The 226,521-nt window shown below is 44.7% G+C and carries 201 protein-coding genes, 8 tRNA genes, 10 pseudogenes and 2 riboswitches (1 of these 221 running past the window's edge); of the genes and pseudogenes, 45 read left to right on the forward strand and 174 right to left on the reverse strand.

Features of this window, described 5'->3' with window-relative positions; translation table 11 throughout:
• The 5 genes from OCV70_RS04130 to OCV70_RS04150 form a co-directional block, all read right to left on the reverse strand.
• A protein-coding gene (locus OCV70_RS04130) for a carbohydrate ABC transporter permease (protein ID WP_173765353.1) crosses the window boundary here: on the reverse strand, positions 1 to 703 show its 5' portion. Its footprint begins 188 nt before the window's first position; 703 of the gene's 891 nt are visible here — the first part of the coding sequence; the start codon lies at positions 701 to 703; its stop codon lies off the left edge, out of view.
• 160 nt (positions 704 to 863) lie between these two features.
• Entirely contained in the window at positions 864 to 2,141 is a 1,278-nt protein-coding gene (locus OCV70_RS04135; protein WP_021925210.1) for an ABC transporter substrate-binding protein, read from the reverse strand.
• 248 nt (positions 2,142 to 2,389) lie between these two features.
• A complete protein-coding gene (locus OCV70_RS04140; protein ID WP_021925211.1) occupies positions 2,390 to 3,670 on the reverse strand; it encodes an ABC transporter substrate-binding protein in 1,281 nt (426 codons plus the stop codon).
• Positions 3,654 to 4,409 carry a response regulator transcription factor gene (locus OCV70_RS04145; protein ID WP_021925212.1) on the reverse strand — a complete coding sequence of 252 codons (756 nt, stop codon included), beginning with the start codon at positions 4,407 to 4,409 and terminating at the stop codon, positions 3,654 to 3,656. The genes OCV70_RS04140 and OCV70_RS04145 overlap by 17 nt, the downstream gene beginning before the upstream one ends.
• A complete protein-coding gene (locus tag OCV70_RS04150) occupies positions 4,384 to 6,138 on the reverse strand; it encodes a sensor histidine kinase (RefSeq protein ID WP_021925213.1) in 1,755 nt (584 codons plus the stop codon). The genes OCV70_RS04145 and OCV70_RS04150 overlap by 26 nt, the downstream gene beginning before the upstream one ends.
• Positions 6,139 to 6,455: 317 nt before the next feature.
• On the opposite strand from OCV70_RS04150, the gene nagB reads away from it, so the two are divergent.
• Positions 6,456 to 7,181 (forward strand): glucosamine-6-phosphate deaminase, encoded by a 726-nt coding sequence (gene nagB / locus OCV70_RS04155; protein WP_021925214.1) that lies wholly within the window; start codon positions 6,456 to 6,458, stop codon positions 7,179 to 7,181.
• 28 nt (positions 7,182 to 7,209) lie between these two features.
• Here the strand turns inward: nagB and OCV70_RS04160 are convergent, their stop codons facing one another.
• The 5 genes from OCV70_RS04160 to OCV70_RS04180 all read right to left on the reverse strand — a co-directional run bounded on the left by OCV70_RS04160 (position 7,210) and on the right by OCV70_RS04180 (position 14,732).
• Positions 7,210 to 8,544: a sensor histidine kinase gene (locus OCV70_RS04160; RefSeq protein WP_021925215.1), complete on the reverse strand. Its 1,335-nt coding sequence runs from the start codon at positions 8,542 to 8,544 to the stop codon at positions 7,210 to 7,212.
• Entirely contained in the window at positions 8,541 to 9,227 is a 687-nt protein-coding gene (locus tag OCV70_RS04165; protein ID WP_021925216.1) for a response regulator transcription factor, read from the reverse strand. Before OCV70_RS04165 ends, OCV70_RS04160 begins: the two co-directional genes overlap by 4 nt.
• A gap of 39 nt (positions 9,228 to 9,266) precedes the next feature.
• Positions 9,267 to 11,036: a Na/Pi cotransporter family protein gene (locus OCV70_RS04170; RefSeq protein ID WP_021925217.1), complete on the reverse strand. Its 1,770-nt coding sequence runs from the start codon at positions 11,034 to 11,036 to the stop codon at positions 9,267 to 9,269.
• A 247-nt stretch (positions 11,037 to 11,283) separates the two neighbouring features.
• Positions 11,284 to 11,784: a transcription elongation factor GreA gene (gene greA, locus OCV70_RS04175; protein WP_021925218.1), complete on the reverse strand. Its 501-nt coding sequence runs from the start codon at positions 11,782 to 11,784 to the stop codon at positions 11,284 to 11,286.
• Positions 11,785 to 11,834: 50 nt separating this feature from the next.
• A complete protein-coding gene (locus OCV70_RS04180; RefSeq protein ID WP_021925219.1) occupies positions 11,835 to 14,732 on the reverse strand; it encodes a translation factor GTPase family protein in 2,898 nt (965 codons plus the stop codon).
• 274 nt (positions 14,733 to 15,006) lie between these two features.
• Here OCV70_RS04180 and OCV70_RS04185 point away from each other — a divergent pair, with 274 nt between their 5' ends.
• The gene (locus OCV70_RS04185; RefSeq protein WP_021925220.1) at positions 15,007 to 16,227 is read left to right on the forward strand and encodes an iron-containing alcohol dehydrogenase; all 1,221 of its coding nucleotides are present in this window, start codon (positions 15,007 to 15,009) and stop codon (positions 16,225 to 16,227) included.
• A gap of 79 nt (positions 16,228 to 16,306) precedes the next feature.
• Positions 16,307 to 17,686 carry an aldehyde dehydrogenase gene (locus OCV70_RS04190; protein WP_021925221.1) on the forward strand — a complete coding sequence of 460 codons (1,380 nt, stop codon included), beginning with the start codon at positions 16,307 to 16,309 and terminating at the stop codon, positions 17,684 to 17,686.
• A 101-nt stretch (positions 17,687 to 17,787) separates the two neighbouring features.
• On the opposite strand, the gene OCV70_RS04195 is transcribed toward OCV70_RS04190, so the two are convergent.
• Entirely contained in the window at positions 17,788 to 19,857 is a 2,070-nt protein-coding gene (locus OCV70_RS04195) for a PQQ-binding-like beta-propeller repeat protein (RefSeq protein WP_021925222.1), read from the reverse strand.
• A 33-nt stretch (positions 19,858 to 19,890) separates the two neighbouring features.
• Positions 19,891 to 20,256: a response regulator gene (locus OCV70_RS04200; RefSeq protein ID WP_186901426.1), complete on the reverse strand. Its 366-nt coding sequence runs from the start codon at positions 20,254 to 20,256 to the stop codon at positions 19,891 to 19,893.
• A 100-nt stretch (positions 20,257 to 20,356) separates the two neighbouring features.
• Here OCV70_RS04200 and OCV70_RS04205 point away from each other — a divergent pair, with 100 nt between their 5' ends.
• On the forward strand, positions 20,357 to 20,521 hold the full coding sequence (locus OCV70_RS04205) for a hypothetical protein (RefSeq protein WP_262579273.1): 165 nt from the start codon (positions 20,357 to 20,359) through the stop codon (positions 20,519 to 20,521).
• A 389-nt stretch (positions 20,522 to 20,910) separates the two neighbouring features.
• Here the strand turns inward: OCV70_RS04205 and rpsI are convergent, their stop codons facing one another.
• Entirely contained in the window at positions 20,911 to 21,303 is a 393-nt protein-coding gene (gene rpsI, locus OCV70_RS04210) for a 30S ribosomal protein S9 (RefSeq protein ID WP_173765305.1), read from the reverse strand.
• Between the two features lie 17 nt (positions 21,304 to 21,320).
• On the reverse strand, positions 21,321 to 21,749 hold the full coding sequence (rplM, locus tag OCV70_RS04215) for a 50S ribosomal protein L13 (protein WP_117853326.1): 429 nt from the start codon (positions 21,747 to 21,749) through the stop codon (positions 21,321 to 21,323).
• Positions 21,750 to 22,233: 484 nt separating this feature from the next.
• Between rplM and OCV70_RS04220 the strand changes: the two genes are divergently transcribed.
• Complete coding sequence (locus tag OCV70_RS04220) at positions 22,234 to 23,403, forward strand: cation diffusion facilitator family transporter (RefSeq protein WP_117853323.1); 1,170 nt, start codon at positions 22,234 to 22,236, stop codon at positions 23,401 to 23,403.
• A 2-nt stretch (positions 23,404 to 23,405) separates the two neighbouring features.
• On the opposite strand, the gene OCV70_RS19620 is transcribed toward OCV70_RS04220, so the two are convergent.
• Positions 23,406 to 23,585: a DUF6783 domain-containing protein gene (locus OCV70_RS19620; protein WP_317259448.1), complete on the reverse strand. Its 180-nt coding sequence runs from the start codon at positions 23,583 to 23,585 to the stop codon at positions 23,406 to 23,408.
• On the opposite strand from OCV70_RS19620, the gene OCV70_RS19625 reads away from it, so the two are divergent.
• Positions 23,505 to 23,714, forward strand: coding sequence for a DUF6783 domain-containing protein (locus OCV70_RS19625; protein ID WP_317259449.1), 210 nt, complete (start codon positions 23,505 to 23,507; stop codon positions 23,712 to 23,714). The genes OCV70_RS19620 and OCV70_RS19625 overlap by 81 nt on opposite strands.
• On the opposite strand, the gene OCV70_RS04225 is transcribed toward OCV70_RS19625, so the two are convergent.
• From OCV70_RS04225 to OCV70_RS04335, 23 genes are all read right to left on the reverse strand, one after another.
• Positions 23,696 to 24,751: a substrate-binding domain-containing protein gene (locus tag OCV70_RS04225; RefSeq protein ID WP_021924375.1), complete on the reverse strand. Its 1,056-nt coding sequence runs from the start codon at positions 24,749 to 24,751 to the stop codon at positions 23,696 to 23,698. The two genes, OCV70_RS19625 and OCV70_RS04225, sit on opposite strands and share 19 nt — an antisense overlap.
• Positions 24,748 to 26,343 (reverse strand): response regulator, encoded by a 1,596-nt coding sequence (locus OCV70_RS04230; RefSeq protein WP_021924374.1) that lies wholly within the window; start codon positions 26,341 to 26,343, stop codon positions 24,748 to 24,750. Before OCV70_RS04230 ends, OCV70_RS04225 begins: the two co-directional genes overlap by 4 nt.
• A 26-nt stretch (positions 26,344 to 26,369) precedes the next feature.
• Entirely contained in the window at positions 26,370 to 27,869 is a 1,500-nt protein-coding gene (locus OCV70_RS04235; protein ID WP_021924373.1) for a sensor histidine kinase, read from the reverse strand.
• Positions 27,866 to 28,879, reverse strand: a complete 1,014-nt coding sequence (locus OCV70_RS04240; RefSeq protein ID WP_021924372.1) for a substrate-binding domain-containing protein — start codon at positions 28,877 to 28,879, stop codon at positions 27,866 to 27,868. Before OCV70_RS04240 ends, OCV70_RS04235 begins: the two co-directional genes overlap by 4 nt.
• A gap of 138 nt (positions 28,880 to 29,017) precedes the next feature.
• Entirely contained in the window at positions 29,018 to 30,175 is a 1,158-nt protein-coding gene (locus OCV70_RS04245; protein ID WP_117853319.1) for an ABC transporter permease subunit, read from the reverse strand.
• Positions 30,176 to 30,192: 17 nt separating this feature from the next.
• A complete protein-coding gene (locus OCV70_RS04250; protein WP_117853317.1) occupies positions 30,193 to 31,731 on the reverse strand; it encodes a sugar ABC transporter ATP-binding protein in 1,539 nt (512 codons plus the stop codon).
• A 116-nt stretch (positions 31,732 to 31,847) separates the two neighbouring features.
• Complete coding sequence (locus tag OCV70_RS04255) at positions 31,848 to 32,978, reverse strand: substrate-binding domain-containing protein (RefSeq protein ID WP_117853314.1); 1,131 nt, start codon at positions 32,976 to 32,978, stop codon at positions 31,848 to 31,850.
• A 565-nt stretch (positions 32,979 to 33,543) separates the two neighbouring features.
• A complete protein-coding gene (gene truA, locus OCV70_RS04260; protein WP_117853312.1) occupies positions 33,544 to 34,284 on the reverse strand; it encodes a tRNA pseudouridine(38-40) synthase TruA in 741 nt (246 codons plus the stop codon).
• 84 nt (positions 34,285 to 34,368) lie between these two features.
• Positions 34,369 to 35,172, reverse strand: a complete 804-nt coding sequence (locus tag OCV70_RS04265) for an energy-coupling factor transporter transmembrane component T family protein (RefSeq protein ID WP_021925821.1) — start codon at positions 35,170 to 35,172, stop codon at positions 34,369 to 34,371.
• On the reverse strand, positions 35,169 to 36,056 hold the full coding sequence (locus OCV70_RS04270) for an energy-coupling factor transporter ATPase (RefSeq protein WP_021925820.1): 888 nt from the start codon (positions 36,054 to 36,056) through the stop codon (positions 35,169 to 35,171). Before OCV70_RS04270 ends, OCV70_RS04265 begins: the two co-directional genes overlap by 4 nt.
• Positions 36,047 to 36,892 carry an energy-coupling factor transporter ATPase gene (locus OCV70_RS04275; RefSeq protein WP_173765303.1) on the reverse strand — a complete coding sequence of 282 codons (846 nt, stop codon included), beginning with the start codon at positions 36,890 to 36,892 and terminating at the stop codon, positions 36,047 to 36,049. Before OCV70_RS04275 ends, OCV70_RS04270 begins: the two co-directional genes overlap by 10 nt.
• 17 nt (positions 36,893 to 36,909) lie before the next feature.
• Positions 36,910 to 37,527, reverse strand: coding sequence for a ribosome biogenesis GTP-binding protein YihA/YsxC (gene yihA, locus OCV70_RS04280; RefSeq protein ID WP_173765301.1), 618 nt, complete (start codon positions 37,525 to 37,527; stop codon positions 36,910 to 36,912).
• 17 nt (positions 37,528 to 37,544) lie between these two features.
• Positions 37,545 to 39,857 carry an endopeptidase La gene (gene lon / locus OCV70_RS04285; RefSeq protein WP_173765299.1) on the reverse strand — a complete coding sequence of 771 codons (2,313 nt, stop codon included), beginning with the start codon at positions 39,855 to 39,857 and terminating at the stop codon, positions 37,545 to 37,547.
• 19 nt (positions 39,858 to 39,876) lie between these two features.
• Positions 39,877 to 41,199 carry an ATP-dependent Clp protease ATP-binding subunit ClpX gene (clpX, locus tag OCV70_RS04290; protein WP_021925816.1) on the reverse strand — a complete coding sequence of 441 codons (1,323 nt, stop codon included), beginning with the start codon at positions 41,197 to 41,199 and terminating at the stop codon, positions 39,877 to 39,879.
• Positions 41,200 to 41,407: 208 nt separating this feature from the next.
• The gene (gene clpP, locus OCV70_RS04295; RefSeq protein WP_117853302.1) at positions 41,408 to 41,989 is read right to left on the reverse strand and encodes an ATP-dependent Clp endopeptidase proteolytic subunit ClpP; all 582 of its coding nucleotides are present in this window, start codon (positions 41,987 to 41,989) and stop codon (positions 41,408 to 41,410) included.
• Between the two features lie 67 nt (positions 41,990 to 42,056).
• Positions 42,057 to 43,364: a trigger factor gene (gene tig / locus OCV70_RS04300; RefSeq protein ID WP_173765297.1), complete on the reverse strand. Its 1,308-nt coding sequence runs from the start codon at positions 43,362 to 43,364 to the stop codon at positions 42,057 to 42,059.
• Between the two features lie 218 nt (positions 43,365 to 43,582).
• Positions 43,583 to 44,134, reverse strand: coding sequence for a DJ-1 family glyoxalase III (locus OCV70_RS04305; protein ID WP_117853297.1), 552 nt, complete (start codon positions 44,132 to 44,134; stop codon positions 43,583 to 43,585).
• Between the two features lie 153 nt (positions 44,135 to 44,287).
• Positions 44,288 to 45,082 (reverse strand): pyrroline-5-carboxylate reductase, encoded by a 795-nt coding sequence (gene proC, locus OCV70_RS04310; protein WP_021925119.1) that lies wholly within the window; start codon positions 45,080 to 45,082, stop codon positions 44,288 to 44,290.
• A gap of 146 nt (positions 45,083 to 45,228) precedes the next feature.
• Positions 45,229 to 45,687, reverse strand: coding sequence for a CYTH domain-containing protein (locus tag OCV70_RS04315; protein ID WP_021925118.1), 459 nt, complete (start codon positions 45,685 to 45,687; stop codon positions 45,229 to 45,231).
• 81 nt (positions 45,688 to 45,768) lie between these two features.
• Positions 45,769 to 47,313, reverse strand: coding sequence for a 4-alpha-glucanotransferase (malQ, locus tag OCV70_RS04320; protein WP_117853365.1), 1,545 nt, complete (start codon positions 47,311 to 47,313; stop codon positions 45,769 to 45,771).
• A 162-nt stretch (positions 47,314 to 47,475) separates the two neighbouring features.
• Positions 47,476 to 48,804, reverse strand: coding sequence for an MATE family efflux transporter (locus OCV70_RS04325; protein ID WP_021925116.1), 1,329 nt, complete (start codon positions 48,802 to 48,804; stop codon positions 47,476 to 47,478).
• Between the two features lie 15 nt (positions 48,805 to 48,819).
• Positions 48,820 to 49,290: a MarR family winged helix-turn-helix transcriptional regulator gene (locus tag OCV70_RS04330; RefSeq protein ID WP_021925115.1), complete on the reverse strand. Its 471-nt coding sequence runs from the start codon at positions 49,288 to 49,290 to the stop codon at positions 48,820 to 48,822.
• Between the two features lie 230 nt (positions 49,291 to 49,520).
• On the reverse strand, positions 49,521 to 50,606 hold the full coding sequence (locus OCV70_RS04335; RefSeq protein ID WP_021925114.1) for a DnaJ C-terminal domain-containing protein: 1,086 nt from the start codon (positions 50,604 to 50,606) through the stop codon (positions 49,521 to 49,523).
• A gap of 208 nt (positions 50,607 to 50,814) precedes the next feature.
• Between OCV70_RS04335 and OCV70_RS04340 the strand changes: the two genes are divergently transcribed.
• Together OCV70_RS04340 and OCV70_RS04345 are read left to right on the forward strand one after the other, a co-directional pair.
• Positions 50,815 to 51,453: a sugar O-acetyltransferase gene (locus OCV70_RS04340; protein WP_262579275.1), complete on the forward strand. Its 639-nt coding sequence runs from the start codon at positions 50,815 to 50,817 to the stop codon at positions 51,451 to 51,453.
• A gap of 44 nt (positions 51,454 to 51,497) precedes the next feature.
• A complete protein-coding gene (locus OCV70_RS04345) occupies positions 51,498 to 52,874 on the forward strand; it encodes an MATE family efflux transporter (protein WP_173765293.1) in 1,377 nt (458 codons plus the stop codon).
• A gap of 116 nt (positions 52,875 to 52,990) precedes the next feature.
• On the opposite strand, the gene OCV70_RS04350 is transcribed toward OCV70_RS04345, so the two are convergent.
• From OCV70_RS04350 to OCV70_RS04385, 9 genes are all read right to left on the reverse strand, one after another.
• Complete coding sequence (locus OCV70_RS04350) at positions 52,991 to 53,416, reverse strand: phosphohydrolase (RefSeq protein WP_173765291.1); 426 nt, start codon at positions 53,414 to 53,416, stop codon at positions 52,991 to 52,993.
• Positions 53,417 to 53,667: 251 nt separating this feature from the next.
• Entirely contained in the window at positions 53,668 to 54,405 is a 738-nt protein-coding gene (locus tag OCV70_RS04355) for a sulfite exporter TauE/SafE family protein (RefSeq protein ID WP_173765289.1), read from the reverse strand.
• A 12-nt stretch (positions 54,406 to 54,417) separates the two neighbouring features.
• The gene (locus OCV70_RS04360; protein WP_173765287.1) at positions 54,418 to 55,323 is read right to left on the reverse strand and encodes an AraC family transcriptional regulator; all 906 of its coding nucleotides are present in this window, start codon (positions 55,321 to 55,323) and stop codon (positions 54,418 to 54,420) included.
• 45 nt (positions 55,324 to 55,368) lie between these two features.
• Complete coding sequence (locus tag OCV70_RS20080) at positions 55,369 to 55,605, reverse strand: response regulator (RefSeq protein WP_117853282.1); 237 nt, start codon at positions 55,603 to 55,605, stop codon at positions 55,369 to 55,371.
• Positions 55,602 to 55,856: a sensor histidine kinase gene (locus OCV70_RS04365; RefSeq protein ID WP_173765349.1), complete on the reverse strand. Its 255-nt coding sequence runs from the start codon at positions 55,854 to 55,856 to the stop codon at positions 55,602 to 55,604. The genes OCV70_RS20080 and OCV70_RS04365 overlap by 4 nt, the downstream gene beginning before the upstream one ends.
• Positions 55,789 to 55,980, reverse strand: coding sequence for a hypothetical protein (locus tag OCV70_RS04370; RefSeq protein ID WP_147343010.1), 192 nt, complete (start codon positions 55,978 to 55,980; stop codon positions 55,789 to 55,791). The genes OCV70_RS04365 and OCV70_RS04370 overlap by 68 nt, the downstream gene beginning before the upstream one ends.
• Positions 55,952 to 56,125, reverse strand: coding sequence for a hypothetical protein (locus tag OCV70_RS04375; RefSeq protein ID WP_021925107.1), 174 nt, complete (start codon positions 56,123 to 56,125; stop codon positions 55,952 to 55,954). Before OCV70_RS04375 ends, OCV70_RS04370 begins: the two co-directional genes overlap by 29 nt.
• Positions 56,126 to 56,271: 146 nt before the next feature.
• Positions 56,272 to 56,415 carry a hypothetical protein gene (locus tag OCV70_RS04380; RefSeq protein WP_173765285.1) on the reverse strand — a complete coding sequence of 48 codons (144 nt, stop codon included), beginning with the start codon at positions 56,413 to 56,415 and terminating at the stop codon, positions 56,272 to 56,274.
• 28 nt (positions 56,416 to 56,443) lie between these two features.
• A riboswitch (cyclic di-GMP riboswitch) is annotated at positions 56,444 to 56,516 on the reverse strand.
• A 62-nt stretch (positions 56,517 to 56,578) separates the two neighbouring features.
• Entirely contained in the window at positions 56,579 to 57,940 is a 1,362-nt protein-coding gene (locus tag OCV70_RS04385; protein WP_173765283.1) for a M20 family metallopeptidase, read from the reverse strand.
• Positions 57,941 to 58,090: 150 nt separating this feature from the next.
• Here OCV70_RS04385 and OCV70_RS04390 point away from each other — a divergent pair, with 150 nt between their 5' ends.
• Positions 58,091 to 58,339, forward strand: coding sequence for a hypothetical protein (locus OCV70_RS04390; protein WP_021925104.1), 249 nt, complete (start codon positions 58,091 to 58,093; stop codon positions 58,337 to 58,339).
• Complete coding sequence (locus OCV70_RS04395) at positions 58,297 to 58,629, forward strand: amino acid ABC transporter substrate-binding protein (RefSeq protein ID WP_147343008.1); 333 nt, start codon at positions 58,297 to 58,299, stop codon at positions 58,627 to 58,629. Before OCV70_RS04390 ends, OCV70_RS04395 begins: the two co-directional genes overlap by 43 nt.
• Positions 58,630 to 58,654: 25 nt before the next feature.
• Here OCV70_RS04395 and OCV70_RS04400 read toward each other — a convergent pair whose 3' ends face one another.
• Positions 58,655 to 59,692 carry a helix-turn-helix domain-containing protein gene (locus OCV70_RS04400; protein WP_021925102.1) on the reverse strand — a complete coding sequence of 346 codons (1,038 nt, stop codon included), beginning with the start codon at positions 59,690 to 59,692 and terminating at the stop codon, positions 58,655 to 58,657.
• 309 nt (positions 59,693 to 60,001) lie between these two features.
• Between OCV70_RS04400 and OCV70_RS04405 the strand changes: the two genes are divergently transcribed.
• Positions 60,002 to 60,274 (forward strand): DUF3784 domain-containing protein, encoded by a 273-nt coding sequence (locus OCV70_RS04405; RefSeq protein WP_173765272.1) that lies wholly within the window; start codon positions 60,002 to 60,004, stop codon positions 60,272 to 60,274.
• A 53-nt stretch (positions 60,275 to 60,327) separates the two neighbouring features.
• Here the strand turns inward: OCV70_RS04405 and OCV70_RS04410 are convergent, their stop codons facing one another.
• Entirely contained in the window at positions 60,328 to 60,963 is a 636-nt protein-coding gene (locus OCV70_RS04410; protein WP_173765270.1) for a class I SAM-dependent methyltransferase, read from the reverse strand.
• 205 nt (positions 60,964 to 61,168) lie between these two features.
• On the opposite strand from OCV70_RS04410, the gene OCV70_RS04415 reads away from it, so the two are divergent.
• Positions 61,169 to 61,447 (forward strand): hypothetical protein, encoded by a 279-nt coding sequence (locus tag OCV70_RS04415; protein WP_173765090.1) that lies wholly within the window; start codon positions 61,169 to 61,171, stop codon positions 61,445 to 61,447.
• A 299-nt stretch (positions 61,448 to 61,746) separates the two neighbouring features.
• Positions 61,747 to 62,196, forward strand: a pseudogene (locus OCV70_RS04420) (ABC transporter substrate-binding protein); the annotation flags it as partial.
• 203 nt (positions 62,197 to 62,399) lie between these two features.
• Here the strand turns inward: OCV70_RS04420 and OCV70_RS04425 are convergent.
• From OCV70_RS04425 to OCV70_RS04440, 4 genes are all read right to left on the reverse strand, one after another.
• A complete protein-coding gene (locus tag OCV70_RS04425) occupies positions 62,400 to 62,627 on the reverse strand; it encodes a type II toxin-antitoxin system MqsA family antitoxin (RefSeq protein WP_021925096.1) in 228 nt (75 codons plus the stop codon).
• Between the two features lie 5 nt (positions 62,628 to 62,632).
• Positions 62,633 to 62,944, reverse strand: coding sequence for a DUF4258 domain-containing protein (locus OCV70_RS04430; protein WP_173765266.1), 312 nt, complete (start codon positions 62,942 to 62,944; stop codon positions 62,633 to 62,635).
• A 472-nt stretch (positions 62,945 to 63,416) separates the two neighbouring features.
• Positions 63,417 to 63,683: a hypothetical protein gene (locus tag OCV70_RS04435; RefSeq protein WP_117853268.1), complete on the reverse strand. Its 267-nt coding sequence runs from the start codon at positions 63,681 to 63,683 to the stop codon at positions 63,417 to 63,419.
• Between the two features lie 31 nt (positions 63,684 to 63,714).
• On the reverse strand, positions 63,715 to 64,266 hold the full coding sequence (locus OCV70_RS04440; RefSeq protein ID WP_173765264.1) for a helix-turn-helix domain-containing protein: 552 nt from the start codon (positions 64,264 to 64,266) through the stop codon (positions 63,715 to 63,717).
• A gap of 314 nt (positions 64,267 to 64,580) precedes the next feature.
• On the opposite strand from OCV70_RS04440, the gene OCV70_RS04445 reads away from it, so the two are divergent.
• The 5 genes from OCV70_RS04445 to OCV70_RS04460 all read left to right on the forward strand — a co-directional run bounded on the left by OCV70_RS04445 (position 64,581) and on the right by OCV70_RS04460 (position 67,249).
• A complete protein-coding gene (locus tag OCV70_RS04445; protein ID WP_173765263.1) occupies positions 64,581 to 65,192 on the forward strand; it encodes a CHC2 zinc finger domain-containing protein in 612 nt (203 codons plus the stop codon).
• On the forward strand, positions 65,176 to 65,319 hold the full coding sequence (locus OCV70_RS19320; RefSeq protein WP_330385683.1) for a hypothetical protein: 144 nt from the start codon (positions 65,176 to 65,178) through the stop codon (positions 65,317 to 65,319). Before OCV70_RS04445 ends, OCV70_RS19320 begins: the two co-directional genes overlap by 17 nt.
• 88 nt (positions 65,320 to 65,407) lie before the next feature.
• Entirely contained in the window at positions 65,408 to 65,971 is a 564-nt protein-coding gene (locus tag OCV70_RS04450) for a hypothetical protein (protein WP_334292261.1), read from the forward strand.
• 35 nt (positions 65,972 to 66,006) lie between these two features.
• Complete coding sequence (gene mobV / locus OCV70_RS04455; RefSeq protein WP_173765262.1) at positions 66,007 to 66,981, forward strand: MobV family relaxase; 975 nt, start codon at positions 66,007 to 66,009, stop codon at positions 66,979 to 66,981.
• A gap of 76 nt (positions 66,982 to 67,057) precedes the next feature.
• Positions 67,058 to 67,249 carry a hypothetical protein gene (locus tag OCV70_RS04460; RefSeq protein WP_173765347.1) on the forward strand — a complete coding sequence of 64 codons (192 nt, stop codon included), beginning with the start codon at positions 67,058 to 67,060 and terminating at the stop codon, positions 67,247 to 67,249.
• A 114-nt stretch (positions 67,250 to 67,363) separates the two neighbouring features.
• Here the strand turns inward: OCV70_RS04460 and OCV70_RS04465 are convergent, their stop codons facing one another.
• The 5 genes from OCV70_RS04465 to OCV70_RS04485 form a co-directional block, all read right to left on the reverse strand.
• Positions 67,364 to 69,808 carry an ABC transporter permease gene (locus tag OCV70_RS04465; protein ID WP_173765261.1) on the reverse strand — a complete coding sequence of 815 codons (2,445 nt, stop codon included), beginning with the start codon at positions 69,806 to 69,808 and terminating at the stop codon, positions 67,364 to 67,366.
• A complete protein-coding gene (locus OCV70_RS04470) occupies positions 69,805 to 70,479 on the reverse strand; it encodes an ABC transporter ATP-binding protein (RefSeq protein ID WP_006426335.1) in 675 nt (224 codons plus the stop codon). Before OCV70_RS04470 ends, OCV70_RS04465 begins: the two co-directional genes overlap by 4 nt.
• A gap of 171 nt (positions 70,480 to 70,650) precedes the next feature.
• Positions 70,651 to 71,916, reverse strand: coding sequence for a sensor histidine kinase (locus OCV70_RS04475; protein WP_195587133.1), 1,266 nt, complete (start codon positions 71,914 to 71,916; stop codon positions 70,651 to 70,653).
• Positions 71,862 to 72,581 (reverse strand): response regulator transcription factor, encoded by a 720-nt coding sequence (locus OCV70_RS04480; RefSeq protein ID WP_173765224.1) that lies wholly within the window; start codon positions 72,579 to 72,581, stop codon positions 71,862 to 71,864. The genes OCV70_RS04475 and OCV70_RS04480 overlap by 55 nt, the downstream gene beginning before the upstream one ends.
• Before the next feature lie 24 nt (positions 72,582 to 72,605).
• Entirely contained in the window at positions 72,606 to 72,797 is a 192-nt protein-coding gene (locus OCV70_RS04485) for a DUF6019 family protein (protein ID WP_173765222.1), read from the reverse strand.
• A 208-nt stretch (positions 72,798 to 73,005) separates the two neighbouring features.
• Here OCV70_RS04485 and OCV70_RS04490 point away from each other — a divergent pair, with 208 nt between their 5' ends.
• The 6 genes and pseudogenes from OCV70_RS04490 to OCV70_RS04515 all read left to right on the forward strand — a co-directional run bounded on the left by OCV70_RS04490 (position 73,006) and on the right by OCV70_RS04515 (position 79,395).
• A complete protein-coding gene (locus OCV70_RS04490) occupies positions 73,006 to 74,955 on the forward strand; it encodes a recombinase family protein (protein WP_173765220.1) in 1,950 nt (649 codons plus the stop codon).
• A pseudogene (locus OCV70_RS04495) lies at positions 74,930 to 75,502 on the forward strand (ABC transporter substrate-binding protein); the annotation flags it as partial. The gene OCV70_RS04490 and the pseudogene OCV70_RS04495, both read left to right, overlap by 26 nt.
• Before the next feature lie 207 nt (positions 75,503 to 75,709).
• Positions 75,710 to 76,609: a damage-control phosphatase ARMT1 family protein gene (locus tag OCV70_RS04500; RefSeq protein WP_021926215.1), complete on the forward strand. Its 900-nt coding sequence runs from the start codon at positions 75,710 to 75,712 to the stop codon at positions 76,607 to 76,609.
• Positions 76,610 to 76,743: 134 nt separating this feature from the next.
• Positions 76,744 to 77,856, forward strand: a complete 1,113-nt coding sequence (locus tag OCV70_RS04505; RefSeq protein ID WP_117853240.1) for an ABC transporter ATP-binding protein — start codon at positions 76,744 to 76,746, stop codon at positions 77,854 to 77,856.
• Between the two features lie 113 nt (positions 77,857 to 77,969).
• Positions 77,970 to 79,052 (forward strand): PucR family transcriptional regulator, encoded by a 1,083-nt coding sequence (locus OCV70_RS04510; protein WP_021925815.1) that lies wholly within the window; start codon positions 77,970 to 77,972, stop codon positions 79,050 to 79,052.
• A gap of 154 nt (positions 79,053 to 79,206) precedes the next feature.
• Positions 79,207 to 79,395 carry a hypothetical protein gene (locus tag OCV70_RS04515; protein WP_117853236.1) on the forward strand — a complete coding sequence of 63 codons (189 nt, stop codon included), beginning with the start codon at positions 79,207 to 79,209 and terminating at the stop codon, positions 79,393 to 79,395.
• 171 nt (positions 79,396 to 79,566) lie between these two features.
• Here OCV70_RS04515 and glpK read toward each other — a convergent pair whose 3' ends face one another.
• The 5 genes from glpK to OCV70_RS04540 form a co-directional block, all read right to left on the reverse strand.
• Entirely contained in the window at positions 79,567 to 81,075 is a 1,509-nt protein-coding gene (gene glpK / locus OCV70_RS04520) for a glycerol kinase GlpK (protein ID WP_117853234.1), read from the reverse strand.
• Positions 81,076 to 81,227: 152 nt separating this feature from the next.
• Entirely contained in the window at positions 81,228 to 82,130 is a 903-nt protein-coding gene (locus OCV70_RS04525) for an undecaprenyl-diphosphate phosphatase (protein WP_173765215.1), read from the reverse strand.
• A gap of 139 nt (positions 82,131 to 82,269) precedes the next feature.
• Positions 82,270 to 85,485, reverse strand: coding sequence for a carbamoyl-phosphate synthase large subunit (carB, locus tag OCV70_RS04530; RefSeq protein ID WP_173765213.1), 3,216 nt, complete (start codon positions 85,483 to 85,485; stop codon positions 82,270 to 82,272).
• Complete coding sequence (locus tag OCV70_RS04535) at positions 85,485 to 86,561, reverse strand: carbamoyl phosphate synthase small subunit (protein WP_173765201.1); 1,077 nt, start codon at positions 86,559 to 86,561, stop codon at positions 85,485 to 85,487. Before OCV70_RS04535 ends, carB begins: the two co-directional genes overlap by 1 nt.
• Before the next feature lie 182 nt (positions 86,562 to 86,743).
• Positions 86,744 to 86,827 (reverse strand) — tRNA-Leu (locus OCV70_RS04540).
• Positions 86,828 to 87,050: 223 nt separating this feature from the next.
• Between OCV70_RS04540 and OCV70_RS04545 the strand changes: the two genes are divergently transcribed.
• Positions 87,051 to 87,290 (forward strand): helix-turn-helix domain-containing protein, encoded by a 240-nt coding sequence (locus OCV70_RS04545; RefSeq protein ID WP_021926312.1) that lies wholly within the window; start codon positions 87,051 to 87,053, stop codon positions 87,288 to 87,290.
• Between the two features lie 87 nt (positions 87,291 to 87,377).
• On the opposite strand, the gene OCV70_RS04550 is transcribed toward OCV70_RS04545, so the two are convergent.
• From OCV70_RS04550 to OCV70_RS04590, 9 genes are all read right to left on the reverse strand, one after another.
• Positions 87,378 to 87,854: a signal peptidase II gene (locus tag OCV70_RS04550; protein ID WP_117853224.1), complete on the reverse strand. Its 477-nt coding sequence runs from the start codon at positions 87,852 to 87,854 to the stop codon at positions 87,378 to 87,380.
• A 2-nt stretch (positions 87,855 to 87,856) separates the two neighbouring features.
• Positions 87,857 to 88,432 carry a zinc ribbon domain-containing protein gene (locus tag OCV70_RS04555; RefSeq protein ID WP_117853222.1) on the reverse strand — a complete coding sequence of 192 codons (576 nt, stop codon included), beginning with the start codon at positions 88,430 to 88,432 and terminating at the stop codon, positions 87,857 to 87,859.
• A 77-nt stretch (positions 88,433 to 88,509) separates the two neighbouring features.
• Entirely contained in the window at positions 88,510 to 89,943 is a 1,434-nt protein-coding gene (gene clpX, locus OCV70_RS04560; RefSeq protein ID WP_173765199.1) for an ATP-dependent Clp protease ATP-binding subunit ClpX, read from the reverse strand.
• A 109-nt stretch (positions 89,944 to 90,052) separates the two neighbouring features.
• Positions 90,053 to 91,720 carry a S1C family serine protease gene (locus OCV70_RS04565; RefSeq protein ID WP_173765197.1) on the reverse strand — a complete coding sequence of 556 codons (1,668 nt, stop codon included), beginning with the start codon at positions 91,718 to 91,720 and terminating at the stop codon, positions 90,053 to 90,055.
• Between the two features lie 120 nt (positions 91,721 to 91,840).
• Positions 91,841 to 92,770 carry a glycosyltransferase family 2 protein gene (locus tag OCV70_RS04570; protein ID WP_173765195.1) on the reverse strand — a complete coding sequence of 310 codons (930 nt, stop codon included), beginning with the start codon at positions 92,768 to 92,770 and terminating at the stop codon, positions 91,841 to 91,843.
• A 99-nt stretch (positions 92,771 to 92,869) separates the two neighbouring features.
• Entirely contained in the window at positions 92,870 to 94,132 is a 1,263-nt protein-coding gene (locus OCV70_RS04575; RefSeq protein ID WP_117853213.1) for an LCP family protein, read from the reverse strand.
• A 14-nt stretch (positions 94,133 to 94,146) separates the two neighbouring features.
• Positions 94,147 to 95,550 carry an undecaprenyl-phosphate glucose phosphotransferase gene (locus tag OCV70_RS04580; protein ID WP_117853359.1) on the reverse strand — a complete coding sequence of 468 codons (1,404 nt, stop codon included), beginning with the start codon at positions 95,548 to 95,550 and terminating at the stop codon, positions 94,147 to 94,149.
• A gap of 146 nt (positions 95,551 to 95,696) precedes the next feature.
• Positions 95,697 to 96,653 carry a glycosyltransferase family 2 protein gene (locus OCV70_RS04585; RefSeq protein ID WP_117853211.1) on the reverse strand — a complete coding sequence of 319 codons (957 nt, stop codon included), beginning with the start codon at positions 96,651 to 96,653 and terminating at the stop codon, positions 95,697 to 95,699.
• 9 nt (positions 96,654 to 96,662) lie between these two features.
• Positions 96,663 to 98,534: a glycosyltransferase family 2 protein gene (locus tag OCV70_RS04590; RefSeq protein WP_186901943.1), complete on the reverse strand. Its 1,872-nt coding sequence runs from the start codon at positions 98,532 to 98,534 to the stop codon at positions 96,663 to 96,665.
• A gap of 206 nt (positions 98,535 to 98,740) precedes the next feature.
• Between OCV70_RS04590 and OCV70_RS04595 the strand changes: the two genes are divergently transcribed.
• The gene (locus OCV70_RS04595) at positions 98,741 to 99,997 is read left to right on the forward strand and encodes a D-alanyl-D-alanine carboxypeptidase family protein (protein WP_021926302.1); all 1,257 of its coding nucleotides are present in this window, start codon (positions 98,741 to 98,743) and stop codon (positions 99,995 to 99,997) included.
• A gap of 96 nt (positions 99,998 to 100,093) precedes the next feature.
• Here OCV70_RS04595 and OCV70_RS04600 read toward each other — a convergent pair whose 3' ends face one another.
• The 22 genes from OCV70_RS04600 to gpr form a co-directional block, all read right to left on the reverse strand.
• Positions 100,094 to 102,571 (reverse strand): glycosyltransferase family 2 protein, encoded by a 2,478-nt coding sequence (locus tag OCV70_RS04600; RefSeq protein ID WP_021926301.1) that lies wholly within the window; start codon positions 102,569 to 102,571, stop codon positions 100,094 to 100,096.
• A 1-nt stretch (position 102,572) separates the two neighbouring features.
• On the reverse strand, positions 102,573 to 103,823 hold the full coding sequence (locus tag OCV70_RS04605; protein ID WP_021926300.1) for a hypothetical protein: 1,251 nt from the start codon (positions 103,821 to 103,823) through the stop codon (positions 102,573 to 102,575).
• The gene (locus OCV70_RS04610) at positions 103,823 to 104,749 is read right to left on the reverse strand and encodes a class I SAM-dependent DNA methyltransferase (protein ID WP_117853200.1); all 927 of its coding nucleotides are present in this window, start codon (positions 104,747 to 104,749) and stop codon (positions 103,823 to 103,825) included. The genes OCV70_RS04605 and OCV70_RS04610 overlap by 1 nt, the downstream gene beginning before the upstream one ends.
• Before the next feature lie 3 nt (positions 104,750 to 104,752).
• Entirely contained in the window at positions 104,753 to 105,979 is a 1,227-nt protein-coding gene (locus OCV70_RS04615; RefSeq protein ID WP_416795301.1) for an ABC transporter ATP-binding protein, read from the reverse strand.
• Between the two features lie 67 nt (positions 105,980 to 106,046).
• Positions 106,047 to 106,862: an ABC transporter permease gene (locus OCV70_RS04620; protein ID WP_021926298.1), complete on the reverse strand. Its 816-nt coding sequence runs from the start codon at positions 106,860 to 106,862 to the stop codon at positions 106,047 to 106,049.
• Between the two features lie 10 nt (positions 106,863 to 106,872).
• Positions 106,873 to 107,427, reverse strand: coding sequence for a dTDP-4-dehydrorhamnose 3,5-epimerase (gene rfbC, locus OCV70_RS04625; RefSeq protein WP_021926297.1), 555 nt, complete (start codon positions 107,425 to 107,427; stop codon positions 106,873 to 106,875).
• A 74-nt stretch (positions 107,428 to 107,501) separates the two neighbouring features.
• Positions 107,502 to 109,076 carry a GH25 family lysozyme gene (locus OCV70_RS04630; protein ID WP_195587130.1) on the reverse strand — a complete coding sequence of 525 codons (1,575 nt, stop codon included), beginning with the start codon at positions 109,074 to 109,076 and terminating at the stop codon, positions 107,502 to 107,504.
• Between the two features lie 260 nt (positions 109,077 to 109,336).
• A complete protein-coding gene (locus tag OCV70_RS04635) occupies positions 109,337 to 112,042 on the reverse strand; it encodes a L,D-transpeptidase family protein (protein WP_195587129.1) in 2,706 nt (901 codons plus the stop codon).
• A gap of 24 nt (positions 112,043 to 112,066) precedes the next feature.
• Entirely contained in the window at positions 112,067 to 112,330 is a 264-nt protein-coding gene (locus OCV70_RS04640) for an HPr family phosphocarrier protein (protein ID WP_021926293.1), read from the reverse strand.
• A 15-nt stretch (positions 112,331 to 112,345) separates the two neighbouring features.
• A complete protein-coding gene (locus tag OCV70_RS04645) occupies positions 112,346 to 113,641 on the reverse strand; it encodes a CdaR family protein (protein ID WP_117853194.1) in 1,296 nt (431 codons plus the stop codon).
• Positions 113,619 to 114,506, reverse strand: coding sequence for a diadenylate cyclase CdaA (gene cdaA / locus OCV70_RS04650; RefSeq protein ID WP_195587128.1), 888 nt, complete (start codon positions 114,504 to 114,506; stop codon positions 113,619 to 113,621). Before cdaA ends, OCV70_RS04645 begins: the two co-directional genes overlap by 23 nt.
• A 78-nt stretch (positions 114,507 to 114,584) precedes the next feature.
• Complete coding sequence (locus OCV70_RS04655) at positions 114,585 to 115,706, reverse strand: hypothetical protein (RefSeq protein ID WP_021926290.1); 1,122 nt, start codon at positions 115,704 to 115,706, stop codon at positions 114,585 to 114,587.
• Positions 115,703 to 116,137, reverse strand: coding sequence for a hypothetical protein (locus OCV70_RS04660; RefSeq protein WP_021926289.1), 435 nt, complete (start codon positions 116,135 to 116,137; stop codon positions 115,703 to 115,705). The genes OCV70_RS04655 and OCV70_RS04660 overlap by 4 nt, the downstream gene beginning before the upstream one ends.
• A 92-nt stretch (positions 116,138 to 116,229) precedes the next feature.
• Positions 116,230 to 116,970, reverse strand: coding sequence for a ComF family protein (locus OCV70_RS04665; protein WP_117853192.1), 741 nt, complete (start codon positions 116,968 to 116,970; stop codon positions 116,230 to 116,232).
• A complete protein-coding gene (gene recD2 / locus OCV70_RS04670; RefSeq protein ID WP_021926287.1) occupies positions 116,867 to 119,143 on the reverse strand; it encodes an SF1B family DNA helicase RecD2 in 2,277 nt (758 codons plus the stop codon). Before recD2 ends, OCV70_RS04665 begins: the two co-directional genes overlap by 104 nt.
• A gap of 152 nt (positions 119,144 to 119,295) precedes the next feature.
• Positions 119,296 to 120,285, reverse strand: a complete 990-nt coding sequence (gene mreB / locus OCV70_RS04675; RefSeq protein WP_021926285.1) for a rod shape-determining protein — start codon at positions 120,283 to 120,285, stop codon at positions 119,296 to 119,298.
• 93 nt (positions 120,286 to 120,378) lie between these two features.
• The gene (gene uvrA / locus OCV70_RS04680) at positions 120,379 to 123,216 is read right to left on the reverse strand and encodes an excinuclease ABC subunit UvrA (protein ID WP_195587172.1); all 2,838 of its coding nucleotides are present in this window, start codon (positions 123,214 to 123,216) and stop codon (positions 120,379 to 120,381) included.
• Between the two features lie 152 nt (positions 123,217 to 123,368).
• Positions 123,369 to 124,502, reverse strand: coding sequence for a radical SAM family heme chaperone HemW (gene hemW, locus OCV70_RS04685; protein WP_195587126.1), 1,134 nt, complete (start codon positions 124,500 to 124,502; stop codon positions 123,369 to 123,371).
• 57 nt (positions 124,503 to 124,559) lie between these two features.
• Positions 124,560 to 124,994: a hypothetical protein gene (locus OCV70_RS04690; protein ID WP_117853187.1), complete on the reverse strand. Its 435-nt coding sequence runs from the start codon at positions 124,992 to 124,994 to the stop codon at positions 124,560 to 124,562.
• A 14-nt stretch (positions 124,995 to 125,008) separates the two neighbouring features.
• Positions 125,009 to 126,826 carry a translation elongation factor 4 gene (gene lepA, locus OCV70_RS04695; protein ID WP_173765175.1) on the reverse strand — a complete coding sequence of 606 codons (1,818 nt, stop codon included), beginning with the start codon at positions 126,824 to 126,826 and terminating at the stop codon, positions 125,009 to 125,011.
• Positions 126,827 to 126,880: 54 nt separating this feature from the next.
• Positions 126,881 to 128,050: a stage II sporulation protein P gene (locus tag OCV70_RS04700; RefSeq protein ID WP_021926280.1), complete on the reverse strand. Its 1,170-nt coding sequence runs from the start codon at positions 128,048 to 128,050 to the stop codon at positions 126,881 to 126,883.
• A gap of 102 nt (positions 128,051 to 128,152) precedes the next feature.
• Entirely contained in the window at positions 128,153 to 129,064 is a 912-nt protein-coding gene (gene gpr / locus OCV70_RS04705) for a GPR endopeptidase (protein WP_173765173.1), read from the reverse strand.
• 208 nt (positions 129,065 to 129,272) lie between these two features.
• Between gpr and rpsT the strand changes: the two genes are divergently transcribed.
• Entirely contained in the window at positions 129,273 to 129,536 is a 264-nt protein-coding gene (gene rpsT, locus OCV70_RS04710) for a 30S ribosomal protein S20 (protein ID WP_330385673.1), read from the forward strand.
• Between the two features lie 104 nt (positions 129,537 to 129,640).
• On the opposite strand, the gene holA is transcribed toward rpsT, so the two are convergent.
• From holA to OCV70_RS04755, 9 genes are all read right to left on the reverse strand, one after another.
• The gene (gene holA, locus OCV70_RS04715; RefSeq protein WP_021925588.1) at positions 129,641 to 130,627 is read right to left on the reverse strand and encodes a DNA polymerase III subunit delta; all 987 of its coding nucleotides are present in this window, start codon (positions 130,625 to 130,627) and stop codon (positions 129,641 to 129,643) included.
• Positions 130,628 to 130,732: 105 nt separating this feature from the next.
• Entirely contained in the window at positions 130,733 to 133,015 is a 2,283-nt protein-coding gene (locus OCV70_RS04720; RefSeq protein ID WP_262579290.1) for a DNA internalization-related competence protein ComEC/Rec2, read from the reverse strand.
• A 23-nt stretch (positions 133,016 to 133,038) separates the two neighbouring features.
• Positions 133,039 to 133,986: a GerMN domain-containing protein gene (locus tag OCV70_RS04725; RefSeq protein ID WP_021925590.1), complete on the reverse strand. Its 948-nt coding sequence runs from the start codon at positions 133,984 to 133,986 to the stop codon at positions 133,039 to 133,041.
• A gap of 9 nt (positions 133,987 to 133,995) precedes the next feature.
• The gene (locus OCV70_RS04730) at positions 133,996 to 135,423 is read right to left on the reverse strand and encodes a sensor histidine kinase (RefSeq protein ID WP_117853175.1); all 1,428 of its coding nucleotides are present in this window, start codon (positions 135,421 to 135,423) and stop codon (positions 133,996 to 133,998) included.
• Positions 135,424 to 135,426: 3 nt separating this feature from the next.
• A complete protein-coding gene (locus OCV70_RS04735; RefSeq protein WP_021925592.1) occupies positions 135,427 to 136,116 on the reverse strand; it encodes a response regulator transcription factor in 690 nt (229 codons plus the stop codon).
• A gap of 12 nt (positions 136,117 to 136,128) precedes the next feature.
• Positions 136,129 to 136,884, reverse strand: a complete 756-nt coding sequence (locus tag OCV70_RS04740) for a helix-hairpin-helix domain-containing protein (RefSeq protein ID WP_243000252.1) — start codon at positions 136,882 to 136,884, stop codon at positions 136,129 to 136,131.
• A gap of 146 nt (positions 136,885 to 137,030) precedes the next feature.
• On the reverse strand, positions 137,031 to 137,465 hold the full coding sequence (locus OCV70_RS04745) for a DMT family transporter (protein ID WP_021925594.1): 435 nt from the start codon (positions 137,463 to 137,465) through the stop codon (positions 137,031 to 137,033).
• Positions 137,466 to 137,622: 157 nt separating this feature from the next.
• Positions 137,623 to 138,426: a DUF3169 family protein gene (locus tag OCV70_RS04750; protein WP_021925595.1), complete on the reverse strand. Its 804-nt coding sequence runs from the start codon at positions 138,424 to 138,426 to the stop codon at positions 137,623 to 137,625.
• Positions 138,419 to 138,634, reverse strand: a complete 216-nt coding sequence (locus OCV70_RS04755; RefSeq protein WP_117853345.1) for a helix-turn-helix transcriptional regulator — start codon at positions 138,632 to 138,634, stop codon at positions 138,419 to 138,421. Before OCV70_RS04755 ends, OCV70_RS04750 begins: the two co-directional genes overlap by 8 nt.
• A gap of 315 nt (positions 138,635 to 138,949) precedes the next feature.
• On the opposite strand from OCV70_RS04755, the gene OCV70_RS04760 reads away from it, so the two are divergent.
• Positions 138,950 to 139,279, forward strand: a complete 330-nt coding sequence (locus OCV70_RS04760; RefSeq protein WP_262579292.1) for a DUF1292 domain-containing protein — start codon at positions 138,950 to 138,952, stop codon at positions 139,277 to 139,279.
• Positions 139,280 to 139,401: 122 nt separating this feature from the next.
• Here the strand turns inward: OCV70_RS04760 and OCV70_RS04765 are convergent, their stop codons facing one another.
• The 4 genes from OCV70_RS04765 to argC form a co-directional block, all read right to left on the reverse strand.
• On the reverse strand, positions 139,402 to 140,592 hold the full coding sequence (locus OCV70_RS04765; RefSeq protein WP_262579294.1) for an aspartate aminotransferase family protein: 1,191 nt from the start codon (positions 140,590 to 140,592) through the stop codon (positions 139,402 to 139,404).
• Positions 140,579 to 141,475, reverse strand: coding sequence for an acetylglutamate kinase (gene argB / locus OCV70_RS04770; protein ID WP_262579295.1), 897 nt, complete (start codon positions 141,473 to 141,475; stop codon positions 140,579 to 140,581). The genes OCV70_RS04765 and argB overlap by 14 nt, the downstream gene beginning before the upstream one ends.
• A 17-nt stretch (positions 141,476 to 141,492) precedes the next feature.
• A complete protein-coding gene (gene argJ, locus OCV70_RS04775) occupies positions 141,493 to 142,716 on the reverse strand; it encodes a bifunctional glutamate N-acetyltransferase/amino-acid acetyltransferase ArgJ (protein WP_262579296.1) in 1,224 nt (407 codons plus the stop codon).
• Between the two features lie 99 nt (positions 142,717 to 142,815).
• Positions 142,816 to 143,856 (reverse strand): N-acetyl-gamma-glutamyl-phosphate reductase, encoded by a 1,041-nt coding sequence (argC, locus tag OCV70_RS04780; RefSeq protein ID WP_021925601.1) that lies wholly within the window; start codon positions 143,854 to 143,856, stop codon positions 142,816 to 142,818.
• Positions 143,857 to 144,187: 331 nt separating this feature from the next.
• On the opposite strand from argC, the gene OCV70_RS04785 reads away from it, so the two are divergent.
• Positions 144,188 to 145,423: an argininosuccinate synthase gene (locus tag OCV70_RS04785; protein WP_117853168.1), complete on the forward strand. Its 1,236-nt coding sequence runs from the start codon at positions 144,188 to 144,190 to the stop codon at positions 145,421 to 145,423.
• Positions 145,424 to 145,550: 127 nt separating this feature from the next.
• Here OCV70_RS04785 and OCV70_RS04790 read toward each other — a convergent pair whose 3' ends face one another.
• On the reverse strand, positions 145,551 to 146,711 hold the full coding sequence (locus OCV70_RS04790) for an AI-2E family transporter (protein WP_262579297.1): 1,161 nt from the start codon (positions 146,709 to 146,711) through the stop codon (positions 145,551 to 145,553).
• Between the two features lie 260 nt (positions 146,712 to 146,971).
• Here OCV70_RS04790 and ilvB point away from each other — a divergent pair, with 260 nt between their 5' ends.
• The 3 genes from ilvB (at position 146,972) to OCV70_RS04805 (ending at position 150,318) form a co-directional block, all read left to right on the forward strand.
• Positions 146,972 to 148,690: a biosynthetic-type acetolactate synthase large subunit gene (gene ilvB / locus OCV70_RS04795; protein WP_173765163.1), complete on the forward strand. Its 1,719-nt coding sequence runs from the start codon at positions 146,972 to 146,974 to the stop codon at positions 148,688 to 148,690.
• 99 nt (positions 148,691 to 148,789) lie between these two features.
• On the forward strand, positions 148,790 to 149,302 hold the full coding sequence (gene ilvN / locus OCV70_RS04800) for an acetolactate synthase small subunit (protein WP_021925604.1): 513 nt from the start codon (positions 148,790 to 148,792) through the stop codon (positions 149,300 to 149,302).
• A 101-nt stretch (positions 149,303 to 149,403) separates the two neighbouring features.
• Positions 149,404 to 150,318 carry a DMT family transporter gene (locus OCV70_RS04805; protein WP_173765339.1) on the forward strand — a complete coding sequence of 305 codons (915 nt, stop codon included), beginning with the start codon at positions 149,404 to 149,406 and terminating at the stop codon, positions 150,316 to 150,318.
• 116 nt (positions 150,319 to 150,434) lie between these two features.
• Here the strand turns inward: OCV70_RS04805 and OCV70_RS04810 are convergent, their stop codons facing one another.
• From OCV70_RS04810 to OCV70_RS04890, 17 genes are all read right to left on the reverse strand, one after another.
• Complete coding sequence (locus OCV70_RS04810; RefSeq protein ID WP_334292262.1) at positions 150,435 to 152,282, reverse strand: ABC transporter ATP-binding protein; 1,848 nt, start codon at positions 152,280 to 152,282, stop codon at positions 150,435 to 150,437.
• A gap of 59 nt (positions 152,283 to 152,341) precedes the next feature.
• Positions 152,342 to 154,099, reverse strand: a complete 1,758-nt coding sequence (locus OCV70_RS04815; RefSeq protein WP_173765159.1) for an ABC transporter ATP-binding protein — start codon at positions 154,097 to 154,099, stop codon at positions 152,342 to 152,344.
• A 16-nt stretch (positions 154,100 to 154,115) separates the two neighbouring features.
• A complete protein-coding gene (locus OCV70_RS04820; RefSeq protein WP_173765157.1) occupies positions 154,116 to 154,649 on the reverse strand; it encodes a MarR family winged helix-turn-helix transcriptional regulator in 534 nt (177 codons plus the stop codon).
• Between the two features lie 185 nt (positions 154,650 to 154,834).
• Positions 154,835 to 155,107, reverse strand: coding sequence for an acylphosphatase (locus OCV70_RS04825; protein WP_021925609.1), 273 nt, complete (start codon positions 155,105 to 155,107; stop codon positions 154,835 to 154,837).
• 64 nt (positions 155,108 to 155,171) lie between these two features.
• On the reverse strand, positions 155,172 to 156,035 hold the full coding sequence (gene hflC, locus OCV70_RS04830; protein ID WP_173765155.1) for a protease modulator HflC: 864 nt from the start codon (positions 156,033 to 156,035) through the stop codon (positions 155,172 to 155,174).
• An 87-nt stretch (positions 156,036 to 156,122) separates the two neighbouring features.
• Positions 156,123 to 157,157: an FtsH protease activity modulator HflK gene (hflK, locus tag OCV70_RS04835; protein WP_186901933.1), complete on the reverse strand. Its 1,035-nt coding sequence runs from the start codon at positions 157,155 to 157,157 to the stop codon at positions 156,123 to 156,125.
• A 302-nt stretch (positions 157,158 to 157,459) separates the two neighbouring features.
• Entirely contained in the window at positions 157,460 to 159,157 is a 1,698-nt protein-coding gene (gene ade / locus OCV70_RS04840) for an adenine deaminase (RefSeq protein WP_262579300.1), read from the reverse strand.
• Positions 159,158 to 159,342: 185 nt separating this feature from the next.
• Positions 159,343 to 160,104: an RNA polymerase sigma factor region1.1 domain-containing protein gene (locus OCV70_RS04845; RefSeq protein ID WP_021925614.1), complete on the reverse strand. Its 762-nt coding sequence runs from the start codon at positions 160,102 to 160,104 to the stop codon at positions 159,343 to 159,345.
• Positions 160,105 to 160,177: 73 nt separating this feature from the next.
• Positions 160,178 to 160,258: transfer RNA gene (locus tag OCV70_RS04850), tRNA-Leu, on the reverse strand.
• Positions 160,259 to 160,321: 63 nt separating this feature from the next.
• Positions 160,322 to 160,394, reverse strand: a tRNA-Lys gene (locus tag OCV70_RS04855).
• 8 nt (positions 160,395 to 160,402) lie between these two features.
• Positions 160,403 to 160,474, reverse strand: a tRNA-Gln gene (locus OCV70_RS04860).
• Between the two features lie 9 nt (positions 160,475 to 160,483).
• Positions 160,484 to 160,557: transfer RNA gene (locus tag OCV70_RS04865), tRNA-His, on the reverse strand.
• A gap of 5 nt (positions 160,558 to 160,562) precedes the next feature.
• Positions 160,563 to 160,636 (reverse strand) — tRNA-Arg (locus tag OCV70_RS04870).
• A gap of 19 nt (positions 160,637 to 160,655) precedes the next feature.
• Positions 160,656 to 160,726, reverse strand: a tRNA-Gly gene (locus OCV70_RS04875).
• 33 nt (positions 160,727 to 160,759) lie between these two features.
• Positions 160,760 to 160,834 (reverse strand) — tRNA-Pro (locus tag OCV70_RS04880).
• 275 nt (positions 160,835 to 161,109) lie between these two features.
• Entirely contained in the window at positions 161,110 to 161,646 is a 537-nt protein-coding gene (locus OCV70_RS04885) for a hypothetical protein (protein ID WP_173765150.1), read from the reverse strand.
• A 115-nt stretch (positions 161,647 to 161,761) separates the two neighbouring features.
• Positions 161,762 to 163,726: a clostripain-related cysteine peptidase gene (locus tag OCV70_RS04890; RefSeq protein ID WP_173765147.1), complete on the reverse strand. Its 1,965-nt coding sequence runs from the start codon at positions 163,724 to 163,726 to the stop codon at positions 161,762 to 161,764.
• Between the two features lie 208 nt (positions 163,727 to 163,934).
• Here OCV70_RS04890 and OCV70_RS04895 point away from each other — a divergent pair, with 208 nt between their 5' ends.
• Entirely contained in the window at positions 163,935 to 164,681 is a 747-nt protein-coding gene (locus tag OCV70_RS04895; protein WP_117853145.1) for a LytR/AlgR family response regulator transcription factor, read from the forward strand.
• A 40-nt stretch (positions 164,682 to 164,721) separates the two neighbouring features.
• Here OCV70_RS04895 and OCV70_RS04900 read toward each other — a convergent pair whose 3' ends face one another.
• The 13 genes from OCV70_RS04900 to OCV70_RS04960 form a co-directional block, all read right to left on the reverse strand.
• Positions 164,722 to 165,201, reverse strand: a complete 480-nt coding sequence (locus OCV70_RS04900) for a metallophosphoesterase family protein (RefSeq protein ID WP_021926380.1) — start codon at positions 165,199 to 165,201, stop codon at positions 164,722 to 164,724.
• The gene (locus OCV70_RS04905) at positions 165,198 to 165,782 is read right to left on the reverse strand and encodes an XTP/dITP diphosphatase (RefSeq protein WP_173765145.1); all 585 of its coding nucleotides are present in this window, start codon (positions 165,780 to 165,782) and stop codon (positions 165,198 to 165,200) included. Before OCV70_RS04905 ends, OCV70_RS04900 begins: the two co-directional genes overlap by 4 nt.
• Complete coding sequence (locus OCV70_RS04910) at positions 165,779 to 166,963, reverse strand: THUMP domain-containing class I SAM-dependent RNA methyltransferase (protein ID WP_173765143.1); 1,185 nt, start codon at positions 166,961 to 166,963, stop codon at positions 165,779 to 165,781. Before OCV70_RS04910 ends, OCV70_RS04905 begins: the two co-directional genes overlap by 4 nt.
• An 18-nt stretch (positions 166,964 to 166,981) precedes the next feature.
• Entirely contained in the window at positions 166,982 to 167,524 is a 543-nt protein-coding gene (gene yfcE, locus OCV70_RS04915; protein WP_262579308.1) for a phosphodiesterase, read from the reverse strand.
• Between the two features lie 125 nt (positions 167,525 to 167,649).
• Entirely contained in the window at positions 167,650 to 167,985 is a 336-nt protein-coding gene (locus tag OCV70_RS04920; RefSeq protein WP_173765139.1) for a rhodanese-like domain-containing protein, read from the reverse strand.
• 230 nt (positions 167,986 to 168,215) lie between these two features.
• The gene (locus OCV70_RS04925) at positions 168,216 to 168,386 is read right to left on the reverse strand and encodes a hypothetical protein (RefSeq protein ID WP_021926376.1); all 171 of its coding nucleotides are present in this window, start codon (positions 168,384 to 168,386) and stop codon (positions 168,216 to 168,218) included.
• Positions 168,387 to 168,816: 430 nt separating this feature from the next.
• On the reverse strand, positions 168,817 to 170,466 hold the full coding sequence (locus tag OCV70_RS04930; RefSeq protein WP_173765138.1) for a hypothetical protein: 1,650 nt from the start codon (positions 170,464 to 170,466) through the stop codon (positions 168,817 to 168,819).
• Between the two features lie 256 nt (positions 170,467 to 170,722).
• Positions 170,723 to 171,847: an alginate O-acetyltransferase AlgX-related protein gene (locus tag OCV70_RS04935; RefSeq protein ID WP_117853130.1), complete on the reverse strand. Its 1,125-nt coding sequence runs from the start codon at positions 171,845 to 171,847 to the stop codon at positions 170,723 to 170,725.
• A 10-nt stretch (positions 171,848 to 171,857) separates the two neighbouring features.
• Positions 171,858 to 173,273 carry an MBOAT family O-acyltransferase gene (locus OCV70_RS04940; RefSeq protein WP_021926373.1) on the reverse strand — a complete coding sequence of 472 codons (1,416 nt, stop codon included), beginning with the start codon at positions 173,271 to 173,273 and terminating at the stop codon, positions 171,858 to 171,860.
• 118 nt (positions 173,274 to 173,391) lie between these two features.
• Positions 173,392 to 174,996, reverse strand: coding sequence for a xylulokinase (locus tag OCV70_RS04945; RefSeq protein WP_262579312.1), 1,605 nt, complete (start codon positions 174,994 to 174,996; stop codon positions 173,392 to 173,394).
• A gap of 15 nt (positions 174,997 to 175,011) precedes the next feature.
• Positions 175,012 to 176,511 carry an L-arabinose isomerase gene (araA, locus tag OCV70_RS04950; protein ID WP_021926371.1) on the reverse strand — a complete coding sequence of 500 codons (1,500 nt, stop codon included), beginning with the start codon at positions 176,509 to 176,511 and terminating at the stop codon, positions 175,012 to 175,014.
• A gap of 48 nt (positions 176,512 to 176,559) precedes the next feature.
• Positions 176,560 to 177,651, reverse strand: coding sequence for a GntR family transcriptional regulator (locus tag OCV70_RS04955; RefSeq protein WP_117853124.1), 1,092 nt, complete (start codon positions 177,649 to 177,651; stop codon positions 176,560 to 176,562).
• A gap of 265 nt (positions 177,652 to 177,916) precedes the next feature.
• Positions 177,917 to 178,936, reverse strand: coding sequence for a threonine aldolase family protein (locus OCV70_RS04960; RefSeq protein ID WP_173765134.1), 1,020 nt, complete (start codon positions 178,934 to 178,936; stop codon positions 177,917 to 177,919).
• 460 nt (positions 178,937 to 179,396) lie between these two features.
• On the opposite strand from OCV70_RS04960, the pseudogene OCV70_RS04965 reads away from it, so the two are divergent.
• A pseudogene (locus OCV70_RS04965) lies at positions 179,397 to 180,521 on the forward strand (sodium ion-translocating decarboxylase subunit beta); the annotation flags it as partial.
• 428 nt (positions 180,522 to 180,949) lie between these two features.
• On the opposite strand, the pseudogene OCV70_RS04970 reads toward OCV70_RS04965, so the two are convergent.
• Together OCV70_RS04970 and OCV70_RS04975 are read right to left on the reverse strand one after the other, a co-directional pair.
• Positions 180,950 to 181,801, reverse strand: a pseudogene (locus tag OCV70_RS04970) (PP-loop family protein); the annotation flags it as partial.
• A 35-nt stretch (positions 181,802 to 181,836) separates the two neighbouring features.
• Entirely contained in the window at positions 181,837 to 182,280 is a 444-nt protein-coding gene (locus OCV70_RS04975; protein ID WP_021926365.1) for a DUF1700 domain-containing protein, read from the reverse strand.
• Positions 182,281 to 182,548: 268 nt separating this feature from the next.
• Positions 182,549 to 182,631, forward strand: a riboswitch (ZMP/ZTP riboswitch).
• A 124-nt stretch (positions 182,632 to 182,755) separates the two neighbouring features.
• Here OCV70_RS04975 and OCV70_RS04980 point away from each other — a divergent pair.
• Positions 182,756 to 184,441 (forward strand): formate--tetrahydrofolate ligase, encoded by a 1,686-nt coding sequence (locus tag OCV70_RS04980; protein ID WP_021926364.1) that lies wholly within the window; start codon positions 182,756 to 182,758, stop codon positions 184,439 to 184,441.
• Between the two features lie 103 nt (positions 184,442 to 184,544).
• Here OCV70_RS04980 and OCV70_RS04985 read toward each other — a convergent pair whose 3' ends face one another.
• The 4 genes from OCV70_RS04985 to OCV70_RS05000 form a co-directional block, all read right to left on the reverse strand.
• Positions 184,545 to 185,417, reverse strand: a complete 873-nt coding sequence (locus OCV70_RS04985; RefSeq protein ID WP_021926363.1) for a phosphoribosylaminoimidazolesuccinocarboxamide synthase — start codon at positions 185,415 to 185,417, stop codon at positions 184,545 to 184,547.
• A 263-nt stretch (positions 185,418 to 185,680) separates the two neighbouring features.
• Positions 185,681 to 185,992: a GGDEF domain-containing protein gene (locus OCV70_RS04990; protein WP_186901957.1), complete on the reverse strand. Its 312-nt coding sequence runs from the start codon at positions 185,990 to 185,992 to the stop codon at positions 185,681 to 185,683.
• Positions 185,993 to 186,009: 17 nt separating this feature from the next.
• On the reverse strand, positions 186,010 to 186,756 hold the full coding sequence (locus OCV70_RS04995; RefSeq protein WP_262579316.1) for a tetratricopeptide repeat protein: 747 nt from the start codon (positions 186,754 to 186,756) through the stop codon (positions 186,010 to 186,012).
• A gap of 100 nt (positions 186,757 to 186,856) precedes the next feature.
• Positions 186,857 to 187,177, reverse strand: a complete 321-nt coding sequence (locus tag OCV70_RS05000) for a GGDEF domain-containing protein (protein ID WP_262579318.1) — start codon at positions 187,175 to 187,177, stop codon at positions 186,857 to 186,859.
• Positions 187,178 to 187,409: 232 nt separating this feature from the next.
• On the opposite strand from OCV70_RS05000, the gene OCV70_RS05005 reads away from it, so the two are divergent.
• Positions 187,410 to 188,210 (forward strand): Cof-type HAD-IIB family hydrolase, encoded by an 801-nt coding sequence (locus tag OCV70_RS05005; protein ID WP_178105330.1) that lies wholly within the window; start codon positions 187,410 to 187,412, stop codon positions 188,208 to 188,210.
• 78 nt (positions 188,211 to 188,288) lie between these two features.
• On the opposite strand, the gene xylB is transcribed toward OCV70_RS05005, so the two are convergent.
• The 4 genes from xylB to OCV70_RS05025 form a co-directional block, all read right to left on the reverse strand.
• Positions 188,289 to 189,749: a xylulokinase gene (xylB, locus tag OCV70_RS05010; RefSeq protein ID WP_021926358.1), complete on the reverse strand. Its 1,461-nt coding sequence runs from the start codon at positions 189,747 to 189,749 to the stop codon at positions 188,289 to 188,291.
• A gap of 83 nt (positions 189,750 to 189,832) precedes the next feature.
• Positions 189,833 to 191,314 carry an L-fucose/L-arabinose isomerase family protein gene (locus OCV70_RS05015; RefSeq protein WP_117853106.1) on the reverse strand — a complete coding sequence of 494 codons (1,482 nt, stop codon included), beginning with the start codon at positions 191,312 to 191,314 and terminating at the stop codon, positions 189,833 to 189,835.
• Positions 191,315 to 191,377: 63 nt separating this feature from the next.
• A complete protein-coding gene (locus tag OCV70_RS05020) occupies positions 191,378 to 191,995 on the reverse strand; it encodes a DUF4867 family protein (protein ID WP_262579321.1) in 618 nt (205 codons plus the stop codon).
• A 121-nt stretch (positions 191,996 to 192,116) separates the two neighbouring features.
• Positions 192,117 to 192,974 (reverse strand): AraC family transcriptional regulator, encoded by an 858-nt coding sequence (locus OCV70_RS05025; RefSeq protein WP_186901920.1) that lies wholly within the window; start codon positions 192,972 to 192,974, stop codon positions 192,117 to 192,119.
• 227 nt (positions 192,975 to 193,201) lie between these two features.
• Between OCV70_RS05025 and OCV70_RS05030 the strand changes: the two are divergent.
• Positions 193,202 to 193,420 (forward strand): annotated as a pseudogene (locus tag OCV70_RS05030) (type II toxin-antitoxin system HicB family antitoxin); the annotation flags it as partial.
• On the opposite strand, the pseudogene OCV70_RS20090 reads toward OCV70_RS05030, so the two are convergent.
• A pseudogene (locus tag OCV70_RS20090) lies at positions 193,349 to 193,552 on the reverse strand (DUF6783 domain-containing protein); the annotation flags it as partial. The pseudogenes OCV70_RS05030 and OCV70_RS20090 overlap by 72 nt on opposite strands.
• On the opposite strand from OCV70_RS20090, the pseudogene OCV70_RS20095 reads away from it, so the two are divergent.
• Positions 193,523 to 193,597, forward strand: a pseudogene (locus OCV70_RS20095) (DUF6783 domain-containing protein); the annotation flags it as partial. The pseudogenes OCV70_RS20090 and OCV70_RS20095 overlap by 30 nt on opposite strands.
• Before the next feature lie 56 nt (positions 193,598 to 193,653).
• On the opposite strand, the gene OCV70_RS05035 reads toward OCV70_RS20095, so the two are convergent.
• The 5 genes and pseudogenes from OCV70_RS05035 to OCV70_RS05055 form a co-directional block, all read right to left on the reverse strand.
• Positions 193,654 to 196,173 carry a glycoside hydrolase family 3 protein gene (locus tag OCV70_RS05035; protein ID WP_262579322.1) on the reverse strand — a complete coding sequence of 840 codons (2,520 nt, stop codon included), beginning with the start codon at positions 196,171 to 196,173 and terminating at the stop codon, positions 193,654 to 193,656.
• A gap of 13 nt (positions 196,174 to 196,186) precedes the next feature.
• Entirely contained in the window at positions 196,187 to 197,755 is a 1,569-nt protein-coding gene (locus OCV70_RS05040) for an alpha-L-rhamnosidase-related protein (RefSeq protein ID WP_262579323.1), read from the reverse strand.
• Between the two features lie 171 nt (positions 197,756 to 197,926).
• Positions 197,927 to 199,483, reverse strand: a complete 1,557-nt coding sequence (locus tag OCV70_RS05045; protein WP_021926351.1) for a glucosyltransferase domain-containing protein — start codon at positions 199,481 to 199,483, stop codon at positions 197,927 to 197,929.
• A 190-nt stretch (positions 199,484 to 199,673) separates the two neighbouring features.
• Entirely contained in the window at positions 199,674 to 199,907 is a 234-nt protein-coding gene (locus OCV70_RS05050) for an HPr family phosphocarrier protein (protein WP_021926350.1), read from the reverse strand.
• Between the two features lie 23 nt (positions 199,908 to 199,930).
• Positions 199,931 to 201,288, reverse strand: a pseudogene (locus OCV70_RS05055) (MFS transporter).
• Positions 201,289 to 201,497: 209 nt separating this feature from the next.
• Here OCV70_RS05055 and OCV70_RS05060 point away from each other — a divergent pair.
• Complete coding sequence (locus OCV70_RS05060) at positions 201,498 to 202,562, forward strand: AraC family transcriptional regulator (protein ID WP_117853097.1); 1,065 nt, start codon at positions 201,498 to 201,500, stop codon at positions 202,560 to 202,562.
• Between the two features lie 50 nt (positions 202,563 to 202,612).
• On the opposite strand, the gene OCV70_RS05065 is transcribed toward OCV70_RS05060, so the two are convergent.
• The 12 genes from OCV70_RS05065 to OCV70_RS05120 all read right to left on the reverse strand — a co-directional run bounded on the left by OCV70_RS05065 (position 202,613) and on the right by OCV70_RS05120 (position 213,376).
• Positions 202,613 to 203,188: a coiled-coil domain-containing protein gene (locus OCV70_RS05065; protein ID WP_262579324.1), complete on the reverse strand. Its 576-nt coding sequence runs from the start codon at positions 203,186 to 203,188 to the stop codon at positions 202,613 to 202,615.
• A gap of 303 nt (positions 203,189 to 203,491) precedes the next feature.
• Positions 203,492 to 204,739, reverse strand: a complete 1,248-nt coding sequence (locus tag OCV70_RS05070) for an AGE family epimerase/isomerase (RefSeq protein ID WP_262579326.1) — start codon at positions 204,737 to 204,739, stop codon at positions 203,492 to 203,494.
• A gap of 246 nt (positions 204,740 to 204,985) precedes the next feature.
• Positions 204,986 to 205,408, reverse strand: a complete 423-nt coding sequence (locus OCV70_RS05075; RefSeq protein ID WP_173765112.1) for a flavodoxin — start codon at positions 205,406 to 205,408, stop codon at positions 204,986 to 204,988.
• 93 nt (positions 205,409 to 205,501) lie between these two features.
• Positions 205,502 to 206,053 (reverse strand): DUF3793 family protein, encoded by a 552-nt coding sequence (locus OCV70_RS05080; protein ID WP_021926342.1) that lies wholly within the window; start codon positions 206,051 to 206,053, stop codon positions 205,502 to 205,504.
• Positions 206,054 to 206,063: 10 nt separating this feature from the next.
• Positions 206,064 to 206,351: a DUF2325 domain-containing protein gene (locus OCV70_RS05085; protein ID WP_021926341.1), complete on the reverse strand. Its 288-nt coding sequence runs from the start codon at positions 206,349 to 206,351 to the stop codon at positions 206,064 to 206,066.
• Between the two features lie 367 nt (positions 206,352 to 206,718).
• Positions 206,719 to 208,803: a heavy metal translocating P-type ATPase gene (locus OCV70_RS05090; RefSeq protein WP_117853089.1), complete on the reverse strand. Its 2,085-nt coding sequence runs from the start codon at positions 208,801 to 208,803 to the stop codon at positions 206,719 to 206,721.
• A gap of 80 nt (positions 208,804 to 208,883) precedes the next feature.
• On the reverse strand, positions 208,884 to 209,207 hold the full coding sequence (locus OCV70_RS05095; protein WP_021926339.1) for a DUF6110 family protein: 324 nt from the start codon (positions 209,205 to 209,207) through the stop codon (positions 208,884 to 208,886).
• Between the two features lie 241 nt (positions 209,208 to 209,448).
• Positions 209,449 to 209,856 carry a metal-dependent transcriptional regulator gene (locus tag OCV70_RS05100; protein ID WP_021926338.1) on the reverse strand — a complete coding sequence of 136 codons (408 nt, stop codon included), beginning with the start codon at positions 209,854 to 209,856 and terminating at the stop codon, positions 209,449 to 209,451.
• A gap of 100 nt (positions 209,857 to 209,956) precedes the next feature.
• Positions 209,957 to 210,430, reverse strand: coding sequence for a Fur family transcriptional regulator (locus OCV70_RS05105; protein ID WP_021926337.1), 474 nt, complete (start codon positions 210,428 to 210,430; stop codon positions 209,957 to 209,959).
• Positions 210,431 to 210,582: 152 nt separating this feature from the next.
• On the reverse strand, positions 210,583 to 212,736 hold the full coding sequence (gene feoB, locus OCV70_RS05110; RefSeq protein ID WP_117853087.1) for a ferrous iron transport protein B: 2,154 nt from the start codon (positions 212,734 to 212,736) through the stop codon (positions 210,583 to 210,585).
• 179 nt (positions 212,737 to 212,915) lie between these two features.
• Positions 212,916 to 213,137: a FeoA family protein gene (locus OCV70_RS05115; protein ID WP_021926335.1), complete on the reverse strand. Its 222-nt coding sequence runs from the start codon at positions 213,135 to 213,137 to the stop codon at positions 212,916 to 212,918.
• A 26-nt stretch (positions 213,138 to 213,163) separates the two neighbouring features.
• A complete protein-coding gene (locus OCV70_RS05120) occupies positions 213,164 to 213,376 on the reverse strand; it encodes a FeoA family protein (protein WP_021926334.1) in 213 nt (70 codons plus the stop codon).
• Between the two features lie 334 nt (positions 213,377 to 213,710).
• Here OCV70_RS05120 and OCV70_RS05125 point away from each other — a divergent pair, with 334 nt between their 5' ends.
• Positions 213,711 to 214,604, forward strand: coding sequence for an LD-carboxypeptidase (locus OCV70_RS05125; protein ID WP_262579328.1), 894 nt, complete (start codon positions 213,711 to 213,713; stop codon positions 214,602 to 214,604).
• A gap of 210 nt (positions 214,605 to 214,814) precedes the next feature.
• Here the strand turns inward: OCV70_RS05125 and OCV70_RS05130 are convergent, their stop codons facing one another.
• The 5 genes from OCV70_RS05130 to OCV70_RS19630 form a co-directional block, all read right to left on the reverse strand.
• Positions 214,815 to 215,987 carry an NAD(P)-dependent malic enzyme gene (locus OCV70_RS05130; protein WP_021926332.1) on the reverse strand — a complete coding sequence of 391 codons (1,173 nt, stop codon included), beginning with the start codon at positions 215,985 to 215,987 and terminating at the stop codon, positions 214,815 to 214,817.
• A 232-nt stretch (positions 215,988 to 216,219) separates the two neighbouring features.
• Complete coding sequence (locus tag OCV70_RS05135; RefSeq protein ID WP_262579329.1) at positions 216,220 to 218,553, reverse strand: ABC transporter permease; 2,334 nt, start codon at positions 218,551 to 218,553, stop codon at positions 216,220 to 216,222.
• 11 nt (positions 218,554 to 218,564) lie between these two features.
• Entirely contained in the window at positions 218,565 to 219,263 is a 699-nt protein-coding gene (locus OCV70_RS05140; protein ID WP_021926330.1) for an ABC transporter ATP-binding protein, read from the reverse strand.
• Between the two features lie 221 nt (positions 219,264 to 219,484).
• Positions 219,485 to 221,374, reverse strand: coding sequence for an asparagine synthase (glutamine-hydrolyzing) (gene asnB / locus OCV70_RS05145; protein ID WP_173765108.1), 1,890 nt, complete (start codon positions 221,372 to 221,374; stop codon positions 219,485 to 219,487).
• Positions 221,375 to 221,620: 246 nt separating this feature from the next.
• Entirely contained in the window at positions 221,621 to 221,779 is a 159-nt protein-coding gene (locus OCV70_RS19630) for a DUF6783 domain-containing protein (RefSeq protein WP_317259446.1), read from the reverse strand.
• Here OCV70_RS19630 and OCV70_RS20100 point away from each other — a divergent pair.
• A complete protein-coding gene (locus tag OCV70_RS20100) occupies positions 221,750 to 221,815 on the forward strand; it encodes a DUF6783 domain-containing protein (protein ID WP_416795302.1) in 66 nt (21 codons plus the stop codon). The genes OCV70_RS19630 and OCV70_RS20100 overlap by 30 nt on opposite strands.
• Here the strand turns inward: OCV70_RS20100 and lepB are convergent.
• From lepB to OCV70_RS05160, 3 genes are all read right to left on the reverse strand, one after another.
• Positions 221,799 to 222,326, reverse strand: coding sequence for a signal peptidase I (gene lepB / locus OCV70_RS05150; RefSeq protein WP_330385677.1), 528 nt, complete (start codon positions 222,324 to 222,326; stop codon positions 221,799 to 221,801). The genes OCV70_RS20100 and lepB overlap by 17 nt on opposite strands.
• A 91-nt stretch (positions 222,327 to 222,417) precedes the next feature.
• Positions 222,418 to 223,356: an IS982 family transposase gene (locus OCV70_RS05155; protein WP_262579331.1), complete on the reverse strand. Its 939-nt coding sequence runs from the start codon at positions 223,354 to 223,356 to the stop codon at positions 222,418 to 222,420.
• Between the two features lie 72 nt (positions 223,357 to 223,428).
• Complete coding sequence (locus tag OCV70_RS05160; protein WP_262579332.1) at positions 223,429 to 223,767, reverse strand: PBECR4 domain-containing protein; 339 nt, start codon at positions 223,765 to 223,767, stop codon at positions 223,429 to 223,431.
• Between the two features lie 352 nt (positions 223,768 to 224,119).
• On the opposite strand from OCV70_RS05160, the gene OCV70_RS05165 reads away from it, so the two are divergent.
• The 4 genes and pseudogenes from OCV70_RS05165 to OCV70_RS05180 all read left to right on the forward strand — a co-directional run bounded on the left by OCV70_RS05165 (position 224,120) and on the right by OCV70_RS05180 (position 226,323).
• On the forward strand, positions 224,120 to 224,599 hold the full coding sequence (locus tag OCV70_RS05165) for a phage terminase small subunit P27 family (RefSeq protein WP_021925828.1): 480 nt from the start codon (positions 224,120 to 224,122) through the stop codon (positions 224,597 to 224,599).
• Positions 224,600 to 224,696: 97 nt separating this feature from the next.
• Positions 224,697 to 225,486, forward strand: a pseudogene (locus OCV70_RS19635) (terminase large subunit domain-containing protein); the annotation flags it as partial.
• Positions 225,487 to 225,529: 43 nt separating this feature from the next.
• Positions 225,530 to 226,012 (forward strand): annotated as a pseudogene (locus tag OCV70_RS05175) (major tail protein); the annotation flags it as partial.
• A 149-nt stretch (positions 226,013 to 226,161) separates the two neighbouring features.
• Positions 226,162 to 226,323 carry a hypothetical protein gene (locus tag OCV70_RS05180; protein ID WP_021925824.1) on the forward strand — a complete coding sequence of 54 codons (162 nt, stop codon included), beginning with the start codon at positions 226,162 to 226,164 and terminating at the stop codon, positions 226,321 to 226,323.
• The last annotated feature ends 198 nt before the right edge of the window (positions 226,324 to 226,521 follow it).

Below are 226,521 nucleotides of genomic sequence, written 5' to 3' on the forward strand. Positions count from 1 at the left end.
AATAAACCTCGTTGTAAAGGAGGAAGCCGGAAGTGGCAGCAAGTACAGATACGGTTTTTAAGGTTCCTTTTATCATAGGAATGGTGATATGCCAGTCCTGCTTCAGACCACTGGCTCCATCCAACATGGCTGCTTCCCTTACCTCTTCCGGTACTGCCATAATATTTCCCAGAATCATCAGGGTGGTGGTCCCAGTAAAAAAAATGTAGGCACAGGTCATTGCCACAAAAGCAGATCCCTTCAGAAGCAGAATATTATCAGTAAAGTCCTTATGAAAAAGACGAATAATTGGATTGATGATTCCATAGGACGGATTATACAGCTGTAAAAATACAATGCCCATTGCGGCAGTTGAAATCATATTTGGAATAATATAAACATTTCGTACAAATTTGATGCCTTTTACTTTTCTGGACAGTGCCAGAGCAATCAGAGTTGCTATAGGAATCTGAACCACCGCACCCAAAATTGCCCATGTTGTGGAATTACGAAGGGCTTCCCAGAAAAACGGATACTTGTTAAAAATATAATCATAATTATCCCAGAGATTGCTCCAGCCGAAAAATTCCGGACTGGTAATGTTAGTGTAATCCCATTTGCAAAAAGAAGTGACAAACACGGTGATAATGGGATACAGATAAAATACGCAAAATGCAATAAGAGTAGGTGCAAGAAAAGCAATGATAAAGCCTTTTCTACGCATTCCCAGCTTATTCTTTCTTTTGTTCACAGCTTTCAAATTTTCCAAATTAATACCTCCAGAGTAACCGTTTGCAGTTACCTTTCAAAAAGGGAAGGGATTGCTCCCCTCCCTTTCCTTCATAGTTTATGTTCATCACAGCATATTTCTAAATTTCTGTTATTCAGGCGATCAGTGCAATCAGTTCTGTCTGAAGCGCTGCGAATCTTGCATCAATATCAGTTCCAGATACTGCACACTCCATCAGTGCATTGATAATTGCCTTGTCAACGTCAGAGCCCCATGTGTAGTTCATATCGATTACTACATTTTCAGCTCCGTTTACCTCAGAGCAAGCCAGTGCAAGCTTCTTGGTTGCTGCATCATCACTGTTTTCGGCCAATGCATTTAAATCGATTGTTGTATTACATGGATTCGCCTGTACGCCTGTAAAGATTTTCTCCTGAACCTCTTCGCTTGTCATGTATTTAATAAACTCAAGTGCAAGCTCTGTTTTTTCCTCGCTCATGTTGTTTGCAACAGCAAGTCCGCCGCCTGCGGAAGCGATTGCGATGTTTCCCGGGAAAAGAGCCGGCTCGATCACATCACTAAGGGATGCGTCGATTCCGCTTGCATTCCATACGCCATTGAACAGAACACCAGCTTTGCCATTTGTATTAAACTCAGCCATAAGGTTTCCGTTGTCATCCGTTGTGTGCTCAGATCCGTTGTCCTGATCCAGCTTTGCTGCAGTCTTAAATGCATTTGCGAACTCATCAGAATTGATGGTATCTTCTGTAAGTTCAGATTCCAGCATTGCTTTTCCTTCGTCAGTAGATGCCATAACCGTATTTACAATATAGCTGGAACCCTGTCCTGCAATGTATCCGTAAACATCCTCATCCAGAGCACGGATTTTCTCCATAGCTGCTGCAAAGGAATCCCAGTTGGCAAAAGCATCCTCTGTGATTCCGGCTTTTTCAAAAATGTCAGAGTTGTACCACAGTCCGCGGCTTTCAATCTGATCGTGCACTGCATAGATATGTCCGTCAATATCATGCTGTGTGTAGTTCAGTCCAACAGCATCCTGAAGACCGTTCTCATCAATGTATGGCTTCAGGTCATATACAAGCTCCTGGGAAAGTGCTGCCTGGGGAACTCCGCCACCTCCAACATCTACCAGATCCGGGAAGGAACCGCCAGCAACCTGTGCGCTTACAATATCATCTCTGTTCTCCACTGCGATTGGTTTGAAAGTAACCGGTCCGTCTGCATGGGCTTCTGCAAACCCGTCATAAATATCACGCATTACCTGCGCTGCTGCCCACTCACTCTCATCCTGATAATAGCCATGGTAAAATTCCAGAACATCATCAGCAGCATAAGCTGTGCTTCCAAATCCAACCAATCCAGTAGTCCCCATTGCTGCTGCCAGTAAAACACTTACCATTTTTTTCTTCATTGAAAATTCCTCCTTCATAGCTTTATATGTCTTTGCTTTTACTATCCTTATTGTATCGTTGTTTTTGGTATTTTTGAATGAATCCAATTTGCATTTTACAGGTAATTATTGACATTTTCACAATAAAAACCAGGAATATATTTACTATTACTCAATATTTTACACTTTTTGCACAAAAATAAGATGAAGTTCAGCTTTTTCTTTCCCACTTCTGCTGATCTCCATCTTATTTTTTTGTTTGACAGTATTTATTTCTGACTGTTATTTTCTGTAGTTCGCATTTTTCCAAGACGTTTCTGAAAATCCTCCGGCGTCATTGCACCTGTCAATACGCGGAAAATATTGCCTGTAAAATAGGTCTTCTGATCTGCCGGCCACAGGTTATCCGGAACTTCAATTTTCCTGTCAGCTCCAAGCACCAAAGAAGCAGCCTGGTACAGACGGGGCATTGCCTCCTTGTAGGCATCCAGCACCACGTGTTCATTTGCCGGAATCTGCTCTGTTTCCTCCAGGATTCTTTTTTGTACCTTTTCGCTGAGCATATATTTCAGAAAATCGACAGCGGCATTCTCCTTCTGCTCATTTTGGCTATTTCCCAACACATAGCCAAGGCATGCTGATTCGCAGGAAACCGCATCCTGGGAAAAGGTGGGAAGCAGGGCATATCTGGCATTGATATTTTCAGAAATCATGGAAGCGCCCCAGACACCATTTACATACACTGCCAGCTTTCCTTCGTTAAACAGTCTAGTCTCATCCAAATAGCTGTATTCTGCATTTTCTGAAGCAGAATAAGCATAGATTCCCTGAAGCTGCTTAAGCACCTCCCGAACCTGGTTCTTCCATGAAATCTGGTTTTCCTCATCTTCCAGCTTTTCCAGCAGCATCTGATCCATAAAATAAAGATATCCCTCCGGCGAGGTCTGAAGCGGCTTTACCTCATTCTCCTGCTCGTTGGCCCATTTTAGTATTTTGTAGCACATGCCACGAAATGCATCCCAGGATTTCGGAAGGCTTTTCACCCCTGCCGCATCTAAAATATCCTTATTGTACCAATACCCACCACTCAAGGATAAAACATCTGCTACGGTGAACAGCTGTCCGTTATCTGTCGTCCAGTAATTCAAATTAGTTCTGGAAATATTCGCCGCAAACTCCTTATCTTCTTTCAGGTAAGGCATAATATCCAGTGCCATATTGTTTTTCACAATAAAATCGTAGGTCGTGTTCTGTCCCATTCCGCTGAAGGTGATCACATCCGGCATGTTTCCCACCATGATCATATCTTCCACTTTGCGCAGCATCTCCTCCCGTGCAGGCATGGATATCATTTGGACTTCAATATCCGGATTTTCCTTCTGGAAGCCATCGTAAATATCACGCATTGCAACATGGTCTGCCCCGGTTCCGCCCCAGGCATGGATCACTGTAATAGTCACAGGCTCTTTTTCCCTTTCTCCGCATCCGCAAAGAGACAGTGCCAGCAGCAATATAAGGCCAGACAGGCTGTTTCTACTTCGTCTCTTCATTTTTTTCTCTTTTCCTGAATTCTTTTGGAGATACTCCTGTGATCTTTTTGAACATCTTGGAAAAATATCCTGCATCCTCCACTCCCACAGCCTCTGAAATTTCATAGGTCTTCATATCGGTATTCCGCAAATAATCCTTCGCAGCCTCAATACGTTTATTCAAAATAGCATCAAACAGATTTACTCCTGTTTTGTTTTTGTAAAAACGGCTTAAATAGCTTCGGTTCACATGCAGGGTATCTGCAATGTCATCCAGCGTAATCTTATTACGGTAATTTCCTTCCACATACTGTTCCACCTGGGAAAGCAGGGATTCCGGTTCCTCGGTTCTTCTGGCTTCGGTTGTTTCAAATTCTTTTTTCAGCCTGGATAGGTTCCCGATTGCTTTTTCCACAGCTTCCGGAAGCTCATCAATAATGGAAATTTTCAGTACATAACCGCAGGCACTGTACTTGATGGCTTCCTTTGCATATTCAAAATCCGAATATGCAGTAAGAATGATCACCTGGGTTTCCGGACTTGTTTCATATATATATTTACATACCTGAAGCCCGTCTACGCCTGGCATCTGGATATCAGTGATCACAATATCCGGCATGCTTCCGGTAATCCCGTCCAGAAGTTCCTGACCATCGCTGACCACCTTTTCCAGACTGCAGTCCATTTTCTCCCAGTTGATCAGCTTCTGCAGGGCTTCCCTGATATAGCTTTCATCATCTGCTGCCAATACTTTCCACATAGCTCTCTCCTTTTTCAATAGGAACCAGTATCTCAATTCTGGTTCCCTTTCCCTTCTCACTCCACACCTTAAATTCATGGTCATCTCCATACAGGATCTGAAGCATTCTTCTGGTGTTTTCCCATCCGGTATGAGTGTGTTCTATCTTATTCTTCTCTCCTGATTTCTCCTGTTTTTCCTCCATTTTGGTAAAATCAATACCCACTCCGTTATCTTCCACGCAAATATGAAGCAGCTCCCTTTCGTAAAGATGAACCTTCAGCATTCCTTTTTCCCGTTTTGGTTCCAAACCATGGGACACCGCATTTTCCACCAGAGGCTCGATAAGAAGGCGTGGAATCAGATTGTTCTCTATGTCCGGATTTTCCAACATCACTTCATAGGAAAGCTTGTCCTGGTATCTGCTTTTCTGCAGATACAAATAAAACTGCACAATTTCCAGTTCTTCCTTTACCTTGATCTTAATCTCTTTTTCCCTGAAGATCTTACCCTGCATCAGCTTGGAAAATGCATTCAGGCCGTCGTAAACCTCCTCGTTTCCCGCCATTTTTGCCTTCAGGCTGAGCATGGCCAGAATGTTGAACTGAAAATGAGGATTAATCTGAGACTGCAGATACTTTACCTGGGCGCGGACCGCCAGAATCTCTTTCTCATATACCTGTGTAATCAGATACTCAATTCTGTCTGCCATCTGGTTGAACACAATCCCCATATCATGAAATTCCTGAATGGAGGAATCCTCCATGCGCACATCCAGCTTAGGCTTGCCAAATGCCTGAATGCTCTGAATCATTCTTGTTACCGGTTTGGTAAAACGATAGCTGGTAACATAGGATACCAGAAAGGTGATGGCAATTACCACGATCAGTCCTACCAAAAAGATCAAAAGAGTGGGTTTCAAAATGGAAAAAATGTTTCCATATCCAACTGCGATAACTGTTCGCACCCCGAAGCCACACTGATCTGCATAACCAATTACCCTCGCATTACCCAGTGCCCTGATTCCACTCCAGGAAATCTCTGTTTTCTGAAGTGCCAGAATATTTTCCTTATCACCACCTGATGCAAGAAGCATATCTGTTTTGTCAAGTACTGCCCAGGAACCATTGCTGTAGGAATTCACTGCATTTAATACAGCCGCTGCAGCCGCCTGGGAAATCTGGACGATTCCCACTCCTTTTTCCTGCATGCTGTCATCATAGATACGGAAAAAAATATTTATCTCATCCACATCAGTCAGACAGATATATTGGCTTTCTGTTATTTTCAAACTCTGCAGCATGTTTTCATACCGGCTTTTCTGCTCCCGCTCAGCAGCCAGGGTAGTAGCATAATAATGTTCATAAATGCAGTCATCACTGTTGTTAAACAGATAAATGCTTGTCACAAAGGGCAGCTGCCTGTCCACCATGTTCCGCTGTGAAAACAGCTCCATGCTATAGGAAAGCTGAGATTCAATTTCATCTGGATCATAGTCTTTCTCCTGAAAAAAATCATCCAGCACTGTATTGTGGCGTATGGTGATCACACTGTCCTCAATAAACTGCATATGCGCCTGATACTGCTGACTGGTGTTGCGAAGCACGTACTCAATATCTTCCTGGGTCTTCTGGAAAAAGAAAGAAAAGAAAACATAGAAAACAGCTACGCATGCAGACAGCAGGGTGCACGCAGATGCCAGTATCATAAGAAGGGTCAGTTCTTTTTTTAATGTGTGTTTTTTCTTCATTTTTATAATTCCTGTGCATAAATTGCGCATCATCTCTGATATGGAATCAGATTTTATGCTGTTATTTTCATTATAGAAAATGATTTTCCAACATGCAATCACTTTTCACCAAAAAGGCAAAAAAGAGCAGAAATATTTATAGCATTTCTTACAAATATACGTTATACTGATAGTGTCAGAAATACAGGGGCAGGGGTTTTCAGATGGCAGCATCCCATATGCCGTTATTTTTTTGCACCCTGTTGATGATATGCGCTATCGGCTTTTCCCCATCAAAGCGGATAAGCATGCCATATAGATAGAGAAGGAGATCAGATATGAAGGTTATTAAAGTAAAAAATTATGAAGAGCTCAGCCGTACTGCGGCTACAATTATTGCAGGCACTATCTTATCCAAACCAGACTGCATCCTTGGTCTTGCTACCGGTTCTTCACCGGTTGGAACCTATGACCAGCTGGCAGCAATGTATGAGGATGGAATCCTTGATTTTTCACATGTTAAGTCCGTTAACCTGGATGAGTATGTAGGGCTGGACGGCTCCAACGACCAGAGCTACCGCTATTTCATGAACAAGAATCTGTTCAGCAGAGTGAATATTGATATTAAGAATACATATGTTCCTGATGGAACCAATCCAGATGCAGATGCATGCTGCAGCGCATACAATACTCTGCTTGAGAATATTGGCACAGTTGATTTACAGCTTCTTGGAATCGGACCCAACGGTCATATCGGTTTTAATGAGCCGGCTGATCACTTCGAGGCAGGCACACACTGTGTAGATCTTACAGATGCAACCATTCAGGCAAATAAGAGATTCTTTGCAAGTGAAGAGGATGTTCCGCGTAAAGCCTATACTATGGGAATTGGCAATATTATGCGTGCTAAGAGCATCCTTCTGGTTGCCAACGGCAAAAACAAGGCAAAGGCTCTTGCAGCAGCCCTCAAGGGTCCGGTTACTCCACAGTGTCCGGCTTCTATTCTTCAGTTCCATCCAAATGCCATTATTGTGGCAGATGAGGACGCAATGAGCGAACTGTAAATCTCAATTTCATACAAAATGGAGCTGCCTAAAATAGCAGCTCCATTTTTGTACCTTTTCCAAGATCACTATCCACTGTAATCTTCGCATGGTGTAAATTAGCTCCATGCTTGACAATGGACAGTCCAAGTCCTGTTCCTCCGGTTTGCCGTGAATGGCTTTTATCCACCCGGTAAAACCGTTCAAATATTCGTTTTTGTTCTGATTTTGGAATTCCTATTCCGTCATCCTCTACCCTGTAAAATGGCTTTCCGCCTCTTTTTCCCACATAAATATGGATGTGTCCACCTGGATTGGTATAGCGCACTGCATTATCTGCAATATTGTAAAGCATTTCGTAAAGAACATGGCGTACTCCCTGAATAGTTGCCGGCTCTCCGTGATAATCCAGAAGGATTTCTTTTTTCTCTGCGTGACTGCGAAGATTATTTACCACATCCTGGGCAAGCTCATCCAATTCCACACTCTCCATGGAAACTGTGCTGTCCTGCTGTTCATCCAGACGGGAAAGCTGAATAATATCTGCCACCAGATTTCCCAGACGATTGGCCTCCTTATAGATTCTTCCTGAAAAATCAGCAATGTTCTCCGGTCTGACCATTCCGTTCATCATCAGCTCTGCATAACCGGAAATAGACATAAGCGGAGTTTTCAGTTCATGAGAAACATTGGCGGAAAATTCCCTGCGCACAGCTTCTGTTTTTTTCAGTTCTTCCAGCTGGCTTGCAATCTGCTTATTTTGCTGGTCAACCCTCACAAGAAGAGGCCGAAGCTCCTCATAACACACATTGTCGAGAGGTTTCTCCAGATTCAGATTATTAATAGGCTCGATCAGGCTCTTTGTCTGCTGCTGTGCAAGCACATATTCTACCAGGATGATTAGAATCATAAGAAGCCCAAGCAAAGTAAAGCTTGTCATCAAAGTATGAAAAACACTGTCTGTTGTTTTTGCCAGACGCAGGATTCTGCCATCAGACAGCTTCACTGCATAATAAAAGGTCTGCCGGGCAAGGGTTTCTGAATAACGGACGATCTCACCCTGCCCGCTCTCCATTGCCTGAATAAATTCAGGACGATCGCTGTGATTAGGAAGCAAAGAAGCATCAGCCTCACTATCGTAAAGAACATTTCCGTCTTTATCCGTAAGCGTAATACGAGTATCTGTAGCTTGTCCCACTTTTTCATTCAGATAGATTGTTCCTGCTTCCTCCAGCCCTACCTTTACATATTCGGCTTCATTTCTAACTCCTGTTTTCATAACTGAATCAAATTTTCCATACATCACAAAGCTTGCAGCCACAAAAGTTAAAAGCACTGTAAGAATAATCATTATGCTGGTATGATTCAGAATTTTCTGCTTCATCCCTGATTTCCTCCCTTATCCGCCATGCGATAGCCCACACCACGAACAGTTTCAATCAGTCTGCCGGTATCTCCTAACTTCTGGCGAAGGGTTCGAACATGTACATCCACAGTTCTTGTTTCTCCGTCAAAATCATATCCCCATATGTGACACAGAATCTGGTCACGGGTCATAACAATTCCTCTGTTTTCCATAAGGTAGAGAAGAAGCTCAAATTCTTTTCTGGTTAGTTCTACAGGCTGATCGTCACTGTAAACCTGATGACGTCCCGGGAAAATACTCAGTTCCTCGCAACGCAGCTCTCTGTCATCTCCGTGACGGCTGCTGCGCCGAAGCACAGCCTTCACCCTGGCAATAAATTCCATCATTCCAAAGGGCTTGGTAATATAATCATCTGCGCCTGCTTCCAGGGCACGCACCTTATCAAATTCAGCCTCTTTGGCAGTTACCATAATTACCGGAATATCTCTGGTTCCGGAGGATTTTTTCAGCTTATCCAGAATCGAATAGCCATCCTCTCCCGGGAGCATAATATCCAGAAGGATCAGTTCCGGCTCCTCTTGTGCAAGAGCCTGCCACAGCTCCAAAGGATCTGCCAGGCCTTTTGCATGAAAGCCTGTGGTCTCCAGGGTGTATACCAGAAGATCACGAATGTTGTTGTCGTCCTCTACGCAAAAAATCATTTTCAGTTCTCTCCTCCCATACGCATTATCTGCGCACATTTATGGAAGCATATAGTTTACTCTTGCCGCCTCAAGCTCGTGGTGAAAAAGCTCTCCCGGAGCATTTTTCACAGAGTCCAGATGGCTGTGCGTGTCATATAGGTCTTCCCTTACCTGTGTTACACAGACGCCAATATTAGAGCAATGATCTGCAATTCGCTCAAGACTTGTAGTTACATCGGACAAAATAAATCCCATCTCAATAGTGCATTCTCCTGCTCTAAGGCGGTTTACATGGCGTCTTTTTAATTCACGGCTAAGCTCGTCGATCACTTCCTCTAAAGGTTCGATTTCCTCTGCCAGCTGAATGTCCTGGTTGGCAAATACAGCATACGCCTTATCCACAATATCAACCACCGCTTTTTCCATAACATGAAGCTCCTTCACTGCCTGTGGAGAAAAAACTGCATTTTTTTCCCACATCTCTTTGGCTGATTTCATAATACTTAAAGCATGATCAGAAATACGTTCAAAGTCACCGATGCAATGAAGCATAATAGAAAGGCTGTGACTATCCTCTACTGAAAGCTCCTTCTGATTCAATTTAATCAGATAGGTTCCAAGCTCATCCTCATAGCGGTCAACCTTTGCCTCGATTTTTTCCACACGGAACGCATTTTCCTCCTGAAAACTATCCAGAAGTCCAAAGGAAAGCTTCAGCGCATTTTGAGACTGCTCTGCCATTTTTTTTGCTGCTGTTTTGCTCTGTTCAATGGCAATTCCAGGATTGCTCAAAAAGCGGGATTCCAGGATCATAAACTCCTGATCTTCTTCTGAGATGGCTTTTTCTTCTTTGGTATCACGAATAGTCGCACATGCCATTTTTACAAGAACGTCACCAAACGGAAGAAGCACAACAGTTGCAATTACATTAAATGCACTATGAATAACAGCAATTCCTGCCGGTCCTGCCACATCATTTATAAATGAAAAATGTAAAAATGTATTAAGAAGATAGAAAACACCCATAAATGCAATGGTTCCCACAATGTTAAAGTACAGATGAACCACAGCTGCACGCTTTGCGTTTTTGGTTGCACCAACAGAAGAAAGCATAGCTGTAATACAGGTTCCAATGTTCTGTCCCATGATAATCGGCAGGGCCGTGCCGTACTGAACGGCACCGGTTACACAAAGTGCCTGAAGAATTCCTACGGAAGCAGAGGATGACTGAATAACCGCAGTCAAAAGCGCACCTGCCAACACTCCCAGAATCGGGTTGGAAAATTTCAGCAGAATATTAGTAAATTCCGGAACCTGGGCAAGCGGCTTTACAGCGCCGCTCATAGTGTTCATTCCGAACATAAGCACTGCAAATCCTACCATAATGTTTCCTATATCCTTCTTTTTTTCATCGTGAAGAAAAACAATGAAAATCACACCAATCAGTGCCAGAATAGGTGAAAATGAGCTTGGATTTAATAATTTCACAAAGAAATTCGAGCTTTCAATTCCGGCAAGACTAAGAATCCATGCAGTAATCGTAGTACCGATATTTGCTCCCATAATGAAGCCAACGGCCTGGGATAAGTGCATGATTCCTGAGTTTACAAAGCCTACAACCATAACTGTCGTTGCTGATGACGATTGAATAACTGCTGTCACGGCAGCGCCAACCAGAACTGCCTTTAATCTGTTTGAAGAAAGATTCTCAAGAATCTTCTCAAGCTTTCCTCCTGAAAGCTTTTCCAGTCCGTCTCCCATAACCTGCATTCCGTACAAGAACATTGCCAGGCCTCCCAGCAAAGTCAGGATGCTAAAAAAATCCATTCTTTTTCCTCTCCTTTTATCCATTTGTTAGAGTTTGTTTGTTTCTTGGTTATGAGATTAATATAGGTGGTCTATGTAAAATTTCGGGGGAGAGGAATGTTAAATCTATGTAAAATACTTTACATTTCCCTGGTTTTTACTACCAAATCTTTGTTAAATCACATTGGCTCCAATGTAAAATTACTGTAAATGCGGCTGGTGAGCCTGGAAAACAACTGAATGCAGCATTTTATCCGGTAAAGGTCTTTTAAAATCCTCTTATCTCTTCCTCCTCAGAGTGGGTTTTGTCAATGGAGCGGATTTCCAGGAAGTAGCTGTAATTATCATTTACTTTTACTTCCACGCGGTCGCCTACCTTGTGGCCTTTTAATGCCATGCCGATGGGGGAATCAATGCTGATCCGGTTCTCCATGGAGTTTCCCCTGATGGATGTAACCAGCTTGTATTTATCAATCTCGTCATCCTCCTCGAAATAAACCTCCACAATATCATCCATTCCTACTTCATCACTGCTGGATTTGTCCGATACGATGGTGGCTGTTTTTAACATGTTCTCCAGATAGCGGATACGGCTCTCGTTCTGGTTCTTATGGCGCTTGGCAGCATAGTACTCGAAATTCTCGCTTAAGTCGCCCTGGGCACGTGCTTCCTTTACCGCTTCAATGGCTTCCTTACGGATTACCAGCTTGCGATGCTCAATTTCCTGCTCAATTTTCTCAACATCCTTGCGGGTAAGCTTCTCTCTCATTTTTGATACATCTCCTTTATCTCATCATTTTCAAATTGTCAGTAAACCGCTTACAGTTTTTTCTTTCCAAGACGGACTTCCTCCATCAGCTTTGCTGTTTCTTCATCTGCATGGTCAAACAGGTACGTATGGCTTGACTGGCGGCGCTGATGCCACTCCTGGCGAAGCTGCTTCCTGGTTTCCTCAATTTCCTCTTTCAGGCCTCTTGCAGAAATTCGGTTTGCCCCCTGTCCCATAATTATAATCTGTTCCAGACCATCAGAGGTAGCTACTGTCACCTGATGCTGTCTGCCGATCTTGTGGACTGTTTTTTCAATATACTGATCTGCGGTCTCTGCTTCTTTGGTATAAACCACATGAATGTTGTGATAGGTCAGAACCTCTTCCTGGTGGCCTTCCACTTTGTATGCGTCAAAAACAAGAATCAGCGTGCATTTTTTGTATCCCTGATAATTGCTGAGAATGTCCATCAGCTTGGTCTGCGCCGCACGGACATCCGCATCTGCCAGTTCCTTCAGTTCCGGCCATGCAAAAATAATGTTGTAGCCGTCCACCAGAAGGTATTCTTCTTTGTCCTTTTTCCAGTAGGAGCTGGTGGATGGAGAGGATGGCGCAGTTACTACTTTTTTATAGGAAGACATTCTGTCTCTTTTTACAGGACCGAAGGTTCGCTCGAAAATTGCCTGAAGTTCCTTATCATCTTCATAGCTGCCGCGATAAGCGGACTTTGGTGGCTGGTAGCCGGATTTTCCTGAAGTCTGACTGGCACCGCGGGTCTGATTTCCCGATTGGCTGCCGGCACCGCCGTATGCTGCATTTTCTTCTCCGCATTCTGTGCTCTGCCAGTCTTCCTCTGCGCTTAGATCATCATCAAACTCCTCGGAAATCCCTGTGTCCAGATGCATATACTCTTCCACCTGATACCATGGCACCACAAATCCGGCGCCATGGGCACAAAATACAGAACCAGTGGGATTGTCCAGGTCACGCTCAGAATCATAGCCAATTTGTTCCACAATCTCTTCCTGATTTTTACAGGGCTCATAGCCTTTCAGGCTGCAGAACAGCCTTCCCAGGCCTCTTGTATAGGAAACCACTTCCTTCTGGTAATCACGCATAGCAGAAACCGGTGCTTTTCCCTTCAAAATTGCAGTCATGTCCTCCGTTTCCGGGGGCAGAAGGGTTCCCTGCATTTTCTGGATATCCGTCATGGCACGGCCTACTGTGTCCACCGGAATTTCCAGGCGAAATTCATAGTATGGCTCTAACAAAACGCTTGTGGCTTTTTTCAAGCCCTGGCGGATAGCGCGGTAGGTTGCCTGTCGGAAATCACCGCCCTCTGTATGCTTCTGATGGGCGCGCCCGGTGAGCAGTGTAATCTGCATATCCGTGATAGGCGCTCCGGTAAGCACGCCTCTGTGTTCCTTTTCCTCCAGATGGGTGAGAATCAGCCGCTGCCAATTGCGGTCCAGAACATCCTCGCTGCACGCCGTGAAAAACTGCAGGCCGCTTCCCGGCTCACCTGGCTCCAGAAGCAAATGTACCTCCGCATAGTGGCGCAAAGGCTCAAAATGTCCCACGCCCTCCACAGGCGCAGCAATTGTTTCCTTATATACAATGTTTCCGGTGCCGAAGTCTACTGCTACATGGAACCTTTCCCAGATCAGCCGTTTCAAAATCTCGATCTGCACATCTCCCATGAGCATGGCATGGATTTCTCCTAACTGCTCATCCCATACAATATGAAGCTGGGGATCCTCCTCTTCCAGTTCCTTTAATTTCTTCAGCATCTGGTGCACATCGCAGCCTTCCGGGAGCAGGATCCGGTAGTTCAGTACAGGCTCCAGAACAGGCATGTTGGAATTTTCCGTGATTCCAAGTCCCTGGCCCGGAAATGTGTGGGTAAGACCTGTGACGGCACAAACAGTTCCCGCTTTTGCTTCTTTCGCCAGTTCAAATTTCGCTCCGGAATAAATGCGGATCTGGTCGGCTTTTTCCTCCCAGATTTCTTCCCCTGCTGCCACATTTCCCTTGCTTGTGGTAAGAAGGTCTTTCACCTTCAGGGTTCCGCCAGTGATTTTCATATAGGAAAGGCGGTTTCCCTGCTCGTCCCTTGCAATCTTGTACACCTTGGCACCGAAGGCCTCCGGGTAAGGGGGATTGGCTGTATAGTGCTCAAGTCCGCCGATGAGATATTTCACGCCGCCCATTTTCAGCGCAGAACCAAAATAGCAGGGGAAAACCTTGCGCTCAATGATCAGCCTAGTGACTTCTTCCGGGCCCACCTCGCCCTCTTCCAGATATTTTTCCAGAAGATGCTCATCGCACATAGCCAGGCTTTCCCAGAATTCTTCCCCGTGCTCTGCTTCTGTGTGGAAAATTTCGTTGGTGTTCTGCTCCGCGCGGCTGCCCGGATCTGTTTCTTTTTGAATCTCTGTTTTGATATCCGTGGGACCAAAGTCCAGACAGTTTTCGCTCAGGCGTTTCCTCAGTTCTGCCAGAAGAGCCTCCTGGTCGGCTCCGTCCTGATCCATTTTGTTGATAAAAATAAAAGTTGGAATCTGGTATCTTTCCAGAAGTCTCCACAACGTTACAGTATGTCCCTGCACGCCGTCTGCTCCGTTGATCACCAAAATGGCGTAATCTAATACCTGCAGGGTCCGCTCCATCTCCGCGGAAAAATCCACATGGCCCGGAGTGTCCAGAAGCGTGACTCTGGTGTCTCCAAGATCAAGGATGGCCTGCTTGGAAAAAATTGTAATTCCACGTTCCCGCTCCAAAGGAGAAGTGTCCAGGTATGCGTCTTTATGGTCTACTCTTCCCAGCTTGCGGATTTTGCCGTTTAAATATAAAAGTGCTTCTGACAATGTAGTCTTTCCTGCATCTACATGTGCCAGAATGCCTATGCTCAAGTTCTTTTCCGGATTCTTTCCAAAGGTCTCTGCCATGGAAAATACCCCTTTCTTTATGTTCTTAATAGGATGTTAGGGGCAAAAAGTATTTTGCCCCTAACTTGATATCTACGAATTGCTCCGCTGTTTTGCAGCTCCCGCAATTCTTTATCTTTATATTATCATAACACACAATCCCCCATCAGTCGATAAGAGAAATCTGCCTGCAAATTTATCTTGATATTAAAATTATTTTATCTTTACAATATTTGAAACCATGATATAATTTCATTCAGGATAAAAACCGTACAAGAAAGCGAGAAATTTTATTATGAATCCAGTAAAGAAAATATACTGCAGAATTTTCCAGAATGTGTTTAAGTTCGCACTTCCCTTTCTGCCTTACCGAAACCCGAAGATCATCGGCAGCCTGAAGGAAGTTCCCGATATGCTGAAAAAGAAAAAATGCGAGAATGTGCTGATCATCACAGATGCAGGCATTCATCAGCTTGGGCTTACCGACCGTCTGGAAAAGGCGTTGACAGACAGCGGCATTTCTTATATCCTTTATGACAAAACAGTAGCCAACCCTACTACAGACAATGTGGCAGAAGCGCTTGAGCTTTACCATGCAAACAACTGTAAAGCCATTATCGGCTTCGGCGGCGGTTCCAGTATGGACTGTGCCAAGGCAGTTGGTGCCAGGGTCGCCAAGCCCCGTCAGTCCCTTGCCAAGATGAAGGGAATTCTGAAGGTGCACAAGAAGCTTCCTCTTCTGATTGCTGTTCCAACTACAGCAGGAACCGGAAGTGAAACCACGCTGGCCGCCGTAATTGTAGATGCGCAGACCAGACACAAATATGCCATCAACGATTTTCCGTTGATTCCGCGCTATGCAGTTCTGGATCCTAAGGTTACCTTAAGCCTTCCGCCTTTTATCACCGCAACTACTGGTATGGATGCCCTTACCCATGCAGTGGAGGCATACATCGGCAATTCCACCACGCCAGGCACCAGGAAAAATGCCCTGGATGCTGTAAAGCTGATTTTTGAAAATCTGGATACCGCATACACAGATGGCTCTAATAAGGAAGCCCGCCGGAATATGCTCCGCGCTTCCTACTTTGCAGGCTGTGCTTTTACCAAATCTTATGTGGGCTATATACATGCAGTAGCACATTCCCTGGGTGGACAGTACAATGTGCCTCACGGACTTGCCAATGCAGTGCTTCTTCCCTATGTTCTGGAAGCCTACGGAAAAACCATTCACAAGAAGCTGGCAGCCTTAGCAGTTGCGGCAGGCGTTGCGGACACGGAAACACCTGTGGAGGAAGCTGCTGCAGGCTTTATCCAGGCCATCAAGGATATGAAAGCCCGCTTTGGCATCGGGGATTTCATTCCGGAAATCCAGGAAGAGGATATTCCGAAATTGTCCCATTATGCAGACAAGGAAGCTAATCCTCTGTATCCCGTTCCGGTACTGATGGATGCCGGGGAGCTGGAGAAGTTTTATTATATGCTGATGCCGGATAAAGAACAGCCGGAAGCATAAAACGCTTTTTTCAAACAGGATCTCGTCCCTGGAGAGGGACTCTAAACAATACTACATTTTATAATGCGAGGAAAATCCCATGACACAGGAAGCGATCCAGGATATCATCCGCAGGCAGCGGGAATTCTTTTATACAGGTGCTACACTTAATATTGATTTTCGTATTGAAGCATTGAAAAAGCTTCAGGCCTCCATCCAGGCTCATCAGGAGCAGATTGATGCCGCATTAAAGGCAGATCTTGGGAAAAGCAGCTTTGAGAGCTACATGTGTGAATCCGGTCTTGTTCTCAGCGAGATTACCTATCTGCTGAAGCATATCCGTTCCCTTTCCAGGGAAAAAACTGTGCATACACCACTTGCACAATTTCACTCACGAAGCTTCCAGAAGCCGTCTCCTTACGGTGTTTCACTGATCATGAGTCCATGGAACTATCCGTTTCTTCTCACCCTTGACCCTTTGGCAGATGCGCTTGCTGCCGGAAACACAGCTGTCCTTAAGCCAAGCGCTTATTCTCCTGCCACCGGAGCTGTTCTCTGTGAAATCATCCGGGAATGCTTTCCGGAGCACCATGTGGCAGTTGTTATGGGCGGACGTGCAGAAAATGCCTGTCTTCTTCAGGAGCATTTTGACTATATCTTTTTCACAGGAAGCCAGTCTGTGGGAAAAGAGGTTATGCGAAAGGCCAGTGAGCATCTTACTCCTGTCACTTTGGAGCTTGGCGGCAAAAGCCCCTGTATTATAGACAAATCTGCGAACTTAAAGCTCGCAGCCAAACGTATTGTATTTGGAAAGTATCTGAATTGCGGACAGACTTGTGTGGCTCCTGACTATGTTTATTGCCACAGTGAAATAAAAGACGAATTTCTAAAACAGCTTCGAAAACAGATCCGCAAGCAGTTTGGCAAAGCACCTCTGGATAACAAAAATTACGGAAAGATCATCAACCAAAAGCATTTTGACCGTATTCAGAGATTAATTGATTCCTCGAAGGTAATCTGCGGTGGAAATATACGACCCGAAACACTGCAGATCGAACCTACTGTAATGGACAAGGTTACCTTCGAGGATGCCATAATGCAGGAAGAAATTTTCGGGCCTGTGCTTCCTGTGCTTACTTTCACCTCCATTGATGAGGTTATCCATAAAGTAAATTCCCTGGCTCATCCTCTTGCACTTTATATTTTTGCACAGGATAAGGCTATAATAAAAAAAGTCACCTCTGAATGCGGATTCGGAGGCGGCTGTATCAATGATGTAGTCATTCATCTTGCAACCAGTGAATTGCCCTTTGGAGGCTTCGGAGAAAGCGGTATGGGAAGCTATCATGGTAAAAAAGGATTTGAAACCTTTTCCCATTATAAGAGCATTGTAGATAAAAAAACCTGGATTGATCTGCCTATACGTTATCAGCCCTACGGGCGGATTTCCCGGAAGCTGCTTCATCTGTTTCTGAAATAATAAAAACACCGGTACAGTATGAGTATAAAACTCACACTGCACCGGTAATTTCATCATGGACTAATAAGTGCCAGAATCTTTCTGAAAAAGTTCCACCCTTTTTACTGAGCTGCAACAACGGATACTTTGATTTCCTTCTCATTTTCGCTAAGGTCGAATGTACCGCCATCCTGTACCAGAACGTGGATTTCATACAGTACATCCTCAGATAAGGTATCCGGGATCGCTCCCTCCTCTGTCTGGATATGCCACAGGTCTTCAGGCACTTCCTGAAGGGAGCCGTCTGCACCGTAACCGTAAAGCTTCAGTGCATCTGCGCTGCCGGACAGACCTTTCACTCGCAGCGCCACTGTGGTGTTCGGATGCACATTTTCAACAGTTACGGTATTCAGCCAGCCCATAACATTTCCCTGTCCGCCATCCGCTTCAAAGGTTTCCTGTCCAAGCACATTTCGCATTGCCTGATCCAGATCCACTTTGCGGTACGGCATTTCCGGCAAGTAAACAAAACGGTCCTGAAGTCTTAACAGCTCCAGATATCCGGTCGGACAATAAAGGGCATTTCCGCTGTTTCCGGCATACATGCCGATGGCCATGTTGTTGTAACCAGGCTTGCTGGAAACATCCATTGAAAATACGGTCTCGCCAGTCTCAAAATCCAGCATAATATACTGCCACATGCCAGTTTCCAGATCCTGAACATAGCCGTAAATATATCCGGTGGCAGTGGAAAGCTTCAGCATGGAAGTATCGGACAGATCACTTCTGCACCAGATACTCTTCATTTCGTAGCCGTCATCAGTTTTGATGGTGTCCACTCGTTCTACACCTGGCATGATCATTTTATTTCCCTGGCTTAACCAGTTTACATCATAAATATTGGCATAGCTCTGGATGGAAGAATCGCTGTCCTCTTTTCCAAGAGCAGCACTTCCGGCACCAAACCAGTTGCACACAATGGTACTCACCGTTCCTGCACCGTTGTCGTATACAATTGCGGAGTTTTCCACAGATACCTGACTGTCCTCCGGAAGCTCGTCGATAACCGGAAGGCTGGCAACTGTTTCTCCGGTTTTCATATCAACAGCAAGGAGATTTACCGGATTCTGATTGTCGGTAAACATAACCAGGTCTTTTGTAAGAGAAGGGGAACAGCCGCCGCCCCAGGCAAGACCACCACCTGTAGTGGCGTCACCTTCTGCGCTTTCCTTGGCACCTACGCTCTCATAAGAAGTTTTCCATACCTTCTGCACACCGTTATCTGCCTGGAACAGATAGCAGTTCAGGTTTGTCAGGATCACAGCGCCATCCTTGGAGGATGCAATGCCATTTTCTGCGCCTTCTCCCGGAGTCAGTTCATATACAAATACAGAGTCTGTCAGATCCACTTCCTCTCCGTTTAAGATCGCATCAATGGCACTGCGGGAAATGTATCCAACAGCTCCTTGCTGCTCCCTGTCCGGATAAATGCGGAAGCCGCCGGTGGCAAACCATAAATTCCCGTCATAGTCAAATACTACTGATAAAAGATTCTGATCCAGTGTTTTTCCAAGAGCTGCTTCAGCTGCAGCCTTGATGTCGATATCCAGCACCTTCTCAAATTCCGGCAGCACGTTTCCTTCCTCGTCGGTTGCTTTTAACATCAGCACGTGATTGTTGCTGGTTGGACACACGATTCGGTTACTCTCATCTACGAAGGAGTAGGAGCTTTGAATCACATAGCCGCCTTCGTCATGCTGCTTCGGGGAAAAATATCCCACTGTCTGTGTCTCATCTGCATTGATATCGCGAATAGCAAGGCCACCAAGAAATGGAACCACTGCGTGACCGTAGGAATCAAAAAAGATGGCCGGGGATGCGTTTGCGTTTACCTTCTCGTAGGAAACATTGATCTCGGAATAGATACCCACCGGCAGCACCTCATCTGTAGAGTCAGTATTGTAGCAGTCATGATGAATGTTGGAATCACTTTTTGCCATATAAGGATTTTCTTCCACTACCTTGGGGGAAAGTGCTTTTATTGGAAGTTGGGATGTACCTTCGCTTTGAGAGTCTTCAGCTTGTGCTTCCTTGGTCTGTGTCTCCTCTGCATGGAGAAGCTTCACCGTGCAGTCAGAGGTAACCGTAAGCATGGCTGCCATCATTGCAATAATCATAGCTCTTTTTTTCATTATCATCTTCCTCCTGAATTAAAATAAATATAATCACCTGCGTCCGAAACATGCCGTAAGCCCTTCCCAGAGCTTCTGTTCCTCCACGGGTTCCATAAAAAAATATTCCACACGCAGTTTAAATGCATGAAGGGAAAAATCCAGATCACTGCACCAGATCATTTTGCATTTCGGATGCAGGGAACGGAGATGCTCCGCAGCATTCAGCCCTGCTACTCCCTGAAGTGCCAGAAGCACAATGGACGGTATTGTTTTTTGTATTTCTCCAAAAAACTTTTCCTGATCCTGATAAATCTGAACCAGGGGAAATATCTTTCTGTCGGCGCAGTAGTTCAAAATATATTCTGCATAGTCCTGCCCCTTTTGTCCTTTATCAATCAATACAGCAATGCAATACACGAATCTCCTCCTTTCCTGTTTGATTTTTTCCTTCACTTGTTAAAATCATTATATAAAAATCCATCTGTTTTTCAATTGGTTTGGCACGAAACGGCGGAAAATGGCACGAATTACATATGGGGTATGTATTGACTTGTCTATTATAAATAAGAAAGAAGAATCCCTGCTCCAATCTATTGCTGACTGGAAGCAGGGATTCTATGACGATGTGTTGTCAGGTAAGACAGCGTATTACAGCAATCTGGTTCCGGAATTGAGGAAGTGATAAGTCGGTACAGTTGATGCAGCAAATCATTTTCCTTGCAATCTGTTAAAAGATGTAGCATGCCCATTTTCCAAATGATACATGGCGGTTTCATGATCATAAACCAGAATGCCATCATATATGCTTAGAAATATCAATTCGCTCCGTCAGAATATTGTAGCGGATTGCGCCTTCCAGCTTCGGGTCATTCTGAAACACAGTCAGACAGTTTCGGATGCTGTTTTTGACAGTGGTTGTCCTTGCAGGACTACCTACGGTTCGTTTTGACTTTTCCAATACTCTGTGCAGCCGGATTAGGGCAAAACAAGCCCCGGAAAACCTTGATTTTCCGGGGTTTGTAAACATTTTGATATAGTCTTAGCAGTCGATTATCTCTTGGATAACTAAGATTAACGTTTGCTGAACTGCGGAGCGCGACGAGCTGCTTTGAGACCGTACTTCTTACGTTCTTTCATACGAGGATCACGAGTAAGGAATCCTGCTGCTTTAAGAACTGGTCTGTACTCTTTGTCTGCTTCAAGAAGGGCTCTGGAGATACCATGTCTGATAGCACCAGCCTGTCCTGTATATCCGCCACCGTGTACATTTACAAGGATATCGAATTTACCATCTGTTTCGGTAGCAGCCAGTGGCTGACGAACGATAACTTTAAGAGTATCTAATCCGAAATACTCATCGATGTCTCTTTTATTGATAGTGATTTTACCAGTACCTGGGGTAAGGTAAACTCTTGCTACTGATTTTTTTCTTCTTCCTGTTCCGTAGAATTTTGCGCTAGCCAATGTTTTCTACCTCCTCATTAAAATGTTAAAACTTCCGGTTTCTGAGCCGCATGTTTGTGTTCAGGTCCGGCATAAACGAAAAGTTTTGTGTACATTTCTCTTCCTAATGGTCCTTTTGGAAGCATACCTTTAACTGCCAGCTCAACAACTTTCTCAGGTTTCTTAGCCATCATCTCTTTTAATGTAGTCTCTTTCATTCCACCTACATAATCAGAGTGATTGTAGTAGATCTTCTGATCCATTTTCTTACCTGTAACTTTAATCTTGTCAGCGTTAACAACGATTACATAATCACCTGTGTCAACGTGTGGTGTAAACTGAGGTTTGTTCTTTCCTCTTAAAACGCTTGCTACGCCAGAAGCCAGACGGCCAAGGGTGCAGCCTTCAGCGTCAACTACATACCATTTTCTCTCGATTTTATCTGGATTAGCCATATAAGTCTGCATGGTTTTACCTCCTGTTATTTATCAACGATTGTTTGTATAAATGCGATATCTCGCATATTTTAGTAATATGGAAACGATGGTGCAATTACTGCGGAAATGTCCGAAACCGCTGATAAATACCGTCGCCGGGGCTATTGGCTAAAGTATCTCGCACTACGTCACATTGAGTAATTATATTATAAGCCCCCGCTTCTGTCAACTACTTTTTCCCCATATTTCCATATTTTTTTCAAAAAGTTTTCCACATTCTGCCAGAGATTTGAACTAGATTTTCCACAAAATATATTTCCTGTATCCACCGCATGCACTTTTCTCCACAATCGTCTGAGAAAATGCCGACTAAATTAGCACACCCAAATTATGTATGATTTTATAAATTTCCACTAGCAATTTCCCTGACAAGATGTTATATTGGAAAGAATGTATTTTCGGATACGGGTACCCTTTTATTTTTTCTTCTTATATGATTGAGGTGAGGTTTTTTATGATAACATTTTTATCCCGTTTTTTCATTAAAGATTACAAAGATTACGCTTCCCCCCAGGTACGCCAGTCTTACGGCATGCTGTGCGGAGCTGTAGGAATTGCCCTGAACATTTTTCTTTTTCTTGGGAAATGGCTGGCAGGCATGTTAAGCGGTTCCATTGCCATCACGGCAGACGCCTTCAACAACTTATCAGACGCCGGCTCTTCTGTGATTACCCTTGTAGGCTTTAAGCTCTCCGGACAGAAACCGGACACCGAGCACCCCTTCGGACATGGACGAATGGAATACATCTCCGGGCTTCTTGTCTCTGTTGCAGTTCTGATCATGGGCTTTGAGCTGATCCGTTCCTCCATTGACAAGATCCGCACACCGGAGCCAATCGAATGCAGCCCGATCATCATCCTGGTACTGGCAGCTTCCATTCTGGTGAAAATTTATATGTACACTTACAACCGCGGAATCGGCCACAAAATCGACAGCACTGCCATGCAGGCAACTGCAGGCGATAGTTTAAGCGATACTGCCGCTACCAGCCTGGTGCTTCTTGCAACCATTATCAGCCAGCTTACAGGACTGATTCTGGATGGCTGGTTCGGTGTTCTGGTGGGAATCTTTATTTTCTATACCGGAATCACAACTATGAAGGATACCATCGATCCGCTCCTTGGTCAGGCTCCGGAGAAAAATCTGGTAGAAGAAATCGAGGAAATTGTTCTCGCCCATCCCCTTGTCCATGGCATGCACGACCTGATCGTCCACGACTACGGCCCTGGAAGACTGATTCTCTCCCTACACGCCGAAGTACCGGAACATGGAGACCTGCTGATCATCCATGACGAGATTGACAATATCGAGCACGAACTCCAGGACAAACTGAACTGCTCCGCAACCATCCACATTGACCCTATCGTCACAGACAATAAAGAGGTCAACGACATGCGCACCCAGATTGAGGAAGTTACCCACAATCTGGACCGCCGCCTTTCCATCCACGATTTCCGTATGGTAGAAGGCCCCACCCACACCAATCTGATTTTTGATGTGGCCGCTCCTTTTGAGTGTAAACTTACCAACGTAGAGATAACCAATCTCCTGAAAGAGCGAATCCGCAACATGGACGATGGCAACTACTGCGCCGTCATCCAAATCGACCGCGTTTATTTCTAATATTAAGCTGCGCCAAAATTCCCCCAGACAGTATTCTTACTGTTTGAGGGAATTTTTCTGTACCTTTCCCTAGAGCGTGTTTGAAAAAGGCTTGCTGCAAGATGTGCGTCACAATTTGTGGGAGATTTTGCCCGGATGAGGGCGTCGTAGCGGGCTACGACAACCGAATTCGGGTGAAATATACCGCAAAGTGGGGCGTGCAGATTGCGGGAATGATTTTGGGGGCAGGCTCTAAAATACATCAAAGCTTTAAAGATCACAAGTGTCCGAATGCGTCCGCCTTGAACCATATCTATCTTATATTCAAATAAACATCCTCCCTTGTATGGAATCCCCCGTCAATAATCACCTCATCCATATTCTCCGCCGTCACCGCAATAGGATCAATCTTATAATAAGGAATCTCATACGTACCGTCATTAAACGTCTCTTCCGCTTTATACTCCCCGGAACCAGATGTAATATCCTCCCCATTTCCAAGAGCCACCGCAAACTCCGCCGCCGTATTCGCCTCCTGCTCAATAGGTTTGTAAACCGTCATCTCCTGGGTGCCTTCCACAATTCTCTGACAGGCCGCCAGATCCGCATCCTGCGCAACCACAGCCACCTTTCCAGCCAGCCGATTCTCCGACAAAACCTTCACCGCCTGACTGGCCAGATCATCATTTCCGCACATTACACCCACAATATCCCTGGTTACTTCCAGTCCCTTGTTCACATGATTCCCAGCCAGTTCCGCCAGCCAGTTATCACAGTAGCCAGTATAAACAACATTCAGATTGCTTCCCTCCAGAGCTTTGTTAAACCCTCGCACAACTTCATCCACATTTTTATCTGTAGGAGAACCATTAATCGCAAAAATATTTCCCCCGTCAGGACAAGCCTGCATCAGCGCCTCGCCCATAAGAGTTCCCACCTTTTCATTATCAATGGTAATATACAGGTCTGCATTGATATTCCCCACTATACGGTCGTAACAGATCACATAAATCCCCTTATCCTTGGCTTCCTTCACCACATCATAAAGGGCATCTCCGTCAATAGGGATCACCACGATCACATCCATATTCTTCTTAATAAAATACTCAATCTGCGAAATCTGCTCTTCCACCACGCCCCCGGCAACCTGCACATTCACCTCTGCCCCAAGGCTCTGCGCTGTGGAAACAAACATATCCCGGTCCCGAAGCCACCGCTCGATTACAAAAGAATCAAAACTCAGTCCAATTTGCAGCTTGTCCTCTTCCTCTTTTTCCGTCTTTTCAGGCTCCCTTTGGGCGGTGCCGCACCCAGCTGTAAAAGCCAGCGCCAGAACCATGATCAGAAACGTCCATCTTCCCTTTTTCATTTTCCATACCTCGCCTTATATTCGCTTGGTGTCATATCCATCTGCTTCTTAAAAATCCTGCTGAAATAATTAGGATCCGAGTATCCGCTCTGAATTCCAGCTTCCTTCACGCTTATATTGGCATCCACCAGAAGCTCTTTTGCTCTCTCAATCCGCACTCTGGTCAGATACTCAATGAAATTTTCTCCTGTCTCATCCTTAAAAATCTTGCTGAAATAATAAGGACTGATATTCACCTGCCCGGAAACATCATCCAGGGAAATATCCTTGCTGTAATTTTCCTGAATATAAACCATGGCCTTCTTCACTGCTGAATTGGACTGATCCACCTTCTGGTCACGGATCGCACGGCACACATTCACCATTTTCTCCTGAAACCACTTATGAAGCTCTTCATAGGTGGAAAGAGACATTGCTGTATCCAGATAATCTCTGCGGTAACTGAATCCATAATTGATCGCCCCGCACTCAAATGCAATCTTCTCGCTCCAGATAATAAACTCCAGGATCTTCAGACGAATATTGTTCATATCCTGGGAATAATGCTCCACCATCCAGTCAAAGAAGAAATTCACCTCCTGAAGCATGCCTTCCTCATTTCCCTCCTCCAGGAAACGATACATCCGCTTCTCATTGTTGCCGGGAAATGCTTCATCATACACACCATTCTGGGAAAGATCCTCAATATGTATCACACGGCTGAGGCTGCCATTCAGCGCACGAAGAGCCTCGCGGTAAGAACGCTCCATCTCCGCCATCTCCCAGATTCTTCCGATTCCTACACGGAATTTAGCATCCAGACGGTTCTCCAGCCTTGCCACCAGCTCCCTGGCTTTTTCCACCAGATCAATACGGTCCTCATAAGGATTCTGGGAAATCTCGCAGGGAACTACCACAGGGATACGATTAGACATAATATTTCCTACCACACAGGGAAACGCGGATTTCACCACATCCCGAAATTCCGGGTAAAAGCTCTGCGCCTTCACATTCATCCCAACCGGGCTCACCAGCCTGCCGTTCTCATAGCTCTGCCCAAACTGCACCACCATAACAAACCCCTGTGCATATGCAATATCCAGAAGCTGCTGGTAATAATCTGCTGCCTGCATCTCCTTCTGGAAAAGCAAAGCACTTACATAGCTTGACTCCACAACAGGAATTACCGTTTCCAGTTTTTCCTGAATTTTCAACAGATTGCTTCTCTGATCACGAACTTTATCCACCTTTGCCGTGGCTTCTTCCACAACGGAAATGATTTTTCCTTTTGAAATAGGCTTGGTAAGATACTTTTCCACACCAAGATCAATGGCATCTTTCGCATAATCAAATTTGTCATAGGCAGAAATCACGTAAAACAGGGCAGAATTGTTAAACTTGCGTATTTCCCTCATCGCCTGGATTCCGTTGATTCCCGGCATGTGAATGTCCATAAACACAATATCCGGGTGAAAGGTTTCCGCCTTCTCGATCACCACTCTTCCTGTTTTAGCTGTCTCCACAATGCATTTTTCTCCAAATTCAGCCAGGATTATGCCTTTAAAAGCCTCCAGCATAAGTCCCTCGTCATCTGCTATCAGAATACGGTACATATCTTCATGCTCCTCTTCGTTCTTGCTTACTCTTCCCCTTCATTTTCAACAGGCAGCGTAATATGCACGCTGGTTCCCTTTCCAAGGCCGTCACTTTCTATGATAAGAAGCCCTTTTTGCTTATAATACAGCTCCAGCCTGTCGATTACATTTCCTACCGCAATTCCTGTGGAATAACGGTCCTCCCCATTGTTCCGGGCCCTTCCCGCCATTACAGACTGAATCATTTCCGGTGTCATTCCGGCACCATTGTCGCTGACTGTGATTTCCAGATCTTCTCCGGCCTTATGGATGGACATTTTGATTTTTCCGGTTTCCATACAGTCATGAATGCCATGCTGAACTGCATTTTCCACCAGCGGCTGCAGGATCATGCTGGGAATCCGGAAATCACCGATTCCCTCATCCACATCCTTTTCGTAATGGATGTCCCCTGCAAACCTTACATTTAAAATATAAATATAGTTGTCAACTGCTTCCACTTCCTCAAAAAGCATGGCATCGTCTTCCATTTTCCGCACATTATACCGGAAAAAATCCGCCATTTTTTCCAGAAAAATGCCAGTCCTCTCTGCATCCTCCAGCATGGCAAGCTGTGCTCCTGCATTCAGGCAGTTAAAAAGAAAATGGGGATTGATCTGGGCCTGAAGGTATTTCAGCTGAGCCTCCTTCAGATGAGTTTCCATAAGAAGCTCCCGCTCCTTCATCTGGGCCTGCTTCTCCATGCTCTCCCTCTGCTGGGCAATGTGAATGCGGATGCTGTCCAGCATCTGGTTAAAGCTTCTTGTTACAACGCCGACCTCATCCTCACACACTACCGGCAGAACCGGCACATCCAGATTTCCCATTGCAACCTCATGAGCTGTATTGGAAAGCTGGGTCAGCGGCCGGATCATAGAGCGCACAACCAGTAAAATAATAACCACGCCCACTGCTGCCACAATAAAAATAACTACCAGTGCCAGGCGATACAGCACATCCATAGAGGACAGAAGGATCTGGTAATTCGCAGAGTTGGTTCGAAAGCGCAGATTATTTAGCTTGTAAATGTAAGAATTAATATATTCATACAGCTGAAGCTCTTTTTCATAGGAAGATTTATATTTCTCAATATTTCTTCCTCGCTTGGCCTGAACCGTCTCGTTTGTTTGATCCAGATAGCTCTCAGACATTTTGCGGATATTTTTCTCCAGCATTTTCACTTCGCTGTCCACATTGCGGTCATTGAGCCCGTCCAGAAGCTGTCTGTAATCCTGCTCATAGCGATAGTAATTTTCCAGGGCTTTGCTTCCCTTTGTATTCAGATATTCGTAAACGGTTCCCTCCAGTTTATTCAGGGACTCAGACAGGTCATTGATCGCTGTATTACTGGAAAAAACAGCGTCAATGCGGTCCACGCCCATGTGGATCTGCTCAAAAATAAAAAAATTAATGCATACTACAAAGATCATGACCAGTACCATGGCAGCACTTAACCTGGTCTGGATGGAATTCTGCACCGAAAGGCTTTCTTTTTGTTCTCTCATTGATTCGCCCCCGTTCTGTAGGTTCCCACATTTTTCCGGGTGATCACATTCTGACCTACGCTGTAATAGCTGCTGGTGTGTCCAAGGGAGGAATATTCCTCAAGGGCATTGATGCTGTATCTTCCGATTTCCTCCATATCAAGAGCGATTGCAGAAGAAATGATGCCTTTACTGATGGCATCCAGAATTACATCCGAATAGTAGAAGCCAACAACATCCACGTTGCCTACCTGGTTATAATCGATAAGTGCCTGGTAAACACATTCTGTCACAACCTCATCCATGCAGACCAGCACGTCCGGAAGCGTATTTCCATTTACAAAAATGTCCCTTACAAATTCTTCTGTATCAAAATCAGAGCTGTTGTCAATGCTGTACTCGGAAATATTCACAGACTGATAGCCCTGCTTTTTTTCTTCCAGTTCTTTTTTGATCTGATAATAGACCAGATTAGTCTCCTGGGTTTTGGACTGGGAATTGGACAAAAGAAGCACCTGAGTGGTCTCATGCTCTTTCAAAAGTCCCAGGATCTGCTCAGTGTAGGCATTTCCAAGCTGGTAGCTGTTCAGGCCTACAAAGCTGATCCTTGCGCTGGAAGAGTCATCGGTCAGCACAGTTACAACCGGAATATTCTGGTCCATTGCTTCCTGAATCAGTTCCTGTTCTTCTGCGCTTCCGTCCGCTTCCAGAATGATCCCATCCACCTTGGAGGCGATTCCGATCCGCAGATAATCCGCTTTTGTATAAGTGGACTCTCTTTGGGGCGCGATCAGCTCTACATATGCATCTGCATCCCTGGCTGCCTCGCTGGCGCTCTCGTAGATGGAATCCCACATCAGGGTATTCTCCTCTCCGGAAATCATCAGATAATGTTTTTCATAGCCTGCTGCCCCTTCCCCTTCTCCCAGGTCTACCTGATCCAGAGTTTTCTGGAAATAAATCCAGATTCCGGACAGAAACAGCATGCATCCTGCCAGAACAAAAAAGACAGTCAGTGTGGATTTTTTCATAATTTTACAGTTTCCTTTTCTAAGATACTATAAGTTTAACATATTTACTTAATATGTGCAAAAAGGACCATTGCATTTTCTGCAACAGCCCTTTGCATTTACAACTGCCTGATACAGCAGCTTTTCACTTATTTTGATTTAGTTGGATTTTCTGTTGGAAATAACATCAAATACAACTGCGATCAGAAGTACGGCACCTTTTACTACGTACTGCCAGGAATCACCGATACCCATGATAGACATACCCATGTTGATAACACCAAGGAGAAGAGCACCGATTACAACACCGCCTACAGTACCGCTTCCGCCGTATGCAGAAGCACCGCCGATGAAGCAGGAACCGATTGCATCCATCTCGAAGGAAGTACCTGTACTACCATTTACAGAACCTACACGTGCTGCGCAGAGAAGACCTGCAAGTCCGGCAAGTAAGCCCATATTTGCGTATGCAATAAAGTAAACCTTGTTTGTATCAATACCGGAAAGCTGTGTAGCTTTCTCGTTGCCGCCGATTGCGTAGAAGTAACGTCCAAATGCGGTCTTGGATGTGATGAAGTTGTAGATCATGCAGATTGCAACTACCCATACAAGCATTACGGAGATACCTTTGTACTGGTACAGTTTGTAGCAGTACCACAGAATAACAACTGCGATTACGGCTGCTCTGCTGTAATCAGAAGCTGCTGTGTTCTGGCGATAGCCTTTTTTCGCTTTGTTTGCTCTGGATTTCATAGTGGAGAAAATAACGTAGCATGCAATGATCACACCAACGATCAGAGCGGAATATTTCTTTCCATCATCAAGTCCTGGAATGTTGATATAAGAAGTAAATACATTCAGGAAAGATTTGTTCTGGATGGATACGGTTTTGTTGTCCAGTACCAGGCGGCCGAATCCACGGAAAATGAACATACCAGCAAGTGTTGTGATAAATGGAGGAATTCTCTTATAACCAATCCAGTAACCCTGCCAAACACCAACCAGAAGGCCGATTACCAGACAGAGGATAATGGTAAGTAATGGGTTAAATCCCTTGCTGCCAATGAGAACAGCTGCAACACCGCCTACAAAACAGATAACAGATCCAACGGAAAGATCGATGTTACCACCAGTTAAGATACAAAGCAGCATACCACATGCAAGAACCAGTACGTATCCGTTCTGGAGCATAAGGTTTGACATGTTCTGTGCATAAAGAAGTCTTCCATCAGTAAGAACACAGAACAGGATAAATACGATCACAAGCGCAATGACCATCGTATATTTTCTAAAAAAATCCTTTATTTTGGAATTCATATCGTTTTCCCCCTTGATTATTTCTTCTGATTCTGCATGATATGTGCCATGATGCCTTCCTGGGTTGCCTCTTTCGCATCCAGTTCTCCAGCCATCTTGCCTTCATTCATAATATAAATTCGGTCACACATACCAAGGATTTCAGGCATTTCAGAGGAAATCATGATTACAGATTTTCCCTCTTCTACCATCTGATTGATCAGACAGTAAATATCATATTTCGCACCTACATCAATTCCTCGGGTAGGTTCGTCCAGAATCAGAATATCCGGTTCTGTAAACATCCACTTTCCAAGAAGGGCTTTCTGCTGGTTACCACCGGACAGATTGCCGATACGCTGCTCGTTGGAAGGTGTCTTGGTTCCCATTTCTTCTGTCATCTTTTCTGCAAGCTGTACTTCAAGGTCGGTATTGATGATTCCCCTGTCACAGACTTTGGAAAGACGGGCCAGAGTGGTGTTGAAACGGATGGACTCATCAAGGATCAGTCCGTTTGTTTTACGGTCCTCAGTTACATATGCAAGACCATGCTGGATGGCTGCCCGAGGATCCTTAAGATCTACTTTTTCACCCTTTATATACAATTCTCCGGTAATTGCACTGCCATAGCTCTTACCGAAAATGGACATTGCCAGCTCTGTACGGCCTGCACCCTGCAGTCCTGAGAAACCAACAACCTCACCTTTATGTACTTTAAAGGAAATATTGTCGTCTACAATTTTTTCCGGATACAGAGGATGATGAACAGTCCAGTTCTTTACCTCAAGCATCACGTCCTTGCTTACATTGTGCTCGCGTTTCGGATAACGGTCTTCCATAGGACGGCCAACCATTCCTTTGATGATTCGGTCCTCACTTAAGTCATCCACGCCTTTTGTAAGTGTCTCGATCGTACTTCCGTCTCGAAGAATGGTACAACGGTCTGCACAGTAAATGATCTCATTCAGTTTGTGTGTGATAATAATGGATGTCAGTCCCTGCTTCTTGAATTCCATAAGCAGATCCAGAAGCATTTTTGCATCTTCATCATTCAGGGATGAAGTAGGCTCATCCAGGATGAGCAGTTTTACTTTTTTGGAAAATGCTTTCGCAATTTCAACCAGCTGCTGTTTGCCGGTTCCAATATCTTTAATTAAGGTCTGGGCAGATTCGTGAAGTCCTACCTGAGCCATGTGTTTTTCTGCTTCACTGTAGGTTCTGTCCCAGTCGATGGCTCCTCTTTTATTTTTGATCTCGTTTCCGAGAAACATGTTTTCACCGATGGAAAGCAGTGGGATTAATGCAAGTTCCTGATGAATAATAACGATACCTTTTGCCTCGCTGTCATTAAGCTTTTTAAACTTACATTCTTCACCTTCATAGGTAACCGTTCCAGTATAGCTGCCGTATGGATACTGACCACTTAATACGTTCATCAATGTGGACTTTCCCGCACCGTTCTCACCGATCAGCGCATGAATCTCTCCACGCTGAACTTCAAGGTTAACGTTATCCAAAGCTTTGACACCGGGGAATTCCTTCGTAATGTGTTCCATTACTAAAATATTATCAGCCAAAATGGCGCCCCCTTTCCCATAAAGCAGGCGGGGCTTTTCACCCCGCCCACATTTACAACATTACTGTTCTTTTTGTGAGCAGTAACTTTTATTTGTATGACGTTCTCTCAGTTCACTTAGTTTGCCGGATGAAGATATCCGTCGTCGTCCATTGTGTAGTATCCAGGATCAACAAGTGCTTCCTGAAGGTTGTCTTTTGTTACAACTGTTGGAACCAGAAGGAAGGATGGGCATTTGTTGCCTTCAGATGTCTCATAGGACTCTGTGTCATAAGTACAATCGAAATCCCAGCCGGAAGCCTCGATCAGAGACTCATCAACGGTATCACCAGCCAGCATTGCTTTTGCCAGGTCAAGTGTTACTACTGCTTCGTTAGCAACTGCTTTGTAAACGGTCATGGACTGTTTTCCATCAACGATGTTTGCAAGGTTCGCTTCGTCACCATCCTGTCCTGTAATAAGAACAGTATTGCTTCCAGCATAGTCAGACTCAATTGCCTGTGTTACACCAAGTGCTGTGGAGTCGTTGGAGCAAAGTGCTACGTCAAGCTGTGTTCCGTCTGCATAGTAGGATGCCAGAATGTTCTGCATTCTTTCAAGGGCTGTCTGTGTATCCCATGCAGGTGTTGCAACAGAATCGAAGTCTGTCTGTCCGGAAACTACATTTAAGGTTCCTGCATCGATGTATGGTTTTAACACATCAAATGCACCGTTGAAGAAGTAGCCTGCATTGTTGTCAGCAGGATCACCAGCTGTAAACTCGATATTGTATGTCTTATCGCCGGCATTTTCAAGATCCAGAGTGTCTACAACGTACTGTCCCTGAAGGGTACCAACTGTGTAGTTATCAAAGGATACATAATAGGAAACAGCGTCGGATTTGATCAGACGGTCATAGGAAATAACCGGGATCCCTGCTTCTGCAGCTTCATCCATAACTGTGTTAAGAGCCTCACCATCAATAGCAGCTACTACTAACAGGTTAACTCCATCAGAAATCAGGTTCTGGATATCGTTTACCTGACGATCTGTCTCATTGTCAGAGTAGGTAAGCTCAACTTCATATCCAGCGTCCTCAAACTGCTTCTGCAGATAAGAACCATCACGATTCCAACGTTCCAGTGACTGTGTAGGCATTGAAATACCGATCTTTCCGCCTTCAGCTGCTGCATCCTCTGCAAATACCGGAACTGTAAATGAACTAACTGCCATTGCTGCTACCATTGCCATTGCTACTTTTCTCTTCATGAAAAAACCTCCCGTATCATTTTTATTTGCTATGTCGTATAGCTTTCTGATGGGATTATAATATCATACAGGCAGTTTGTGTAAAATGGACTAATTTTGGATTGCTCTTTCAATTTTTGTGTTGGTATGTGCACATTTTTGTGCTGGACTGGATATTTTTGTTGTAGGATAGTACTAGATTGTAATTATGTGCTATTGACATTTTTGAGATGTGAAGGGGTGGATTAGTTAATCAAGGCGGACGCTTTCCCCCAGGTGTGCCGGGACAGACAATGACGAACTTCGGGATTTGGCTCCGTCGCCTATTGATTTAACTTAAACTTGTTAGTAACCAGTGAGTTTGCAATGTATATTCGTGAGCAGGTCATTTCAGGAGCGGTCTTAACGGAGACGAGATCCACTGTCTACGGAGACTTAGCATCGAAGGCTCTCCTGAGATGCCTAGCCGCAGTTGACAGTTAGCTTGGCGGAGTGTTGCGACGACCTGCGATGAATATACATTGTGAACTCACGTCCGGGTAACGACGCTACTTCACTAATCCACCCTATAGTAAATCCATCCGCATCAATCAAAAAACTGTATTCCCATAAGAGTCAGTCCCTGGGCGGGGGCGGTGGGGCCGGCGGCGGAGCGGTCTTTGGCGTCCAGGATTTTCTGCATGCGCTCCGGCGGGTACTGGCCGTTTCCGATTTCAATCAGGGTTCCGGAAATAATACGCACCATATTATAGAGGAAACCAGTTCCGGAAACACGGATGGTAACCATATCTCCCTCGCGGAAAACCTCAATGCCAGTCACAGTACGGATGGTAGTTTTCACCTGGGCACCGGAACCGCAAAAGCTGGCAAAGTCATGACGTCCAATCAGATAAGAGGTAGCCTCCCGCATTTTGTCCACATCCAGCTTATAATGATAGAAATAAGAATACAGCCGCTCTGTAGGCACCGGGAATTTCCGGTTCAGAATACGGTATTCATAAGTTTTCTCACTGTCACAGTATCTCGGATGGAAATCCAGTTCCACCTCCTCAGACATCTGAATCCGGATATCCTCCGGAAGCCGCTGGTTCAGCGCATACGAAATCTTTTCCCCGGGAATGCGGGTATTGGTATCAAAAACAGCCACATTGCCAAGAGCATGCACTCCCGCATCCGTACGGCTGGCCCCGATGGTCTCAATCTTTTCCCCAAGAAGCTCGGAAAGAGTATCATTGAGAACTCCCTGCACGGTAATTCCATTTGGCTGAGTCTGCCAGCCGCAGTAATTGGTTCCATCGTATGCAACAACAAGTCCAATTCGCTTCATATTTTTCTCCTTGTTAAAAATCCCTCACCTGCTTCTTTCGCACAGATGAGGGAATATATATTCTCAGAAATTTATAGATATCGTTTACAGTCCTGCCACACGGAAGCCCACTGCAACCGCAAGATAAGCCACCATAACTCCATAGGCCGCATGGTCTCTCTTCTTATAGCTAAGAGGCTTCATCTGAGTACGATTGTCACCGCCGTGGTAACATCTCGCCTCCATAGCCATGGCCAGATCATTGGCCCGGCGGAACGCGGAAATAAACAGCGGCACCAGAAGGGGCACCATATTCTTCGCCTTCTGAATCAGATTTCCATTCTCGAAATCAGCACCGCGGGCAATCTGCGCCTTCATGATCTTGTCCGTCTCCTCCAGAAGAATAGGAATAAAACGAAGGGCAATGGACATCATCATGGCAATGTCATGAACAGGCACATGAATTTTATTCAAAGGACGGAGCAGTCTCTCCAGACCATCCGTCAGCTGATTCGGTGTGGTAGTCAGGGTCATAATGGAAGAACCGATTACCAGAAAAACCAGTCGGATCGCCATAGTTCCCGCAAGAACAAGCCCCTCCTTTGTCACCTTAAGAAATCCCAGCTTCCACACAACCTCACCAGGCGTCAGTATCATATTAAAAAATATGGTAATCAGAAGCAGCATAAAAATGGTCTTCAGTCCCTTGAAAATAAATTTTACCGGAACCTTTGACATCAGGATCATTCCAGCAAGAAATACACCTGCCACCGCATATCCTAAGAACGTATGAAACAAAAACACCGACACAATAAAAGCGATGGTTCCCACAAGCTTGGTTCTTGGGTCCAGCTTATGGATCATGGAATCCGCTGGATAATACTGTCCAATGGTAATATCTCTGATCATGCTTCGCTGCCTCCCTTCTTAAGAAGTGAAGGCTTCTGCTTTTTCAGCGCTGCCAGAATGGTCTCCTTTGCTTCCTCCACTGTGGTTGCAGTAGGATCCACATCCAGCCCATTCTCAGAAAGAGCATGCATGATATAGGTAATCTGCGGCGCCGCAAGTCCCATCTCTTCCAGTTCCTTATAATGGGAAAATACATTCTTCGGGGTATCGTCAAATACCATTTCCCCATGATTCATGACGATCAGGCGCTCCACATATTTGGCAATGTCTTCCATGCTGTGGGAAACCAGAATAATGGTGATTCCCCTCATTTCGTGAAGTGCTGCAATCTGATCCAGGATATCATCCCTGCCCTGCGGGTCAAGACCAGCAGTAGGCTCATCCAGTATCAGAATCTTCGGGTTCATGGCCAGAACGCCTGCAATGGCCACTCTCTTCTTCTGTCCTCCGGAAAGTTCAAATGGAGATTTGGTAAAATTCTCTTCTTTGACACCCACGTGGACAAGGGCTTTCTTCGCCTCTTCCTCTGCCTGCTCTTTGGAAAGTCCCTGGTTCATAGGACCAAAGCACACATCTGCCAGCACCGTATTTTCAAACAACTGGTGCTCCGGGTACTGGAACACCAGTCCCACCTCGCTTCGAAGCGCCCTGCGGTCATAATTTTCAGCCCACACATCTTCTCCATTATAAAGGACCTGGCCGCTGGTTGGCTGGATCAGTGCATTAAAATGCTGGATCAGAGTTGATTTCCCGCTTCCGGTATGTCCGATCACACCGATGAACTGACCATCCGGAATCACAAGATTAATGTCCTTCAAGGCATGGCTCTCATATGCAGTGCCCTGACTGTAAGTAAAAGTTACGTTCTTAAGCTCTATCGACATAATGCACCTACCAATTCCTCTTTTGTCAGTATTCCTTCCGGAATGTCCACGCCAGCCTTATGAAGCTCGTGGGCAAGCAAAGTTACCTGCGGTACATCCAGTCGGTATTTCTTCAGGGTCTCCACCTGGGAAAAGATTTCCCTTGGAGTTCCCTGCATCACAACATTTCCACGGTCCATTACATAAACCTTGTTGGCATGAATGACCTCTTCCATATAATGGGTGATCAGAATAACGGTTACATTCTCTTTTTGATTCAGCTCAGAAACAGCTTCCAGTACTTCTCTTCTGCCGTTCGGATCCAGCATTGCAGTAGGCTCATCCAGCACAATGCAGCTGGGACGCATAGCTACAACGCCAGCTATGGCAACTCTTTGCTTCTGTCCTCCGGACAGCTTGTTCGGAGATGCATAACGGTAAGCGGTCATTCCTGTCTTTTTCAGACTGTCATCCACACGCTTCCAGATTTTTTCTGTAGGAACGCCCATATTCTCAGGACCAAATCCTACATCCTCCTCCACAACCGTACCAATGATCTGGTTGTCCGGATTCTGAAAAACCATGCCTGCTCTCTGGCGGATTTTCCATAATTCCGGTTCCTTGGCTGTATCCATATCATCAACCCACATGGTTCCCTCAGAAGGGACCAGAAGCGCATTCATCTGCTTCGCCAGTGTGGATTTTCCGGAACCATTGTGCCCCAGAACGGCCACAAAATCGCCGGCTTCAATGTCCAGGTTTACATCATTGACGGCACGCTGTGTTGCCTCCACATTGCCGTCCTCATCATACTTGAGATAGTCAAATCCCAGCTTGAACGCCTTGATAATTCCCATATATTTTTCCTCGTATATTAGTTCTGAGCCTCGTCCGTAGCTGCCGGAGCGAATCCAGTCAACTCGTCCATTAACGCCCAGATCTCATCTCTTCCCTGTTTGGTCTCAGCAGAAAAAGGAATGATCCTGCTTCCCGGGCGCAGCTTCAGTCCGTCTTTGATTGCTTTTACATTCTTCTGTACCTGGCTTCTTTTCAGCTTGTCAAGCTTGGTTGCGATAATGATCGGATTGTATCCGTTGTTTACGATCCAGTCATACATCAGCTTGTCATTTGCAGAAGGCTCATGGCGGATATCAATCAGCAGAAAAACCGCCTTCAGAGTCTGGGAAGTGTGAAGATAACGCTCGATCATCTTTCCCCATTTCGCTTTCTCTGTCTCCGGGACCTTGGCATATCCATATCCCGGAAGATCCACAAGGTACATAAAATCATTCACATTGTAAAAATTGATGGTCTGTGTCTTTCCTGGCTGGGAGCTTGTCCTTGCCAGTGCCTTCCGGTTCATCAGACCGTTAATGAGGGAGGATTTTCCCACATTGGATTTCCCTGCAAAAGCGATTTCAGATCTTCCTGTGTCCGGCAGTTTGCTGGTAATACCGCAAACGATATCCAGTGAAACATTTTTAATTACCATTTTTCCTACCTCTCATTTCAGGCAAGTGCTCGTTCCAGCACTTCGTTCATATTTTCAACGAAGATGATCTTCAGTCCGTCTGTGATCTCTTCATCCAGTTCTTTAATGTCAGGCTTGTTTTCCTTGGGTACAAGTACTTCCTTGATCTTGGCGTACTTGGCAGCAAGAAGCTTCTCCTTCAGTCCGCCGATTGGAAGAACACGTCCCCGAAGGGTGATTTCTCCGGTCATTGCAAGGTCAGCGCGTACCGGCTTTCCAACAATTGCAGACAGCATGGCGGTTGCCATGGTAATTCCGGCGGACGGGCCATCCTTTGGAACAGCACCTTCCGGAATATGTACATGAATGTCATTTTCCTGGAAAAATTCCTGATCAATTCCATACTTAGAAGCAACAGAACGGATATAGCTGATGCCAGCCTGTGCAGATTCCTTCATCACATCTCCAAGCTGTCCGGTCAGCACAAATTCCCCTTTGCCAGGCATAATGTTGACCTCGATCTGAAGGGTATCACCGCCTACCTGTGTCCATGCAAGGCCTCTTGCGATACCGATCTCGTCTTTCTTGTTCGCCATCAGATAATTGTATTTCTCCTGTCCCAGGAAATCGGAAAGATTCTTGCCTGTGACTGTTACTTTTTCCTTGCCTTCTTCCATGATCAGACGTGCTGTCTTGCGGCAGATCTGTCCGATCAGGCGCTCCAGGTTACGCACTCCAGCTTCCTTGGTGTAATTATTGATGATCTTGCGAAGGGCTGTACTCTGAATGGAAAGCTTGCCTTTGGGGATTCCATTGGCTTCCATCTGCTTGGGAATCAGATGTTCCTTGGCAATGTGCTCTTTCTCATTCTCTGTATAACCGCTGATCTCAATAACCTCCATTCGATCCAGAAGAGGTCTTGGAATCCCCTGGATGTCATTGGCAGTTGCAATAAACAATACCTCGGAAAGATTCTGCGGCAGTTCTACATAGTGGTCATTAAAATGACTGTTCTGCTCCGGATCCAGCACCTCCAGAAGTGCGGAGGAAGTGTCTCCCTTGTAATCGCTGCTGGTCTTATCGATCTCGTCCAGAAGCATCAGAGGGTTGGCTACCCCTGCCTGTTCAAGGGCAACTGTCACTCTTCCCGGCATCGCTCCTACATAGGTCTTTCGGTGACCTCTGATCTCTGCCTCATCTCTTACGCCGCCCAGACAGATACGCACATAGCGTTTGCCTGTAGCTTCGGCAACGGACTTGGCAATAGAAGTCTTACCGGTTCCAGGAGGTCCCACCAGACAAAGAATGGGGGATTTGCCCTTGTGTGTCAGTTTACGGACAGAAAGGAACTCCATAATTCGTTCCTTTACATCCTTCAGGCCATAGTGCCCCTCTTCCAGGATCTTCCATGCAGCTTTCAGATCCTCAGAATCCTCAGAGCATTTGTCCCAGGGAAGAGAAAGAAGGGTCTCGATATATCCACGGAGAATACTGCTCTCCGCTGCATTGGTGCTGGTGATCTTGAAGCGTCCGATTTCCTTGAGAATACGGTCCTTCACTTCCTGGGACGCAGTCAGTTCTCTTGCTTTCCTACGGAATTCCTCTGCCTCATCAGCAGTATTATCCTCCCCAAGCTCCTCACGGATCAGCTTCAGCTGCTCTCTCAAAATATATTCACGCTGGTTCTTATCCACCCGCTTCTTCAGCTTCTGCTGAAGGTCATGGCTGATGTCCAGCACATTGATCTCATTGCTGAGAATTGCGCCAAGAAGCTCATATCTGTCAGACAGCTTTCCTGCCTCCAGAAACTTCTGCTTGCTCTGCCAGGAAAGAGGCAGGTTTACTGCGATCTGGTCAATCAGCTCCTTTGTCTTCTGGCAGTTGAGAATCTGGGCAGCCAGTTCCTTGCCTATTTTGCCCCCTTTGGTGCAGTAGGTATGGAAAAGCTCCCGGATGCTTCTGTACATAGCCTCGAGCATTGCCTGAGGCAGTTCCTCTTCTTCCTCGTCAGTCAGGACGATCTCCGCCCTGAGATAGGGTGTCTCCTGCTCCAGTCCCAGAAGTTCTGCTCTTCTGGTTCCTTCCACAAGGACACGCAGCAGATTGTCCGGAAGTTTGACAACCTGTTTGATATATGCCACGGTTCCTACCTGAAAAAGCTGCACAAAGCCCGGATCTTCAATCTGTGGATCCTTCTGTGTCACCAGAAAAATCTTCTGATCCTGGAGCATTGCAGCCTCAATGGCTTTCTTGGAACGCTCCCGGCTTACATCGAAATGGATGATCATGCCCGGGAGTATGGTAGTTCCGCGAAGCGCGATGGCAGGAAGTACATTGATCGGCTCACTCATCTGTCGTCAGGTCCCTTCTTCACGCTGTTTCAGGAGTGCCTTTCTTGCGTGCACGCTGGTTTCTTCTGCCTGTATTGGAAGCACCTGCCTGCTGCACCAGAGGTTCCCCGTGAACGATCTGAGGTTCACCTGTTCCCTCCACAGCTTCTTTTGTAATAATGCATTTACGAATGGTGTCATCGGATGGAGTCTTGTACATCAGATCCATAAGGGTGCTCTCCATAATTGCACGAAGTCCTCTGGCTCCTGTTTTACGCTCCATAGACTTTCTGGCCATAACACGAAGTGCCTCATCCTCAAAGTCAAGCTCCACACCGTCAAGCTCAAACAGCTTGTGGTACTGCTTGGTCAGTGCATTCTTCGGCTCCTGAAGAATGCGAAGAAGCGCATTCTCGTCAAGTCCGTCCAGTGTTACCACAACCGGAACACGTCCTACAAACTCCGGAATCAGGCCATAACGGATCAGATCCTCCGGCATTACCTGCTTAAACAGCTCGCCCACGTTCTGCTCTTCCTTGGAAGCAACCTCAGCACCAAAGCCGATTGCCTTGGTATCCTGTCTGCCCTCAATGATCTTCTCCAGACCGTCAAAAGCACCGCCGCAGATAAACAGAATGTTGGTGGTATCGATCTGAATAAATTCCTGATGGGGATGCTTTCTTCCTCCCTGAGGCGGAACGCTTGCCACAGTTCCCTCCAGAATTTTCAGAAGTGCCTGCTGTACACCTTCACCGGAAACATCACGGGTGATGGACACATTCTCAGACTTACGTGTAATCTTATCGATCTCATCGATATAAATAATTCCGTACTGCGCACGGTCAATATCATAGTCAGCAGCCTGGATAATTTTCAGAAGGATATTCTCAACATCCTCGCCTACATATCCGGCCTCTGTCAGTGTAGTGGCATCTGCAATGGCAAATGGCACATTCAGAAGTCTCGCCAGTGTCTGTGCAAGCAGGGTCTTACCGGAACCAGTTGGTCCCAGCATCAGAATGTTGCTCTTCTGAAGCTCCACATCCAGGTTCTTGGATGCAGTGACACGTTTGTAATGATTGTATACAGCAACAGAAAGTGCTTTCTTGGCCTCATCCTGTCCGATTACATAGTCGTCCAGAATCGCATGGATTTCCTCTGGCTTCATCAGATTGATCTCTGATCCAAGAATATCTTCCTGATCGTATCCTCCAAATTCTTCTTCCATGATCTCCGAGCAGATTCCCACACACTCATCGCAGATGTAGGCTCCATCCGGTCCAGCGATCAGCTTGCGGACCTGGTCCTCGGTTTTCTGGCAAAAGGAACATCTTACCTTTCCTTCTCTTATCTTCTCAGCCATGAATCTCTAACTTTTCCTTTCTACATAAAGAAGCCTTTTATTCAGAAAAAGATTTCTTTATTTATTAAAATTTGAAATTTTTTATAAAATATTCCTATTTTACAAAATTTTCCCATTTTACAAGATAAGACTCCTGTCAGTTCAGGAGTCTTTTCTTACAGTAGCATGCAAAAGAAAACTCCGGTCGGGGTTTCTTTTGTTTTCAATATTATTTGTGGGCTACAACACCATCGATCAGACCATAAGCCAATGCTTCTTCTGCGGACATATAATTGTCGCGGTCTGTGTCTTTCTCTACAACCTCAAGAGGCTGTCCGGTGTTTGCTGCCAGGATCTCATTTAATGTTCTCTTTGTCTTGGCAATGTGGTCTGCCACGATCTGGATCTCGGTAGCCTGTCCCTGGGCTCCGCCAGAAGGCTGGTGGATCATGATCGTAGAATTCGGCAGTGCAAATCTCTTGCCCTTTGTACCGCCAGCAAGAAGGAACGCTCCCATGCTGGCAGCCATTCCCAGACAAATAGTGGAAACATCGCACTTAATATACTGCATGGTATCATAAATTGCCATACCAGCTGTCACGGAACCGCCCGGGCTGTTGATATAAAGCTGGATGTCCTTTCCAGGATCCTCTGCTTCCAGAAAAAGCAGCTCTGCAACTACCAGGCTGGCAGTTACATCATTAACTTCTTCTCCCAGGAAAATGATTCTGTCCTTCAGAAGCCTTGAATAGATGTCGTAGCTTCTCTCCCCTCTGCTTGTCTGCTCAATGACATAAGGCACTAAACTCATATATTCCCTCTTTTCTTATCAGGTAAGCACTCCCGAGCCTGTCAGGAGTGCCTTCATTCAAATCTGATTACTCAGCGTCTGCTGCTTTCTCAGCCTCAACAGCTGCGTCAGCGATCAGTGTAACTGCTTTCTGAACAGACAGATCTTTCTTCAGCTGCTCAATTCCGTCCTCACCGATTGCTTCTCTGATCTTGTCAGCTTCCATCTTGTAAGCGTCTGCCATCTTCTGGATCTCTTCTGTGATCTCTTCCTCAGACGGCTGTGTATTCTCTGTCTCAGCGATCTTCTCAAGAACCAGTCTTGTCTGGATTCTCTTAAGAGCCTGCGGCTTCATGTCTTCCATCATCTTGTCCATGCTCTGGCCTGTGAACTGGAAGTACTGATCCATGGATAATCCCTGCTGCTGCATTCTTCTTGCGAAGTCATCCATCATCTGACGGCACTGGGTCTGGATCATAAGATCCGGAATATCCATCTGTGCATTCTCGATTGCTTTATCTACTGCTGCATTCTCTTTTGCAGTTCTTGCTTCTTTTTCTTTCTTCTCTGTCAGGTTCTTCTTAACGTCTTCTTTGTACTCAGCAAGAGTATCAAACTCAGATACGTCCTTAGCGAACTCATCGTCAAGCTCCGGAACCTCTTTGGTCTCGATTTTCTTAACATCGCACTGGAATACTGCTTCTTTGCCAGCAAGCTCTTTTGCCTGATATTCCTCCGGGAAAGTAACCTTAACTTCTACATGATCGCCTGTGTTAGCGCCAACAAGCTGATCCTCAAATCCAGGAATGAATGTGCCGGATCCAAGTGTAAGAGCGTAGTCAGATCCTTTGCCGCCGTCAAATGCAACGCCGTCAACAAATCCCTCGAAGTCGATTGTTGTGATATCGCCGTTTGCTGCTGCACGATCCTCAACAACAACTGTTCTGGAGTTCTTATCCTGCTCTTTCTTAACTTCTGCGTCAACTTCCTCGTCTGTTACAGCGATCTCAGTCTTCGGAACCTCTACTCCCTTGTAGTCTCCAAGAGTAACCTCTGGCTTGGTAGCAACATCAGCTGTGAAGATGAGTGCCTTTCCTGGCTCCATCTGTGTAACGTTGATCTCTGGCTGGGAAACGATTTCAAGGTCGCAATCAGCAATTGCTTTGCTGTACTCCTGCGGTACAAGAGAATTCACAGCATCTTCCATGAATACTCCCTTACCGTACATGCTCTCGATCATCTTTCTAGGAGCTTTTCCTTTACGGAATCCTGGAAGGCTGATTCTGCTTTTCTGTTTCTGGTAAGCTTTCTCCATTGCTTTGTCTAACTCTTCAGCGGAAACTTCGATGGTAAGTTTCGCCATGTTTTTCTCTAATTTCTCCACCTGTAAACTCATTTTCGTGTTCCTCCTTAATATTCAGGTAAAATGTCAGGTCCAATGCAGCCGCATGTGCATAGCGGATAGACATTGTCCGTTTTTCAATCATAATGCAGGGTTTCCCCCTATTATTACAGTCATTGTAGAAGTATAGCACAACCAGATTAAAAACACCAGTGTTTTTTTATGGTTTTCCCTGTTATTCCTGAAAAAAATAGAGTTTTTGGCGGTTATTCCTACTTATATACTACAGATTCTGCGATCTGGTCTGCTTTTTCCTGGCCAAGAAGCTGGGAAATCAGGGAAAGACTGAAGTCGATGGCAGTTCCAAGGCCGCGGCTTGTGGTGATATTGCCGTCCACGACTACGTTGTCCTCCAGGCGTACTGCATCTCCTAATCCGTCCATGCAGGATGGATATGCAGTTGCTTTCTTTCCATGTAAAAGTCCGATCTGGGCAAATACGGTGGGTGCTGCACAGATGGCTGCGATCCTGCCTCCATTATTATAGAAGTTTTTCAGAAGGTCGGTGAGGGGTGCAAATGCGCCAAGGTTGGTGGTGCCAGGCTGTCCTCCCGGAAGGACCAGCATGTCTGCATCCGTGAAGTCCGTTTCCGCGAAAGTCTGGTCTGTAAGCATGGTGATGCTGTGGGCAGTTGTGATCTGCTTTGTGTTTTTTATGGAAACTGTGGTGATGGTGATTCCGGCTCTTCGCATAAGGTCTACTACGGTCAGGCCTTCAATGTCTTCGAAACCGTCTGCGAGAAAAATGTATACTTTTTTGCTCATGGGAAAGTCCTCCTTATTTTGATTCCTATTGATAAATTCATTGTATCAACAAGCTAATTTTCCGAACAATCAACTTATCGATATACTAACTTGCTCATAACCTGCATATCAGTCAAACTGCAGCTATAAGTGAATATTAAATCTTTTTAAGGGTTACATTTGTTTTCCTTTATCAGATGCTGCCTGGAGTGCTTCGAATACGGCGCTGCGGAAGCCGTTTTTCTCAAGGGTGCGGACGCCTTCAATGGTAGTTCCGGCCGGGGAGCAGACCATGTCTTTAAGTTCGCCCGGATGCATGCCAGTTCCCAGAACCATCTTGGCACTTCCAAGTACAGACTGGGAGGCAAACTGATAAGCCTGCTTTCTTGGCATTCCCTGTGCGACTGCTGCGTCTGCCATTGCTTCAATGAACATAAAAACATATGCGGGGGAGCATCCGCTGACTGCTCCGACTGCATCCATCAGACGCTCCGGGACTACCTCTGTGCGTCCGAAGCTGTTGGTGATGGCAAGAATCTGGTCCAGATCCTCTTTGGTTACGCGGTCATTGGCGCAGGCGCCTGTCATGCCTTCGCCTACTTGTGCCGGGGTATTGGGCATCAGGCGTACCACTTTCAGAGGCTGCTCGCATTTTTCTTCCAGCCATGCAAGAGTTTTGCCGGGGGCAATTCCTACGATCATGTGATCCGGTGTCAGGCAGCCTTTGATCTGGCTGATTACTTCTTCGTAGAACTGAGGCTTCACAGCTAATATAACAATATTTGCATTTTTTACGACTTCACAGTTGTCCATAGTTGTGACAACCCCAAGTTTTTCCCGGCTTCTTTTGCTTCCTTCTTCTGTAAGATTTGAAACAATAATCTCATCTTTCGCAAATACACCTTTTTTCAGGATTCCACCGATCATCGCAGACCCCATATTTCCACATCCGATAAATCCAATTTTCATATTTTTCTGCTCCTCTCATGTAAGCCAATCATCAGTTAAGGCTCATTATAAAATAAAAAAATTTAAGGTGCAATATATAGGCATAAAAAAATAGCTGTCCTGTACTTTGGCGAGTCTCGACAGCTATTTTTTACGAAACATATTTGTCAATTTATATTTTTCCTGCTCAGGGTACTGTTGTGGTACTCGGTGGAGTAGGTCACATCCTCGCCGAACCAGCTGGGGGGCTGGTAGGCGTGGGCGGCTTCTTCGGAGGGGAACTCTACCTCAGCCAGAAGAAGGCCCTCATAAGGTGCTTTGAACACATCCAGTTCAATGGACAGTCCATCCTTCTCCGGAATCACATAGCGCACCTTGGAGATCACGATTCCGTCCGCCTTCAGCTTCAGGTGCTCATAAGCCTCCTTCGTCAAGGGCAGATTGTACTCCTCCCTTGCCAGAAGTCCCTTTGACTTATAGGTGAGATAATAGTTGTCATTTGACTTGCGAATCCGCACCACCGGTTCTGTGCACAGATATCCCTGTTCGATCACCTTGCAGGGATACTGCTCCAGATTTTCCGGAAGGTTCTCTTTTTTCACAAGAAATTTTCTCTCGATTTCCATAGAATTCCCTCCTGATAAAGCTTTTTCAAACATGCCCTAAAGCAGTTCAGGCATTACTATTCACTCCGTGTCCAGCAGCACTTAAGCTTCCTCTTTTTCTTCATCCTCTTCTTCCACAGGATCCGGAGTCCAGTTTCTTCTTCCGAATCTGGTGACAAGAGCCAGCATTTCTTTTTGCAGTTCCTTTGTAAACTGGCCTTCTGTCAGACGCCATTTCCAGTTGATACCAAGTGTGGACGGCTGGTTGATCCGGGCCGTATTATCCAGCTGCAGATAATCCTGGATTGGAATGATACATCTTCCCGCCGCACTTCCCATTACCAGACGGATCATGTTTCTGCAGATTCCCTTCTCATCATCATGGAAATTCCACAGATATTCACGAACCATATGACGCTCCTCAGGCGTAATATCACTGTACCAGCCAAGAAGAGTTTCATTGTCATGAGTTCCGGTATAAACCACACAGTTGTTTGTATAATTATGCGGCAGATAATCGCTGGCATTTCCGGTATCGCGGGCATCAAAAGCGAACTCGATTACCTTCATATTGGGATATCCGCTCTCCTCCACAAGACGCTTCACAGAATCTGTCATAAAGCCAAGATCCTCTGCAATAATGTCTTTTTGTCCCAGTCTCTGGGAAACGGTGCGGAACAGATCCATTCCAGGTCCTTTTTCCCACCAGCCGCGCTCCGCAGTCTTATCTCCATACGGAATTGCATAATATTCATCAAAACCGCGGAAATGATCGATACGGACAACATCATACATATTAAAGCAGTGCGCCAGACGCTTCATCCACCACTCAAAGCCTGTATTCCTGTGCACATCCCATCTGTACAGCGGATTGCCCCAGAGCTGTCCTGTTGCGGAAAATCCATCTGGCGGGCATCCTGCTACCTGTGTAGGCTCATTGTTCTCATCCAGCTTGAAAAGTCCCGGATTCGCCCAGGTATCTGCACTGTCCATGGCAACATAGATGGGAATATCTCCGATAATACGGATACCTTTTTTGTTTGCATAGGCTTTTAATTTCGCCCACTGCTCATAGAATTTAAACTGCATATATTCCTGAAATTCAATTTCGAAATAAAGCTCTCTTCTGTAATAATCCAGCGCATTGTTCCAGCGAAGACGGATATCCTCCGCCCATTCGGTCCACGGAATTCCTCCGAAGCGATCCTTCACTGCCATAAAAAGCGCATAATCACCAAGCCAGTGTGCCTGCTCCTGCTGGAATCTGACAAACTCCGGATTCTTTGAGATATCGCTTCTCTCATAAGCCTTGCGAAGAAGCTTATAGCGTCCCTTGTAGATTTTCTCATAATCCACATCATCTGCTCTGGATCCGAAATCCACAGCATCGCATTCCTTCTTTGTCAGAACCCCTTCCTCAATCAGATCCTCAAGACTGATGAAATAAGGATTTCCTGCAAAAGTAGAGAAGGACTGATAAGGTGAATCCCCATAGCTGGTAGGGCCAAGAGGCAGAATCTGCCAGCAGCCCTGTCCTGCTGCCTTTAACTGGTCTACAAACTCATAAGCACTTTTTGAAAAACATCCAATTCCATATTTTGACGGCAGGCTGCTGATTGGAAGCAGCACGCCGCATTCTCTTTGAATTCCCATTTTTCCCTCCATAATATCCTGAAACATAATCCTGATTCTTTCCCTATGTCCGCTGCAGACGCCGCAGCTTTCGCAGTTTGACATACTTGTTTGTATCATGGCACATTTCATCATACAGAATCAATATTAAATTTTCAAGAAATATGGCATTTTTTCCTAATAATGATATTTTTTCCTGTTTTTCACAAAACAGATCAGGGAACATACCATGCCCAGTCCCTCTGCAACTACAATAGCACCCCAGATTCCATCCATTCCCAGCACAGCAGGAAGCAGCAATACCATCCCTCCTCTAAAAATCAGGGTTCTTGTGAAAGACAAGAATGCGGACAGCGGACCATTACACAGCGCAGTGAAAAAAGAGGATGCATAAATATTAATTCCGCTTAACAAATATCCCAGTGCGAAAATCCGAAAGCCATGAACAGTCATATTCAGAAGTTCTTTGTCATAACCCACGAAAACAGCTGACAACGGATAACTGATAGCTTCAGAAACTACAACCATGATCACGGATGTAATGCCAATGATCGTGATACTTTTTCGGAATACGCTTTTTAACTCTTTATGATTTCCCGCACCATACTGGTAGCTGACCACTGGAGCACTTCCTGATGAAAAACCAAGAAATGCCGCTAGGAAAACAAAATCTACATACATCATAACAGAATAAGCCGCAACTCCCATTTCCCCGATTACTTTCATCAGCTGGATATTATATAAAATACTGATCAGGGAAGCAGAAATATTGCTGAGAAGTTCTGAGGAGCCATTGGAAGCAGCCTGAAGAAGCTGTTTTCCATAAAATCTGGTTCTGGTCAGCTGCAGACCATGTTCTCTCTTCTTTGCAAAATAAAGCAGAGGAATTGCACCGCCAACCACATATCCCATAACCGTTGCCAGCCCGGCACCAGCTACTCCCATTTTCAGCACAGCAATAAATACATAATCCAGCACCATATTGGTAACGCCGGATGCAATGGACAGCACCAGTCCAAGAACAGGCTTTTCATTTACCACAAAGAAATTCTGGAAGCTGACTTGCAGCATAAATGGTACACTTCCACTAATCAGGATAGTCCCATAAGTCACACTGCTTTCCATAAGAAGGTCGCTGGCTCCTGCAAGGCGCATAATAGGACGGACAAAAATAAGAATAATTACCGTCAGTATTGCACCGATTCCTATAATACTGTAAATCAACATGGAAAAATACTGATTTGCCAGCTCCTTTTTCCCTTCTCCAAGTGTTTTGGCTACCAGTGCACTGCCTCCCGTTCCCAACATAAATCCAACAGCTCCGATAATCATGGCGACCGGGAATGCAATGTTAATTGCGGAAAGTGCCATAGCTCCCACAAGATTGGATACAAACAATCCATCTACCACGCTGTAAATGGAGGCAACGATCATCGTAACCACAGAGGGCAGCGTAAAACGCAGCAAGCGGCTGTAGGTAAAATGATCGGATAATCTGATCTGCATAAATAAAATTTCTCCTTATTGTTTTTTCTTATTTCTTTCCAGAAGCTTTTTCATTTCATCTTCCAGTATGTCAATATGTCTATATCCGTAATAAAGGACATTTTCTCTTTCCTGGGATGTAAGTCTTTTAAATGCTCTTTGTTCCAGCTCAAAAATCGGGTCTACTGTACTTTGCGCCAGTTCTTTTCCTTTCTCAGTAAAATGGATGGTTTTGCTCTTCTTGTTTCCAGAATCCTGTGATAAACAGATTACGCCATCCTTTTCCAGCTTTTTTAATGCACTGTTTACTGTCTGCTTTCTGAGATGCAGGCTTTCACAAAGCTGCACCTGAGTATAGCCGCCATCATTTTCCCGAACAAAATACAGAATATCGAACATAGTTTCTGTCATTCCGAAGTGCGATGCCAGCTTATAGTAGACTTCACAGTTTTTTTTGTAAATATTGTTCACTTCTCTGGAAAATTCTTCGAAAGTCATTTCTTCCATCTGTTTTCCCCTTTCTGATTGCGAAGAAGTTTTTCTTTGGTTTGATAAAATAATCCGAAATCGGATTATTTGCAGTATAGTCCTATTTCGGATTATTGTCAAGGTATAAAAAAACAGCTTGCATAGTGAAGTTTGGCATTTTTTACAGCATCATTTATTCTGCTGTATTGCCTTTTCCTCATACTTGCAAACTGCTTTTTCAAAGCTATTCTTTTATGTTCTTTTTATTTTCAGGCTGTCCGGGAATTTCTCGCTCCAGTCATCCTGGTGCTGGCGTCAAATTCATGGAGTTTCCTCTTGGATTCTTCACTTAAATTTCTTGGTACCTGAACCTGGATTGTTACGTACAGATCTCCGTAGACTCCGGCTTTGCCCATAACCTGAATGCCTTTGCCTCTCAGACGGATCTTGCTGCCGGACTGGGTACCTTCCGGGATACGGCACATTACCTGACCGCTTAAGGTCTGAACTCTGGCTTCTCCGCCAAGAGCGGCTGTCAGAAACGGGATATTTACAGTGGTGTAAATGTCTGCGCCTTTTCGTTCAAATCCGGCTCTTTCTCCAACATGTACCTTCAGAAGCAGGTCACCTGCCGGGGCACCGCCATAGCCTGGGTTACCTTTGCCTCTTAAGCGGATGCTCTTTCCATTGTCGATTCCTGCGGGGATGTGAACCTTCAGGGTCTGTTTGCCCTTTCCGTCAGCGTCGGAAAGATTGATCAGCTTGTCGCAGCCAAGAGCCGCTTCGTCGAAGCTGATGGAAATCTCCGCATTCAGATCCTGGCCTTTCTGCTGGTAGCTGCCGCTGCCAAACTGGCTTCCGAAGCCGGAACCTCCAAAGCCGTGTCCGCCGAAGCCATGAGCGGAACTGCCGTGGCCGAATGTGCTTCCTCCGAAGCCGCCTCCAAACAGATTCTTCAGAATGTCGTCCATGTCACCGCCTTCAAAATGGTATTCCTGATAGCTGCCGTCCGGGCTTCTGTAAGCACCGCTCTGGCCTTTTCCAAAGCCGCCAAAACCACCGAAACCAGAACTGTTAAAACCTGACTGGTTAAAGTCTCCGGCACCATATCCTGCTCCGCCGCCTTCTTCAAATGCCGCATGGCCGAACTGGTCATACAATTTCTTTTTCTCCGGGTCACTGAGCACGTTATAGGCTTCTGTAACTTCCTTGAATTTCTCTTCTGCATCTGCATTTCCTGCGTTTGAATCAGGATGATATTTCTTCGCCATCTTACGATAGGCTTTCTTTATTGTATCTTTGTCCGCGCTGCGGTTAATTCCCAGCACTTCATAATAATCTCTCTTTGCTCCCATATTGGTCACCTCTGACTCCTCAAATTCAACCTACACAAATTCCCCGGAATCACTCCCGGGGAAATCATTTTTCTTGTTCTATTCGTAATATAACATTCAATTGTGCAAGTGTCAAGCAAACATAGGGAAATTCATAATTTTTTCACATTGTTTCATTTTCTATGCTATAATAGTAACACTTTACAATTCTTTTTTGGAGGGAAATCAGATGAATCATAAAGAGCGTATGGAGCAGGGGCTGATCTATAATCCTAATCTTCCGGAGATCACGGGAGATCAGTTTGTGTATATGGATAAGCTGTGGGAGTTTAATCAGCTGAAGCCTTCACAGTTTGCAGAAAAAGAGCGCTATATGAAAGAAATGTTTGCCGAGTGCGGAGAGAACTGCTATATTGAGCTTCCATTTCGTGCAAACTGGGGTGGAAAAAATGTTCATTTCGGAAACGGTGTGTATGCCAATTTCAATCTCACACTGGTGGACGATGGGGACATTTATATTGATGACAAAGTCATGTTCGGGCCTAATGTAACCATTGCCACAGCGAACCACCCCATCGATCCAGGACTTCGCGAAAAAGCCATGCAGTACAATAAGCCAGTCCATATCTGCGAAAATGTATGGATAGGTGCGGGAACTGTCATTGTCCCTGGTGTTACCATCGGGAAAAATTCTGTCATCGGTGCCGGCAGCGTTGTCACAAAAGACATTCCGGAGAATGTGGTGGCCGTAGGCAATCCCTGCCGTGTGCTGCGGGAAATCGGGGAACATGAGCGCGAGTATTTCTATAAAAAGGAACGCATTGACTGGAAAAATTTAGGAGACATCTCATACACTCCCCTTGGCTGACTTTTCGCCAAACACTGCACTATAAAATAAACTAAGGACAAAACATGAAAAACAAACAATTAAATCTTACATCCGGTCCTATTTTACGGACTCTTGCAGAACTGGCACTGCCGATCATGGCATCTTCCTTCCTTTCCACTGCATATAACATTACGGACATGGCATGGATCGGGATGCTGGGCTCCAAGGCTGTGGCTGGCGTAGGCGTAGGAGGCATGTACGTATGGCTCTCCCAGGGATTTTCCTCCCTGACGAGAATGGGCGGCCAGGTAAACATGGCCCAGTCTCTTGGAAAAGGAGACCGGAAATCTGCAGCTGGCTTTGCCCAGGCGGCTCTGCAGCTTACCATACTTTTCGCTCTTTTCGTTACTGTAGTCAGTATGGTCTTTACAGGTCCTCTGCTGAAGTTCTTTACCCTGACAGATGCCGAAACCTACAACAGCGCCAGAATTTACATGCGCATCACCTGCGGACTGATTTTATTTTCCTTTCTTTCTCAGGTGCTGACCGGACTTTTCACAGCCCAGGGCGATTCCAAAACACCGCTGAAAGCCAACTTTTTCGGTCTGGTTCTGAACATGATCCTTGATCCTCTTCTGGTACTTGGCGTAGGACCTTTCCCAAGGCTGGAGGTGGTGGGAGCAGCCGCTGCAACTGTAACCGCCCAGATCGTGGTTCTGCTGATTCTGATCACCGGAATCATCTGCGATCATGGCGATTCCAATGTTCTGCGAAAGATTCAGCTTCTTTCCAGGCCGGAACTTTCTTACGTAAAAGGTGTATTCCGCATTGGAATCCCAACTGCATTACAGGGAAGTATTTACTGCATTATCTCTATGATCCTGACCAGAATGGTCTCCGGTTTCGGCGCCGGTGCAATCGCAGTACAGCGTGTTGGCGGACAGATTGAGTCTCTTTCCTGGAATACAGCAGATGGTTTTGGTTCTGCTTTAAATGCTTTTATGGGACAAAATTATGGAGCCAGGAAGGTTGACCGAATCAAACAGGGATACAGCATTTCCCTTCGGCTTCTGGTGTGCTGGACAGCTCTAATCACTATTGCCTTTGTATTTTTCCCAAGGTATATCTCCGTGCTGTTCTTCCATGAAGAGGAGGTGGTCCGGCTTTCTATTGATTATCTGCGGATCATCGGATTTTCTGAAATCCTGCTCAGCGTCGAGATGATGACCGTTGGCGCACTTTCCGGACTTGGAAGGACACAGCTTTGCAGCGTGATCAGCATTTCCCTTACCGTTATACGTATTCCGCTGGCACTGATCCTTTCCGGCACTTCCCTTGGTCTGAATGGAATCTGGTGGGCCCTAACCCTTTCCAGTGTTGCGAAAGGAATTATTTTCTATATTACTTTTCAGTATATTTGCAGACATAGTCTGCTGAAAGCGGCTGGCTCAAAAAATTAAGCAAAATACTCTGGCTTACGCCAAAACATAATCATTGATAAAAAATCCCAGGCGGCTGCATGTACTTTACAGGAAGTACAGCAGATGCCTGGGACAATTTATTCATAACAATATTATCATTTCATGCTATTCTCCACTACTCCTGGAAGTACCTCATAAATGAAACAGCCCATCTTCCCCTGAAAATATTCTTTTATTTCCAGTATCTTTTTCCATCTGTCTATGGTAGCCAGATGAACGCCGTACCGAATGGTCACATCCACAAACTGTTCCATGAACTGGTAATCTTCCTCGCTGACATCGAATTTGCCAATAGAGGTGCGGATATCCTGGATCATAAATGCGTGGGAAATACAGATCTGGGCAGCCTTTTCCCAACCACGCTCTAGAATATATGCTTTCTCCGAATCCAGATCTGCACAGCGGCGTGCAATATTTTCGCAGGCCAGTGCCACATATCTGGAATGATCCACCCATACACCGGGGTTGGACTGATAAGCTTCTTTTAATGCCTGTTCTGCTGTTTTACGATCTGGTTCCATATAAAGTACCTCCTGAAACGAAAATGCCGCCTGTCGGCGACATCACTCACTACATACGAAAATCCGTTACTCTGTATCTGCAAACCTCATCCAGAACTCTGAGAGGTAAGGAGGATGAAAAATGCAGCATCGCTGCGTCCCCTGTATTTCATCCTCCCGAGTATCATTATAGTGCATTTTATATTTTTGCAATACATTTTTTCTGCCATTTTGTATTAAAATCCTGCCATTTTTCAGGCAGGCACATACTGCTACATATTCTGCAGTGTCAGTGAGACACCTGACAGAATCAATAATACTGCCATCATCCTCCGTACCGTCTTTTCCTTCAGCAGGGAACTGCTTTTCATTCCCGCAAACAATCCCAGAATGGCAATAGGAATCAGCATAAGCGCACTTTTTAGGGTATCAAAGGTAAGCAGATGAAGGGCACTGTACAAAATAATCCGGAATGTATTGTCCGCAATAAATACGGCGCTGATATTGGCCTTGAACTCGCTTCCGCTGTCCGTCACCCGGTCCACATAGACTGCTAGAAGTGCTCCAACGCCAAATAGCCCGCAAAGAACACCAGCTAACAAACCAACTGCTCCAAATGTAAGCCTGGACCTGGGCGAAGATTGGGACAACGGATTCCCCTCTACCCTTTTCTTGTCCCGAAAAAGCATTTCCAGCCCAAAGAGCACTGCCACATTGCCAAATATCACCTTGATATTGCTTACATCTGCATTTTTCAGAAGCAAAGCCCCCGGGATGCAGCCTGCCAGCACAAGGGCTGCCAGCGGCAGATATACCTTATAATCCAGGCTTTTCCTGTTTTTCCAGGTGAGGATAAAATTGGTGGGATACCCGATCAGCAGCTCCACCGGCGAAATATTGGCATTGGCTGCGCCAAAGCTCAAAATCGAAGTAAACACCAGCGTATTTGCAAATCCGCACAATCCCTTAATAAAGTAAGCCGTAAAAGCGGCTATGATCCATAGATACATAACATTTCCTCTCTATTTATGCTCCGTCTTCTGCCTGTACTCTCCCGGAGTGCAGTTCATATATTCCCGGAAAACCTTGCCGAAGTAGCTGCTGCTTCCAAGGCCGCAGGCGTGGCTGATCTCTGTAACGGAGGCGCGGGTTTCCGCCAGCATCTGGCAGGCCATCTGGAGGCGATAGTTCTGGATATACTGCATGGGCGTCATGTGCAGGCATTCCTGGAAAATGCGGAAGCATTCCCGCTCGCTTAGGAACACTGCGGATGCCAGCTGGGAGATGACCAGCTTTTCCGAATAGTGCTGATGAACATAGATCATCAGGTCTTTGATTTTATCGTTGTTTTTGCGCAGTTTGGGAGGCTGTGCAAGAAGAGGAACTGCCTGCTGGAAGATCCGAATCCAGATTTCAGAGAGCACTGCCCGAAGATGAATTTCAAATCCAAACTCCTTTTCGGAAATGTCAAATGCATTCCGGATCATCTTCAGGATTTCCTGGTGAACCGGATTTCCCGGATATAATGCAATCATTTCCGCCTGCGGCACTGTAATAAGCGGCAGTACATATTTCTCTTCAATCCTGCTGCCGCGCCCGCCGGCAATCAGGGACGCATCAAAGATATGGCAAAATTCAACATTCTCATTGATCAATGAAATCCCTCTGGAAGCATGCAGAATATTAGAATTCAAAAGTCCGCCGCTGCCTGCTGGAAAACAGATTTTCCCACTAGGGAGATTGTACTCCACTTCCCCGCTTTCCACATAAAAAAGCTCCACGGCCTTATGCCAGTGCCAGGGCACAAAATGATCCGGATATTGATCCAGCTCTGCCCTTGAAGCAATATAAGGAAAATCCATCCCAAAATCCGGAAGCAACTCCTCCTGGCTTCCTGCATGAAACTGAATCTGCCTGATCTTCTTCATGAATTTCCCCTCTTCTTTCCGTGTATTTGAGCGCCCAAAGGCTGCCTAAATGAATGTCTTTATTCTTCTTATCCTACCCGCATGGAAATCATCTTCGCCTTCATTGCTGCCATAGCGCTTTGCCTGCCGGATGATCTCCATGCAGTCCATATCCGGCATTTTCCAGTCGATCAGACAGATATCAAAAGGCCGCTTCTTCTCATTGGCAGAGCGGACCAGGTCGATGGCCTCCTGTCCGGTAGTTACATAGCGGTTCTGAATTTCCAGGCTGTCTAGGATCAGGGAAGTGCTCTCACAAGTGGCTGGATCATCATCCGAAGAATATTCTTGGTGATCACCATTCCAAGTCCGGTTCCCTGAATGCCCTTCAGACGCTCGTCTTCTGCTCTCTCAAAAGGAACAAACAGGCGCTGCACAAACTCCGGCGTCATTCCATATCCATTGTCCTCGCAGGTAAAAACATATTCAGAGTAAAAAGCAGACCCGGAGGGAATCTCTTTCAGGCCAACAGAAATTTTGAAGGCGTAGGGAATCCCCCACTACGTCCTCGTGGATCACATTGCAGATATCAATGAAAAGCTCCTGCTTCTTGGTGGTGATCAGGCATTCATGAACTCTCTGGGTATCGTCAAGATGCGCCTCTGCAATTGTTGGCATTCTCCGCGGCAGCGTATGACTGTTCTGCCACTGCCACAGCCTTTGCCAGAGATTTCCTGTGCTCTCTCTCATTTGCAACAATATCGTCCACCATGCGAAAGCCCATAAGCACATGCTGTTCATCATCCAAACGCATATATTTCATCTGGCACAGGTGCTTTTTTCCTCGATGATACTCTCATAGGTAAAGCTGTACTCTGGCTTGTAGGAAAGAATCTCTGCTACTTTTTCGTAATCCATTTTCCCAAGCAGGCCTTCCTGGTCTTTCTTCGGTACATGGCTCAGAACATATCACTCACAGATTTCCTCATAGGAAGCAGAGTTTTCGGTATTCAGTTCTTCAAGCTGGATGTCTTTCTCCCACATAAATATATTTCTCTCCTGTATTGCTGCATGGTTTCTCTGGTAACCAAAAAGAGGAATACCATAGACCAATCTATAGTATTCCCCTGCATCATCTTGTATCTGCAACTGGCTGCCATTTCACAGGCCCTATATTGCGTCACAGCCTTTCGACTGCTTTGCCCATTATTTAATTGTGAACTGGATTAGTCCTGGAAAATTATAGCATTAAAGATTTTGTTTTTCAACCAATTTTTTAGATGGCAAGAAGATTCTTAATCGCTTCCATATATACCAGAACTGCCTCTTCCATGCCGGATACAAGAATAAACTCGTCAGCACCATGGATGTGGTAATCAATACCCAGTTTCTCAGGTCCGAATGCGATAATATTCTTCAGGGATTTAGCATAGGTTCCGCCGCCGATTACCATTGGCTTGTTTTCGGTGTCACCGGTTACATCCACGTATGCTTTGTACAGTGCATTGACAAGCGGAGACTCTCTTGGGAAAAACAGAGGATTGCCGATTGTTCCGATCTCAATGCGTCCGTTCTCGTCTTCCAGTCTGCCCTGGCACATTTCGCGCACCTGGTCTGCCTTTAAGGTAACCGGAACACGGATATCAATAGTACAGGAAATCACGCCGTCCTGTGTTTTCACAATGCCGTTGCAGAAGGTAAGGTCGCCGTATTCGTCTGCGAATTTCAGGCCTACACCGGAACCGTCACAGTCTGTGCCAATGTGGCTGTTGTAAAATTTCACGAAGTCATCTTCAAATCCAGCCTCTTCCAGGCACTGGCAGGTTACGCCTGCTGCATTGATTCCAAGTGCCGGTGTGCTTGCATGGGCAGGAACTCCTTTGGCATAGATGGTAAGGGTTCCGTTCTCTTCTGTTACTTTATATTCCTGAAGCTTTGTCTGGGAAAAAGCAGCCTCAAGCTTCTCTTTCAGCCTTGCTTCTGCCGGAATCACGGTGGTGCAGTTGTCGCACACTGCATTGGAAACAAATCCGCCGTTCATAGAAATGATCTTTGTATTCTTGGAGTATGCCATCATAGACATATGCCCTTTTTCGCCGTGGATACATGGGAAATTGGCATCCGGAGTAAAGCCGCAGGACAGCTCTTCTGCTACTTCATTATAATGCTTCATGCATTTGGAGCCAGTCTCCTCGTTGCAGCCCATAATCAGGCGGACACGCTTGTTCAGCTTCACACCGGAATCACGGAGAAGCTTCATTGCATAGAGGGCTTCGATCACAGGTCCTTTGTCATCTGTGGTTCCTCTGCCGTATACGTAGTCCCCTTTGCGTGTCAGCACAAATGGGTCATAAGTCCAGTCACCGCCTACCGGAACAATATCCAGGTGTCCTGCGATGCCGACGATTTCCTCTCCCTCGCCCATCTCTGCATAACCGCAGTAATTGTCCAGATTCACAGTCTTAAAGCCAAGCTCCTGTGCGATCTGAAGTCCCATCTCAAGTGCTTTGGCAGGGCCTTCCCCAAATGGCATTCCCTCTTTTGCCGGAGCAAGCTGGGAATCAATTGCAACCAGCTTTCCAAGATTGGTAAGCATTTCTTCTGATAATGCGTGGATTTCTTCTTTTATAGTACTCATAGCTCCTCCTGATATCTGTTCTGTTATTTCGCTTACTTCTGCCCGGTCTTATGGTTCCCGGGTATTTTTGTTTTTATCAGTTTCATTATAGCAGTGTTGTCAGAAACTGTACATCTAAATTTTGCACGTCACTAAAATACTCCAAAATCCTTGCAGACTTTTGTTGACGCAGGGGTACAGGCTGCAGACGCTGATGACACACCGGGCCAGAGACTGAAAAAGGTTCGCGTTGGCTATCTGATTTATCCAGGTTATCAGGAAGGAGAAGGAAATGCCCCCAAATCCGGATATGGCTATGAATATCTTCAGCAAATCGCCTATTATGCCGGATGGGAATCAATAAAGGAAGTATTTAGGTGGACCTATTTGAAAGCAGTGAGAAACGGTACGCTGATATGAACAGCGGCAAGCTGGACGCCATTGTTTCCACAACAGTTGCAGAAAAAGAGATTTCCAAGTATCTCTGGAATTCCATTTTGAAAATCGGATATTCTCCTTATTATTTGGGAGTGAGCAAGAAAAGCCCGGAACTGTACGCGGAATTAAATAATGCGATCACCAAGATTCTTCAGTCTGACTGGTATTATAATGAGAAGGTTTATCTGAAATACAATGGAAAAACTTCTCCTGCGGCTACGCTTATTCCGGCGATAGAGATTATCCGGCGAAGCGTTCCTTTTCCCGGATAATCTCTTTTTTTACACCATATAAGTATTATGACTTACCGAGCAGTTTTTCCCAGGGTTCATAGCCTTTCATGTAGGAGAAGTCCTCTCCGTCCCGGAATAATGTCAGCAGGTTTTCTTCCATTTCCCTGGTGTATGGGTTTTCGGCGGTTTTGAATTCCATGTGCTGGTACAGCCTGGATTCCCGGAAATCGCATATGGTGTCCACATTTTCCAGAAGCTGCTTTGCTACCTGGAAGGTATCTTCCACATTTTTCTCTGCAGTTACAATATTAAGCAAAGGGGCACATTGGTTATATTTTCCCATGTCAAATACAGCAGCCAGAGTACACATTTTTTCCGCCAGAAATCTTGCGTATGCACCGTTCTTTTCCTTAAGAGCCTTTGCTGTCATAATGGAAAAAGCCAGATTTAAGGTGGTGTATTCTGAAAAAACAGCATTCTCCAGCTTTTCATATGCCTCTTCTGTTTTTCCCTGCTCCATATAGAGTCTGCCCCAGTTTACCTTTTTCATTGGGTCATAGTCGGAAAAATAGTTTAAATATTTTTCTGCCATTTCGTAGTTCTGTTTTCTTAAATAAAATCCAAACAGGGAATCCGCTGCGTGGTGCTGGATGCTCTCGTTCTCATCATTCAGCGCCAGTTCATACCAGGAATTAATCTGGTCATCATACCTGTCCGGATTCTCGCACTCTCCCAGGATTCTTCTGGAATCCAGCATGACCGCGATCTGCCAGATGAGCAGATTGCAGTTTGGGTACTCGTTTATGGTGTTGACTGCCCACTGATAGGTCTTCTCATAGCCTTCCTCGGAAAACATTTTTTCCATTTCCCGGATCAGTTCTTCAATCTCAGCATCTGTAAGATTTTCCCGAAAAGCCAGCAGCGTATCCAGGGAAATATGAAGCAGCCTTGCAATGGGCGCCAACAAATCAATGTCAGGCTTCGAATTGCCGTTCTCCCACTTATTCACAGCCGGCGTGGTCACTCCTAACCGATTTGCCATCTCCTCCTGGGTGAAACCGGATTCTTTCCTGTATTTCTTAATTACACTTCCAATGTCCATTCCTGTTATCTCCTCTAAACGAACTTGTCACCAGCCGGTGACATCATCATATATAAAAATCAGTTACAGCAAAAGCTTTTGTAAGTAAATCATAACAGGATTGCGGGCAGGGGACAATTGAATTGTTGTTAAGTAATTTTCAATTTTTTTAACTGGTGGGAAATAAGAAGGGTTTTCAGAGATGCAAATGGGAGGGAATTCATAGTACCATATTTGTATTGTAAAACCAGATAGAAACTGCTATAATTTTGCCAAATACTTTAGAACCTGTTTAAATACTGTAAAATCAGAATTGCGGAGGTGCTGCGAATGAAATTAAAAGATATCTCGGCGGGACCAGACTGGGTTGTATGGATTGCTTTTATAGTATTTGCAGTATTTTCCATAGTTTTGCTTCTGGGGCGTGGAAGCTGGCTTATTTCCGGATACAATACTGCTTCCAAAGAAGAAAAGGCAAAATATAACGAGAAAAAATTATGCAGAGTAATGGGAAGCGGAATGGCTGTTATAGCGGTTCTCATATTGATCATGGGTGTGTTTGAAAGCATCCTGCCAGTATTTTTTGTATATATTTCAATATAATGGGAAAGTCAAGGAGAGCGCCGAAGCGCCCTCTTTTTTGAACCAACGAATACTTATTTCCGTGCCACAAGATGCGCCCGAAAGCCTTTCTGCTTCTCCATAGTCAGCACGATGAAACCAGCCTTCTGTGCCATGGAGATGAATTCAGAAGCTTTATGTATTTTTACGTCGCCGTGTCCAACCAGGTTTGCCAGCGGCATTTCCAGATGATTCATCAGCCAGACAACGAAATCAGATGAGGTATAATCACGCAGAACCAGGCGGCCGCCTTTTTTCAGAACGCGATATGCACTATTGAAAAAATCCTGGGGATTCGGATAGTGATGGAAACTGTTGGAGCAAATAACTGCATCAAAAGAACCCTCTGCAAAAGGCAGATTTTCGCTGTCGCCTACGAGAAATTCCGTATTGGAAAGATTTTTTGCCTGAGCCACACGGATCATTTCGGGGGTGAGGTCAAGCCCTACATAATGTTTATCCGGGTATTTTTCATGAAGCAGCTCAATCATCGGTCCTGTTCCGCATCCGCAGTCCAGCACATCGTGAAACTCTTCTTTTTTCAGTTCAGCCAGAATCGGTGGGTAATCATCCTTGCACATTTCATAAATACCAGCATGTCCGCTGTCATAGACTTTTGCGGCCTGCGTAAATTCTTTGATAGAGAGTTTTTTATATTCTTCCGGTGTCATAGCAGTCATCTCCTTCACGTTTATTTTTTTCGTTAGATACTACTAACCACATTACCATAAATCCACTGGAAAGTCAAAAATTTTGTTTTCGGTACCGCAAACTTCCGGTTGCAGCTCTATATAAGAGTGTGCTAAACTAAAAGTAAGATAAAACTAACCGGACAAAGCAAGCGAAAAATGATCCAGCAGAAGAAGGAGAAAGAGTATGATCGCACAAGTACTGTTGGAAGGTTTGATACTTGGCATTTTGTTGATGGGGGTATGCGCATTCGGGATTCGAAAGGGTGCTGTAGGGATGGTGCAAGAGATTTCTGGTCAGGCTTCTGGCAGCTGTTTGTGTAATGGACAGATGGCCGTCAGAAAAATCTATGATGAAACTGGCGATGGAAAACAATCTTTTGGCGCATATGGCCCTGGTGCTGGTATTTTTCCGGAATTGCCAGAAGCTGGACCACTACATACTTCCGCTTTTGCTTTCTCATAATTGCTTCAAGATTGTCCCCGCCTTTTGCGATATACTTCACGAACCAGATGTACCGTTTGAAGACCAATTTCCCGTAATTCTTTTTCTGATAAATTCGTAACCTTGATCATAGTGCCTCCTGTATTTATGAGTTAGCTGCAACTCACCATAAACAATCGTTACTTTCAAGCGGTAAAGTGATAGCCGATTACATAACAATGTAGTATTTTCACTTCTCTCTGTATATTTGTTCTATTTTGAACCCTTTGAGTGCCTTTTGCATATCCTAAAACCAGAAGTCAAAAAAGGAGTTCATCTGCATGAGAAATAAAAAATGGATTTCGGCTGCGGCGGCAGTGGTTCTGGCGGTGACGGCGCTGCCGTTTACAGTGACTGCGAGAAAAAATGAGGAGAAAGAGCTTACGAAGGTTACTCTGAATGAGGTTGCGCATTCTATTTTTTATGCGCCGCAGTATGTGGCCATTGAAGAAGGCTACTTCGCAGAAGAAGGGCTGGATCTGACACTGGTGACTGGATTTGGGGCAGATAAGGTTCTGACAGCACTAATCTCTGGTGAAGCAGATATTGGATTTATGGGGGCTGAGGCATCCATTTATGCCTATCAGGAAGGTGCCACCGACCCGGCCGTGAACTTTGCACAGCTCACCCAGAGAGCTGGAAATTTCCTGGTGGCCAGGGAGGAAATGCCTGATTTTAAATGGGAGGACCTAAAAGGCAAGAAAGTTCTTGGTGGACGTAAAGGTGGCATGCATATATCAATGTAAATTATGAGACGATTGTAATTTTGTGTAATTGGGTGGATGGGTTGAATAGTGCAAAGAAAAGATAAAAGAAAAGAGAGGGGCCTCGGCACCCTCTCTCGATCACAGGCTTCTCAAGTATCTGTAATCTGATCACTGATTGATACTATACGGTGTTTTCAGAAAAAATGCAATAAAAATATAGAAAATTATTAAGCTACCTGTGGATAGTCAATAACAGCAATTTCCTGCATCAGTTTCTTTGCCATATTTACAATCGTTTCAAGTCGTTCAGCAACTTCGTCCGTATAATATTTTTCCCCACACTGCTCACATTCAAGGCATGGAACATTCTTAATTACAATAATGCAATTTTTATAATTTACGACGTGTGTTGTTGTACTATTTACTGTTGTACTGTTTTTACAATACATACACATATCCATCACCTCTTTCTTCGAGTCTTTAAATCATCTTCAAATTTCTTTGTATCTGGATAGTACGCTGTTATGATATATATATTTATATTATCACAACCTGCAACAATATGCAAAATCTGCCCATTTACATTATATCCAAAAATCAGACAGCTTGGATTAGGAAAATCATCTGGATAATCTTCTATGATTTCACCGGTTGCAATTCCATTTTTTACATCGGCACGACTGATATCTCTTTCCTGCATTCGCTGTAAACAATGCTGTGTCCAGAGAATTTTTGATTCAGCACACAATTTTTGATATATTTCTAAATTCATTCGTTCTCTCCTTAACATTGTTGTAATCTATGAATATTATACATCATTTTTTTGTTCATATAATACCTAAATCTAGTTTACAGATGTCCAATTTTCGACTATGATAATTACATGATTATTTGAGGTGGTAAATTTCGTTGCAACCACACACCCTATGGATTAAAAGAGATGCAGGAGCCGCGACGCCTGCCAAATAATCTCAGTATTCAAGCAAGGGTATCCAAAGGGGCGGCACTCCCCTTGGCACACGATTTTCCCTCAGGAAAGTCTAGTGTGTTATACCTTTATGAAATTGTGGCTGCCGGGAAGAAATTCTATATTCTTGCGATTATCCCCAATTCCCGGCATTCTGTGCTGAAAGGTACTCCGTAAAGGAGTTGCCTGAAAGAACAGAACTAAGTCTGAATATTAGTATAACAATGCTGTTATTCAGATGATGCCACATTTGAAGAAAGGTATATCTATGCTTACGTCAGCTATTCTCTGAATTCTTCTCAGGTACACTATTGTCACAAATATATTTTGCCAAATTCTGCACCATTGCAAGTCCCTCATCATTCAGATCTGTTGTCTGTCCCATATAATAAGCTACTGCATTTGCTAAATCAGTACTTGTAATATCGGAAGCTAGCTTATCAGGCAATGCGTCCCGAATCATCTGTACGGCCTCGGCTGTAGCAACCGCTTTTGTTGGTTCTTTTTTCTCCATACCAGATTTAATATCACGCAATATTGTCATAAACTGAATCTTGATTTTTTCAATGTCTGCTTCATTCGCGCCTAATTTCTGTGAGGCTTAAAAACTGCTTATCTTTTATAATCTCTTTTCTTTTTGCTGGTTCCGCAGTCATCAGATCAGTCAGTTGATCAACGGCAAAATCAATCATCTTATTTCGTGCCATGATGCCCTCAGCAATAGTATCATCAAAATAATTCCGAATCATAATACATAATTTTGGAAAATTTTCATGCTCCAATAATCGGTTCAAAATATCTACATCTATTCTTCTGGTAATCAGTCTCGTTACCGATTCTTCCGACAGTCCAAGTTCCGATATATCATAACTTTTGGTTGAAGTGATCTGAGTGATTCCAAGCAGATAATCTGTTGAAACATGAAAATATTTGGCAGCTTCTATAACAATTTCTATACTGGGATATTCGGTAACTCTACTTTCAATACGGCTAATTTGAGAACTTGTTGTATGAAGTTCTTTTGCCAGTTGCATTTGGCTTAACCCATGCTTGTCACGTAAATTATGTAAACGCCATGCAAAACTACTAGTGTTTATATTTGAATCTGCTTTTCCTATTTTTATCACCTCCTGCGTAAATTCAATTATATCTGTCTCTATGCAAATTTGCAATTTTTATTCGTATCTTACCTGTGATTTTCGTTTTTTGCAAAGATCCTAAAGATACGATTTTTTCATGCTAAACTGTCAACATGATCGATCAGACAGAACCTTGAAAACTAAATGACCGTTCCGGAACTTTATAAACCGCCACGATTTTCTGATCCGAAAAGAGCGCTCACAAAGAGACGACACAGCGCCGAGAAGGGTTGCCTGTCTGGAAAGGAACTGGATAAAACGGCACAGCTCTAAATTCAAACTTAAATCAGGAGGAAAATAGAATGAGATTATTTGAAACAATAAAAGAAACTGTAACAGTCGGACAGGCTGCAGAATATTATGGCATGAAAATTGGAAGAAACAACATGATCTGTTGTCCATTTCATAATGACCATCATCCAAGTATGAAACTGAATACCACTTATTACTACTGCTTTGGTTGTGGTGCAACCGGAGATGTGATTCAGTTTGTTGCAAATCTATTCGGACTGAGTAACTATGAAGCCGCCAAGAAAATTGCTGTAGATTTTGGTATTACACCAGATAATCTGCCAGTAATAGCAGCTCTGAAAAAGCCAGAGTACATGGAAACAAAGAACAGACAGAAAGAATTATGTGAATGTCAGAAAATGGTTTGCGAATATCTTCATCGTTTGGAAAAATGGAAAGCATTGTATGCACCAGAACGACCAGATTTACCTATGGACGAACGATTTGAAGAAGCATATGAAAGTCTGAGTTATATCGAATATCTGGCAGACTATCTGACCTTTGCAGATGAAGAGGAAGGTTTTGAAGTTGTAAAATCCATGAAAGAAACAGGCTATCTGGAAGATTTGAAATATCTTTCAGGGCCTCGTGATGAGGAGGATACATATGAAGAAGCAGCTTAGTAACTATCCAGTTTGGTTTGACGGAACCAATATCAATGAAGCTGCCTTTTGTGAGGAATTTCTCCATACGCATAAAATACTCTTTGCCAACAATGCATTTTTTTACTCCGGAGGGGCGGATTACTGATGATCTGCCCCTTCGTGGGGAAATATTCGAAAGTCTGAAACAGACCAGTTATGTGAAATCCATTGTTACTGCTCAGGGGAAAATGGACTTGGAACGTAAAGGAAAGCAAAGTTACCAGGGATGTCTTTTTTCCAGACTGCTTGCATTCAGTAATGGTGATTTGCAGGCATTGTATGACCGGAGTGATGGATTTTACCGAAGGCAATTAGTACTGACAACAAAGGAGAAACCTACTGATCGTGTAGATGATCCCTATCTGGCAGAAAAAATGAAGAATGAAGCCGAAAGTATTTTTCTCTGGGCGTTTGAAGGACTACAACGGTTAGTCCGTCAGGATTTTAAATTTACAGAAAGTCCCCGCATCAAGGCGAATCGTGAAAATGTGAAACGAGACAATAACAATGTACTGGAGTTTTTAGAATCAGAAGGATACATTCGTTTTCAGCCAGAAGCAAGTGCAAGTTCCAAGGAACTGTATGAGAGCTATCGGCTCTGGTGTGAAGAAAATTCTATGACTGCATTAAAAAATCGAAGTTTCTCAGATGCTATGATTGCAGTTCAGACAAAATACAATCTGGTACGTATGTACATAGTGATTCAATGCAAATTACACATTATATATTTTTCAGGCTGGCTGTCGGAAGTAGCATGACAATTAGCCTGTTTTTCGGAAAGGAGGAGATACAAATGCAGAAAGCACAATACGGCATTTTAAGGCTTGCAAAATACAAAGGACCTGAAATCAGCAATATTGAAGCACATAATGAACGGAAAAAAGGAAAATATGCCAGCAATCTGGATATAGATAACAGTCGAAAAAATCTGAATTATCACTTGGTTGAACCAGTCGGAAAGTACCGGGCAGAATCGAATCGACTGATTGAAGAATACAGATGCCGGACACGCAAAGACAGTGTACGTGTTATTGAAGCCTTGATTACTGCCACACCAGAATTTTTCAAAGGTAAGAAAAAGAGTGAAGTCAGAGCGTATTTCCAAACAGCTTTGGAATTTATAGAGAAATATCAAGATTCAAAAACAATCCTTTCGGCTGTGGTGCATATGGACGAGAAAACTCCACATATGCACCTTTCCTTTGTCCCGATAACCCAAGATGGGAGGCTCTGTGCAAAAGAGATTCTTGGAAATAAGAAAAAGCTGACCTGGTGGCAGGATGAGTTCTGGAAACACATGGTAGAAAAATATCCAGATCTGGAACGTGGAGAAGCCGCCAGCATGACCGGGCATGAACATATTCCACCACGACTTTTCAAAGAAGCAGCACATCTAACCAGACAGGCCAAGCAGATTACGGATTTACTGGAAAATACAAATCTCTTTAATGCCGATAAAAATACAGATAAAGCAGTGGAACTTTTACAGAAGTTTTTCCCCGCAATGGAGAACTTTCAGACACAGGTTCGGAAATATGATAAGACGATTAGTTCCTTAAAGTCAGATAATGTATCATTAAAAAGGCAGACACAGGATTTGAGCAGACAGGTAAAAGAAGCAACGTCCAGCAGTATACGAAAGAAAATGGATGATGCCAGGCTCAGAGCTGACTATGAAAATCTCCAGAATCTGATGAATTGTATTCCACCAGAAATACTGGAACTGGCAAAACGAGGACAATTAACCCATTCAGATCGTGAACGGTAAAATTATTTTAAAGTGGACAGACACGAAAACTGTCCACTTTTTATATGATAGTTATAGAAAATTTAAAAGAAAGGATGTGATAGCCTTGCGGAAGCCAACGTATTATCTTTGGCGTAATGATTTTTCTTCACAGGAAGAATTTGAAGCTGAACGTAAGAAATATGCTGATATTGGCTTCAGGGTTGTCACATTTCTGGATGGAGATTCAAACACTAATATTCATGATGGTATTAAAGCACTGGTTAAAAATCACTGGGATAGTGTATAATTTAACCAGTTTTTGTTTTCAGAGCCGCCGCTTCTTTTTTGCGTAATTCTTCTGTAAAATGGAAGTTATCTATTTCTCCTCTTCGTTAAGACCTAGTACAGCGAATATTACTTGCTATCCCTGATACCTTATTCTTTCTACCAGCGTTTCCTTTTTCAGATTACTGCTTAAAACGCAGGAAAGTACAATCTGCAACAGACCGACCAAAAAAATCATAATAAAAATTGGTACGATTGGAACATGATAGATATTCATTCCAAATATTCCATTATGTTTTGCATAAGAAAAAAGTGCATAGCCGAGCGGCAGACCAATGATCAAAGCTACGCATATGGTACCAACCGTAAAAATCAGTCCCTGTAACTGCAGGCATAAATTTAATTGTTTATTTGTCATACCCACAGCCTGTAATATACCATATTCCTGCTTTTTTGTCGTAATATTCATGATCATGGTATTCGCCATATTCATAAACCCGATGAGTCCTACAATAGCCATAAACAGATAACAGCCAAGCTTCATCATGCTGCTTGCAAATTCGGCAGATTGTAACTGCGCATGATAAGTATCCATTTTTATATGCGAAGTATTAGAAATCAAAGTATTCAGACTTTGTTCTACAGATGCCACATCTTTTTTATCACAGTCCACCCACAGATAGCCATAGGCTGTTCCTCTCAGATTCATGGAACGATATACACCTTCCGGAATGACAAGATAAGTGTCCGCACTTACAAAAGATCCTGCAATCTTTCCCTGATAGGTATAGGTTCCACTTCCATTCTCAAAGTCAAATGCAATGGATTCACCCGGAGCATATCCATCTTGTTCCATCCACGTTGACCAGCCAAAGAAAATATCACCATTCTTTACCGCCTGATCATAGTCCATAGAGCCAATATCCCCTTCTTGGCGCATAAAATCAAAATCCTTTTTACTCACAATAGTAGCCGGAAATCTTGTTCCGTTCAGATTTACAGAGACAATCTCTCTCGTCATGACATCTGTTACTCCCGGAATGCTTTTGATTTCTTCAATCAGCGAATCATTCAATGGATCATCCGTCAGAATCGTATCCAGATTATTCTCCGGATATCTTTCATCATACTCAGCAGAATAGTCAAGCTGCAGTTCAAATTGTCCATGATTAACGGAAAGACGTGCTTCATGCTCCGTGTCAATATTTCCCACATAATTAGAGATAATCACAAACAATACGCAAGAAAAACCCATTGTGAGGATAGTACCAATAGTTCTTTTGGGATTACCCGTTACATTTGCCATTGCCATAGAAAACACGGTGACATTTTTTCTGCCATTTCGTTTTCCTTTTTTTTGTGTTTCTGCATTTTCTAAATACCGTGTTGCTTCGATAGGTGAAATCCGTGAAACAATTTTCATTGGTTTACGCAGTGCCAAAGCAACGGTAAGAAATGATACGAAAATACAGAGAAGCATAACAGGCAGGGAAAACAGAGGAACCTGCTGATTTTGAACTCCCATAGAGCCAGTTCCGGTTGATACAAGGTTCCCCTGTTCTACCAGCCAGTTAAAACCGCATTTTGCAATCAGAAAGCCCAAAAGCAATCCAACTGGTATTGAAAAAAATGTCAAAAAAATGCCCTCTCTGAAGATCAGTTGTTTCATCTGCTTTTTTGTCGCTCCCAGAGCCTTGATTTTTCCATACTCCTGTATCTTGTTGGCAATACCGACCTGAAAAATATTATAAATAACCACAACAGAGAAAAGTACAATTGCAAGAATCAAAACCCCGCATACCGCAATTGTTTCATAACTCGGCTGCAAGACCCATTGCAAATAGAGATCATTGACTATAACGTTTTTTTCTTCGATCCCACAAGCTGCTGCAATCTGCTTTATAACCGAATCAATATTATTCATAGATACATTTGCAGAATCATTTAAAGTAAAATAAATATTATACTGTCTGTCATTCTCTGCGACGTGCTCATCATAAAACTCCTGTGACCCGAAAGCAACATAAGATGCCTCGATGGTATACTCATCCCGATCATATAGGATTCCGCTGACAACAAATTCTTCCGGCTTATATTCTGACTGCATCCCTGCGCGGTAATCCAGTGTAACCGTATCTCCGACCTTTACATCATCATATCCCATTGCACGAAAAAATGCTCTTCCTGCGGCAATTTCCTGCGTTCCCACCGGATACTTTCCTTCCTTTAACTCATATTCCTTATTATAGGGAAGCATTTTTCTTGCAGTCTCATCCATGCAGACAAACCCGCCTTTTTCATTGCCTTTTATGATACCTTCGGTGCACATAGTGCCTGTAGCATCTATTTCCGCACGGCGGTTTACTTCTTTTAACTGCGACCCGTCTGCGGAAACAAACAAACCATAATTGCTTCCATATGATCCTGCCGCCTGACTTTTCTGTAAATGAATTACCCCATTTCCCACAGTACTGATGATAACAAGCAGCATCGTGGTCAGACAGATTGCCATCATGATCAGTATACTTCTTGTCTTGTTCTTTTTGCCATTGCTATATGCAATCCTGCTTATTGTCTTCATCTAAAATCCACCACCTGTCCATCCTCAATTACCAGAATACGATCAGCGACCTGTGCAATTTCGTCATCATGGGTAATCATTACAATTGTCTGTCCATATTTTTTTGCTGTCATCTTAAGCAGAGCGATTACCTCATCACTGGTCTTAGAATCAAGATTTCCTGTCGGCTCATCTGCAAATATAATTTCCGGACGATTCACCAGTGCTCTTGCAATTGCTACTCTCTGCTGCTGTCCTCCGGATAACTGATTTGGCAGATTATAAATCCGGTTTTCAATCCCCAGAGTTGCAATAATATCATTTACATACGCTTCATCCACTTTTCTTCCATCCAGCCCCAGTGGCAGTACAATATTTTCCCAGACATTAACAGATGAAACCAGATTAAATGCCTGAAAAACAAATCCGATTTTTCTTCTGCGGAAAACAGCAAGGGCATCTTCCTTCATCCTGTATAAATCTTTCCCTGCTAAAGTAACACTGCCTTTTGTCGGGGTGTCTAGCCCTCCAAGCATATGAAGTAATGTACTTTTACCGGAACCTGACTTTCCAACAATTGCGACAAATTCTCCCTGCTCAATCTGAATGTCCACCTGATTGACCGCTTTGACCTGATTCTCACCTGCGCCATAAAACTTACAAAGCTGCTTGGTTTCTAATATCACACTCATGTGATGCCTCCTTTTTCATTCTGTAAAGCGTACCTTTTCAGCACGCTTTCTTTGCCTGTTTATAGTCATTTTTCATCCTACATCCAAATTGTATCAGGACAATCTTTCATTTCACTTTCAAAAAACGAGCAGAAGTCTTACAGAATTGTAAGATTTCTGCTCACTTAAAATTTAACCAACATATGGTAATTGAATCACAAACGTGCTTCCTTTTTTCTTTTTGCCGGAGGTTACCGTAATCGTACCTGCGTGTTTTTCGATAATTTCTCTCGATAGAAAAAGTCCGATTCCTGTACCACTCTTTTCCATGACCTCCTTGGAACTTCCTCTGTAAAATCGTTGAAAAATTTTGTGATACTCATTCTGCGGAATACCAATTCCCTGATCCTCAACTTCCATTCTTACAAGATCGTTTCTTTTTTGTAACCGGATAAATATTTTTGAACCACACGGACTGTACTTGATTGCATTATCCAGAACGTTGATCACAGCTTCACCAAGCCACCTTTTATCCTGCATAATCGTGCATGTTTCCAGCTCTTTTTCATAGTCAAAAACGAATTCAATTTCTTTCTCATCCGCTTTAGGATAAGTGCGGTTCACAGCAGATATGACAGTATCCATAAGCGGAAGTTTTTTCTTATTAATCTGAATCAGTCCAGTTTCCATCTTGGATATTTCAAGAAGCGACTGCAATAATGTCTCCAGTCCATCCAGAGCACTCCGACAACGGATACGAAACTCCTCCTGTTCTGTGGCACTTAAGTCATTCTGCATCAGCACACTAAAACATGTATCCAAAGCTGCAACCGGTGTCTTTAACTGGTGAGAAATATCAGAAACCATTTCTTTCGTGTTCTCCTTTTCTGCCCTTGCTTCTTCCTTTATCAACTGAATATGATGTCCGATTGCTTCAAGCTGGTCATTCAATTTTTCCAGTTCTGCATGATTTTCCGTTTTCAGTAAATCATCAAATTTATTTTCACGGAATCTGATCAGAATTTCTTCCAACTGGTCTAAAATTTTCTGATGACACGCATCTTCTTTTTTCTTCCAATAAAGTAAAAAAGTCAAAAGAAGCACGCATATCACAGTGCTTACAGCACCGGTCACCATAACCTGATGCCGGAATTGCGAATAAAATGCATTCCCTTTATTCCCCCAGTATCCATATTGCTCCAATAATCGCCTTCCCTGTTCGTTAGTTTCAATATCCTTATCCTTAAGCAATTCCGAAACAGCATCCAGCCCGGAAAATTCTTCCTTTGCAGCAATCTCTGTCATAAGATTCATTTTATATTTATAATCTTCATAAAACACATACGTGGTAAAGCAATTTAATATTGCAAACAATAATATGACAGGTAATACCAAGGAGAGCACTACTGTAATCTTCTTGCGATATCTCTTTGGCACTGCCTTACCTCCTGATTCCATATATACCCAAGACCTCTGATATTCTTTATATAGACCGGTGCAGCCGGATTGTCTTCGATTTTCTCACGGAGTCTTCTGATATTGACAGCGATTGTATTTTCATCCACAAAATCCCCTTCCAGATCAAACACATTTTCCAATATTTGTGTTTTTGAAAGAATCTGTTTCGGATTCTGAAGAAAAAAAGTCAGCATTTTCAACTCCGTTTTTGTCAGACTGATTTCACGACTCTTTATCAGGACTTTCATTTCTCCTGCGATAAATACGATATCTCCCGAAATCATCTTTCCGGCTTCCGTTTTCTCCTGTCTGCGGCGGAAATGTGCTTCTATTTTCAAAAGAAGTACCGAAAGGCTAAACGGCTTTGTAATATAATCATCTGCCCCTGCTTCATATCCCATAACCTGATCCATCTCCTGATCCAGCGCTGTAAGGCAAATAATGTATGTATTATAATTGCTTCTCATCCACCTTACAAATTCCAGTCCATTCCCATCCGGAAGATTCACATCACAAATGGTAACATCCACATTATTATCACTTGCAATTCTTTTCGCTTTTTTCACTGATTCTGCAGAAAAAACCTCATATCCGGATTTTTTCAGTGAGAATGTAATTCCACGATTTAAATTTTCATCATCTTCGACCACGAGTATACCTGGCATAGCATATGCACCTCTCTTTATTAACTATTTTTCCTCTTCGTTAAGACCTAGTTCATTACATATTTGTTCTGCCTCAATATCCTCGGCAGTGATTTTCCCTGTAATATCCCTATAGGCTTCTTTTATTCCATTTTTGACCGCCCACTTAATTATAAAATATAATGCAAGTAAGACAATTAGTGCTGTGCCAAAACTAATTCCTAATTCTTCAAACATTTCATTACCTCTGTCAATTCCGATTTGTTAAGTTTCTATTTTTTAAATTATATCAAATTCTACATGCTTCCGCAATCAAACAACGCATCTAACACTATCTGTTTCTAAGAATCTTAAAATTTTGTTATATACATTTTTAAATTTTAGATATATAATATAATTACATTGTGCTTAATGAATATATTTACATTCAAAGAAAGGAATGTCTATGAATGCAGGATATGTCCGTCTCTCCAGAGACGATGATAAAAGGAATTATGTTTCCATAGAGAATCAGAAGCTGATTATCAACCAGTATGCAGCAGATCATGGTGTGGTTATTGACCGCTGGTATGAAGATGACGGCATTTCCGGCTATATCTTTGACAGACCAGGATTTCAGCAGATGATGGCTGATCTGGATAAAGATATTGATACTGTATATGTCAAAGACTTTTCACGCCTTGGCAGACATAATGCAAAGGTGCTGTTGCTTCTGGATGAATTTCAGGAACGTGGAAAACATCTGGTTGTGATTGACGATAATTATGATTCTATGGATTCCAGTGACGATACGATTGGCATTAAAACATGGTTTAATGAGCGATATGTTAAAGACACCAGTAAAAAAATCAAACGTGCCATAGGTGCCAGACAGAAAGAAGGAACACTGATTACCAGACCACCGTTTGGGTATTGCCGTAATGAAAAGGATAAAACTGTTCTGGAAATTGTACCAAAAGAAGCAGAATACATTAAGCAAATTTATGACTTATATCTTTCCGGTTCCGGCTACCGCAAGATTGCCACATATTTAACCGAACATGGGGCACCTACTCCATCTATGATACAGCGTGAACGTGAAATAGAAGAAGGCAGATTGTCCAAAAGACAGGTAGCTTCTAAATGGTCTGATGCTATGGTAAAAGAGATTCTGGATAATGATTTTTACATTGGTACCTTTCGCCTAAAAAAACGTGCAAGGAATACGGTTCATGGCAAAGATAAACGTGTGCCAAAGGAAGAACAATGTATTTTTGAGAATCATCACCCGGCAATTATTGATAAGGCTACTTTTACTCTGGTACAGGAATTAAAGGAAAAACGCAACCGTACCAATTATCGGGGAAGTCGGGGACAATGGTTAGGTTCAGAAATTCCGAATCCTTTTGGCAGTTGTCTGTTCTGTAAGGACTGTGGCAGCCGCCTCACGCCAATCAAACGCCAGACTTCCAGCAGGGAACGGAAATATTACATCTGCACTACTTATAATACCAAAGGCAGACGTTATTGTTCCAAGGCACATTTAATTGAAGAAGACGACCTGATGGAAGATGTTCTGACCTATATCAAAATGTGCCGAAATGCTCTCTGTGAAGTTATTTCCACTTATGATTTAAAGGATTTTGAAGCAGAAAAGAAAACAATAGAGGAAAAACGGCAGGAACTACACACAGCTATCAATGAGCGAAAAAGTCAACTGAAAGTTCTGCTTACTCAGAAAGTAAAAGATCTTGCGGTCGCTGCGGGAAATGAAGATTTAATCAACGAGACTTACGATTCTATGCAGAAGGATTTGTTTGCTCAGATTCATGGATTGGAAATGCAGATTAAGGAACTGAATGAAACTGCCATAGAAACGCCAGATGTAAAGGATAAACTGAAGAATGCTCTTGAAGTGGTAGATAAAATCATTGCTGGTGGAAGTCTTGACCGAAGAGATATTGAACTTCTGATTGAAAAAATTGTGGTAGACGAAGATGGAATGCCGGAAATTACATTGAAATATGGATTATCCAATCTGATCCGTTACAGTCCTGCCGATGAAATGAACCGCAGAGAAAATACCATTATTGCCATTGTGATGAAACTGATTGTTGAGGATGAACGTGAGTTTACTTCTGCAAAATATCTGTCAGAGCATATTACTGATTTGGGATTCAAGAAAACAAAACAGAGTATACTTCCATATATTGAACTGATGAAGGGACTTGGTATTCTTGAATCCACAGATAATCCGTTAAAACCATACAATATTATAAAATCAAAAGAAGAAATAGCACAGTTTACCAAAGACTATCTGCCGGATTTATCACCAGAAACCACTGCGAAACAACTATCGGATGATTATTTACATAGTAATAATGATGACAGGCGGCATGCCAGAAATGGTTTTTGAATATATTCTGAAAAACAACGGCATTGACCCGGCAGCAGATCTGGAAATCGACCAGAGCATTGACTTTGGTTCCACAGCGGCGGCTTTTACAGGTGATGCTTCTGCTGCTTTCACAGTGGAATTCGAGCCTTCCGCTACCGCCCTTGAGAAAGAAGGGGCTGGCTATGTGGTTGCCTCTCTTGGCGTAGATTCCGGATACGTCCCCTACACCTCTTACAGCGCCAAAACCAGCTTTCTCAATGAAAATCCCCAGGTCATCCAAAGCTTTACAACCGCCCTTCAGAAGGGAATGGATTACGTGCAAAGCCACACTCCTGAAGAAATTGCACAGGTAATCGCACCGCAGTTCCCGGAAACCGATCTGGATACTCTCACCATCATCGTCACCCGCTATTATGAACAGGACACCTGGAAAGACAATCTGGTATTTGAACAGGACAGCTTCGAACTTCTCCAGGACATTCTGGAAAGTGCAGGCGAGCTTTCTGAAAGAGTAGATTACGAACAGCTTGTTACTACTGAATTTGCGAAATCCGCGGTAAAATAACCCAATTTCAAACACACTCTATCTATACAGAGATGGGTACTGATATGTTTTCCAGGGTAAAACATACAGTCTTCATCTCTGTTTTTTATATTTTATCTGCACAAACTGCTACTCTCCCGCTCTATTTTCTGCTATAATAATAACAAAAAAATCATTTTTCCCACTTTTTTGACCTTTAACCACACATTTTTCCAAAAGGAGGGCCCTATGAAACTGAATCCCTGCTGTATGAACTGTCAGCTTCGCAAGCAGGAAGCGAAGATTCGTCACTTTGATGATGAAGACAGGAAAAAACAATATATGGAAGCAATCCGCCGCCGTTTCGACAATCCAAAGGAAGGCGACTGTGTTCCAAGCATTTCCACGGAACTGAAAAAATTTTACTGCTCCTTCTGGGGCGTCCCTATGGAGGATTTTTCCCAGATCAACAGAGAATATGACCAGCTTATGCTGGATCTGGAGGAGGAACTTCGCTCCACCATCCGCTATTCTGCGGATCCGCTGAAAACTGCCCTGATCTATGCCCGCACCGGCAACTACATCGATTTCGCAGCACTTCCGGAGGTCAGCCAAGAGACTGCCCTTGCCCTTATCAAAAGCGAAAACAAAGATACTCTGGATGAACAGGAGTACAAAAACTTTTGCCAGGATATGAAAAAAGCTGCCAATGTTGTATATATTACCGATAACTGCGGCGAAATCGTCCTGGATAAGCTTGCCATTTCGGTTCTGAAGAAAACGTTTCCCAATGTGCGGATCACGGCACTGGTACGCGGTCTGCCGGCTGGAAACGACGCCACCATGGAAGATGCAGAGTTTTGCGGACTCACGGATCTTGTCCCGGTACTGGGAAACGGCAGCGATGTAGGCGGCACCTGGCTCCATGGAATCAGCGCCCATGCGCAGGAGCTTTTGCAAAGCGCAGACGTGATTTTCTCCAAAGGCCAGGGCAATTATGAGACCCTGCACGGCTGCGGTCTGAACATCTACTACCTGTTTTTGTGCAAATGTGACTGGTTTATCCATCTTTTTCAGGCAAAATCACTGCAGGGAATGTTCATAAACGAGAGGAGATCCCCTGCTGCCACTGCTTTTTCGTCAGATTGACAAGAAACAGTTCAAAAGTTTGTATGATTCTGCCCTAGCCCTTTTAGGTCATTTTCGCTATACTAACAGCAGATGAAAAAAGCATCGAAGAAATGTTGATTATCATAATGTATTGAAAATTTGGAGGAAAAATCATGGCAAGCTTATCATTACAGCACATTAACAAAACTTACCCGAATGGTTTCCAGGCAGTTAAAGACTTCAACCTTGAAATCGAAGACAAAGAGTTCATCATCTTCGTAGGACCATCCGGATGTGGTAAATCTACAACACTTCGTATGATCGCAGGTCTTGAGGAGATCAGCGGTGGTACATTAAAGATCGGTGACAAAGTTATGAACGATGTAGAGCCGAAAGACCGTGATATCGCAATGGTATTCCAGAACTACGCTCTGTATCCTCATATGACAGTATATGATAACATGGCATTTGGTCTGAAACTTCGTAAAGTTCCGAAAGACCAGATTGACAAAGCAGTTAGAGAAGCTGCAAGAATCCTTGACCTTGAGAAACTTCTTGATCGTAAACCGAAGGCTCTTTCCGGTGGACAGAGACAGCGTGTTGCTATGGGACGTGCTATCGTTCGTAATCCTAAGGTATTCCTTATGGATGAGCCTCTTTCCAACCTGGATGCTAAACTTCGTGTACAGATGCGTATTGAGATTTCCAAGATCCATCAGAGACTGGGCGCAACTATCATCTATGTAACACATGACCAGACAGAGGCTATGACTCTTGGTACCAGAATCGTTGTTATGAAAGATGGTGTTGTTCAGCAGGTTGATACACCACAGCACCTTTATGAGCAGCCAGGCAACCTGTTCGTAGCAGGATTCATGGGATCTCCGCAGATGAACTTCCTTGATGCTCAGATCGCAGAAAAAGGCGGCGACCTTGTTGCTAAGGTTGGTGAGTATGACGTTGTTATCCCAGCTGCAAAAGCGAAAGTTCTGAAAGATGGCGGCTATGTTGGAAAGACAGTTGTTCTTGGTATCCGTCCAGAGGATATTCATGATTCCCAGATGTTCATCGAGGCTTCTCCAAGCGCTCCAATGACATCTACCGTTAAGGTTTATGAGCTTCTTGGTGCTGAAGTATTCCTGTACTTCGATGTAAACGGAACTCAGGTTACAGCACGAGTTGATCCTCGTACAAACTCCAAGACAGGCGATACAATCAAATTCGCATTCGATATGGAGAAATCTCACTTCTTCGACAAAGAGACAGAGCTTGTTATCTGCAACTAATTTTTAGAAGAATGAAATTGGGCCTCAGGGGTTTTCCCCTGGGGCTTTTTTGTGTTATACTGTGAGTATCTAGGACGGATTTTTATTATTTTTTTCACAAAGGAGACAACCTTATGAAATTACTTCAGATTCTCCAGAAATGTCTGGAAGACTGGAAGAACATCAGTCATCTGGACTTCTGCCTTGTTCATTTAGACAACACGATTTATATCAGCACCTGCGACAGAGCCCTGCCTTCCACCGAGAAACTGGACGAATTTAAGGATGAGGAAGCTTTGTGTATTTCCAATATGAACTGCCGCCTTTACAAGGTTATGGAAAACCACCAGCTTCAGTATATTCTGATCGTGTGGGGAAATGCGGAGGCAGCTTCCACTATCGGGGAACTGGCTGTCTGCCAGATTGAGAGTCTGCTCACCGCTTATACGGAGAAAAGTGATAAGAATGTTTTTATGCAGAATCTTCTTCTTGGCTCCTACTCTGAAGTGGACGCTTTTAACCGTGCCAAGAAGCTTCACATTGCTACAACTGTGAGACGTGCCGTTTTCCTTGTAGAGACCAAACAGAGCAAGGATGAGAATGCGCTTGCTACCATCCGCAATATTTTTGCTGCCAAAACCCGTGACTTTATCACAGCTATTGACGACTCCGGAATTATTGTCCTTCGGGAGCTGCAGCCTTCTGAAGATTATTCTGATCTGGACGACATTGCTCATATGCTGGTAGACATGCTGAATACTGAGGCCATGACTTCTGCCTGGGTTTCTTACAGCAATATTGCGGATGACCTGAAGCAGCTTCCGGATGCCTATAAGGAGGCCCGCACTGCGCTGGAAGTGGGCAAGATTTTTTACACGGGCAAGAATGTTTTCGGATACAACCGCCTGGGAATCGGACGACTGATTTACCAGCTGCCGGTAGAGATCTGCGAGATGTTTATCGATGAGTTTTTCAAGGAAGAGACTCTGGATTCCATTGATGATGAGACTCTTACCACCATCCGCACCTTCTTTGAAAACAACCTGAACCTTTCTGAAACCTCCCGCCAGCTTTATGTGCATCGTAACACGCTGGTGTACCGTTTTGAAAAGCTACAGAAGAAATTTGGATTGGATATCCGGACCTTTGAGGATGCGTTGACATTTAAGCTGGCTATGATGGTAGTGAATTATATTAAGTATAAGAAGGCGAATTAAGTCTTATAATCAGGAAGTTACTTTTACATTTAACAGGAGCACCGGAAATTTTTCTTGACTTAAAGTTGGGTTTAACATGTATAATAAAGAAAACTATTTTGGCCATGGAGCACTGCTGCTCTGTGGCCTGTCTTTCAAGAAAGGAGTATTTACTTTGATCAAGACAGTTACTTTGAATAGAAATCAGCAACCAACCAAAGAACAAATTCAACAAATAGAAGCTGCTGCCAAAAAGGATATTGTTTTTGATGAAGATTCTCCTGCCCTTACCCCAGCAATGGAAAAAGCCTTTCGTTTGGCGGCCAAAAATCGAAATACACAAAAGAAAACAGGTGTCTCATAATTTCTAATATTGGACACTTTACAAAATTATTTTGGCGGATTCCATTAAATGGATCCGCCATTTTTGTTTAGGACTGCAGATATGCCTGCAGTATAGCAGCGCAATCTTCTGTTATCTTCTATCTTCTCATCCTCTTCTCGCTTGCACGAAGAGTGAGTGTTTCTAAGATGCTTACATATTCGTCTCATCTTCCTTCGCCCACTCAAAGGTGCATCTCACAGCTTTCTTCCAGCCTTTCAGCTTCTTGCTGCGTTCTTCGGCGGTCATGTGAGGGGCAAATTTCTGGCCGATCTGCCAGTTTTGTTTTACTTCGGATGCGTCTTTCCAGAAGCCGGTGGCAAGGCCGGCAAGATAGGATGCGCCAAGGGCGGTAGTTTCGATGCAGCTTGGGCGGACTACCTGGGTGTCCAAGAGGTCGGCCTGGAACTGCATGAGGAAGTTGTTGGCGCTGGCGCCGCCGTCTACGCGGAGGGCGCTAAGATCAAGGCCGGAATCCTTTTCCATGGCTTCCAGCACGTCATGCACCTGGTAGGCAAGGGACTCTACAGTAGCCCGCACAAGATGGGCTTTTCCTGCGCCCCTGGTAAGGCCCAGAATGGCTCCTCTTGCGTACTGATCCCAATAGGGCGCGCCAAGTCCGGTAAAAGCAGGCACTACATAGACGCCGTTTGTGTCTGACACAGACAGACAGTATTTCTCGGAATCCGGGGAGCTTTCCAGGATTCCAACCTCATCGCGCAGCCACTGGATTGCCGCACCAGCCACAAAAACGCTTCCCTCAAGAGCGTAACCGGGCGTTCCGTCGGCTTTTACAGCAATGGTGGTAAGAAGTCCGTTCTTTGATTCTACGGCTGTATCTCCGGTGTGCATAAGCATGAAACATCCGGTTCCATATGTATTTTTCACATCACCGGATTCGAAACAGCACTGGCCGAAAAGTGCTGCCTGCTGGTCTCCTGCTGCGCCTGCGATGGGAATTCTGCCGCCGATCAGATTCTCGTTGGTATAGCCGTAAATGCAGCTGCTCGGCTTTACCTCCGGCAGCATGCATTCGGGAATATTCAGATACTCCAGAATCTCTTTGTCCCATTTTCTCTGGTGAATATCAAAAAGCATGGTTCTGGAAGCATTGGTGTAATCAGTCACATGCACTTTTCCCTTTGTCAGCTTCCAGATCAGCCAGGTGTCCACAGTTCCAAAAAGCAGTTCTCCATTTTGGGCACGTTCTCTTGCTCCCTCCACATGATCCAGGATCCATTTCAGCTTGGTTCCGGAAAAATAAGCGTCCGGAATCAGTCCGGTCTTCTTTCGCACCAGCTCTGACATACCATCTTTTTCCATCTTCTCAATCATATCGGCTGTTCTGCGGCACTGCCACACAATTGCCGGATAGACAGGCTCTCCTGTCTTTTTGTCCCATACAATGGTTGTCTCACGCTGGTTGGTGATTCCGATGGCATGGATGTCCTCTGCATCCACGCCGATCTTGCTCATGGCCTCAGTAGCCACGGAAATCTGAGAGGACCAGATTTCCTTTGGGTCATGCTCCACCCAGCCAGGCTTCGGATAATACTGTTTGTATTCCTTCTGGGCAACACTGCACATATTGCCCTTCTTATCAAATAAAATACATCTGGAACTGGTAGTTCCCTGGTCCAATGCCATTATATATTTTCCCATAGTACACCTCGTTTTTACTAAATTCTTAATTCCTATTATAACCGATTCCCTTATGTAAGGAAACACCCTAATCTGTCAAAAACTTCATAGAAAAAGCGCCAGCCCGCAAAGTTTCCCCTGCAGGCTGACGCCGAAATTTCTTATATATAATTTTATGCAAGTAAGGTCTTGCCGATGAAATAAACCAGAACCAGCGCACCAAGTACGATTCGGTACCAGCCGAATGCCTTGAAGTCATGCTTCTTGATATAGCCCATCAGGAACTTGATTGCAAGGATGGAAACCACAAATGAAACCACCATACCGATTACCAGAATCAATACCTCTGTTCCTGTAAATCCAAAGCCGAATTTCAGCAGCTTCAGAAGGCTGGCTCCGAACATAACCGGAATGCCAAGGAAGAAGGTAAACTCAGCTGCAACGGTACGGGAGGTACCAACCAGGATTCCTCCGATAATGGTGGAACCGGATCTGGAAGTTCCCGGAACAACAGAAAGAACCTGGAAGCAGCCAATCAAAAATGCAGTCTTGAAAGTCAGATCTTCCAGACTTGTGCACTGCGGCTCTCTGCCTTTGTTGTAGTTTTCCACAATGATAAACAGAACACCGTAGACAATTAACGCGATGGCTACTACAACATAGTTGTTGAAATGCGCCTCAATAAAATCATTAAACGGAAGCGCAATAATGATAGTCGGCAGACATGCTACCACGATCTTAAACCACAGGATCCATTTGTCCTTATCACAGTAGCGCTCAACAAAATTCAGAATTACCTGCGCCCATTTCGGCTTCTTAGCGATGGCCATCTGAGTTCTTCTGGGAAGCTTCTTTATGTAAAACGGCCACAGCTTATTCCAGTACAAAACAACGACTGCGAGAATTGCTCCCAGCTGGATCACAACCAGAAATACATCCATAAAATCCTGAGAAACATTCAGGTGAATAAACTCATCCACCAGGATCATATGGCCGGTACTGCTGATAGGAAGCCACTCTGTAATTCCTTCCACAATACCAAGGAGAATTACCTTTAAAAGTTCGATAATATCCATTTCTACCCCTTTCTTATCTTGAACAAAATGAGGACGGAGACTTAAATTTCTCCGTCCTCTTTAGTATATTACATCAAATGACTTTCGTAAACTTGTATTTTGCTTTTTTCGCAAAATTTAGCTTTTGTTTAACAGCTGCTTATCTTCTGGCAATAGTCGCGATATCGATCAGGCTCAACTTCTTGGCATCTGTGTTCTCAAGACTGGTTACCAGAGCTTCTGCTGTATCAAGGCTGGTAAGAACATTTACACCAGTCTCGATGGCATTACGTCTGATCACGAATCCATCCTTCTGATGCTCAACGCCCTGGGATGGGATGTCGATAACCACATCAATCTTATGACCAAGGATCAGATCCATAAGGTTCGGTGCAGGCTGCTCCAGCTTGTTGGTGCGGATTACCTTAACGCCGTGCTCTTTCAAAGTATTTGCGGTTCCTCTTGTAGCGTAGATACGGTATCCAAGTGCCTCGAATCTCTTTGCGATCGGAACTGCATCTTCCTGCTCTTCCGGTCTGACTGTCATGATCATGTTCTTGTACTTCGGCAGACGGATTCCGGCACCAAGGAATGCTTTGTAAAGAGCCTCATTGAAGGTCTCTGCAATACCAAGGCACTCACCTGTGGACTTCATCTCCGGTCCAAGGCTGATATCAGCGCCGCGGATCTTCTCGAAGGAGAATACCGGCATCTTGATGGCAATATGTTTTGCTTCCGGCTGAAGTCCTGGCTCATAGCCCATGTCTTTCAGCTTGTATCCAAGGATTACCTTGGTTGCCAGCGGTACGATCGGGATTCCGGTAACCTTGCTGATGTAAGGTACGGTACGGCTGGAACGCGGGTTAACCTCAATTACGTATACGTCATCTCCAAGAACGATAAACTGGATGTTGATCATACCGATGACATGCAGTGCTCTTGCAAGACGTTTGGTGTACTCTGCAATAGTCTCTTTTGCTTTTTCACTGATGGTTCTTGCCGGATATACGGAAATACTGTCACCGGAATGGATTCCGGCACGCTCAATATGCTCCATAATACCAGGAATCAAAATGTCCTCGCCGTCGCATACGGCATCAACCTCGATTTCTTTTCCCATCAGGTACTTGTCAACAAGGATTGGATGCTCCTGTGCGATCTGGTTGATCACACCGATGTACTCTTCCACATCCTCATCGCTTACTGCAATACGCATTCCCTGACCGCCAAGTACATAGGAAGGACGAACCAGAACCGGATAGCCCAGCTCATTTGCAGCTTTCTTCGCTTCCTCTGCGGTAAATACAGTGTGTCCCTTCGGTCTCGGGATCTGGCACTTCTCAAGAATCTCATCAAACAGCTCACGGTCCTCAGCTGCATCTACGTTCTCAGCAGATGTTCCAAGAATCTTCACACCCATCTTGGTAAGAGCTTCTGTCAGCTTGATGGCAGTCTGTCCGCCGAACTGAACAACCGCTCCGTCCGGTTTCTCAATATTTACAATATTCTCAACATCCTCCGGTGTAAGGGGCTCAAAATACAGCTTATCTGCAATATCAAAGTCTGTACTTACAGTTTCCGGATTGTTGTTGATAATAATCGTCTCATAGCCTTCCTTCGCAAAAGCCCAGGTACAGTGTACGGAGCAGAAATCGAACTCAATACCCTGTCCGATACGGATCGGTCCGGAACCAAGTACCAGGATCTTTTTCTTATCCGGTGTGGCAATTGCTTCGTTCTCTGTGCCTTCATCACCATATACAGAATAGTAATACGGAGTTGCAGCAGCAAACTCTGCAGCACAGGTATCAACCATCTTATATGCAGCCTTGATGCCGTACTCACTGCGAAGTCCCTTGATTTCATCCTCAGTTTTGCCTGTAAGGCGGGCAATGATGTAGTCCGGGAACTCCATGCGTTTTGCTTCCAGAAGAAGTTCTTTGGTAAGCTTTCTGTTCTTCAGTGCATTCTCCATACCTACCAGAATTGCAATCTTGTCAATGAACCAGATATCGATCTGTGTGATATCGTGAAGCATGGACTGCGGCATACCGCGGCGGATTGCTTCTGCAATCTTCCAGATTCTGCGGTCATCTACGATCTCAAGCTCTGCAAGAAGCTCCTCGTCTGTAAGCTGGGTAAAATCATAAGACATCAGGCTGTCCACATGCTGCTCCAGGGAACGGATCGCTTTCATAAGAGCACCTTCAAAGCTATGACAGATACTCATAACCTCTCCGGTAGCTTTCATCTGTGTGGTAAGGGTTCTCTTTGCTGTAATAAATTTATCAAACGGAAGTCTCGGGATCTTAACTACACAGTAGTCAAGCATTGGCTCAAAGCTTGCGTATGTTTTGCCTGTGATGGCATTTGGAATCTCATCCAGTGTATATCCAAGGGCAATCTTTGCAGCAACCTTAGCAATGGGATAACCGGTAGCCTTACTTGCAAGTGCAGAAGAACGGCTTACACGTGGGTTAACCTCGATTACACAGTACTCAAAGCTGTCTGGCTTCAGCGCATACTGAACATTACAGCCGCCTGTGATTCCAAGCTCTGTGATAATATTAAGAGCAGATGTACGAAGCATCTGATACTCTTTGTCACCAAGAGTCTGAGATGGTGCAACTACAATAGAGTCTCCTGTGTGAACACCAACCGGGTCAATATTTTCCATATTGCAGACGGTAATACAGTTTCCTGCACCGTCACGCATTACCTCATACTCAATTTCTTTCCAGCCTGCGATACAGCGTTCTACCAGAACCTCTCCGACACGGGAAAGACGAAGTCCATTCTCCAGGATCTCGCGAAGCTCATATTCATTATGGGCAATACCGCCGCCGCTTCCACCAAGGGTATAAGCAGGACGAAGTACAACCGGATAACCGATGGTATTGGTAAATGCAAGTCCATCCTCTACTGTTGTAACAACCTTAGATGCTGCAACCGGCTCACCAATTTTTTCCATGGTATCTTTAAATTCCTGACGGTCCTCAGCCTTCTTAATGGTCTGAGCTGTAGTTCCGATCAGTCTTACATTATGCTCCTTCAGGAAACCCTTTTCATCCAGCTCCATAGCCAGATTCAAGCCTGCCTGTCCGCCAAGAGTAGGAAGTACACTGTCCGGTTTCTCCTTCAGGATCAGCTGCTCTACAACCTCTACAGTAAGAGGTTCAATATAAACACGGTCAGCAATGTCTTTATCTGTCATAATGGTTGCCGGGTTGGAGTTCAGAAGAACAACCTCAAGGCCTTCTTCTTTTAAAGAACGGCAGGCCTGTGTTCCTGCATAATCGAACTCTGCTGCCTGACCGATGATGATCGGACCAGAACCAATAACAAGTACTTTTTTAATGTCTTTATTTCTTGGCATTATTTATTTCCTCCCATCATATCCATAAATCTGTCAAACAGGTAACTGGAATCTTGCGGTCCCGGGCATGCCTCCGGATGGAACTGTACGGTGAAAATATTCTTTCCAACGTATGCCATTCCTTCGTTTGTGCCGTCGTTTACATTTACAAATGCAGGATGTGCAATGTTTTTCTCTTCAAGATCCTTGGCATCTACTACATAGCCGTGGTTCTGGGAGGAAATGTAAACTCTGCCGGTAGCAAGATCCTTCACCGGATGGTTGCCGCCGCGGTGACCGTATTTCATCTTATAAGTATCTCCGCCTGTTGCAAGCGCCATCAGCTGATGTCCGAGGCAGATTGCAAAGATCGGAATATCAGAATCGTAAAGCTTCTTTACTTCTTTAATAATGGAAGTACATTCCTTTGGATCTCCAGGGCCATTGCTGAGCATGATTCCGTCCGGATGATCTGCAAGGATCTCTTCTGCCGGGGTCAGTGCCGGGTAAATGGTTACCTGACATCCGCGCTTATTCAGGGAACGTGCAATATTGCGCTTTGCGCCAAAGTCCATAAGTGCAACCTTCGGGCCGTCTCCCGGAAGAATCTCCTTCTCGCGGCAGGTTACCTTTTCTACTACTTTACCAGTTGTATATGCTTTTAACTTGGGGAGAATTGCGTCTAAGTCATAGTTTTCATCCACTGTGATCATACCGTTCATGGTACCTTTCTCACGGAGGATCTTGGTAAGTGCTCGGGTGTCAATTCCTGCGATTCCAGGAATGTCATGTTTGGTCAAGAAATGCTGAATCGTGTCAACGCTTCTGAAATTGCTTGGAACACGGGATAACTCACGCACGATAAACGCGTCGATCCACGGCTTTGCGGATTCCTGGTCATCATAGCAGATTCCGTAGTTTCCTATTAACGGATAAGTCATGCAAACCGCCTGTCCTGCGTAAGACGGATCAGTCATTACCTCCAGATATCCTGTCATGGAAGTATTGAATACGATCTCACTGATGACTTCTCTTGCAGCGCCAATGCTGGTTCCTGTAAATACATGGCCATCTTCTAATATCAGAAATGCTTTCATACAATCTCCCTTTCTTATGTCGTATTTTATCCTAAATCTTCAAGATTGTATCATAGCAAAATGCTTTTTTCAATAAAATACAGGCAAAAAAAAATTCTGTTGTGCAAAAAAAAATTGCACAACAGAAAAAAGCTACTGGATCTCAGATATCTCTGGTATTCGTAACAAAAGAAAAAAAATAATGCAGGAGATGGGACTTGAACCCACACGATCTTGCGACCACAGGCACCTGAAGCCTGCGCGTCTGCCAATTCCGCCACTCCTGCATTTCTTATGTTTCAATCGCTTTCTCGCGACTTCTTGATTATAATACAACATATTCACTTGAATGTCAACACTAATTTTCAAAAAAATTTAAAAAATTTTGAATTTATATTGTTAGTCCATTCTGGTCTTTTTTAAGGTGTCAAATGAAACTGCAATTTATAATAAGAAAGATGGCCATATACAGACGGCCAGGTCTATATTTTTACACCAGAGAAATGAAATATGACGTACAAAAGAATCAGAGAGCTTCGGGAGGATCATGATTTGACGCAGACATATATGGCACACTATCTGAATGTAAATCAGCGCACTTACTCGCGATATGAAAGAGGGGAACGGAGCGTTCCTCTTGAACAATTATGCCGGATTGCTGACTTCTACAAGGTAAGTGTGGATTATCTGCTTGGACGTACTGATGTAAAGCGTCCTTACCCTGCATCCCGGCTCTCCAGGAAAACGTGAGACTTAGAGCAGCAGAAACAGCATCAAGGCTCGCGTCCTGCAAAACACAAAGAGACATCTTCTTTCAAAGGAGATGTCTCTTTATGTTTATATGTTTTCTCTTTTTCTTTTTTTGTCAGGAAGCAGGCTGGATACTGCCCACAGCACAGTACCGGCGGCGATGCAAAAATCCGAAAGGTTAAATACCATCCTGCGCATATCCTTGTTCTTTACATTAAAGCTGATATAATCTGTAACATAGCCCTTATTTCTGCGGTCCATGTAATTCGACATACCGCCTCCAAGAACCATGGCAAGTCCCATTCTTCCAAGCCTGCGGCCATGAATAAGCTCATGCCAGTATTCCCCCAGCACACAGCCAAGACCTGCTAAGGAAAGCTCACGACAGCTTTCCTCATCAAGCTTTATTTTTCCAAACACCATGTTCTTGTTGTGACAATTTCGAAGGATCACTCTGCCTCCAAGTACTTCCTCGCGGCTTCCCTGAAGCCTGGTACTGTCTACATGCTCCTTAATTTTGTGATCCAGCAGAAAAATTCCTCCTGCAATACTCAGTGAAAGCATACTCACTTCTCCTCGACATCTTCCATTTTCTTATCGCAGGTCTCAGAAGCTTCTGCTTCTTCTTTGGCAGAAGCATTTTCAGGTTCTGTCTCGCTCTCTTCTACTGTCTCTATGTGTTCATCTGATGCTTCTTCTGGCATCCCTTCCTCCGCTTCTACCGGCTCCTCTGTCTTGGAATCTACAACCTCTCCCTCTGTTGCTTCAGGCTCAGGGTTCGGACATGGAGAACCACAAAGGGGACAAAATGCTGCACTTCTGTCAATAGACTTGCCACATGCAGGACAGATTTTCTGCCCCTTTAAATCAGCTGCCGCATCCTTATATCCTGCAATAATCTGCAAATGCTGCTGGATTTCTTCACAGAATCCCTTCAGTCCATCTTCTACCTCTGTACCATCCTTGTATTTCTCAAAGATTACGTTTCCAATATCAGCCTTCAGCTTCTGCACCATCTGCTCTTCACTGGCAATTTTACTTTTGATCTTCTGTGTCTCATAGATCTGACTTGCTTTTTTACTAAAATCCTTCGTTGTTCTTGTTATCGTGTCACTTAATTCATCAAAAAAATCGCGTGCCATTTTGCCATCTCCTTTATTTATATAAAAAGTGTTGACCACATGTTACCTGTGCAGGCAGCCAAAAAGCAGCTGCGGATTTACTGTACTGAGAGAAGCGGGATTTCCTGACCTCGAAGCAGGATTCTCGGTCCTCCGGTACCTTCAATATATTCTCTTGTAATAATCACCTGTCCAATGCTGTCATCCTTTGGAATCTCATACATGATATCCAGCATATACTCTTCCAGGATAGCGCGCAGTCCTCTGGCACCTGTATGCTTCTCCAGAGCTTTAGCTGCAATAGCATGAAGGGCTTCTTCTTCATAATCCAGCTTTACCTCATCTAATGCAAGAAGCTTCTGGTACTGCTTCAGAATCGCATTCTTAGGCTCCTTAAGAATCTGTACCAGCATATCCTCATTCAGTCCGTTCAGCGTATAGATAATCGGAAGACGTCCGATAAACTCAGGAATCATGCCAAACGCACGAATATCATCTACAGTTACCTTCTCCAGAATATGAGGATCGTTGTCATATTTATCCTTAAGATCTGCATAAAAACCGATGGATGCCTGCTTATTCAGTCTCTCCTTAATGATATTCTCCAGATCCGGGAAAGCGCCCCCGCAAATAAACAGAATATTCTTCGTGTTCACAGTAACCATCGGAACCATCGCATTCTTGCTGTTGGCACCTACCGGAACCTCCACCTCGCTTCCCTCAAGAAGCTTCAAAAGTCCCTGCTGTACAGCCTCACCGCTTACATCTCGCTGATTGGTATTTTTCTTCTTGGCAAGCTTATCAATCTCATCAATAAAGATAATGCCGTGTTCCGCTTTCTCTACATCATTGTCTGCAGCTGCAAGAAGCTTGGAAACCACACTCTCAATATCGTCACCGATATAGCCAGCCTCTGTAAGCGAAGTGGCATCTGCAATAGCAAGCGGCACATCCAGAAGTCTGGCGAGAGTTTTCACCAGATAGGTTTTACCGCTGCCTGTAGGTCCGATCATAAGCATATTGGACTTCTCAATCTCAATTTCATCCATAGTATCTGTAGCAACACGTTTATAATGGTTATAAACAGCAACAGACATTACCTTCTTGGCACGCTCCTGTCCGATTACATATTCATCAAGGCTTGCCTTGATCTTGTGAGGTGCCGGAATCTTCTTAAGGTCAATGGCTGGCTTGGCAGCCTCCTTTTTCTTCTTTATTTTCTTCGGATGGGGAATGGCATCCTGAAGGCTTCCCAGATTGATCATGCTTACATTCGGCATGTTCAGAAGATCATTCAGGTTCAGTCCATTATTCATCTGCTGGGTCATAGTGTCAAAGCTCTTCTGCATACAATCGTTGCAGATATGTATATTATTAGGCAGTTCGATCATCTTGCCAGCCTGGCTCTCCGGTCGATGACAGAGAAAGCAGAATTTCTCATATTCGCTGTCATCCTGCTGATTGCTGTCGTTGTTCTCTGTTATATCTCCATCGATGATCTCGTCTCTTTCATCGTCAAAATGATCTGTCATAATTTTTCCTTTCCTGTTTCTTATTCTGTCCTTTTATTGTAGCATATTTTTGTCAGATTTAGAAATTAACTTTTTATAAACAAAGGGGAGCATTTCGCTCCCCTGAAATTTACTGATTACTATCCGGTCTGGCACCTAGCGTGACTGTAATCGTGGATTCCACATATTCTCCGTCGCTCAGGCGTGCCACGCCCACCTCTATTTCTTCTCCTGCTGTATAGTACTGGAGCTTGTCGTTGATATCCGCTTTGCTGGAAACCTTCTGTCCGTCCAGCTTGGTAATAATATCACTCTTCTGGATTCCCGCATTGTCTGCTGCGCCGCCGGAAACAACGTCCATGACAAAAGCACCTGCCGGCATATTATACATCTGGATTGCCTCTCTGGAAAGATCAGCAAACTTCACGCCCAGGTATCCTGCCTGTGATTCATCCGAAACCTTATCTCTTGTTTTGCGGTTCATCAACTCTTCCAGAATCGGCTGTGCCTTGGAAATCGGGATTGCATATCCGGTACCTTCCACACTGCTGGATGCAATTTTGGCACAGTTGATACCGATCAGCTCACCCTGCATATTCAAAAGTGCGCCGCCGCTGTTTCCAGGATTGATGGCTGCATCTGTCTGGATCAGGTCTTCATAAGTATTGGAATCAGACTGAACAGTTCGCTCCAAAGCACTTACCCATCCGGAGGTTACAGTCTGACCATATCCAAGGGCATTTCCAATAGCTACTACCTGCTCACCAACAACCAGGTCATCTGAATTGCCAAGCTGCGCAATCTTAATCTGATTCATGGTCTCTTCCGGGATATCACTTTTCTCCACTGCAATGACTGCCAGGTCTGTATCCTCATCTGTACCTTTGATCTTTGCGGAAACCGCTCCATCAATATTCAAATCTCCATTGCTGGTCACATAATTCTCAGTTTCCTGCTCTGCATTCACCACATCATCGCCAATGAAGCATACGCTTAAAGTAGTTGCTCCCTCTACCACATGATTGTTAGTAGCAATCAGAAGCTCACTGTCATTCTCTCCTACAATAATACCGGAACCGCTTCCTGTGCTCGGATACTCCATTCCATAACCGAAAAAGCTGCGGATCTCCTGCATGCTGACGGAGGTGATTGCCACAACAGAGGGCATGGCAGCCTGTGCAACTCCAGCCACAGGTCCTTTCTCATTTGCAACTGCGTCTGCGCTTACAGTATCGCTGCTGCTCTGGCTGGTCTCATCGGAAACAGAGGAGGTAAGCGTCTCTGCAGTGCCTACAGATGTGGTGGTATCTTTCTTAAAATACTGATCAGATACCGCATTCACCGCCTGAAAAACAAGGCCTGCCACCAGGCCAAAGATTACAGCCAGGGTAATGGTGTTTCTTGCTTTTTTTCCAAAGGAAGAAGATTCTCTCTTTTCATGATGCTTCCGATGTTTGTTCTTCTCTTCTTCCGGCTTCTTTTCCTGTTCGTCTACCTGGTAATGTGCATATTTAGGTTCTGCACCTTGTTCACCGGAAGTGCTTCCGGCACTGCTGCCAGATTCATTTCCCCCATAATTATGGGAGGCATAATAATTGCCATTATCTGAGTCTGCAGCATTGCCGCCAGCTTCTCTGCTTCGCGTGTATTTATAATGATACGTTACATTCTCATTCAGATCTTCTTCGGGGGCTGTCTGCTGATCAGATGCAGCCTGCGCGGACACATCTGAATCTGACTGCCGGGGCGTATCATCCGTCTTCTTCGGATCCTGTCCCCAATTCCATTCATCACTCATGTTTTGCTCCCTTCTATGTTAAATCCTAACAATTTCTTTTATTTTATGGTACAAGTTTAGCAATCAATTGTGTTGAAAATGTGATAGATTCTTTAAGAAAAGGTGACAGCGTCAAAAGCCCTATTTTTCTTCCTGTTTTTTCCAGTATTCACGGTTCATGGTACAGAAAAGGATCATTTTCTCCGGCAGCTTCCGGTATCTTTTTCCAAGGAAATATCCTGCATATTTAAATCCGCTCTGCGCGATCAGCCCGGGAATCAGCCAGATATGTCCTGTTTTTACCAGATAGGCAAGACTTTTCTTTACAAGACGAATTCCCTCCCCTTCTGAGGGAACACCTGCGAAAATCTCCGGATGCTCGGCCTGGGAAACACCCAGGTCAAAATTACGGTGAAACTGCTGGCGACAGGAATAATTGTGGGAATGGATCACACAGGCATCTGCTGCGTAGGCAATCCCGTATCCTTTTTTTGCCATGGTTCCGGCATAGATCATGTCCTCATTAAAAATCGCATGCTCGATAAAGCCGCCCATTTCCTGGTAAATCTTTTTCTTATATGCGGCGCACACATTGGAACAGAAATAGGTCTTAATTCCGTATGCTGCAGTATCCTTCTCCCATTTCACGGAAGATTTGTCCGGATAATTAAAGGTACGGGTATATTTTTCCAGATAGGCACAGTCTTCTCTGGCCAGCTGTCTTGCAAAGGCAGCACCTACCTTTGGATTCTCCTGCAGCGGGCGGATCAGATTCTGGATCAGATCCTGATCTGCCGGAACGGCATCCTGAGTCATAAATACCATAATATCTGCATCGGAAAGCTTCGCTGCGGCCCGCCTGGTTCCGCCATGGTCAAAGTCTTCTTTTTTCAGATGGGTCACTTTCACTTTTGGAAAAGCATCCTCCCATTTGGGATTCCAGAATTTTTCTTCTGTATTCATGACAATGATATTTTCTATGGGATAACTCTGGCTGCAAAGTGCATCCAAAAGACCGGCAAATTCTTCCCTCGGACGATATGCAGGAATGATCACATCTACTTTTTCCATTGCCGCTTTCCTCCTTGCGTTTAAAAAAGGGACCATTCCTTCTCAGATGGTCCCCGAATTTTTTCTTTATAATGATGTCACTTCAAGATATCTTTTCTTTTAATATTCGCTTCCGTCTTCAAAGCCATCATCACTATAATCATTATCACTGTAATCGCTGCTATAGTCATCACTGTAATCATCGCTATAGTCGCTGCTGTAATCATTATAATCGTAATTTCCGCTTCCATCTCCCTGCCATACAACATCAGACGAAGTGTCATCACTGGTTACAGCTGGAGCTTCATCCACTAATGTGTCCGCTCCTCCTACAAGCTCAATGATCTTGTCATTGGCTTCAATAATATTCTGGGACGGCTCATAGCTCTCATCTGCGCCGTACAGGAATGCATGCAGTTCCTTAACGTTTTCCTCCAGGGTATCTGCAACTACCATGCTGGCATTCTTAACATCCGCAAACTTGTATTTCGATGGGAAACCTGTAGTATCTGCAATATTGTATCCGATCAGGCTCGGAACCATGTTCAGCAGCTCGGTCTTGGAAACAGATGTAGTAATCAGCGGGAATACCTGATCCATAATATTGAAAATAGTGGTAATTCCAGCCTTCTTCGCCTTATCCACCATAAGGCCGATCACTCGTCTCTGGCGCTCGGTACGTCCCATATCCATACTGGATGTGTAACGGATTCGGCAGTAGGAGACAACCTGTACTCCATTCAGATGATACTCTCCAAGAGCAGCCTCCTCATCAACAGGCTTTGGATCCGGCAGTTCCACCGGAGTGTAGCTCTTTCCAGTCTCTTCCGAGGTTTCAATACAGTAGTCATTCATGAAAACCATTTCTGCATAAGAAAGAGGAAGATCAAGTCCGCCTAAAGCATCTACCGCTTCTGCCATTGCACTGAAGTTTACCGTCACATAATCTGTAATATTCAGATCCAGCATGGTATTCAGCATGGAAATCGCCTGCTCCGGGCCGCCGTATGCATATGCTGCATTCGCCTTGGTATAAGTGTCATTTCCAATATTCAGAAGGGTGTCACGATATATGGAAGCCAGCTTCACTTCTTTGGTATCATTATTGATGCTTGCAACAATAATGGTATCACTGTTCTGCGCATCCAGCGCTGCATTCTTGGAACGCTTGTCAATTGCAAAAAGCGCATATGTGGTATAACCGGTCATCTGCGGTGCCGTCACATTCGTAACAATTTTACTCTCGTCCAGCTGCGGTGTCTCAATCTTATTCAGTCTGCTGTCGATCTGTCCGTATACATACAGACCGCCGATAAACAGAAGCAGACAAAGAATCTCAACAATAAACAGGGCTGTCTTCCTTTTTTTACCAGGTCTTGCCATTTCTCTTTCCTTTCTCAGTAAGCATTCTTATTAATAAATCCCTTAAAAATTGTCATAAACAATATTTTTATATCCAGACCAACGGTCCAGTTCTCAATGTAATACAAATCATACTCGATTCTTTTGCGGATGGAGGTATCTCCTCTGTAGCCATTTACCTGCGCCCATCCGGTCAGTCCCGGTCTTACCTGGTGCTTCACCATGTATCTTGGAATCTCCTCACGGAATTTCTCCACAAAAAATGGTCTCTCCGGTCTTGGTCCCACCAGGCTCATGTCTCCCTTCAGAATGTTAAACAGCTGGGGAAGCTCATCAATACTGGTCCGGCGCATAAATCTTCCAATTCCTGTAACTCTGGGATCGTTTTTCACAGTCCAGGCTTTCTTCTCCTCCGCCTCCGGCTGAATCTCCATGGAACGGAATTTGTACATCCAGAAAGTCTGGTTATGAAGTCCCACTCGCTCCTGGCGATAGATCAGCGGTCCCGGGGATGTGATCTTAATTAAAATACACATCACCAGCATAACCGGAGATGCCACAATGATCCCGATAATGGATCCGATAATATCCATCACTCTCTTGATCATGGAATTGAAGGTATTGCTCAGGGGCACATACCGGATATTGATGACCGGAAGTCCCAGGATATCTTCTGTATATGGTTTGGTAGGAATAATCTTATTATAGTCCGGAATAAACTTTGTATGCACTCCTGATTTCTCGCAAAGTGCAACAATCTCCTCCAGCCGGTAATATTCACTTAAGCCAAGCGTAATCGCAATCTCATCCAGCCTGCTCTCAGGCAGGATCACATTCAGATTGGCAATTCGTCCAATTACCTTAATGCCCTTGTACATAGTACCCGCAGGAATATTGTCATCCAGAATTCCTCTCACAACATACCCCCACTGCGGATTCTCCCTGATGCGGTCAATATATTCCTCTGCTGCCCGGCTGTATCCTACAAGTACCACCTGCTTCTGGTTCAGTCCGCGCTTTCGCATATTCCGCAGGCTGTAGAAAATGAGCATTCTCACTCCCCAGCTGGCCAGAATACAGATTCCATAGAACATATACAGCACAGAACGGGAAATATTCCCCTCTTCAATGGTGTACAGTATAAATATGGTAATCAGAATACCAAGGGAATTGGCCTTGATAATATTTGACAGCACAAGGCGTCTTCCCTGCATCCGCATAGGCTCATACAGGGAAAACGCATGATATAGCAAAATATATGCAGGCAGAATGAAGATCAGAGCAGACATATACTGCTCAAAGCTTCTTGCACGCACTGCAGTTGCCGCAAACGGGCCGATAAATCGAAGTACCCAGGCAAAGAAATAAGATAGCGTAATTACACAGGCATCTACTACAACATGGAGACGACTGAAATTCTTCTGATTGTCTCTGATCAAGCTTGCCACCTCTGCCTTCTGTCCGCCGCCCATGCACTTCCTTCAAAAGTGCTCCAGGACTGTGACTTTCCTTATCTTATAATAGATAAAACAGAATTGCAACAAATTCTTCAAACTTCATTTATAAAAATTTGATAAACATTCTTTTATGCAAAGAATCTGTAAAAGAGATTCCCCCATAATTCCAGCTGGATCTTTATATACTGTTCCAGATTTTTCAATTTGAATTTGACCTTTTTGTCTCTGTGACTGATCTGAAAACCGTTCTTGATCCCGGCAATGTATTCCCTTCCCATTCCTTTTTGGGTAAAGAACAGAATCTTCATTCCAAATCCCAGGATCAGAAACGGAAGATTCAGAAGGATCTGCAGAAACGGCATATTTTTGTAGATCAGATAAATATTATTTCTGGAAGAATACCTGGTCTTGAAATGATTGTATCTGGAGCCGCTTGTTCCGCTTCCTATATGATACACGATTGCTTTTGGGGCATACCAGTTCTCATAGCCATTGATTCTCGCCCTGTAGCCCACATCGATATCCTCCAGATATGCAAAGTGCTCCTCATCAAAATAACCAATCTTCTCGAATATTTTCTTCCTATATATAGCAGCCCCTGCACAGGAGGTGAAAATTTTGTCCTCACTCTCGCAACTGTGAACATCCTTGCCTTTTCCCCTGGCAAAAGCCCAGCCAAGGGCGCTGTAATAATTTCCAGCATCATCCAGCTTGTCCCTGTCATGATAGCAGATCATGCGGGCACTGCAGGAAAAAGCTCTTCTGTGCCGCTTGATGGCAGCCAGCATTTCTCCCACAAAATAGCGGTCCACTTCTGTATCATTATTTAAAAGAAGCACATAAGGAGCCCTGGCTGCGTAAATTCCCTCATTCACAGCTCTGGAAAACCCAAAATTATCAGGCAGTTCAATAATGTGTACCCAGGGATAATTCCCCATTGTAAAGGCCACGCTGCCATCAGATGATCCATTGTCTACCAGAATCGTCTCGAAATTCTGAAATTCCTGCTGCTCCAGGCTGGAGAGCACTCCCTCCAGATATGCCATGCCATTGTAATTTGGTATAATGACTGATACTTCCTGCATAATTTCTCCTTAGTCTTTCTCGTCATTTTTGCCGGACATACCCGGAATCGGTCTCAGGGAATAATTCCATTTGGTCAGAGAAAGATTCTTGTTATAATTAGGGTCTCCATTCTTCAGAATCCCTATCCAATTGCTTCTCATATACTCAATTTCTCTCTGAAAACGGCGGATCTTGGCATCATCATCCTCAGCTCCCCTGGTCTTGGACTCCATATGGTAAAGCTTCACATAAGGGTCATATACCACCAGATAACCTGCTTTTCCCGCTTTCAGGCAAAGATCCACATCGTTGAATGCCACAGCCAGCTGCTCGGTAAATCCGCCGGCCTTGTCAAAAGCACTGCGCTTCATCATCATGCAGGCGGCAGTTACAGCACTCATGTCCTGCAAAATAGAAGCCTTATGAAGGTATCCAGTGCGCTCTGCAGGCATGTCCACGAACATATGGCCTGCAATCCCGCCAATTCCAACCACACAGCCAGCATGCTGAATGGTATTATCCGGGTAAAGAAGCTTCACGCCTACAGCTCCTACTTCTCTTCGCTGGCATACGCCAAGCATCTCACCCAGCCAATCCTCTGTGATCACGGTCACATCGTTGTTCAGGAATAACAGATACTCGCCTCTGGCATTTTTCACGCCGAAATTATTGATGGCAGAATAGTTGAATTCCTTTTTCCAGCAGATCAGGTGGATTCTTGGATCTGCAGAAATCTTCTTATAATATTCAAAAATCTCATCTGTGGTACTGTTGTTCTCCACAATAATGATTTCGTAGTTGTCGTAAAGAGTGTTTTTCCGAATGGATTCCAGACAGTTCTCCAGAGTCTCCTTCTCATCCTTATTGGGAATGATAATGGAAACAAGAGGATGTCCCTGTACCGGATATTTCACACGATAAAAACCAAGGTCTGCAGTATGGCTGACTGTTCCTTTCACCCCGGTACGCTCAAGATGGGCCTCAATCGCACGCCTGCCGGCTTCAAAAGCATACATCTTGCTTGCAGGATTATCTGCGGTAGATGCCTTATGGGTACGCCAGTGATACAAAATCTCCGGCACATGCACAACCTCACGGGCTTTTTCCACACAGCGGAAAATAAAATCGTAATCCTGCGCACCGTCGAACTCACGGCGAAAGCCTCCCACTTCTTCCACAAGCTGCCGTCTCACAACAAAAAAGTGACAGATATAATTGTTGGAGCGAAGAAGATCGATGTTAAAATCAGGCTTTAAGTGAGGCTGAAAATGCTCGTCCAGTTCAGCCGTCACCTTATCCTCATCTGTATACACTGCATCTGCCTGTTCATGCTCATTCAGTGCATTCACGATCTCATACAGGGTATTGGGAGAAAGAAGGTCATCATGGTCCAGAAGCCCCACAAACTCTCCCTTCGCCATGGAAAATGCCGCATTTGTATTCTCTGCAATTCCCTTATTCTCATTCAGATCCATCCAACGGATGCGACTGTCTTTACTGCTGTACTCTTCCAGAGTCTTTCTCATGGATTCCTCTTCCGGGCTTCCGTTGGCAATGCACAGCTCCCAGTTCTCATAGGTCTGGGCTATAAGAGAATCTATCATCTGCTTCAAAAACAGCTGCGGAGTCCGATACGCAGGAACTACCACGCTGATAAGGGGCGCATAAACAAACTTTTTCTTTCTCTGTTTGTCAAGGACCGTCTGGTCAGGCGCATACGCCTCATACCAGGGACCATATGGAATCTCCTCCGGCTCAAACCGCTCATGGAGCCGGATCCAGAATTCCTTCAGGCCATAATGCCGCAGATATAAAAGTCCCTTCTGGATCATATATGGAGATAATTTTTTGAAGAAACGGGACCACTGGATCCGTCCTTCTGATCCGCTTTTTTCACTCATACCAAAATCCTTTTCTATTATAATTGCCCCTATTTTAACATTGAAGAAACAAATTTGCAAGGAAGGCGTAAAAGAAAGGTTGAATTAACCTGGCTTTTAGGATATGATTGTATCCATAACCAGTACTTATATTTTCTTATTTTACAGGGAAACTATAGGATATGTTATAATTTTATTAAGTTTATTTTCGCACAGGAGTTTATTATATGATGAAAAAGCCAAAGATACTGTCAGCACTTATGGTTCTTGGACTTTCCGCTTCCCTTCTTGGCCAGGTACCGGTTATGGCGGAAGAGGCAGATCAGACCCAGACCACTGATGCAGCCGGTGGAATCACCACCAATTCTATTTCCGGATGGCCTCAGGCCTCCGATATTTCCTCAGAGGCAGCTGTAGTGATGGAGAATTCCACCAATACGGTGCTCTATTCCAAGAATGCAGATGAAGTGCTTTTCCCGGGAAGCACGGTGAAGATCATGACCTGCCTTCTTGCTCTTGAAGATGCACAGCTGACCGATCAGGTTACAATGACCGCTACCGGAGTTTCCGGAGTTACCGATGGAGGTGCCAGCATCTCCTCCCAGGTGGATGAGGTTTTCACTGTGGAGCAGTGTCTGTACGCCATCATGGTAGCCTCTGCCAATGATATCGCTTTGCAGATTGCAGAGCATGTGGGAGGTTCTGTAGATAATTTTGTACAGATGATGAACAGCCGTGCCCAGGAGCTTGGCTGCACCAATACCGTTTTTACCAATCCCACCGGACTTCCCGATGACAATCAGCATACCACAGCCCACGATATGGCACTGATCATGCAGGCTGCCATCCAGAGCGAATCCTTCCGCACTATTGCAGCAGCCACCAGCTATACCATCCCGGCTACTAATAAAGCCGCTGACCGTAATCTGACCAGTAAGTTTACCATGACCGATACCGCAAGCACTGGTTTCTATGAGGGCTGCATAGGAGGAAAAGAGGGCTATACAGAGGCCTCCGGCAGCACACTGGTGTGCGCAGCCCAGCGAGACGGCATGACACTGATCAGCGTTGTTTTGAAGGGTGCTTCCGGACAGACCGCACCGGATGCGGCCTCCATTTTGAATTACGGATTCGATCAGTTCCAGCTGCTTTCTCTTGGAGACAGTGATTTCAGTATTATCTCCGGCGGAGATGTGGTCGTCCCCAACGGCACTGCAGAAGACAGCCTGACTACAGAAGATACACAGAACGGCGATGAGATCGACCGCACTTATCTGTTTAACGGAGCGGCTGTGGGATCAGCTGTCCTTGAGGTGACACAGGCACAGGACACTGCATCTGTTCAGGAAGGTGAACAGAATATGCAGGCCGCCAGAGAATATTCGGAGGCACACACTTACATTCCTTATTATGTGATTGCCGGAGCTTTCCTTATTCTTCTTATTTTCTTTATCTGGAGAATTGTTAAGGTCGTGAAATCTTAACCTATCAAAAAATCAGCCCGAGCAGGATGCTATTGTGCATCTGCTCAGGCTGATTTTTTATTGCTGCCAGGGATTTCGGTTTCAATGATTATTTCATTATTTTCCAAAATCCGCTTCGATTTTCTTCTCGGATTCCATACGAAAGGTGCAGTCCCCACGTACAAGGCTAAGATTCGGATTGTAGTAGGGATCTCCTTTTTTCAGGAACTCTGCATGGCGTTCGCGGAAATGGCTGATTTCCTTTTTAAAGCGCTGCTGTTTTTCCTCGGTATTTTCCATACCGCGTGATTTGGACTCATAATGATAAAGGCATGCCTCGGGAGTGAACACAACTAATTTACCAAGTGCTCTGGCTCTCAGACAGAAATCAATGTCATTTAATGCCACAGTAAAGCTTTCATCCAGTCCATGAAGCTGGTCAAAAACAGACCGTTTCACCATGAGGCAGGCTCCGGTTACCGCACTTTCATCCTGGGCAACTCCAAGACGCCATAAATATCCCATTGCATTTCTGTCGTAACCTGTAAGAATATGTCCTGCAAAACCTGCAATTCCCACAACCACGCCTGCATGCTGTACCGTATTGTCCGGATACAGAAGCTTGGCTCCAACGATAGCCACATCCTCCCGCTGGCAGTATCCCATAAGATTCTCCAGCCACTGCGGAGTGATGACTTCCGTATCATTGTTCAGAAGCAGCAGGAATTCTCCCTCTGCATACTGTGCACCAAAATTATTGATCGCGGAATAATTAAAGGGGCCATCCCATTTAACCACCTTTACTTCTGAATACCGCTTCTCAAGTTCTTCATAATAACAGAAGGTTTTCTCTTCCTCGCTGTTATTTTCAATTACAATAATCTCAAAATTTTTCCATGTGCTTTTTTCCATAATGGAGGTCACGCATTTCTCCAGATCTGCAGTGTGATCCTTATTGGGAATCAGAATAGAGACCTTTGGATTTCCCTTTATGGCAAAATAGCTTCGGAAAACAACAGGATTTCCTGTATATTCTACGACTGCATCAATTCCCATACGCTTATAATGCTCTGTCAAAGCCTTCTCACCGGCAATCACTGCATATGGCTTGTCATCCGGATTCCCTGCGGTAGAGCCCTCATGGCTTCTCCAGTGATAAAGGAGCTTGGGAATATGTCGGATATTCTGTGTATGTTCGGTACAGCGCAGCAGGAAATCATAGTCCTGGGAACCATCATATTCTCCCTGCAGAAGGCCAACCTTATCAAGAAGGGTTCTCTTCACAACCACAAGATGACAGATGTAATTAACACAATGCAGGTAGTCCGGATTAAAGTCCGGCTTAAAATGAGGATACAGACGTTTTCCCTTGATATCAATAATGTCTTCATCGGAATATAATAACTCTGCTTCTGGATGGCTCTCAATCTCAGCTGCCATCTGATAGAGCGCCTCTTCTGCCAAAGTGTCGTCATGATCAGAAAAAGTAATATAATTGCCTGTTGCGATTCCAATTGCCGCATTGGTATTGTCTGAAATTCTCAGCTGTTTTTCATTATATACCACACGGATTCGGGAATCCTTTTTCTCATATTCTTTCAGAAGATTTTTGATCGGAGAATCCGGGCCGCTGCCATCGGAAAGACACAGTTCCCAGTTGCTGTAGGTCTGGGCAAGAACGGAATCCACCAGAGACTTCAGCAAATATTCATCCGTCTTATACAGCGGAACAACAATGCTGAATTTGATGTTCTCTTTAAAAACCCGCTTTCTCTGTCTGTTTAACTCCTGACGGGTAACTTTATTTTCTTTCAGCCAGGTCTCATACATTCCATCCTTCTGCTTCGGCGTCCTTAAGCGTTCGATGCATTTTTTTGCCATTGGAACAGCACCGTGGGCACGGTAATATACAGCAGCTTTTTTGCTGTAGGTGCCAAGTTTTCCCACAAATTTACTGATAGGAGTGGTTCCGATCTGGTAAACCGTCTTGTTTCCTTCCTGGTCCTTTATCACAAAGTAAACTTTTTTTCCTGTCACATTCTCGATGCGAATGGAAAAGCCGCATTCCTTCTCAATAGGCCATTCCCGGTACATCTCTGCTACATCCATTCTGATGCAGCGTTTCACCTTGATTTTCAGTGGTTTTTTATTTTCATCGTAGGCTCTGTACTGCAAAGGTGTTCTGGCTACTGCCCAGCCTCCAAGACCTACTGCATTTTCCTGGGGTGCAAAAATCTCGGCATCCAGAAAGAACTGCGGCCTGCCCTGCTTCCTGGCAATTTCCAGAACATTGGACTTATACCACAGACGTCTCTGCTTTCCATTTACAGCATAAACCTTAATAACCTTATGCTTCTTCAGATCTTCCGGCAAGGTTAGAAATACATCTGCCCATTTGCCCCCTGGAAACTGCTCATCCAGGGTTCGTTCCCTGGGAGATAAAACGATTCGTTCCTGTACCTCTGATGGAAGAAGTTTTCCATCAAGAAAGCTTTCAATCTGATCTTCTTTCGAAATAATGCCGGTAATCATATATTTTTTACTGTCATCCAGAAGAAAGCGTTCTTTCTCTACCAGCAATACTTTTTGACTCATGTTATTTCCCTTTCTTTTCCATAACCTTCTCATATACCATCTGAAGCATGGGTTTGTTTTTCTCTTCCAGTTCCCTGGTCCGCTGTTCTACAAGAACATTTAACCTTGCGTTCTCCTTTTGCAGATCCTGCAGACACGCCAGCATATCCTGATTTTCCAGATAGATTTCCAGCTGCATGGTCAATTGCTTCGCACCCTGGGGTACGGCAATGTCTTTTATGTGGGGATCCGGCCTGGATATCAAGGCCCAGCTGCCATGGATAAAACCGTCCGGAACTTCTGCTTCATCCATAGATGCAGTCTGTCCGTCAAATGCCAGTTTCTTTATGTGAACCATACAGGGCTGGTCACCTGGATCAATTCGTATTTTGCGGCACTCTGGAGGCAGATCAATTGTGTAGTCCGCATGGCGTGTCATAATTGGACGCTTCGCGGAAAATGGTTCATAGTACCTGCCCTCTTCATCGCCGAAATACACCTGCAGCAGTCCTGTAGTCTCCACAGAAAATGAACTCATTCCAGGCGTCATCACTCCATACATTTCACGCATGGGAACATGACTGCCTGTGATATATCCCTGAAAAGCTTTCTCCATCTGAGCAAATGAGCTCTGCAGAGCTTCACTGATTCCCAGCTCCTGATAAAGCTTCTCTTCATTTAAAGGTGTCCGGATACTGTTTGTCTGAATATAATAGTGAATGATCCGATACAGAACATATTCACAGGGTACCGGAAATTCAAAGGTCCATTCATAATCCAGCAGCGTGATAGGTTCTGTAAGCATTACATTATCACAAACTATATCAATATTTGTAATCTCCGCACACATAAGCTGAGACGGCAATGTCACATTTCCAAATACCTGCTGAAATTCTGCTGTCACTTCAAATGGTTTCTGGCTGTATACAAGCCGCACCTGCTTCAAAAACTCCACAAGCCGATCAAATGCAGCCTGGATTTCCCCTCTCTGCAGCATGCTGTCCAGATGCTCCGAAAGACTTTCTGCATCCAGATACTCAAATTTCACGCCATCTTCCACGATTTCACATTTATTGCATACAAAGGGGACTTTCTCGTACACAGCATTTAATCTGCTGTTCCAGGAAGCCAGATTGTCCATATGCTCTTTTCCTTCCGGGTAAAGAGCTTTTTTCTGCAGCCAGCGCTTTTTGTTTTCTTCCAGAATATCTGTACGGATGGCAAAACGTCTGCTTCTCTCATTGGAATATTTGCTGTAAATAATCTCTGCCATTATTCTTCCTCTCTTTTCGCAATCACCAGAAACGAATTGGAAAACTCCGGAAAAAGTCCGGCATCCACTAAAGAATCATACACCCTTTCTTCATTAAACAGCTGAATCCTGGGTCTGTCAAAATTACAGAAATTATCTTTCAGTTCTCCCTTTTTTGGAAGGCGTTTATCGGAATAGATGGTCAGCGGAAACTTATAATCCGGATAAGGATAATAGAAGGTGGTCTGAAAGCTGCCTGCAGCATCGATCAGTTCCTGCAGTTCTTTTCTTGAAAAGGTTCTTACCCCTTTCGTATCCGGATAATTTTCAATGCCTTCAAAATATTTCCCTACATGGTCTTCGGTACAGCCAGCCCAGTATTTCAGTCCCAGACGATTTTCTATGGCAATGACCAGCTTTCCGTCTTTTTCCAGATGTCTGGATATGCGGCGAAGCATTTCCACATAAGGCTGATGAGTTCCAATATATCCTTCTGAATATTCGAACACGCCAATCAGCGTGATATAATCATATTTTTCAGTAAGGCTCACCTCAATATCCTGAAAATTTCCCACCATGATCTTTACATTGTCACATTCTCGATTTCGGTAAGCATTAATGGTGCTGCGCATTTTGGACAGATCAATACAGGTTACGCTTCCGGCTTTCTTTGCCAAAGCTCCTGTAATAGGACCGCATCCAGAGCCAATTTCCAGAACCTTGTCTGTTTTCCGGATTGGAAGCCACTCCAGTATATTCTGACGGATATGGGAAAAATGGTAAAGTACCGGCCAGCTGTTTTTTTCTGCAATTACACGATTTAATTCTTCTTCCCCATAACTGCGGGCAATTTCCAGGAGTTCCTCTTCTACAGGACCATCACTGTACAGGTCCTCTCCCGGATAAAACTCATAGTCCAGCGTTACTTTTCCAATTTTTTCCTGCATCTACTATTCTTCCTCCACTGATACTGTGGAATTCATATCATAAAAACCAACGGTGTTCTTGGTAGAAACCACAGTAATGTTGCAAGCGTCATATAAACGGTGAAATACGGTAAAATCTCCATTCTGATATCCGGTACATCCAAAGGAAAGAAGGTATTCTCCCCCCTGCAGATTCATTTCCTGTTCAAAAGTAACCACGCACTCACAGCCTGAAGCGGATTTCTCTACATTTACGCCTTCGTACATGGTATTCGTTCCGGTAATTTCTGTTCCCTGGATATTTTTGAAGGTAAAGGCCATGATTGGCTGCTGAATGCTTTCGTTAAAATGAACCTTCATTTTAATTTTAAACCGGGAACCTTTTTCAATGGTATTGCTCTGGCGGCCCTTGGAATCCAGAACTACAAAATCACAGATCTTAGCCTGCTTGTCTCCATACTCCAAAGTATTGGGATTCACCTGAAAACCACTTCTCCAGTTTGTCTCAGAATTTACAGGTGCTGTATGCTCATCTTCTGCCTGCTTCACTGGATCCTGGTGTACCAGAAGCTGCTTGTACATATCTACCATTGCCTTCGGGGAGCCTTCATCCAGCTTCTCCCCCTGATTCAGCAGGATAACGCGGTCACAGTACTTGGAAACGCTTCCCAGATCATGGCTTACAAATAAAATTGTTTTTCCCTGTTTCTTAAATTCCTCGAATTTATGATAGCACTTCGCCTGGAAAAATACATCTCCTACAGACAAAGCTTCGTCTACTACCAGGATTTCCGGGTCAATATTGATGGCCACTGCAAATGCAAGACGTACGAACATACCGCTTGAATAGGTTTTTACAGGCTGGTGGATAAAGTCACCAATATCTGCAAAACTAAGGATCTCATCCAGGCGCTCATTAATCTCATTCTGGGAAAATCCAAGCATTGTACCATTCAGATACACATTTTCCAGACCTGAATATTCCGGGTTAAAGCCTGCACCTAATTCCAGCAGAGCTGAAATCCTTCCATGCACAGACACTTCCCCTGCAGTGGGCGCAAGTACACCTGTAATAATCTTCAGGATGGTAGACTTACCGGAGCCATTGGTTCCGATAATACCAACACATTCTCCCTCGCGCACATCAAAGCTTACATCTCTTAATGCGTAATGCTCCCGGTAGCGTTTCTTTTTCCCAAAGCCGAGGGAATCCTTCAGACGGTCTGAAGGTTTATTATAAAGCCTGTACATCTTAGACAGGTTCTTTATTTCAATGGCATTTTTACTTTCCACATTAGTTCCTTTCTATTTCCATGCATTATAAAACATCTGCAAAATGAATGCGAAGACGTTTAAAAATCCAGTTTCCGAACAGGAAACAGATGATGGATACTACCCAGAAGTAAATGGTCCAGTTCGGTCTTTCCCAGAACCATCTTTTTATAATAAAGGCATCTCTGTATCCTGACACAATATAAAACATTGGATTCAACTGAAGTATTTTGTACAGTCGGCTCTGTACACCGATCATGCTCTCCGCAACCCACATAATAGGTGTGATCCATACACCAATCTGAAGTATAATTCCGATAATCTGTCCCAGGTCACGAAACAGCACTACAATCGCGCTGGTTGCATAGCACAGCCCCGTTACCAGAAAGAAGGCACATGCACTGTAATAGAAAATCTGTAAATAGTACATATCTGGGAATCTGCCGTTGCACATATAAAGAATAATGGCTAATATAACAAAAAAGCCATGCACAAACAATGCTGAAATAATTTTTACGACCGGCAGCACGCTAATATTAAAAACTACCTTTTTTACCAGGTAATTATATTCAATCAGCGCATTGGTTCCCCCGGAAAGAGCATCTGAAAAGAAAAACCAGGGGACAATTCCCGCTACCAGATAAAGCACAAATGGGATTCCAAGCTCATCTGTGTTGGAGCGGAAGCCCACTGAAAATACAAACCAATATACCAGAATGGTTACAACCGGCTGAACAAATGCCCAGATGGTTCCAAAATAAGATCCTGCATATCTGGTCTTAAAATCATTTTTCGCCAGTTTCATAACCAGCCGGCGGTTTCTGTACAGATCCGCCGGCAGAGAAAAAATTGTTTTAAGCATTTATGATCTCCTATCTCTGAAGTTCCTTTAAACTTCCCCATTTCTGATCCTTGTCAGAGAAGATCAGTTCCATTCCTTCCGGAATCGGCCACTGTACGTTGATATCCGGGTCATTCCAGATCAGACCGCCCTCATCATTGGGATGATAGAAGTCAGAGCATTTGTATGTGAACTCTGCATTTTCGGAAAGAACCAGGAAGCCATGGGCAAATCCCTTCGGAATAAAGAACTGCTTCTTATTCTCTGCTGAAAGAAGAACGCCATACCACTTGCCGTATGTTTTGGAATCTTTTCTTAAGTCAACAGCAACGTCGAATACTTCGCCGTTTACAACACGTACAAGCTTGTCCTGCGGATAGTTCAGCTGGAAATGAAGTCCGCGGAGCACACCGTATCTTGAGCTGGACTGATTGTCCTGTACAAACTCCACATCAATTCCAGCTTCCTTAAAATCATTGTAATTGTATGTTTCCATAAAATAACCTCTGGAATCACCAAATACAGTTGGTTCAATTACCTTTAATCCTTCGATATCGTCACAGTTTGTTACTTTAATTTTTCCCATTTTCTTTTCTCCTTATTTCTATTTTTGTGAAGTCAGAGATAAAATATCCCCCCTGACCTGCTGCCTTTGTCTGATCAGGCTTTGTACTGCTTCGTACATACACCGTCTTTATTAAACACAGAAACGATTCTGTTTTTGCTGGTGAGCTTTATACTCTGGGCACGAACACCTGCTTTCGCCCCGGTTCCATTATAAAAATAATACTTCTTTCCCTTAATGGTATGCCAACCTTTATAGGCTTTTCCATTTCTGTCAAAATAATAGGTAAGCTTCTGTTTGCCCACAGTTATAGAATAAAATTTATTCTGTACGCGAATACCATTTTTATCAAAGTAATAAATATTGCCTGAGGAGTCTATATATTTATAATTGGTCCGCAGTTCAAATGTCTTCGGATTAAAATAATAATACCTGCTTCCAATCTTTTTCATTCCAGTGTACGCCATGCCATTATAACCAAAATAGTATTTCTTTCCGCTTTGGGTCACAAACTGATTGCTTACACGAACACCATTTTTATCCAGGAAAAAGAGTGAAGTAGCTGATTTCCGCAATTTGTTCCTGTACATAGCACCGTTAGCTCTGCTAAAATAATAACATTTACCGTCAATTCTTTTCCAGCCGGTGACTTTTACGTTGTTTTCATAATAATATTTCCTGCTGTCCTCTGTAACCCAGCCATTTTTCATCGGGACCTTGTCCTGATATGACGGCTCTGCGGCAGGTGTATAACCTTGCTGAGGCTGCCATCTTGGTACAATTTTGGCAGTATAATCCACAAACCCAAAATTCACATCCACATTGTCCCATTTTGAAATACCGCTTATAAGATTCTTGGTGGAAGCCATTCCCGAAACTTCGTCGCCAGCCGTCCCCTGCCAGATGGTATACTTGTATGTGCTGGTACTTGGCGCCAGGACATGATCTCCATAATAAGCAATCCAGACATCAATTCCAGCCCCTTCCAGTACACTCCAATCCACAAAATTATTATACCAGTCCAGATTCATATAAAGCATAGGCGTGTACCCAGCCTTACGGATCTCATCGCAGAAAGTAAGGGCAATCTGTGAAATTTCCCTTTTGCTTTTGGTTCCCAGCGTTCTCTCATCCTCCATGTCAAACACTACCGGGTAAGAAACCTTATGCCCTTTCATTTTCTGAATTGCCAGCTGCGCCTCTGCCAGTGCTTCCTTATTGGATTTCGCCAGGCTGTATACATAAGTTCCAACTGGAACGCCAGCTGCCTCCGCCTGTGTCATATTATAATCAAATTTTGAATCCACACGATTCAGACCATAAGAAAGCCGGATAAATGCGAAATCCACATCTTTCTTCACAAGTTTCCAGTCAATCGTTTCCTGCCACTGAGACACATCAATTCCACGCGTGATCGCACCATCTATTTTTTTTCCGCTTCCGTTGTAGCAAACACCATCAATTTTCTTCCAGGCTCTGGCTGCTTCTCCTTCTGTAGAACCTGAAAAAACCCTCACCCTTGCCATTGTTTCCTCTGGTGCAAGATTGTCAATCCTGTCGTAAGGCAAATACCCTGCATTTGCACTGACTGTTGCAGGAGCAGAAATTCCTGCTGCTCCCAATACAGCTGCCAATAAACCAGCTGACAGCCACTTTTTCCAATTCTTCATACTTTCTCCTAGTTCTTTATTTCTAAATATAAAAGTCAGATGCCTTGCGCCTGCAGCGCTGTCACAGCCGTCGATATAATATGTTAAAAATGTATTACTTCGTTATTATACAGTCTCCTTTTTCAAATTTCAACGTTATTCTCCAAAACAATGAAAAGGTGCCTTAAATTCATCAAAACTGATAAAATTAAGACACCTTTCTGTGCTTGTTTTATGTGAGTTATCAAGGACAAAATTCCTCGTCTCTGACTGTCTTTGTCTTATGCAGCCGGATCTGTGGGATCGTAATATCCGCCGTTCTTCCATCTGGCAGGTACAATTGCCTTGCGTCCAAGAGGTCCCTTGAATGATTCGTTGGAATTATAGGTACCGTCAAAGATATAAATAGTAGAACCGCTGCTGTTATAGTATACCCACTTGGCATCGCCTACACAGGTACGGATACATCCGTGAGAAGCCGGGCTTCCAAGTTTATTGTAAGCACTTACCGGAAGATTATAGCTGTTCGCATAGCTGCATGCAACCGAATGAACGAAAATACCACCCTGTCCTGCTCCGTTTACATGAGTTCCATACTGTCCCCAGGATGGTCCCATAAGTGCCTGCCATCTGCTGTAAGGAGTCAGCGTATATTTGCCCTTCGGGGTAGGTGTCCATGGATTACCTACGGAAACACGGATCGTCTTGACTGGAATGGTACGTGCAGAATCCGCATATACAGTCATAACGCCATTTACACGGTCAACCTCAAAGGTATAAGGTCCTTTATAAATATTGGTAAGATCGTTGATTCTGTATCCATTCTTATCAAAGTAATATTTCTTGCCGTTGATCCATTTGGATTCGTTTGTCACATAGCCCTTTTTGTCCGGATTAATATAGCGAACCAGGTTCTGTGAGTCATTTACGATTACCCATCCAGTTGTATATTTACCGGTGGAATCCACATAACCGTATCTGCTTCCCCGCTTTACAAACTCATTGGTAACCAGATTATAGCTTCTGAAGCAATACCAGTTTCCATTCACCTGGCGCCAGCCGTTTCGAAGCAATGCTCCATCGGCATCTGCATAATAGGTCTTATTCTGGTAGCTAAACATCTTATTCTTAACCAGCTGGCCATTTCTGGTAGTTGGAGTTGAAGGCTGGAAGAAGTATTTCTTTCCTTTTACATTAACGAAACCAGTCGCAAAAGTTCCGTTTATTCTGAAATAACCGCCTTTCCCCCAAATATCTGACCAGTGATTTCCGTTTGCGTTAAACCAAAACCAGCCATAAAATCTTCCATTTGATAAGGTTACTGACTGCCAGCCAGTCTTCTTCACAATATTTCCTGCTGTAGAACCGAAATAATATAAGCGGTTTCCAGCTCCCGGACAACGATGCCAGCAATTCTTCCAATTGGCAACAGAACCGTCATCTGTTACATAATATTGTGTATTATTGTATGTAATGATTCTTCGTTTATAGATGATTCCGGATTTCGTCGTTATATAATATTTACGATTGGACGCTTTCACCATCTGGCTCTTAATCAAATATCCGTCTTTATCAATCAGATACGTATATTTCGGATTTTTGCGTCCGCTTAAACCAGTCGGTACAATTCCGTGCTGCCGAAGCTGACCAATTTTGGAACTGCCCTTTCTGGCTGGCTCATAATATCTCCACTGCTCTCCTGCTGAAGTCTTAAACATTTTCCAGCAATCATGAAACATCTTGCCTGGGATTTCCTGGTCATTTGCTGCCGGCTCAAAATAATACTGTGCAGAAACGCCATTGACAGTTAATGTCACATCCCCTGTACGAGGAGTTCCATTCTCATCCAGGCAATAATATTCGCCATTGATCTTGAAATATCCGGTATATGTATTCTGTGCCTTGGCATTCTCATCCAGCTCTGCAACAGTCAAAGCCTTGCCGCTGTTGCCATAGTACTGGAAATTCTTGGTGTCTTTATTCCACAGCCAGTAGTTCTTCTTCATCTGGCCTACTGTAGTCTTCCAAGGTACCAGTGCTGCGCCTTTGCCTTCGTATTCTTTATATGCGGCGGCAACGCTGCTGTCTGCAGGTGTGAAATAATAATCACCGCTGATCTTGCTGGCACACTCTGTTCCATTCAGAGTTTTCTTGCCAAGTACAAGATATCCGTTCTCATCAAACAGATAATATCCGGTATGATTCGTTCCGGTCTCATTTCTGGTAGTGATTGCAACAATGCCATCGGCAATTGTGTAATAATCGTCCTTCAGGCTGGTCACTTCTGCAGTGCCTGCTGCGTCAGTACCCTCAGTGCCTGTTGCTGCATCTGCAGGTTCAGCATTCTGTGCTTCACCACTATTCTGCACAGCTGCTGCGTCCTGCGCTTCGCTGTTATCAGAAAACTCGTCAGCAGTCTGTTCATCAGCAGAGCCAGCCTCCGCTGGAACGTCAGAAGACTGCACATCAGCAATCTGTACAGCTGCTTTCACAGCTTTCTTTTTATGGAGCCTGAATCTGCCGTCTGATGTCTGCTCCCATTCCTTCCATTCAAAAATGGTGCTGGATTCACTGGCCCGCATATCAGCAGCCTCTTCCGGTGTCTCCTGCACTTCAAAAGAATCTGTCTCATCCGTGTTCTCAAATCCCTGCACATCCTGTACAGGATTCTCTGCACTGGTTCTGTCTCCGTTCTCCGTGCTTCCAGATGTAAAGCCATCGGTAACGCTTTCACCTGCACTGACATTCTCCTGCGGGGTCTGCACGGTGTCAGATGTCTCCTGCTGTGATCCATCAACTGATGGAGTTTCCGGCTCAGATACTGCTGGCTGTTCTGCCTCCACTGCATCTGGCTGCTGTGCTTCCCCAGTCTGCTCTGAAGTAAAACCGGATGTAAAGCCGCCATCCAAAGCGGCGGCTGGAACCTCCAGTCCCATAGAAACACTGAGCAAAATTCCTAAAATTGCTGCGGCTGCTCTCTTTTTCATTTTTCTTCCTCCCAAATGTAAAACTTATTCACCAAGTCCCTTATTTATAACCATTACCAGGTTGCGCAATGCCTCTGTTTCATCAGCTCCTTCACAAAATATTGTAATCTCATCACCGCATTTCACACATGCACCCAGGACGCTCAGAACGCTCTTGGCGTTCGCAGTTCCTCCTGCATATTCAAATGTTATCAGAGATTTATATTTCATTGCCTCTTTACAGAGAATCCCGGCCGGCCGCAGATGAAGTCCGGATGGATTATTGATCTGTACCTTTTCACTTACCATAATAACATCACTCCCTTAACCATTATTCGAATCCGCATTTGTAATTTCTGATATGGTTACATCCGCCACTACATCATCCAGAAGTTCAAATCCTTCCGGCAGCTTCACAGTCACCGGAATCTGATAGCTTCCAACACTCATGTCTGATAAATCTACAGATGCTTCTACTTTCTCAATATCAAATTCGTCAAGGTTACTGTCAGTAGCCTTTACACGGATTTCAATCTTGTCGGTTCCAAAAGTTACCAGAAGGTTATCGTCCAGATTATTTACCTTGACCTGGTTGGACGGCAGTCCATAGGAATGGCTGTCCAGGGGCAGAATGCTCACTTTAACCCAAACATCCTCGCTGGTGCCGCTTGTAAGCTTCACATCATCAGGAAGCGCATCCTTAAGGCTTACCTTTTTCTCAATATCAGCAGTCTCTCCTGTGATATCAATGTCAGCACCGCCGATCCAAAGGATATTATCATTCTGCTTCAGAGTGTCCAATGCTTCATCTGTTCCAGCGATACTTACCGTATCTGGAACGGTAGTTACACTCTCCACCTGATATCCTTCTGCCGGTACACCTACAAAATTCGCACCGATATTCACTCCGGTACGTATCTTCCAGAATTTGGTGGTAACAACAACCTTGGTGTTATCTATGGTGATGTACGACATTCTTCCTGCAAAGCTGTCCTGATTCTTATCAATAATATTCAGCTCTGTTTCCTCGGAAAAATCCTTCGTCTTGCCATCTACATCAACCGTTGCATTTACTTTATCTATTTTATTAATTAAGGACTTCGGTCCTGTAATCTTCACTTTCTCCGGGCTGGCGGTCTGTGAGCCAACCTCATAGCCTTTTCCTGGCTGACTGGAGCCATAATTTACATTAACCAGGAACTCCTGGGTTACCTTCTCCTCCAGTCTGACACTGAGATACTGGGGTGTTACCTTAATGTTGTCAGGACTGATTCCCGGACAGGAAGCCGTAATGGGAACCATAACCGGATCTGTATCCAGGCTGCCTGCCTGCTGCAGGTCTGCCGTCAGCGTAATATTCGCCTGGGTGATCTTGGTGAGAAGCCGTCTCTCTCCTGTAATGGTAACACGGATGGGGTCCGGATCATCATCCTGCATGCACATCATATTCGCACTGTCCACATAAGCCGTATTCTGTAACTCCACCTTGTCGCCAGCAATGGTGATACTTTTGGTGGACACCGGATTGTCTACATTTACCACAATAAACCAGATCAGAAATCCGATGAGAACAGACATGATTTTCAAAGGGAAATTCCTAGTCAGCTTTGTGTTCTTCATGTTTCATTCTCCCTTTCAGCAGATGACGGAGTTTACTGTTATTGACAACCTTCTTGTTCTGGGCCTTGATCAGAGCAGATCTTAACTCAGCGCTGGTAAGCCCTCTGCTGAGTTCCCCATTCTGTGCCACAGAAACCTGGCCAGTCTCCTCAGAGACGATAATGGTAAGGGAATCGCTTACCTCACTGATTCCCACTCCCGCTCTATGTCTGGTACCAAGCTGCTTGCTCAGTTCCATATTATCGGACAGAGGCAGATAACAGGTTGCTGCCACAATACGATTGCCACGCACAAGAACAGCACCGTCATGAAGCGGTGTATTATGCTCAAAAATATTTATCAGAAGCTGGCTGGTAAGAACCGCATCCACATTGATTCCGGTACGCTCATATTCACTGAGACGGATATTCTGTTCAATTACGATCAGAGCTCCGGTCCGCACCTCTCCCATATCAAAGCATGCCTTTACCAGCTCATTGATGGTCTTATCCGTAAATCGCTCCTGTACTTCCTTCCCGGAATCCAGTGGAAAAATAGATGCCACAATCTTCTTCTGCCCCAATTGCTCCAGCATTTTACGCAGTTCAGGCTGAAAAATAACAACTACGCTGGTAAGAAGTATGGTAGATAGATTCTTAATGATCCAAAGGATCGTATTCATCTTCAGGATATAAGCAAACAAAATAAAAAGGAGCACGATCAGGATTCCCTTAAGCAGCGTATAGGCACGGGTAAATTTTATCCATACCATAAACTGATATATAAAAAAGGAAATCAGGGCAATCTCCAGTATGTCTGTAACTCCCAGACTGGGCAGGGATAATTTTGACAAATATCCTGATAATGTGACTGCCAAATCCTGCATAGCGTACTCCTTTCCGGTACAGGTCTTCCCCACGCTCAGTGGGGAAGCCGTCTTCATTGTTTCATTAATATCCTGCTTTTAGAGATCCTTCAGGGATTCCTCAAGCTTTTTCTCAAAATCCACATCCTTTGCAGCTGGTTTCTCGGCCTGTCTCGGTCTTTTCTCAGCAGCTGGAACAGCAGTTTTCTTTCTCTTCGGTCTTTCATCCTGACGGAAAATCGGATTCGCATAGGTGCCAGAGGACTCTTCTGACCTGCGCTCTTCTCTTACCGGCTCTGCATTGATCTTCTTGATGCTTCTTTCTGAGGTAGCAACAGATGCCTTGGGCACTGCCTTCACATAGTAGAAATACTCATCATCCTCGTATTCCAGCCTCTCAGCTCTGCTGTAATCCCCGCCAAATGCGAAGAATTCCAGCACCAGTGCAAGAAGCACTGCTAAAACCGTACACACAAGCAGCGGTACCATTGCAACGGTTGCATTCAGGTTCATTCCAAAACTTCCAACCAGCATTATAAACACATATGCCACACCGCCTGTAATAATGGATATCCTCCATGCATGATCAAAAGAACGGGTACGGATCAGGTTCACCAGCAGTGTCACTGCTACAAAAGCTACAACAGCGATCCACATTCCCCAGTTCTGCACCAGACCGTCTGCCATGATCTGCAGTTTGTCTGTCATATCAAGATCCGGATTCGACAGAATCGCGGACTGTACTCTTAAGAAGCGGATAAAATAATACATTACCACACCGCATCCGGCCGGAATTGCAGACAGGCTGCTCTCCATCAGTCCGCTTCCAATCGGAAGCAGTGCCGGAATACTGAATGCAAAGGAAAGCGGGGTAAACACAAATGTTATATTCTGCTCTCCGCTGAATCTCATAAAGAAAATGAGCATCAGCAGAATAATCACCAGCATAAAGCCTGCCACTTCAATTCCAAGCGCATAGCTGTGAGCAAGGATCAGTATAAAACCAATATACATCATAGCGGAAGACGGCAGGATAGAACAGATCAGTGCCAGGATCAGAATGACAAATACGTTATTCAGCTGGGACATATACCCCATATTGGAATTGACCCATAAAAAATATACCAGCGCAAGCACAAATTTCAGTACAGGCAGGATATACATTTCATACTGCCCGTATATTCCTTTTATTTTCTGCTTTAATTCAAGTAATGCTGTCATTTTCTATATCCTCCTGACATTTCACGTCCTGCGAATTTCTTTTCTTCACGGTTGTAAATCTTCTCCAGCCTAGTCAGCTGAGAATAATACTCCTTCACGCTTTTCTTGGCTCTGTGATATTTCACGGTATACTGAATATAGGTAAGCAGTGTATACACAACCAGTGTCCCCACATATCCAGCCAGGACCACCACACCAAGAGAAACCAGATCCATCTTGTGAACATTATCCAGAAGATATTCCAGATTATATGCTGCGATCAGTGCAAGTATCAGTCCATATCCAATTGTAACAAGGAAAAAATTCTTAATCAGTGCCAGACCGATATAATCACTCCTGTAATACTTGCTCACCGGAAGATATTTCCTGCCTTCCTGTTTCTCATATAAAGCAAGCCGGTCCATTATCTTTACTTTTTCTTCATTTATCATAAATGGCTCCTTATGCATTTCTTTTAAAGCTGAAAAGCTATACTCATACAGGATGATTGTATCATATATCCCATGGCATGAAAAGTGTTTTTTTACCTGTTGCTTCCAATACATACCGTCAGGAAAAATACATGGGATGCACCCTTTTCCAGAAGAGCATGTGCAAGCACATCCATGGTACTTCCAGTAGTATACACATCATCAATCAGCAAAATACGCATTCCCGATGGATTTCCCACAACCTGGAAAGCTTTCTTCAGATTCTTCTTGCGTCCTGCCGCATCCAGCTTCTTCTGGGACCTGGTCGCCCTGCTCTTCTTCAGAAGCGAAACATCCACCGGAATTCCCGCACTTTTGGCCAGCTCCTCTGCAAGCAGTTCTGCCTGGTTAAACCCTCTTTTGCGCAGCTTCCTCCAGTGAAGCGGAACTGGAACGATCACATCCGGCTTCCACAAAGCCAGCTGATCCCTCCCATAAAGATACAGTGCTCTTCCGTAAAAGCGGCTGTATTCCCGGCAGCCAAAGTATTTATATTTCATAATCGAGTATTTCATCCGGTCATCATACAGAAAAATACCTCTTCCCTGGTCAAAAGCACCCGGGGCGGCCTTGCAGTCCCTGCAGTATTCTTCCTCTTCACTCACCGGTTTTCCGCATTTGTAGCATCTTGCTCCCTGGATGGGTCTCAGGTCTCCTGCACACTCCGGACAGATCAGTGCATGGCTGTCCTTAAGAATCCTGTGACACAGGGGACACCGTCTGGGATACAGCAGGTTCAGAAAGCTCCCGTATCCTTGTTCCAAGAGAGCTGTAACGTTTTTGCTGCTTCTCATTGCGGATCATCTCCCCAAAGGTTTCCTCACTTCCAACTACAGTTACGCATTTCCTTGCCCGCGTCACTCCTGTATACAGAAGGTTGCGGTTCATCAGCATCTTCGGGCCGGAAAGAAGGGGCAGGATTACTGCCGGGTACTCCGACCCCTGGGATTTATGTATGGTTATGGCATATGCAAGCTCCAGTTCTTCCAGCTGTTTAAAGGAATAATCTGCGAAACGGCCATCCTCGAACTCCACAGTGGCAGTCTCTGCAAATTCATTAATTTCCTTCAGAATTCCTGTATCTCCATTGAACACGCCTACGCCTTCCTCTACCGGAATTCCGTATTTTCCACGGACTTCCCATTCCATCTGATAGTTGTTCCGGATCTGCATGACCTTATCCCCTTCCCGGAAAAGCCGTTCGCCGATCTCTTTTTCTTTTTTGTCAGGGCCAGCCGGATTCAGATACATCTGCAAAATCTGGTTCAGCCTTTCCACTCCAAGAAGTCCCTTTCTCATAGGCGTCAGAACCTGGATTTCAAAAGGCTTTGCATCCACATATCGCGGAAGCTTCTCCTGAATCAGTGCGATAACCACCCGGATAATAATGTCCGCATCGTATCTCTTTAAAAAGAAAAAATCCCGGCTTTTATTATCCAGAGAAATCTGCTGTCCATTGTGGATTTTGTGGGCGTTCACCACAATATCACTGTGAGAAGCCTGTCGGAAAATCTTCTTCAGCTCTACCACTGGAAAAACTCCGCTTTGTATGATATCGCGCAGCACATTTCCAGGTCCCACGCTTGGCAGCTGGTTCTCATCGCCTACCAGTATGATCCTGGTTCCGGCTGTCACAGCAAGAAGCAGGGAATGCATGAGAAAAATATCCACCATAGACATCTCATCAATGATGATCACATCCGTATCTAACGGATTCTCCGCATTTCTGTCAAAATGAATGCCCTGGGACTCCCGGTTGTCATCATCAGGAACTCCATTCAGCTCAAGCAGGCGGTGTATGGTCTGCGCCTCATATCCAGTAGCCTCTGTCATGCGCTTCGCCGCACGTCCCGTTGGCGCTGCCAGCCGAAGCGTCGCCCCTTCTCCTTCAAAAAAACGGATAATGGCATTGATGGTGGTTGTTTTACCGGTACCAGGTCCTCCTGTGAGCACAAACAGTCCGTTTCCCGCAGCTTCTATCACAGCTTTCTTCTGCATTTCTTCAAGCACGGTACCTGTTTCTTTCTCAATCTGAGCGATCCGTCTCTCCATCATCTGTTCATCCTGAGGATAACGGATATTCAGCTCCGTCAGCATTCTGGCAGTATTCAGCTCCAAATGATAATACTGACTTGGATAAACAAGCACGATGCCGTCTTTCTCCTTCAGTACCAGCTTCCTGTCAAGAGCCATATCCATGAGATGCTTCTCCATATAAGAAACATCTACACGCAGCAGCTGGGATGCCCTTGCGAACAGCTCTTCCTTGGGAAGATAGACATGGCCTTCCCCGGAAGCCTGGATAAGAGTATACATCATGCCGCTGCGGATCCTGTAATCTGAATCTGCGTGAATCCCAATACGGGATGCAATGGCATCTGCTATTTTGAAGCCTACACCGGAAATATCATCAGCAAGACGATATGGATTTTCCTGAAGGACTCCATACACGGACTGGCCATATTTCTGATAGATCTTGGCTCCAAGATTCAGGGAAATCCCATATTTCTGCAGGAACATCATCGCTTTTCGCATATCCGCCTTCTCGGTAACCTGAGCAGCGATTTCCCTGGCCTTCTTTTCACTGATCCCCTTCACCTCTGCCAGTCTTTCCGGCTCTTCTTCCACGATTCGCAGGGTGTCCTCGCCGAAATACCGGACGATTCTCGCAGCCAGTGCAACTCCCACTCCCTTAATCGCTCCGGAACCAAGATAACGTTCCATTGCCTGGGTATCCTCCGGTGCTTTCTCCGCATAGGAATGGATCACAAACTGCCTGCCGTACACATGATGCTGGGAAAACTGTCCCTCTGCTTCAATGGTTACCCCCTGGGTAATATCCGGAAAGGTTCCCACGCAGGTGACTTCTTCCTCGGAATCTGAGGTTTTAAGTACCATAACTGTGTAGCCGTTTTCTTCATTTCGGAATACCACATGATCAATATATCCTGTAATTTTCTCACTCATCCCTTATTCTCCTGCTGCCAGTACATATCCAAAAGTCATCCCTTCTGGTATTCCCATCAGACAGAATCCCTCCTGTTCACAAAGGGTACTGCATAAGCAGTACCCTTCTCCTGAATAATCCATTATAATCTCCGCAAATACAGTCCCTGCCATTACTCTTCCATTCTGGTAAGTACTTCGGCATATTTGCCGGTTCCCACCACAACAGCGGACATGGCATCCTGCACGGTAAGTGTGCTTACTCCAGTCTTCTGCTCAATCAGAGTATCCATTCCGTGAAGCATCGCTCCGCCTCCGGTCAGCACAATTCCCCGGTCTACAATATCTGCAGCCAGCTCCGGAGGCGTTTTCTCCAGAACTCCATGTACCGTCTCTACGATCTGATTGGTAGCGTCCTTCAAGGCAATGCGGATTTCCTCGGAAGTTAAAGTGACCACCTTGGGAAGTCCTGTGATCACGTTTCTTCCCTTTACTTCCAGTGTCCGCGGTGAAGCCTCCTGGCTTGCGGTTCCGATTTTTATCTTGATGTTCTCGGCAGCATCCTCGCCGATATAAAGGCTGTGATTCTTTCTCACATAGCTCATGATTGCCTGGTCAAAATTATCCCCGGCAACCTTCACAGATGCAGATACAACCAGTCCTGCCATGGAGATTACCGCCACATCCGTAGTTCCGCCTCCAATATCCACAATGAGATTTCCAAATGGCTTGGTCACATCCACTCCGGCACCGATGGCAGCTGCAATGGGCTCTTCCACAAGGAATACCTCCCTTGCTCCAGCCTGATAGGTTGCTTCCTCCACCGCCTTCTTCTCGATTTCTGTAGTTCCGCTGGGGATGCAGATGCTGATTCTGGGCTTGCGGAAAGCATGTCTTCCCATAGCCCTGGAAATAAAGTATTTCAGCATTTTCTCCATAACGGTGTAATCCACGATCACACCCTGGCGGATGGGACGAATCACTTCCAAGTTGGAAGATAAATGGCCGCTCATCTGTCTGGCTTCTTCGCCGATTGCTTTTATTTTCTCTGTATTTTTATCATAAACCACTACGGACGGCTCGCTGAGTACCAGTCCCCGTCCAGTGGAATATACCTGACTGTTCCTGGTTCCCAGGTCAATTCCAATATCACTGGCAGGCATTGAATTCCCCTTTCTTTACTCCATTGACAACAATTCATTCTGATATCTTTCTTCGTACCATTATAAACAAAAATGTCCCAATTGGAAAGAGGATTATTTGAGATATTTTGCTACATAGCGTCCAGTATGGGATGCCGGGTTCTTCGCAACCTCCTCAGGAGTACCCTTGGCAACAACGGTTCCGCCGCCGTCACCGCCTTCCGGACCGATATCAATAATGTAATCTGCCGTCTTAATGACATCCAGGTTATGCTCAATCACAACTACAGTATTACCGCCATCTGACAGTCTGCGGAGAATCTCCACCAGCTTCTGCACATCTGCAAAGTGAAGTCCGGTAGTCGGCTCATCCAGAATATAAATGGTTTTACCTGTACTGCGCCTGCTCAACTCAGTCGCCAGCTTAATACGCTGTGCCTCCCCTCCTGACAGAGTAGTAGATGGCTGTCCCAGACGGATATAAGAAAGTCCCACATCATACAGTGTCTCAATCTTTCTTCTGATGGACGGAACATTCTCAAAGAAGGTCATGGCCTCCTCCACTGTCATGTTCAGCACATCATAAATGCTCTTGTCCTTATATTTCACCTCCAGCGTCTCACGGTTGTACCGCTTGCCCTTGCACACCTCGCAGGGTACGTATACGTCCGGCAGGAAGTGCATCTCAATCTTGATGATTCCATCACCGCTGCAGGCCTCACATCTGCCGCCCTTCACATTAAAGCTGAAGCGGCCTTTCTTATAGCCCTTGGCCTTGGCATCAGCAGTGGCAGCAAACAGGTCACGGATCTGATCAAAGACTCCTGTGTAGGTGGCAGGATTGGATCTGGGCGTACGTCCGATAGGAGACTGGTCAATGGCAATTACCTTGTCCAGCTGATCAATTCCCAGAATAGCATCATGCTTGCCCGGTATTACTCTGGCTCTATTCAGTTCTTTTGCCAGATGCTTATAGAGGATTTCATTAATCAAAGAACTCTTGCCGGAACCGGAAACACCTGTAATGCAGGTCATGATTCCCAACGGAATATCTACATCAATATGCTTCAGGTTATTCTCTGCTGCACCCTTGATGGTAAGAAATCCAGTGGGTTCCTTACGCACTTCCGGTACCGGGATTTTCAGCCTGCCGCTGAGATAAGCACCTGTAATGGAGTCCGGATTCTTCATCAGCTCCTCGGCAGTTCCCATTCCTACCAGCTGTCCGCCGTGCTCACCAGCTCCCGGTCCAATATCCACAATACAGTCTGCTGCACGCATGGTATCTTCATCATGCTCCACCACGATCAGGCTGTTGCCCAGATCACGCAGATGCATCAGCGCTCCCAGAAGCTTGTCATTGTCTCTCTGATGCAGTCCGATGCTTGGCTCGTCCAGAATATAAGCAACGCCCACCAGTCCGGAACCAATCTGGGTTGCCAGACGGATTCTCTGAGCCTCACCGCCTGACAAGGTTCCTGTCGCCCGTGCCAGGGAAAGATATTCCAGTCCTACATCTGCCAGGAATCCCACTCTCGCCCGGATTTCCTTCAAAATCTGTTTGCCGATCAGCAGCTGCTGAGGTGACAGCTCCATCTTCTGCAAAAACACCTTCAGCTTATCAATGGACATATTGGTCACTTCATAAATGTTCTTATCCGCAACAGTAACCGCCAGGGATTCCTTCTTCAGTCGCTGTCCCTTGCAGGCAGTACATGGAGTGATCTGCATAAAGCTCTCATACTCCTGCTTCATGGATTCAGAACCAGTCTCCTTGTAGCGCTGCTCCACATTGCGGATCAGGCCTGGAAAGGCCACATCATAAACGCCCTCTCCACGCTGGCCCTTATAATAAACCTTCACAGAATGTCCGCCTGTACCGTACAGAAGAATATCCTGTATCTTTTTAGGATAGTCCTGAAATGGCGTATCCAGATCAAATCCATACTCCCGGCACAGTGCATTCAGAATTGCGTTGGTAAAGCTGCTCTTATCCGTACAGGACTGCCATCCCATTACGGTGATAGCTCCCTGTGCAATACTCAGGGACTTATCTGGAATCATCAGATCCGGATCAAATTCCATCTTATATCCAAGTCCCAGACACTGTGGGCATGCACCAAAAGGATTGTTAAAGGAAAAACTTCTCGGCTCAATTTCATCAATGCTGATTCCGCAGTCCGGGCAGGAAAAGCTCTGGCTGAAATTCATATAATTCCCATCCATGGTATCCACAACTGCCAGTCCATCTGCCAGATTCAGCACGGTCTCAAGAGAATCGGTAAGTCGCTTCTCGATTCCCGGCTTCACAATCAGACGGTCTACAATAATGGCAATGTTGTGCTTAATATTCTTATCCAGAGTGATCTCCTCGGAAAGCTCATACACATTCCCATCAATCTCTGCCCTTACATAGCCGCTGCGTCTAGCCTGATCCAGAAGCTTGGCATGGGTTCCCTTGCGTCCGCGGACTACCGGGGCAAGAAGCTGGATCTTGGTGCGCTCCGGCAGCTCCATAATCTGATCCACCATCTGGTCTACCGTCTGCTTGGCAATTACCTTCCCGCACTTCGGGCAGTGTGGAATTCCCACGCGGGCATATAAAAGACGGAAATAGTCATAAATCTCTGTCACAGTTCCCACTGTAGACCTTGGGTTGCGGTTCGTGGACTTCTGATCAATGGAAATCGCAGGAGGAAGCCCCTCAATGCTCTCCACATCTGGCTTCTCCATCTGACCCAGGAACTGTCTGGCATAGGAGGACAAAGATTCCATATAACGTCTCTGCCCCTCTGCATATATAGTATCAAAGGCAAGGGAAGACTTGCCGGAACCGCTCAGGCCGGTAAGAACCACAAACTTATCCCTTGGAATATCCACGCTGAGATTCTTCAGATTGTTCTCATTAGCTCCTCTGATTCTGATAAACTGTTTCTTATTCTCTGCTGCCATCTGTTCCTCCATTTCCAAACCGCCAGCTGCGGCTATCATCACCTTGTATTTCACATAATTCCGAAACTTCTTCCGGCTTCTTATTGAGTTTGCATCATTTCCTCAAGGATATCATGTGAACATGTGTTCGTCAAGTGGTTCTTATCTCTTTTTCAAAGGAGAAAATCCGCCATAACTGCATTGCTTACATGAATCCCAGCTCTGGATAAACAGATTCTTCCGTCCTCCTCCAGAAGCAGTCCCTGTTTTTTATATTTCTCCAACACTTCTCCATATATCTTCTCTATGGAAGTTCCGAAATATTCCTGAAAATCTTTTTTTGATACGCCTTTTGTCATGCGAAGTCCAAGAAACATGAACTCGCCCATCTCATCTTCCCTGGTAAGAGTCTCTCTGTCTGTTCGTATTTTTTCCAGATTTCCGCTGTTTTCCAGGTATTCTGACATATCAGATGTATTGGTAAACCGCTCCCTGCCAACCAAAGATGCGGCTCCAAGTCCCAAGCCCAGATAGTCCTTTCGCTGCCAGTACCCTTCGTTATGCCTGCAGTTTCTGTCTTTTTTTGCATAATTGGAAATCTCATACTGATAGTACCCATATTTGCCAAGAACCGCTGCCACATCCTCGTACATCCGGTATTCTGTATCTTCATCCGGCAGATCCAGCTTTCTTGCGGAAAAAGGTGTTCCCTCCTCAATGATCAGGCTGTACGCGGAAATATGCTCCGGGCCAAGCTTGGCCACTGTGCGAAGATTCTGGATCCAGCCTTCATAGCTCTGTCCCGGGATTGCAAACATCAGATCTATATTAATATTAGAAAAACCCGCCTCCCGTGCCATGTGATAGCTTTCCAGAAACTGTTGATAATTATGGATCCTGCCAAGTGCGCGCAGTTCCTGGTTTTCGGGAGACTGCAGGCCAATGCTGATCCGATTAATCCCATATCTGCGGTAAAGCGCAAGCTTCTCCGGCGTCAGAGTTCCCGGATTCGCCTCAATAGTAACCTCCGCATCTGCTGCCAGCTGAAAATTTTTCCCAATTCCCTGCAAAAGTTTTTCCATAATGCCACACTCCGGCACAGAAGGTGTCCCTCCGCCGATAAAAACGGTATCCACCGTACGCTTTTCTATGGCTGAAACAGCCTTCATTTCCCGTAAAAGTGCATAAATATAAGCTTCCTGCCCGGCCCTGGTAGCAGGACCTGACAGGAAGTCACAATAATCACATTTCTTTATGCAAAACGGGATATGAAAATACAGTTCCAGACTGTCCTTCTTTTTTCCCATCCTGATTTTCCTCCTGAAAATGAGTCTGCATTTTTATAGAAAAAACGCGTCATTTTCTTATTCGTTCTCTGAAGAATCTTCCACTGTATCCGCACTGGTATCCTGGGAAGATGTGTCCTCCCCGCCATCAGCTACACTCTCAGAAGAAGCCTTCTGCTGATCTGAGGTGCTGGTTCCGGAAGCGCTCTGCTCTTCCTTCTGCACCAGATATTCATTCACCATAGTCACACTGCCGCTCTGTGCAACTGCGTCCTTATTTACCTGACGAGGTGCCACAGTAGGAGTAGGGCTTGGAATCGGGGTGATCTTCATTACTCCCTGGGACGCTGCATCCGGCTCCTTCACCTTCTTTTTGCCGCATGCACAGCTTCCTGCAAAAATCACGATCACCAGAAGGATAGCTGCAAGGATTCCTCCTTTGATCCACTGTTCCCGGTCATTTCTGAAACTTCTTTTGATTCTTCTGATCAGAACATGTAATTTTACTTTCATCTGCTTCCTCCGCCTTAATTCTCATCCAGCTTCAGTACACTCATAAATGCTTTCTGTGGAATCTCTACATTTCCCACCTGACGCATTCTCTTCTTGCCTTCCTTCTGTTTCTCCAGAAGCTTCTTCTTACGGGAAATATCACCGCCATAGCATTTTGCAAGAACATCCTTGCGCATGGCCTTAACGGTCTCTCTGGCAATGATCTTGCTTCCAACAGCTGCCTGGATCGGAATCTCGAACAGCTGGCGGGGAATCTCATCCTTCAGCTTCTCGCACATCTTACGGCCTCTTTCATAGGAAGTATCTGCATGGACAATAAAGGAAAGGGCATCCACTTCTTCCTTATTTACAAGAATATCCAGCTTCACAAGCTCACTTCTCTCATAGCCGCAAAGCTCATAATCCAGGGACGCATATCCTCTGGAGCGGGACTTCAGGGCATCAAAGAAATCGTAAATGATCTCATTAAGCGGAAGCTTGTATTTCAGAAGGGCACGGGTTTCTTCCATATATTCCATGCCAAGGTACTGTCCGCGGCGTTCCTGGCAAAGATCCATGATCGCACCGATAAACTCTGTGGTAACCATGATCTCTGCATTGACAATTGGCTCTTCCATATACTCGATTTCAGAAGGATCCGGAAGATTGGTAGGATTGGTCAGGTCAATGACTTCTCCGTTTGTTTTGTGAACCTTGTAAATAACGCTGGGCGCTGTGGTGACAAGATCCAGGTCATACTCTCGCTCCAGACGCTCCTGGATGATCTCCAGATGGAGAAGTCCAAGGAATCCGCAGCGGAAACCAAATCCAAGGGCTACAGATGTCTCCGGCTCATAGAAAAGGGAAGCATCGTTGAGCTGCAGCTTCTCCAGTGCATCCCGAAGATCCCCGTACTTGGAACCATCTGCCGGGTAAAGGCCGCAGTAAACCATAGGATTTACCTTCTTGTATCCTGGCAAAGCTTCCTCGCATGGGCGATTGTTATCGGTAATGGTATCACCTACACGGGTATCTCTTACATTCTTAATGCTGGCCGTAATATATCCAACCATTCCAGCGGTCAGTTCCTCACATGGAATAAACTGTCCGGCTCCGAAATATCCAACTTCCACAACCTCTGCCACAAATCCGGTAGCCATCATGCGGATGGTAGTGCCTTTGCGAACCTTTCCATCTACCATACGGCAGAAAACAATGGCTCCCTTATAAGAATCATAAATGGAATCAAAAATCAGCGCCTTCAGCGGTGCATTCACATCTCCCACTGGTGCAGGAATCTTGGCAACAACCTGCTCCAGCACCTGATCTACATTCAGTCCTGTTTTCGCAGAGATCTGAGGGGCGTCCTGTGCCTCCAGGCCGATCACATCCTCGATCTCGTTAATCACACGCTCCGGCTCTGCACTTGGAAGGTCTACCTTATTGATTACCGGAATGACCTCAAGGTCATGATCCAATGCCATGTATACGTTGGCCAGTGTCTGGGCCTCAATACCCTGGGCAGCATCTACAACAAGAATCGCACCGTCACATGCCGCCAGGCTTCGGGAAACCTCATAGTTAAAGTCTACATGGCCTGGGGTATCGATCAGGTTGAAAATATACTCCTGTCCGTCTTTTCCATGATAAACCGTGCGGACCGCCTGGGATTTGATGGTGATTCCGCGCTCACGCTCCAGCTCCATATTATCCAGAACCTGGGACTGCATTTCTCTCTCTGTAAGAAGACCTGTCATCTCTATAATTCTGTCTGCCAGTGTGGATTTACCATGATCAATATGTGCAATAATACAAAAATTTCGAATTTTACTCTGGTCTGTCATTCCAGACATTCCTCCTCTGGTTATGCTATACTCTTTTATCCTATCAAGAGATTATAGCACAGATTAATTCTGTTTGTCACTTCCTTTTAATACTCTGTTCAGGATATCTGCAAAAGGCTCCATGGCATTTTTCACCTCCTGCACCGTATTGGTCTGAGCACCAGCTTCCAGAAGGAGGGACCGCTTCCGAAGATGAAGGTTATAGCGCAGTCCAGCCAGGTAAATTCCCCGGTAAAAATCAGGGTAGTACAGAGCCGCCTGGTATTCCAGCTGAAAAGAAAAAGCAAGATTGTCGGGTATGTAAGGATTGGGCAGATAATCCACCTGGCCCTGGGTATTGGTGTAGCTCAGGCCATTGTAAAATAGAATCTGGGCTGTGGTTTTCCCGTTGATTTCCGTGACAAGCCTTCGGTCCTCGTCTACGCCGTCCCTGTGAAGATCAATCACTACCTCCACGGAAGGATTTTCCTCAAGCACTTTTTCCACATAATCACAGGCGTAATCGTAGGCCTTGTTTCTGTCCAGTTCCCCGCTCATCATGTCAAAAGCTTCTTTTATGTGCATGACCTGGTAGCCGTATTTTTCTGTGAGAAGGCTGGTAAGATAATCGCCCACGCCAACAATGGTGTCGCTTTCCTCCCCTTCCCTGGAATCTGCAAAGGTCTCTTGGGAATGGCTGTGATAAATCAGAATCTGGGGCTCAAGAGGGCCGTGACTCAGGGAAAAATCTTCCGCCAGAAACTGAGCAGCGTTTAGGTTGGCGGCGGATGCGTCTGTATTTTCGTCTACAATATAGAAATTATTCAGGAGAAAATCATAGTCTGCAAGCCTGTCCGGGGAAAGATCCAGAAGCGGGTGGGGCAGGACGGCCGCCTGCTGCGCAGCTGCGGTTGTCTCGGTTTCGGTGAGGGCTTTGGAATTTGTGTCCGTCTTTGGATTTGTTTTTAACTCTTCCTCCTTTTTTTCTTCTATATTATCCTCTTCTGTTTTATTCTTGCTCTGCATCTGCTGCCCCAGGTATTTTCCATTCTCCCTGGCAATCTGCGCCAGGGTCTGCTTGTCCGTCTCCAGCCAGGTTTCCTGTGTTTTTTCCTCAATAAAATAATAAAGGGGGAACTGCCTGTACACGTTTTCTATGATTTTCCACAGGGAAAAAGGCTCTGGCATCACTGCCAGAACCACCAGAAAACACAGGCAAAGAAAAACGCAGAATACCTTCTGGACTCTTGTCACGGAATCACCTCTTTAAGGTTATCCTATGACGGTGTTTTCCCCCGTATGTTTCTTTTTTTCTTTTCCTTTTCCTTTTCCACATTTCTTATTTTTATGCACCGATCAATCTCCCGGCTCAAAAGTCATATTCAGCCCTTCTGAAATGGTATAGCTTAAATATTTAATGGTCTCGTCCACGTCCTTTGGCGTCACAAACATGCCATGCAGGTGAGGGGAAATCATTTCCTCCAGAAATTCCTTCTGCTCCGACTCCTCCAATGCATCTAGAAGATGGGCCATGGAATCGTGGACAATGGTAGCTGCATCCACCACAGTGGGCACTCCGATTCCAATCACCTTTACTTTCAAATTTTCTTCTGTAAGGCCATTTCTGTGATTTCCCACACCAGACCCTGGCGTAATTCCTGTATCTGTGATCTGAATAGTCCGGTTCAGCCTTCTGGTACTTCTCGCCGCCAGAGCATCCACCGCGATCACCACATCCGGCTTTGTGATTTCTACTACGCCTTCTATAATTTCAGAAGTTTCCATTCCCGTCTGGGCCATCACACCGGGAACGATACCGCTGATTGCGTGAAGTGCTTCCTCGCTGGTACTCTTCAGGCCATATTCCCGTATAAGATGGCGGGTCATGCGCAAATTTCCCACAACCTCAGGCCCCAGAGAGTCCGCTGTAATCGCCTGGTTTCCAAGCCCTACAACCAGCACAGATTTCTCTTTCTCCAGTCCGATCAGCTGGCGCAGATGCCTGGACAGCTCCTCCGATACCTCTCTGTGATAATCTTCGTCCGGCGCAGAAAGTCCTTCTGACTCGATCGTGATGTAAGTGCCCTGAGGCCTTCCCATGGAACGGGCGCCATTTTCTGTGGTAATCTTTACAACCGTTGTTCTGATTTCCTTTTCTTCATTATATTCTTCCCGTACCTCAACACCACGCACCTCCACATTTTCTTCTGTAAAGCGCTCTCTTGCCTCTACTGCAAGATCTGTCCTGATTTTGTAGCTCCCCAGCATATTCCCTTCCTCCGGTAGTTCTGTTTTCGTTTTTCATCCAGCAATTTATTTCTTTCGTTTCTATATAATCTCTCCACTTTTTGTTAAAATATGTATTGACAATCTTCCGCAATTATTATAAACTATATAAGCATGTTCATAGGAACGCCCGTGTCTGTTCCTGTGCAACGCACATTTTACATTTACACATGAATTGGAGGTGTACGAATTGGCTAACATCAAATCTGCAAAAAAGAGAATTTTAGTTAACAGAACAAAAGCTGCGAGAAACAAATCCATCCGTTCTGCTGTTAAGACTTCCATGAGAAAGGTTGACGAGGCAGTAGCTAACAACGATAAGGCAGCAGCAGAGGTTGCATTAAAAGAGGCTATCTCTACAATCAGCAAAGCAACTTCCAAAGGTGTTTATCACAAAAATAACTGCGCTAGAAAAGTTTCCCGTTTATCCAAAGCCGTTAACAGCATTGGCTAATAGATATCTGAATTTTTAGTTATAAGCTTATAAGTGAAAATTAAGGCAGTCGAACCGTCATCGACTGCCTTTTTTCTATGCTTTTCCAAATTTTCTATCTCACTTTACCTTCTCGCAGAACTGTATTTTACAATCAGCAGTTCCACGCTAAGTACATCCTGGAGCCTTCCTGTTTTCACCGCTTCTTCCGCGTCCACAAAATCTGTCACTGCCTGGCGCAGTTCACTGATCCGGTAGGATCTTGCGCAGGAAGCAATATTTCGCACTACAAAAGAAGGCACTCCAAGCCTGGACGCCATCTCCGGCTGTGCCACGCCTTCCTCTGTATATTCTTTCACCAGCAAAAGCTGCCGAAACTGCTTTGCCAGAAGAAACAGGATTCGCATAGGCGGCTCTTTCAATGTCAGAAGATCATAATACAGATCTAAGGCACGCTTCTGGTTTTTCTCCGTAACAGCACGTACCATGTCAAAAATCTTATTCTGGGTCTGAGTGGTGCAGACCTCTTGGATGTCTGCCCTTGTGACTACATTCCGGTCTCCGGTGTAAGTGATCAGCTTCTCCAGCTCCATTCTCAGGTTTCCCATATCAATTCCTGTCATAGTCAGAAGAAGTTCCATGTCGCGCTGGGTAATATTTTTCCCCTCTCTTTTCAAAATGCCAGCTGCCCACTGCATCAGTGTTTTCTCATCCTGACGGGCAAATTCCCCGATCCTGCCGCAGGATTTTACAGCCTTGTACATTTTGCTTCGCTTATCTACTTCATCTTCCACAAAAACAAGGCAGAGATAGTCTGGAAGCTCTTTCATGTAATCCGCCAGTTCATCACATTTGTTTTTGAAAAATCCGGTATCTTCCAGCAGAACCACTCTGCGGTCAGCAAAAAAAGGCATGGTCTCACAAAGGTCGATCAGCTCCTTCACATCGATGTTCCGGCCTTCGTAATGGTTGAAATTCATGGTATCGTCATCTGGATTCAACGCTTTCAGCAGTTTATTTTTATACTGCACCTTCAGATATGCTTCCTCGCCGCACAGCAAATATGCACTTTTAAAATTTCCTGATTTAATGTCTTCCTGGATATTCTTCAAAATATACGCTCCTGTCATTCCGGGATTTTTCTGTCAGCACAGTCCCTGGCTATGCCTGACGTTCCATTAAACCATACCACAAAATTTCTTTTTATTAAAGCATAATTAAATATAATTTCCCAGATATCCTTTCAGCCGAATTTTCCCCTTCTGCCAGGAAACCGTCACTGCACCGCTTTTCATGGTAAATCTCACCTTGCAGCCAGCTTTTTCCAGCCTTTCCACAATTTCCGGGGCAGGATGACCGTAGGTATTGGTAGAAGAGCAGGAAATAATGGCATACTCTGGCTTAATTTTGTCAAGAAATTGCTGGCTGGTAGAATAATGGGAGCCATGATGTCCTACCTTCAGAAAATCCACATCCTCAAGGTCCCCCATTTCCAGAAGTTTCTGTTCCGTCTCTTCTCCGATATCACCAGTCAGTAATCCGGTAAACTCTCCATACTTTACCTGCAGTACCATTCCATCCTCATTTACATTTATTCCAGATGCATTTTCCAAAGGGGCGACTATCTGCATTTCCAGTTTTCCGGCTTTCAGACAGTCACCTTCTTTGACTTGTTTTACTGAAATTCCCGCTTCCTTCGCAAGCTGTGACAGCTTTTCCCATTCTTCTGGCGGTGTTTTCCAATTGGGCAGATAAAGGCAGCCAATTTCAACAGAATTCAGTTTTTGCGCTGTCAGTTCCAGAATTTCTTCTACTCCGCTGATGTGATCCTTATCTGTGTGTGATACCAGAATTCCGTCTACTCTGGAAATCCCCTGATTTTTCAGATAAGGGAGAATCTGATACTGCCCGGTTCCGGATTTGTTTGTGCTTCCGCCATCTACAAGGAAACAGTTGCCCTCTGGCGTTCTCACCACAATTCCATCTCCCTGCCCCACATCCAGACAGGTGATGGAAAACGACTCCGTTTTTCTCCAGGAGATCAGAAACAATGCGGTACAGATCAGAAACAGTGACAGATATTTACGCACTCTCAAATTTCCAGCTATATTTTTCTCCTGCACCTTGTCCTTTTCCTTATCTGATGTACTGCTTTTTTTCTTTCTATACGTAAGCAGCAATACCGCACTGGCAAGAACCGCATAGTAAGCAACGATCTGCCAGATTTCCGGCTGTCCGGCGATCCATGTTCCAAAGGGCAGATTTCCAGCCAGCATACACAATTTCTCGTAAAATACTGCCAGAATCTTTCCCGGAAAAATCATCAGGCTTCCAATCTTCAAATTTACACAGCCAAGAGTCATTCCCAGCACACCGCTTCCCAGTACCACTCCAACAGTGGGAAGTACGATCAGATTAAGAAAAATTCCAATAAGAGAAATTTCTCCAAAGAAGTACAGGGAAACAGGCAGCATAGTCAGCTGTATGGCGGCAGATGCAGCCAGCGCCGTACATAACTTCCCGGTTCTGCCCTCCTTTCCTTTTTCCAGAGTCCTGGTAAACGCAGGAACCACAATTCCAGCTCCTGCCACTGCACTAAAGGATAAAAGAAATCCGCTGTTGTACAAATAAGCCCCAGATTCTCCCAGAATCATCATTGCGGAAACAGCTAGTGCTGTAGGAAGATCATAAATACGGCCTGTTATTTTTGCCCCTGTTGAGATGAGAAACATACAGACCGCACGCATAGTAGATACACTTCCCCCAGTCATCACGCCATACTGCAGCATAAAAAGCAGTGCCAGGAAACCAGACCCCCAGATTCCCAGCCCGGTTTTCATAAGAAGCTGATACAGCCCGGTTCCGATCACACTGATGTGCAGTCCGGAAATGGCAAGAATATGCACAATGCCAGCCATCTGATAGCGAAGCTTCACTTCTTTGTCCAGACTGGTTTTATCCCCAAGCACGATTGCCTGAAAAATACCGGCTTCTTTTCCAGCAATTTTCCCAAGGACTCCTGCCAGGTACTCCCGAAGCTGACTTATTCCCTGCCTGTATGCCGAATAATTTTCTGATTTTTCTATTATTTCGGCATTGTTTAGCAAATAATAAATATGCTGGCTGGCATAATACTGCTGGCTGTCGAATTCCCCTGGATTTCGCTTTTCTTCCACTCTTTTCAGCTTTCCGGATACCAAAATAACAGTCCCGGCTGGAACTTCTTCTCTTTGTTTTAAAAACACTTTTACATTTTCAATGGATAATTTTTGTGATTGATAAATCAGATAGGCATTGCTTAGATAAACAGATTGTGAAAATTCATTTTCTGTGGTCTGTATCACTTCTCCACATAGGGTTGCCTGGGGATGCTCCTCGATCCAGGAAGCCGCATTTTCCGGAAGAGGATTCCCCCGTATAAGAGGAATCCCCGCCCAGTCTGTAGCACACATGGAAAGCATCAGGATCAGACACAGCATACATAGCGGTCTTCGCGTCATCAAACACGCTCCTTTCCTGGCTTTCACTCACTTTGATCCTCTTTAAGGACCAAATCTGTGTTTTTGCTAAAAAGACTATATAAAGATGTTCCGTCACTAAGTGTGGCTTCCGTATCTCCTTCAACAGAAATCTGCACCTTATCTGCAGATGCAGTATCCAGAAGAGAATTTACCACAGAATAGATCATAGTATTTACAGGAATATCAATCCCTGAATCAGAAAAGGCAGAACTGAAATCCACGTAGCAAACATCGTCAGATACTTCTACGCCCAGAATCTCTGTTTCCTGTGGAATGGTCGGATAGTGTCCCTTCACCATCGGTCCCTTGGCAAGCTGCTCCAGGATGACGCGCTCACGGGGAAGAATGCGCTTGTAGTACACATTTCGCTGCTCTGCCACCAGATGCTCCCCTGTCTTATCTGTAAAATACAGGGTAAAGGTGTCATAGCGGTAAGCATCCTTATCTGACCCCCACATCTCCACAAAAGTATTGCCGTCGATCACGCCCACAGCCTGTCCTTTGGAATCCTTCAGTTCTTCACTTTCAATAAAGATCTTGATTCCGGTAACGCCCGGAATCTGCAGAAATGTCCGCGCTACTCCGGCGCGCACCAGAATCTCCCTGGCTCTTGACATTTCACTGTAATCACTGTTAAATTCCAGTTCCAGAAGAGACTCATTCAAACGGTATGTGACAAGCTGTACTCCAGAAGGCAGAAGCGCCAGATTATCTCCGCTTCCTTCCTGGGCATTCAGAATACCGGTAAAATCCTGCAGCATAAACTCTGCGCTCTCCTGCTCCGGCTGATACCGTTCTTTTACCACCTTGGTCTCGTCTTTGTTTACATAATATAAATAATACTGGTTGCTGCCGCTGTCCACTTTCTCCTCCTGGGTTTCCACCGTACAGCCTGTGAGCAGACTGCAGGCAAGGACCAGGGCAAGCACCGCACTAAAAAGCTTCTTCATCGGCACCTCCTACGGAATATAAGATAATGGAATGCGGACGGTGAAGGTAGTTCCCTCTCCTTCCTTACTCTCAACCTGAATGTTGCCGTGATGCTTGGTCACCGCACTTCTGGTAATGGCAAGTCCAAGCCCTGTACCGCCGATTTCCTTGGAATGAGATTTGTCCACACGGTAGAATCTCTCAAAGATCCTTCCAATGGATTCCTCTGGAATTCCCATGCCGGAATCTGCAACCTTCACATAAAAATACTTGTGGTCTGCATCCAGAGTCACGCGCACCCATCCGTCATCTACATTGTATTTGATACCGTTTTCTACTAAATTGCTGATTGCAAGGGTAAACTTCACCTCATCCACATCTGCCTCCACAGGACGGAAGCTGTCCAGGATCAGATCAATGTGCCGCTTATCTGCAATTGGACGAAGTCTTTTCAGAATGTCCTCAAGAAGCTGATTGATATTCAGATGCTCTACATTTAGGTCAGCAGCCTTCTTATCCAGCTTCACCAGGGAAAGAAGATCGGTAATGATCTTATTCTCACGGTCGATCTCAGCTGTAATGTCGCTCATGAACTCCTGATAAAGCTCTTCCGGTACTCCCTCCTGGCCTACAAGGGAATCCGCAAGCACCTTCATGGAAGTAAGCGGCGTCTTCAGCTCATGGGACACATTGGATACAAATTCATTTCTGGATTCATCCAGTGTCTTCATACGGGAAAGCATCTTATTAAATGCGTCAGTAATCAACGCCGTCTCTGTATAATCCGGAACGGAAATCTCCTCATTCTGATAACCGTCTGTCAGATCCTCGATGGATTTGGTAACTCTTGCAAATGGCTTCACAAGTACAGTGGAAAGCACATATCCAAGAAGCGCAGCAAGCACAATGATAATTCCTGTGATCAGAATGCTCTTCTGCTCCAGTTCCTGAATATTCTCAGCAATCTCATTGGAAGAAAAGCTGATCAGCATAGCTCCCTGAAGCTGCTTCACCTCCGGACTCTTCACCGGAATCGCCATCTCAATTTTCTGTGTTTTGTTGTTATAGCGGCTGGCTTCCTCGCCTTTGAAGCACTTGATCACCATACTGGAGATCAGTGTCTTGCCTTCATCTACGCCATAAGTATCCTTGATAATCCTGTAGTCCCTGTCAACCAGCAGAATTCTGCCATCATATACATTAGACAACAACTCCAGCTTGCTGTTCACATCCTGCGAGCTGGAGTCATTCATATAATTTTCTTTAATTAACAGGTTGCACAGAATGTCACACTGCTTCTCAACGGTCTGCTTGCGCACAGCTACTGCCTTATTCTCGTAAGCAGCTACCATTACATTGGCAACTATGACACTTGGTACGATTCCCAGAATGACCAGAATGATCAGAATACGGAAACGCAGACTTTTTAAGAAGCTTGGTTTCTTTTTCTCTGGCATCTCTTACGCCTGGAAATAATATCCCACACCCCATTTGGTGTGTACATATTTCGGCTCACTGGGATTCGCCTCAATCTTTTCTCTTAAGCGACGGATATGTACATCCACAGTACGGACATCACCAGGATACTCATATCCCCATACGATGTTAAGCAGGTTCTCACGGCTGTATACCTTGTTTGGGTTAAACACCAGAAGCTCCAGCACATCGAATTCCTTGGCAGTCAGATTAATCTCCTTGCCTGCAATAAATACCCGGCGGCTCTCGCAGTCCATCTTCAGGTCTCCTGCCTCGATGGTCTTGGCCTTCTCTTTCTCTTCCTGATTGCTGCCTGCACGGCGCATAATCGCTTTGATTCTTGCTTTTACCTCAAGGATATTAAACGGTTTGGTGATATAATCATCCGCACCATATTCAAGACCAAGGATCTTGTCCATGTCTTCTCCCTTGGCTGTAAGCATTACAATGGGAACATTTGAAAATTCCCTGATCTGCTGGCAAACCTCAAAGCCATCCATCTTGGGAAGCATAAGGTCAAGGAGAATAATATCGTATTTCTTCTCCTTCGCCATCTCAAGGGCTTCCTCACCGTCATAGGCACAGTCAACTTCCATTCCATCCTGCTCCAGGCTGAATCGGATTCCCTTTACGATCAGTTTCTCATCATCTACTACCAAAACTTTCCTGCTCATTCAGACTCTCCCTTATCCAACTGATATCTTATCTTTTATTTTAGAAAAGGTACCTTCTTTGATACCTTCTACATTCATAATTTCTTCTATGGAGGCGAATCCTCCATGTTCTTCTCTGTATGCAATAATAGCTTCTGCCTTGGACTGACCAATTCCGCTCAGGGTACAAAGCTGCGCAGCATCTGCAGTATTCAGATTAATGCCGGAATTACTTCCAACCCCTTCTGCCAAGCTGTCTTCTGAATTTCCTTCTCTGCCAGTGTCCTCTGACGCACCGCTTTGCAGTGCTTCCGGTACTTTTGAGGCAAGTGCTTCCAGATTCTCTGCAATTTCTTCCTCTGTGGGAACATAAATCTGCTGCCCATCCGTAAGGCTTCTGGCTCTGTTCAGATAGTTCTGTGCTGCCTCAGGCAAATACCCTCCGGCTGCATCTACCGCCTGAAAAATACGGCTTCCTTCATCCAGCTCATATACTCCTGGATTTGCAACCGCTCCGCATACATCTACAAATATGGTCTGTGGAATCTGTGTCATCAGAGGAACGTCATCTCCTGAAACCGGATTATCAAGTTCTCCGGGGTCCGTCTGTTTTTCCCCAGTGCTGCCTGTGGCTTTGGCATTCTCTGTACCTTCGATACGATCTGTATCACCTGCAATTTCTTCCAGAAAAACATCCTCGCGGCTCGTACATCCTGTCATACATACTGCCGCCAAGACTGCAAATAAAGCTATCCGGATTCCACATATAAGCTTCTTTTTTCTTTCCATGTCGGTTCCCCTTTCCGCTTTTTGTCAAGGTTCCCCGCCACTCATGCTTTACCTCATCTATTTTAACGAAACTTTACATTTTTTACAATACCATTTCTAAATTTTATCAACCTTTTATTTTTTTGACACTCATATCCTTTTTATCATTATTTCTCCCATTTAAATATGACAATTCCTACAATTGCAATGGCCATGCCAAGCAGTCTGCGCCACTCAAAATCCACTTTTTCTACTCCGAATAAGCCAAATAATTCTATTACATAAGCCACTGCCAGCTGGGAAATGACGATCAGCATGGCTGCTCTGGCAGGGCCTAAGCTTCCCATACTCTGGATCACTGTAATGGTGATAAAGGCACCGATCACACCTCCAAGCAGGGTATATTTATTCTCCACCTGCCACAGGGCTGCAATGCTGTCCCTTCCTGTAAAGATCCATGCCAGCACACAGACCGCAAATGCAGACAGCTGCACCCATCCGGTAGACACCCACAAGCTGGTCTGCTTGGTCACTTCCGTATTAAATACTCCCTGAATGCTCATCAATGCACCAGATATCAATGCCACAAGAATTCCCCACATATAATACCTCCATAAGCGTCCTATACTTCCAGATTCTTTCTTTGATTCAATTAACATTCTGCCGTTTTCCCCAAAGATGCTCCCTTTCTTTGGAAGAAAAGGAGGTGCTCTTCCGGCACCTCCACAATAGTATTATATGTATTTTTCAAAGATTCATTCACTTCGCAAGTTTTTCACTTTTTTTCGTAACACAGCAGTGACAATAATTAGATGACGATAAGATCCAGAGAAAAGCTGGGATGATAATAGCGAGAACTCCTGTATTCCATACCATATGAAGCAGCATAGCCACCAATGTGCAGACAGGAAGTACTTTTCCAGTCAGCAGGTAAGTCTTATAGCTTGCTTCGTAGATTTCTTCCTTCTCCGCTTCGTCACAGCTTGCGAGCCACTGCTCCTGAAATTTCATAGAAGTAGGGTCGCCTTTCTTCTCCGGATAAAGTCTCTGGACCAGCTTTACATAGCGAACCTGCCACAAACTAAAATATCCGACCAGTCCCAAAAACACGACGATTTCTGCTAAAAACATCCATGTCTCACCTGTGCTCTGGCTTTCAATATATTTCATAGAATATCCTGGTGAAATAATCAGCATCATAAGAACGGTTCCCACTGTACTTGCAATCATACCCCAGCTGGAGGACACCTCAATGCGATACTGCAGTTCATGATATTCATCGTCCCCAGCATCCTGCATCTGTTTTCCCATTCTCTTCATCTTCCCATAATTGGTCTCGCAGATCACAAGACAGATTGCACCGCAAATACATTCCAGCATTAATGCATGATCACGTACCGCAAAAAGAAAAGCATCCATTCCATGCCCGATAACTGCTATATAATCCTCTCCGCTAAACGCTGTAACAAAACCAACAATTCCTCCGACAACACCGCCTGCTGCCATGAGCAGTATCATCTTTAAATATGAATTCATTTTCTTCTTAGATTTTCCCTTATTCATCTTCTTCATCCTCCGCATAAATAAAAATATCTTCCACTGTCACCCGGCAGATCTTTGCCAGCTTCAGAGCCAGGGTTACTGACGGCGAGTAATCCCCGCGCTCAATAAGACTGATGGTCTGTCTGGATACTCCTGCAAGCTTCCCCATATCAGCCTGATTGATTCCCAGCCGCGCCCGGTATTCCTTCAAACGGTTCTCCAGTGCCATTTCTTTTCCTTTCTTCTGCCGTGGATGGCAGATTTCTCTTTCGTGTAAGCTGCGCATAAGAATGACTTGTTTCTTTGTCATTTTGACAAGTATATTTGTCATTTCATATTGTTGCTATTGTAGCATTGACAACTTTACTTGTCAACTGTATTTTTCCAAAATAATTCCTTGTCTGAAAATTTATACCTCCTGCACAAAATTTCATAGAAATTTCTATATTTTCCACCTATCCAATCCGCCCATCAGTTGGTATAATAAGTCCAACATCAGATGACTGTCGAACGTACGGACATTCATCACGAAAGGAGAAAAGATATGGCTGACGAAATGAACAAGAGCACACCAGTTGAAGAGGAAATTGAGATCATCACTCTCACTGACGAGAACGGAGAAGACATGGACTTTGAATTTCTGGATCAGATTGATTATGAAGGAAAGCGCTACGCAGTTCTTCTCCCGCCAATCGAGGACGTGGAAGGTGAAGAGGAAAACGAGGATGAGGAAGTTCTGATCCTTCAGGTCGAGGAAGGTAGAAATGACGAAGCAGAGAGCTACGTTTTTGTTGATGATGACGATATTCTCTCCGCCGTTTTTGATATTTTCAAAGAGAAATTCAAAGACGAATTCGACTTCGCAGAAGAATAAGACTATCGAACCCGGGTCTTTTCAGACAAAAAAGATACCCCGAAAGCACATCAAAAACATGCTTTCAGAGTATCTTTTTTCATTGGCCAAGAAGAACTTCTGTGCCAAATTTTTACTGTAATTTATGCCAGACACTCATCCAGAATCTCTGCCATCTCATCAATATCTGCCTTTGTGATCACAAGAGGAGGCACAATACGAAGCACATCGCTTCCAGCAGAAATAACCAGAAGCTTCTTCTCCAGAGCCTTCTTTACAACCTCCCCAACCGGACGTCCCTGGATCACAATTCCCTGCATGAATCCCATGCCTCTTCTTGCAGCTGCGCACTCATGCTTTGCCACAAGCTCATCCAGTTTTTTCTCCAGGTATGGGGTCAGTTCCTGTACATGAGTCAGGATCATATCCCTCTCATAAATGTCGAAAACCTTGCTTACTGCAGCGCATGCAAATGGATTTCCGCCGTAAGTTGTACCGTGGTCTCCCGGCTTCAGGGAAGCCTGTGCCACCTTCTTATTCAGCACAAAAGCACCCACCGGAACACCGCATCCAAGTGCTTTTGCACAGGTCATAATATCCGGCTGAACACCGTATGCCTGCCATGCAAAATAGTATCCGGTACGTCCCATTCCGCACTGAATTTCATCCAGAATAAGGATAATATCCTTCTCATCACACAGGGCACGAACTCCCTCCAAGAACTCTCTTTCTGCCGGATAAATGCCGCCTTCTCCCTGTACCGTTTCCATAATAATGGCACAGGTTTTGTCTGTGATCTGTGCTTTTACGCTGTCCAAGTCATTAAAATCAGCGAACTTAACGCCGCCCATTAAAGGCTCAAACGGCTCACGGTAATGGGCATTTCCAGTAACAGAAAGCGCGCCGATGGATCTTCCATGGAAAGAATGATTCATGGCAATGATCTCATGATCTGCATGGCCGTCACGGATATATGCGTACTTCTTTGCAGCTTTTAAAGCTCCCTCAATGGCCTCTGTACCGCTGTTTGTGAAAAAAGCCTTATCCATACGGCTTGCATTTACAAGCTTGGCACCAGCCTCAGTCATAGGCTCATTGTAATATAAATTGGAAATATGAGTCAGCCTATCGATCTGTTCTTTCAGTGCTTCGTCATATCCAGGATAGTGATATCCAAGGGAATTTACAGCAATTCCAGCTGCAAAATCCAGGTATTTTTTGCCCTCGGAATCGTACAAATGTACTCCTTCTCCATGGTCAAATACAACTGGAAAACGATTATATGTGTGAAGAATACTAGCTTCTGATTCTTCCATCTGATTATTCATGTTCATGGTAATATTTCTCTCCGTCCTCTCTTAAAATAGCGGTTCCAATACCTTTGTTTGTGAAGATTTCCAGCAGTAAACTGTGAGGAATTCTTCCGTCAAGAATATGAACCCGGTTAACTCCATGCTCGATTGCCTCGATACAGTTGTTCAGTTTCGGAATCATTCCGCCGCCTACAAAACCGTCCTCAATCAGCTTCCTTGCTTCCTGAATATGAAGCTCAGAAATCAGGGATGACGAATCATCTTTGTCCTTGTAAACGCCTTCGATATCGGAAAGAAATGCGAGTTTTTCTGCGTGAACAGCCTCTGCAATGGCACATGCAGCATCATCTGCATTGATATTGTAACTGTCATAATTATCGTCAAATCCAATTGGGAAAACGATCGGAAGGAAGTCTTTTTCCAGCAAATCGTACAGGATTTTCGGGTTTACACTTGTGATATCTCCAACAAATCCAATGTCCTCTCCACCTGAATATTTCTTCTTGCATTTCAGCAGTCCGCCGTCTTTTCCGCTGATACCAACAGCCTGTACGCCAAGGGATTCCACATGAGTAACCAGCTCTTTGTTGACCTTTGCAAGAACCATTTCTGCAATCTCCATGGTCTGGGCATCGGTTACGCGAAGTCCGTTGATGAACTTGGCTTCCATGCCAACCTTTCCAACCCATTTGCTGATTTCCTTGCCGCCGCCATGTACAATGATCGGCTTGAAGCCAACCAGCTTCAGAAGAACGACGTCCTTGATCACGTTTGCCTTCAGTTCTTCATCCAGCATAGCGCTTCCGCCATATTTTACTACTACGATTTTACGGTTAAAACGCTGTATATAAGGAAGTGCCTCGATCAGCACCTCTGCCTTGTCCAGATATTTCTGATTTACCATCTTTCTTTCCCTCTTTTTTATGAACGATAATCTGCGTTGATCTTTACATAATCATAGGTAAGATCGCAGCCCCATGCAGTGGCTGTGGCATCTCCCATTTTCATATCTGCGATTGCGGTTACCTCATCCTCAGAAAGGATTTTGGTCGCTTCAGCCTCATCATATCCTGTGGAAACACCGTTCTCAATGATCTTTAATTTGCCTGCCCGGCTCTCAAAATATAGGTCAACCTTCTCCGGATCAAACTGTACTCCGGAGTATCCCATTGCACACAAAATACGTCCCCAGTTTGCATCATGGCCATAAATCGCAGCCTTTGTCAGGGAAGAAGTTACTACAGATTTGCTCAGGGTAACTGCGTCTTCTTTGGTCTTTGCGCCAAGAATCTTCACCTCAAAAAGTGCGGTTGCTCCCTCTCCGTCACCTGCGATTTTCTTGGAAAGACAAGTGTTGATATAGTTCAGAGCTTCCATAAATTTATCAAAATCAGCGCCCTCTTCTGTGATTTCCGGGTTGCCTGCCATGCCGTTTGCAAGAAGCAGAACGGTATCATTTGTGGAAGTATCTCCATCAACGGAAACCATGTTAAAGGTATCTTTGATGTTGGCACTTAATGCTTTCTGAAGCATTTCTTTGGAGATTGCAGCGTCGGTTGTGACAAATCCAAGCATAGTGCACATGTTCGGATGGATCATTCCGGAACCCTTGCACATACCGCCTACGGTAACGGTTTTTCCGCCGATTTCAATCTGCACGGCTACTTCCTTTTTTACTGTATCAGTGGTCATGATCGCCTTGGCAGCCTCTGTTCCTGCCTCCAGGGAACCGTCCAGCTTCGGTGCCATTGCCTTAACGCCATTTACAATTCGGTCAATGGGAATCTGCATTCCGATAACACCTGTGGATGCAACCAGAACACTGTCTGCCGGGATTACAAGAATCTCAGCAGCTGCATCTGCAGTTGCCTTGCAGTAGCCATATCCTTCCGCACCTGTACATGCATTTGCAATACCGCTGTTGCAGATCACAGCCTGTGCTGCCGGGTGATTATAAACCACATCCTGATCCCATTTTACCGGAGCTGCCTTCACCACATTTGTAGTAAAAGTACCAGCTGCCACACATGGAACTTCGCTGTAAACCATAGCCATATCTGTACGGCCTTTGTATTTGATTTCTGCTGCTGTTGCTGCTGCCTTGAAGCCTTTGGCAGCGGTAACACCGCCTGTAATTATTTCCATAATACTGCTCCTCCTTTGCCCTTTTTGGGCAAATTTATCATCTTTATTTCTGCAAAAACAGCTCTATAAGATTCAATATACTCGTCTCTGATTTCTCTATTACGGATACATCGGAACCTGTAATAAGCCCTCTGCCTCATTAAATCCAAACATCAGGTTCATATTCTGGACAGCCTGGCCTGCAGCACCTTTTACCAGGTTGTCAATAGCACCCATCATGATGATCCTGTGTGTTCTCGGGTCGATCTTGAAGTTCACATCCACGTAGTTGCTGCCTTCCACCCATTTGGTCTGCGGGCATACATCTTTATCAAGAACACGTACAAATGTCTCGTTCTCATAGCATGCATCATAAGCTGCTTTTACTTCTTCATAGGTAACATCCTTGGTCAAAGAAGCGTATGCAGTTACCAGAATTCCTCTGTTCATTGGAACAAGATGAGGGGTAAAATTGATGGTTACTTCCTGTCCGCATGCATAGCCTAACTGGTCCTCGATCTCCGGTGTATGTCTGTGTGTGGCAACGCCGTAGGCCTTGATATTCTCATTTACTTCGCAGTAAAGATTATCTACCTTGGCACCTCTTCCCGCACCTGTTGTTCCGGATTTCGCATCAATAATGATGGTGTTCGGATCGATCATTCCTGCTTTTAAAAGCGGGTAAATAGACAGTGTAGAGCAGGTTGGATAGCATCCCGGGTTAGCGATCAGGCGGGCTTTTTTGATGTCCTCACGGTTGATCTCGCAAAGTCCGTAAACAGCCTCATCAATAAACTGTGGGGATTTGTGCTCGATTCCGTACCATTTCTCATATTTCTTTACATCCTTAATACGGAAATCCGCACTTAAGTCGATCACTTTTGCTCTGGAAAGGATTCCCTCATTTACAAGAGATGCACACAATCCCTGCGGTGTTGCAGTAAAAATCACATCTACCTCATCCGCAAGAGCTTCCATATTATCATCCATACATTTGGCATCTACCAGTTTAAAAAAGTTCTGATAGATTCCTGCATATTTTTTATCAATATAACTTCTGGAGCCATACCATGCTACTTCTACCTCTTTATGTCCAAGAAGAAGGCGCGCAATTTCGTTTCCGGCGTATCCGGTTGCTCCAATAATTCCAGCTTTAATCATTTCATTATCCTCCGTATTTGCAACGTTGAATAAATTATACATCTTCTCTGCATATTATGCAATAGTGATTTTTTCTTTATTTTTACGCTTCTGTCAACTTTTTTGTGCAGTTTATTGCGTGTTTACCTATTAAATGATGTATTTTTATGCAAAGATTTTTTAAAATTTTCTTAAATTTCCTATTGCATATTTATGAGTATTGTTGTATATTATTCTTTGTTGATAGCAATCGGCAAGTAAGAGCCGTTATCACAATGAATATTTATTCAAAATTTAATACGAATTATAACCCTATCTGTTTCAGAGGGATAAGAGAAAAGAGGTAAATATTATGAAAGAAAAAGTTGTACTTGCATATTCAGGCGGACTTGATACCACAGCACTGATTCCGTGGCTGAAAGAAACATTTGATTATGATGTAGTTTGCTGCTGCGTAAACTGCGGACAGGGAAATGAGCTGGACGGTCTTGAAGAGAGAGCCAAACTTTCCGGCGCTTCCAAATTATATATTGAAGACATCGTAGATGATTTCTGCGACAACTATATTATGCCATGCGTAGAGGCAGGCGCTGTATACGAGCACAAATATCTTCTTGGAACATCCATGGCTCGTCCGGCTATCGCTAAGAAGCTGGTTGAGATTGCAAGAAAAGAGAACGCAGTTGCAATCTGCCACGGCGCTACCGGTAAAGGAAACGACCAGATCCGTTTCGAGCTTGGAATCAAGGCTCTTGCTCCGGACATTAAGATCATCGCTCCATGGCGTATGACAGATGTATGGACCATGCAGTCCCGTGAAGATGAGATCGCATTCTGCCAGGCACACGGCATCAACCTTCCATTTGATGCTAAGCACAGCTACAGCCGTGACCGTAACCTGTGGCACATCAGCCATGAGGGACTTGAGCTTGAGGATCCGTCACAGGCTCCGAACTACGACGATATGTTAGTTCTCAGCGTAACTCCTCAGAAAGCTCCAGATAAAGAAACTGAGATCACTATGACTTTCGAAGCTGGTGTTCCGAAAACCTTAAACGGAAAAGCAATGAAGGTTTCCGAGATCATCACCGAGCTGAACAAGATCGGCGGAGAGAACGGAATCGGAATCATCGATATCGTAGAGAACCGTGTTGTCGGCATGAAATCCCGTGGTGTTTATGAGACTCCTGGCGGAACCATCCTGATGGCAGCGCATGAGCAGCTTGAAGAACTGATCCTTGACCGTGAGACTCTTGAGACCAAGAAGAAACTTGGCAGCCAGTTTGCACAGGTTGTTTACGAAGGAAAATGGTTCACACCTCTTCGTGAGGCAATCCAGGCATTCGTAGAGTCCACACAGAAATATGTAACTGGTGAAGTGAAATTCAAGCTTTACAAGGGCAACATCATCAAAGCCGGAACAACTTCTCCATACAGCCTTTACAATGAGTCTCTTGCTTCCTTCACAACTGGTGATATGTATGATCACCACGACGCAGACGGATTTATCACTCTGTTCGGTCTGCCGCTGAAGGTTCGTGCAATGAAGCTCGCTGAAGTTGAAAGCCAGAAACAGACCAACGACTGATCTTCATAAAAAATAAAAAGCATAAAAATATCACCGGGAGGTTCGGATTTCTCCCGGTGATATTTTTATGTAAACTTTTTCAATTGAGCAGTGCCTGTCCTCATTCTTTCTGATCATGAAATGTTTTCTAGGAAATCTTCACTTTTTTCTTATCTAATCTTGCATATACCCATTCACGAAACAGAGTATATAATACGGAAACCAATGGAATAAAAATCAGCATTCCCACGATTCCCATAAGATTTCCGCCAAGCGTCACCGCCATCAATACCCAGATAGCCGGAAGTCCTACGGAATTCCCGACCACATGAGGATAAATAAGATTGCCTTCAATCTGCTGCAGGATCACAAACAAGCCCAGAAACATGAACGCCTTCAGCGGACTTACCATAAGGATCAGGAAGAAGCCCACCCAGCAGCCGATAATTCCTCCGAACACAGGAATCAGTGCAGTAAAACTGATCAGTACCCCGATGAGCATTGCATACGGAAATCTGCCGATGGTCATGGTTACAAAGAACATGCTTCCCAGAATGACTGCCTCAATACATTGCCCTGTAATAAAGCTTGCAAATATTTTACTTGCCAGTGTACACACATGGCTTTGATATTCCACTACTTTTACCGGCAAAATAGCATATGTAGCTTTCAGAACCTGTTTTCCAAGCTTTTCTTTCTGCAGAAGCACATAGCAGGCAAACACAAATCCAATTGCAAAATTCACTGCCATACTTACAATTCCCATAGTTACAGTTATGGTGGAGGATACCAGATTATCGGCTCCGTTTTTCAGCACACTCACTATAGAATCAAGGATCTTCTGCGGATCAATTTCAATGGCTGATGCCCATTTTACGATTTCAGAATCTCCATTGAAGGTATCTGTAATCCACTTCTGGGCAAGAGGAATATCTTCCTCCACCTTCTTCACTACGCTTACTAAGGTTGTACCAAGCTCAGGGGCTACAACCAGCACCACGATCAGTATCAGCAAAATCACAAATACAATGGAAAGTACCAGACTTACAGGTCTTGCAAGCTTCGAAGCAGCTTTCCCTGCTTTATTGTTCTTTTCTCTTACTTTCCCGAAAAGATGTCGTTCTATAAAAGACATAGGCACGTTCAATACAAATGCCATAGCTCCTCCCAACACAAAAGGCAGAAGCAGCCCCCACAAAAGCTTTACATATTTCAGAACCACAGCAAGATTCTGTATCCCCAGATAAAGAAGCACAGCAAATGCAATCAGCCACCGTATCTTTCTCATGTTCTCTTTATTCAGTTCCACGATCTACCGCCTTTCTTTTATCTTCAAAAAGATTTTGTTCTGTCTATCTTATCACAAAATCTGCATTTTTACCAGTTGCCATCCCTTTTTCTCACCATATTTTTTTCTCCAACTCTGTATATTTTCTCGGATTTATTGACACTTTCTTTTATAAAATGTATAATAATTCATGAAGACAATAACGCTCTTACGAGCGTATTTTTTTTATAATAATAAGCCAGTTGCTTCAATTTCTGGCAAGAAGGAGGTAGCATCACCAAATGAAACAGATATCAGGCAATAAATTGCTGGTAAAGGCACTGAAAGAAGAAGGTGTAGAATATATTTTCGGCTATCCCGGAGCATGCACCATTGATATCAGCGACGAACTATATAAACAGGACGATATTACAGTAATCCTTCCCCGCCATGAACAGGCACTGGTGCACGCAGCAGATGCTTATGCCCGTACTACAGGCAAGGTTGGCGTTTGTCTTGTTACAAGCGGTCCCGGTGCCACGAATCTTGTCACAGGACTTGCCACTGCAAATTATGACAGTGTTCCGCTTGTATGTTTCACAGGACAGGTTGCCCGTCATCTGATTGGAAATGACGCTTTCCAGGAGGTTGACATTGTGGGAATTACAAGGAGCATCACCAAATACGGAGTTACCGTCCGTAACCGCGAGGATCTGGGACGTATCATCAAAGAAGCCTTTTATATTGCCCGCACAGGACGTCCGGGACCGGTTCTGATCGACCTGCCCAAGGATGTTATGGCTGAGCTTGGCAGCCCGGAGTACCCTAAGAATGTTAATATCCGCGGCTATAAGCCTAATATCAGTGTTCACATCGGACAGCTCAAGCGAGCACTTAAAACCCTGGCCAAGGCAAAGAAGCCTCTTTTCCTTGCCGGCGGAGGTATCAATATTTCCCGTGCAAATGATGTTTTCCTTGAGGTTGTAGAGAAAACCGGAGTTCCGGTAGTTACCACCGTTATGGGACGAGGTGCCATCCCTACCAATCACCCGCTTTTTATTGGAAACCTTGGCATGCACGGTGCCTACGCGGCCAATATGGCAGTGAGCAACTGTGACGTTTTATTTTCCATCGGAACACGTTTTAATGACCGTATCACAGGCAAGCTCCATGAGTTTGCTCCGAATGCCCAGATTATCCATATTGATATTGATACAGCTTCTATTTCCCGTAATATCCATGTGGATATTCCCATTGTTGCAGATGCCAGAGAAGCCCTTACAAAAGCTTCCGAATATGTAGAAAATTATACCAGCCAAAAATGGCTCAATGAAATTAGCGGCTGGAAGCAGGAGCATCCCCTTGCAATGCGTCCTAATGACCGGTTAAGTCCGGTTGATATTATAAATGAAATTAACCAGCAGTTTGAGGAAGCAATCATTGTAACTGATGTAGGTCAGCATCAGATGCTGGTTTCCCAGTATGCCCAGATTACTCCAGGCAAGCAGCTGATCATGTCCGGCGGTCTTGGAACTATGGGATACGGTTTTCCTGGCGGTGTTGGTGCCAAAATCGGCAACCCTGACAAACCTGTTATTGTCATCTCAGGCGATGGCGGCATGCAGATGAATATTCAGGAATTTGCCACAGCCGTTCTGGAAGAGCTTCCTCTGATCCTTTGCGTATTCAATAACGAATATCTGGGTATGGTACGCCAGTGGCAGAAGCTTTTCTACGGCAAACGCTACAGTATGACCAACCTTCGTTCCGGTGCCCTTTCACGGCGTACCAACGGAGAAGAATATCCTGAATATACACCGGATTTTGTAAAGCTGGCAGAGAGCTATGGTGCTAAGGGCATCCGTGTTTTCAACAAAACAGAAGTGGCTGCAGCGTTTGAGGAAGCAAAGAAGAATACCAAGGTTCCTACTCTGATTGAATTTGTAATTGATCCGGAAGAAATGGTTTATCCTATGATAAAGCCAGGTGGAACTCTGGAAGATCTGATCATGGATTGCTGATCCTACAGAAGAAATTACAATATTAAAGCATTTAAGTAACTATTCAGCAAATACTGAACAGTTACGCATTTAAACACAAATATTCAGGAGGTATCTTCTATGGCGGATAAAGGAATGAAAAAAAGATGGATTTCTCTCTATGTAGAGAATCAGGTTGGTGTATTGTCCAAAATTTCCGGTCTTTTCTCCGGTAAATGCTACAATCTGGACAGTCTCACAGTAGGTACTACAGAAGATCCAACCGTTTCCAGAATGACAATTGCTACGGTAAGTGATGATGAGACCTTTGAACAGATCAAAAAACAGTTAAACCGTATGGTAGAGGTTATTAAGGTCATTGATTTCACTAACACCTTCGTGCGAATGAAAGAAATCCTTTACATTAAAGTGTTCAATTGCTCTTCAGAAGATAAAGTGGAGCTTTTCCAAATTGCAGAAACCTTTAAAGCAAGAGTCATTGATTACGGTAAAGACAGTCTGCTTCTGGAATTTGTACAGACCGCTACCAAAAATGACGCAGTTGTCAAGCTGATCAAAGAAGAATTCGGCCGAATCGAGGTAGTCCGCGGCGGAAGCGTTGGAATCGAATCTATCAGTATGATGGAGCGATAATAAAATTGATCTGCAATAAAAACCCCTCCTTGACGGGAGGGGATTTATATGTCAAAAACCGTATTTTACAGGAGTGATTATTTATTATGAAAAAACAGCAAATACCATTGAAAAACTCACTGCTTCTCCTGCTTACTGCTACCATCTGGGGAATTTCATTTGTTGCCCAAAGTGAAGGCGGTGACGCAGTCGGAGCATTTACCTTTAATGCCACACGAAACCTGATTGGCTCGCTTGTGCTGGTTCCGGTAATCCTTCTCCTTGGCAGACTAAATCCATCCGGCAAGGCTGTAAGCAGCTCTTCCGCATCTGAAGGCAATATTTTTTCCCGCAACCGCACTTTGATTCTTGGAGGTGTTTCCTGCGGCATTTGCCTGTGTCTTGCATCTAACTTTCAACAGGTTGGAATTTCCTATACTTCTGTTGGAAAGGCCGGCTTTATCACAGCCTGCTATATTGTAATCGTACCAATCCTTGGTCTTTTTATGAAAAAAAAATGCAGCCCGTTTATCTGGATGGCAATTATTCTGGCACTTATAGGGCTTTATCTTCTTTGCATTACAGATGGCTTTTCTATCGGTAAAGGAGATATCCTGGTACTGATCTGTGCATTTCTTTTTTCCCTGCATATTCTGGTAATTGACTATTTTTCCCCTCATGTAGACGGAGTGAAAATGTCCTGTATTCAGTTTCTGGTTTGCGGAATTCTCACTGCAATACCGGCACTGATTTTTGAACATCCACAGCTTTCTGCGTTCAAGGGTGCATGGGGTTCCATCCTGTATGCAGGTGTTATGTCCTGCGGAGTTGCCTATACCCTCCAGATTATAGGGCAAAAGAACATGAACCCTACAGTAGCTTCTCTGATTTTAAGCCTTGAGTCCTGTATTTCTGTTCTTGCCGGCTGGATTCTCCTGGGACAGAAATTAAGTGTAAAAGAAATCATTGGCTGTATAATCATGTTCTGCGCAATCGTGTTGGCACAGCTGCCTCAGAAAAATCCAAAAGAAGCATAAAGCATTTTCAGCTGACAGCGTATCATTCTATAAAAAACAGGAAGAACCGCTCTCTATTGTTAATATAGAGAATGGCTCTTCCTGTTTTTGTTATCAGTCTTTATTTTCCTGGCATATCAGCCATTATACAGCTGATAATATTTGCCCTTCTGAGCAATCAGTTCGTCATGAGATCCTCTCTCAATTACACGCCCCTGCTCCAGAACCATAATGCAGTCACTGTTTCTGACAGTAGATAATCTATGTGCAATTGCAAATGTAGTTCTGCCCTCCATCAGCTTATCCATACCGTCCTGTACCAGCTTCTCAGTACGGGTATCAATGGAACTGGTAGCCTCATCCAGAATCAGTACGGGAGGATCTGCAACTGCTGCTCTGGCAATTGCCAGAAGCTGTCTCTGACCCTGACTTAAATTGGCTCCATTATTGCGCAGCATAGTCTGATAGCCATCCGGCAGCCTGCGGATAAATCCATCTGCGTTAGCCAGTCTGGCTGCTGCAATTACTTCCTCGTCTGTGGCATCCAACTTACCATAACGGATATTCTCCATAACAGTTGTGGTAAACAGATTGGTATCCTGAAGAACGATTCCCATGGAGCGTCTCAGATCACCTTTTTTAATCTTATTGATATTAATTCCATCATATCGAATCTTGCCATCCTGAATATCATAGAAACGGTTCAAAAGATTCGTGATAGTTGTTTTTCCGGCTCCGGTAGAACCTACAAATGCAATCTTCTGTCCCGGCTTCGCATACATCCGCACATCGTGAAGCACGATCTTATCATCACGATAACCAAAATCTACGCCATCAAGAACAATATCGCCCTTCAGCTCGATATAATCAGTTGTTCCTGTAGCTTTGTGATAATGCTTCCATGCCCAGCGTCCGGTGCGCTTCTGAGACTCCACAAGCTTTCCATTCTCTTCCTTCACATTTACCAGAGTTACATATCCCTCATCAACCTCCGGCTTCTCATCAAGAAGATCAAAAATACGCTTGGCACCGGCAAGAGCCATAACAATGCTGTTAAATTGCTGGCTCACCTGATTGATCGGCTGACTGAAGCTCTTATTAAAGGTGAGGAAGCTTGCCAGACCGCCAAGTGTAAATCCACCGATTCCGTTTACTGCCAGAACGCCGCCGACAATTGCACAAAGTACATAGCTGATATTTCCGATCTGTGCACAGGTAGGCATCAGAACATTGGCAAATTTATTGGCATTGTTCGCACTCTCAAACAGTTGGTCATTCAGTTCATTAAATTTACTAAGACTCTCCTCCTCATGGCAGAAAACCTTAACAACCTTCTGGCCCTCCATCATCTCCTCAATATATCCGTTTACAATACCAAGGTTCTTCTGCTGTTCCATAAAGTACTTACCACTAAGACCGGCAAGATTTTTGCTGGCAACCAGCATAACCCCAACCATAAACAATGTCACAATGGTAAGAGGTACATTCAGAATAATCATACTTACCAAAACGCTGACAATGGTAATCACACTGGAAATCAGCTGTGGAATACTCTGACTGATCATCTGACGCAGGGTGTCAATATCATTTGTATAAATGGACATGATATCACCGTGTGCATGCGTATCAAAATATTTAACCGGCAGGGTCTCCATACGCTCAAACATCTCATTTCTAAGATTGCGCAGAGTTCCCTGACTGACATAAATCATCAGCCGGTTATATGTATAGGTGCAGCCTACACCAATGGCATAAAAGCAGGCAACTCGCAGGATTGCCATAGCCAGAGGGTGGAAATCCGGTGTCTCTGATTTCAGAAGAGGCAAAATGTACTGGTCAATCAAAGTCTTGGTAAACATAGTACCCTGTACATTGGCAAGAACGCTGACTACAATTCCAATCACTACAAGAATAATATGGATTCTGTAATTTTTAACAATATATGCCAATAGCCTTTTCAGCATTTTGCCTGGATTCTCTACCATAGGACCGGAACGAAAAGCAGCGCCTCCCCTTCCCGGGCCTTTTATAGGTTTATTACTGCTCATGCCTGCTCACCTCCTTTGTTCTCATCGAAATCTCCGCCGCCCTTTATCTGGGAATTATAAACCTCCTGATAAATAGCATTGTTCTTCATTAATTCTTCGTGAGTTCCAAATCCGCTGATCCGTCCCTCATCCATAACAATAATACGGTCCGCGCTCTGAATACTGGAAATACGCTGTGCAATGATCAGCTTAGTTGTATCCGGAATTTCTTCTGCAAAGGCTTTTCGAATTCTGGCGTCTGTAGCAGTATCCACCGCACTTGTAGAATCATCCAGAATCAGAACCTTCGGTTTCTTAAGAAGTGCTCTGGCAATACACAGACGCTGCTTCTGACCACCGGAAACGTTAGTTCCTCCCTGCTCAATATAGGTGTGATATTTGTCCGGCATTTTCTCAATGAAATCATCTGCGCAGGCAAGCTGACATACGCGCCGGCATTCTTCCTCCGAAGCATCCTTATCACCCCAGCGCAGGTTTTCCAAAATTGTCCCGGAAAACAGTACATTCTTCTGAAGTACAACTGCCACCTGATTACGAAGGCTGTCCATATGGTACTTGCGCACATCCACACCACCAACCTTCACAGAACCGGAGCTTACGTCATAAAGACGGCTGATCAGATTGACAAGACTGGACTTGGCGCTTCCTGTTCCACCGATGATACCAATCGTTTCACCGGCATGAATGGAAAGATTAATATCCTTGAGCACCGGCTCCTTACTGTCTTTCTTGTAGCTGAAATCAACATGGTCAAATACAATGCTTCCATCAGCAACCTCCATAACCGGATTCTGAGGATCTGCAAGATCTGCCTTCTCATTGATAACCTCAGATACACGCTCTGCACTTGCCGCACTCATGGTAACCATGACAAATACCATGGAGAGCATCATCAGGCTCATAAGAATATTCATACAATATGTAAGAAGGCTCATCAGTTCACCAGTTGTCAGACTGCCGCCGACAATCATCTTTGCACCCAGCCAGCTGATTCCAAGAATACATGCATAAACAATAAACTGCATAACCGGCATATTCATAACAACCAGCTTCTCAGCTCTTACAAACATTTCATAAACCTTATTACAGGCCTTCTGAAACTTAGTTGTCTCATAGTCCTCACGAACGTAGGCCTTTACCACGCGCACTGCATTAATATTCTCCTGCACACTGGCATTAAGGTCATCATACTTTTCAAATACTTCCTGGAAATATTTCGTTGCCTTGCGCATAATAAACACAAGAAAGCATCCCAGGAAAATGACTGCGATCAGATAAATGCTGGCGATTCTGGCATTGATCATAAACGCCATTGCCATAGCACAGATCAGGCTGGCCGGAGCACGGGTACACATACGCAGGATCATCTGGTACGCATTCTGCAGATTAGTCACGTCAGTAGTCAGACGAGTGATCAGACTGGCTGTGCTGAATTTGTCAATGTTGGAAAATGAATATGTCTGAATATTGGTATACATGGCCTTACGCAGGTTACGGGCAAAGCCGGAGGAAGCATATGCTCCGTACTTTCCACCTAAAATACCTGTAACAAGCCCTGCAACAGCAAGAAGAGCCATAATGGCACCTCTCTGATAAAGATAACTGATGTTTCCCGCTTCTACGCCATGATCGATCATATCTGCCATTACAAGCGGAATCAGTGTCTCTACCACAACCTCCAGTATCATAAATACCGGAGTGAGGAAGGATGCCTTCTTGAACTCTTTTACCTGAGCAAGTAGTGTTTTTATCATCAGGTTCTCCCCTTTCTTATTGTTTCTTAATCACTTTTTTTGGCTCGGTTATTTCTCCTGCCTCCTGGAAGGCTTTGACAACATTTTCCCGGATCATGTCCGCAGTCTCATAAAATTCCTCCAGCTTCTTTTCAGGAATATCGGCGCTAAGTGCCTTCTGGATACGGGCAAAGTTATCAATGATTTCCATCTGAAACTCCATTCCCTTCGGAGTAAGCACCAGACGCTTCAGTCTGGCGTCCCTTGGTATGGATTCACGGATAATCAGCTGTTTCTTCTCCATAGACTGAAGAATTCCGGAAGCTGTGGAACGAGCCATCTGAAATTCCGCTTCCAGATCTTTCTGAAAAACATCTTCGTCTGAATGTCGGTAAAGATAACCGATGATCCAGCCCTGCATCCGATTGATTCCTGCTTTCTCATCCACTTTGGACTGATATGCATTTACAAGACGGCCTATCATCATATCAAGCGTGTGCAGCTCACGTCCAATGTGTCTGCCGGTCCATTCCCCTTTCCCCGGGCCACATTCTTTCTTTTGTACTTCCATATTTCCCTTCTTTCACAGGCATGTGTCCGAGTTCCGCAATTTCCAGCGGTATTCCCTCGTTCACACTTTCACGGCCATAAAAATAGTTCGCGCGCGAATTGTTCGGATTCGAACTGTTCGTGTACGAACTATTATAAGTGGTGTTTTTTTAATTGTCAACTATATTTTCTCATCAGCCAGAAGATTCAGCGGGCGTAAAAGCTCCACTCTTCTTCATCAACAGGAAGATCCTCCATCTGGTATTTCTCTATGCGGATAAAGCTCCCGCTCTGGATTTCCTGGATCATTTCTTCAATCTGGGAAAGCTCTCCCTGTACCTCCATCTCTACTCTGCCGTCCCACAGATTATCCACCCATCCGGTAAGGCCATTGGCTCTCGCTGCATTGGTTGCACGATAACGGAATCCCACGCCCTGCACCTGGCCTGAAAAATATATGTGTTTTCTTACTTTCGCCATTGTACGTCACTCCTTATATTCCTTATGATATACGTCAGGCCAGACAGATGCAAGATTTTTTCTTTTATTTTCCTTCAAAAATCTGAGCGATAGGAGAATCTGATGACAGAATAATGGTTTTGTTTCCGCCTTTCATGGATGCCTTTAGCGCATCCAGGCTTCTTACAAAGGAATAGAATTCGCTTCTTTCCTCTTCTCCATAGGCCTGGGCAAGAATTTTCATGTACTCCTGCTCACCTTCTGCCTCCAGAATCTCGGCCTGTTTTTTCGCATCGGAGATCTGAATGGTCACATCCTTGTCTGTGGTATTTCGGATCACCTTTGCCTCAGAGTTTCCCTCTGCAGTATAGGTAGCTGCAATATTGTCCCGTTCGGAAATCATTCGCTCATAGACAGCTGCCTTATTATCATCCGGCAGATCCAGCCGTTTTGTTTCAAATTTGATCAGCTGGACTCCGTACTGCTCCATGTTATCTCCTATAGCATCCATCACCTGTTCCGATAATTCGCCGTCACGGCTTGTGATCACCTGATCCTGTGACAGACTGCTGATCACATTTTTGGTAGCATTATATACTGCCGTGTTGATCCTGCTCTCGCTGCTTTCCAGAGAACAGTTTAAGGTCTGGGCGAACTTAAGCGGATCCTGGATTCTCCAGAGCACGTAGCTGTCGCTGATCATAGTCTTTTTATCCTTGGTAATTACGTCAGATGCAGCCAGATCGTACAGCAGGGTCTCTTTGGGAAGCGACTGGGTGCTTTCGATAAATGGAATCTTAAAGCTGATGCCAGGCTCGCTGATCACCCGGTCAATCTTACCAAATTGACGGATCAGCTTATATTCATTCTGCTGGGTTACCGTCACCGATGCACCAGCCAGCACCACAACTGCGATTCCGATTATTACAGCAATATTTTTCATCTTCATAATAGTCTCCCTCATTTTTCCTATATGGTGATATCACGCAAAGGCTATCTGTCCCTTTTGCTTCTATGTACAGGTTCTGAATTTCCTTTACTTTTCTGTATCTGTATTCTGGGTATCCGTATCCAGCGTATTCTCTGCGGCAAAGGAATCCACAGGCAGTATTTTCTGAACGCCGTCCCCGTTGTCAATAATAATCTTCATTTCAGGAAGCACTTCTTCCATTGTCTCATAAAACATACGGATTTTCGTGGTCTGCGGGTTCTTTACATATTCCTCATACATTGCATTAAACCGGGCAACCTCTGCCTCTGCTTCATTGATACGAACCTGCTTCTGTGCCTGGGCATCCTGGACGATCTGGTCTGCCTGTGCCTGGGCTTCTGGCAGCTTCTCGTTTCGGTATTTGTTGGCATTGTTCAAAGCAGTTTCTTTTCCCTGCTTGGCAGTCTCCACAGCCTTAAAAGCTTTCATAACTTCCTGTGTAGGCGGCTCCGAATCCTGGATGGTGATATTTACAAGCTGGATTCCAATATCCTGTTCCTCCATCTGTTCCAAAATCATCGCTTTGATCTTGCTCTGGATCTCACCCTTTCCTGTGGTAAGAACCTCGTCCACGTTATAACTTGCGATCACAGTACGAATGCAGCTTTGGGCAATATTATTCAGGATTTCCTCCGGTTCTCCGGATGCGTACAGGTATTTCACCGGCTCGGTGATCCTGTATTCCACAAAGAAATCCACATCAATAAAGTTATAATCAGAAGTGATCATAATGCTCTCACTTTCCACAACCTCATTGTTTACCACGCTGTACCCGATTGGAAAACCCTGGATGGTGGTGTTTACCTTCTGGATTTTCTGTACCAGCGGCAGCTTGAAATGAAGTCCTGTTTCCGGCACTGCCTTGGGAACCCCAAAGGTAGTCAGCACAGCCTGTTCCTGCTCCTGGATCTGATAAACAGAATCCTTCACCAGCCCGCTTAGGATCACCAGTCCCAGGGCTCCTGCCACCAGATACTTTACCCGCTTTCCTGTTTTGTTTTTTGGATTTTCAGGAACTTTCGACGGCTCTTCTGATGGGTTTACGCTTTCGTTTTCAAACTCCTGATTCATTTCGCTCATGTTTTCTCCTCCATACGTTTTCCAAACCATAATCGTTTCCAAAGAAAAGAAAAAGACTTTTATTTCAGGCACATGTTTCATGCCCCAAATAAAAGTCTCGCTGATTTCTCATAATGCGGGTATTCTTAATCTACCGTTCTGACGCATTTATGAACCATTTCGTAGAAAAACCTGTCTGGTTCTCTCTTCGTGGCCGCTACTCCCTTTTCTTTGATCGGTATCATATCATCTCTTTTATGAAATGTCAAGAAATATTTTTACACTTTTTATATTATCTTTATTTTGTATGAAAATTCAGTCTTTTAATAAAAACTTCCGTTTTCTACATCATACACGCCACGAGGAGTGATGCGGATCTGAGGGATTACTGGAAGTGCCATAAAGGACAGGGTGATAAAGGGATCGTGGCCTTTTTTTACTCCCATATCATGAGCCTTCTGAATCATTCTTTTCAGCGTGGCATTGTCTTTCTCAAATCCTTTGTCGCTCATCAGTCCCATAACAGGCAACGCCAGGGTATCAAATACTTTATGATTTTCCACTATGGTATAACCTCCCTGGGTGCGAATCAGTTCCCGCACGGCAAGCTCCATATCCTCATCATTGTCGCCGATTACAATAATATTGTGGGAATCGTGGGATACACTGGATGCGATAGCGCCGCCTCGAATGCCAAAGCCGCCGATCACGCCTCTGCCGATTTTTCCCGTTGCCTTGTGGCGCTCTACCACTGCAATTTTCTGGTAGTCATCGTCTGGCTGGAATTCGCATGGACCATCGGAAGCTTTCAGGGTTCCTTTTCTGGTTGTGATCTGTCCTTCCTCACACAGGATCACCGGGAAAGTACCGTCTTTGGATTCCAGATGAAAGGCTTCTTTTGAAAATTCTGCCACATGCACGGTGTTTTTCAGTTCAGACGCACATGGTTTTATAACAATATTCTCATTTTTATCTATCAATTGTCCTTTGTAGTACACGTCTTCAACTTCTACATTTACAAGATCAGAAAGAACAAGAAGGTCTGCCTGTCTGCCAGGTGCTATTGCCCCTTTGTCTTTCAATCCATAGCAGTTGGCGGCATTGATGGTTGCCATTTTGATCGCGGAAACCGGGTTCATGCCTAGACGGATTGCTTTTCGCACGTTGTGGTCAATGTGGCCTTCCTGCTGAATGTCCTCAATGTGCTTGTCATCTGTGCAGAAACAGAAGCCCTCGCCGTTCATTTTTCTCTGTACAAGGCCGCCTACAAGCGCTTCCAGATTCCGGGCTGCACTGCCCTCGCGGATCAGTATGGTAAGGCCATTTCTTCTTTCTCTCATGGCATAGTCAAAGAAGCTGCATTCATGGTCTGTTGCAATTCCCGCCATGGCGTAGGCCTGAAGGTCCCCTTCCTCCAGAAACGGTGCATGACCGTCCCGGATCCTGCCTTCAAAAAGCTCCAGCTTGTCATGCATGCCCTTGTCTCCCTGTACCACGGAAATGCTGTCCATCACCTCGCCAAGCCCCAGAATACGGCTGTTGTTCAGATAAGGAGCCATATCCTGTGCAGTAAGTGTACAGCCGTTATCGTCGATTCCGGTCGCCGGAACACAGGAAGGCATCATCACGTACACATTTGCCTTTACATCCTCCGTCTGTTCCAGAATATAGTCAATGCCGGCAAGACCGGATACATTGGCAGATTCATGGGGATCCACAATAAAAGTGGTGGTTCCGTGGCGGGAAGCTACAGTCACCAGCTCTGCGGGCGTTACCAGCGTGGATTCCAGATGCAGATGGCTGTCAATAAATCCAGGACAAACATATTTTCCGCCAAGATCCCGTTCTTCTTTGCCCTGGAAGCTGCCGATTCCTGCTATGATCCCATCCTGAATGGCAATGTCTCCGCGAATGATCTCTTCTGTAAAAACGTTGATAATTCTTGCATCTTTTAACACCAGATCTGCTTGTTCCAGACCTCTTGCGATTCTGGAATACTGCTGATATTTTTCCAAATTCATATGTATCCTCCTTTCATTTTCAAACAATATTTTATTATACGCAAAAATATTTTGATTATTATTTATGATATTAACACTTGTATGGTAAAATAGCAACGAGAATTTGAAGGGAAATAAAAAAAGCATCGGATTCTAAACGATTGAGGTCGTCAAAATTCGATGCTTTTCAAATGCTCTGTTAATTTTTATTTATCATCTCCGGTAAGACGCAGGATATCCCGGATCTCATCCACATTCATATCAAGGATTACAGCCAGCTCATCAATGGTAAAACGGTTCTCACCGTCGTCATCTGTGAGATCCTTTACCGCGGATTCCAGCTTCTCCACCTTGGCTACCAGGCAGTCATCCTGGAACTTCTGCTGTGTCTGGTCTTCAATGGCCGCAATAATTCCCTTGCGCAGCTGAAGACGCAGCCATGGGTCATCTTTATGCTCTGCTTCCGGATCAGACAATGCTGTAAGAAGCACTACGTTAGCTTCCTGAATCAAATCTGCCAGGTGAATCTCTGCGCAGTTCATGTCTGCTGCCATGTTTGCCGCTACCGGCAAATAAATACTGGTAAGTGCAGCTTCTGCAAGAGCATCCCCATCTGCAAGATTTTCAAAAAGCGTATGGACCATTTCCTGGCTTACTTCCTTCCCAGTGCTTACCTCTGACAGGTATTCTTTCAGATAAGCTTCTTCCTCCGGGGTAAGAGGTGTCTTGGTTCCATTGGGCTGAGCTTCTGCCTCCCCGGCTGCTTCCTCCGCCTGGGCTGCATTTTCTTCCCCTTCTATTGTAATTCCCTGCAGCTTCAGATACTGCAGGACCTTCACCATCTGGCTGGTCTCAAGATCTGTACTTGCAAAATGCTCCCGGATCTGCTCATGTGTCAGCAGATTCCCATTCTGTTTTCCCAGATCACAAATTTCTCTTAATTTTTCCTGAAACTGAACAACGTCCATTCTGTTCCTCCATATTAAACAATCCGAACCTATTCTTCTTACGAAGAACTGATCCGGATCATTCCTCATTCGCTGCGGATGACAGGACTTGAACCTGCACGTCGTAAACACCAGAACCTAAATCTGGCGCGTCTGCCAATTCCGCCACATCCGCATATGCTATATTATTTAAAAAACCGGAACACCTTATCAAAAGGCTTCCGGTTCTCATTAGCAGTGAAGCATCGGGGATTCGAACCCCGGACAACTTGATTAAAAGTCAAGTGCTCTACCAACTGAGCTAATGCTCCATATAAGACTGGGCTAGCTGGATTCGAACCAGCGAATGCAGCAGTCAAAGTGCTGTGCCTTACCGCTTGGCGATAGCCCAAAGGCAAAGGGTGGATACAGGGATTCGAACCCTGGGCCTCCAGAGCCACAATCTGGCGCGCTAACCAACTGCGCTATATCCACCACAGCGTGTCAGAAGGGATTCGAACCCCCGACCCACGGCTTAGAAGGCCGTTGCTCTATCCAGCTGAGCTACTGACACATGCTCTCTTCATCAGAGAAGCGGGTGATGGGAATCGAACCCACGTATCTAGCTTGGAAGGCTAGTGTTCTACCATTGAACTACACCCGCATTTACGCTGAAACGGTAATGTTGTTACAGCAGTCGGGGTGACAAGATTCGAACTTGCGGCCTCCTGGTCCCAAACCAGGCGCTCTAGCCAAACTGAGCCACACCCCGATGTTTACAACATCATTTCTATGAAGTTGTCATTCCTCGATCTCTCAAGAATTTGTTTTCTCTCGCTCAAGGCAAGAGTTATTATATTATATGGTCTTCCATTTGTCAACACCTTTTTTTACATTTTTTTATATTTTTTTCAAAAAATAGAACAACTCCCGGAAACCCGCATAAAATAAGGGCTGGCGGCATTTCTGCCGCCTCCATTTTCCCCTTTTTGGACCTCGTTTTTCCTATTTTTCCTAAAATTTCTTCAAAAAACTTTTCCGAATTTTTTATTCCGCTCCATCTTCCGTCTGGGCAAATCCGCCGGTAAGCATGGTCTCAAAGAATGAGGCAAGCAGATCTGTTTCCTGCCGTTCCAGAGTCAGGGTACCGCCCTCAACGCCAATGGTCATGTCTGTCTCTGTTTCATCCTCGAAAGTAAATGTAAATTTCATGTCATTTGCTTCCTCATAAACCATATAGGTGCCTTCCGACTCTTCATCCTCCCCGAGAACGCCCATACATGCCCAGACCAGTTCTGATTTCTCTGTGTTAATGATCGCCACCAGTCCGTTTGCATTCTCAAAATCAAATGCCATCAGAATATCCGTGCCCTCTTTTTCATTGTAAGTGCCGTAATAAACATCCTCAAAGCCTTCCATCATGGTCGCTATTGCTTCGTTTACATCCAGGTCGCCGCTTTCCACAGCTTCCTGAGTACCGGACAGATAATCTCCGCCTCCTGTAGGCTTTGCCGCAAATGCCTGTGCCGGAACCATTATTGCCGTCATAAATACTGCCATTCCTAATACAACTTTTCTCTTCATAAATAAAATCCTCCTGTTTTTATTTTCCATGAAATATCTGTACATCCACCACTGCAAACCATGCTTATCACATAAGCATTTTTTAGCTGTTCAGTAGTCCTGATCATTACTGCTTCTACGCCTCAGCCTGAATCTCCCCGTCTTCTACAGTAAACAGAATCACATCCGAAGTGGCACTTTCATTTCTTGCGTCCACAAGCTCAAACATCATGGCAAAGGTTCCATCTCCCAGATCTTCCTCGCCAAAAGCGGTGTCCTCTGTAACGGTGAAGGTATCTACCTCCACCAGTTCCAGTTCATCATCGCCGAAAAGGGTTCCGCCATAGTGAAGGGTGGTAATCTCATCTCCTGGTTTTAACTTCACCAGATTACGGTCGGACATTCCATTGTCATCCAGCCCTTTTCTTGCTCCAAGGATCTGGAAATCCTCCTCATTGTAATCATATACCACATGAAGCTGATATTCCTCGCCATTCAGAAGGATCGGCACGCTGTACAGGTTATAGTCCTCGCCTTCATAAATAATATCCATATACACCAGATAACCGTCTATTGCACCCCACACGCCCCGGAAATTATCGGTAAACACGCCGTTCTCCCAGTCCATATTAATGTCATTGTCCCGTCCAAGGTACAGAAGAATATCCTCTTCCTCATCAAAATAAGCCAGCTGGCAGTAAACGCCCTTCAGCATATTCACCGTATCCATGGAAAGCTCCATTACGCCGTAGCCGTCATCATTGACGTAAACCGGATAATCGGAATCTTCAGCCGTTTCCAGGGTAGCAATCTCTGGTACCTCATCATATCCCATTTCTTCCACATACTGCTGTCCCGCTTCACTGAGACTGCCGCTAAGCGCATAGCCGTAAAGATATTTAAAGGATTCGCTGGCACCAATTTCCGAATAAATATTGAAATCCGACAGGTTTCCATCATAGGAATAATAACAGGACAAGCCTCCCGCCTGCTGCCTGTAAGAGCCGTTTACCTTATAAACCACACAGTCTTCCAGCGCCGCGATCACATCCTCACAGGTATCCGTAAGAATATCCCGGTTATTTTCCGCCAGGTCCCTCAAATCTACCATATTGGTATATCCAGTGTCCTTTGTGTTGCCGCCGTAGTTCTCCGCATATTCCGCATTTCGCCCGAAGCAGGAAAAGAAGGACGGATCCTCACAGGCGTAGGAAAGCGCCTCTTTTCCCATATTATCATATGCAGTAAGCACTGCACCGATCTTGCCAAGATCCACCACGGAAAGAGTAGTCTCGTCCTCTGTGCCGTACATCTCACAGCCTTCCATATAGGTATCGCAGATCACAGTTCCAAGCTCTGCCCCGTCCATCTGCGGATTATCTGCAAGGGCCTGGACCCATCCTGTGTAATACCAGCCGTTTCCCGGCTCTGTTTCCTCGCTTGCCACCATATAGCGGGCAATATCGGAAAAAGCATTGGCGGTATCCACAGTCGCCATCAGACAGGCATCAAATCCCACCAGTTCCAGGGGAGGATTTTCCTCAGACAATTCATAAACCGAATCAAAGGCGTCATAAATTTCTGCCAGGGAAAGGGAATCATAGCCATACAGCTCATCAAAAGCCACGCCGCCAGCACTTCCGCCTCCGTGATTCCAGAAAATCACTGCCGTATGCTCTGCCGGATAATTGTCCCTGCAAAATTCCAGGAAGTCTGCCAGCGTGCTGCTCTCTCCCATATTGGCCGAATCCAGCTGCTGCACACACTCAAAGCCTTCACTGCTGTACACATACCGTTCCAGATAATCCGCTTCCACCGTCTCATTTTGCCACTGGCTGCTTCCGCCTGTTTCTATAACAATTTTCACATTTTCCGGAAGTTCTGCTTCCATCAGCTCACTAAGATCCTCTGTAGCACTTCCATAATTGCTTTCCAGATCACTGCCGCACAGGTACCAGTAGATGGCCCAGTCATCCGTTTCCTCGGCCTGTACTGCCTTTATTCCCTGCATATTTCCAAGGAAAGACCCCTGTGGTGCAAATGCCAGTGCCCCGGCTAATAAAAGGGAACCCGCTGTTTTTACTGCGCATTTTCTCTTCATACCGTCTCCTCCTGCTTTTCATATATGGTAATGTCCACACTGGTGACATGTCCGTTTTATCAGAACTGCTTTCATTTTTTTCATTATAAGTCCTGTTCCAGATCTCCACAATACATCTGGCAGGAACGTCTTTTTTCTGGCAAAAAAGCGCAGAGTGTGCTACACTGGTTGGGAATAACAGGATGGGAATGCAAAGGATGTGAACGACATGAAGATTGCCCTTGTGGACGATGAAAGGATTTATCTGGACGAAATGCAAAAGCTCTGCCTTGAATTTGCAGCGCAGCACACCATCCAGCCAGAGATTTTCCGTTTTTCCAGCAGCGAAGATTTTTTGAAAAGCTGGCAGCCCGGTTTTTATTCAATTATTTTTCTTGACATTTTTATGAAAAATGGAAATGGCATTGAAACAGCCCAAAAGCTCCGTGAGGGAAACGACAATTCTCTTCTTGTTTTCCTCACATCCAGCAGTGATTTTATGCCGGATGCTTTTTCCTGCCATGCCTTTGATTATATTTTGAAGCCAATTACCAGAAGCAGAGTTTTCCAGGTACTCCTAGATGCACAGAAGCTTCTCCCTGGAAACTCACGCTATATTGAAGTGAACAGCAACAGACAGAATATTCCGGTCTTTTTGTCGGACATCCAGTCTGCCGCCACAGATGCCCATTATCTGGATATCCATCTGAAGGACGGCAGCCTTGTACGCACCCGCATGACAGCCTCGGAATTTCTGAAGCTTACAGGCGAGGACTGCCGCTTTCTGGTGATCAACAAAGGCCTGATCTTGAACATGGATTACATTTTCAATATGGAAAACAACAGCTGCATTATGACAGACGGCTCCCGTTTTCCCCTGCGGATCCGTAAGGCCAAAGAGCTTGCCCTCACCTTCCGTCAGTACCAGTTCAGCCAGCTTCGCCAGGAGCAGAAAAACAAAGGCTGGAATACATAGAGCGCACCCGACATCACATCAGGTGCGCTCTGTTTTTTTATTATAAAAACCGGATCTCCACTTCCGGTTCTTCTCCTTCGTGCAATTCCATCACTGCATAGCTTGGCTGACGGCCCTCCTGCCTTGGAAAAGAAAGGCTGCCGGGATTGATTACCAGTACGCCATTTTTCTTCTCGATTACCGGCTTATGTGTGTGCCCGAAGCATACCATCTCGCATTCTCTGGCTGCCGCCTCCTCTGAAATTCCGTAAAGGTCCATGGAAACACCGTAATTGTGTCCATGAGTTACCATGATCTTATGCCCTTCCAGAACAATCTCATCCTCTCTTGGAAGGTCGCTGAAAAAATCATTATTCCCGGCTACAATGGTGCAGGGACATTCTGCCAGAGCTTCAATAAAAAACTCTCTTCCCTCCACATCGCCGCAATGGATCAGATAATCAAAGGGCTGCTCCACTGCGACCGCAGCTTCCAGCTTCTCGTCTCTTCCGTGGGTATCGCTGACAATCAGTATTTTCATCGCAGTTCTTCCTTTATTGCCTGCAGAGCTTTTCCTCTGTGGCTGATCTTATTCTTCTCTTCCATTGACAGTTCCGCAGAAGTACAGCCATATTCCGGCAGGAAAAAGATAGGATCATAGCCAAAGCCGTTTTCTCCTTTTTCCTCATAGCCGATTCTGCCTTCCATGGTTTCCCTTACAGTTTCCACTCTTCCATCTGGAAAAGCAGCTGCAATGGCACAGACAAAACGGGCGGTACGCTTCTCATCCGGAACCCCTTCCAGTCTCTTAATCAGACTGGCATTCTTCGTATGGTAATCTGTGTGCTCTCCCATATATCGAGCAGAATAAACGCCTGGTTCCTTATTCAGATAATCGATTTCCAGCCCGGAATCATCCGCCAGCACGATCTCGCCTGTCAGCTTGCTGATAGTGGTGGCTTTGATCACAGCATTTTCCTCGAAGGTTTTGCCGTCCTCTACAATATCCGCCTGGATTCCAGCTTCTTTCATGGACAGGATCTCCGCATCCAGATCTGCGAGAATCTCACGGATTTCTTTCATTTTATCTGCATTTCCTGTTGCAAAAATAATTTTTTTCATGATATGGTGCCTTCTTTCTTTTCCTGGGACTGGCTGCGCTTCGGGGGCTTTGGTCCAAGGAACTGGTAGAAATATGTTTTCAGCATTCCGTTGTAGATCTTACGGTTCTTATCCGCTTTCCGGCCAATGTCATTCTCTGCTTTGTCATAAGAGGTGATCAAATACATGGACCACTTATCAAGGCCGCGATAGCTCTCACCGATCTCACGGTAAAGCTGGGGCAGGGCTGCTTTTTCCTCAAGACGCTCGCCGTATGGGGGATTGGTGATAATAAATCCGTATGGCTTGGGATGATGAAGCTCTTTTACCGGACGCTGCTGGAAATGGATCAGGCTGTCTACCCCTGCCATCTTAGCATTGGCACGGGCTGCTTTGAGGGCTTCCGCGTCAATGTCATAGCCCTGGATATCGGTTTCAATTTTTAAGTTTACGCGGTCCTGCGCCTCTTCTACGGCGTTATACCAGCATCTTCTTGGCACAACGTGCTTCCAGTCCTCTGCCAGGAAAGAGCGGTTCATGCCAGGCGCCATATCAGCAGCCATCATGGCAGCCTCAATTGGGAAGGTTCCGCTTCCGCAGAAGGGATCCACAAGGCTGCGGTCTTTTTTCCATGGGGTCAGCATGATCAGGGCGCTGGCAAGCGTCTCGGTGATCGGCGCCTTAACTGTCATCTGGCGGTAGCCTCTCTTGTGAAGGGAAACGCCTGAGGTATCAATGCCGATGGTTGCCACATCCTTCATAAATGCCACACGGATGGGGAAGCTTGCCCCGTCTTCTGGAAACCAGGATACGTTATAAACACCCTTCAGACGCTCTACAATGGCTTTTTTCATTATAGACTGGATATCAGAGGGGCTGAACAGCTTGCTCTTTACAGAGTTGGCCTTTGCCACCCAGAACTTGCCGTCCTGGGGAATGTAGCGCTCCCATGGAAGAGCCTTGGTGGCCTCAAACAGCTCGTCAAAGGTCTCTGCTCTTACTTCTGCAACCTTCAGAAGGATTCGCTCTGTTGTGCGCAGGAAAACATTGGCATCCGCAATTCCCTGGGCATCTGCCAGGAAGGTAACCTTGCCGTCTTCCACCTTGCTGATCTCATAGCCAAGATCCAGTATTTCCCGTTTCAAAACCGCTTCCAGGCCAAAATGGCAGGGTGCGATCAGTTCAAATTTTTCCGTACTCATTTACCGTATTTTCCCTTCTTAAAGTGCAATGCTTTTTACAATATTTCCATGGAAATCCTTAATGGAAAAAATGCCATCCTCAAGCACTGCATATGTAGGCGGATTTCCTTCCTTTGGAATGGAGACGGAGCCTGGATTCAGGAGAATATAGCCTTCCATCTGCTCGACCTTCAGTACATGGGTATGTCCGTGGATCAGGATGTCTCCCTGGCATAAAGGCGGCAGATTATTCTGGTTGTAAACATGTCCGTGGGTGGCATAAAATGTCTTTCCATCAATGGCAAGGATGCAGTAATCTGCCATTACCGGGAAATCCAGAACCATCTGGTCCACTTCTGCCTCACAGTTTCCTCTTACTGCATAGATCTTGTCCTTCATGGCATTCAGCATTGGAATTACCTGCTTGGGGGCATATTCCTTTGGAAGGTCGTTGCGCGGGCCGTGATAAAGCAGATCGCCCAGCAGAACCAGGCGCTCTGCCCCCTCTTTTTCGAAAGCATCCAGCATTTTCCTGCAGTAATATGCAGAGCCATGGATGTCTGATGCAAACATATATTTCATAGATTTCATTTCTCCTCTGTTTTTAAACTGTAAAATGTTCCTGGCCTTTCGCATATCCAATGCAGGAAACATTTTTCCTCTTTACCTTATCATGCCGGAAGAAAAATTACAAGAGAATACGCACATCACATAGAATCCTCATACTTTATATCACAGATCAGATTTCTTCCCCTGTATGCATTCATGCCGCCGATCACAGTTCGGGTCTCATAGCCATTTCTTGCCAGCACTCTTGCCGCCAGAAGGCTTGCCCCTCCCCGGTCGCAGTACAGCACCAGGATCTTTCCCCTGGGAAAATCGTATTCTGACATTTCCTCGAATTCCTCATAGGGCAGATTTACGGCACCTTTCATATGTCCGGTGCGGTATTCTTCCCTGCTCCTTAAATCTATGAGAAAGGCATCTCTTCGCCCAACATAGTAATCCAGCATTTTGGCAGAAATCGGCTCAACGGGAAACATGACAGATCCCCTTTTTAACCAGTATATGCTGATTTTTCTGGTTGGGAACAAATTTTCCACTTTCCTATGGAGGCTGATAAATTATGCAGAAAAAAGACACAGAATCCCAAATGTCCTGTGCCTTTCTTCTGATCCGCCCTATTGGGCTTCACCAAGCTTTTGTTTTTCAGGCAGTATGATTCTGCCTTTTCGCTTTTATTTGTGCTGCTTTTTACAGCCAGCAGATTCTTTTAGTATTTGGAAGTGGTATCTTCCTCGGACTCGTAAGAATTGCGGTTCTTATTTTTGCTGCTGTTTTTTGTGTAAGTGTTTTTGCAGTCCTGAGAATTTGTCTCACTTTCGTAAGCTCTGTTTGTTGAATTCTTGCTGTTCTTGTTTTCAGATTCGTAATTTTTAGCCATTTGTGTATTCCTCCTGTTGAATGTTATCGGATTACTTTGTATATTCTCCCCAAAACCAACAAGAATATTCATCAAAATGATATTGCTTTTTTTTCCAGTTTATATTATAATTGCTCTTGTAAAAAGAATTTACCCTTCAAAAATTTTTTTTACATAACCCCTTATTTAATTATTTATACTCCCCTCGAAATACCCGGTAGCTCCCCTACCGGGTATTTCTCTGTGTATTTATAAGGGTTTGCGGGATTAGTGGAAACACTGTTCTTGTAATATTTTCGTAACATTCGATAGGTATGTCCAAAATATGTCCAAGCTTCGATTTTCGATTCCAGGCTTAGTTCTGATTCTTCATAACCTAATATAATCAGCCCCGGAACAGAATATGAATCTGTTTCGGGGCTGTCTTTAAATTTCTTTCATTTATGATTACTTATGCTGCAGGAGTCTCGCTGTCATCCAAGGTATCTCCAGCCATATCAGTCTGATCGTCATACTCTGTAATCTCCTCTGCACCGCTTCCAGATGCAGCTTCCATTACACTTTCCAGCCAGCCGTCCGGCATTCCGGCGCTAGTAAGATTCGCTGTGATGGTATCCATGTTAACGTCCTCACCGAATTTCTCCACATCTGCGTCATTACTGAAGTCATAAACATCTGTGAGAGAAGCAAAATCAACAGCTTCCAGATCTTCGCCCTCATTGCCGCCTGTAATAGATAATGCGCCAAGAGAAACGCCGTTTGCTGCAAGTGTAAGGTTCCACTCCATATTATTTTCATCTTTGCCGTCAGTTGTAAAGATCAGCTGCATTCCGCCAAATGGATCATAGGAATTGCCGTCCTCATCTTCGATCGGTGCTCCGGAAATGGTGTAGGTACCTTTCCAGATGCCGTTCTCAACAGCCTTGGTGTCATAATCTGCAACCTCAATCACGGCTGCATCCTCTCCGCCGGAAGTAAAGGTATAAGTTCCGCTTAAAACATCACCGCTTAAGGTTCCGCTTCCGTAAAGTCCCACACTGTCCTCATCGGAACCCATAGTAAAGGAAAATCCTCTCTGGTCGCCGTCAGTTGTGCACAGATATCTGAAAAGACTCTCTTCCTGCTCACCGTCATCAGCAAGCACCTCGCGTCCTACCACTTCTCCATTGTCATCCACCCATGCTCTTAACACAAAGCCGGATGTATCGCTCTCATCAATTTCTCCGTCCAGATCCTTCTCCAGATCCTCGATTGCCTGCAGGAATGTATCATAGGAATATTCCGGATCGTTCATAGCTTCTGTCCAGCTCTCAATCAGTCCCTTCAATTCCTCATCCGTCTTGGCTGTGTCCAGAATCTGCTGGAACATTGGCTGAGCCTCTGCCTGTGTCACATGGCCTTCCAGTACTGTCAGTTCTTGGCTGACATCGCCTGCTGCAGAACTCTGTGTCCCCGGATTCTCTCCGTCTGTCACATTGTCAAAAATAATGTCAGAATATCTGGTAAGGATGGAAGTCAGAGCATCCGCCTCCGGCAGATTATCCAAAGTAGAAAAATAGCTGTTCATAGCATCTGCCAGATCCATGCTTGTGGAGAACGAAGAATCCATTCCTTCCTCTTCCATTTCAGCTTCTGCTTCCTGGGTCATCTGCTCCATGTTCATTTTGATATAGCCTTCATTCAGCTCCGGAATTCTCATATAAACTTCAGAATTCTCTGTATCAAAATAGTACTCGATGGTACAGATCTTCGTGCCATTTACCTTCACATCCATGGTTTCGATCATGGTACCCTCATTTAAGTTCACCTTAGTGTCCATAGATGCATCTTCAAGCCAGGAGATATCCACAGGGGTGAGCATTCCAAGGATTGCTTTTCCACCGTCATCCAGACTCAGCTTGATCTCTGCATTTCCTTTCACTGCGCCATCGCCGATCTGTGCAAGATCCTGTGCATAATCTGCGCCCATTTCCTGGATTGCTTTGGCAAATGCGGCTTTCTCCGTTTCCTTGTAGGAATCTGCTGCCCATGCGGTCGCAGGTACTGCACTGATTCCCATAAGAGATGCTAATATAATGGCTGTAATCTTTCTCTTCTTCATACTTTCCTCCTTAAGTCAGAATCTGTTACTGTTCACACCGTGCCCAGTAACACGCTTCGCGGAATATTACCAGTGAACAGTAGCCCAAATCTTCTGAGATACATTGACATTTAGTTGATTATGTCAGATAATTAAGTTGTTATTAGAATATCATCTGGCATATTTAATGTCAACAGATTAACAGTATTCAAATTTATTTTTGTAATCTGCATTTTCTCGCTATTGAGAAAAAAACTATTTTGCCCTTATATTTCTCTTATTTCTCGCAAATGTACTCACCCAAGTTTTCCATATATCTCTGATCCCGCTCCACCGTGATCACCACCACATCATCCGGCTTGTACTCTTCCAGAAGCTCCGGGGTAAAATCATCGATGCGCACAAACACCGCATTCTGATAACGATACGGAAGGAATTTCTCCAGACGGAGCCGGAAGGAATCCCCAATCACAAGAATGGTTCTCTCATTAGACGAATTAGAAGAAAAGACCTTCAGCGTCTCCTCCCCGCCTTCACTTTCTTCTTTTTTCACCTTATAGTGAAGTCCATCGTGAAAATCACTGAGCCCATATTCCCTGTCATCATCCAGTTCCTCATATCTGCCGATCATCCGGGACAGGTCCCCGCGACAGGGCTTCTCCCCTTTTTCTATCACAATCTTCTCAATTGGCAGGGATTCTCCTGTCAGATCCCGGGTAATCTTTTCACTGGTGATATAGCCGCCCAGATTATTCATATGGGTATCATATTTGCGGAACAGCTGATACTGTTCGGAATATCCATCAAGATAATCATAAAGATACTCAAATTCCACATCGGAATTTTCAGCCATATACCTGGCGAAGCTTTCCATTCTGGAATCCCCCTCACCGATGATCTCCGGCTTATCCGGCATGTACTGGGTATAAACAGTCTCCTTGTTCGGCGCTACATAATAATGGAATGTCTCCACGCCATACCCGTAGAGCCAGTCTTGCACCTTGGCAATTCCAGCCGCAATTTCCCTGCTTTTTTCCTCGGTATACAAATTGGTCTTCTGATAATCAGCCATTGCGTTTTCCCCGTCCTTAGAAGGCAGGTAAAAAAGCCAGTTATCCTTTCCAATCACCACATCTCCAATCTTCGTATTCCGAAAAAGGCTGGTATCCATATAATTATTCAGACTCACCAGCGCATTTTTGAAGGGAAGATGATCCTTATAAAATTCCTCAAAGGCCTCTGGAAATTCCCCAAGAGAAGACAAACTGACCTCCGGAAACGCCGCCAGTTCCCTGTTCTCATTATTCTGCGTATTAAATTTATCGGAAAAAGCTCCGAAAATCACATTGGGCAGTATCAGACTTCCTGCAAATAACCAAATCAAAACTTTTTGTTTTCTCATATTCTTCCTGTCAAAATCTGAAATAAATAAACGGATTGTAGCTGTTGTTCACTAACGCCATCACACAAAGCCACAAAATCGCTATAGATGCCACGATTCTTGGCACTGTGACCACGCCATTCTCCGGAAATTTCCCCGGCATTTTTTCCCGCAAAAGCCCATACACCTTCTGAACAAATCCCGCGAACAGAATTCCCATGATCAACAGAAACAGCAGCTTTTTGTCCAGATATGCGGAGGTCAGAATCATTCCTCCATGGGACACAAACAGGTTCTTCACATAAGAACAAAACAGTCCGAAGTCCTCCGCACGGAAAAGGATCCAGCCCAAGAACACCACGATCATGGTATATCCCCAGCCAACAAAGCCCGGCAGCTTCTCCAGCTTTTTCCCCAGCCACACCCGTTCCAGGATCAGAAACAGTCCGTGATAAAGTCCCCAGAGAATAAATCCGGTTCCTGCGCCATGCCACATTCCGGTAAGGAAAAACACGATCAGAAGGTTTCGGTAGGTGCAAAGCGCTCCTTTCCTGTTCCCGCCAAGGGGAATGTACACATAATCCCGGAACCAGGAGGACAGGGAAATATGCCACCGTCTCCAGAATTCTTTCACAGAGCCGGACACGTAGGGATAATCAAAGTTCTCCTGAAACTGGAAGCCGAACATTTTCCCAAGGCCGACTGCCATATCGGAATAGCCTGAAAAATCGTAATAGATCTGCAGCATATAGAGAACTGCCCCAAGCCACAAGGCCTTTCTTGACACGGCTTCCGGTCCGTACTGAAAAATATCATCCACCACTTCCGCGAAAGCATTTGCCAGAAGAACCTTTTTCCCAAGGCCCCAGCAAAAGCGCATGACTCCTGCCGCAAATTTCTCCACAGTCTCCTTTCGTTCCAGAATCTGCTGCGCAATATCCCGGTACTTTACAATTGGTCCTGCGATCAGCTGGGGGAAAAAGGAAATGTACAAAAGCATATACCAGAAATTCCGCTGTGCCTTTACCTCTCCCCGGTAAACATCAATCACATAAGACAGCGCCTGGAAGGTATAAAAGGAAATTCCAATAGGCAGTGCCACCTGGGGAATCGAGAGATTTCCAAGGCCGCCAGGCAGGATTTTGCCAATTATCTCTGCCAGGAAATTAAAGTATTTAAAATATCCCAGAAGGCCAAGATTGATCAGAACCGTTCCCCACAGAATTCCCTTCCTATGGGTCTTATGGTCTTCCATAAAAATTCCGCCCATGAAATTAACCAGAACAGAACAAAGCATGAGAAGAATATAGACAGGTTCTCCCCACGCATAAAAAAGCAGGCTGAAAAACACCAGAATCCCATTGCGGATTTTCCTCGGGCTAAGATAATAGGCCGCCAGCACAAGCGGCAGAAAAATCCACAGAAAAAGCATTGAACTAAAAACCATTTGCCTCTCCTTTCTGTGGGATTAGTATAGCAAAAAAACCTTCCGTACACCAGAGGCTATGTAAAAAAAGCCGCCGATGTATGGAAGGTTCCTGATTTATGTGGATTATGGAATAAAATTACCAGATTTTAGAATCCACAGCTGCACGCTCGATAGAAAGGCCTTTCATGTATCTTTCCATAAACATGTTGAAGCCCTCTACTCCCTCCGGATCCGGGTTCAGGGTACTGCCCTGATTTCCTGCAAATACCTTGGTATCCAGGAAGTCTTCCAGAGTTTCATTTCCATCTTTATTTACAAGATAGGAAGCCAGAACTGCGATTCCCCATGCGCCGCCCTCTCCGGCAGTTTCCATAACAGAAACCGGAGCGTTCACTGCGTCTGCAAGAATCTGCTGTCCTACGCCTTTGGTCTTAAACAGTCCGCCGTGTCCAAGAAGACGGTCTACTTTTACGCCCTCTTTCTTAAACAGAATGTCAAGGCCTACTCTCATGGCACCAAGACAGGTGTAAAGATGGGTTCTCATAAAGTTTGCCAGATTGAATTTGCTCTCCGGGGAACGTACGAACAGCGGTCTTCCTTCCGAAAATCCGGTCATATGCTCGCCGGAGAAATAGCAGTAGGACAAAAGTCCGCCGCAGTCTACATCGCCTTCCAGAGCCTTATTGTATAAGGTTCCGAACAGCTTGTTCATATCAGCTTCTATGCCCATTGCCTCTGTAAACTCACGGAAAATATTGACCCATGCATTTAAATCTGTTGTACAGTTGTTGGAATGTGCCATTGCTACCGGATGTCCGGACGGAGTGGCTACCATATCAATCTCAGAATATGGGGCAGATAATTCTTTCTCCAGTACGATGGAAGCAAATACAGAAGTTCCGGCGGAAACATTTCCGGTACGCTTTGCAACACTGTTGGTTGCCACCATTCCGGTTCCTGCATCACCTTCCGGCGGGCACATTGGAATTCCGGCTTCCAGTCTGCCTGTCACATCCAGCAGTTTAGCTCCCTCTTCTGTAAGGCATCCTGCATCTTCACCGGCAACCAGACACTTAGGCAGAATTTCACGAAGCTTCCATGGGAAAACGTAAGAAGAAACCAGCTCATCAAACTGCTGCACCATGGTCTCGTTGTAGTCCTTCTTGCTGCTGTCTACCGGGAACATTCCGGCAACATCCCCGATTCCAAGAACTCTCTGTCCGGTAAGCTTCCAGTGTACATATGCTTCCAGAGTAGCGATATAATCAATATCCTTCACATGAGGCTCGCCGTTTAAGATAGCCTGATACAGATGGGCAATGCTCCATCTCTGCGGGATATTATACTGGAAAAGCTCTGACAGCTTTCTGCTTGCCTCTCCGGTAATATTGTTTCTCCAGGTTCTAAAAGGAACCAGAAGATTTCCAGCCTTGTCAAAAGGCATATAGCCGTGCATCATAGCACTGATTCCAATTGCTCCCACACGGGTCAGCTCTATGCCGTATTTCTCCTTTACATCCTTTACCATCTGCTGATAGCAGTCCTGGATGCAGGACCAGATGTCCTCAAGGCTGTAGGTCCACACACCATTCTCATAGCGATTCTCCCACTCATGTCCGCCTGATGCGATAGGCATGTTATTTCCATCTACCAGTACGGCCTTGATTCTTGTGGAACCAAACTCGATTCCAAGAGCGGTTCTGTTCTCCAGGATCGCCTGTTTTGCTTCTGCTGCTCCCATTGTAAATCCTCCCTTTTATTTGCGGAACGCAATCTCGTTCCAGCGAAGTTCATTCTTGAAATTACGAATTGTAGTATCTTCGTCAATGTAAACAGCTTCGATTCCCATTGCAGCTGCCCAGTCACCCATCTGCTCTGCAGTAAGATCGTAGGTAAATGCAGTGTGATGTGCGCCGCCGGCAAGGATCCATGCCTCTGCACCAGTTGCCAGATCCGGCTTTGGTGTCCAGAATGCGCTTCCTACAGGAAGCTTCGGCATCGGTTTCTCTACTTTCTTGCAGTCTACATCATTGATGATCAGACGGAAACGATCTCCCAGATCTACTAAAGAGGTTGCAATTCCAGGTCCTGTCTTGGATGTGAATACCAGTCTTGCCGGATCCTCTCTCTCACCCATGCTAAGCGGGCAAACCTTGATGGCTGGCTTTCCATCTGCTACAGACGGGCAAACCTCCAGCATATGGGACTGCAGGATTCCTTCCTTCCCCGGAACCAGATTGTAGGTATAGTCTTCCATAAGGGAGGTACCCTTGGCATCCTTCATTCCAGATGACATGATCTTCATCAGGCGTACCATTGCGGCTGTCTTCCAGTCACCCTCTGCGCCAAATCCATAGCCCTTCTCCATCAGTCTCTGGATTGCCAGTCCCGGAAGCTGCTGCAGTGCCCCAAGATCACCAAAATGGGTAACAATTGCCTGATAATTTTTCTCCTCAAGGAATCTCTCGAAACCAATCTCGATTCCTGCCTGTACTGCTACATGACGTTTGAATTCTTCCGGATCTCTACCCTCCAGAATAATGTCATATTTATTATAATATTCTTCCACAAGAGCGTCAATATCTCCCTTGGAAACAGCACTTACATATTCTGCGATCTCGTTTACCGGATAGGCGTCAACCTCCCAGCCAAATTTGATCTGAGCCTCTACCTTGTCACCCTCTGTAACTGCTACGTTGCGCATGTTGTCTGCAACACGGCATACACGGATATGGCTGCTTTCCATAATACCAATGGCAGTTCTCATCCAGGATGCAAGACGCTCCTGAACCTTCTTGTCTGTCCAGTGTCCTACAATGACCTTGCGCTCGATTCCCATACGGGTAACCATATGTCCATATTCACGGCCGCCGTGTGCAGACTGGTTCTCATTCATGAAATCCATATCAATGGTGTCGTATGGAATTTCCTGGTTGAACTGTGTGTGAAGATGGCACAGCGGCTTTCTGTATTCCTTCAGTCCCAGAATCCAGGATTTTGCCGGGGAAAAGGTGTGCATCCAGGTGATTACACCTGCACAATCCTCATCTGCATTTGCCTCGTTGAAGGTCTTGCGGATCAGTTCGTTTGTGATCAGGGTTGGCTTCCACACGATCTCATAGGGAAACATTCCGGATTTGTTCAGCTCATCCACAATAATGCGGGAATGCTCTGCTACCTTGCGAAGGCACTCATCTCCATAAAGGTCCTGTGATCCTGTGCAAAACCAGAATTTGTAATTTCTTCCTGTTTTCATTGATAAAACCCTCCTTGTGTTATATATTTTGTTAATATTGTTATTATCTCAGTCATATTTCCGGCAGGATCCTCGGATGATCAGTTCCGGCTGTATCATTCGCTCCACCTTACTGTCTTCTTCCGGCACACCGGCGATTTTTTCCAGAATCAGCTCTGCGGCCATCTCTCCCAGTTTTTCCTGGGGATGAGCTATGGTAGTAATTCCGGTTCCACGCTGGGCATAAAGAGAGTTGTCGTAACCGGTTACGGATATGTCCTCCGGAACCTTCAGCCCGCAGGCTTCCAGCGTCTCGATCACCTGCACCGCGATCTGGTCATTGTAGCAGACAATCCCGTCCGGCAAATTCCCGCTTCTTACCATTTCTCGAACCATCATGGCAGGCTTGCTTTTCCGGTCTTCTGTATGAAACCATACAACTGCATCCGGATCGTAGCTGATTCCAGCCTCCTGCAGCGCCTTTACATACCCCTTGTGCCGATTGATTCCCTGGATATCATCCGCCTTGAAAAATCCTGTAATCCGGCGGTGTCCCAGTTCCAGAAGATACTGGGTGACCAGATATCCTCCCCGCACATCATCCATAAGGATATGGGGCTTGTCCTTCATTTCCGTATAAATTCCCTGAATAAAAACATAAGGGATCTGGTACTTGTCCAGATTTTCATAGAGATTTGGGTGACGGCAGCTAAGCTGGCTTTTGCTCGGCTCGATGATCAGTCCATCAATATCCTTCTGCAAAAGCTCCTCCAGACATCTGGCTTCCTTCTGACGGCTGTTTCCCGTATTTTTCAGAATAATGCTGTATCCCTGCTCGGACAGGATATTATCCATTCCCTGGATCAGCCTTGGGAAAATATAATCGGAAATATAGGTGGTCACTACTGCAATATTTCTGGACTTCTTCATGTGCCGCATTTTTTCTGAGCAGAAGGTTCCCTTGCCGTGATAGGCTTCCACGTAGCCTTCCCGTTCCAGAAGTGCTATGGCTTTGCGCACGGTATGTCTGCTGAGGGAATATTTCTCTGTAAGCTGATTCTCGGAGGGCAGCTTCTCTCCTGGCTGTATCTGGCCGGAAAGGATTTCCTCTTTCAGCTCTTCCATCAGGGTAAAATATTTGGGCTTGCCGTTTTCCGTCATGTTTCCTTCCTCCTGATTTGTATCTTACAACTTGTACGCACATATGGACAAGTTGTTGTTTACTGACAGACTGCAACAAAATATATATAAGACTTTGTGAAATTTTACTTACTTTTGGATTTTAATAATGATATGAATAATAGAAAAAACTGTTATTTCACGCTTATGGCATTTACACCGAAGGCTTTTCCCGGATCATATCCATGAATGAGCCATGCCAGGCATAAACACATTCATGGATACGGTCCAGAACTTTCCCTGTTAATTATAAGATCTCAATCAACGCATCAATATCTTCCATCTTTGTGGCCCAGCTTGTTGCAAAGCGAACCACTGTATGATTGTCGTCATATTTTTCCCAGAAGCCATATTTCACCTTTTTGCCCAGTTCTTCCATCTTCTGGTTCTCAAGCACTACGAAAATCTGATTGGTAGGAGAATCGAGAAAGAACTGATAGTTCTTTTCCTTCAGGGCAGACTTTAATTTCGCAGCTGTATCAATGGCATTTTTGCTGATTTCCAGGTACAGGTTGTCTGTGAAAAGTGCATCGAACTGAATTCCAAGAAGCCTTCCTTTGGCCAGAAGTGCCCCCTGCTGCTTGATCATGGTGAAGAAATGCTTCGGAGCCTTTTTCGGGAACACAACCGCTTCGCCGCACAGCGCGCCAACCTTTGTGCCGCCAATATAAAATACATCTGTGTATTTGGCAATGTCCTTCAAAGTTACATCCGTATCTGCCACCAGGCCGTATCCAAGTCTTGCGCCGTCCAGGAACAGCGGGATCTCATATTTTCTGCACACACCGGAAATATCTTCCAGTTCCTGTCTGGTGTAAAGGGTTCCGTATTCTGTGGGATGGGAAATATATACCATTCCCGGGAAAACCATGTGGTCGTAACTTCCGTCTGCATAGTAGGTTTCCAGATAATTCTTCAGATCTGCAGCTGAGATCTTGCCGTCTTTCTGAGGCAGCGGCAGCACCTTATGTCCGGTAAATTCGATGGCACCTGCCTCATGGGCATTCACATGTCCGGTCACTGCAGAAAGCACGCCCTCATAGCGGTTCAGCATGGATGCAATCACCACTGCATTTGTCTGGGTTCCTCCAACCAGAAAATATACCTCTCCATCCGTGCAGCCGCAGGCAGCCTTGATTTTCTCCTTTGCCTGGTCACAGTAAGGGTCCTGTCCATATCCCGGCACCTTTTCCATATTTGTTTCCAGTAATCTTTTTAAAATCGCCTCATGGGCACCTTCACAGTAATCGTTCTCAAAATATAACATTTTGTACTCCTTCTGTTCTTTACTTGTATCATAACTTGTATGCTTCAGAACAAGCTTGAAATATCTCCCCCATTTCCAGCAAAGTGGGGCATGCAGATTGCGGGAATGATTTTGAGGGCACGCTCTAATCATACCCCTGGAAAACTTTTTTTACAAGCCTGCTTTTTTCTGTTGACAAATCCAGGTTCTGCAAACTATAATGACCACAATGAAAGGGAGTAGCTGGCATATTGGATTTTTGCTTTTGGGAAGCATGATTCATTATGGATTTTCATGCGTCAGAACGGTAAGCAGTGCAGAAGCATATTTGCGAAAAGATTTCTGCATGCTGCAAGCCCGCATAGAATTGAAATAGCAAGACTTTTATTACAATATTCGCATATCTTTAGGTATGCCTTATTGTAATAAAAGTCTTTTTTATATATTTTTTTCACAATACTACCCCAAAGGAGGAAACACTATGGAATTTTTAACAGATGGAATTATGGCTCTGACATGGCAGCAACTGGTAATGTACGCTGTAGGAATCACTTTGATCTGGCTAGCGATCAAGAAAGGGTTCGAACCAGCCTTGCTTTTGCCTATGGGATTTGGTGCCATTCTTGTAAACCTGCCATTTTCCGGAGTGGTAAATCAGACCCTCACCGGAGGAATCCATGCAAACGGCGTCATTGAGTGGATGTTCCATGTGGGAATCGAAGCTTCCGAGGTGATGCCGATCCTGCTGTTTATTGGAATCGGCGCAATGATTGATTTCGGCCCCCTGCTCTCCGGACCTTCTCTGTTTTTATTCGGTGCCGGCGCACAGTTTGGAATATTTGCGGCTATTCTCGTGGCTGCCCTGCTTGGATTTCGTCTTACAGATGCGGCCTCTATTGGAATTATCGGTGCAGCAGACGGACCAACCTCCATTCTGGTATCCCAGGTTCTTGGCTCCAGGTACATCGGCGCCATTGCAGTGGCAGCCTATTCCTACATGGCTCTGGTTCCCATTGTGCAGCCCTTCGCCATCCGCCTTGTCACTACAAAAAAAGAACGCTGCATTCACATGGATTACAATCCCAAATCCGTTTCCAAAATTATAAGGATTGCCTTTCCCATTGCCGTAACCATGATCGTGGGACTTGTTGCCCCTCAGTCTGTTGCGCTGGTAGGCTTCCTTATGTTCGGAAATCTGATCCGTGAATGCGGTGTTCTTGGAACCATGTCCGATACCGCCCAGAATATTCTGGCAAACCTGATCACCCTGCTTCTTGGAATCACAATCTCCTTCAGCATGCGTGCGGATCAGTTCGTAACCAAAGACACCCTGCTGATCCTGGTGATCGGGCTTTTTGCCTTCGTAATGGATACCATCGGCGGAGTCCTTCTGGCCAAATTTATGAATCTTTTCCTGAAAAAAAAGATCAATCCCATGATCGGCGGTGCCGGAATCTCAGCCTTCCCCATGTCCTCAAGAGTAATCCAGAAAATGGCAATGGAAGAAGATCCCACCAACGTGATTCTCATGCAGGCTGCAGGTGCCAATGTATCCGGACAGATTGCCTCAGTCATAGCCGGAGGCATGGTCATCAATCTGGCTGCTTCCTGCGATCAGGCAAACACCGTAATGGCTGCCCTTACCATCATGGGAAAAGGCATGGCAGGAATCTTCGCCGCTATCCTGATCATCCTCCTTCTGGTATGGATTCTCAGGAAAGTCAGCCGTTAATCCTCCTGTGACTCATCTTCCTCTTTCTCCCTGTCATAATTTTCCAGGAAGGAATGACGGACGCCATACTGCTTGTAGCCAACAACGGTATCAATATTGACGTTCTCAACGCTTTTGAAAATATTGCCTTCTACAAACGGGTTCACCTGCTTCAGGTCGCGGATCAGTTCCTTAATCTCCACACGCTTGGAGCGGTTCTCGTTGTTGCAGGTGGTACAGGTATCTGTAAACTTGCATGCGCACTGGATAAAATGCAGGTCATTGTAATCCCGCCATGCCTTGATGTCGTCTTCACGCACCAGATACAAAGGACGGATCAGCTCCATGCCCTCAAAATTGGTGCTGTGAAGCTTCGGCATCATAGTCTGCACCTGCGCGCCGTAAAGCATTCCCATAAGAATGGTCTCAATTACATCATCATAATGATGGCCCAGGGCAATCTTGTTGCAGCCCATTTCTTTTGCAAAGGCATATAAATGGCCTCTTCGCATTCTGGCGCAGAGATAGCATGGAGACTTCTCTACATTAAATACAGATTCAAAAATATCTGACTCAAAAATGCGGATGGGAATGTTCAGCTTCTTCGCATTCTCCTCGATCACCTGGCGGTTGGCCGGGCTGTAGCCAGGATCCATAACAAGGAACTTCACCTCAAAATCAAATTTATTGTGAAGCTTCAGTTCCTGGAAGCATTTTGCCATAAGCATGGAGTCCTTGCCGCCGGAAATACAGACTGCAATCTTATCTCCCGGCTTCACAAGCTCATAGGTATTGATAGCCTTGGTAAATTTGGACCAGATTTTTTTCTTAAATTTCTTGCGGAGGCTGATCTCCACATTCTTAGCAAAATCCTCATCCTGGGAATTCTTCATCACGTCCATAAGCCAGGCAATATAGCCGCGCTCCAGGCTCACTGCATCCAGGCCTTCTTCCGTCAGATTCTCAGCCACTTCCTTGCTGTTGATTCCGCGGCTGCAGCAGATGACAAGTTTCTTCGCCTTATCCACATCCGGATTGCTCAAAATTTCTTCTGGCTTACAGGCAACTGCGCCCTTCACTGCGCCATGGGAAATCTCGATTTCATCGCGGATATCAATGATCTGATAAGAATTTTCGGGTAACTGTTTTAATTCTTCTATTGTTATACTGCTCATTGAAAAACCTTTCCTCTAAAAAATGTCTTAATCCATTAATTCCGGTTCTTGATCAGTGACAGGATAAACAGGATCACTGCCAGAACAGCGAAGAACGGAATCACCGCCACCAGAATATGGAACAAAAGAAATACGATGATCAGCAGGCCTACAACGCCAAGCAGCTTGCTGTACCAGGTATCAAAGCGCCATACATGGGCATGCTTCCCGCCGGAGCTCTGTGTGTCCTCTGTCTCGTCTGAATAAGTGCTGTACTCTGCATAGTCAGCCTGACCATCATCCACATCTGTATCAAGTAAAGTCCTGGCGATCAGCCTTGGATCTCCAAGCTCCGCAAGAACCTGCTGTTCATCACGGCCGCTTCTCACCTGGGACTGAATATAATCCTCATAATAACGCACATGTGCAGCCACCTTGCCCTCATGCATCTGACCGGACAGCTGGCTTCTCAATGTATCCAGAAATTCAGTTCTGTTCATCTGATTGATTCAACCTTTCTATAACAGATTTGTCATTAAAAATTTCATATTATATTCTAACAATACTTGTCCCCATACGCAACTGTCCAAGTCATAAAATTTTTATGAAGCCTTTCTGAAAGCATTCTAAATTACAAGATATATATGGAATGTCTTTTTAAATTTTTGTTACTTTTCACAAATATGCTGTTCGTTTTTTGACAATAATGCTGTTCGTTATTTTCTTGACAAGATGTTTTTTTAATGATACAATTAATGCATCAATTGAAAAGCTTCTGAATACTGACGGATCGTGGAGTTTACCACAAGGACTTCGGAAGCAGATCATAGCCGACCGTCTGGGCAGTATTTGAACTTTCAGATACTGTCCTTTTTTTACCGGGCGGTACCTCTTTTACGAGGGATAATGCCGCTGCCTTTTTAAGGAGCGGTATTGCAAACCATTTAATCTTACACAACGAAAGGAGCTTTTATTATGGGGTTTAAAAGTGACATCGAAATCGCACAGGAATGCGAAATGAAACCAATTACTGAGATTGCGGCTAAGGCAGGTATTGATGACAAGTATCTTGAGCAGTACGGCAAATACAAAGCAAAAATCGACTACAATCTGTTAAAAGAAACCGACAAGAAGGATGGCAAGCTGATCCTTGTTACAGCCATCAACCCGACTCCGGCAGGAGAAGGAAAAACAACTACAACTGTTGGTCTTGCAGATGCTATGCAGCAGATGGGTAAGAGTGTTATGGTTGCACTTCGTGAGCCATCCCTTGGACCGGTATTCGGTGTAAAGGGCGGCGCAGCAGGCGGCGGATATGCACAGGTTGTTCCTATGGAGGATATCAACCTTCACTTCACAGGTGACTTCCATGCGATTGGCGCAGCTAACAACCTTCTGGCAGCAATGATCGACAACCACATTTTCCAGGGCAACGCTCTGAACATTGACCCACGTAAGATCACATGGAGAAGATGCGTAGATATGAACGACCGTCAGCTTCGTAATGTAGTAGACGGACTTGGCGGAAGAACAAACGGTATGCCTCGTGAAGACGGCTATGACATTACCGTTGCTTCCGAAATTATGGCAGTTCTCTGCCTGGCAAGCGACATCACAGACCTGAAGAAGAGACTTGCCAGAATGATCATTGGTTATACATACGGCAAACCATCAGAGCAGAAACCAGTTACAGCTGGTGACCTCCACGCAGAGGGTGCTATGACAGCACTTCTGAAAGATGCCCTGAAACCGAACCTGGTTCAGACTCTTGAGCATGTACCTGCAATCGTTCACGGCGGACCATTTGCAAACATCGCTCACGGATGCAACTCTGTAACCGCTACAAAGATGGCTCTGAAGCTTGCTGATTATGCAATCACAGAGGCTGGATTCGGTGCTGACCTTGGTGCTGAGAAATTCCTTGACATCAAGTGCCGTATGGCTGACCTTCATCCAAACGCAGTTGTAATCGTTGCTACCGTTCGTGCTCTTAAATATAACGGCGGCGTTGCAAAAGCAGATCTGAACAACGAGAACCTGGAGGCTCTTGAGAAAGGTCTTCCGAACCTGCTGAAACATGTAAGCAATATCAAGAACGTTTACAAGCTTCCATGTGTTGTTGCAATCAACGCATTCCCGACCGACACAAAGGCAGAGCTTGACCTTGTAGAAGCAAAATGCAAAGAGCTTGGCGTTAACGTTGCACTTTCCGAAGTATGGGCAAAAGGCGGCGAAGGCGGCAAGAAGTTAGCAGAGGAAGTTATCCGTCTGGTTGAAGAGCCGAACGACTTCACATATTCCTACGAGCTTGAGGGCTCTATCGAAGATAAGCTGAACAATATCGTTCAGAAGATTTATGGCGGCAAGAGAGTTGTTCTTACAGCCAACGCTCAGAAACAGGCAAAACAGCTGGAGGCTCTTGGCTTTGGCAACTGTCCGATCTGCGTTGCAAAGACACAGTACAGCTTAACAGATGACCAGACCAAGCTTGGCGCTCCGACAGACTTCGAAGTAACTGTTCGTAACCTGAAGATTTCCGCAGGTGCAGGCTTCATCGTAGCCCTTACCGGCGAGATCATGACCATGCCAGGTCTTCCGAAGGTTCCGGCTGCTGAGAAGATCGACGTAGACGAAACAGGCAAGATCACAGGACTGTTCTAATTGAAATTTAACTATAAATTCCCGGGAGAATATTACCTCCCGGGAATTTTTTTGCAAAAAATCGCCGGGGAGCAATTCCCCGGCTGGTTTTGGTTTTATGTAATTATTTCAGCTTCTTGCCTGTGAGCATCTCGTATGCCTGCAGGTATTTGTCGATGGTCTTGTCCACGATTTCCTGTGGGAGAGTCCAGTTGTTGTCCGGATTGGCTTTGAGCCAGTCGCGGGCGAACTGCTTGTCAAAGGATGGCTGGCCATGTCCTGGCTCATATCCATCTGCCGGCCAGAATCTGGAGCTGTCCGGTGTAAGCATTTCATCGCCAAGCACAATGTTTCCATTCTCATCCAGACCAAACTCAAACTTGGTATCTGCAATGATGATGCCCTTGCTCAACGCATACTCTGCACATTTTTTATATAATGCGATGGTGTAATCACGGATCTTCTCGGCATATTCCTGACCATGTCCCGGATAGTATTTCTCAAGGTGAGCAACGCTCTGCTCGAAAGAAATATTCTCGTCATGGTCTCCGATCTCAGCCTTGGTAGAAGGTGTGTAAATAGGCTCAGGCAGCTTGTCTGATTCCTTCAGTCCCTCCGGAAGAGTAATTCCGCAGACTGTGCCGTCCTTCTGGTAGCTTGCCCAGCCGCTTCCGGTAATATATCCGCGAACGATACACTCAACCGGAATCATATCCAGCTTGCGGCACATCATGCTGTTTCCGTCAAATTTCTCCTGCTGGAAAAACTCCGGCATGTCTTTGACATCAACAGAAAGCATGTGGTTTGGCAGGATGTCCTGAGTCATATCGAACCAGAACTTGGACATCTGTGTGAGAACAGTGCCCTTCTTAGTCACTTCGTTGTTCAGGATCACGTCAAAACAGCTGATACGGTCTGTTGCAACCATGATCAGACTGTCTCCGTTGTCGTAAATCTCGCGCACTTTGCCTTCTTTAACTGGCTTCATTTCCTGCATAGCTTTACACCTCGTCACTTTTCTTTTTTAGTTTTATCTGCTGGAAAATATTTTTAAAAACAGTTCTTCCTGTTCCTTATTTTCCATTTGCATTACCTTATTATTTTACCATTTCACAGGGCAAAAAACAATTCTCCTAATTGCCGAAATCACAGCTTCTTTTGCAGGAATCCATGTGAATCTTCACAGAACTGAAACAAACTTTCAGATTTCCATGTATCCGACTGGTTTTTCTCTCCTTACAGGCACTGCCTGCAGCCGCGCTACTTAAATACATATCGGTTTTTTCCATTTTTCTTCGCCACATAAAGATTATTGTCCGCACTGCTGATAAACTCAGCCAGGCTGTAACCACTTTCCACGGTTTTGTTTACCACTCCCATGGAAATAGTCACATGCTGGAAGACCATATGATCAAGAAAAGGCATCTTCGCACTGTTAATATTGCAGAACAGCTTTTCTATAAAGTCTCTTAATTCTTCGTCAGATTTATTAATACCCAGAATTACAAACTCATCTCCTCCATAACGGCTTACAAAATATTCCAGCTGAAGCAGACAGGATGCCAGACAAATAAAATGCCGGAATGCTTCTACATCTTCAAAATTTTTTCCGGAAGTGACAGTATATTCTCTGCTTCTTTGATTGCAGCAGCTTTATTTCCTGTTTCCACATAAACACGCACAGAATCTACTATTCTGTTAATCTCTGCTGCCAAACAACAGTCCTGGGATTTTCCGTCACTTTCCATAGACGCCATGTCAAGATACTTTCTTGCCTGTTTATATTTCTTTTCCCCCAGATATCCAACAGCAAGATTTACAAGATACTGCTTTTTATTGTCAATTTTTTTCGAATCCCTTTGTTCCCTCTTTTGACAAAGTTCATATACTTTTCTAAAATATTCTGCCGCTCCTGCAGCGTCTCCCGCGTTATTCAGCAAAGCTCCAATATTGTTATACACCATTCTCATCATCACTTTGTTACCACATTCGCGGGCAAGCTTTAGCGACTTATAATAATAATCCAGGCCCAACAGGTCATCTCCCTGGTTTACATAAATAATAGCAATAATATTATAGGTTTTCATCAGAAGATCCTGATATCCATATTTTTCCTGAACTTTTTTTGCAAGCATCATATTGGCCAGAGCTTTCTGGAACTCGCCCATGGAAAACATGGTATCCCCCATGTACAGACGGGCATATGCTACCTCATAAGCTTCTTCATTGCTGATACCATGCTCCAGAATTTCACTGCAAATATTGTATGCCTTTCTGGGATCTGAAAATCTGTATTCAATTACTTTCTCGCACTTTTTTTCAATTTCTTTATCCATTTTCTTCTCCCTGGAGGGATTCTACGATTACAAAACCATTTTTAGAATTTTTCTTCAAATCATAGAGCGCCTTATCCGCCGCTTCCATAACTGACATAGTCTAGGATCCGCCGATTGCCAGCAGGAATTCATCCCCTGCTACATGCCCATAAGTATCATTATATTCTTTGAAAAAGTCCACATCAATGATCAAAACGGCAAATTTATTCCCCACAGCTTTTGCATCAGAAAATGCCTGAACCATATATTTTCGGATGCCCCGTCGGTTCAGCACGCCTGTAAGCTCATCATATTCGCTTCTTTTATACAGAGCATTCCGCCACGCTTCCATATTGACCCGTTTGCTGGATTCTTCCTGAAGTTCGATTCGTTTCCGCAGGCGCTTCACAACCGTTTCTCTGGATGCCGCCTTAAATTTCATATATTATCCCTGTCCGTCAACATTTTCCAGACAATTTCTTTGCACAAAAACAGTCCAAAAGTGATTGCCAGGCACTTCGTAAACTCCAGGCAAATCCTGCCCGGGCAATCTTTATACATGTAAAAGCAGTTGAAGAGAGGTCACAGGTATCGTATAATTATTTGCATCACCAAAGACACATAAGGCCATTAAAAAAATGATTTTTCAAACAGGCTCGATTCAGGAGAATACTATGAAATACAAATTTGCAGCCGCCGATATGGACGGCACTTTATTAAATGATTCTAATGAGATCACTCCACATACAGTCAAAATCATCCGCCAGGCAGTGGATAAAGGGCTGATTTTTTCCATCTGTACAGGCCGTCCCATTCAGGGCGTATCCCGCTACCAGAAGCAGCTTGGCATTCAGGGGCCTGTGATCACCTACAACGGCGCTATGATCCTGGATTCTGCAACAGAAAAAATCCTCTACCGCCAGGAGCTTGCATCCGATGACGCCCGCAAAATCCTGGAAGCAGGCATCCGCTATGACACTACCATGTGCATCTGGTCTGATAACAAATTATACGGAAACCAGTTAAATGACCGCATCCACGAATACAGCCAGGCAACCAAAGTAACGCCTCTTCCCATTCCCTCCATAGAACAGCTTCTCTCCCAAGGCATTACCAAAATCCTGTGGTATGATGATGTGGAGAAAATTCAGCAAATAGAAAAAGAGCTGCGCAGTGCAGCCCATTTCCAGAATGTTACTTTTTGCACTTCCAAGCCTTTTTACCTGGAATTTTTCAACAGCAAGGTGTCCAAAGCCGCTGCCATTGACAGGATTGGAGAACTCTACGGCTTTTCCCCTGCCGAAACCATTGCCATTGGCGACGGTTTCAACGACCTCCCCATGATCCGCTACGCTGCCCTGGGCGCGGCCATGTCCAACGCCCCAGACGGGGTAAAGCAGTATGCAGACTATGTTGCAAAGCATACGAATAATGAAGACGGAGTGGCTGAGGTTCTGGAAAAGTTTGTTCTATAAGGTTCTCAAAAGCAAAACAGAGCGGTCATAACGCACCGCTCTGTTTTGCTTTTTGTTTAATCTTAAACTTCCATATTCTTATTTAAATAATGGTTTCATTGTCGGATACAGCTGTCTGAATTTCTGGTATCTTTCCTCATATTTGGCAGCCAGTTCCGGAGTTGGTTCTACGGTATCTACTACTTTGGCAAGTTTTTTGCCTGCTGTCTCAACATCCGGGAAAACGCCGCAGCCTACTGCTGCAAGCATAGCGCCGCCAAGGGACGGTCCCTCTTCCACTTCCAGGACATCCACCTTAATGTTCATCACATTTGCGATAATCTTTTTCCAGAGAGGGCTCTTTGCTCCGCCGCCGCAGATCTTGGTACGCTCGATCTTGATGCCAAGGCTCTTGGCAACCTCAAGGGAATCACGAAGTGCAAACGCAACCCCCTCCAGAACAGCCTGTGTCATATCTGCTCTTGAAGTGTCCATGGACATTCCGAAAAATACGCCTCTTGCATCCGGGTCATTGTGAGGAGAACGCTCTCCCATCAGGTATGGAAGGAAGTAAACATGGTTCTCTCCAAGCTTTGTGATCGGTGCCTGCTCTGCTGCGAAATCCTTGGTTCCAAGAATCTCCTCAGCCCACCATTTGTTGCAGGAAGCAGCGCTGAGCATGCATCCCATAAGGTGATAGCTTCCGTCTGCATGGCAGAAGGAATGAAGGGCATTGTTCTCGTCTACGCCAAAATTCTTGCTGGAAATAAATACAGTTCCAGATGTTCCAAGAGAAATGTTGCACTGGCCATCGCCAACCGTTCCGGTTCCAACAGCTGCTGCCGCATTGTCACCTGCTCCTGCGATTACTTTCACATTCTCGGAGAAACCAAGCTCTTTCGCAACCTCTGGCTTCAGGGTTCCCACAACCTCCCAGCTCTCGTAAACCTTCGGAAGCTGCTCTTCCTTCACGCCGCAGATCTCCAGCATTTCCTTAGACCAGCAGCGGTTCTTCACATCAAGAAGCAGCATACCGGATGCATCAGAAACATCTGTGCAGAAGGATCCGCTTAAGCGGTAAGCAAGATAATCCTTCGGAAGCATGATCTTTACAACCTTCGCAAATTTCTCCGGCTCATTTTTCTTCATCCACAGGATCTTCGGAGCAGTAAAACCGGCAAACGCAATGTTGGCAGTGTACTGGGAAAGCTTATCCTTGCCGATCACATTGTTCAGATAATCAGTCTCCTCAGAGGTACGCCCGTCATTCCAGAGAATTGCAGGACGGATTACCTGGTCCTGATCGTCCAGAGTTACCAGGCCATGCATCTGACCGCCAAAGCTGATTCCAGCAACCTGTGAGCGGTCGATTCCCTCAGTCAGTTCCTTCATTCCCGCCATGCTCTGGGTGTACCAGTCTTCCGGATTCTGCTCAGACCAGCCCGGATGGGGGAAAAATAAGGGATACTCTTTGGAAACAATATTACAGATTTTTCCGGATTCTTCCATAAGAAGAAGCTTCACTGCGGAAGTACCAAGGTCAACACCGATAAAATACATTTTGTCCTCCTTACCAAAACAGCCGTACCGCATAAAGTGGTACGGCCGTTTTTATACGCCTATAAATTATTAACGTTACTTAATTAGCCCCATGGATTCTCAGTTGGATATCTTACACCAGCCGGCTGGTTGTAACCGATCTTCTTCACATCAAGTCCAAGGAATTTCACTACTTCATAGAATGCTTTTCCGTAGTGTCCAAACATAACTGCGCCATGATGCGGGAAGTTGCCCTCGATGAGAACGTGACGGTAGAATCTTCCCATCTCCTTGATTGCGAAAATACCGATACCGCCGAAGGATCTTGTAGGTACATCAAGGACTTCACCTTCTGCAACATAGGAAACCAGTTCTCCTTCAGAGTTGCACTGCAGACGATAGAATGTAATATCAGATGCAGCGATATCTCCCTCAAGAGTTCCTCTTGTAAAGTCTGGCTCAGATCCTGCCGGCTCAAGAAGTCTGTGCTGGATCAGCTGATATTTAACTGCTCTGGACTCGCACATCTTGCATGCCGGAGTATTTCCGCAATGGAAGCCCATGAATGTATCTGTCAGCTTGTAATCATATCTTCCCTTGATGTCCTCATCATAAATGTACTGCGGAACAGAGTTGTTGATGTCAAGGAGTGTAACAGCATCCTGAGAAATGCAAAGTCCGATGTACTCGCTGAGTGCTCCGTAAATATCAACCTCACAGGATACCGGAATTCCTCTGGAAGCAAGACGGCTGTTTACATAGCAAGGCTCAAATCCGAACTGTGACGGGAATGCAGGCCAGCATTTGTCAGCGAATGCAACGTATTTTCTTGCACCCTTGTGAGCCTCTGCCCAGTCAAGAAGAGTCAGCTCAAACTGTGCCATTCTCTCGCTAAGGTCAGCATAGTATCTGCCTTCGCCCATCTCTTTTGCCATATCTGCGCAAACTTCCGGGATACGAGGATCGTTCTCATGCTCTTTGTAAGCAACCAGGAGGTCAAGCTCAGAGTTCTCTTCGATCTCAACACCCAGCTCATAAAGTCCCTTGATCGGTGCGTTGCATGCGAAGAAGTCCTGCGGACGCGGTCCAAAGGTAATGATCTTCAGATTGCGAACACCGATGACAGCACGTGCAACTGGTACGAAGTCTGCGATCATCTTCGCAATGTCATCAGCTCTTCCTACCGGATATTCCGGAATATAAGCCTCAAGATGACGCATCTTTAAGTTGTAGGAGCAGTTCAGCATACCGCAGTAAGCATCACCACGTCCGTTGATCATGTCGCCGTCGCCTTCAGCAGCTGCTACATACATGCAAGGTCCGTCAAATCTCTCTGCAATCAGAGTCTCAGGAGTCTCTGGTCCGAAGTTTCCAAGGAAAACAACCAGTGCGTTGCACTCTGCCTTGTTTACATCCTCAAGAGCCTTCTCCATGTCCTTCTCATTCTCAACAGTTACTGGACATTCATAAAGCTCTCCTTTGTAAGCTTCCATGATAGCTGCGCGTCTCTTCTCGGAAAGCTCGATTGGGAAACAGTCACGGCTTACTGCGATTAATCCAAGTTTTACTACTGGTATATTATTCATAATAGGTATTCCTCCATATTTAAATTTTCTTATTATTTGACTGCTATAATTAATTTGAAAAACTTAGTCGATTGTGATGTTCTCACCTTTCAGGCCATTGAATGCGCCTTCGATCTTCGCATCCTCATGGGCGATCAGCCATTTGTTCTTGGCTGTCATCAGGCTGTCCTCTCCGGTCTTCTCAGTTGGGAAAGTAAGCTCTGTGTTGGTTCCCTTCGGCAGTACAACAACGCACTGGAAACCGCCTTCGTTCACATGGCATGGTGCATAGTGAAGTGTGGTTGCGTAAACTTCAATTCCGGTTCCTGCAGGTACCAGGAATGCCTCGATCTTAGATGTGTCATATGTATGATCCGGCTCGATGTCCTGCTGATGTCCAATCAGAAGAACCAGGTCTGTTACTGCCACATTGATCTCGGAATTGCGGTGATACTCCACTGCATTTAATTTCTTGTTATGTCCGTTGCAGTATCCGATCTGGATAGGCAGTCCGCCGTATCCCTTGTTCTGCAGGTCTTTCATAACATCCAGTGCTTCCAGCTCCTCCACAGACGGAACGTAGATTACGTCCTCCGGAACCGGTGTGTGTTTCATTTCTTTAATAAGGCTTGTAAAGTCGTATCCCTCCAGCACCTGTCCGTATTTACGGAATGCCGGATCTGTTACTTTCTGAATCTTCACGTTTAACCTCCTTTTGCCTGACCTCAGGCTCTTTTTTAAGCTGAAAAAAGCATACCATATCCTGGCATGCTTTTCGACGGATTTCTTGTCTTATCTATAGCACTTTTTTGACCTTTTGTTATCAGCGAATGACTGCAAGCTTTTGTCTTAGCTCGCTTGGAAGATCCCCATACTTTTTCTGGAATTCCCGGGAAAATGCCCTGCTGCTTGCAAATCCGTTGTCCAGGGCAATCTGGCTGATGGTTTTCTCTGTGTTACTCAGCTCCCTGTAGGCGTAGGACATGCGGATTTCCTGCAAATACGCCTTAAAATTGATTTTCGCATACTTTTTGAACATTCGCGACAAATAGGCATCGGAATATCCAAAAAGGGCAGCCATGTCAGAGAGCTTCATTTCTTCTGTATAATGCTCCCGCATATAACTGGTAATTTTTGACAAAGCATCCAGACGGCGGCTGTCCTGGATTTCCTCCTGGGCGGCTTCTGTCTCACGGTAATCCCGTACCATAAGATACAAAATATTGTAATACAGCGCCATGGTCCGGTACTCCCAGCCCTCTTCCTTTGCCCGGTATGCCTTGTACAGCTCTTCTATGAAAAAGGCCAGCTTCCGGTTATCCGGTGCCTTGTTTTTCCGGTCCTTGGCTACACGGGCAGCGCTTGTGAAACGGATGAAGCGCTGTGCCGTAAAATATTTCTCAAACTGCTTCAGAGGAATCTGCAATACCACAGTTTCGTTTTTGCCTGGCGCATGGATGGAATGAATCTCATTGGAATTAATAATAATCAGTCCGCCCGCCTCCAGCGGATATTCCTCATCATTCAGGAAAAACGTCAGCCCGCCTTTCAGCACTGCAAAAATCTCAATGGATGTATGCCAGTGCTTCTCTCTCTCATAATTGCCATGTCCGCCCTCAAATAAAAATATTTTAAATGGCAGTCCCTCATTAGGTATGATCAGTTCATGCTGAAATTCCATGGTTCACCTCCCGCAGTTGTTTTTCTAAAATACGATCGTTTTTCAACAGTATTGTGTAAACTACTTCTACATGTAAGAATATCATTTTACAGAAGTTTTTACAATCCCGTTCCCTTTTTCCATTTATATAAATATGTTGCTGTTTACTCTCTTGTATTTCCATACTCAAACGCTTATAATATTTCTAAAAATGGATTTTATTACTTTATTTTCCTGGGAGGTTTATTATGAAATTTATATATCCTGCAGTTTTTAAGAAAACCGAAGACGGCCGCTACAAGGGAACTTTCCCCGACCTGGAGGGCTGCTTCGGAGAAGGTGACACCTTAGACGAAGCCATCGAAAATGCCAACGCCGCTGCTTTCGACTGGATCTCAGTAGAGCTTTCCGAAGAAGTCCCGGAACTCCCGCCCATTACCGACCCTGACGACATGGAACTGGAAGAGGGCGATGTAGTGCGGAATATTCAGGTGAATATACGGTTGTATGAAGGATGGGATGAATAGAATTCTTCTCATTCCAGCTACGGCAACTGAATTCGTGTAAAATATACTGCAAAGTGGGGCGTGCAAATTGCGGAAATGATTTTGGTTGCACGCTCTAAATCAATGAATATTTCGTAAAAGAATCCCCCGGAGCACCATATGTCTCCGGGGGATTCCTTTATATAAAAATTTATTTAATTTTCCTCATACTGATTGGATTTCCAGATTACGCTGACCAGCCTTGCGATGCAGGCTTTCAGATCCTCCAGCTTCAGAGTCCCTGCTTCCAGTTCCTTTTTCATATTGTCATGGTCGCCAAAGCAGCCTGGCATAACCAGGTCGTTTCCGGCGCGCATGCAGCCAGAAGCTGTACAGCTGTCATCACGTTCAGTTGTTGTCCAGTCGGTCATGATGGCACCGCCAAAGCCCCACTCATTTCTTGCCACCTCTGTGCAAAGATCATAATTGTTGGCAGCGTGAACGCCGTTGATCAGATTATAACTTGTCATAATGGAAAGAGGCTGAGATTCTTTCACTGCAAGCTCAAAGCCCTTCAGGTAAAGCTCACGGATGGTTCTCTCAGAAACAATGCTGTCAGAGCCCATACGATTGTCTTCCTGGTTGTTACATGCAAAATGCTTGATGGTAGTTCCGCATCCATAGTTGGACTGTACGCCATTTGTCATGGCAGCTGCAATGGTACCTGCTACATACGGATCCTCGGAATAGTACTCAAAGCTTCTTCCACAAAGAGGATTTCTGTGGATATTCATTCCAGGAGCAAGCCATAAGGTAACTCCGAAATGCTCCATCTCTTTTCCAATCATAGCGCCCACTTTTTCAATCAGGGCTGTATTCCAGGTCTGTGCCAGCATGGTTCCCACTGGAATTGCCGTACAGTACTGGTAGTATCTGTCGCCAGGAAGCTCAGTAGGACCATTGTAGAAAAGTCCGCCTTCCAGACTGAATTCAAATGGCATGGAAATGATCTTTCCTTCATTTACATTGTAATATTTCATAAGGCGAAGGCCAGCCGGGCCATCTGCAAGAACAATACTTGCCAGACCTTTGTCAATAGCACATCTATGTGTCTCACCTGCGGAGCCTGGTACGGAAATTCCGGCTGCTCCCAGGTTTCCACCCTGTGCTTTTCCAGGATCACCGGCAGCCAGATTAATAAGCTCTTCAACAGAAAGAGTATTTACAAATTCCATTGCCTCAGGTGCAGCCAATTCACTGTTCTTACGGTATACAATTTCCTTTGTCTTAAACTCAGCTGCTTTCAGTTCCAGAACCGGAAGCTGCTTTGACCTGGCAAGCGCAGCCTGTACAGCTTCACGTTTACAGGTTGCACCTGCTGGCTGCTCTAATTCTTTTAATGCATCCTTTAGCGGAAAAAGATTCTTCACTTTTTCCAGAACTGCATCCTGATCCAGCTGCAGCCCGAATGTCAAATTGGCACTTTCCAGGCTGTTTCCAAGAAAGATTCCATAAAATCCTTTTTCCAGAACCCATGCTGCTTTTTTCTCATCATAGGATGTTAAGCATTCTGCCGGGATTTCCAGCGTGATGCTCTGTGCCTCTCCTGGCTGTAACAGTTCTGTTTTTGCATATGCGATCAGACGATGTGCTTCTTTTTCCATGGAGCCACCAGGTAAGGAAGCATATGCCTGTACAACTTCCTTTCCAGCAACAGCACCAGTATTCTTTACAGACATGGAAACCTTCAGAAGATTTGTCTGTTCTTTTTTAATTGACGCATTCTGAATTTCAAATGTGGTATAGGAAAGTCCGTATCCAAAGCCATAGCGAACCGGAATTCCAAATGTATGAAAATAGCGATATCCTACATAAAGCCCTTCCTCATAGAACTCCTTTTCCACATTACCGTTATTGTGGGAAAAAGTAGCCGCGCTTGGATAATCCTCATATTTATATGCCCAGGAATCCACCAGCTTTCCAGATGGATTTACCTTGCCGGAAATGACATCTGCGAAAGCATTTCCTCCTTCCATTCCAGGCTGTACAATGACCAGAAGTGCTTTGATATTGGAAAATTCATCCATAAAGGAAAGGTCCACCTGTCCGCCTGCATTGATAACAATAATAACATTTTTGTAATATTGGCAAAGATCTGCCAGCATCTGGTGCTCGTCATCCTTCAGATAATAATCTCCTTTATCTGCATTGCGGTCTGCGCCTTCTCCGGCAACACGGCTCAGTACATAGATTGCAGTGTCTGTGCTTTCATCAGCTTCCGGTACCTTTACAGGATCACCAGTTGGCATAATAAAGGGTGTTGTACTGTAAACCGTAAAAAAGTCCATCACATCACCGCCAGTCTGGCTGGCTCTTGCATTAATATCATTTTTCCAGTCCTGACGGGCTTTCTCATAAATCTGATCGTAGCTGCTGATCCAGTCTTCATTGGTGATTTGGTAACCTGCATTTTTCAGCCCCTGCCAGATAGAAATGTTCTCACGCTCATTTACATCACCGGAGCCAGTTCCACCCTTGATTGTTCTGCCTGCGCCTGCACCATAAACAGCAACTGCACTTCCCGGTTTCAGAGGCAGTATCTGGTCTTCATTTTTCAGAAGAACAATTCCCTCATCTGCTGCTTCTCTTGCTATCTGGCGATGTTCATTCTCCCATGACGCAGCTTCCGGGTTAGTTGTTCCTGAAAAAGTTCTTTCTTTTAAAACACGTGTCATAATTATTTCCTCCTCAGGCAAAATATTTTCTCAAAAGATAAGTCGGGGTACAGCTCCACGCATGGCAGTAGCTGTTAACAATACTGCTTCCATAAGGAGACTCTGCCGGATTTTCCGGATTATAAAGCTCCCAGAAGGTGTCTGCTCCGTGGCTGATCATTCCACCCCAGTAATATTTCATATAGTCAAGAGCCTGCTCTTTTTTCCCGCAAAGAAGAAGTGCTTCTACATAATGATGATTCATATACGGGGAAACCATACCTTTTTCCGGCTTCATGTCTGTTACTTTTTCAAGAATCTGTGCGCCGTCTTCTTTGTCTACTGCACCAGCAAGTACCATCCAAACCTGGCTTGCATAATTAATCTGTCTGTTCGGTCCACTTACAAACAGTCCGGCTTCAGAATCCAGAAGATATTTTTTTGCTGCTTCTGTTTTGGCTTTTTCTTCCTTTGCAAGCTCTGCTGCTTTTTCGGTATCCCCAAGGATTTCAGCAATTTCACGTACCTTTTTCGCACAATAAATATATACGCCCTGCATCGCAGCCTGCTTGTCCAGGCCATCAGTCCAGTCGATAAATGCCCAGAAGCCTTCGCCGCAGATCAGAAGATCTTTCTCGTCAAACTGTTTTCCTGCAAGCTCCATCTGGCGGTAAGCACATTTGCTCAGGTCACGAAGAGTCTCCATGTCACCGGAAGCCTTATAGTAATCAAGAAGTGCGGCTCCGTAGAACATAGAGTAGTCCAGAAGGAAGGTATCATCCACAATAAATTTCGGCTCTGTAAACAGGCAGGCGCTTACCATTCCGTCATCTCTTGTCTGGCCTGCAAACAGGTAAAGACATCTTTTTACCAGGTCATAGTTTTTAAATGTATCATAATTTGCCAGTGCCTGAAGTCTCAGGTCTCCCAGCCACAGTCTGCGGTCACGTTTCGGGCCGTCTTCAAATACAGACTGCATGCAGTTCATTAAAGTACGCAGGCTGACCTTGTCCAGTGTACGGATCATTTCGTCATCACTCTTGATAGGCTTTACCTGATCCATGTTTACAGAAGAAACACTGACACAGGTTACATCCTCCACAACCATCTGCCATTTCAGGGAAGTATCGATTGCCTCGATTTCCAGATAGCGGAAAGCATAGCGTCTTGGCAGCTTCAGTTCTGCTGGCAGCACATCAATATGAATAAATTCTTCCTGGATCCATCCGCGGCTGATCCATCCGTCATAGTCTGCGGAATCCTCCGTCATCTCTTTTGCAATCTCTCCGAATTTCAGACGGAAAAATGCAGGTGAGTCCTGCGGGCTTCCTACAGAAGCAAGCTTCAGAGTTACATATCCAACCTGGTGATCTCCAAAGTCCAGGCACAGCTTATCTCCTTTGGCAAGATGGTAGCTGGAAAGATTTTCAATGGAGTCTTTGACAACTACATCTGGATATATGTTTTCTGTTTTTACAACATCCACGATAGAAACTGGCTTTACAACGGTCTCCTGAAGCTTCGGTGCGCAGGCCTCTGCTTTTTTTACAAAATCATCGTTGGTTACACGAACCATATTTAAATCAATGCTTACTTCTGGCATAATTCTTTTCTCCTTTCGGTACTCTTCCTTCGATGGGTTTACTTTACCTCTTTTTTAGGTGTTTTCCAATTGTTTTTTTTGAGATGAAATACTGACCTTTTTTACGAATTTTACAACAAAAAAGCAGCAACTCCATGCTCACATGAAATCACTGCTTTAACTCATAGCTTTTTAGTCAGATAACTTGATAATAACGGTGTCCTTATAGATTGCAATTGATCCGTAATCCGGATAACAGGGCATATTTTTTACATAAGGATCTTTTCTCAGTTCTTTTACCTGGTCATTGTCAACAAGGTTTGGTACATATCCCATGTAATGCCAGAACCAGGATTTTCTGGAATAATAGTTTACAAGCGGTTTTTCTTCTGTAACTCCGTTGCCTCCATAGTGGAATTTATTGGAGTCCTTCCACTGATTATGAAAGGTCTCATCCGATACTTTTCCAATAAACGCCCAGCTAAGAGAGGTATTAAAGCCTTCCGTCATTCGTACCTGTGTCAGCATGGAGCTTAAATATGCTTTGGTTTGTTCTGTATTGTAATACATTGCCATATAATTTCCATTGGACAGCCAGACATATTGAACCGTGACCAGAATCAGAAGTGCTGCTACGCTGTTTCGTCCATACAGATACAGCTTTCGGCGGGAAAGCTTATTGATTTTCACATCTGCGTTTTGAACGATCAGATCCATAACCATAACCGGCACCAGAAAAATGAAAACAGAGCCATATACCATCATGGTATAGATTTCGCTCTCAGAGCACATAATGGTGATGCCGTTTACTGCCAATGGAAAAATCATGCACAGCAAAATACATTCTAAAATCAGGCTCACTCTGGCTTTCTTTGCCCAAAGTAGATAAACAATCCCCACAAATGAAATTATTGCAAGAATCACAATTGCGATTCTGACAACAACTGTAGATGAAATTCCATAATAATCAATGAATGGCATCTTTACGATATCTCCCACCGCACGCTTCAGAAGTCCCGGAAGACTGCGTAAAGAAATATTTCCCATATTATTAATTCCCTGATAATCAGACAATTCGGCGCCGTGTTTTGCCAAATTCCATTTCATACAGCCATAATATGCTGCAAATCCCAGAATCATAGTAAAAAGATCAAGAACTCCTCTGCAAAGTACCGTAAGCCATCTGGATTTACCCGACAGAACCTCTTTTAACAGCAAAATAACAAACAAACTTGCAGTCATTGGCAGATAGGCCTGATAGATTCCAAGGGATACTGCAAGGCAAAGAGTTCCGCCGACGAGACCGATCCAATGGTATTTTCTGGCCACCCAGACGGCCAGGACTGCTAAAAATGCTGCGAGGGAATTATATTCTACCACATACATAAAGAACATGGAACTGGTAACAACAGGAAAGCTGATAAAAATTCCTGCAAATACACAGCAAAGCGGTACAGACTGAATATTCAGTACATCGATGATCAGGCAGACACTCACGGATAAAAGAAAAATGGCAATCAGCCCGTTCACCATAGGAATATTATAGTTCACGCCGTACTTTATATGAAGCTGGGACAATAACTCAATTACCCACCTTCCTGATGTAACACCTGTTCCAACACCCACTGGTGTCTGTGAGATATTATCGTAATTCTGCAGTACATTGGTAAGTGCAAATAAATGTGCCGCAAGACCTACGAAAATACTTGTGAAGAATGTGTATTTAAAGCGTTTTTCTGTAAGTTTCATTGATACCCCCTTATTTTTATAAATAGCACTTTACTTATACTGTTATTGTGCACATTCTGTAAAAAATGTCAAGCCATACAAACATAACAGAACAAAGTTCAGGCGGCATTCTTTTCTCAACGCAGCAAACGCCCCGGAATGATTTCAGGGGCGCATGGGATTATGGCAATAATCGGTTTTCGTCTGGCAATTATGCTTCTTGAACAAATTCCGCAAATGCTTCTCGCACCTTCTGCTCATCATCTGTATCTGCGTTAAGCACCAGCGGCTGGCTCAGGTCCAGGCTGAAAATTCCCATGATGGACTTGGCGTCCACATAATATTTTCCGCTCTGCAGATCCATGTCGCAGTCAAATTTGCTGCAGATTTTGTTAAATTTATCGGCATCCTGCATGGACACGATTTTCACGTTTAATTTTACCATCTTCTAATGTCTCCTTTCAGGGATTATGCTGCTCTTCTTTCATCTAATTCCTTGATGATCTGCGGGTAAATTTTATCAAGGTTATAGAACATCATGGTGATAATTGTTGCAATGTTCATCACGATGGGAACCCAAATGTACATGGTTGTGATGTAGCTCTGTGCAGTTGCAGACTGTACGGAAAGAACTGCGTCAAATCCGCCGAACTGAAGCAGTGCTGCACCAATACTGCTGGCAATTGCCATGCCCACTTTTCCAATAAATCCGTTTACTGCGGAAAGAGTTCCCGCTGTATTTACACCGCTCTTCCACTCGCCATAGTCAACCGGGTCAGGCTGCATTGCAAAGTGCATGCTTCCTTTCAGACCGTATCCGGCTGCTGCGACCACTGCACCGCCGATCAGCACCGGAACATTGGTACCCCCAAAGAAGATGATGAGAAGACCGCCTGCATGTACCATGCTTCCCCGATCATCAGGTTTCTCTTGCTTGTAAGCTTTACAAGGAATGGAGCCAGAAGGTTGGTTACAATTGGCACCAGTGTTGTAATGGTGGCAACGATCTGAACCATGCTGGTGTTCTGTACTACATAGGTAAAATAGTAAATAACTGCACTTGCCTGAATTACATATCCGCCGAAAAACCATACAATGTTCAGCGCAAATAATTTCCACGGGCCATTGTGAAGCAGACAGGAAATGTTTGCTTTCAGGCTAACTTTTTCCGCCTGTACCATAACACGTTCTTTTGTGTTAAAGAAGCAGAAGAAAAATACCAGGCAGCCGATCACACCGAAGATGATCATAACAATACGGAAACCAAGGGCTTCATTTCCATTTCCAAATTTATCTACAAGAGTTAAGGCAAAAGCACTTACAACCGTAGAACCAACAGAGGAGAAGAAGGTTCTGCAGGAAGCAAGAACGGTTCTCTCATGCGGGTTTTCACTAAGCGCCGGAAGAATGGATGCCATTGGAATGTTGACAATTGTGTAGGATGTTGACAGTAAAATATAGGTTACGTATGCGTAGATCAGCATTCCAGTCTGTCCTATATCCGGTACAGAGAAAGCAAGGACTGCTGTTACGCCAAAGGGAATTGCTCCAAACAGGATCCAGGGTCTTGATTTTCCCCATCTGGTATTGGTCTTGTCAATGAGATAGCCAACGATCAGATCGGACACACCGTCAATAAATTTGGTTACCAGGAACATAATGCTGACTGCCCCTGCATTTAAATGCATTACATTTGTGTAAAAATACAGCAGATACAGGGAAATCATCTGCCAGATCAGATTACATGCAAAATCAGAGGAACCATAGCCGATTCTCTGACGCCAAAGTCCGATTTTTACTTTTTTTTCCACTTCGTTCATTTTCATTACCTCCGTCTTTTATGGTTTTACTTTACCCTTTTTTACAGGTTTCTCCAATTGTGATTTTTTTTGCGAAATACTGATTTTTTTTATGATTTTTTTTCGGGAAAATATAATCTTTTTTCTATTACAGCTTCGGTCAACTATCACTTTTCTTATAAAATCAGATATGGTATACTCAGCTTATCTATAGACAACGCAATGAGGATCGTACTATGAAATTAACCAGAAGTGAATTTCAGAATTACATACATTCTTACGAACAGGATGAGATTTTTTACCGTGATCTCTATTTTGCAGAGAAAGAGCATCCAGAGACGTTTCGAGAATACTGCCAGAATCTGGACAGGGAAATGATCGCCCAGCGCAAGCTTTATGTTCCTGCCCTTCGCAAGGAAGGGTGGCTCCCTTATCTGAATGAAGGAACTTTATTCCAGGATTTTACAGGGGATATTATGCTTTCCAAGCACTACCGCTACACTCCAGCCTTTGCCCATGAGCATGAATTTTTTGAAATTATGTGCATTTATGACGGCACGGTAAAGACCACCATCCAGGGGATTCCGCATACTTTGCAGCAGGGAGATGTGTGCATTATCCCTCCTCACACCAGACACAGCGTGAGTATTTTTGATGACAGCATTGCCATCAATATTCTGGTGCGGACTTCCGCTTTCCAGTCCACCTTTTTCCAGACACTGACTGCAGACAGCGCACTGTCCCAGTTTTTTACCCATGTGCTCTATCACAAAACAGAGGGGAATTTTCTGATTTTCCACACTGGAAATGATAAAATTGTTATGAAATCTGTGGAGAAGCTTTTTATAGAATATCTTGGCCATGAGAAATACAGCTATACTTTTCTCAACTCCATGCTGATCTTATTCTGGGCCAAGCTTCTTCGCTACCACGAAAATGATATTGAATCCATCCTCACAAAGGAGACTACTGGCAGTTCCATGACTGAAATTCTGAACTACCTGAACCAGAATTTCCAGATTGCATCGCTTAGCGACACTGCTGCGCATTTTGGCTACAGTTCCTCTCATTTCAGCAAATTAATAAAGGAAGGTACCGGGCGTACCTTCCTTCAGATCATACGTGATATTAAACTAAACCAGGCCTGCCGCGCCCTCCGGGAAACCACACTGAGCATTCCATCCATCTGCAAGCTTGTGGGGTATGAAACAACGGAGCATTTCATGCGCACTTTTAAGAAAGCGTATGGGATGACACCGGGGGAATATCGGAAAACTTCCAGTTCGCTTTTGGAAAAATGACTGGTTCAGTTCTCATGCATCAGTTTTCCCAACACGTATTCGTCCTGGTTTTACTTTCCAAGCAACTGCTGAAGTTCTTTGATTTTCTGATGAGCTTCTTCTAATTGCTGCTCTTTAGATTGAAGTGCTTCTTGCTTCATGCTTACCTCCGCACTTAACGAATTAGTCGCCTCTTGCATCTGGTCTACCATGTACTGCACGGTGTTTCGGTCAAGTATTTTAAGTTCTGCTGAATACATTTCCATCATCCTTTCCACATTCTGGCAAATGTAATATAAATGCTCGTACATGACTTTGAACTTCGGGTACTCTGTAATCAGGCTGATCATCAGCTCCGGCGAGTCTGAGCTTAGAAATACAAGCCATGCTTCAAGCAGGTTCCTTATACCGTTATTGTGCACAGTCTGCGAAAAAATGTCAAGTGGTATAAACACATAATTCTGGAGTAAATTCATCTCAAGTCCTGTGTTGGATTTCTGGCAAAAATAATGGGTATATACATCTGGATATTTGTGGAACTGTACCGGGCTTTTTTCAAAAAGCACTATGGTATAGACACCTTTTATACTGCCGTAAAAGTAAATCTGCTGAATAATAGGAAAATACTGTTTCAGCTTATTTTCCATAAAGTCTCTCCTGTCTTTTCACAAGGCATTGATGCGCATCAAATGTAGTCCGTTTGTTTCGAGAAATATTCGCTTCGAAATGAAGCAAAGAAAATTCTTTTAAAAGAAATGCTCTTATAAGATAGAAAAAGTTTATCACAGAACAGGAGTAAAACAAAGAAAAATCGTTCGACAAAATTCGGCATAAAATTCCGACCGGGAGAAGGTGAGGAAAACAAACGAAAACCTTGAATCGTCCCATTTAGTGCCATAGAAAATTCAAGGTTTTCGTTGGTTTACATGATAATATTATGCATCAAAAGCTTATGCGTAATCCTGCTTTTTCACCGCAGCCGCAACAGACAGGCCAGGATTGCAGTAGGGGATCAGGGTTGCCTGGAGGGCGTGGTAGATGTCGGATTTGCCGGGCCAGACGGTTGTCAGAAGATGGTTCTGGCGGTCAAGCTGATGGAACCAGGAGCCGTTTACATGATCCAGAACCTTTTCATCCAGATATGCCATAAACTCAGCGTAATCTGCTGTGTATTTTTCTTTTCCGGTTACACGGTACAGAACTGCAGACGTATTAATGGCTTCAGCCAGGGTCCAGTGCATTCTGTCGTGGACGATAGGGTTGCCGTCCCAGTCAGTAGTGTAAACGATTCCCGGTGCGCCGTCTGCGTTCCAGCCGTCTGCGATCGCACGGTTATAAAGTTCCTCCGCTGCCTGAATATATGGAGCGGCACCAGTCTTGTCCTCTTTGTATGTAGAAAGAGCCCACTGGGTAATCAGTCTCGCCCATTCAATTCCGTGGCCAGGAGTGGCTCCGTATGGCTTGAACTGATCGTCAGGACGGTCTTTGTTGCATTCCAGATCCGGCTCCCAGTTGCTGTAAAAATGCTCTGGAATCCGCCAGCTGTTATTCTTCGCCCAGCTGATCACATGGTCAATAATTCTGCCTGCGCGGACGCGGTATTTCTCATCACCGATTGCATCTGCCGCTGCAAGAAATGCCTCAACGGTGTGCATATTTGCGTTTACTCCGCGATAGGGATCCAGTTCCGTAAATTCTGTATTCCAGGTATCGCAGGAAAGTCCCTCTTCCTCATTCCAGAAGCGAAGATCATAAACCTTAAGGGCATCTTCCAGAAGCTCTTTTGCTCCCTCTCTGCCTGCAAGAATGCCTGATGTGGCAGCCAGAATTACAAATGCATGTGCATAGCACTGCTTGGTAGGAACAATCTCTCCGTCCTTGGTAAGGCCTGCGTACCAGCCGCCGTTTTTGTCATCGTGAAGTTCCCCGCGGATTCCCTTCAGTGCCGCGTCAACCAGAGCTTCGCTACCCTCATGTCCCAGCATGGAGCCAATGCTGTACACATGGGTCATACGGCATGTGATCCATGTTTCGCGGTTTCTGTCTTTCCATGGAGTTCCGTCATCCCCCAGGTAATAGGAGCTTCCTCCTGGTGATGGAAACTGATGTCCGAACTTCAGCAGATCCTCTCTGATTTCTTTCATAAATGCCTGGTTTTCTTCGGTTCCAAACTGGTATTTTTTCTCTGTAACGTCCATTTTTTATTCTCCTTTATGAACTAAAATATTGTCCCAAAACCTACTTATACACAAAGGTATCACTATCTCTGGTACCATCTTACTCTATCTTCCAGTCTTTGAAAAGAGGGGGAATTTTTTGTTTTCCGGGGGATTTTTACGCACTAAAAAACCTCCCTCCCAGGCATTTCGCGGTACGCCGGGACGGAGGTTTCCTTATGCTCTTATTTTATATTCTTCAATATACTTATGTTCTTTATAAAACAATTAGCAGATTGCTTTTCCAAGCTCGATGCATGCAGCCTGAGCTTCATCATCCGGATCCTCGTTGCAGATCACGCTGTCAATAGCAAGTGCAACGCCATCGTTCTGGCATTTCTCTTCCCAGCTGCGCATCCACTCGCCGTCTCCCCAGCCATAGGAACCAAAAAGTGCTACTTTTTTGCCTGCAAGCTTTGCCTCACATGCTTCAAATACTGGCTGGAATACGGAATCCTCAAGCTCCTCATCTCCCATTGCAGGGCATCCGAAAGCTACGCCATCAAAACCACTGATATCTGTTCCGTCAAAATCGTCAGCGCTGATTACTTCTACTTCTGCTCCAGCAGCCTTAGCACCCTCTGCTACTTTATTTGCCATTGCCTCTGTATTACCGGTTCCGCTCCAATATACAACTGCTACTTTACTCATGACTTCATTCTACCTCTTTCTTCTTAATAATTTTGTTGCCAGCCCCCGAAAACTTTCTTGTATTCATTTCCCATCGCCGACTCTTTATGTATGTTAAGCAGCCACTGTCAGCTGCAGAACACTCCTGCCTTTTTCCCATAAATTCCGGTAAACTTCCCGGCATTTATGATACTTCTGAAACATTTTCAATGCTTCACATTCATTGCAGTAAACTTTCCAGCAGCCGGAACATTTATAATTCTGTCCGCCGTTCTGGATAAAACCAATCACATCTCCAAGTGGATAATCAAGAAAAATCCCAATCTCATGAGGAAAGCCCTGTGCTGCTTCAAAGCGCTTTCTCAAAAGTGCAAGGCACTGATCCGGCTCCCCGTTTTGGTAACCATATTTTTTCAGAAATCTGGCTACGCCCGGGCGCTTCAGATTCTCTGCCAGCCTTTTTTCACGGTATACGTAGATTAGTGCGTGATTCTTCCATTTGCGAAGAGCCATCAGCTTTACTCCTTTTGGATTCATCATCTGGTTCCAGATGACAAGCTGAAGATCAATATTTTCTCCCTCTTCACAGCACGCATTAAAAAGGTTTGCAGCTTTCAGGGAAGCAAGAGTTGGAGCACAATGCTCAATGAGACATTTCTCGATCATGACGGCCTCCTTATGCCATTACACAGTGCTCATCAAGAGCGCATTTTAAAGCACTTGCGCTGCTGGTATGAACACGTGCTACCGGGATGTTATTTTTCTTAGCTTCCTGGGAAGCACTGATGACCATTTTATGAGACACGGTGTTGGTAAAAAGCACCATCAGATCCGGACATCCAATCTTCTTGCGGATTGCGCCGTTCTCCTTTGGAAAAACTTTTGCTTTATAGCCATAATCTTTGCAGATATCCGTGTACTGACACACCATTCTCTCGTTGCCGCCAATAATTACAATACTCATGTGAACTGTCCTTTCCGGGTTTTTAAGCATTTATGATAAGCATTTCCAATTACAGGATTCTTATTCCCTTTATGTTTCTTATCTCTTATTTTCGTTAGCTTATTCTAACCCTTTCTTAAAAAAATTAGAAGTTTTCACTTCTATCTCTATATTTTACGGTTACACTCATGTATTCGCCACAGGATATCCTGCGGGTTTCAGGTTTATACGCTTTAGTTAGCAAGTGCTAACTTTCATGATGTTAGTTTAACCTAATCCTTTACTGCTGTCAAGCAGCAAAATAAAAAAAGAGAGCTAATGAAAAATAGTCTCATTAACTCTCTAATAGGTCCTAACTAAACCAGTTGAGCGACATCCTGCAAAAAGATCAGATGTCTTCTGTCACCAGATTCTTCATGCTGTTCATACCGATCAGCAGTGTAGAGGTATTGTGAAGCAGTGCGGATGTAGTCGGCTGCAGGATTCCGGCAACGCCAAGCAGAATCAGACCTGTGTTAAATCCTACGATAGTTCTGTAGTTATTATGAATACGCTTCATCAGTGCATCACTGATATTCTTCAGAACTACGATGCCTTCCAGGTTGTCTGCACCGATGGTAATATCTGCGATTTCTCTTGCAATTTCAGCACCTTCGCTTACCGCAATACCTGCATCAGCTGCGGAAAGTGCAGGAGAATCGTTGATTCCATCACCAAGCATCACAACCTTACGGCCTTTTGCCTTCTCTTTTTCTACAAAGCTTGCCTTATCCTCAGGAAGAACCTCAGAATAATACTCGTCAACGCCAACTTTTGCAGCAACAGCTTTGGCTGTACGCTCACTGTCTCCGGTCATCATAACAACCTTGGTAAAGCCGGCTTTTTTCAGTGCTTTTACCACAGCCGGTGCTTCCTCACGAAGAGGATCCTCGATGCAGATGACTGCAGCAAGACTGCCTTCAATTGCAAGATACAGATGGGAATACTCATTTGGCAGATTCTTAAACTGCTCTTCCATGCCTTCCGGAATGGTGCACTTCTCATCTTCAAATACAAAGTGGGAGCTTCCGATAATGACCTTCTTGCCCTCGATGGTTGTAGAAATACCATGCGCTACAATATATTCTACTTTGGAGTGCATTTCCTCATGGTCCAGCTTTCTCTCTTTCGCCGCATCTACAACAGCTTTTGCCATAGAGTGAGGGAAATGTTCCTCCAGGCAGGCTGCAATTCGAAGAAGCTCATCCTCGCTCTTTCCATCAAATGAAACCACCTTCGCTACAGTAGGCTCTGCCTTTGTAAGAGTACCAGTCTTGTCAAATACGATGGTATCTGCGTCAGCGATTGCCTCCAGGAACTTACCGCCCTTAACAGTGATCTTATATTCTCCGGCCTCGCGGATCGCGGAAAGTACGGAAACCGGCATCGCCAGCTTCAGTGCACAGGAAAAGTCAACCATCAGTACGGAAACTGCCTTGGTTACATTTCTAGTAAGAAGATAAGTTAAAGCAGTGCCGCCAAGTGTGTACGGAACCAGTCTGTCTGCCAGGTGCTCTGCCTTGCTCTCAAGACCGGATTTCAGCTTCTCAGTATCTTCGATCATCGCTGCAATCTTCTCATAACGGCTTGCTCCGCCTACTGCTTTTACAGTAAGGACAGCTTCGCCCTCTTCTACTACAGTACCTGCGTATACGGAATTTCCTTCCACTTTTCTTACCGGAACGGATTCGCCAGTGAGAGAGGCCTGATTGACCATTGCCTCGCCTTCTGCGATCACACCATCAAATGGGATCACATTTCCCATATGTACCACAACCATGTCGCCAGTCTGGATCTTGTCTGCGTCCACAAGAACCTCTGTGCCTTCGCTGCGCAGCCATACCTTGCCTGTATTCAGGGACATAGTGCGTGCAAGGTCATCCACAGATTTCTTGTGTGTCCACTCCTCAAGCAGTTCGCCGATTCCAAGCAGGAACATAACAGAACCTGCAGTGGAGAAGTCGCCGCGGAAAATGGATACGCCAATGGCTGTTGCATCCAGTACCGGAACTTCGATTTTCCGTTTCCAGAGGGTCTTAATTCCAAGCCAGATGTATTTCACTGACATTGCAGTGGTGTAAATTGCAGACCATGGATACGGCAGAAGAAGCTTTCTTCCATAATGGAAAAGAATCTTATCTACCAGTTTCTCCTTGTATGTCTCATTTAATGCTCTTCCGGAATTCTCCAGAACCTGTACCGGAACAGAAACTCTTGTGTATCCAAATGCCTGAATGGATTTCAAAAGCTCATTTCTGTCTCCTGTATAATAAATCAATGCGTCACAGGTACGGTTAAATACCTGTGCTTTCTTTACACCGGACAGATTCTCCAGATAATACTGAAGGGTGTCTGCCTGATTGTAATTCATATATTTCTGAAAAAGATGGACCCTGATACGTCCTTTCTTCTCATGTTTAATCGTAAATTTCAATATGTTCACCTACTTTTCAAAGCAAGAGGACTGTCGTAAAAATACGGCAGTCCCCGGTATGCATCTGTTTGATAGACAAATTACTCAGCAGCTTCCTCTGTTGTCTGTGCCTCGTCTTCAGTCTCCTTGAACTCAGTCTCGCCCTCGGAAGCCTCATCCTCGAATGGCTCCTCTGCTGCCTTTCTGTCCTCGTTGATCTGCTGTGCATCTGCATAGATGTCACCTGCATTCTCCTGAACAGTTGTAACCGTCTTCATTACGCAGTCCTTTGCTCTTAAAACAGCAGCTGTGCACTCTGTGTAAACTTTCTTTGCATCTTTGCTGGAAAGGAGCTTGATACCAGCAGTTCCGAATAAAACACCTGCTGCAAAAAGTCCTGTTTTGTCCCATTTAAAACTTGCCATGATTAAATTCCTCCTCTTAAGAACATTTATTTTTATCTACTTGTTTTCGATTTCTCGTATTATATATCAGTTTTTTTTCAATTTCCAGTGGTTTTTTGTTTGTTGAAAAACTTTCTCAATTATTTTCCATGTTTTATACAACTAACGTTTGTTACCTTTGTGCACTTTGTCTATATTGTATAATTAAACCCTCGCTTGTAATCGTCTGCGCATCTTATAAAAAGCATCTTTCAACCATACCCTAATTTTCGACGCTTTTCGGCATGGCGTTCAGATAACTCTTAATTCCCTGAAAGGTTTCCTCGCTGATCACGTGCTCTACTTTGCAGGCATCAGACTCCGCGGTTTCCTCAGATACATTGGCACATCTGGAAAAAAGCTGTGTGATCACGCAATGCTTTTCATACACCTTTTCTGCAATTTCACGGCCTGACTCCGTAAGAAGCAGACGTCCTTTTTCGTTTCTTCTGATATGCCCCTCCTTTTCCAGCTCTGTCATGGCCCTTGTCACGCTGGGCTTGGTGATTCCCAGATGATTTGCCACATCCACAGGTCTGACATCGTCCGGTGATTTCCGGTTCAGCACCAGAATTGTTTCCAGATAATCCTCCCTGGACTCCTTCATTCCCTCTTTTTTCATACACCACATGATTGCTCCACCTCCGCCTTTCTTTTGGGCCTCGGCTCACAATACTGACGTATCCCGATCCCTAGTCGGCATTTGCCTGTCCGTTTCATTGCAGACAGCTTTATACCTGGCAATTCGACATTGTCATCTCAATACTTTCAATATCCTGATCTCCGATATAGCCCATATTTTTAAGTCCCGCCTTTACTACCTGTTTCCAGACTTCAGAAGGTAACTTACAGACTGTATCATCACTCAGCCTTACTGTGCAGCCATTTGCCTGACAGCAGGCTTCGCAGCCGGATATCCGGTACATATTTTTGCGGCTGATCGCGCCAATACGCTCCAGCATATTTACCATGCGGTAAATGGTTGCAGGACCAATGTTCTTATCCTTTTCCTGCACCTTGTAATAAATCTCCTTACAGCAGGAGCATTCTTCTGCCAGAATAATGTCCAGGATCAGCTGGCGCTGTCTGGTAATCCGGCAGCCCTGCTCGCGCAATCGTTCTATGATCATATCTTTTTGCATCTGTGTGCGCTCATATGCTTCATTGTTCTGATATGCTTTTTCTCCTACTGCTTTTTCCATCATTTTATCGCCATCCTTTTTCTGAACTTTTGATTGTTTGTTATTCTGGAATTCTTATATAAAAAGAAATACGATTTTCCATTTCTCCTTATATAAAAATTCCAGCCTGTATCTTTAAAGGATACAGGCTGAAATATTTTTACAAGACCTTTTGCTTAAGCAATACTTTTTGTATTTACTTTTAAGCTGTTGCTCTCTTTGTATGGTCTGAAGAGCAGGTACAGGAATGCTGCAACCAGAACAAATGCTACAACTGTTCCCAGTCCAAATCCGCCGCCTGTAAGCAGTGTACCAATCTGATAGATGCAAAGTGCAACTACATAAGCAAGACCGCACTGATATCCGATTGCGAACCAGAACCATTTAGCGTTGTTCATCTCTCTCTTGATCGCACCCATAGCTGCGAAGCAAGGAGCACACAGAAGGTTGAATACAAGGAATCCATAAGCAGCAACAGGAGTCATAACTGCTGCAAGATTTCCCCAGATCTCTGCTCCATCCTCTGCAACCTCAGCAAATCCGAAGAGCATACCGAATGTAGCAACGACGTTCTCTTTTGCGATAAGACCGGAAACAGCAGCAACTGCCATCTTCCATCCTTCGCCGGCGTTTGTCCATCCAAGTGGAGTGAAGATCCATGCGATAGCAGAACCGATCTTAGCAAGAATACTGTTGTTCAGCTCTTCTACCATTCCGAAGGAACCGCCTTCCCAACCGAATCCCATAAGGAACCAAAGAACGATGGTGGAAAGAAGAATGATGGTACCAGCTTTCTTGATGAAGGACCATGCTCTCTCCCAAACGCTTCTTAATACGTTTCCAACTGTCGGCCAGTGATATGCCGGAAGCTCCATAACGAATGGTGCCGGCTCGCCAGCAAACATTTTTGTTTTCTTCAGGATGATACCGGAGCAGATGATTGCTGCGATACCAACAAAGTAAGCACTTGTGGATACCCATCCACTGTTGTCAAAGAATGCACCAGCGATCATAGCGATGATCGGGAGCTTAGCACCACAAGGAACAAATGTTGTGGTCATGATTGTCATTTTACGGTCACGGTCGTTCTCGATTGTACGGGAAGCCATAACTCCAGGAACACCGCATCCAGAACCGATCAGCATTGGGATGAAGGATTTTCCGGAAAGACCGAATTTACGGAAGATTCTGTCCATGATAAATGCAACACGAGCCATGTATCCGCAGGACTCAAGGAATGCAAGGAACAGGAACAGAACTAACATCTGCGGTACGAAACCAAGTACAGCACCAACACCGGCAACAATACCGTCAAGGATCAGTCCCTGCAGCCATGCAGCGCAGTGTACAGCTTCCAGAGCGGACTCGATTGCCGGAGGAATGATCTCACCGAACAGTACATCGTTTGTCCAGTCTGTTACGAAACCACCAACTGTACTTACAGATACATAATAAACAATCCACATTACAACTGCGAAAATCGGAAGAGCTAACCATCTGTTGGTTACGATTCTGTCGATCTTATCAGAAGTTGTAAGTTTCTTTCCTGTAGAAGATTTTGTATAGCACTGTCCGATAATGGAGGAGATGTATACATAACGCTCGTTTGTGATAATACTCTCTGTATCATCATCAAATTTGTCTTCCAGAGCTTTTACTTCGTAGGATACATCTGGAACACTCTTCATCTGCTCTACGATCTTGTCATCTTTCTCGATGAGTTTGATTGCAAAGAAACGTTTCTGAGCGTCTGCAACAGTTCCTGTCAGTTTGTCCTCAACAGATTTGATTGCGTCCTCAACATCCTGTGCGAACTCGTGAACCGGAACGGTTTTCTTTTTGCTCTGTGCTGCGCTGATTGCTTTCTCAGCAGCTTTCATGATTCCGGTTCCCTTAAGAGCGGAAATCTCAACTACTTCGCAGCCAAGCTTTTTGCTTAATTTATCAATATGTATTTTGTTTCCGGATTTCTGAACCAGGTCCATCATGTTGATGGCCATAACAACCGGAATACCAAGCTCCATGATCTGTGTGGACAGATACAGGTTACGCTCAAGGTTTGTACCATCTACGATGTTGATGATCGCATCTGGCATCTCATTAATGAGGTAATTTCTGGCTACAACCTCCTCCAGAGTATATGGAGAAAGGGAATAGATTCCAGGAAGGTCCATGATTGTTACATCTTTGTGGCCTTTCAGTTTACCTTCTTTTTTCTCTACTGTTACACCGGGCCAGTTACCAACGAACTGGTTAGAGCCGGTCAGTGCATTGAATAATGTGGTCTTGCCGCAGTTAGGGTTACCTGCAAGTGCAATCTTAATCGACATTTTCATGCCTCCTCTTTCTTTCCAGATTTTCTTTCTTCAATTGTCCGGCGGATCATCTGTCTGGATGCTTCTTATCCATTAACCGCCACTGCTGATTGTTTCAATCAGCTTTCATTTGTTAGCGTCATCGCCTATTTATTAGGACTCGCTAACCGATCAGGTAAAAAAATGACCGATGCTTATTCTACCTCGATCATTTCTGCATCGACTTTTCTCAGAGACAGCTCGTAATCTCTTACGGTTACCTCGATAGGATCGCCGAGCGGTGCAACCTTACGTACATAGATCTCTACACCTTTGGTGATTCCCATGTCCATGATACGTCTCTTTACCGGGCCCTCGCCGTGCAGTCTTTTCACTTTGACAGTCTGGCCTACGCCAACTTGCCTTAATGTTTTCATAATACTAGACTCCTTTTTTCTGGATTTCAGACCATGATCCGATTCGCCATATCTTTGCCAATGGCAACTCGGGAATCCTTCACATTCACGATCATGTTACCGCCAATCTCGCTGACGACAGTTACAGTAGCCCCCTGTACAAATCCAAGATTCTCAAGAAATTTACGGGTTTCTTCTTTTCCGCCGACTTTTTTGATCACCTGCGGCTCTCCTTCGTTTACCATTGATAACGGCATCATATCATCCTTCCTTTTGTGCTTTAGAAACACCTATTTATTATTATGTTTCACTTACGTTGATTAGTATATTCTAATTTATATAAGCTGTCAATAATTTATTTGCACTTTTTTCTCATTTTTTTCCATTGAAAATTCGTTGATTCTGCCCAGAATTTTTGTAATTGTTTCGGAAACATTGGGGAACATGGTAGAATTATGGGAAATATTTGTTTATAATATAAAGAAATAACTAAAAATTTGTGACTGAGTGTGTTTTTATGCTTAGTGCACAGTTTTTAATGGTAAAATCTGTGAAAAATTACATGTATTTTGATTGCAGAAAGGATTCTTTTTTATGAAGCAGGGAAGTAAAGTTGGGATTGTCTGTTGCTCTAACGGACTTGACCAAAAGCAGGCCGAAACGGTTGATCTGCTGGTTCAGATTCTGGAGAAATCAGGGTTTGTGCCGGAGCTTAGCCCTTATCTGTATGGGGATGAAAATGGGATGGTCGGAACTGCCAGGGAGCGTGCCCAGGCGTTAATGAATTTTTACAGGGATGATTCTGTGGAGGAAATTTTCGATGTGTCCGGCGGGGATCTGGCCAATGAGATTCTGCCTTATCTGGATTTCCAGACCATTGCCTATGGGAAAAAGCATTTCTGGGGATACAGTGATCTGACTACTGTTTTGAATGCTATTTATGCACGCACGGGTAAATTTTCCGTACTTTATCAGGTACGAAATCTGACTTATGAGCACAGCCAGGAGCAGATTACGGATTTTCTGGAGACTGTGCTTGGCGGAAGCTCTGCCCTTTATGATTTTCCCTGTGAGTTTGTCCGGGGAACGCATATGGAAGGCATGGTTGTGGGCGGGAATATCCGCTGTCTTTTGAAGCTTGCAGGAACGCCTTTCTGGCCGGATATGCGTGAGAAAATTCTGCTGCTGGAGTCCTATGGCGGCGGGGTTCCCCAGATGGTGACTTACTTAAGCCAGCTTAGTCAGATGGGAGTTTTTAAAAAAGTAAACGGGATTTTGCTGGGGACATTTACGAAGATGGAGGCCAGTGAATGCAAGCCGGATATGGCAGAACTGGTGCTGAAATTTGCAGAAAAAAGGACGCCGATCGCGCAAACCAAATTTATTGGACATGGAACGGATTCCAAGGCGATTCGGATTGGGCATCATTTGAAGCTTTATTCGGCGGAAGCGAATAAGAGGATTTATAATACCATTACCCGTACGTGATTTCACAAGGCATATTCATCGCAGGTCGTCGCAACACTCCACCGAGCTAACTGCCAACTACGACTAAACATCTCAGGAGAGCCTTCGATGTTAAGTCTTCGTAGGCAGTGGATCTCGTTTCCGTTAAGAGCGCTCCTGAAATGACCTGCTCACGAATATGCCTTGCAAAATCACTGGTTACTGGTAAGTTTTTACTTTAAAATTTATACTTTAGATTCTTGCCACACCGCTCTTGATTGCGGCTTCTGCAGTTGCTTTGGCAACAGCCTCTTTAACGCGGGAGTCGAAGGCAGCCGGGAGGATATAGTCGGCGCACAGCTCTTCATCGCTTACAAGACCTGCGATGGCGTAAGCTGCGGCGATCTTCATCTCATCGTTAATGTCGGAAGCGCGGACATCTAATGCACCGCGGAAGATTCCAGGGAAGCACAGAACGTTGTTTACCTGGTTTGGATAGTCAGAGCGGCCGGTGGATACAACGGCTGCACCTGCTGCCTTAGCCTCCTCCGGGAAGATCTCAGGAGTAGGGTTCGCGCATGCAAAGATGATCGGGTCTTTTGCCATGGTGCGCACCATATCCGGAGTAAGGGTTCCCGGTGCGGAAACACCGATAAATACATCTGCGCCTTTGATTACTTCGCTTAAGGTTCCCTTTTCATGATTGGCATTGGTGATCTTTGCCATCTCTTCCTTGATCAGGTTCAGACCTTCACGTCCCTCATAAATAGCACCCTGGCGGTCTGTCATAATGACATTCTTAAGTCCCATGGAAATCAGAAGCTTAATAATCGCAATACCAGCAGCACCTGCACCGGAAGTAACGATCTTAATATCTTCAATCTTCTTTCCAACTACTTTCAGTGCATTGATCACACCGGCAAGAGTGATAACGGCTGTTCCATGCTGATCATCATGGAAGATCGGGATATCGCAGCATTCTTTCAGCTTTTTCTCAATTTCAAAGCATCTTGGTGCGGAAATGTCCTCCAGATTCACACCGCCGAAGCTTCCTGCCAGCAGGCGGACGGTCTGCACGATCTCATCTACATCCTTGCTGCGCACGCAAAGCGGAATGGCATCTACATCACCGAACTCTTTAAACAGAACGCATTTTCCTTCCATAACCGGCATGCCAGCCTCCGGACCGATATCGCCAAGTCCCAGAACTGCAGTACCGTCTGTCACAACTGCAACAGTATTCCAGCGTCTGGTAAGCTCATAGCTTTTATTAATATCTTTCTGAATCTCAAGGCAAGGCTGGGCAACACCAGGGGTGTAGGCAAGGCTTAATGCATCCTTGGAATCAACCTTTGCTCTTGATACCACTTCAATTTTACCTTTTAACTCATAGTGCATTTTTAAGGATTCTTTTGCGTAATCCATGTTCGTATCTCCTCTTCTTGAAAAACTGTGGCGGGCATGCTGAATGATCATATTCAGCATGCCCCTGTCGGATACAAAATATCCACTTTGGGCTACAAGGGAAAGTATATACGAAACAGACCAAAATCACAACATGAAATTGTGAATAAATCTCTCAATAAATAAATCAAACCGGGCTCCTGTCAGATCAAGAGTCCGGCCTGAAATCCCTCAATATTCTATTTTGTTTTCCTTATTCCACATTCTTCAGCGCTACATCCATCGGAATCTTCCGGATTCTTCTAAACTGAAGCACCGCTACCAATATATATGCGCCCATGCCCATGGCAAACATTTCCGGGTAAACCTTCGGTTCCAGATACAGGGTCAGCCAGCCGGAGAAGGAGGACATCAGATAACTGTAAATTCCATGTATGGTCCAGGTGGATAGCACCAGACTAAGTAAAATACTAATAACCACTACCCACGTGGTAGAAGTCAGATACAGCCTCATGATTTCCCGATTCTGATAGCCTAGAATTTTTACCATGGAAATCGCCGTTGCGTTCTTCTCAATAATCAGCTTGGTCAGCAGGTAAATCAACAATGCAAACAGAATCACAGAAAAAACATTGATTAGCTGGAACATCTCGCCCATGGAAACATCCAGCTGACGGCTGATTTTGGTAAGATCATCTTCTGTGATGGTCGCTGCAATCAGATCCTCATCCAGATCCGTGATCTTTTCCTGGGAAAAATATCCGTTAAAGTAATCTTCGCTTTTCCCAAATGTCTTCCGGAAGGAATCAACCGGCATGAACACAGCCAGTGCACCAGGATACTGGTAAATGCCCCGGACAGTTAATTCATATTCCGCGTTTCCGTAGGACTCCTTCAGTAAAATGGTGTCGCCGCTTTTTACCTTATATTTCTCAGAATAGCCATCGGAAATCAGCACGCCGTCGGTGGGCAGTTCTGTGCTTACATAATCACTGTCATCTTCAATTCCATAAACGGTGATGGTCTCTCCATCTTTTCCCGGCACAACGTTTTTCACAGATTCCAGGCAGAGTTTTTCTGCGGATTCTTCATTGGTTTTTAAGGACGGAGTCAACAGCTTCTCGATCATTCCCATCAAAGTAAATTTCTCATCCTCATCCGGCTCTTCCGGTACGTTGAGAATATACTGATAAGGCGCGAGCATATTCGCCACAGTTTCTTCCTGATAATGATCCAAAAGAGGCTTCATCATCATTCCGAACAGCAGCAGTACATTAGCAAAAAAGATTCCCACAAACAAGGTCAGGTAACTGGATTTGTTCTGCAGGATAATGCGCAGGCGAAAACGGCTGAAAAATTTAAAATTAGGCAGACGCACTGCTTTTTTCCTGCGGGAAGTGCTAAGATCATGACGCAGGAATTTTAGGGGTGACAGCTGAAGCTTTCTGGAAATCAGAAGCAGATTGATCACCAGCATCAGCACTACGGGAATCACCGTAGTAAGAATAAATGCATCTGCATTCCAGCGGGTCTCGTAGGTTGGAAGGCTGTAGCTTCCGTAATACATAGCGGCACACATGCCCTTAAAAACAGTATATCCCAGCACATTTCCAAGCAGCGCCGCAATCACAGTCACGATGATTGGCAGGGAAATATAATGGCGAAGCAGTTCCCCTCTGGAATAGCCGGATGCACGCAGGGTTCCGATGACAGAGGCCTCTTTTGCAATGGTGTTGTTAATGGTAACCGCAAATACAAAGGCAATGATCACAATAAGAATATAAAGCAAAACCTCCATCATCGCCTTATCGCTGCCCATATCATCCCCGGTGAAATGAATGGCCTGGTTCGCATAGCCCGGAATTACTTCTGTTACCTTCGCGTATTTTACAAGAATATCAATGAAATCCTCGGACATGTTTTTGGCTTCGATGTCATCCTTGGGCTCATTGGCGTACTGCCAGGAATAGCGGTATTCCAGATGGGTAGTGCCGAACTGGTCAGCCCCCTCTTCTGTCATAATGGCAACGCCGAATTTTACTGCATCGAACATCATGTCGCTGTTGTTGGAAAATAAACAACTGTAGTCGGATAACGCTATCAGTCCTGTAATGGACAGTTCTTCACCTCCAACTTTGATCTTGTCTCCTACGGTCAGGCTGTTGTTGTCCGCATACATACGGTCAATGGCAATCTCATTCTTTGCCTGGGGCATTTTCCCTTTCATCAGGCATACAAGGTCCATATCCGTACGGTCCTGGTAAATTCGGATGGTTCCGTTTTCCGTTCCATCCAGATCCGTATCCACCGACTCGTCTCTGTAAAAATTTTTACAGAGACGGACATCTCCTTTTTCCTCAATTTTCTTTATTGTGCTTTCGCTGGCTTCTGAGGACAGGGTAAAATTGCCATGCTCAATGTTGTATTTCTCAAAGCTCTCATCATAGGCTGCAAGCATACTGTCATCTGCAACCAGAAAACCGGATACAAATCCGATGGTCAAAGTCATAAACAGAAAGATTACAATGTATTTTCCAAAATCACTTTTTAGCTCTCTTGGAAGACGTTTCCACAATGGATTTCTCATAGTGCACCGCCTTACCAGTCAAGATCGTCTGCTGAGACTTTTGACTCATTGAGATAGTTTCTGCGGATCTGGCCGTCGCGAAGCTTTACCACACGGTCTGCCATATTTTTGATGGCGTCATTGTGGGTAACCATGATGATTGTATTTCCATATTTCTGGTTTACCTGCTCGATCAGCTTCAGAATTTCCTTGGAAGTGTTGTAATCCAGGGCACCTGTTGGCTCATCACACAGAAGAATATCCGGATTTTTTACAATGGCACGGCCGATGGCAGTTCTCTGCTGCTGTCCGCCGGAAAGCTGATTTGGCAGCTTATGCCTGTGCTCGTATAGTCCCAACGTATGAAGAAGCTCGTCAATATCCAGCGCCTTATTGCTCAGATATGCGCCTACTTCAATGTTTTCTTTGACATTTAAATTTGGGATCAGATTGTACATCTGGAACACGTAGCCAAGATGCTTCCTGCGGTAAAGGGTCAGGGCCTTTTCTTTCATATCCCCTGTTTTTTCCCCGTTTATGGAAATGTAGCCCTCGTCCGGCTCATCAATTCCGCCGATAATATTCAAAAGTGTGGATTTTCCGGAACCGGATGGTCCCAGAAGGACGCAGAATTCTCCTTTTTCCACGGAAAAATCAATTCCCCGCAGTACTTCTGTCCTGCTGTCGCCAGATCCGAATCCTTTCTTTAATCCTTTAATTTCAAGAAACATAACTCTTCCTCCCAGACAGATTGCTCTTTTGTTAGTTCATGCTAACTTGTTCTTATCATACTTCTTTTGTCTGAAAAAGGAAAGGTGGGAAGGTGAGAATAATTCTCAATATAATGAGTTTCGGGGATTTCGGGAAAGATTTTGGTAAAAATGACTGTTGGGTTTATATTTTCGATATATAAGAAATCAGAGTCAAAAAATCTTTGACCCTGACTTGATGCCTACACGAAAAAGCGATGATACCAGATCAGGAAAGCCAGGACGGTCCAGATCTTGCGGCTGTTGTCTTTTTTTCCTTCTTTGTGGTCTTTCAGAAGCTCTGCCAGTTTCTCGGTATGGAAAAACTGCCCGGCTTCCCGGGATGTGAACATTTCCATCACCATCTGGTACCAGTCATCCTGCCGCAGCCATACGCGGATGGGAATGGGAAAGCCCAGCTTTTTTCTGCCGTCAGTGTCCTCGGGGATGTAACCGGATACGGCTTTGCGGAAAATATATTTGGTAGTGCCACCTGCAATCTTGGCGTCTTTGGGAAGGCCGGCTGCCAGATCAAAGACTTCCTTATCAAGGAACGGCACCCGCACTTCCAGGGAATGAGCCATACTCATCTTGTCGGCTTTCTGGAGGATGTCGCCGGGAAGCCAGTAGTTCAGGTCGATGGACTGCATTTTCTCCATATCCTGTAAAGGATGTCTACGAGATGATTTTTTTGTTTTGGTTCCAGTCGTTTCTGGTGTTCCAGTAATGTCTGAATCTTCTATCTCTTCATAAAACGGGCGTAAAAATTCCTGGGTGGATGGCCCGGTAATGCCATTTTTTAGAATCTGTTTTTTCTCTTTCTCCCGGAAAATATAGGCGTTTCCGATGAAACGCTCTTCTACTTTCATTCCTGCACGAATCAGGAAATCACGACCTTTGACATCGGGAAGCTTCGCCGCCAGCCTGCCTATTGCCTTTCTAACCTGGAATGGAATCCAGGATACTGCTTTCAAAGACTCTGGTTCCCGATAGATATTGTAGCCGCCGAAAAGCTCATCGGCTCCCTCACCGGAGAGCACTACTTTCACATGCTTGGCAGCTTCCCTGGACAGAAAATACAGGGCGATTGCGGAAGCGTCTCCCAATGGTTCATCCATGTGATACATTACATCCGGAAGGGAATCCCAGAATTCCTGCTTGGAGATGATCTTTACATGATGCTTCAGCCCGGCTTTCTTGGCAACTTCTGCTGCCTTGCTGACTTCGTTGTAGCGGTTTCCTTCATCAAATCCTACGGTAAAAGCCTGGTCTGCACCTGAAGCGGCAGACAGATAGCCAGAGTCCACGCCGCCAGAGAGAAAGGCACCAACTTCCACATCACTGAGCATGTGATGCTTCACGGAATCTTCCAGAACGTCTGACAGCTGTTTCTGAAGGGGCTGCAGATTAGGACATACTCCCGGCGTAAGCCTTGGCTGAAAATATGTTTTAATTTTATATTTTCCATCTTTATAGAGCAGAATATGGCCTGGCATCAGCTTGTAAATCCCTTTGAAAAAGGTCTCTTCCAGAGGAGAATACTGAAAAGACAGATACTGCTCCAGCGCCAGCTGATTCACTTCCCTCTTATAGCCTGGAAAAGCAAGAATACTCTTAATCTCAGACGCAAATACAAAATGTTCCCCAATCTGGGCATAATACACAGGCTTAATCCCAAAGAAGTCCCGGGCAAGCATCAAAGTCTGCTCTTTTTCATTCCACACCGCAAATCCAAACATTCCCCGCAGCTTGTCCAGGGCTTTTTCCCCGTACTGCTGAAGGGTATTGACCAGAACCTCCGTGTCGGAATGGGTGCGAAATGTAATCCCAGCAGTCTCTAATTCCTCGCGCAATTCCTGATAATCATAAATTTCTCCGTTAAATACAATATGCAGACTGCCGTCTGCGCTTTCCATGGGCTGCTGCCCGTCTTCCAAATCTATAATGCTAAGTCGTCTGAATCCCAGGGTAATTTCTCCACCACAAAAAGAGCCTTCGCTGTCCGGGCCCCTATGTTCAATGGATTTCATCATCTTCTCAATGACTGCTTTCTGATCCTGCCTGCGACCTGTAAATCCACAGATACCACACATGTCTTCCTCCGTATTTTGCCGCTGCACCAACTGCAAACAGCTATATATTTTTCTTTTCCCTTTACGCTTCCTCTTCCCCTTGAGAATGCAGATGACACAGAACGTGTCCTAAAATGAACTTATCATTATGGTATTGCCGCTTAAACGGCAGTTTCCTTTAGAATTAAAGTTTTGATTATTGTAGCATAGAATCATTTTGATTATGTATTATAAGTTTTCCCTGCCTGATGGTCTTGCCGGTACATCTTAAAATGCCGCACTTTTCTGGGTGCGGCATTTTATACGACATTTGGAAAATCCTTCTGTAACATAAGGCATGCAGATTATAGAAATAATTTTAGATCTAGAGCGTGTTTGAAAAATCATTCCTGCAATCTGCACGCCCCACTTTGCGGGAGATTTCACCCGAATTCGGTTGTCGTAGCTAGCCCAGCCACTTGATGGATGGATAATATCTCACCACAGCTTTTCCCACAAGCTGGTCGAAGCGGACGAATTTATTTTTCCAGAAACGGGAGTCGTTGGAATTATTCCGATTATCGCCAAGCATAAAATAACAGTTTTCCGGGACCTTGTATGGGCCGTAATTTCCCGTCATCTTCTCTGGAATAAAGGAATCGTCCAATGGAGTACTGGAGTCGTTTATATAGACCTTTCCATCTTTAATTTCCACAGTTTCTCCAGGAAGCCCGATTACCCGCTTGATAAAGAGACGGCTTTCGTCATCCGGAGATTTGAATATTACAATATCGAACCGGTCAGGATCCTTGAACTTTTCGGAAATTTCATAGCCGAACAGATTCAGGTTAATTCCGTACGCCAGGCGGAAGCCAAAGAGACGGTCTTTGACCATAAGTGTGTTTTCCATGGAGGGCGAAGGGATTTTCGCGTTAATCAGAACAACATTATTGATAACCAGAGTAATCGCCACTACTATGACAATCAATTTCACATAACTTAACCTATTGTGCTACTTCAAATAAATTATGTGAAAACCTGTGAAACCGCAAAGAATCCCTGTAGTTATTGAAAGAATAAAATTTTTAAAATATCAATTTCTTGATTTTTCCAATTTCACAGGTTTCACCGAAAATGCTGTTCAATGCAATACAGAGATTGTATGCCAGTACTTTATTAACCAAACGGGTACATAACCCCTGAAAGCTTTTGGCTAACACTCTTTCTGCATTTAACTGACCACTCAATTGAGAGAATACGGTTTCTACCCGTCTTCTCAGTTTGAATATTAACTGACGTACGGATTTTGGCCAGTTTTCCTTACTGTTGGAACGTTTCAGAGCAAAAAGACAGATATTCTTTTCCTGCATTTCCTGTCCCATGTTTTTTCCAATGTAGCCTTTATCCGCTAAGATTGTAATATTAGACCAATGAGCCGCCAGATCACGTAATCCTTCGCGATCATCTGTAGATGCCGGTGTAATCTCAAATGATGCAATGTATCCCTCCAATGTGATTAAAGCATGCACTTTATATCCGTAATAAGTTTCTTTTTTGGAAGGACATTTTCCATAATCAGCACCATGGCCACGAAATGCTTTACAATATCGTGCACGCCCAAATTTACAGACTGCAAGTGGAAAACTGTCGATGATGTAATAGGAACTGACTGGAATTGGGAATACCGAAATCATTTTTTGTCGTAACAATTCTGTTGTCTGCATCAGGGCGCGTCTCGTTCTGTTAAAACGACTTCTGCTGCAAAGCTGCGGAAAAAGATGCCTGTAGTTTCGTTTCACAAAAGAAAACCATGCATTCTCAGAATCAACGCCTGCCAATTCTCCACAGAGACTGATGGTAATGATTTCTGAGTCAGATAATTTTGCATTCAGGATATGCCGTCGTCTGGTAACTTCTGGAGGTGCAAACTGATGATACAATTCGTCAATAATAACGTAAGTGGTCAAAATAAAGTCTTCAAAAGTTGCAATAACAGTGGTATTATTATCTTGGAACTTCAACATAATGATGCCTCCTTTCATTGTATTCCCTACAAATAGGATAGCACATTTTGTTGAAGTTTCTTTATATTTATTTTATCTAGCACAACAAGTTAAATTAAATTTGTTATCAAGGGATTCTTTCAAGTGAACTAAAGCTTCAAGTCGAGGTTTTATCATCTCCTCGTACTGGGCTGCTTTTTGAACTTTTTCAAATAGTATTTTACCCTCAAGAATTCTATCAGCAATTTTGGCAGAAGAATAATTGGGAAGTGAGATATCTTTCATATACTGGAAGCCAGCTAAATGCGGATAATCTTCCAGAGAAAAGGTAAGATTAATTGGATACAGCTGTTTCTTATAGCCATATGTAAACAAATATCTATATTTAGTTATTTCTTTCCAGGCTTGTGCAGACTGTTGTAATAGATCCATATTATACCTTGTCCTTTGCAAAAAATAAAGGACCCTGCCAATGCAAGGCCCTTAAAAAGCGTTTTCATTCAGTTCCGAAGAACCTATTCGGTTTGAGGTTATCGCATAACCCAAGGTCAGGCTCCACAACCGGCTGCATGCCGACACAGTCAACTGCTTCAACACCACGATAGCTGGTCAACGCCGCTATCCTCTAGCTTCATTGTACCACAAAAATACTCGTAGTCAACAGAAAACGAGTTTTTGAGGAACACTATTTGCTTCATATTTGCTTCGTGTTTTTAATTATTATATGTAGAAATAATGGTTTTGACAATAAAAAATATTGGAACTTGAGAAAGGAGGAATTCCGATGGCGGGAAGAAAGCCAAAGCCTACAGCTGTGAAGAAGCTGGAAGGTAATCCAGGTAAGAGAAAATTGAATACGAAAGAGCTAGTCCCAGCAAAAGGAATGCCTGCTTGTCCTGATTGGTTAATGCCGGAAGCAAAGAAGAAATGGGAACGCTTGGCGAAGTTGATGAATCAGATGGGTGTTCTTACTGAAGTTGATATGGCGGCGTTTGCTGCATATTGTCAGTCATATGCAAGATGGAGGGAAGCTCAGGAGCATATTACTTCTGGCGGCTCGACATTTGAAACGGATAAAGGATATCAGCAGCAGACACCTTGGGTTGGAATTGCAAATACGAATCAGAAGTTGATGTTGCAGGCGGCATCAGAGTTTGGGCTCACGCCATCTTCGCGTAGCAGGATTGTTGCCGGTAATGGTAAAGTGAAAGAAACAGAGGATGAGATGGAGGCATTACTTGGGGATAGTGGTGTGTTTGGATAGACAGTTGGCAAAAATCAAGGAGGTATGATGGGAGATGGCGCGTGAAACAAGACCAAAAGACTATCCAAAGCTGAAAAATTATCAGCCGACAAGATTTATGCTTCCGACTTCTCATTACGATAAGGCAAAGGCAGACAGGGCAGTTGCTTTTATTGAGAATTTATGCCACACAAAAGGCAAATGGGCAGGTAAGAGATTCTGGCTGTTGCCCTGGCAGGAGCAGCTAATAAGAGATATATTCGGGATTGTCAAGCCTGATGGTAACAGGCAATTCCGTACAGCTTTTGTAGAAATCTGTAAAAAGGTTGGAAAGAGTGAATTGGCAGCTGCCATCGCTCTTTATTTACTTTATGCAGATAATGAACCATCTGCGGAAGTTTATGGTGCAGCAGGCATCCATTGTTTTTGATGTTGCAAGACAGATGGTTGAGATGTCGCCGGCACTGATGAAGAGAAGCAAGCTGATGTCAGCTACAAAGCGAATTGTTAATTACGGAAATGCTGGTTTTTATCAGGTGCTTTCAGCAGAGGTTGGAAGTAAGCATGGTTTTTCGATTTCGGGACTTGTGTTCGATGAAATTCATACACAGCCGAATCGACAGCTATATGACGTACTCACAAAATACAGTTCAGATGCTCGGCAGAATCCATTGCACTTTATTATTACGACTGCTGGAAATGACAGGCATTCGATTGCGTTTGAACTGCATACCAAAGCAGTAGATATTCTGGAAGGACGGCGTGTAGATCCAACCTTTTATCCTGTGGTATATGGTCTTAAGGATGATGAGGACTGGGAAGATGAAGCAAACTGGTACAAGGTAAATCCTTCCCTTGGATGTACGGTGGATATTGAGAGACTTCGTGATGCTTATCGGGAAGCAAAATAGAATCCGGCATATGAGATAACGTTTAAATGGCTTCGTATGAACCTATGCAGCACCGGTGCCGCTTCCGGGATCCGTGTCACTGTCCCTGGATGCCAACGGGGAGCCAGAGAATTTTTATGCGGATGGTATTGCGTATTATGTGATCAACAACAATATGGGCTATGACGGGGATCTGGAGCTTGCACTGATTCCGGAGAGTTTCAGGACGGATGTGCTGAGAGAAAAGCTGGATGCCAAGGGCGTTCTGATTGAAAACTCGGATGCAGAACTGGCACTGTTTGCCCTGCTTTTTGAGTTCGACGGGGATGTGCGCCATATCCGCCACGTGATGTATAACTGTTCAGCTTCCCGTCCGAAGATCGAGGGCAAGACCAACGAGGAGAAAAAGGAAGTGCAGACAGAAACACTGACTATCAAGGCTACACCATTGTCGGATGGAAAGGTGAAGGCGAAGACTGGGAATACTACGGATGCAACTGTTTATGCAGACTGGTACAAGTCGGTGTATCTGTCGGCTGCGGATCCGTCTATTCCGGATAATCCGGAGGAATGGCTGGATGAGTTTAATACATTCAGTATTTACCAGGTTCTGCCGAAGCTGATCGAGCTGTGGGGAATGAACATCAGGACGGATGTGGAGGCTAAAAAAAACTTCATGCAACAGACCGTGAAATGACAACTCCCCTGTTTCTTCTCCGGTGTGTGCAGCTGGGAATTTCCATCCGGGATCTGCTGACTATCGGGATGGTGAATGATATGTTTGTGGAGAGCAAGAACGATGAGTATAAAGGATGGAGACAGGTTGCCACACAGGAGGATTTCGACAGGTTCTGATCTGATGAAATGTGGTGACAGGATGATTCAGAAAGGGTATAATGGGTTTATCAAAATCGTTAAGGAAAGAATCGAAGGTGGTGCAAACGAAAAAGCAGTATTGAGATTTTTCATTAACTGCCCTTTCGTTTGCATCAATTTCGATTTTTTCTGGTTGAACAAAGCGCGTCAACTCTATATGGACTTTTAATTCTGACA

This window comes from Blautia acetigignens (genome assembly GCF_025566865.1).
In the GTDB taxonomy this organism is placed as follows: domain Bacteria; phylum Bacillota; class Clostridia; order Lachnospirales; family Lachnospiraceae; genus Blautia_A; species Blautia_A acetigignens.

Coding starts and splice junctions, on each gene's coding strand:
- OCV70_RS04225 (WP_021924375.1), bottom strand. CDS start 24,751: ATGAAAAAGGGAAGATGGACGTTTCTGATCATGGTTCTGGCGCTGGCT.
- OCV70_RS04255 (WP_117853314.1), bottom strand. CDS start 32,978: ATGAAGAGAAAAGTAGCAATGGCAATGGTAGCAGCAATGGCAGTTAGT.
- carB (WP_173765213.1), bottom strand. CDS start 85,485: ATGCCAAGAAATAAAGACATTAAAAAAGTACTTGTTATTGGTTCTGGT.
- OCV70_RS04640 (WP_021926293.1), bottom strand. CDS start 112,330: ATGGTAAGTGAAAAGGTACAGATCAATAATCCATCCGGACTTCATCTG.
- OCV70_RS04555 (WP_117853222.1), bottom strand. CDS start 88,432: ATGGCACGCGATTTTTTTGATGAATTAAGTGACACGATAACAAGAACA.
- OCV70_RS04550 (WP_117853224.1), bottom strand. CDS start 87,854: ATGCTTTCACTGAGTATTGCAGGAGGAATTTTTCTGCTGGATCACAAA.
- OCV70_RS04690 (WP_117853187.1), bottom strand. CDS start 124,994: ATGAAAGTAAAATTACATGTTCTGATCAGAAGAATCAAAAGAAGTTTC.
- OCV70_RS04960 (WP_173765134.1), bottom strand. CDS start 178,936: ATGTTATATTTTGAGAACGATTACTGTGAAGGTGCCCATGAGGCGATT.
- OCV70_RS04305 (WP_117853297.1), bottom strand. CDS start 44,134: ATGAGCAAAAAAGTATACATTTTTCTCGCAGACGGTTTCGAAGACATT.
- OCV70_RS04930 (WP_173765138.1), bottom strand. CDS start 170,466: ATGAAGAAGAGAAAGATTACAGCCATTATATTAGCATCTCTTATGGGA.
- OCV70_RS04435 (WP_117853268.1), bottom strand. CDS start 63,683: ATGACAATATTGCGTGATATTAAATCTGGTATGGAGAAAAAAGAACCA.
- araA (WP_021926371.1), bottom strand. CDS start 176,511: ATGAAAACAGGAAGAAATTACAAATTCTGGTTTTGCACAGGATCACAG.
- truA (WP_117853312.1), bottom strand. CDS start 34,284: ATGAAGCGAATTGGACTTGTTGTTGCATACGATGGAACCAATTACTGC.
- OCV70_RS04475 (WP_195587133.1), bottom strand. CDS start 71,916: ATGGAATCAGGAGGTAAGGCAGTGCCAAAGAGATATCGCAAGAAGATT.
- OCV70_RS04630 (WP_195587130.1), bottom strand. CDS start 109,076: ATGAAGAATTGGAAAAAGTGGCTGTCAGCTGGTTTATTGGCAGCTGTA.
- OCV70_RS04275 (WP_173765303.1), bottom strand. CDS start 36,892: ATGGGAATTATCAAGGCGTTCAAGCTGGGATTTGACTATCTCAAGTAT.
- OCV70_RS04735 (WP_021925592.1), bottom strand. CDS start 136,116: ATGAGCAGGAAAGTTTTGGTAGTAGATGATGAGAAACTGATCGTAAAG.
- OCV70_RS04370 (WP_147343010.1), bottom strand. CDS start 55,980: ATGCCAACAATTGCAGAGGCGCATCTTGACGATACCCAGAGAGTTCAT.
- OCV70_RS04740 (WP_243000252.1), bottom strand. CDS start 136,884: ATGGAAAGAAAAAAGAAGCTTATATGTGGAATCCGGATAGCTTTATTT.
- OCV70_RS04465 (WP_173765261.1), bottom strand. CDS start 69,808: ATGAAGACAATAAGCAGGATTGCATATAGCAATGGCAAAAAGAACAAG.
- OCV70_RS04180 (WP_021925219.1), bottom strand. CDS start 14,732: ATGGCAGAGACCTTTGGAAAGAATCCGGAAAAGAACTTGAGCATAGGC.
- OCV70_RS04910 (WP_173765143.1), bottom strand. CDS start 166,963: ATGAGTACGGAAAAATTTGAACTGATCGCACCCTGCCATTTTGGCCTG.
- OCV70_RS04760 (WP_262579292.1), top strand. CDS start 138,950: ATGGCTGACGAAATGAACAAGAGCACACCAGTTGAAGAGGAAATTGAG.
- OCV70_RS04340 (WP_262579275.1), top strand. CDS start 50,815: ATGAATCATAAAGAGCGTATGGAGCAGGGGCTGATCTATAATCCTAAT.
- OCV70_RS04730 (WP_117853175.1), bottom strand. CDS start 135,423: ATGCCAGAGAAAAAGAAACCAAGCTTCTTAAAAAGTCTGCGTTTCCGT.
- ade (WP_262579300.1), bottom strand. CDS start 159,157: ATGAATTTGGAAAAATATCAGCAGTATTCCAGAATCGCAAGAGGTCTG.
- OCV70_RS04525 (WP_173765215.1), bottom strand. CDS start 82,130: ATGGATATTATCGAACTTTTAAAGGTAATTCTCCTTGGTATTGTGGAA.
- recD2 (WP_021926287.1), bottom strand. CDS start 119,143: ATGAGTGAGAAAATTACAGGATATATTGATCATGTGGTATTCCGAAAT.
- OCV70_RS04500 (WP_021926215.1), top strand. CDS start 75,710: ATGAAACTGAATCCCTGCTGTATGAACTGTCAGCTTCGCAAGCAGGAA.
- OCV70_RS04205 (WP_262579273.1), top strand. CDS start 20,357: ATGGCACGAATTACATATGGGGTATGTATTGACTTGTCTATTATAAAT.
- OCV70_RS04315 (WP_021925118.1), bottom strand. CDS start 45,687: ATGGAAATCGAGAGAAAATTTCTTGTGAAAAAAGAGAACCTTCCGGAA.
- OCV70_RS04190 (WP_021925221.1), top strand. CDS start 16,307: ATGACACAGGAAGCGATCCAGGATATCATCCGCAGGCAGCGGGAATTC.
- asnB (WP_173765108.1), bottom strand. CDS start 221,374: ATGTGTGGTATCTGTGGATTTACAGGTCGCAGGCAGGATCAGAAAGCA.
- OCV70_RS05120 (WP_021926334.1), bottom strand. CDS start 213,376: ATGATGCCGTTATCAATGGTAAACGAAGGAGAGCCGCAGGTGATCAAA.
- OCV70_RS04980 (WP_021926364.1), top strand. CDS start 182,756: ATGGGGTTTAAAAGTGACATCGAAATCGCACAGGAATGCGAAATGAAA.
- OCV70_RS04885 (WP_173765150.1), bottom strand. CDS start 161,646: ATGAAGAGAAAAGTTGTATTAGGAATGGCAGTATTTATGACGGCAATA.
- OCV70_RS04570 (WP_173765195.1), bottom strand. CDS start 92,770: ATGGAAAAAGTAGATGTGATCATTCCTGCATATCGTCCGAGGGAAGAA.
- OCV70_RS04635 (WP_195587129.1), bottom strand. CDS start 112,042: ATGAAAAAGAGAGCAGCCGCAGCAATTTTAGGAATTTTGCTCAGTGTT.
- OCV70_RS05065 (WP_262579324.1), bottom strand. CDS start 203,188: ATGGAAAATAAGCTGAAACAGTATTTTCCTATTATTCAGCAGATTTAC.
- OCV70_RS04645 (WP_117853194.1), bottom strand. CDS start 113,641: ATGAAGAACACAAAGCTGACTAGGAATTTCCCTTTGAAAATCATGTCT.
- OCV70_RS05045 (WP_021926351.1), bottom strand. CDS start 199,483: ATGAAACTTACAGAAAAACGCTTTAAATACACATTCTTCACAAGTATT.
- OCV70_RS05140 (WP_021926330.1), bottom strand. CDS start 219,263: ATGTTTCTTGAAATTAAAGGATTAAAGAAAGGATTCGGATCTGGCGAC.
- hflC (WP_173765155.1), bottom strand. CDS start 156,035: ATGAAGATGAAAAATATTGCTGTAATAATCGGAATCGCAGTTGTGGTG.
- OCV70_RS04920 (WP_173765139.1), bottom strand. CDS start 167,985: ATGTTTCCCGTTGAGCCGATTTCTGCCAAAATGCTGGATTACTATGTT.
- OCV70_RS04765 (WP_262579294.1), bottom strand. CDS start 140,592: ATGAACATGAATAATCAGATGGAAGAATCAGAAGCTAGTATTCTTCAC.
- OCV70_RS04725 (WP_021925590.1), bottom strand. CDS start 133,986: ATGAAGAAGCTTTTTAGTGCGGTGCTTGCCCTGGTCCTTGCCTGCAGT.
- xylB (WP_021926358.1), bottom strand. CDS start 189,749: ATGTATTTTATCGGTGTTGACCTTGGTACTTCCGCAGTGAAGCTTCTT.
- OCV70_RS04235 (WP_021924373.1), bottom strand. CDS start 27,869: ATGAGAGAACAAAAAGAAAGCCTTTCGGTGCAGAATTCCATCCAGACC.
- OCV70_RS04405 (WP_173765272.1), top strand. CDS start 60,002: ATGAAATTAAAAGATATCTCGGCGGGACCAGACTGGGTTGTATGGATT.
- gpr (WP_173765173.1), bottom strand. CDS start 129,064: ATGCTGGGGAGCTACAAAATCAGGACAGATCTTGCAGTAGAGGCAAGA.
- OCV70_RS05000 (WP_262579318.1), bottom strand. CDS start 187,177: ATGAAATTTAAGGCGGCATCCAGAGAAACGGTTGTGAAGCGCCTGCGG.
- OCV70_RS04425 (WP_021925096.1), bottom strand. CDS start 62,627: ATGTGTATGTATTGTAAAAACAGTACAACAGTAAATAGTACAACAACA.
- OCV70_RS05040 (WP_262579323.1), bottom strand. CDS start 197,755: ATGCCAGAAGTAAGCATTGATTTAAATATGGTTCGTGTAACCAACGAT.
- OCV70_RS04935 (WP_117853130.1), bottom strand. CDS start 171,847: ATGAGAAAACAAAAAGTTTTGATTTGGTTATTTGCAGGAAGTCTGATA.
- OCV70_RS04410 (WP_173765270.1), bottom strand. CDS start 60,963: ATGACACCGGAAGAATATAAAAAACTCTCTATCAAAGAATTTACGCAG.
- OCV70_RS04925 (WP_021926376.1), bottom strand. CDS start 168,386: ATGGCTAAAAATTACGAATCTGAAAACAAGAACAGCAAGAATTCAACA.
- ilvB (WP_173765163.1), top strand. CDS start 146,972: ATGAAACAGATATCAGGCAATAAATTGCTGGTAAAGGCACTGAAAGAA.
- OCV70_RS04845 (WP_021925614.1), bottom strand. CDS start 160,104: ATGGACGTTGTTCAGTTTCAGGAAAAATTAAGAGAAATTTGTGATCTG.
- OCV70_RS04185 (WP_021925220.1), top strand. CDS start 15,007: ATGAATCCAGTAAAGAAAATATACTGCAGAATTTTCCAGAATGTGTTT.
- OCV70_RS04890 (WP_173765147.1), bottom strand. CDS start 163,726: ATGAAGAGAAAATGCGCAGTAAAAACAGCGGGTTCCCTTTTATTAGCC.
- OCV70_RS04330 (WP_021925115.1), bottom strand. CDS start 49,290: ATGGAAGAAATGACTTTCGAAGAATTTTCCAGAGAAGTGAACAATATT.
- OCV70_RS04230 (WP_021924374.1), bottom strand. CDS start 26,343: ATGTACCGTATTCTGATAGCAGATGACGAGGGACTTATGCTGGAGGCT.
- OCV70_RS04565 (WP_173765197.1), bottom strand. CDS start 91,720: ATGAGTGATGAATGGAATTGGGGACAGGATCCGAAGAAGACGGATGAT.
- OCV70_RS04160 (WP_021925215.1), bottom strand. CDS start 8,544: ATGAAGCAGAAAATTCTGAATCATACCAGCATAATGATTATTCTTACA.
- OCV70_RS05070 (WP_262579326.1), bottom strand. CDS start 204,739: ATGGACGTTACAGAGAAAAAATACCAGTTTGGAACCGAAGAAAACCAG.
- OCV70_RS04575 (WP_117853213.1), bottom strand. CDS start 94,132: ATGGCAAGACCTGGTAAAAAAAGGAAGACAGCCCTGTTTATTGTTGAG.
- OCV70_RS04375 (WP_021925107.1), bottom strand. CDS start 56,125: ATGAAATATATGCGTTTGGATGATGAACAGCATGTGCTTATGGGCTTT.
- OCV70_RS04355 (WP_173765289.1), bottom strand. CDS start 54,405: ATGTATCTATGGATCATAGCCGCTTTTACGGCTTACTTTATTAAGGGA.
- OCV70_RS04385 (WP_173765283.1), bottom strand. CDS start 57,940: ATGAGTACTATAAAAGAAGAAATCCACGCATTATCAGAAGAAATGCTT.
- OCV70_RS04170 (WP_021925217.1), bottom strand. CDS start 11,036: ATGGATTTTTTTAGCATCCTGACTTTGCTGGGAGGCCTGGCAATGTTC.
- OCV70_RS04945 (WP_262579312.1), bottom strand. CDS start 174,996: ATGGGAGCAGCAGAAGCAAAACAGGCGATCCTGGAGAACAGAACCGCT.
- OCV70_RS04985 (WP_021926363.1), bottom strand. CDS start 185,417: ATGCAGGAAATGAAGCCAGTTAAAGAAGGCAAAGTGCGCGAGATTTAC.
- OCV70_RS04815 (WP_173765159.1), bottom strand. CDS start 154,099: ATGATAAAAACACTACTTGCTCAGGTAAAAGAGTTCAAGAAGGCATCC.
- proC (WP_021925119.1), bottom strand. CDS start 45,082: ATGAAAATTGGATTTATCGGATGTGGAAATATGGGGTCTGCGATGATC.
- OCV70_RS05105 (WP_021926337.1), bottom strand. CDS start 210,430: ATGATGGAAAAAGCAGTAGGAGAAAAAGCATATCAGAACAATGAAGCA.
- OCV70_RS04655 (WP_021926290.1), bottom strand. CDS start 115,706: ATGACAGCATTACTTGAATTAAAGCAGAAAATAAAAGGAATATACGGG.
- OCV70_RS04485 (WP_173765222.1), bottom strand. CDS start 72,797: ATGTTTGAAGAATTAGGAATTAGTTTTGGCACAGCACTAATTGTCTTA.
- tig (WP_173765297.1), bottom strand. CDS start 43,364: ATGAGTTTACAGGTGGAGAAATTAGAGAAAAACATGGCGAAACTTACC.
- ilvN (WP_021925604.1), top strand. CDS start 148,790: ATGGCGGATAAAGGAATGAAAAAAAGATGGATTTCTCTCTATGTAGAG.
- OCV70_RS04895 (WP_117853145.1), top strand. CDS start 163,935: ATGAAGATTGCCCTTGTGGACGATGAAAGGATTTATCTGGACGAAATG.
- OCV70_RS04785 (WP_117853168.1), top strand. CDS start 144,188: ATGAAAGAAAAAGTTGTACTTGCATATTCAGGCGGACTTGATACCACA.
- OCV70_RS04325 (WP_021925116.1), bottom strand. CDS start 48,804: ATGCAGATCAGATTATCCGATCATTTTACCTACAGCCGCTTGCTGCGT.
- OCV70_RS04240 (WP_021924372.1), bottom strand. CDS start 28,879: ATGAAAAAATCCACACTGACTGTCTTTTTTGTTCTGGCAGGATGCATG.
- hemW (WP_195587126.1), bottom strand. CDS start 124,502: ATGGGAAAAAAGAAGGACAGTCTGGAACTGTATTTTCATATCCCGTTT.
- OCV70_RS04975 (WP_021926365.1), bottom strand. CDS start 182,280: ATGAACAGAACTGAATTTCTGGATACATTGAGAAGCCAGCTGTCCGGT.
- OCV70_RS04360 (WP_173765287.1), bottom strand. CDS start 55,323: ATGAAGAAGATCAGGCAGATTCAGTTTCATGCAGGAAGCCAGGAGGAG.
- OCV70_RS04470 (WP_006426335.1), bottom strand. CDS start 70,479: ATGAGTGTGATATTAGAAACCAAGCAGCTTTGTAAGTTTTATGGCGCA.
- OCV70_RS04745 (WP_021925594.1), bottom strand. CDS start 137,465: ATGTGGGGAATTCTTGTGGCATTGATATCTGGTGCATTGATGAGCATT.
- OCV70_RS05075 (WP_173765112.1), bottom strand. CDS start 205,408: ATGAGTAAAGTAGCAGTTGTATATTGGAGCGGAACCGGTAATACAGAG.
- OCV70_RS04825 (WP_021925609.1), bottom strand. CDS start 155,107: ATGGCGAAAGTAAGAAAACACATATATTTTTCAGGCCAGGTGCAGGGC.
- OCV70_RS19320 (WP_330385683.1), top strand. CDS start 65,176: ATGAAGAAGCAGCTTAGTAACTATCCAGTTTGGTTTGACGGAACCAAT.
- OCV70_RS04590 (WP_186901943.1), bottom strand. CDS start 98,534: ATGAGTGAAAAAAGCGGATCAGAAGGACGGATCCAGTGGTCCCGTTTC.
- OCV70_RS04610 (WP_117853200.1), bottom strand. CDS start 104,749: ATGCAGGAAAAAATTGGAAAAGTAACGCTGGACTATGAGTTTTATCCG.
- OCV70_RS04220 (WP_117853323.1), top strand. CDS start 22,234: ATGATAACATTTTTATCCCGTTTTTTCATTAAAGATTACAAAGATTAC.
- OCV70_RS04145 (WP_021925212.1), bottom strand. CDS start 4,409: ATGTGGAAAGTATTGGCAGCAGATGATGAAAGCTATATCAGGGAAGCC.
- OCV70_RS04140 (WP_021925211.1), bottom strand. CDS start 3,670: ATGAAGAGACGAAGTAGAAACAGCCTGTCTGGCCTTATATTGCTGCTG.
- cdaA (WP_195587128.1), bottom strand. CDS start 114,506: ATGCAGGATTTGGCAGTCACATTATCAGGATATTTGTCAAAATTATCC.
- OCV70_RS04505 (WP_117853240.1), top strand. CDS start 76,744: ATGGCAAGCTTATCATTACAGCACATTAACAAAACTTACCCGAATGGT.
- OCV70_RS05060 (WP_117853097.1), top strand. CDS start 201,498: ATGAAATTAACCAGAAGTGAATTTCAGAATTACATACATTCTTACGAA.
- clpX (WP_021925816.1), bottom strand. CDS start 41,199: ATGGCTGAGAAGATAAGAGAAGGAAAGGTAAGATGTTCCTTTTGCCAG.
- OCV70_RS04900 (WP_021926380.1), bottom strand. CDS start 165,201: ATGAAAATACTGATTGTCAGCGATACCCACGGAAGAGACGAGAAGCTG.
- hflK (WP_186901933.1), bottom strand. CDS start 157,157: ATGAGCGAAATGAATCAGGAGTTTGAAAACGAAAGCGTAAACCCATCA.
- OCV70_RS05015 (WP_117853106.1), bottom strand. CDS start 191,314: ATGAATAATATACCAGTAGTAAAACTTGGATTAATCGCAGTAAGCCGT.
- glpK (WP_117853234.1), bottom strand. CDS start 81,075: ATGGGAAAATATATAATGGCATTGGACCAGGGAACTACCAGTTCCAGA.
- clpX (WP_173765199.1), bottom strand. CDS start 89,943: ATGACAGATCATTTTGACGATGAAAGAGACGAGATCATCGATGGAGAT.
- OCV70_RS05080 (WP_021926342.1), bottom strand. CDS start 206,053: ATGATCGAGAAATGTCTCATTGAGCATTGTGCTCCAACTCTTGCTTCC.
- clpP (WP_117853302.1), bottom strand. CDS start 41,989: ATGAGTTTAGTGCCTTATGTCATTGAGCAGACAAGCAGAGGGGAGAGA.
- OCV70_RS05160 (WP_262579332.1), bottom strand. CDS start 223,767: ATGGATCTATTACAACAGTCTGCACAAGCCTGGAAAGAAATAACTAAA.
- OCV70_RS04165 (WP_021925216.1), bottom strand. CDS start 9,227: ATGATTTTTTGCGTAGAGGACGACAACAACATTCGTGATCTTCTGGTA.
- argC (WP_021925601.1), bottom strand. CDS start 143,856: ATGATTAAAGCTGGAATTATTGGAGCAACCGGATACGCCGGAAACGAA.
- OCV70_RS19625 (WP_317259449.1), top strand. CDS start 23,505: ATGTGCGTCACAATTTGTGGGAGATTTTGCCCGGATGAGGGCGTCGTA.
- OCV70_RS04135 (WP_021925210.1), bottom strand. CDS start 2,141: ATGAAGAAAAAAATGGTAAGTGTTTTACTGGCAGCAGCAATGGGGACT.
- OCV70_RS05130 (WP_021926332.1), bottom strand. CDS start 215,987: ATGGATTACGCAAAAGAATCCTTAAAAATGCACTATGAGTTAAAAGGT.
- OCV70_RS04545 (WP_021926312.1), top strand. CDS start 87,051: ATGACGTACAAAAGAATCAGAGAGCTTCGGGAGGATCATGATTTGACG.
- OCV70_RS05035 (WP_262579322.1), bottom strand. CDS start 196,173: ATGACACGTGTTTTAAAAGAAAGAACTTTTTCAGGAACAACTAACCCG.
- OCV70_RS04245 (WP_117853319.1), bottom strand. CDS start 30,175: ATGAATTCCAAAATAAAGGATTTTTTTAGAAAATATACGATGGTCATT.
- OCV70_RS05085 (WP_021926341.1), bottom strand. CDS start 206,351: ATGAGTATTGTAATTATTGGCGGCAACGAGAGAATGGTGTGTCAGTAC.
- OCV70_RS05095 (WP_021926339.1), bottom strand. CDS start 209,207: ATGGCAAGTTTTAAATGGGACAAAACAGGACTTTTTGCAGCAGGTGTT.
- feoB (WP_117853087.1), bottom strand. CDS start 212,736: ATGTCGATTAAGATTGCACTTGCAGGTAACCCTAACTGCGGCAAGACC.
- nagB (WP_021925214.1), top strand. CDS start 6,456: ATGAAGGTTATTAAAGTAAAAAATTATGAAGAGCTCAGCCGTACTGCG.
- OCV70_RS05005 (WP_178105330.1), top strand. CDS start 187,410: ATGAAATACAAATTTGCAGCCGCCGATATGGACGGCACTTTATTAAAT.
- uvrA (WP_195587172.1), bottom strand. CDS start 123,216: ATGGCAGCAGAGAATAAGAAACAGTTTATCAGAATCAGAGGAGCTAAT.
- OCV70_RS04445 (WP_173765263.1), top strand. CDS start 64,581: ATGAGATTATTTGAAACAATAAAAGAAACTGTAACAGTCGGACAGGCT.
- OCV70_RS04535 (WP_173765201.1), bottom strand. CDS start 86,561: ATGAAAGCATTTCTGATATTAGAAGATGGCCATGTATTTACAGGAACC.
- OCV70_RS05155 (WP_262579331.1), bottom strand. CDS start 223,356: ATGTTGAAGTTCCAAGATAATAATACCACTGTTATTGCAACTTTTGAA.
- OCV70_RS04720 (WP_262579290.1), bottom strand. CDS start 133,015: ATGACGCGAAGACCGCTATGTATGCTGTGTCTGATCCTGATGCTTTCC.
- OCV70_RS04995 (WP_262579316.1), bottom strand. CDS start 186,756: ATGGATAAAGAAATTGAAAAAAAGTGCGAGAAAGTAATTGAATACAGA.
- OCV70_RS05100 (WP_021926338.1), bottom strand. CDS start 209,856: ATGTGGTGTATGAAAAAAGAGGGAATGAAGGAGTCCAGGGAGGATTAT.
- OCV70_RS04820 (WP_173765157.1), bottom strand. CDS start 154,649: ATGGAAGTACAAAAGAAAGAATGTGGCCCGGGGAAAGGGGAATGGACC.
- argJ (WP_262579296.1), bottom strand. CDS start 142,716: ATGGAAATAATTACAGGCGGTGTTACCGCTGCCAAAGGCTTCAAGGCA.
- OCV70_RS05165 (WP_021925828.1), top strand. CDS start 224,120: ATGGCGGGAAGAAAGCCAAAGCCTACAGCTGTGAAGAAGCTGGAAGGT.
- greA (WP_021925218.1), bottom strand. CDS start 11,784: ATGAGAGAGAAGCTTACCCGCAAGGATGTTGAGAAAATTGAGCAGGAA.
- OCV70_RS04430 (WP_173765266.1), bottom strand. CDS start 62,944: ATGAATTTAGAAATATATCAAAAATTGTGTGCTGAATCAAAAATTCTC.
- OCV70_RS04600 (WP_021926301.1), bottom strand. CDS start 102,571: ATGAGTCAAAAAGTATTGCTGGTAGAGAAAGAACGCTTTCTTCTGGAT.
- OCV70_RS04940 (WP_021926373.1), bottom strand. CDS start 173,273: ATGGTTTTTAGTTCAATGCTTTTTCTGTGGATTTTTCTGCCGCTTGTG.
- OCV70_RS04335 (WP_021925114.1), bottom strand. CDS start 50,606: ATGGGAGCAAAGAGAGATTATTATGAAGTGCTGGGAATTAACCGCAGC.
- OCV70_RS04660 (WP_021926289.1), bottom strand. CDS start 116,137: ATGATAAATGAAGAAAAAGTAAAGATAATGGACCGGCTTGCTTTATAT.
- mobV (WP_173765262.1), top strand. CDS start 66,007: ATGCAGAAAGCACAATACGGCATTTTAAGGCTTGCAAAATACAAAGGA.
- OCV70_RS04905 (WP_173765145.1), bottom strand. CDS start 165,782: ATGAAAAAAATTATTTTTGCAACAGGAAATGCAGATAAAATGAAAGAA.
- OCV70_RS04615 (WP_416795301.1), bottom strand. CDS start 105,979: ATGTACAGGCTTTATAATAAACCTTCAGACCGTCTGAAGGATTCCCTC.
- OCV70_RS04350 (WP_173765291.1), bottom strand. CDS start 53,416: ATGGAACCAGATCGTAAAACAGCAGAACAGGCATTAAAAGAAGCTTAT.
- OCV70_RS04400 (WP_021925102.1), bottom strand. CDS start 59,692: ATGGACATTGGAAGTGTAATTAAGAAATACAGGAAAGAATCCGGTTTC.
- OCV70_RS04345 (WP_173765293.1), top strand. CDS start 51,498: ATGAAAAACAAACAATTAAATCTTACATCCGGTCCTATTTTACGGACT.
- OCV70_RS04955 (WP_117853124.1), bottom strand. CDS start 177,651: ATGACGGAAAACGGCAAGCCCAAATATTTTACCCTGATGGAAGAGCTG.
- OCV70_RS04270 (WP_021925820.1), bottom strand. CDS start 36,056: ATGTCGATAGAGCTTAAGAACGTAACTTTTACTTACAGTCAGGGCACT.
- OCV70_RS04415 (WP_173765090.1), top strand. CDS start 61,169: ATGATCGCACAAGTACTGTTGGAAGGTTTGATACTTGGCATTTTGTTG.
- argB (WP_262579295.1), bottom strand. CDS start 141,475: ATGGTAAATCAGAAATATCTGGACAAGGCAGAGGTGCTGATCGAGGCA.
- OCV70_RS05115 (WP_021926335.1), bottom strand. CDS start 213,137: ATGAAAACATTAAGGCAAGTTGGCGTAGGCCAGACTGTCAAAGTGAAA.
- OCV70_RS04750 (WP_021925595.1), bottom strand. CDS start 138,426: ATGAATAAGGGAAAATCTAAGAAGAAAATGAATTCATATTTAAAGATG.
- OCV70_RS04195 (WP_021925222.1), bottom strand. CDS start 19,857: ATGAAAAAAAGAGCTATGATTATTGCAATGATGGCAGCCATGCTTACG.
- yfcE (WP_262579308.1), bottom strand. CDS start 167,524: ATGAAATATATGTTTGCATCAGACATCCATGGCTCTGCATATTACTGC.
- OCV70_RS04605 (WP_021926300.1), bottom strand. CDS start 103,823: ATGGCAGAGATTATTTACAGCAAATATTCCAATGAGAGAAGCAGACGT.
- OCV70_RS04620 (WP_021926298.1), bottom strand. CDS start 106,862: ATGCTTAAAACAATTTTTTCTCTGCCGGCGGATCTGTACAGAAACCGC.
- OCV70_RS04810 (WP_334292262.1), bottom strand. CDS start 152,282: ATGGTAGAGAATCCAGGCAAAATGCTGAAAAGGCTATTGGCATATATT.
- OCV70_RS04585 (WP_117853211.1), bottom strand. CDS start 96,653: ATGCAGGAAGTATCAGTCATTATACCAAATTACAATGGCATGGCATAT.
- lepA (WP_173765175.1), bottom strand. CDS start 126,826: ATGTCTGGAATGACAGACCAGAGTAAAATTCGAAATTTTTGTATTATT.
- rfbC (WP_021926297.1), bottom strand. CDS start 107,427: ATGGGAAAAATTAAAGTAACAAACTGTGACGATATCGAAGGATTAAAG.
- mreB (WP_021926285.1), bottom strand. CDS start 120,285: ATGCCTGCCAGTGATATTGGAATTGACCTGGGAACCAGGAACAGTCAG.
- OCV70_RS05180 (WP_021925824.1), top strand. CDS start 226,162: ATGACAACTCCCCTGTTTCTTCTCCGGTGTGTGCAGCTGGGAATTTCC.
- OCV70_RS05025 (WP_186901920.1), bottom strand. CDS start 192,974: ATGGAATTTCAGCATGAACTGATCATACCTAATGAGGGACTGCCATTT.
- OCV70_RS04490 (WP_173765220.1), top strand. CDS start 73,006: ATGAATGCAGGATATGTCCGTCTCTCCAGAGACGATGATAAAAGGAAT.
- OCV70_RS05050 (WP_021926350.1), bottom strand. CDS start 199,907: ATGGTAAAATTAAACGTGAAAATCGTGTCCATGCAGGATGCCGATAAA.
- OCV70_RS04510 (WP_021925815.1), top strand. CDS start 77,970: ATGAAATTACTTCAGATTCTCCAGAAATGTCTGGAAGACTGGAAGAAC.
- OCV70_RS04595 (WP_021926302.1), top strand. CDS start 98,741: ATGATGAAAAAGCCAAAGATACTGTCAGCACTTATGGTTCTTGGACTT.
- rplM (WP_117853326.1), bottom strand. CDS start 21,749: ATGCAGACTTATATGGCTAATCCAGATAAAATCGAGAGAAAATGGTAT.
- OCV70_RS04480 (WP_173765224.1), bottom strand. CDS start 72,581: ATGCCAGGTATACTCGTGGTCGAAGATGATGAAAATTTAAATCGTGGA.
- OCV70_RS04665 (WP_117853192.1), bottom strand. CDS start 116,970: ATGAGAAGCAGCAAAAACGTTACAGCTCTCTTGGAACAAGGATACGGG.
- yihA (WP_173765301.1), bottom strand. CDS start 37,527: ATGGTAATTAAAAATGTTTCACTGGATATCGTTTGCGGTATTACCAGC.
- OCV70_RS05135 (WP_262579329.1), bottom strand. CDS start 218,553: ATGAGAAATCCATTGTGGAAACGTCTTCCAAGAGAGCTAAAAAGTGAT.
- OCV70_RS04150 (WP_021925213.1), bottom strand. CDS start 6,138: ATGAAGAAAAAACACACATTAAAAAAAGAACTGACCCTTCTTATGATA.
- OCV70_RS04265 (WP_021925821.1), bottom strand. CDS start 35,172: ATGATCAGAGATATTACCATTGGACAGTATTATCCAGCGGATTCCATG.
- OCV70_RS04755 (WP_117853345.1), bottom strand. CDS start 138,634: ATGGCACTGGAGAACCGTTTGAAGGAATACCGGGCGCGGCTGGGAATC.
- OCV70_RS05125 (WP_262579328.1), top strand. CDS start 213,711: ATGAAGCAGGGAAGTAAAGTTGGGATTGTCTGTTGCTCTAACGGACTT.
- lon (WP_173765299.1), bottom strand. CDS start 39,857: ATGAGTGAGCCGATCAATGTACTTCCTGCCATCGCGCTTCGCGGAACT.